Origin of the sequence: Azospirillum endophyticum (assembly GCF_016595245.1) — a bacterium.
GTDB lineage: Bacteria > Pseudomonadota > Alphaproteobacteria > Azospirillales > Azospirillaceae > Azospirillum > Azospirillum endophyticum.
Window position 1 is genome coordinate 734770 of record NZ_JAENHM010000073.1, and the last position, 179428, is coordinate 914197.

Annotated in this window: 158 protein-coding genes, 4 tRNA genes, 2 pseudogenes and 1 riboswitch; of the genes and pseudogenes, 79 read left to right on the plus strand and 85 right to left on the minus strand. The window is 67.0% G+C overall.

Going from position 1 to position 179428, the window contains the following annotated elements; all coding sequences use genetic code 11:
• Positions 1-57 precede the first annotated feature (57 nt).
• Entirely contained in the window at positions 58-1014 is a 957-nt protein-coding gene (gene mbfA, locus JHL17_RS30305) for an iron exporter MbfA (RefSeq protein WP_200198324.1), read from the minus strand.
• A 279-nt stretch (positions 1015-1293) separates the two neighbouring features.
• Between mbfA and tpiA the strand changes: the two genes are divergently transcribed.
• The 10 genes from tpiA to JHL17_RS30355 all read left to right on the plus strand — a co-directional run bounded on the left by tpiA (position 1294) and on the right by JHL17_RS30355 (position 12352).
• Positions 1294-2049 (plus strand): triose-phosphate isomerase, encoded by a 756-nt coding sequence (gene tpiA, locus JHL17_RS30310; RefSeq protein ID WP_200198325.1) that lies wholly within the window; start codon positions 1294-1296, stop codon positions 2047-2049.
• Between the two features lie 187 nt (positions 2050-2236).
• Entirely contained in the window at positions 2237-2560 is a 324-nt protein-coding gene (gene secG, locus JHL17_RS30315) for a preprotein translocase subunit SecG (RefSeq protein WP_200198326.1), read from the plus strand.
• Between the two features lie 200 nt (positions 2561-2760).
• A complete protein-coding gene (gene pyrG / locus JHL17_RS30320; RefSeq protein WP_200198327.1) occupies positions 2761-4392 on the plus strand; it encodes a CTP synthase in 1632 nt (543 codons plus the stop codon).
• Between the two features lie 175 nt (positions 4393-4567).
• Positions 4568-6397: an autotransporter domain-containing protein gene (locus JHL17_RS30325; protein WP_200198328.1), complete on the plus strand. Its 1830-nt coding sequence runs from the start codon at positions 4568-4570 to the stop codon at positions 6395-6397.
• A gap of 74 nt (positions 6398-6471) precedes the next feature.
• Positions 6472-7167 carry a dienelactone hydrolase family protein gene (locus tag JHL17_RS30330; RefSeq protein ID WP_200198329.1) on the plus strand — a complete coding sequence of 232 codons (696 nt, stop codon included), beginning with the start codon at positions 6472-6474 and terminating at the stop codon, positions 7165-7167.
• A 127-nt stretch (positions 7168-7294) separates the two neighbouring features.
• Complete coding sequence (kdsA, locus tag JHL17_RS30335) at positions 7295-8122, plus strand: 3-deoxy-8-phosphooctulonate synthase (RefSeq protein WP_200198330.1); 828 nt, start codon at positions 7295-7297, stop codon at positions 8120-8122.
• Positions 8123-8246: 124 nt separating this feature from the next.
• Positions 8247-8681 (plus strand): DUF192 domain-containing protein, encoded by a 435-nt coding sequence (locus JHL17_RS30340; RefSeq protein WP_345773908.1) that lies wholly within the window; start codon positions 8247-8249, stop codon positions 8679-8681.
• Positions 8682-8764: 83 nt separating this feature from the next.
• Positions 8765-10411 (plus strand): efflux RND transporter periplasmic adaptor subunit, encoded by a 1647-nt coding sequence (locus tag JHL17_RS30345; protein ID WP_200198331.1) that lies wholly within the window; start codon positions 8765-8767, stop codon positions 10409-10411.
• Positions 10401-11123 carry an ABC transporter ATP-binding protein gene (locus JHL17_RS30350; RefSeq protein ID WP_247893895.1) on the plus strand — a complete coding sequence of 241 codons (723 nt, stop codon included), beginning with the start codon at positions 10401-10403 and terminating at the stop codon, positions 11121-11123. The genes JHL17_RS30345 and JHL17_RS30350 overlap by 11 nt, the downstream gene beginning before the upstream one ends.
• Positions 11120-12352 (plus strand): ABC transporter permease, encoded by a 1233-nt coding sequence (locus JHL17_RS30355; RefSeq protein ID WP_200198332.1) that lies wholly within the window; start codon positions 11120-11122, stop codon positions 12350-12352. Before JHL17_RS30350 ends, JHL17_RS30355 begins: the two co-directional genes overlap by 4 nt.
• On the opposite strand, the gene JHL17_RS30360 is transcribed toward JHL17_RS30355, so the two are convergent.
• Positions 12321-12725 carry a hypothetical protein gene (locus tag JHL17_RS30360; RefSeq protein ID WP_200198333.1) on the minus strand — a complete coding sequence of 135 codons (405 nt, stop codon included), beginning with the start codon at positions 12723-12725 and terminating at the stop codon, positions 12321-12323. The genes JHL17_RS30355 and JHL17_RS30360 overlap by 32 nt on opposite strands.
• Positions 12726-12880: 155 nt before the next feature.
• On the opposite strand from JHL17_RS30360, the gene JHL17_RS30365 reads away from it, so the two are divergent.
• The 4 genes from JHL17_RS30365 (at position 12881) to JHL17_RS30380 (ending at position 14190) form a co-directional block, all read left to right on the plus strand.
• Positions 12881-12958, plus strand: a tRNA-Pro gene (locus JHL17_RS30365).
• 77 nt (positions 12959-13035) lie between these two features.
• On the plus strand, positions 13036-13332 hold the full coding sequence (locus JHL17_RS30370; protein ID WP_109050332.1) for an ETC complex I subunit: 297 nt from the start codon (positions 13036-13038) through the stop codon (positions 13330-13332).
• A 43-nt stretch (positions 13333-13375) separates the two neighbouring features.
• A tRNA-Arg gene (locus tag JHL17_RS30375) sits at positions 13376-13452 on the plus strand.
• Between the two features lie 351 nt (positions 13453-13803).
• A complete protein-coding gene (locus tag JHL17_RS30380; protein ID WP_200198334.1) occupies positions 13804-14190 on the plus strand; it encodes a hypothetical protein in 387 nt (128 codons plus the stop codon).
• Between the two features lie 774 nt (positions 14191-14964).
• Here JHL17_RS30380 and JHL17_RS30385 read toward each other — a convergent pair.
• The 4 genes from JHL17_RS30385 to JHL17_RS30400 form a co-directional block, all read right to left on the minus strand.
• A tRNA-Lys gene (locus JHL17_RS30385) sits at positions 14965-15040 on the minus strand.
• A 147-nt stretch (positions 15041-15187) separates the two neighbouring features.
• Positions 15188-15751 (minus strand): pantetheine-phosphate adenylyltransferase, encoded by a 564-nt coding sequence (coaD, locus tag JHL17_RS30390; RefSeq protein ID WP_200198335.1) that lies wholly within the window; start codon positions 15749-15751, stop codon positions 15188-15190.
• A 25-nt stretch (positions 15752-15776) separates the two neighbouring features.
• Positions 15777-18560 carry a DNA gyrase subunit A gene (gyrA, locus tag JHL17_RS30395; protein ID WP_200198336.1) on the minus strand — a complete coding sequence of 928 codons (2784 nt, stop codon included), beginning with the start codon at positions 18558-18560 and terminating at the stop codon, positions 15777-15779.
• A gap of 138 nt (positions 18561-18698) precedes the next feature.
• Complete coding sequence (locus tag JHL17_RS30400; RefSeq protein WP_200198337.1) at positions 18699-20057, minus strand: MATE family efflux transporter; 1359 nt, start codon at positions 20055-20057, stop codon at positions 18699-18701.
• 312 nt (positions 20058-20369) lie between these two features.
• Here JHL17_RS30400 and JHL17_RS30405 point away from each other — a divergent pair, with 312 nt between their 5' ends.
• Both JHL17_RS30405 and JHL17_RS30410 read left to right on the plus strand, forming a co-directional pair.
• Complete coding sequence (locus tag JHL17_RS30405; protein WP_200198338.1) at positions 20370-20555, plus strand: entericidin A/B family lipoprotein; 186 nt, start codon at positions 20370-20372, stop codon at positions 20553-20555.
• Between the two features lie 54 nt (positions 20556-20609).
• A complete protein-coding gene (locus tag JHL17_RS30410; protein ID WP_149197050.1) occupies positions 20610-20798 on the plus strand; it encodes a hypothetical protein in 189 nt (62 codons plus the stop codon).
• A gap of 105 nt (positions 20799-20903) precedes the next feature.
• Here the strand turns inward: JHL17_RS30410 and JHL17_RS30415 are convergent, their stop codons facing one another.
• Positions 20904-22889, minus strand: a complete 1986-nt coding sequence (locus JHL17_RS30415; RefSeq protein WP_211113587.1) for a lytic transglycosylase domain-containing protein — start codon at positions 22887-22889, stop codon at positions 20904-20906.
• 36 nt (positions 22890-22925) lie between these two features.
• On the opposite strand from JHL17_RS30415, the gene dapA reads away from it, so the two are divergent.
• From dapA to JHL17_RS30430, 3 genes are read left to right on the plus strand one after another with little or no spacing between them, the layout of a single operon-like run.
• Positions 22926-23801: a 4-hydroxy-tetrahydrodipicolinate synthase gene (dapA, locus tag JHL17_RS30420; protein WP_200198340.1), complete on the plus strand. Its 876-nt coding sequence runs from the start codon at positions 22926-22928 to the stop codon at positions 23799-23801.
• Between the two features lie 30 nt (positions 23802-23831).
• A complete protein-coding gene (gene smpB / locus JHL17_RS30425; RefSeq protein WP_200198341.1) occupies positions 23832-24305 on the plus strand; it encodes an SsrA-binding protein SmpB in 474 nt (157 codons plus the stop codon).
• A gap of 4 nt (positions 24306-24309) precedes the next feature.
• The gene (locus JHL17_RS30430) at positions 24310-25332 is read left to right on the plus strand and encodes a methyltransferase (protein ID WP_200198342.1); all 1023 of its coding nucleotides are present in this window, start codon (positions 24310-24312) and stop codon (positions 25330-25332) included.
• A gap of 48 nt (positions 25333-25380) precedes the next feature.
• On the opposite strand, the gene JHL17_RS30435 is transcribed toward JHL17_RS30430, so the two are convergent.
• A complete protein-coding gene (locus tag JHL17_RS30435) occupies positions 25381-26364 on the minus strand; it encodes an aldo/keto reductase (RefSeq protein ID WP_200198343.1) in 984 nt (327 codons plus the stop codon).
• Between the two features lie 95 nt (positions 26365-26459).
• Between JHL17_RS30435 and JHL17_RS30440 the strand changes: the two genes are divergently transcribed.
• Positions 26460-27110, plus strand: coding sequence for a TetR/AcrR family transcriptional regulator (locus JHL17_RS30440; RefSeq protein WP_200198344.1), 651 nt, complete (start codon positions 26460-26462; stop codon positions 27108-27110).
• Here JHL17_RS30440 and JHL17_RS30445 read toward each other — a convergent pair.
• The 5 genes from JHL17_RS30445 to JHL17_RS30465 all read right to left on the minus strand — a co-directional run bounded on the left by JHL17_RS30445 (position 27082) and on the right by JHL17_RS30465 (position 31584).
• The gene (locus JHL17_RS30445) at positions 27082-27942 is read right to left on the minus strand and encodes a helix-turn-helix transcriptional regulator (protein ID WP_200198345.1); all 861 of its coding nucleotides are present in this window, start codon (positions 27940-27942) and stop codon (positions 27082-27084) included. The two genes, JHL17_RS30440 and JHL17_RS30445, sit on opposite strands and share 29 nt — an antisense overlap.
• A gap of 33 nt (positions 27943-27975) precedes the next feature.
• On the minus strand, positions 27976-28533 hold the full coding sequence (locus JHL17_RS30450; protein WP_200198346.1) for a YbhB/YbcL family Raf kinase inhibitor-like protein: 558 nt from the start codon (positions 28531-28533) through the stop codon (positions 27976-27978).
• Positions 28534-28624: 91 nt separating this feature from the next.
• Positions 28625-29629: a porphobilinogen synthase gene (gene hemB, locus JHL17_RS30455; RefSeq protein WP_200198347.1), complete on the minus strand. Its 1005-nt coding sequence runs from the start codon at positions 29627-29629 to the stop codon at positions 28625-28627.
• A gap of 118 nt (positions 29630-29747) precedes the next feature.
• A complete protein-coding gene (locus JHL17_RS30460; RefSeq protein ID WP_345773909.1) occupies positions 29748-30671 on the minus strand; it encodes a metallophosphoesterase family protein in 924 nt (307 codons plus the stop codon).
• Between the two features lie 19 nt (positions 30672-30690).
• Positions 30691-31584 carry a diacylglycerol/lipid kinase family protein gene (locus tag JHL17_RS30465; RefSeq protein WP_200198348.1) on the minus strand — a complete coding sequence of 298 codons (894 nt, stop codon included), beginning with the start codon at positions 31582-31584 and terminating at the stop codon, positions 30691-30693.
• 314 nt (positions 31585-31898) lie between these two features.
• Between JHL17_RS30465 and JHL17_RS30470 the strand changes: the two genes are divergently transcribed.
• The 5 genes from JHL17_RS30470 (at position 31899) to JHL17_RS30490 (ending at position 37895) form a co-directional block, all read left to right on the plus strand.
• Positions 31899-32960, plus strand: coding sequence for an enoyl-CoA hydratase/isomerase family protein (locus JHL17_RS30470; protein WP_200198349.1), 1062 nt, complete (start codon positions 31899-31901; stop codon positions 32958-32960).
• A gap of 251 nt (positions 32961-33211) precedes the next feature.
• A complete protein-coding gene (locus JHL17_RS30475) occupies positions 33212-33685 on the plus strand; it encodes a MarR family winged helix-turn-helix transcriptional regulator (protein ID WP_045580172.1) in 474 nt (157 codons plus the stop codon).
• A gap of 306 nt (positions 33686-33991) precedes the next feature.
• Positions 33992-35284 (plus strand): cation:proton antiporter, encoded by a 1293-nt coding sequence (locus JHL17_RS30480; protein WP_200198350.1) that lies wholly within the window; start codon positions 33992-33994, stop codon positions 35282-35284.
• 209 nt (positions 35285-35493) lie between these two features.
• A complete protein-coding gene (locus tag JHL17_RS30485; RefSeq protein ID WP_200198351.1) occupies positions 35494-36723 on the plus strand; it encodes an ABC transporter substrate-binding protein in 1230 nt (409 codons plus the stop codon).
• A gap of 509 nt (positions 36724-37232) precedes the next feature.
• Entirely contained in the window at positions 37233-37895 is a 663-nt protein-coding gene (locus JHL17_RS30490) for a phasin family protein (RefSeq protein ID WP_200198352.1), read from the plus strand.
• 120 nt (positions 37896-38015) lie between these two features.
• Here JHL17_RS30490 and JHL17_RS30495 read toward each other — a convergent pair whose 3' ends face one another.
• Both JHL17_RS30495 and JHL17_RS30500 read right to left on the minus strand, forming a co-directional pair.
• Positions 38016-38858, minus strand: a complete 843-nt coding sequence (locus JHL17_RS30495; RefSeq protein ID WP_200198353.1) for a 23S rRNA (adenine(2030)-N(6))-methyltransferase RlmJ — start codon at positions 38856-38858, stop codon at positions 38016-38018.
• A gap of 93 nt (positions 38859-38951) precedes the next feature.
• Positions 38952-39644, minus strand: coding sequence for a transglycosylase SLT domain-containing protein (locus tag JHL17_RS30500; RefSeq protein WP_200198354.1), 693 nt, complete (start codon positions 39642-39644; stop codon positions 38952-38954).
• Between the two features lie 587 nt (positions 39645-40231).
• On the opposite strand from JHL17_RS30500, the gene JHL17_RS30505 reads away from it, so the two are divergent.
• Positions 40232-41596 (plus strand): tetratricopeptide repeat protein, encoded by a 1365-nt coding sequence (locus JHL17_RS30505; protein ID WP_200198355.1) that lies wholly within the window; start codon positions 40232-40234, stop codon positions 41594-41596.
• Between the two features lie 73 nt (positions 41597-41669).
• Here the strand turns inward: JHL17_RS30505 and JHL17_RS30510 are convergent, their stop codons facing one another.
• The 3 genes from JHL17_RS30510 to JHL17_RS30520 all read right to left on the minus strand — a co-directional run bounded on the left by JHL17_RS30510 (position 41670) and on the right by JHL17_RS30520 (position 44796).
• Positions 41670-42845 (minus strand): glycosyltransferase family 4 protein, encoded by a 1176-nt coding sequence (locus JHL17_RS30510; RefSeq protein ID WP_200198356.1) that lies wholly within the window; start codon positions 42843-42845, stop codon positions 41670-41672.
• Between the two features lie 132 nt (positions 42846-42977).
• Positions 42978-43994, minus strand: a complete 1017-nt coding sequence (locus JHL17_RS30515; RefSeq protein ID WP_247893896.1) for a hypothetical protein — start codon at positions 43992-43994, stop codon at positions 42978-42980.
• 577 nt (positions 43995-44571) lie between these two features.
• Complete coding sequence (locus tag JHL17_RS30520; protein ID WP_200198358.1) at positions 44572-44796, minus strand: anti-sigma factor family protein; 225 nt, start codon at positions 44794-44796, stop codon at positions 44572-44574.
• Between the two features lie 351 nt (positions 44797-45147).
• Between JHL17_RS30520 and JHL17_RS30525 the strand changes: the two genes are divergently transcribed.
• Entirely contained in the window at positions 45148-46008 is an 861-nt protein-coding gene (locus JHL17_RS30525; RefSeq protein ID WP_345773910.1) for an SDR family oxidoreductase, read from the plus strand.
• Between the two features lie 144 nt (positions 46009-46152).
• Here JHL17_RS30525 and JHL17_RS30530 read toward each other — a convergent pair whose 3' ends face one another.
• Entirely contained in the window at positions 46153-46626 is a 474-nt protein-coding gene (locus JHL17_RS30530; protein WP_109108603.1) for a sigma-70 family RNA polymerase sigma factor, read from the minus strand.
• Between the two features lie 466 nt (positions 46627-47092).
• Positions 47093-47602: a GNAT family N-acetyltransferase gene (locus JHL17_RS30535; RefSeq protein ID WP_200198359.1), complete on the minus strand. Its 510-nt coding sequence runs from the start codon at positions 47600-47602 to the stop codon at positions 47093-47095.
• Between the two features lie 177 nt (positions 47603-47779).
• On the opposite strand from JHL17_RS30535, the gene JHL17_RS30540 reads away from it, so the two are divergent.
• From JHL17_RS30540 to JHL17_RS30560, 5 genes are all read left to right on the plus strand, one after another.
• A complete protein-coding gene (locus tag JHL17_RS30540) occupies positions 47780-50278 on the plus strand; it encodes a glycogen/starch/alpha-glucan phosphorylase (protein ID WP_200198360.1) in 2499 nt (832 codons plus the stop codon).
• Between the two features lie 279 nt (positions 50279-50557).
• Positions 50558-51595, plus strand: a complete 1038-nt coding sequence (locus tag JHL17_RS30545) for an aspartate-semialdehyde dehydrogenase (RefSeq protein ID WP_200198361.1) — start codon at positions 50558-50560, stop codon at positions 51593-51595.
• A 136-nt stretch (positions 51596-51731) separates the two neighbouring features.
• Positions 51732-53339 carry a peptide chain release factor 3 gene (locus JHL17_RS30550; RefSeq protein ID WP_200198362.1) on the plus strand — a complete coding sequence of 536 codons (1608 nt, stop codon included), beginning with the start codon at positions 51732-51734 and terminating at the stop codon, positions 53337-53339.
• A 193-nt stretch (positions 53340-53532) separates the two neighbouring features.
• Entirely contained in the window at positions 53533-55104 is a 1572-nt protein-coding gene (locus JHL17_RS30555; RefSeq protein ID WP_200198363.1) for a sensor histidine kinase, read from the plus strand.
• Positions 55097-55477, plus strand: coding sequence for a response regulator (locus JHL17_RS30560; RefSeq protein ID WP_200198364.1), 381 nt, complete (start codon positions 55097-55099; stop codon positions 55475-55477). The genes JHL17_RS30555 and JHL17_RS30560 overlap by 8 nt, the downstream gene beginning before the upstream one ends.
• Before the next feature lie 33 nt (positions 55478-55510).
• On the opposite strand, the gene JHL17_RS30565 is transcribed toward JHL17_RS30560, so the two are convergent.
• The 4 genes from JHL17_RS30565 to JHL17_RS30580 all read right to left on the minus strand — a co-directional run bounded on the left by JHL17_RS30565 (position 55511) and on the right by JHL17_RS30580 (position 64948).
• On the minus strand, positions 55511-56458 hold the full coding sequence (locus JHL17_RS30565; RefSeq protein WP_200198365.1) for a transglutaminase family protein: 948 nt from the start codon (positions 56456-56458) through the stop codon (positions 55511-55513).
• A 4-nt stretch (positions 56459-56462) separates the two neighbouring features.
• Entirely contained in the window at positions 56463-59018 is a 2556-nt protein-coding gene (locus JHL17_RS30570) for a circularly permuted type 2 ATP-grasp protein (RefSeq protein WP_200198366.1), read from the minus strand.
• Between the two features lie 277 nt (positions 59019-59295).
• Positions 59296-61350 carry a di-heme-cytochrome C peroxidase gene (locus JHL17_RS30575; RefSeq protein WP_200198367.1) on the minus strand — a complete coding sequence of 685 codons (2055 nt, stop codon included), beginning with the start codon at positions 61348-61350 and terminating at the stop codon, positions 59296-59298.
• Between the two features lie 244 nt (positions 61351-61594).
• A complete protein-coding gene (locus JHL17_RS30580) occupies positions 61595-64948 on the minus strand; it encodes a transglutaminase family protein (protein WP_200198368.1) in 3354 nt (1117 codons plus the stop codon).
• Between the two features lie 155 nt (positions 64949-65103).
• Here JHL17_RS30580 and JHL17_RS30585 point away from each other — a divergent pair, with 155 nt between their 5' ends.
• Positions 65104-66126, plus strand: a complete 1023-nt coding sequence (locus JHL17_RS30585) for a hypothetical protein (RefSeq protein ID WP_345773911.1) — start codon at positions 65104-65106, stop codon at positions 66124-66126.
• A gap of 31 nt (positions 66127-66157) precedes the next feature.
• Positions 66158-67030, plus strand: a complete 873-nt coding sequence (locus JHL17_RS30590; protein ID WP_200198369.1) for a lysozyme inhibitor LprI family protein — start codon at positions 66158-66160, stop codon at positions 67028-67030.
• Positions 67031-67289: 259 nt separating this feature from the next.
• On the opposite strand, the gene JHL17_RS30595 is transcribed toward JHL17_RS30590, so the two are convergent.
• Positions 67290-68186: an aldose 1-epimerase gene (locus tag JHL17_RS30595; RefSeq protein ID WP_200198370.1), complete on the minus strand. Its 897-nt coding sequence runs from the start codon at positions 68184-68186 to the stop codon at positions 67290-67292.
• Positions 68187-68470: 284 nt separating this feature from the next.
• Here JHL17_RS30595 and JHL17_RS37785 point away from each other — a divergent pair, with 284 nt between their 5' ends.
• Positions 68471-71119, plus strand: coding sequence for a serine/threonine-protein kinase (locus JHL17_RS37785; RefSeq protein ID WP_345773912.1), 2649 nt, complete (start codon positions 68471-68473; stop codon positions 71117-71119).
• 84 nt (positions 71120-71203) lie between these two features.
• On the opposite strand, the gene JHL17_RS30605 is transcribed toward JHL17_RS37785, so the two are convergent.
• On the minus strand, positions 71204-71773 hold the full coding sequence (locus JHL17_RS30605) for a peptidylprolyl isomerase (RefSeq protein WP_200198371.1): 570 nt from the start codon (positions 71771-71773) through the stop codon (positions 71204-71206).
• Positions 71774-72086: 313 nt separating this feature from the next.
• Between JHL17_RS30605 and JHL17_RS30610 the strand changes: the two genes are divergently transcribed.
• The 4 genes from JHL17_RS30610 to JHL17_RS30625 are packed head-to-tail and all read left to right on the plus strand — an operon-like array spanning position 72087 to position 76460.
• A complete protein-coding gene (locus tag JHL17_RS30610) occupies positions 72087-73769 on the plus strand; it encodes an intermembrane phospholipid transport protein YdbH family protein (RefSeq protein ID WP_200198372.1) in 1683 nt (560 codons plus the stop codon).
• Complete coding sequence (locus JHL17_RS30615) at positions 73766-74041, plus strand: YnbE family lipoprotein (RefSeq protein ID WP_200198373.1); 276 nt, start codon at positions 73766-73768, stop codon at positions 74039-74041. The genes JHL17_RS30610 and JHL17_RS30615 overlap by 4 nt, the downstream gene beginning before the upstream one ends.
• Positions 74041-74409, plus strand: coding sequence for a YdbL family probable chaperone protein (locus JHL17_RS30620; RefSeq protein ID WP_200198374.1), 369 nt, complete (start codon positions 74041-74043; stop codon positions 74407-74409). Before JHL17_RS30615 ends, JHL17_RS30620 begins: the two co-directional genes overlap by 1 nt.
• Complete coding sequence (locus JHL17_RS30625; protein ID WP_345773913.1) at positions 74406-76460, plus strand: O-linked N-acetylglucosamine transferase, SPINDLY family protein; 2055 nt, start codon at positions 74406-74408, stop codon at positions 76458-76460. The genes JHL17_RS30620 and JHL17_RS30625 overlap by 4 nt, the downstream gene beginning before the upstream one ends.
• Here the strand turns inward: JHL17_RS30625 and JHL17_RS30630 are convergent.
• The 6 genes from JHL17_RS30630 to JHL17_RS30655 form a co-directional block, all read right to left on the minus strand.
• Entirely contained in the window at positions 76451-77176 is a 726-nt protein-coding gene (locus JHL17_RS30630) for a hypothetical protein (RefSeq protein WP_200198375.1), read from the minus strand. The genes JHL17_RS30625 and JHL17_RS30630 overlap by 10 nt on opposite strands.
• 111 nt (positions 77177-77287) lie before the next feature.
• The gene (locus JHL17_RS30635) at positions 77288-79645 is read right to left on the minus strand and encodes an LPS-assembly protein LptD (RefSeq protein ID WP_200198376.1); all 2358 of its coding nucleotides are present in this window, start codon (positions 79643-79645) and stop codon (positions 77288-77290) included.
• 155 nt (positions 79646-79800) lie between these two features.
• Positions 79801-81222, minus strand: a complete 1422-nt coding sequence (locus JHL17_RS30640) for a homospermidine synthase (RefSeq protein ID WP_200198377.1) — start codon at positions 81220-81222, stop codon at positions 79801-79803.
• A gap of 143 nt (positions 81223-81365) precedes the next feature.
• Entirely contained in the window at positions 81366-82649 is a 1284-nt protein-coding gene (locus JHL17_RS30645) for a type III PLP-dependent enzyme (protein WP_200198378.1), read from the minus strand.
• 449 nt (positions 82650-83098) lie between these two features.
• Positions 83099-83662, minus strand: coding sequence for a 1,2-dihydroxy-3-keto-5-methylthiopentene dioxygenase (locus JHL17_RS30650; protein WP_200198379.1), 564 nt, complete (start codon positions 83660-83662; stop codon positions 83099-83101).
• A gap of 95 nt (positions 83663-83757) precedes the next feature.
• Entirely contained in the window at positions 83758-84987 is a 1230-nt protein-coding gene (locus JHL17_RS30655) for an MFS transporter (RefSeq protein ID WP_247893897.1), read from the minus strand.
• 196 nt (positions 84988-85183) lie between these two features.
• On the opposite strand from JHL17_RS30655, the gene serS reads away from it, so the two are divergent.
• Genes serS through JHL17_RS30675 form a run of 4 tightly spaced genes read left to right on the plus strand, consistent with a single transcriptional unit; the run spans position 85184 to position 89158 of the window.
• The gene (serS, locus tag JHL17_RS30660) at positions 85184-86455 is read left to right on the plus strand and encodes a serine--tRNA ligase (protein ID WP_200198380.1); all 1272 of its coding nucleotides are present in this window, start codon (positions 85184-85186) and stop codon (positions 86453-86455) included.
• Positions 86455-87237 (plus strand): 5'/3'-nucleotidase SurE, encoded by a 783-nt coding sequence (surE, locus tag JHL17_RS30665; protein ID WP_200198381.1) that lies wholly within the window; start codon positions 86455-86457, stop codon positions 87235-87237. The genes serS and surE overlap by 1 nt, the downstream gene beginning before the upstream one ends.
• Positions 87234-87887, plus strand: coding sequence for a protein-L-isoaspartate(D-aspartate) O-methyltransferase (locus JHL17_RS30670; RefSeq protein ID WP_200198382.1), 654 nt, complete (start codon positions 87234-87236; stop codon positions 87885-87887). The genes surE and JHL17_RS30670 overlap by 4 nt, the downstream gene beginning before the upstream one ends.
• Positions 87884-89158 carry a LysM peptidoglycan-binding domain-containing M23 family metallopeptidase gene (locus tag JHL17_RS30675; protein WP_200198383.1) on the plus strand — a complete coding sequence of 425 codons (1275 nt, stop codon included), beginning with the start codon at positions 87884-87886 and terminating at the stop codon, positions 89156-89158. Before JHL17_RS30670 ends, JHL17_RS30675 begins: the two co-directional genes overlap by 4 nt.
• Here the strand turns inward: JHL17_RS30675 and JHL17_RS30680 are convergent.
• A complete protein-coding gene (locus JHL17_RS30680) occupies positions 89115-90008 on the minus strand; it encodes an ATP-binding protein (protein ID WP_200198384.1) in 894 nt (297 codons plus the stop codon). The genes JHL17_RS30675 and JHL17_RS30680 overlap by 44 nt on opposite strands.
• A 225-nt stretch (positions 90009-90233) precedes the next feature.
• Here JHL17_RS30680 and yajC point away from each other — a divergent pair, with 225 nt between their 5' ends.
• The 6 genes from yajC (at position 90234) to JHL17_RS30710 (ending at position 94382) form a co-directional block, all read left to right on the plus strand.
• On the plus strand, positions 90234-90659 hold the full coding sequence (gene yajC / locus JHL17_RS30685) for a preprotein translocase subunit YajC (RefSeq protein WP_200198385.1): 426 nt from the start codon (positions 90234-90236) through the stop codon (positions 90657-90659).
• Positions 90660-90784: 125 nt separating this feature from the next.
• Positions 90785-92383 carry a protein translocase subunit SecD gene (secD, locus tag JHL17_RS30690; protein ID WP_200198386.1) on the plus strand — a complete coding sequence of 533 codons (1599 nt, stop codon included), beginning with the start codon at positions 90785-90787 and terminating at the stop codon, positions 92381-92383.
• 11 nt (positions 92384-92394) lie between these two features.
• Complete coding sequence (gene secF, locus JHL17_RS30695) at positions 92395-93351, plus strand: protein translocase subunit SecF (RefSeq protein WP_200198387.1); 957 nt, start codon at positions 92395-92397, stop codon at positions 93349-93351.
• A 27-nt stretch (positions 93352-93378) separates the two neighbouring features.
• A complete protein-coding gene (locus tag JHL17_RS30700; RefSeq protein ID WP_200198388.1) occupies positions 93379-93756 on the plus strand; it encodes an Mth938-like domain-containing protein in 378 nt (125 codons plus the stop codon).
• Positions 93757-93817: 61 nt separating this feature from the next.
• Positions 93818-94033: an AbrB/MazE/SpoVT family DNA-binding domain-containing protein gene (locus tag JHL17_RS30705; RefSeq protein WP_200198389.1), complete on the plus strand. Its 216-nt coding sequence runs from the start codon at positions 93818-93820 to the stop codon at positions 94031-94033.
• Positions 93999-94382 carry a type II toxin-antitoxin system PemK/MazF family toxin gene (locus JHL17_RS30710; RefSeq protein WP_345773914.1) on the plus strand — a complete coding sequence of 128 codons (384 nt, stop codon included), beginning with the start codon at positions 93999-94001 and terminating at the stop codon, positions 94380-94382. The genes JHL17_RS30705 and JHL17_RS30710 overlap by 35 nt, the downstream gene beginning before the upstream one ends.
• 75 nt (positions 94383-94457) lie before the next feature.
• On the opposite strand, the gene JHL17_RS30715 is transcribed toward JHL17_RS30710, so the two are convergent.
• The 4 genes from JHL17_RS30715 to JHL17_RS30730 form a co-directional block, all read right to left on the minus strand.
• Positions 94458-95051: a superoxide dismutase gene (locus tag JHL17_RS30715; protein WP_109446220.1), complete on the minus strand. Its 594-nt coding sequence runs from the start codon at positions 95049-95051 to the stop codon at positions 94458-94460.
• A gap of 5 nt (positions 95052-95056) precedes the next feature.
• Entirely contained in the window at positions 95057-96490 is a 1434-nt protein-coding gene (hpnE, locus tag JHL17_RS30720; protein ID WP_200198390.1) for a hydroxysqualene dehydroxylase HpnE, read from the minus strand.
• Entirely contained in the window at positions 96490-97419 is a 930-nt protein-coding gene (hpnD, locus tag JHL17_RS30725; RefSeq protein ID WP_200198391.1) for a presqualene diphosphate synthase HpnD, read from the minus strand. The genes hpnE and hpnD overlap by 1 nt, the downstream gene beginning before the upstream one ends.
• A gap of 70 nt (positions 97420-97489) precedes the next feature.
• Positions 97490-98362 carry a squalene/phytoene synthase family protein gene (locus JHL17_RS30730; protein WP_200198392.1) on the minus strand — a complete coding sequence of 291 codons (873 nt, stop codon included), beginning with the start codon at positions 98360-98362 and terminating at the stop codon, positions 97490-97492.
• Positions 98363-98485: 123 nt separating this feature from the next.
• Here JHL17_RS30730 and JHL17_RS30735 point away from each other — a divergent pair, with 123 nt between their 5' ends.
• Positions 98486-99340 (plus strand): phytoene/squalene synthase family protein, encoded by an 855-nt coding sequence (locus JHL17_RS30735; protein ID WP_200198393.1) that lies wholly within the window; start codon positions 98486-98488, stop codon positions 99338-99340.
• A gap of 22 nt (positions 99341-99362) precedes the next feature.
• On the opposite strand, the gene trmFO is transcribed toward JHL17_RS30735, so the two are convergent.
• From trmFO to JHL17_RS30765, 6 genes are all read right to left on the minus strand, one after another.
• Positions 99363-100706 carry a methylenetetrahydrofolate--tRNA-(uracil(54)-C(5))-methyltransferase (FADH(2)-oxidizing) TrmFO gene (gene trmFO / locus JHL17_RS30740; protein WP_200198394.1) on the minus strand — a complete coding sequence of 448 codons (1344 nt, stop codon included), beginning with the start codon at positions 100704-100706 and terminating at the stop codon, positions 99363-99365.
• A gap of 113 nt (positions 100707-100819) precedes the next feature.
• On the minus strand, positions 100820-101125 hold the full coding sequence (locus JHL17_RS30745) for a nucleotidyltransferase family protein (RefSeq protein ID WP_200198395.1): 306 nt from the start codon (positions 101123-101125) through the stop codon (positions 100820-100822).
• A 150-nt stretch (positions 101126-101275) separates the two neighbouring features.
• Positions 101276-101473, minus strand: a complete 198-nt coding sequence (locus JHL17_RS30750; RefSeq protein WP_200198396.1) for a hypothetical protein — start codon at positions 101471-101473, stop codon at positions 101276-101278.
• A gap of 62 nt (positions 101474-101535) precedes the next feature.
• Entirely contained in the window at positions 101536-104403 is a 2868-nt protein-coding gene (uvrA, locus tag JHL17_RS30755) for an excinuclease ABC subunit UvrA (protein WP_200198397.1), read from the minus strand.
• A gap of 144 nt (positions 104404-104547) precedes the next feature.
• On the minus strand, positions 104548-106167 hold the full coding sequence (locus JHL17_RS30760; RefSeq protein ID WP_200198398.1) for a CYTH and CHAD domain-containing protein: 1620 nt from the start codon (positions 106165-106167) through the stop codon (positions 104548-104550).
• Positions 106168-106249: 82 nt separating this feature from the next.
• Complete coding sequence (locus JHL17_RS30765) at positions 106250-106768, minus strand: SixA phosphatase family protein (protein ID WP_200198399.1); 519 nt, start codon at positions 106766-106768, stop codon at positions 106250-106252.
• A 200-nt stretch (positions 106769-106968) separates the two neighbouring features.
• Here JHL17_RS30765 and JHL17_RS30770 point away from each other — a divergent pair, with 200 nt between their 5' ends.
• Both JHL17_RS30770 and JHL17_RS30775 read left to right on the plus strand, forming a co-directional pair.
• A complete protein-coding gene (locus tag JHL17_RS30770; RefSeq protein ID WP_200198400.1) occupies positions 106969-109116 on the plus strand; it encodes an RNA degradosome polyphosphate kinase in 2148 nt (715 codons plus the stop codon).
• Positions 109117-109139: 23 nt separating this feature from the next.
• The gene (locus JHL17_RS30775; RefSeq protein ID WP_200198401.1) at positions 109140-110657 is read left to right on the plus strand and encodes a Ppx/GppA family phosphatase; all 1518 of its coding nucleotides are present in this window, start codon (positions 109140-109142) and stop codon (positions 110655-110657) included.
• A gap of 57 nt (positions 110658-110714) precedes the next feature.
• Here JHL17_RS30775 and JHL17_RS30780 read toward each other — a convergent pair whose 3' ends face one another.
• Positions 110715-111479 carry an SDR family oxidoreductase gene (locus JHL17_RS30780; RefSeq protein ID WP_200198402.1) on the minus strand — a complete coding sequence of 255 codons (765 nt, stop codon included), beginning with the start codon at positions 111477-111479 and terminating at the stop codon, positions 110715-110717.
• A gap of 217 nt (positions 111480-111696) precedes the next feature.
• Here JHL17_RS30780 and JHL17_RS30785 point away from each other — a divergent pair.
• Together JHL17_RS30785 and JHL17_RS30790 are read left to right on the plus strand one after the other, a co-directional pair.
• Positions 111697-112900, plus strand: a pseudogene (locus JHL17_RS30785) (IS30 family transposase).
• Positions 112901-113133: 233 nt separating this feature from the next.
• Positions 113134-114345: a DUF2252 family protein gene (locus JHL17_RS30790; RefSeq protein WP_200198403.1), complete on the plus strand. Its 1212-nt coding sequence runs from the start codon at positions 113134-113136 to the stop codon at positions 114343-114345.
• Here the strand turns inward: JHL17_RS30790 and JHL17_RS30795 are convergent.
• The 3 genes from JHL17_RS30795 to JHL17_RS30805 are packed head-to-tail and all read right to left on the minus strand — an operon-like array spanning position 114321 to position 116909.
• Positions 114321-115598, minus strand: coding sequence for a CCA tRNA nucleotidyltransferase (locus tag JHL17_RS30795; protein ID WP_200198404.1), 1278 nt, complete (start codon positions 115596-115598; stop codon positions 114321-114323). The genes JHL17_RS30790 and JHL17_RS30795 overlap by 25 nt on opposite strands.
• Positions 115599-115641: 43 nt before the next feature.
• Positions 115642-116280 carry a CoA pyrophosphatase gene (locus tag JHL17_RS30800; RefSeq protein WP_200198405.1) on the minus strand — a complete coding sequence of 213 codons (639 nt, stop codon included), beginning with the start codon at positions 116278-116280 and terminating at the stop codon, positions 115642-115644.
• A 32-nt stretch (positions 116281-116312) separates the two neighbouring features.
• Positions 116313-116909, minus strand: a complete 597-nt coding sequence (locus tag JHL17_RS30805; RefSeq protein ID WP_247893898.1) for a DUF1285 domain-containing protein — start codon at positions 116907-116909, stop codon at positions 116313-116315.
• Positions 116910-117203: 294 nt separating this feature from the next.
• Here JHL17_RS30805 and JHL17_RS30810 point away from each other — a divergent pair, with 294 nt between their 5' ends.
• The 6 genes from JHL17_RS30810 to JHL17_RS30835 all read left to right on the plus strand — a co-directional run bounded on the left by JHL17_RS30810 (position 117204) and on the right by JHL17_RS30835 (position 124711).
• On the plus strand, positions 117204-118169 hold the full coding sequence (locus JHL17_RS30810; RefSeq protein ID WP_200198533.1) for an AAA family ATPase: 966 nt from the start codon (positions 117204-117206) through the stop codon (positions 118167-118169).
• 19 nt (positions 118170-118188) lie between these two features.
• Positions 118189-119106 (plus strand): DUF58 domain-containing protein, encoded by a 918-nt coding sequence (locus JHL17_RS30815; RefSeq protein ID WP_200198406.1) that lies wholly within the window; start codon positions 118189-118191, stop codon positions 119104-119106.
• Between the two features lie 48 nt (positions 119107-119154).
• Complete coding sequence (locus JHL17_RS30820; protein WP_200198407.1) at positions 119155-121890, plus strand: DUF4159 domain-containing protein; 2736 nt, start codon at positions 119155-119157, stop codon at positions 121888-121890.
• The gene (locus JHL17_RS30825; protein ID WP_200198408.1) at positions 121891-123996 is read left to right on the plus strand and encodes a glutamine amidotransferase; all 2106 of its coding nucleotides are present in this window, start codon (positions 121891-121893) and stop codon (positions 123994-123996) included.
• A gap of 120 nt (positions 123997-124116) precedes the next feature.
• Positions 124117-124191: transfer RNA gene (locus JHL17_RS30830), tRNA-Gln, on the plus strand.
• Between the two features lie 133 nt (positions 124192-124324).
• Positions 124325-124711 carry a hypothetical protein gene (locus JHL17_RS30835; RefSeq protein ID WP_200198539.1) on the plus strand — a complete coding sequence of 129 codons (387 nt, stop codon included), beginning with the start codon at positions 124325-124327 and terminating at the stop codon, positions 124709-124711.
• Positions 124712-124807: 96 nt separating this feature from the next.
• On the opposite strand, the gene JHL17_RS30840 is transcribed toward JHL17_RS30835, so the two are convergent.
• Positions 124808-125992 (minus strand): hypothetical protein, encoded by a 1185-nt coding sequence (locus tag JHL17_RS30840; RefSeq protein WP_200198409.1) that lies wholly within the window; start codon positions 125990-125992, stop codon positions 124808-124810.
• A gap of 298 nt (positions 125993-126290) precedes the next feature.
• Positions 126291-127172, minus strand: coding sequence for a helix-turn-helix transcriptional regulator (locus tag JHL17_RS30845; protein WP_200198410.1), 882 nt, complete (start codon positions 127170-127172; stop codon positions 126291-126293).
• 114 nt (positions 127173-127286) lie between these two features.
• Here JHL17_RS30845 and JHL17_RS30850 point away from each other — a divergent pair, with 114 nt between their 5' ends.
• Positions 127287-128051: a class I SAM-dependent methyltransferase gene (locus JHL17_RS30850; protein ID WP_200198411.1), complete on the plus strand. Its 765-nt coding sequence runs from the start codon at positions 127287-127289 to the stop codon at positions 128049-128051.
• Between the two features lie 111 nt (positions 128052-128162).
• On the opposite strand, the gene JHL17_RS30855 is transcribed toward JHL17_RS30850, so the two are convergent.
• The gene (locus JHL17_RS30855) at positions 128163-129344 is read right to left on the minus strand and encodes an MFS transporter (RefSeq protein ID WP_200198412.1); all 1182 of its coding nucleotides are present in this window, start codon (positions 129342-129344) and stop codon (positions 128163-128165) included.
• 130 nt (positions 129345-129474) lie between these two features.
• Here JHL17_RS30855 and JHL17_RS30860 point away from each other — a divergent pair, with 130 nt between their 5' ends.
• Complete coding sequence (locus JHL17_RS30860; RefSeq protein ID WP_200198413.1) at positions 129475-130377, plus strand: LysR substrate-binding domain-containing protein; 903 nt, start codon at positions 129475-129477, stop codon at positions 130375-130377.
• 73 nt (positions 130378-130450) lie between these two features.
• On the opposite strand, the gene JHL17_RS30865 is transcribed toward JHL17_RS30860, so the two are convergent.
• The 3 genes from JHL17_RS30865 to JHL17_RS30875 form a co-directional block, all read right to left on the minus strand.
• Positions 130451-130951, minus strand: a complete 501-nt coding sequence (locus tag JHL17_RS30865; RefSeq protein WP_200198414.1) for a single-stranded DNA-binding protein — start codon at positions 130949-130951, stop codon at positions 130451-130453.
• Positions 130952-131286: 335 nt separating this feature from the next.
• Positions 131287-131715: a response regulator gene (locus tag JHL17_RS30870; RefSeq protein ID WP_200198415.1), complete on the minus strand. Its 429-nt coding sequence runs from the start codon at positions 131713-131715 to the stop codon at positions 131287-131289.
• 266 nt (positions 131716-131981) lie between these two features.
• Complete coding sequence (locus JHL17_RS30875) at positions 131982-132731, minus strand: hypothetical protein (RefSeq protein WP_200198416.1); 750 nt, start codon at positions 132729-132731, stop codon at positions 131982-131984.
• Positions 132732-133057: 326 nt separating this feature from the next.
• Here JHL17_RS30875 and JHL17_RS30880 point away from each other — a divergent pair, with 326 nt between their 5' ends.
• The gene (locus JHL17_RS30880; RefSeq protein WP_200198417.1) at positions 133058-134677 is read left to right on the plus strand and encodes an eL24 family ribosomal protein; all 1620 of its coding nucleotides are present in this window, start codon (positions 133058-133060) and stop codon (positions 134675-134677) included.
• Between the two features lie 72 nt (positions 134678-134749).
• Here the strand turns inward: JHL17_RS30880 and JHL17_RS30885 are convergent, their stop codons facing one another.
• The 3 genes from JHL17_RS30885 to JHL17_RS30895 form a co-directional block, all read right to left on the minus strand.
• Entirely contained in the window at positions 134750-135304 is a 555-nt protein-coding gene (locus JHL17_RS30885) for a hypothetical protein (protein WP_200198418.1), read from the minus strand.
• Positions 135301-135906, minus strand: a complete 606-nt coding sequence (locus JHL17_RS30890; protein ID WP_200198419.1) for a hypothetical protein — start codon at positions 135904-135906, stop codon at positions 135301-135303. Before JHL17_RS30890 ends, JHL17_RS30885 begins: the two co-directional genes overlap by 4 nt.
• Positions 135907-136086: 180 nt before the next feature.
• On the minus strand, positions 136087-137214 hold the full coding sequence (locus tag JHL17_RS30895; RefSeq protein WP_200198420.1) for an arginase family protein: 1128 nt from the start codon (positions 137212-137214) through the stop codon (positions 136087-136089).
• Positions 137215-137334: 120 nt separating this feature from the next.
• Positions 137335-137441: riboswitch (TPP riboswitch) on the plus strand.
• A gap of 47 nt (positions 137442-137488) precedes the next feature.
• Between JHL17_RS30895 and JHL17_RS30900 the strand changes: the two genes are divergently transcribed.
• The 4 genes from JHL17_RS30900 to JHL17_RS30915 all read left to right on the plus strand — a co-directional run bounded on the left by JHL17_RS30900 (position 137489) and on the right by JHL17_RS30915 (position 140886).
• Positions 137489-138220 carry an ABC transporter ATP-binding protein gene (locus JHL17_RS30900; protein WP_247893899.1) on the plus strand — a complete coding sequence of 244 codons (732 nt, stop codon included), beginning with the start codon at positions 137489-137491 and terminating at the stop codon, positions 138218-138220.
• Positions 138217-138984 (plus strand): ABC transporter permease, encoded by a 768-nt coding sequence (locus tag JHL17_RS30905; RefSeq protein WP_200198422.1) that lies wholly within the window; start codon positions 138217-138219, stop codon positions 138982-138984. Before JHL17_RS30900 ends, JHL17_RS30905 begins: the two co-directional genes overlap by 4 nt.
• Before the next feature lie 16 nt (positions 138985-139000).
• Positions 139001-139942 carry an ABC transporter substrate-binding protein gene (locus tag JHL17_RS30910; RefSeq protein WP_200198423.1) on the plus strand — a complete coding sequence of 314 codons (942 nt, stop codon included), beginning with the start codon at positions 139001-139003 and terminating at the stop codon, positions 139940-139942.
• A gap of 116 nt (positions 139943-140058) precedes the next feature.
• Complete coding sequence (locus JHL17_RS30915) at positions 140059-140886, plus strand: universal stress protein (RefSeq protein WP_200198424.1); 828 nt, start codon at positions 140059-140061, stop codon at positions 140884-140886.
• On the opposite strand, the gene JHL17_RS30920 is transcribed toward JHL17_RS30915, so the two are convergent.
• The 13 genes from JHL17_RS30920 to JHL17_RS30980 all read right to left on the minus strand — a co-directional run bounded on the left by JHL17_RS30920 (position 140887) and on the right by JHL17_RS30980 (position 154609).
• Positions 140887-141450, minus strand: a complete 564-nt coding sequence (locus JHL17_RS30920) for a DUF1993 domain-containing protein (RefSeq protein ID WP_200198425.1) — start codon at positions 141448-141450, stop codon at positions 140887-140889.
• Positions 141451-141462: 12 nt separating this feature from the next.
• Positions 141463-142275, minus strand: coding sequence for an inositol monophosphatase family protein (locus JHL17_RS30925; protein ID WP_200198426.1), 813 nt, complete (start codon positions 142273-142275; stop codon positions 141463-141465).
• Between the two features lie 36 nt (positions 142276-142311).
• A complete protein-coding gene (locus tag JHL17_RS30930) occupies positions 142312-142854 on the minus strand; it encodes a hypothetical protein (protein WP_247893900.1) in 543 nt (180 codons plus the stop codon).
• 141 nt (positions 142855-142995) lie between these two features.
• Positions 142996-143310 carry a hypothetical protein gene (locus tag JHL17_RS30935; RefSeq protein WP_200198428.1) on the minus strand — a complete coding sequence of 105 codons (315 nt, stop codon included), beginning with the start codon at positions 143308-143310 and terminating at the stop codon, positions 142996-142998.
• A 165-nt stretch (positions 143311-143475) separates the two neighbouring features.
• Complete coding sequence (gene hflX / locus JHL17_RS30940; protein ID WP_200198534.1) at positions 143476-144756, minus strand: GTPase HflX; 1281 nt, start codon at positions 144754-144756, stop codon at positions 143476-143478.
• A 52-nt stretch (positions 144757-144808) separates the two neighbouring features.
• Complete coding sequence (hfq, locus tag JHL17_RS30945) at positions 144809-145057, minus strand: RNA chaperone Hfq (RefSeq protein ID WP_012974114.1); 249 nt, start codon at positions 145055-145057, stop codon at positions 144809-144811.
• Between the two features lie 63 nt (positions 145058-145120).
• Positions 145121-145861, minus strand: coding sequence for an HAD family hydrolase (locus JHL17_RS30950; RefSeq protein ID WP_200198429.1), 741 nt, complete (start codon positions 145859-145861; stop codon positions 145121-145123).
• A gap of 182 nt (positions 145862-146043) precedes the next feature.
• Positions 146044-147444 (minus strand): nitrogen assimilation response regulator NtrX, encoded by a 1401-nt coding sequence (ntrX, locus tag JHL17_RS30955; protein ID WP_200198430.1) that lies wholly within the window; start codon positions 147442-147444, stop codon positions 146044-146046.
• Positions 147434-149752 (minus strand): sensor histidine kinase NtrY-like, encoded by a 2319-nt coding sequence (locus JHL17_RS30960; RefSeq protein WP_200198431.1) that lies wholly within the window; start codon positions 149750-149752, stop codon positions 147434-147436. Before JHL17_RS30960 ends, ntrX begins: the two co-directional genes overlap by 11 nt.
• Before the next feature lie 224 nt (positions 149753-149976).
• A complete protein-coding gene (gene ntrC / locus JHL17_RS30965) occupies positions 149977-151422 on the minus strand; it encodes a nitrogen regulation protein NR(I) (protein ID WP_200198432.1) in 1446 nt (481 codons plus the stop codon).
• The gene (locus JHL17_RS30970) at positions 151422-152636 is read right to left on the minus strand and encodes a two-component system sensor histidine kinase NtrB (RefSeq protein WP_425599660.1); all 1215 of its coding nucleotides are present in this window, start codon (positions 152634-152636) and stop codon (positions 151422-151424) included. The genes ntrC and JHL17_RS30970 overlap by 1 nt, the downstream gene beginning before the upstream one ends.
• On the minus strand, positions 152636-153622 hold the full coding sequence (gene dusB / locus JHL17_RS30975) for a tRNA dihydrouridine synthase DusB (protein ID WP_200198433.1): 987 nt from the start codon (positions 153620-153622) through the stop codon (positions 152636-152638). Before dusB ends, JHL17_RS30970 begins: the two co-directional genes overlap by 1 nt.
• Positions 153623-153778: 156 nt before the next feature.
• A complete protein-coding gene (locus JHL17_RS30980) occupies positions 153779-154609 on the minus strand; it encodes a cytochrome C assembly family protein (protein ID WP_200198434.1) in 831 nt (276 codons plus the stop codon).
• Between the two features lie 177 nt (positions 154610-154786).
• On the opposite strand from JHL17_RS30980, the gene JHL17_RS30985 reads away from it, so the two are divergent.
• From JHL17_RS30985 to JHL17_RS30995, 3 genes and pseudogenes are all read left to right on the plus strand, one after another.
• On the plus strand, positions 154787-155959 hold the full coding sequence (locus JHL17_RS30985) for a bifunctional 2-C-methyl-D-erythritol 4-phosphate cytidylyltransferase/2-C-methyl-D-erythritol 2,4-cyclodiphosphate synthase (RefSeq protein ID WP_200198435.1): 1173 nt from the start codon (positions 154787-154789) through the stop codon (positions 155957-155959).
• 37 nt (positions 155960-155996) lie between these two features.
• Positions 155997-156500: a CinA family protein gene (locus tag JHL17_RS30990; RefSeq protein ID WP_200198436.1), complete on the plus strand. Its 504-nt coding sequence runs from the start codon at positions 155997-155999 to the stop codon at positions 156498-156500.
• Positions 156501-156536: 36 nt separating this feature from the next.
• Positions 156537-156728, plus strand: a pseudogene (locus tag JHL17_RS30995) (4-oxalocrotonate tautomerase); the annotation flags it as partial.
• 34 nt (positions 156729-156762) lie between these two features.
• Here JHL17_RS30995 and JHL17_RS31000 read toward each other — a convergent pair.
• From JHL17_RS31000 to JHL17_RS31040, 9 genes are all read right to left on the minus strand, one after another.
• Positions 156763-157218 (minus strand): type II toxin-antitoxin system RatA family toxin, encoded by a 456-nt coding sequence (locus tag JHL17_RS31000; RefSeq protein ID WP_200198438.1) that lies wholly within the window; start codon positions 157216-157218, stop codon positions 156763-156765.
• A 36-nt stretch (positions 157219-157254) separates the two neighbouring features.
• On the minus strand, positions 157255-158211 hold the full coding sequence (gene lipA / locus JHL17_RS31005; RefSeq protein ID WP_109096348.1) for a lipoyl synthase: 957 nt from the start codon (positions 158209-158211) through the stop codon (positions 157255-157257).
• A 64-nt stretch (positions 158212-158275) separates the two neighbouring features.
• Entirely contained in the window at positions 158276-158761 is a 486-nt protein-coding gene (locus JHL17_RS31010; protein WP_200198439.1) for a DUF29 domain-containing protein, read from the minus strand.
• A gap of 43 nt (positions 158762-158804) precedes the next feature.
• A complete protein-coding gene (gene lpdA / locus JHL17_RS31015) occupies positions 158805-160202 on the minus strand; it encodes a dihydrolipoyl dehydrogenase (RefSeq protein WP_200198440.1) in 1398 nt (465 codons plus the stop codon).
• 15 nt (positions 160203-160217) lie between these two features.
• Complete coding sequence (locus tag JHL17_RS31020; RefSeq protein WP_200198441.1) at positions 160218-160520, minus strand: chorismate mutase; 303 nt, start codon at positions 160518-160520, stop codon at positions 160218-160220.
• Between the two features lie 20 nt (positions 160521-160540).
• A complete protein-coding gene (locus tag JHL17_RS31025; protein ID WP_200198442.1) occupies positions 160541-161854 on the minus strand; it encodes a pyruvate dehydrogenase complex dihydrolipoamide acetyltransferase in 1314 nt (437 codons plus the stop codon).
• 17 nt (positions 161855-161871) lie between these two features.
• Entirely contained in the window at positions 161872-163266 is a 1395-nt protein-coding gene (locus JHL17_RS31030; protein ID WP_200198443.1) for a pyruvate dehydrogenase complex E1 component subunit beta, read from the minus strand.
• A 72-nt stretch (positions 163267-163338) separates the two neighbouring features.
• Positions 163339-164358 (minus strand): pyruvate dehydrogenase (acetyl-transferring) E1 component subunit alpha, encoded by a 1020-nt coding sequence (gene pdhA, locus JHL17_RS31035; protein WP_200198444.1) that lies wholly within the window; start codon positions 164356-164358, stop codon positions 163339-163341.
• 193 nt (positions 164359-164551) lie between these two features.
• Positions 164552-164923, minus strand: a complete 372-nt coding sequence (locus tag JHL17_RS31040) for an FtsB family cell division protein (protein WP_200198445.1) — start codon at positions 164921-164923, stop codon at positions 164552-164554.
• Positions 164924-165281: 358 nt separating this feature from the next.
• On the opposite strand from JHL17_RS31040, the gene JHL17_RS31045 reads away from it, so the two are divergent.
• Complete coding sequence (locus tag JHL17_RS31045; protein ID WP_200198446.1) at positions 165282-165593, plus strand: hypothetical protein; 312 nt, start codon at positions 165282-165284, stop codon at positions 165591-165593.
• Between the two features lie 55 nt (positions 165594-165648).
• On the opposite strand, the gene modC is transcribed toward JHL17_RS31045, so the two are convergent.
• From modC to modA, 3 genes are read right to left on the minus strand one after another with little or no spacing between them, the layout of a single operon-like run.
• Positions 165649-166770 (minus strand): molybdenum ABC transporter ATP-binding protein, encoded by a 1122-nt coding sequence (gene modC, locus JHL17_RS31050; RefSeq protein WP_200198447.1) that lies wholly within the window; start codon positions 166768-166770, stop codon positions 165649-165651.
• Between the two features lie 2 nt (positions 166771-166772).
• Positions 166773-167468, minus strand: a complete 696-nt coding sequence (gene modB, locus JHL17_RS31055; protein ID WP_200198448.1) for a molybdate ABC transporter permease subunit — start codon at positions 167466-167468, stop codon at positions 166773-166775.
• A 10-nt stretch (positions 167469-167478) separates the two neighbouring features.
• Entirely contained in the window at positions 167479-168288 is an 810-nt protein-coding gene (modA, locus tag JHL17_RS31060; RefSeq protein ID WP_200198449.1) for a molybdate ABC transporter substrate-binding protein, read from the minus strand.
• A gap of 205 nt (positions 168289-168493) precedes the next feature.
• Between modA and rpe the strand changes: the two genes are divergently transcribed.
• Together rpe and JHL17_RS31070 are read left to right on the plus strand one after the other, a co-directional pair.
• On the plus strand, positions 168494-169147 hold the full coding sequence (gene rpe / locus JHL17_RS31065; protein ID WP_200198450.1) for a ribulose-phosphate 3-epimerase: 654 nt from the start codon (positions 168494-168496) through the stop codon (positions 169145-169147).
• A 216-nt stretch (positions 169148-169363) separates the two neighbouring features.
• Positions 169364-169621 carry a GlsB/YeaQ/YmgE family stress response membrane protein gene (locus JHL17_RS31070; RefSeq protein ID WP_200198451.1) on the plus strand — a complete coding sequence of 86 codons (258 nt, stop codon included), beginning with the start codon at positions 169364-169366 and terminating at the stop codon, positions 169619-169621.
• Positions 169622-169717: 96 nt separating this feature from the next.
• Here the strand turns inward: JHL17_RS31070 and JHL17_RS31075 are convergent, their stop codons facing one another.
• From JHL17_RS31075 to JHL17_RS31085, 3 genes are all read right to left on the minus strand, one after another.
• Positions 169718-170518 carry a response regulator gene (locus JHL17_RS31075; protein ID WP_200198452.1) on the minus strand — a complete coding sequence of 267 codons (801 nt, stop codon included), beginning with the start codon at positions 170516-170518 and terminating at the stop codon, positions 169718-169720.
• Positions 170519-170734: 216 nt separating this feature from the next.
• Positions 170735-171313: a thermonuclease family protein gene (locus tag JHL17_RS31080; RefSeq protein WP_200198453.1), complete on the minus strand. Its 579-nt coding sequence runs from the start codon at positions 171311-171313 to the stop codon at positions 170735-170737.
• Positions 171291-172025: an SOS response-associated peptidase gene (locus JHL17_RS31085; RefSeq protein ID WP_200198454.1), complete on the minus strand. Its 735-nt coding sequence runs from the start codon at positions 172023-172025 to the stop codon at positions 171291-171293. The genes JHL17_RS31080 and JHL17_RS31085 overlap by 23 nt, the downstream gene beginning before the upstream one ends.
• 214 nt (positions 172026-172239) lie before the next feature.
• Here JHL17_RS31085 and JHL17_RS31090 point away from each other — a divergent pair, with 214 nt between their 5' ends.
• Both JHL17_RS31090 and JHL17_RS31095 read left to right on the plus strand, forming a co-directional pair.
• Entirely contained in the window at positions 172240-174585 is a 2346-nt protein-coding gene (locus JHL17_RS31090) for a xanthine dehydrogenase family protein molybdopterin-binding subunit (protein WP_200198455.1), read from the plus strand.
• A gap of 205 nt (positions 174586-174790) precedes the next feature.
• Complete coding sequence (locus JHL17_RS31095) at positions 174791-175489, plus strand: EAL domain-containing protein (protein ID WP_200198456.1); 699 nt, start codon at positions 174791-174793, stop codon at positions 175487-175489.
• A gap of 5 nt (positions 175490-175494) precedes the next feature.
• Here JHL17_RS31095 and JHL17_RS31100 read toward each other — a convergent pair whose 3' ends face one another.
• The gene (locus JHL17_RS31100) at positions 175495-175983 is read right to left on the minus strand and encodes a GNAT family N-acetyltransferase (RefSeq protein ID WP_247893902.1); all 489 of its coding nucleotides are present in this window, start codon (positions 175981-175983) and stop codon (positions 175495-175497) included.
• Between the two features lie 159 nt (positions 175984-176142).
• Between JHL17_RS31100 and cysQ the strand changes: the two genes are divergently transcribed.
• Genes cysQ through rnhA form a run of 4 tightly spaced genes read left to right on the plus strand, consistent with a single transcriptional unit; the run spans position 176143 to position 179219 of the window.
• The gene (gene cysQ, locus JHL17_RS31105) at positions 176143-176919 is read left to right on the plus strand and encodes a 3'(2'),5'-bisphosphate nucleotidase CysQ (protein WP_200198458.1); all 777 of its coding nucleotides are present in this window, start codon (positions 176143-176145) and stop codon (positions 176917-176919) included.
• A complete protein-coding gene (locus JHL17_RS31110; protein ID WP_200198459.1) occupies positions 176916-177749 on the plus strand; it encodes a ferritin-like domain-containing protein in 834 nt (277 codons plus the stop codon). The genes cysQ and JHL17_RS31110 overlap by 4 nt, the downstream gene beginning before the upstream one ends.
• A 13-nt stretch (positions 177750-177762) precedes the next feature.
• Positions 177763-178746, plus strand: coding sequence for a homoserine kinase (locus JHL17_RS31115; protein ID WP_200198460.1), 984 nt, complete (start codon positions 177763-177765; stop codon positions 178744-178746).
• Positions 178743-179219: a ribonuclease HI gene (gene rnhA / locus JHL17_RS31120; protein ID WP_200198461.1), complete on the plus strand. Its 477-nt coding sequence runs from the start codon at positions 178743-178745 to the stop codon at positions 179217-179219. The genes JHL17_RS31115 and rnhA overlap by 4 nt, the downstream gene beginning before the upstream one ends.
• The last annotated feature ends 209 nt before the right edge of the window (positions 179220-179428 follow it).

Below are 179428 nucleotides of genomic sequence, written 5' to 3' on the forward strand. Positions count from 1 at the left end.
TCGCGCGCCCGGTTACAAGGAGAAGCTCATTCGGGCAACCGGCTTTTCCCCCGGCGGTCAGGCGCTGCCGATCAGGATCCCGGTGCCGAAAACCAGCAGGCCGCCGACCACCACCTGGAAGGCCGCGGACAGCAGGGGCGTGTCCATGTAGCGGTTGCGAATCCAGGCGATGATGGCCAGTTCGACCGCGACCACGGCCATGGCGACGGCGGTCGCCGTCCAGAAATGCGGGATCAGGTAGGGCAGGGCGTGGCCAAGCCCGCCCAGCGTGGTCATGGCGCCGCAAACCAGCCCGCGCAACCATGGGCTGCCGCGCCCGGTCAGTGACCCGTTGTCGGACAGCGCCTCGGCGAAGCCCATGGAGATGCCGGCGCCGATCGAGGCGGCCAGGCCGACCAGGAAGGTCTCGTGGCTGTCCTGGGTGGCGAAGGCGGCGGCGAACAGCGGAGCGAGGGTGGACACCGATCCGTCCATCAGGCCGGCCAGTCCCGGCTGAACCACCTGCAGGAGGAACAGGCGGCGCTCCGATTCGTGTTCGTGCTCCCGCACCTCCGCCGAGACGTATCTCTCTTCCAGCCGCTCGGCCTTGGCCTCGTGCCGCCGCTCCTCCTCGGCCAGATCGCCCAGAAGCTGGCGGACGGCGGCATCCTGCGACCGCTGGGCTGCGCGCGCATAGAAGCGTTTGGTCTCCGCCTCCATCAACTCGGCCTGTCGGCGCACGGTGTCCAGACCCAGCGGGCGGATCAGCCAGACCGGTTTACGCTCGACGAAGCCCTTCACGTCCTGGCGCCGAATCAGCGGGATATGGTCGCCGAAGCGCGCGCGGAACAGTTCCAGGAGCCGGTGGCGGTGACCGCTCTCCTCCGATGCCATGGCGCGGAACAGCTTGGCCGTGTCCGGATAATTGTCGGAGAGGGCATGGGCGAACTCGTCATAGATGCGGCTGTCCTCCTCCTCCAGGGCGATGGCGAGCGCCAGCAGCTCCTTTTCCGTCAGGTCCGAGAAGTTCTTCATGGGGTCAGGCCTTCGCCGCGTGGAAATGATGCGTTGGGGAATGGTGCGTCCCGATTGATCCTATTCCGGATGGGGGCATCTTCAACTTGGCGCTTCGGCCAGGATGCAGAGGACGGAATAGGCGGGGTGCTACACGATGTCCCGCCCACCGCACCTTGGGTGGGTGCACCGGTCGGGTGGGTGGAAATTCCCGGACGGGCTTGCTATGGGCTTTGGTCACGAGAGGCCAAGAACGTTCCACAAGTTCCCGTATAGAGCCGCGACAAGAAGGAAACGACCATGACCGCAAACCGGAAGCTGATCGCCGGAAACTGGAAGATGAACGGGCTGAAGGCCGACGGGCTGGACCTTGCCTCCGACCTTGCCGGTCGGCTGAAGGGGGCCGGGCCTGTCGCTTTCGACATGCTGGTCTGCCCGCCCTTCCCGTTGCTGTTCCCGGTCGGCGAGGCGATCGCCGACAGCCCGCTGGCGCTGGGCGGCCAGGACTGCGCGCCGAAGACCTCCGGTGCCCATACCGGCGACGTGGCGCCGACCATGCTGAAGGATGCCGGCTGCCGCTTCGTCATCCTCGGCCATTCCGAGCGCCGCGCCGACCATGGCGAAAGCGATGCCGTGGTCAACGCCAAGGCGGTCGCCGCGCACAGGGAGGGCTTGGTCGCCATCGTCTGCGTCGGTGAAACCGAGGCGCAGCGCGACGCCGGCCAGGCCGATACCGTCGTGTCGGGCCAACTCGCCGGCTCCATCCCCGCCGGCGCGACGGCGGAGAATACCGTCATCGCCTATGAGCCGGTCTGGGCGATCGGCACCGGCAAGACCGCGACTCCGGACGACGTGAAGGCGATGCACGCCCATATCCGGGCCGAACTGGCCGGAAAGATCGCCGAACCCGCCAAGGTCCGCATCCTCTACGGCGGTTCGGTCAAGCCGAGCAACGCGGCGGAACTGATGGCGGTGGAGAATGTCGACGGCGCGCTGGTGGGCGGGGCGGCGCTGAAGGCCGAGGATTTCTGGGCGATCGGCACCGCCTGCCGCTGACGGTGCCTCTCCCCGGGACATCGCGCCGGCCGGTGTCAGCCATGCCGCCAACGGATATGGCGTGGATATTTTGGCGCTGGCATATCGCGTGATGGCGCGGTACAAACAATGGGCGCGCGCCACGGGCCCATGATACGGCCTGTGGCGCGCTATTCGATTTTTGGGATGGGTGTGGGGTGAGCATCGCATGGAATCGGTGATTCTGGTCATTCACCTGCTGATCGCCGTCGGGCTGGTCGGCGTGATCCTGATCCAGCGGTCGGAGGGCGGCGGACTCGGCATCGGCGGCGGAACCATGGGTGGCATGATGAGCACCCGGGGGACGGCCAACCTGCTGACGCGGACCACCGGCATTCTGGCGGGCTGCTTCTTCGCCACCAGCATCGTGCTGGCGATCATGGCCGGCGGCCACTCGCGCCCGGCGTCGATCATCGACACGCTGCCGGCCTCTCCGGCGGCCCCGGCGCAGCCGGCCGCTCCGGCCCAGCCCGCGCCGCCGGTGTCCCAGTAAAGGGATCATCCCAGCGCACGGGTGCGAGCGGACAGAGAGGCGGCCTCCCCGAAGCCGCCTCTTTCTTTTGAGGGCCGTCGGCCGTGACAGGATGTTCCGGCGGCGACCCTTCGGGGGGTTTTGACATTCGTCCCCTTCCGGGACATCGGCATCCGTCCCCTTCGGGGACAGGGAACAGCTCTCAAGCTCTTCGGACGGACATGACTCGCTACATCTTCATCACCGGTGGCGTCGTTTCTTCGCTGGGCAAAGGTCTGGCATCGGCGGCGCTTGGGGCGCTTCTCCAGGCGCGCGGCTACAAGGTGCGGCTGCGCAAGCTGGATCCGTACCTGAACGTCGATCCCGGCACGATGAGCCCGTACCAGCACGGCGAGGTCTTCGTGACCGACGACGGGGCCGAGACGGACCTTGACCTCGGCCATTACGAGCGCTTCACCGGCGTGTCGGCCCGCAAGGGCGACAACATCACCACCGGCCGCATCTACTCCACCGTGATCGCCAAGGAGCGGCGCGGCGATTACCTGGGCGGCACCGTCCAGGTCATTCCGCACATCACCGACGAGATCAAGGAGTTCATCCGCGCCGACGCCACCGACGAGGACTTCGTCCTGATCGAGATCGGCGGCACGGTGGGCGACATCGAGTCGCTGCCCTTCCTGGAGGCGATCCGCCAGTTCGGCAACGAGGTCGGTCAGGAGAATGTCCTCTACATCCACCTGACCCTGCTGCCCTACATCCCGACCGCCGGCGAGCTGAAGACCAAGCCGACCCAGCATTCGGTGAAGGAACTGCTGAGCGTCGGCATCCAGGCCAACATCCTGCTGTGCCGTGCCGACCGCCCGATCCCGGAGAACGAGCGCAAGAAGATCGCGCTGTTCTGCAACATCCGTCCGGAGCGGGTGATCGCGGCGCTGGACGTCGAGTCGATCTATCAGGTGCCGATCAGCTACCATGAGGAAGGCTTCGACACCCAGGTCCTGAGCTATTTCGGCCTGCCGACCGACAAGGAACCGGACCTGTCGCGCTGGACCCGCATCATGGACCGGGTGCGCAAGCCGCAGGGCGAGGTCACCATCGCGGTGGTCGGCAAGTACATCAGCCTGCTCGACAGCTACAAGTCGCTGGCCGAGGCGCTGACCCATGGCGGCATCGCCAACAACGTCAAGGTCAACCTCGACTGGATCGATTCGGAGATCTTCGAGGACGACGATGCGGCGGTGAAGCGGCTGGAGAACGTCCACGGCATCCTGGTGCCGGGCGGCTTCGGCTCCCGCGGGACGGAAGGCAAGATCCGGGCGGCGCAGTTCGCGCGTGAACGCAAGGTGCCCTATTTCGGCATCTGCTTCGGCATGCAGATGGCGGTGATCGAAGCCGCCCGCAACATGGCGAAGATCGAGGATGCCGGTTCCACCGAGCTGGGCAAGCCGGGCAATCCGGTCGTCGGCCTGATGACGGAGTGGATGCGCGGCAACACGCTGGAACGCCGTGCCGAGGTCGGCGACCTGGGCGGCACCATGCGGCTGGGCGCCTATCCGGCCAAGCTGCTGGACGGTAGCAAGGTCGCCGAGGTCTACGGCACCACCGACATCTCCGAGCGGCACCGCCACCGCTATGAGGTGAACGTCTATTACAAGGAGCGGCTGGAGCGCTGCGGCATGCGGTTCAGCGGCCTGTCGCCCGACGGCGAACTGCCGGAGATCGTCGAGATCCCCGACCATCCCTGGTTCATCGGCGTGCAGTTCCACCCGGAACTGAAGTCCAAGCCCTTCGAGCCGCACCCGCTGTTCACCGCCTTCATCAAGGCGGCCATCGATCAGAGCCGGTTGGTCTGACCGTTTGGCGGTCGAAATCGGACCGCCCGAGACACGAAAAAGCCCCGCCCGAGACGGCGGGGCTTTTTCATGCCCATAGCCTTCCCTATACGTCACCTTCCTTGCTCTCCCGGCACCCTTGTGCAACGATCCTTTGAAAATCGCACAACCAAACAATCGGATCGGGGAGGGACCCATGAATCGCGTCAGGATCGCCGCTCTCGCCACCTGTCTGACCGCGCTCGTCGCAATCCCGGCCAAGGCGGCGGACTATTCCTCGACCATCTTCTTCGGGGACAGCCTGACCGACAGCGGGGCATTCCAGCCGCTTCTGCCGGTCGGCGGCAAGTTCACCACCAACCCGGGGCCGGTCTGGGCGGAAAACCTCGCCGGCGCGCTCGGCACCACCGCGACCACGGCGGCGCGGGGCGGCACCGACTATGCGGTCGGCGGCGCGCGGGTGAACAGCTCGGTCGGCTTTCCGGCAACCGGCCCGACGGCGCTCGCGCCCAGCGTCGCGCGGCAGATCTCCGGCTATCTCGCCTCAACCGGCGGCCGTGCCGATCCGAACGCGCTCTACACCGTCTGGGGTGGCGCCAACGATATCTTCACCGCACTCAACAACCCGGCGACCGCCCAGGCGACGGTGACCCAGGCGGCCGGCGATCTGGTGACGCAGGTGGCGCGGCTGCGCGCGGCCGGTGCGCGCACCATCCTGGTGCCGACGGTGCCGGACATCGGATCGACCCCCTCCGGACTGGCGCAGGGCGCCGCGGCGGCGGCGCAGATCACGCAGCTCGTCAGCGGCTATAACCAGCTCGTCACGCTCGGGCTGGCGAATGCCGGCGTGTCCGTCATCCCGATCGATACCTATGCCCTGCTGCGGGCGGCGGTCGCCGATCCGGTGTCTTTCGGCTTCGCCAACGTCACCGGCACCGCCTGCACCACCAGCAGCTCTCTGCTCTGCACCCCGGCCTCCCTGGTGGCGCCGAACGCGGCGCAGAACTATCTGTTCGCCGACGGCGTCCACCCGACGACGGCGGGGCATCGCGCGGTGTCCGACTTCGTCCTGAATGCGCTGACCGCCCCCGGCAACGTGGCGCAGCTCGCCGAATCGCCGATCCATACCCGCGACCGGCTGACCGCCACCATCCTCGCCCAGGCGGCGACCAGCCTGTGGAGCCGCAAGCCCGGCACCAGCGGCGCCTGGATCAGCGGCGGCGTCGGCCGGCTGACCGGCGACCGCACCGGCGACCCCGGCGCCGGCGGGCAGGCCGAGGTGCGCGGCACGCCGCTGACGGTCAGCGTCGGCATCGACAAGCGCTTCACCGAGAACCTGCTGCTCGGCGTGGCCGGCACGGCGTCGCATTACCGCGGCAGCTTCTCCACCGGCGGCGACTACAAGCAGCGGGAATATGTGCTGAGCGGCTATGGAGTCTACCGCGTGGGCGGCGCCTTCGTGAACGGCGTCGGGTCCTTCGGCTTCGCCGATTACGACCTGCGGCGCGGCGTGACCATCAACGGCACCGACCATTCCACCGGCGGCAGCACGGAAGGGATCAATGCGTCCATCGGTATGGAGGGTGGGTACGACTTCACCATGGGCGGGCTGACCCATGGCCCGGTCCTGGGCCTGCGCTACCAGCATGTCGAGGTGGAGGGCTTCAGCGAGGACAGCAGCCTGTTCGGCTTCACCTACCGCTCGCAGACCCGCAACTCGCTGGTCGGCAGCGTCGGCTACCAGGCGGCCTATGATTTCGGCAGCGTCCTTCCCTACGCCAAGGTGACGCTGAACCGGGAGTTCAAGGACGACCAGCGCAACATTATGGTGGAGAGCCGCAGCATCTCCACCCTGGCTTACGACGTGGCGGTGGCAAAGCCCGACCGTACCTACGTCGATCTGGCAGCCGGCGCCTCCTTCAAGCTGGCGGAGTCGGTGACCGGCACGCTGGGCCTGAATGCCCGGCTGGGCGAGGAGAACCGGCGCGACTACGGCGGATTCGTCGGCGTCAGCCTCGGCTTCTGACGAAAGGCGGGGTGACCGCGGGCAAGTCCGCTCCATATCAGGGGCGGATTTGCCAACGGAAGGAGGAGGACGCCATGTCCGAGGTGATGATCGGGGCCGCCGACGGCGGCCGCTTTTCGGCTTATGTCGCCAAGCCCAAGGTGACCCCCGCCGGCGGGGTGGTGGTGATCCAGGAGATCTTCGGCGTCAACGCCGTGATGCGCGAGATGTGCGACTGGTACGCCTCGCAGGGCTTCCTGGCGGTGTGCCCGGACCTGTTCTGGCGCCAGCAGCCGGGCGTGCAGCTGACCGACAAGACTGAAGCGGAGTGGAACCAGGCCTTCGCCCTGTTGAACGGCATGGACCAGGACAAGGCGGTCGAGGACCTGAAGGCGGCGCTGGCCTGGGTGCGCGGGCAGGAGGGCAGCACCGGCAAGGCCGGCACGGTCGGCTACTGCCTGGGCGGCCGGCTGGCCTTCATGATGGCGACGCGGTCCGATGCCGAGGCCAATGTCGGCTATTACGGCGTCGGGCTGGAAGGGCTGCTGGGGGAGGCCGACAAGATCGCCAAGCCGCTGCTGCTGCACATCGCGGAGAACGACAAATTCTCCAGCCCGGACAAGCGCGACGCGGTGGTGGCCGGGGTGAAGGACAACACATGGGTGACCGCCAAGGTCTATCCCGGCATGGACCATGCCTTCGCCCGCCCCGGCGGCGAGCATTACGACAAGGATGCCGCCGACGAGGCGAACCGCCTGACGGTCGAGTTCTTCCACACGCATCTGGCCTGACGCCAGCGCCGTTGACCGTCTTTTGAAATAGTGGGATGCAAGGGTCTTCCGGCCCTTGCCCCGCTTCGTGGCGGGCGAGTGCGGGAGGGCGGCGCCCTCTCGCCTGTTTTCGTTTTGGAGCACTCCCATGACCACGCCGCGCCCCGTCCAGGTCGGTGACCTGACCATCGCCAACGACCGCCCCTTCGTCCTGATTGCCGGCCCCTGCCAGATGGAAAGCCGCGACCATGCGATGGAGACGGCGTCCGCCCTGGTGGAGATGACCCGGGCGCTGGGCATGGGGCTGATCTACAAGTCGAGCTTCGACAAAGCCAACCGCACCTCCATCACCACCGCGCGCGGCTTGGGCATGGACAAGGCGCTGCCGATCTTCGCGGAAATCCGCGAACGCTTCGGCTGCCCGGTCATCACCGACGTGCATGAGTCCAGCCAATGCGCGCCCGTCGCCAAGGCGGTGGACGTGCTGCAGATCCCGGCCTTCCTCTGCCGCCAGACCGACCTGCTGATCGCCGCCGCCGAAACCGGCCGGGCGGTGAACGTCAAGAAGGGCCAGTTCCTGGCGCCGTGGGACATGAAGAACGTCGCCGCCAAGCTGGTCGCCTCGGGCAACGAGCGGGTGCTGCTGTGCGAGCGCGGCGCCAGCTTCGGCTACAACACGCTGGTGTCGGACATGCGGTCCCTGCCGATCATGGCGCAGACCGGTTTCCCGGTGGTCTTCGACGCCACCCATTCCGTCCAGCAGCCGGGCGGGCAGGGCACCACCTCGGGCGGCCAGCGCGAATTCGTCCCGGTTCTGGCCCGTGCCGCCATCGCGGTCGGCGTCGCCGCCGTCTTCATGGAGACGCACGAGAACCCGGATTGCGCTCCCAGCGACGGTCCGAACATGGTGCCGCTGACGGACATGCCGGCCCTGCTGACCAAGCTCCAGGCCTTCGACCGTCTGGCGAAGTCATAAAACAGGCTTAATTTGGCCAGGGCTAGGTGCCGTGCTTCACTGGCGCCTCGCCTGGACTTTCGGGTCTCTCGCCATCTCGGGGGCATGCATGATGGTCGGTCGGTCTATTCGGGGTACGGTTGCCGTGCTCCTGCTGCTGGTGGTCGCCTTCCCGGCGCTGGCGCTGGAAAGCTTTCAGAAATCCAAGCTGACCATCGAGACGGCGGGCGGCGGCAAGTTCCGCTTCGACGTCGAATTGGCACTGACCCCCGGTCAGCAAGCCCAGGGATTGATGTACCGCCAGTCGATGGCGGCCGACGCCGGGATGCTGTTCGTCTACGACCGGGTGCAGCCGGCCAGCTTCTGGATGAAGAACACGCTGATCCCGCTGGACATGCTGTTCGTCGCCGCCGACGGCCGCATCGTGAACATTCACGAGCGCGCGGTGCCGGAATCTCTGGACTCCGTCAATTCCGACGGGCCGGTGAAGGCGATCCTGGAGTTGAACGGCGGCATGGCCTCGCGGCTGGGCATCCGCCCCGGCGACCGGGTGGTCTCCACCGACATCGCCAAGCCGTAAGGGGAAAGACGATCCTCCGCCCATGACTTTCGCGTAAACTCCCCCAGATCAATCGCGCGGGTGCGGTGGCGCGGAGGGCTGGGATGGGCAGGCGGGCGGCGATCTTTCTCGGGCTGGCGCTCAGCGCCGCGGCCGGCATGTCCGCCTATGTCGTGCTGGCACGGGCGGAGCCGGGGCCGACCTATAGGCTGGCGCGGATCGAGCAGGGCCCCCTGGTCAGCGCCATCACCGCCACCGGCACCATGAGCGCGCTGGTGACGGTGGAGGTCAGCTCGCAGCTCTCCGGCCAAATCGCGGAGCTGTATGCCGACTTCAACAGCCGGGTCACCAGCGGGCAGATCCTCGCCCGGCTGAACGGCGACCAGTTGGCCGCCCGCCTGGCCCAAGCCGGTGCCGACGTCGATTCCGCCAAGGCGGCGCTCGTCCAGCAGCAGGCCCTGCTCGACAAGGCACGGGCGGATCTCGCCAGTGCCAAGGCCAGCATCGCGAACGCCGACGCGCAGATCATCAGGGCCGAGCTTGCGCAACGCGATGCGGAGCGCGACCTGCGGCGCCGGCGCGACCTGCAGGGCCGCGGCGTGGTCGCCGCCGCCGATCTGGAGAAGGCGGAAACGGCGGCCCACAGTGCCCAAGCCCAATTGACCGCCGCCCGCGCCCAGAAACGGCAGGCGGAAGCGGCTGCGGCCTCCGCCGAGGCCTCGCTGGCGGTCGCCGCCGCCCAGGTGGAGGTCGCCCGCGCCCAGGTCGCCCAGCGCGAAGCCGCCTTGCAGCTGGTCCGTGTCGACCTGAACCGCTCGGTCATCCGCTCTCCCATCGACGGGGTGGTGGTCAACCGGGCCGTCAGCACCGGACAGACGGTGGCGGCGAGCCTGTCGGCACCCACCCTGTTCACCATTGCCCAGGATCTGCGGCAGATGGAAGTGCTGGCCAACATCGACGAGGCCGACATCGGCCGGGTGCGCGAAGGCATGCCGGTGCGCTTCACCGTCAACGCTTTTCCCGGCGACAGTTTCTCCGGCCGGGTCGCCCAGGTTCGGCTGGCGCCGAAGGAGGACATGACCGTCGTCACCTACATCGTCGTCATCACGGTGGAGAATCCGGATCTTCGGCTGCTGCCCGGCATGACCGCCAACCTGCGGATCACGGTGGACGAACGGCCGTCGGCGGTGAAACTGCCCAACGCCGCCCTGCGCTTCCGCCCGCCCGGCGTCGAGGCTGGCGTCGAGACGTCCGCCGACGCACCGGCACCGACCACCGGCGGCGTGAACGGCGGTCGCGGCGCCGCGGCGCTGGAGGCCGCGGCGAGGCGGGTGATCGAGGGGCTGAAACTGGACGAGACGAGGCGCCGCGACCTTTCGTCCCTGGTCGCCGAAGCCCGTGACCGCTTCACCGCGCTGGATGCGGAAGGCGGCGACCCGGAACGCCGCCGGGCGGAGGCCAACGCGATCCGCACCGCGACATTGGAAAGGATGGCCGGGCTGCTCGACCCGGCCCAGCGCGACCGCTTCGAGATGCTGGTCGATCCCGGCCGGTCGGCCGAAGCGATCCGCACCGTCTGGGTGCCGGGTCCCGGAAACGGCAGCCCGGTCGGCGTGCCGGTCCGGCTCGGCATCGGCGACGGCAGCTTCACCGAAGTGGTGACGGGCGATCTACGCGCCGGGCAGGAGGTCATCACCGGCATCCTTTCCGCCGAACGCGACACCCGCCGGGGGCCGCGCCTTGGCTTCTGATCCCGCTCCACCCGCTCCCCTGATCGCCGTCCGGAACCTCACCCGCCACTACCGCATGGGGCCGCAGACCGTCCATGCGCTGGACGACGTCACCGTCACCATCCGCCGTGGCGAGTTCGTTGCGGTGATGGGGCCGTCCGGATCCGGAAAATCCACATTCATGAACCTGCTCGGCTGCCTGGACCTCCCGGATGCCGGCCGGTACCGGCTGGATGGAACGGAGGTCGCCGGGCTGTCCTCCGATGCGCTGGCGGCGGTACGGAACCGCAGCATCGGCTTCGTCTTCCAATCCTTCAACCTGCTGCCGCGCCAGTCGGCAATCGACAACGTGATGTTGCCGATGGTCTATGCCGGCGTCGGTCATGCCCTTCGGCTGGAGAAGGCATTGGCTGCACTCGAGTCCGTCGGGCTGGGCGCGCGCGCCGGGCACCGGCCGACCCAACTCTCCGGCGGGCAGCAGCAGCGTGTCGCCATTGCCCGCGCCCTGGTCAACGACCCGCTGCTGTTGCTCGCCGATGAGCCGACCGGCGCGCTCGACACGGCCACCAGCCTGGAGATCATCGGTCTGTTCCAGCGGCTGAACCGCCGCGGCATCACGGTCGTGCTGGTGACGCACGAGCCGGAGGTTGCCCGCTTTGCCAGCCGTGTCCTGCAATTCCGGGACGGCCGCCTGATCGACGATCAGAGCCGGGACCCGGAGATCGCGGCATGACCGCCTGGGACGCCCTGCGTGCCGCCCTCGATTCGCTGCGGGCGAACCCGCTGCGCAGCGCGCTGACCATGCTGGGCATCGTCATCGGCGTGGCTGCGGTGATCGCCATGGTCGCGGTCGGCGCCGGGGCGCGTGACCAGGTGCTGCGCCAGATCGCCAGCCTTGGCACCAACCTGATCATGGTCGGGCAGGGCAGCATCGCCCGTGGTGGAGTCAAACTGGGCGCCGGCACCGCCTCGTCGCTGACCGAGGACGACGCGCTGGCCGTGCTGGCGGAGATCCCGGGCGTCGTGGTGACGGCACCATCGGTGCGCTGGGGATTGCAGATCGTCGCCGGCAACCAGAACTGGGGCACGGTGCTGTTCGGCATCACCCCGGACTATATGGAGGCCCGCGATTGGGATGTGGCGATGGGGCGCGGCCTGTCGGACGAGGACGTGGCACAGGCGAACAAGGTCGTGGTGCTGGGGCAGACGGTGGTGCGCAACCTGTTCGGCGGCGGCGATCCCATCGGGGAGCCGGTGCGGGTGTTCTCAACCCCGCTGACCATAGTCGGCGTGCTGGCGGAGAAGGGGCAGAACACCCAGGGGCAGGACCAGGACGACGTCATCTTCGTGCCGCTGTCCACGGCCAAGCGCAACATCCCCGGCATGGCGAAGAGCAACCCGCGCTTCATCCACACCATGGTGGTGAAGATGCGGGACGGCAGCGACATGGCCGAGGCGCAGGCGCAGATTCGCGACCTGCTGCGCCAGCGCCACCGGCTGATCCCCGGCCAGGACGACGATTTCTGGATGCGCGACCTGTCGGAGGTGTCCGCCACCCGCGACGCGTCGTCGCGCGCCCTGTCCTTCCTGCTGGCGGCCGTCGCGGCGGTCTCGCTGCTGGTCGGCGGCATCGGCATCATGAACATCATGCTGGTCTCGGTGACCGAGCGCACGCGGGAGATCGGGCTGCGGCTCGCCATCGGGGCGCGGCGGCGCGACATCCTGGTACAGTTCCTGATCGAATCGACCACGCTGTCGCTGATCGGTGCCGCGGTCGGCGTGGCGCTGGGCATCGGCACCGCCATGGGGGTCGCCGCATTGGCCGGCTGGCCGACGCTGATCCGGATCGATTCCGTCGTGCTGGCGGTGGCCGTCAGCGGCCTTGTCGGCGTGTTCTTCGGCCTCTACCCCGCGCGCCGGGCTGCCCAGCTCAACCCCATCGAGGCGCTGCGGCACGAATAGCCGAGAGGTCGGCTTCCGCGTCGCCCTCCAGCACGACCAGCCGCGCGCTGCTGCGCGCCAGCCATAGCGACAGCCTGCCGACCCAGGCCACCTCGCGTGGCGTCGCCAGCAGCGCCGGCCTCCGTTCGGCCAGCACGCGGGCGAGGGCGAGGGCGGACGTCGCGGCATGCCGCTTGGCGAGGTCGATCTGTCCGATGGCCGGGGCCAGGGCCGCCCGCAACGGCCCGCCGCCCATCGGCGCCACCACATCCACCGCCGCGGCCGCGCGCAGCAATCCATGGGCAAGCGCGATGGCCGAGCGGCGATCCGGCCGGTCGGCGAGGTCGGGCAGGAACAGGGTGACGACAAGCGGGGCAGGGGTGATCGATGGCAACGAAACGGATCCGGAACGGTGTTGAAGACGGGCTGATGAGCGACCGAACGCCGCACCAGTCGCCCGGCGCGGCAGGCGGATGGAGAAAGACCGCGAGAACGGTGCGCCGTTCGCTTGCCGTGGGCGTGCCGTTCGTGTATCTCACAACGCGGCGACGGGGCGTAGCGCAGTCTGGTCAGCGCGCCAGTTTTGGGTACTGGAGGCCCCCGGTTCGAATCCGGGCGCCCCGACCATCGCCGAGGGACAACTCCGCGTCCATGCCGTCAGCGGCGGGACGCGACTTCAGGCATTTGTGGGAGACGAGCGAGCCATGAACGTCCGGATCTATCAGCCGAGCAAGACGGCCATGCAATCCGGCCGCGCCAAGACTCACCGCTGGATGCTGGATTACGAGATCGAGACGCCGCGCCGTCCGGAACCGCTGATGGGCTGGACCAGTTCGGGCGACACGCTGAACCAGGTGCGGCTGTCCTTCGAGACGAAGGAAGAGGCGATTGCGTTCGCGGAGCGCGAGGGCTGGAGCTACACCGTTCAGGAGGCGGCGGTCCGCCGCGTCCGTCCGCGCAACTACGCCGACAATTTCCGCACCGACCGTCCGCGCTTCTGATCGCGGCCGTAGGTCGCAAAGTCGGCGATTTGGTCCGGGACAAGGCCCCATAGCTCAGTTGGATAGAGCAGCCGCCTTCTAAGCGGCAGGTCGCTGGTTCGAATCCAGCTGGGGTCGCCACCGGAATTGAAGCAAGGCGCTTCCGCGCTTTGAATCCATGCATCAAGACAGTTGCGCCGTTCGTGCCGACGCCTTGGCGGCGCGGAGCCGACGGCGATCCTTGCCAATCGGGCAAGGGCAAAAAGTCATTTCATCGAAGCAGTTACGGGATGCCGAGTCACGCATGGCGCTACATGCCATGCGATGCCGGCGGTCGCCATTTTGGTGAACTCCGCGTTTCCCGGATTTCGATCGATCGTGGTTATCACACGTTAATGACAAAAATGGGATCGTAGACAACATTCCACGCGTTCACGGGTTTCCGAAGTCGGAAGTCTTCCGCCTCGCCCTGAAACAGGTTGGAATTGCGCCGTGTCGACGATCAAAGGAAACACCGTCGTTGTTCTGGAGCGGGACGCGGTCCTGCGCCTGGGTGTGGAGGCTCTGCTGGAATCCTGGGACTGCAGGGTGGTCGCGGGCGACAGCATCGATGAACTGATCTCGAGCATTCGCGCCGACAATCTACGACCGACCCTGTTGCTTCTGCCGCCGACGGATGGGCGGCAAACCGGCGACCAGTTGGCAGAGCGCTTCGAAGCGGAAATCGGCTGCTCGCTGCCTTGGATCGGAGTGACCGGTGACCTGGCCTTGCTCAAGCGATGGAAGGCCGGCGAAATCGGCGGCATTCTCCTTGAGATGCCATGCTCGCCAGAGACGCTTCGCGCCGCGATGGTCGGGGCACTTCAAGGCAGTGTTTGACGATTCGCTTTTGGGTCCTTCCGGGGGCGCTCCTCAATCCATCCTGAGCGCTGGCAGGCGGGCGGCTTTGCGCACACCATCTATCCACTGGCCTTGTTCAGGTAGCCGACGGCGATAGTCGCTTCCAGAACGTCGGACGTTCCTGTGGATGTCGTCAGCCCCCGCGGCCTGGAGTGCCCAGCATCGACAGATAGCGTCGCCCAGGCCGCGGCGGGAATGGCTTGGGGCGCAACCGGGTGATGACATGCTGGTCCGCCTCCCATCGTCGCGGACAGAGTGAGACGGAGGTCGCGGAAAGAGGGCCGGTTCGGTTGCCAAGGCTCTCGTAGGGTCCCAGCTTGGCGATGACGTTGGTAGGTCCTGAAGCTGTGGAGCTTTCACCAACGCCACTGGCGGCCCATGGCGCCTACGCTGCCGAAGGAAGTCGACATGCTGCCGGTTACCAGCAACGTGGCGGTCGCCGACGGCCCTCAATGCGGCCGCACGTGACGTCCTTGCTATTGCCCAACCATATTGCGGAGCTGGAGAGTGGTGCGAACAACGACGTGCTGGTAAGTGCGGAGCATAAGCTGTTCAGCTCGCGTCGCCGACTTCGGAGATTTGCCGTTTCGGTCGCGCATGCCCGATCGCGAGCAGGCCAGCAGTGCGATTTGCTAGGTGGAGGCGTTCAGGCTGAACCAGCAGAAAGGCACACCACAGGAACAGGGAGTTTGACACGCGGCGCGAGGAGAGTTTGACACTCTCGTTGAAGATGCCGCTAAGTCATTGAAGGAATGGTGATCCGGGTGGGATTCGAACCCACGGCCACATGATTAAAAGTCACGTGCTCTACCGACTGAGCTACCGGATCATCCAGCGCGGCGGTGGGAAGCTGACCCCCCGCCGGAAGTGGGCGCACCATAGAAAGACGCGCCTGAAAGGTCAACCATGGGCTTGATGGCGGATGCATGATTTTGCCATCAAGCCCATTGGGCCGGATCAGGCCAAGCCGGTCCGGTCAGGTCTGGCTGGTCGTCGGACCGGTGCCGTTGCCGGCTTCCAGGGCGAAGCGCTCGGCGAGCCGTTCGGCGACGCGGGCGGAGACGAAATGCCGGATGTCCCCACCCAGCCGCCCGATCTCCTTCACGAAACGGGAGGAGATGAACTGGTGCTTCTCGGAGGACATCAGGAAGATCGTCTCGACCTTCGGGTTCAGCCGCGCGTTCATGCCCGCCATCTGGAATTCATACTCGAAGTCCGAGACGGCGCGCAGGCCGCGGATGATGACGCGGGCGTTCATCTCGATGGCGAAATGCATCAGCAGATTGTCGAAGGCCCGCACCTCGATGCTGGCCCCGCCGGCGTTCAGCCCGGCCACGTCCTCGCGAACCATGGCCACCCGCTCGTCCGTGGAATAGAGCGGCCCCTTGCCGGCATTCCGCGCGACGCCGATGATCAGGTGGTCGACCTGACGGGCGGCTCGCTGGATGATGTCCATGTGACCGTTGGTGATCGGATCGAAGGTGCCGGGATAGACACCGATTCGACGACCCGTGCTGGTCTCGGTCTGGCTGGTCGCCATGGAAGTTCCCCTCTACGCCCTTCCGTTATTCGTTCGGTGCGGCGGTCCCGCCGGCATCGCCGGTGGGATCGACCGAACCGTTGGCGTCATCGCCAGTCTCGACGCCCGTATCGATGCCATTCTCGCCTTCTTCCTCGGCGATGGTGGCGACGGACACCACACGCTCGTCCGCCCCCACGCGGAACAGCGTGACGCCCAGCGTCTTGCGGCCGGCCACCCGCACGTCGTGCAGCGGCATGCGGATCACCTGGCCCCCGTTGGTGACCATCATCACCTGATGGTTCGACTCGACCGGGAAGGAGGCGACGATGGAGCCGTTACGCTCGCCCATCTCCATGTTCCAGATGCCCTGGCCCCCGCGTCCGGCGGTGCGATACTCGTAGGACGAGCTGCGCTTGCCATAGCCGCGGTCGGAGACGGTGAGAATATACTGCTCCTTCTGTTTCAGGTCTTCGTAGCGCTCCTGCGACAGGGTGACGCTGTCGGCCGGAACCTCGTCGGCTTCCGGCGCGGCCTCGCCCTCCATCTCCAGCCCTTCGTCGCGCTTCCTCTTGAAGAAGGCGGCGCGCTCCTCCGGGGTGGCGTCGACATGGGCCAGGATCGACAGCGACACCACTTCGTCCCCGTCGGCCAGCCGGATGCCGCGGACACCGGTGGAGGTCCGGCCGGCGAAGACCCGCACATCGTCGACCGGGAAGCGGATGCACTTGCCGCCGCGGGTCGCCAGCAGCACGTCGTCGGTCTCCGAGCAGGTGTGGACGCCGATCAGCCGTTCGCCTTCCTCCTCCAGCTTCATGGCGATCAGGCCGTTGGAGCGGATGTTGGCGAAGTCCGACATGCGGTTGCGGCGGACATTGCCCTTGGAGGTGGCGAAGACGACGTGCAGATCGGCCCAGGCGGCCTCGTCCTCCGGCAGCGGCAGGACGGTGGTGATGGTCTCGCCGTCGATCAGCGGCAGCAGGTTGACGAAGGCCTTGCCGCGCGCCTGCGGGTTGCCCAGCGGCAGGCGGTAGACCTTCAGCTTGTAGACCATGCCGCGGTTCGAGAAGAGCAGCAGCGGCGTGTGGGTGTTGGCGACGAACAGATCGCTGACCGCATCCTCCGCCTTCATCGACATGCCGGCGCGTCCCTTGCCGCCGCGCTTCTGCGCGCGGTAGGTCGACAGCGGCACCCGCTTCACGTAGCCGGACTGGCTGACGGTGACGACCATGTCCTCGCGCTGGATCAGGTCCTCGATGTCGGCCTCGAACTCCAGATCCTGGATCTCGGTGCGGCGCGGGTTGCCGAACCGCTCCTTCATCTCCACCAGCTCGTCGCGCAGGATCCCCATCAGCTTCGGCCGGTTGGCGAGCGTGGCGAGGAAATCGGCGATCTGGTCGGTGACGTCGGTCAGCTCGGCGCCGATCTTGTCGCGCTCCAGCCCGGTCAGGCGGTGCAGGCGCAGGTCGAGGATGGCGCGGGCCTGGACTTCCGACAGCCGGTAGGTGCCTTGCTCGCTGACGCCGCGGCCCGGCTCGTCGATCAGCTCGATCAGCGGGCCGACCTCATGGACCGGCCATTCCCGGTTCATCATCTCCTCGCGCGCCCAGACCGGATCGGGGGCGCTGCGGATCAGCTGGATCATCGCGTCCAAATTGGCGACGGCGACCGCCAGACCGACCAAGGTGTGCGCCCGCTCGCGCGCCTTGCCCAGCAGGAACTCGGTCCGCCGGGTGATGACCTGTTCGCGGAAACGGACGAAGGCGGTGATGATCTGCAGGAGATTCATCAGCTCCGGACGGCCGCCGTTCAACGCCAGCATGTTGACGCCGAAGGAGGTCTGGAGCTGGGTGTGGCGGAACAACTGGGCCAGCACGACGTCGGGAACCGCGTCGCGCTTCAGCTCGACCACAACGCGCACGCCGTCGCGGTCGGATTCGTCGCGCAGGTCGGCGATGCCCTCGATCGTCTTGTCGTTCACGACCTCGCCGATGCGTTCCATCAGCTTGGCCTTGTTGACCTGATAGGGGATCTCGGTCGCGATGATGGCGGTGCGGTCCTTGCGCACCTCCTCGAAATGGGTCTTGGCGCGCAGGATGACCGAGCCGCGCCCGGTCTGCAGCGCCGCCCGGCTGCCCGAGCGGCCGAGGATCAGGCCACCCGTCGGGAAATCGGGGCCGGGCACATGATCCATCAACTCGTCGAGCGTGACGTCGGGATTGTCGATGTAGGCGCAGCAGGCGTCGATCACCTCGCCCAGATTGTGGGTCGGGATGTTGGTCGCCATGCCGACGGCGATGCCGCCGGCGCCGTTCACCAGCAGGTTGGGGAAGCGCGCCGGGACGACGGTCGGCTCGCGGCCCGAATCGTCGTAGCTGGCCTGGAAGTCGATGGTGTCCTTGTCGATGTCGTCCAGCAGCGCTTCCGCCGCCTTGGCCAGGCGCGCCTCGGTATAGCGCATGGCCGCCGGCGGGTCGCCGTCCATCGAGCCGAAATTGCCCTGGCCGTCGATCAGCGGCAGGCGCATCGAGAAGTCCTGCGCCATGCGGACCATGGCGTCGTAGATCGCGCTGTCGCCGTGCGGGTGGTATTTACCCATCACGTCGCCGACGATGCGCGCCGACTTCTTATAGGGCTTGGTCGAGTCGTACCCGCCCTCCTTCATCGCGTAGAGGATGCGCCGGTGAACCGGCTTCAGCCCGTCGCGGACGTCGGGCAGGGCACGGCTCACGATCACGCTCATCGCGTAGTCGAGATACGATTTCCGCATCTCGTCTTCGATGTTGATCGGCGCGATGTCGGAGGCGGGAGGAAGGGGCGTATTGCTCAAGCAGGACACTCATTCTTCGTATGCGCCGCCGCTTGACGAATCCGCGGCAGTCACCGGCCTTGCGGGCCGAAGGTTTTGCCCAGGAAATATAGCAACTCTCGCAATTGCACACAATGATTCGGGGCTGGAAAGCCCCGGTCAGCGTCGGCTCAGATACGCGAATCGAAGCGAGAGGATGGTGACCGACACCAGGCTGGCGATCAGGATTCCTTCGAACAGGCCGTGGACACCGTGCCCGAGACCGAAGACCAGGAAGCCGGACACCGGAATCATCACCACCGCGTAGGAGAAGAAGTGCAGCGCGGTGGGGATCCAGGCATCGTGCCGACCGCGCAACGCATTCGCCATCACCGTCTGTCCGCCGTCGGCGATCAGGATCCAGGCGGTGAAGGCGATCAGCGGCACCACCGCCTCCAGCAAGTCCGGATCGTTGGTGTAGATCGCGCCCAGCGCATCGGGCAGGCTGCGGTAGAGGATGCCGACGCAGGCCAGGATGGCGCTGGTGACGCCGAGCCCGGTCCAGCCGGCCAGCGCCATGTCGCTGCGGTCGCCGCGGCCATAGGCCACACCGACCCGCACCGCCGTGGCCGAGGCCAGGCCGACGGCCGCCATGAAGGGCAGGGCGGTCAGGTTCAGCCCGACCGTGTAGGCGCCCAGCGCCAGAGGGGAGATCATGCCGGCGAACAGGCCCAGCCCGCCGAACGCCCCGCTCTCCACCCCGATGCTGAGCCCGGCGGCATAGCCGAGATGGCGCTGGCGCGCCGCGCCGCTCCACCAGTCCGACACCGGCAGGCGGACCTGCCAGCGGTCATGGTCGCGCATCCACCAGACATAGGCGACCAGCCCGAGCCCCATGGCCCAGCGCACGATGGTGGTCGCCCAGGCCGAACCGACCGCACCCAGCGGCTCCAGCCCGAGATGCCCCCACACCAGCGCCCAGGCGAGCGCCGCGTTGACGAAATTGCCGATCACCATGGCGACCATGCCGGGAAGCGGGCGCTTGATGCCCTCCAGGAAGAAGCCGGTGGTGATGTAGAGCATCATGCCAGGCGCCCCGATCCCCAGCACCGCCAGCACATGGGCACCGCCCGCCGCCATCTCCGGCGTCTGCCCGCCGGCCTGGAACAGCGGGTCGCCCAGCAGCGAGACCAACGCGAACAGTACCCCCAGCAGCAGCGCGTAAGGGACCGACCGGCGCCATGCCCGTCCGCATTCGGCATCGGTCCCGGCGCCGAAGGCATGGGCGGTGATCATCACCGTGCCCATCAGCAGACCGACGCCGGTGCCGACCATGATGTTGCCCGGCAGGTGGGCCAGCCCGTAATAGGCCAGTTCCTGGGCGGAGAAGCGTCCGACGATGGCGGTGTCGACCGCCATCATCACCATCAGCCCGGCGCGGGAGACGATGACGGGCGCCGCCAGCCGCAGCAGTTCGCCGACATGGGCGGCGAGGCGCACACGCAACGGATCGGGGGCGGGCAGGGTTGCGGTGCTCATGACTGGACCTGTGGCGGCATGACGGTGACGGACGGGATGGACGGATTCGCAGCCTGCGCCGTGCCGCGGGACCGTAAGGTTTGACTGGGAAGTGGGCAGACTGCGCAAAAGCCGGTCATCTTGCCCGGTGGGCGTACTGCGTCAAGGATTTCAGCCGCCTCGAAAGGACCGTTGCATTCCCTGCATGGCGACGGGGACAAGGGCGGAACCAAGCCGCCGCGGCGGCGTTGTCAGAAACAGAGACGAACGATCCCCGGACAATCGCTCATTCCCATCTCCCCAAGCCCCCTCACCCCAGACCGGAGAGACACCATGCAGCACGCCAAGAACCGCAGGCAGCGCGCCACCGCCCGCGCCATTCCGTTCCCCGCGCGCGAGGTGGTGATCCTGACCTTCCTGATGGCGCTTGCGGCCATGCTGACCGGCTGCAACACGGTGGAGGGGGCCGGGCAGGACGTCCAGGCTGGTGGCCGGGCGATTGAACGGACCGTCGACTGAGGCGTTATCACAGGGCTGTCCCGCGACGGGCATCACATTTCCAGGAGTTTCCGCATGAGCGATCCGCAGAAGCCGTCCACCCCCGGCGAGATTCCGCCTCCGTCCAACCCCAATCCGCCGCAACCCGGCCGGCCGACGACGCCCGACCCCTATCCGGTTCCGGACAATCCCGGCATCCTGCCGGAGGTTCCCCCGCCCGCCGACGAGCCGATGCCGGGCATGCCGAACCCGACGACGGCGTGATGGGTTGACGGGGAGCAGGCCCCTGCGATCGGTTCGCCGATGGCAGGGGCCGTCGCCGTGATCGATGCAGGGGGCGACGACGCCCGAATCAGGATCGCCGCCGGATCATCGCCGCAAGTCCTTGTCGAGGTTCGGCTCAGTCCGATCGCCGGTCAAGCGGGCGCGATACACCTGGACGGCCTCCAGCACGCGCTGGACGTAGTTGCGGGTTTCGGAGATCGGGATCAGTTCGATCCAGTCGACCACGTCGACGGCCTCGGTGCGCGGGTCGCCATAGGTCTGGATCCACTGGCGCACGCGGTTCGGACCGGCGTTGTAGCCGGCGATCGCCAACACCCAGGACCCGTTGAAGCGGTCGATCAGGTCGGCCAGGTAAGCCGAGCCCAGCGTGACGTTGTAGACGGGATCGGAAGTCAGCCGGGCGTTCGTGTGCTTGAGCCCGAGCTTTCCCGCCACCAGCTGTGCCGTCGTCGGCATCAGCTGCATCAGCCCGCGGGCACCGGCGGACGAGACGATGGTGGGGTTGAAGGTGCTTTCCTGCCGGATGATGCCGTGGATCAGCGCCAGTTCCGGCGCCGAAGGCCGCGTGTCGATCATCGGATAGCCGACCTCGACCAGGAACACGTCGTTCTGGGCGGCGTCCTTCGCGGCGGCGACGGCGAGGTCCCGGCGGCCGACGTCGCTCGCCAGCTTGGCCGCCAGCACATAGTCGGCCGGGGTCTTGGCGTCCAGGCTGATGCGACGGACGAAGCTGGTCGTCTGGTCGGCGGCGTTCCCGCCGATCTCCGCCAGCACCCGGGCGACGCGCACCACCTCGCGCTTGTTGAAGGCGGCTGATTCGGCGCCGGACACCGTCGGCGGCGTGGGCAGGGTGACCGCGCCGCCGGAGACATGGCGGAAAGCCAGCTGGCCGTAGAAGGTCGTGGGATAGGTCGCCGCCTTGGCGTACCAGTCGCGCGCCGTCCCGGCCTGCCCAAGGGCTTCCGCCGCACGGCCGCACCAATAGGCGCCGCGGGCCTTGCTGATCGGGGCGGTGACCGAGCGGTAGAGCTTGTGGAAATGGGCGAAGGCCTCCGACGGCTTGTCGAGGAAGCGCAGCGCCAGGAAGCCAGACAGGAACTCCGCATCGGCGAAGGCGCTGCCCTCGCTCATGCCGTTGGTGCTGACCAGCCGGTAGGCGAGGTTGTAGTCGCCGCGTTCCATCGCCCGCCGGGCCAGCAGATGGCGTTCCGACCACCAGGATTGCGGACGGCCCATGTCGGTGCCAGCCTGGGCGATGATCTCCAGCGCGCCGGCATCATCGCCCTTGCGCCGCAGGTAGCGGGCGCGGTCGAACATCAGGCCGGGATCATTGAGCAGGCTGGGCGGCACGCGCGACAGGACCGCAGCGGCGCCCGCGCTGTCGCCGTCCAGCGCGATCCGCGCCTCGATCAGCGCGTCGTAGGCCTCGTCGAAGAAGGGCAGCATGCGGCGCACCGGCGCCTCCTGCTTGGCCCACAGCAGCCGGTCGATGCGGGCCTTGTGGTCCTGTTGGCGCAGGTAGGGGGTATAATGGGAAAGGAAGGTCGCTTCCTCGTCCGCGGTGAAGCTGCCGTCGGCCCACTGCTTGCGGATCAGGGTGGTTGCACGCTCCGTGCTGCCGATCGCGATCAGCGCGTCGGCATAGCGGACGAAGCCGTCATTGGTCGCCGGCGGGTTCTGGCGGAACCACTCCACCACCTCGGCCGGCGGGATGTCGGGCATCGCCATCTCCGCCTGGCGGCGCAGAGCCGCCATGTTCGGCCAGTCCGGATTCTCGCCGATGAACGCGGCGATGTCGCTGAAGCTGCCGCCGCCGGGATTGGCCAGCGCGATCCAGCGCAAAACCTTTGCCGGTAACGGGTCCTGGGCAGCGGATGCCGCGGCCAGCGCTTCCGCCAGCCGTTCATCGGCGGCGAGCCTGAAGGCCTCGCGGTAGATGGCGATGTCCTGCGGGCCCAGGGCCGAGGCTGGAAGTGCGCCGGGAAGCGCCGCGAAAAGGGTGATGAGACCCGCGAAAACAGTGGTCCGGGCGCTCTTGCCGAGGGCGGCGGGGAGGGATAATGTGCGCAACTCTTTTTTCCAGCTAAGCCGACTGAGGAGGCAGCCATGTTCCACGGTTCCATCGTCGCCCTTCTGACTCCGTTCAAGGGCGGGAAAGTGGACGAGAAGGCCTTCCAGTCCTTCGTGGAGTGGCAGGTCGCCCAGGGCACGCACGGTCTGGTGCCCTGCGGCACCACCGGCGAGTCGCCGACCCTGACCCACGAGGAACACAACCGCGTCGTGGAGCTGTGCATCGAGGCGGCCGGCGGCAAGGTGCCGGTGATGGCCGGCACCGGCTCCAACTCGACCGACGAGGCGGTCGCGCTCACCCGCCACGCCCGCCAGGCGGGCGCGCAGGCGGCGCTCGTGGTCACGCCCTACTACAACAAGCCGTCTCAAGAGGGTCTGTACCAGCATTTCAAGGCGATCCATGACGCGGCGGATTTGCCGATCTTTATCTACAACATTCCGGGCCGCAGTGTCGTGGATATGTCTGTGGCGACGATGGCCCGGCTGGCGAAGCTGCCCAACATCGTCGGTGTGAAGGACGCCACCGCCGACCTGTCCCGCCCGTCCCGCCTGTTGCAGGAGGTCGGCCCCGACTTCATCCAGCTGTCGGGCGAGGACGCCACCGCGCTGGGCTTCAACGCGCAGGGCGGCGTGGGCTGCATCTCCGTCACCGCGAACATCGCGCCGGCGCTGTGCTCCGCCATGCAGACCGCCTGGGCCAAGGGCGACCTGAAGGAGGCTTTCCGTCTGCGCGACGTGCTGTCGCCGCTGCACGACTCGATGTTCGTCGAGACCAGCCCGGCCCCGGTGAAGTTCGCCGCCAGCCTGCTCGGCCTCGGCAGCGACGAGGTCCGGCTGCCGCTGGTTCCGGCGACGGAGACCGCCCGCGCCGCCGTGCGTGGAGCCATGAGCAAAGCCGGCCTGTTGTCCTAAGCGACGGAACGGGCCGTAGAGGAGAGAGACTTGGCGACGCGCGAGGAAGCAAAAAAATATGCGGCGCAGAACCGCCGCGCGCGGTTCGACTTCTTCATCGATGATGTCCTCGAGGCCGGGATCATGCTGACCGGCTCCGAGGTTAAGTCGTTGCGCGGCGGCCGCGCCAGTGTGAACGAGGCCTATGCCGGCCTGAAGGCCGGGGAGCTGTACCTGTTCAACGCGTACATCCCCGAATATCTCCAGGCCGGCCGCATCGATCAGCACGAGCCGAAGCGCCCGCGCAAGCTGCTGGTCCGCCGCCGCGAGCTGGACAAGCTCGCGGCCGGCATCAAGCAGAAGGGCGTCACGCTGGTGCCGATGTCGGTCTATTTCAACGACCGCGGCTATGCCAAGGTCGAGATCGGCCTCGCCACCGGCAAGAAGAAGCACGACAAGCGCGAGAGCGAGAAGGAACGCAGTTGGCAGCGCGACAAGGCGCGGCTGATGCGGGATAAGGGCTGATCCGGTGGCACGTCTCGACAACCGGGCGACGGACCGCGACTCCACCGTCGCCGCCGTGGCCGCCGAAGCCCTGTCCGAAATGCGGCCGCAAGGCCGGATCCTCGTCGCCTTCGACAGCGACGGCGCCGTCGCCGACGCACTCCGAGACGGCGGGGCGGAGGTGGTGGCGTGGAACCGGCTCGCCACGGGCGGGCAGCATGCGACGCCTTGGCCGGCCGAAGGGCCGTTCGACGGTGCCGTGCTGCGCCTGCCGCGTGGCTGGGCCGGGTTTGAAATGGCGCTGCATGCGCTGGCCTCGCGCTTGGCGCCCGGTGCCCCGCTGTGGATCGCCGGCGGCAACGACGAGGGGGTGACCAGCGCACCCAAGCATCTGGACGGGCTGGCCGAGGATCCGGAAACCCTGATCGTCAAGCGCCGGGCCCGGCTGTTGCTGACCCGCCGCACCGCTGCGCCGGCCAAGGGCAGGCTGGAGGATTGGCGGCAGGCCGTCTCCCTGACGCTGCCGGACCGGACGCTGGAGCTTGTGTCCTATCCCGGTCTGTTCGCCCATGGACACCTCGATGCCGGCACGGAATGCCTGCTGAAGGTTCTGCCGGAGGTGGCGGCCGGTACCCGTGTGCTGGATTTCGGCTGCGGCGCCGGGGTGATCGCACGGGCGGTGCGTGAACGTCAGCCGGACGCGCCGCTGACCCTGCTGGACATCGACGCGGTGGCGCTGCACGCGGCCCGCCAGAACGTCCCTGACGCCGAGCTGGTGCTGAGCGATGGCCTGGCGGGCTTGGGGACCCGCGAGCGTTTCGGCCTGATCCTGTCCAACCCGCCGCTTCATCGCGGCAAGGACGAGGATTTCGGCATGCTCGACGCGCTGGTGGCGGGGACGAAGCAGTATCTGAAGCTGCGCGGCACATTGGCGGCGGTGACCCAGCGGACGGCCGGTGTGGGCAAGCTGTTCAAGACTGCCTTCGGGCACAGCGACATGCTGCTGGAGACCACGCAGTTCCAGGTCTGGGCGGGGACGCCGAAGTAGCGGACGCGGTTGGGAGTCGCCGGCGAGCGACGACTCCCAACCTCGACGTCACACATTCACCCCCCGCATCCCCTCCGCCGTATAGCGATCGCCCGCCGCCACGCCCGGCGGCAGAGCGTCGCCCAGCGCCTTCACCTCTGCCCCGGTCAGAGCCACCGTCGCGGCGCCGACATTCTCCTCCAGATACTTGATCCGCTTGGTCCCCGGGATCGGCAGGATGTCCGGCCCCTGGGCCAGCAGCCACGCCAGCGCCACCTGACCCGGCGTGCAGCCCTTCTGTGCCGCAAGCGCCTTCACCTGCTCGACCAGCGCCAGATTGCGGTCGAAATTGTCCCCGGAGAAGCGGGGGGCGATGCGACGGAAGTCGTTTTCGGCGAACTGGGCGGGGCTGCTGACCGCGCCGGTCAGCATGCCGCGGCCGAGCGGGGCATAGGCGACCAGCGAAATCCCCAACTCCCGGCAGGCCGGCAGGACCGCCGCCTCCACGTCTCGGGTCCACAGCGAATATTCGCTCTGCACCGCGGCGATGGGGTGGACGGCATGGGCACGGCGCAGGGTGGCGGCCGACACCTCCGAAAGGCCGAGCGCCCGGACTTTCCCCGCCTTCACCAGATCGGCCATGGCGCCGACGGTGTCTTCCACCGGAATCTCAGGATTGAGGCGATGGGCGTAATAGAGGTCGATGGTCTCCACCCCCAGCCGCTTCAGAGAGGCATCACAGGCCTGGGCCACATAGGCCGGGCTGGTATCGACCCGGCGGCTGTATTCGCCCGGCTGGCGCACGATGCCGAACTTGGTGGCGATCACCACCTGGTCGCGCTTGGCGGCCAGGAAGTTGGCGAGCAGCGCTTCGTTGTGGCCGCTGCCGTACATGTCGGCGGTGTCGTAATGGGTGACGCCGAGTTCCAGCGCCCGTTCCAGCGTGGCGAGCGACTGGATGTCGTCGGTCGGACCGTAGAACTCCGACATGCCCATGCAGCCGAGGCCAATTTCGGAAACCGAGAGAATGCCACCGATGTTGCGCTGTTTCATCGCTTTACCCCTCCCGTGCCGCGGCCGGGCGGATTACCCTGGGAGCCTGCGGCAACGACTACACTACACAGTGCAGTGTAATTAGAGGGTGGGGAATGTCAACGTCTCAGGCGGGGAGTACCGGGCGCGGCTCGGTGAAGCGGGATGCGGTGGTGGACGCGGCGACCCGCGCTTTCCTGACCCATGGGTACGAGGCCTCTTCGATGGACGCCATCGCCAGCGACGCCAACGTGTCGAAGCGCACCGTGTACAACCACTTTCCCGGCAAGCGGGAGCTGTTCCAGGCCGTGGTGTCCGGCCTGTATGAGGGGTTCCGCAGCGCCGACGGCCAGAGCCTGCTGCGCCATGACCAGCCGCCGGAGCAGGCCCTGCCGGTCTTCCTGCGCTCCCTTCTGGTCCACACGCGCAGGCCGGAAGTTCGCGGCCTGCTCCGCCTCGTGATCGCCGAGCATCAGCGCTTCCCGGAACTGTCGCAAGACTACCTGGAGGGCGGGAAAAGCCAGGCCTATGCGCTGCTCGACGACTACATCGCCGCCCAGCATGCGCGCGGGCGGTTGAACGCGCCCGACCCGCATGTGGTGGCGACGCAGTTGCTCGGCGGCATCAAGGAGGTGCTGTTTTGGCCGACCATGCTGGGCCTGCCGGTGACCGCCGACCCGGAGCGGGTGATCGCCGATTCGGTCGCCGCATTGATCCGTGCTTATGGTCGGGCGCCGCTCAGCGGCCCCGCAGGGTCGAAGGATTGACGCCCACCGCCGTCCGGATGCGCCGGGCGAAGTGGGAGCGGTTGGCATAGCCGCAGGCTTCCGCGGCTTCCTGGACGCTCAGGCCTTCGCGCTCCAGCAGATCGCGGGCGTGCGCCACCCGCTCTTCGGTCAGGATGCTGCGGACCGAGCATCCTTCGTCGCCCAGGCGGCGGCGCAGCGTACCGGCGCTGAGATTGAGCGCTCCGGCCACGCGTTCCGCGGTCCAGGCCATGCCGGGCTGGGTCCGCATCAACTGTCGCACCGCATCGGCCGTTCCGGTCGGCGAAACCGGCCCCAGCCACCAGACCCCGTCCTCCAGCAGGGCCAGCAGCACCTCCATGCAGCGATGCTCCGCCAGTTTCGTCGGCAGCGGCGGGTCGGCGGTCAGGCCGACGGCGGCGTGGTGGATGGCGTCGGTCAGGACCGGCGTCAGGGTGACCCGCCAGTCGCTCGGGCGCGGGCGCGACGTCAAGCCGTCGTTGCCATGGGCACGGAGAAGGCGACGCACCATCTCGGCCGGGAACTCCAACAGCAGGGCGCGATAGCGGCCGCCGGACCCCGGGTCGTTCACCACCGCCCCGTGCCAACCCGGCGGCAGGAGCATGGCGCTGCCGGCCGGAAAGAGCCGGGTCGTGCCGGACGGATCCGTCAGCTCCTTGCTGCCCTCCAGAACCACGATCAGGGCTGTGCGCTCGATCCGCATCTCGGCCAGGCGCTCGCAGTCATGGGCGACGAAAGCCCACAATGCCGGCCGGTGAGGTCGGTCGCCTGCACCGGGCCGCAGGTCGCGAGCGGCGAAGCGGGACAGGCGGGCAAGGAGATCTGGACCCATGGTCACCCTCCTATGATGGCGGTCGGTGGACGATCAACGGCCGTAGCGGGCCGTCAGGGTTGCCTTTGCCAGGCTGGCGGCGTTCAGGTTGAAGCCGACCATCGCACCCGACGCATCGGCCGCCAGCGGCAGGTGGTCGGTCTTCAGCGCATGAACGGTCACCACATAGCGGTGCGGCTTGTCGCCTTGCGGCGGGCAGGGGCCGCCATAGCCGGCGATGCCGTAATCGGTGCGGCTCTGCACCGCGCCGGGGGGCAGGAGCGGCGTTGCCGGATCACCCGCGCCGGCCGGCAGGCCGCGGGTATCCGGCGGCAGGTTGAACACCACCCAGTGCCACCAGCCGCTGCCGGTCGGGGCATCGGGATCATAGATGGTGACGGCCAGACTGCGGGTGCCGGCTGGCGGCTCGGTCCAACTCAAGGCCGGTGATTGGTTGGCGCCTGCACAGCCGAAACCGGCGAAGACGTTCCGTTCGGGAACCGGCGATTCGTCGGTGAAGTCGGGGCTGTGCAGTTCGAACGCAACAGCCGGGGAGGCGCACAGCAGCAGGGTGGCCAGCAAGGCGGGGCGGAAGCGGGCTTTCGAGGTCATCGGGGCATCTCGGTCGATTGGAATGCCCCGATGTTAAGGAGCCGCGGATCGCTTCGCGGCCCCCGGAGGCTCAAAGATGGCCCCGAACTGCTCAGACCTGCTTGAGCAGCCTCGCGGCGTCGACTGCGCCGTAGGTCAGGATGGCGTCGCAACCGGCACGCTTGAAGCCCATCAGCGTCTCCAGCAGCGCCTTGTCATAATTCAGCCAGCCGTTTCCGGAGGCGGCACGCAGCATCGCGTATTCGCCCGACACATGATACGCGAAGGTGGGAACCGCGAACTGGTCCTTCACCCGGCGGATGATGTCGAGATAGGGCAGGCCGGGCTTCACCATCACCATGTCCGCCCCTTCCTGCAGGTCGCAGGCGACCTCGCGCAGCGCCTCGTCGGTGTTGGCGGGATTCATCTGGTAGGTGGACTTGTCGCCCTTCAGGAAACCGCCGGAATTCACCGCGTCGCGGAACGGACCGTAGAAGGCGGAGGCGTATTTGGCGGCATAGGAGCAGACGCGGGTCAGCTGATAGCCCTGGGCATCCAGCGCGTCGCGGACGGCGCCGATGCGGCCATCCATCATGTCGGACGGGGCGACGATGTCGGCGCCGGCTTCCGCCTGCGACAGCGCCTGGCGGATCAGGACCTCGACGGTCTCGTCGTTCTGGATGTAGCCGTCGCGCAACAGGCCATCATGGCCGTGGCTGGTATAGGGGTCGAGCGCCACGTCGCCCAGGATGCCGACCTCGGGCGCCGCGGCCTTCACCGCACGGATGGCGCGGTTCATCAGGTTCTCGGGATTGTAGGCCTCGGCCGCATCCTCCGACTTCGCATCGGAACCGACGACCGGAAACAGCGCGATGCAGGGAATGCCCAGCGAGCCGGCCTGCGCCACCGCCTCGCACAGCAGGTCGATCGTGAGGCGCTCCACGCCGGGCATGGAGGCGACTGGTTCCCGCCGGTTCTCACCCTCGATCACGAAGACCGGCCAGATCAGGTCGTCGACGGTCAGCGTGTTCTCGGCGACCAGGCGGCGGGTCCAGGCATCGGCACGGTTGCGGCGCAGACGGGTGCGCGGGAAGGCGGCGGGCAGGGTGATCGACATCGGGAGATACCATGCACTTAGAACGAGTGCGGTGATCCTACGCCTTCCCGCATAGTGAACTCAAGACGCGGCGGCCCGGCCGGTGCTTATGGACCGGGCAGGCTGCCTTGCACGGGTCTCATGCCCCGCCCCGGGCCTCGCCACCGGCATGGCGAATCACGGACTCCCAGCGGACGGCGACCGGATCGCTTCCATTCGGACCGCCGTCCACGGGACGGAAACCGGTGTCCTGCGCCTGCAGGGCCCAGCGGTTGCCTTGCTTGCGATAGCTGGAGACCAACCCGCCGGTGAAGGCCGCCCCCTCCCATGACCGCACCTCGAACGTCACGGTGGGATGGGCGACGGTGATCAGGTTGTAGGCGTTCGCTTCGTTCCGCAACCGGGTGGAGGTGGCGGTGGAAGCCTGGGCGACCAGGATCGAGCGGGCCACCTGGGTGTGGAAGCTCATGATGTCGCCGGAATAGGCCTTGTGCAGATGACCCGCCAGCAGCAGGTCGATACCGCAGCTTTCCAGCGTGGGCAGCACCAGCTTGTGACGTCCCACCAATTGGGTCTTCGGCAGATCGGGCGGCGGCAGGAAGGGGTGGTGGGTGAACAGCACCTTGAAGACCGTGTCGGGCATGCCGCAGAAGACCTCGCGCACCCGGGCGATCTGGCGCCGGTTCATCCGCCCTTCGGAGAAATCCATGATGACCGGGCGGGCGGTGTTGATGCCCAGGACAGCGATCTCGTCGTCGATATGCAGGGGGCTGAAATCGTTGGTGATGTAGCGCCGATAATGGCCGAACGGGTCGGTAAAGCGCTTGAACACGTTATAAACCGGGATGTCATGATTCCCCGGTACAGCCATGTAAGGAAAAGGTAATTTCCGCAGGAAGGCGCGTGCCTCCTCGAAATGGCGCGCCTTCGCCCGCTGCACGAAGTCACCGGAGATGACGATCAGGTCTGGGGTCTGCGCCGTCAGGTCGGCCAGCAGGCCGTCCACCACGCGCTGGTCGATCCGCCCGAAATGCAGATCGGAGATGTGAGCGAGCCGTTTCACGCCATCTTCATCCTTTCTCTCAGCCTGGTGCCAGAACCTTCAGGGCCCCCGGGAGGATCCGATAGTGAAGCGGAGCGTGGAGCTTCCGGATCTCGCCGTCGTTGACCATCTTCAGGTGGTGGCGGCGGCTGTGGACCGTCAGGCCGGTGACCGCATAGGTTTCCAGCCCCTCGTCCTGCTTCCAGGACCCGGCGACCAGCCTTCCCATCAACCGCAGCATCGCGAAGGCGTTCCGTTCGCGGGCGACATAGACGCCGAGTTTCCCCGCATCGAGAGCCTGACGGGTCAGGACGAGCCCGAACCCGTCGTCATAGACGTTGTTGGAAACGACCAGGATCGGCGTGCGCATGCGCCGGGGACCTTCACCCCAGTCCAGGCGGACATCCAGCATCGGCAGCCGGTACAGCGTTTTCGCCAGGGCGACGGCGGCACCTGGCCATTTCAGGAGCCGGTGCTGCTTGCGCTGACGCTCGCGTTCCTGAACCACCTGCGGATAGAAGCCCAGGACGGAGCTGTTGGTATAGGGCTCGCCATTCACCTCGGCGATGTCGATGGCGCGGACCCGTCCGGCGGCCAGCGTCTCCGCTGCGCTTTCCAGTTCAAGTGGGATATGAAGATCGCGAGCCAACAGGTTGAGGCTGCCCAGTGGTATGACGCCCAGCGTCTTGCCGGTCGGGAGCGCCAGCTTCACCGCGCTGTGCAGCGTGCCATCGCCGCCGCCGACCACCACCGTTTCGGCGTCGGACTCCAGCACCTGCCGGATCGTTTCCGTACATTGCGGGCCGTCGACGGTGTGGAGATCCACAGCGGCGCCATGCCGTTCGAACGCGGTGCGGATCGTCGCCTCCGCGGTGGCGATCGGCCGGTCCACCAGCGAACCCGCCTGCCGGTTGAGGATGATCGCGATCTTCATGGGGCACCCGGCGGCATGGGAGGCGGTATCGACATCTGACCTTCCGTGATGCATCAGAGAGGGATGGTTTTCAGATGAGAGCGTGAGCGCAACGGTCCAAGGGGGCCGATGTTCCTAAACCGCGTATCGAGGGCGCCGAGGACCCGCTTGGCGGCGCCGGCCGCAACATCCGGATCCGTATGGTTGGTTTGACAGCGCCGCAGGCTCCCGTATCATCATCGCCGGCCGTTCTCCATGCCCCCGAGACGCCATGGAGATGGACGGGCGGTTCGCCACCGGCCGATTCGCAACGATAACAGAGAAAATACAAGACGATGAACGACGCTGCTGAGATTCTGTTCGAACGTCGGGGCGCCATCGGCCTCGTCACGCTCAACCGGCCCAAGGCGTTGAATGCGCTGACGCTGGACATGATCAGGCTGTTCGATCCGCAGCTGCGGGCCTGGAACGCCGATCCGGAGATCAAGGCCGTCGTGATTCGCGGTGCCGGCGAAAAGGCTTTTTGCGCGGGCGGCGACGTCGTCAGCCTCTACGAGGCCGGGAAGGCCGCGAAGGAGGGGCGTGGGGACACCAGGCCGGTGCGGGCCTTCTTCAGCGAGGAATATGTGCTGAACCGCCTGATCAAGCGTTTGTCCAAGCCCTATGTCGCGCTGATCGACGGCATCTCCATGGGCGGCGGCGTCGGGCTTTCTGTTCATGGCACCCATCGCATCGTCAGTGAACGGACGCTGTTCGCCATGCCGGAGACCGGTATCGGTCTCTACCCCGATGTCGGCGGCACCTATTTCCTGCCGCGGCTGCCGGGGCAGGTCGGCATCTGGCTGGGCCTGACCGGCGACCGCCTGAAGGCGGCCGACCTGCTGGCCATCGGCGCCGCCGATGCCTTCGTGCCGAGTGCGAAGATCGACGCGCTGATCGACGATCTGGCAGCCGGCGTTCCGGCGGACGATGCCGTCGCGACCCATCGCGGTGATGCCGGCGAGGCCGCCGTGAGCGCGGTCCGCGCGGCAGTCGACCGCTGCTATGCCTTCGACAGCGTCGAGGCGATCCTCAAGGCGCTGGAGGCCGAGGGGACCGAATGGGCGGCCGGCCAGATCGCCACCCTGCGCCGGGTATCGCCGACCAGCCTGAAGGTGACGCTGGCGGCATTGCGGCGCGGGGCGAAGCTGGATTTCGAAGGCTGCATGGTACAGGAGCTGCGCCTCAGCCTCGCCTGCCTTGCCGGGGACGACTTCTATGAGGGGATCCGCGCCGCCCTTGTCGACAAGGACAAGAACCCGAAATGGAAGCCGGCGGACCTGACCGACGTCGGTCCGTCCGACGTCGAGCGTCACTTCGCCGAACCGGCAGGTGGTGACCTCGTGTTCCGCGATTGACGGTTCGGGCGGCGGAGGCCGGTCGCGCAAGTGATCGCGGGGCCGGTCCTTTCCGCTTATGCAGAGGCTGACGCCCGGCCGGAAACCATCGGGTGCAGCACCCGGCGAAAGGCGCCTGTACAGACGGGTTGTGCCGGACTTTTTCCGGAATTATTAGGATGATTGCCGACCAATGATCGGTTAATCTCGCCTTAAGGTCCCGGTATCGTCCTTGCGCGGGGAACGGCCGGTTAGAGCCAAAGGAGACCGCGGTGCGCAAACCTTATTACGAGAGCATTCTGTTGATCGAGCGGCTTCACCGCCACTTTCTTGAAGTGCTCAAGACTGAGTTGGACCGGCTCGGGATCCAGGACATCAACAACGTTCAGAGCCTGATCCTGTACAATATCGGCGAAGACGAGATGACGGTCGGCGAGTTGACCGCGCGTGGTTACTATCTGGGTTCGAACGTCTCCTACAACGTCAAGAAGATGGTCGAGAACGGCTATCTCGGCCAGGAACGCTCCCCGCATGATCGCCGGTCGGTCCGTGTCCGCCTGTCGGAGAAGGGCCTGGATCTCCGCGAGAAGATCAGCGTCATGTTCGAACGTCATCTGACCGCGCTGGAAAAGGCCGGTTTCAGCGATGAGGAACTGACCAAGGCCAACGAAACCCTGCGCAAGCTGGAACGCTTCTGGTCGGCGTCGCTCGACTACAGCGGCTTTCCGATGACCTCCGCGGCCTGATCGGCCGGATTGCGACGGCCCCCGCGGTTCCGGCTCCTGCGGGCGGCGTCGAGTTTCAGCTTTCCATCCTCAGCATTCGCGGCGGTCCGGTTCGTCCGGTACCCAGGGCGGAAAGAGCTCCGAGGATGGAAAGAGGAAAGAAATTGTACGAGCCGGCACCTTTGCCATCCTCTCCATAACCATCACGCCCGCCCCTGAACCCATCCGCGCCTTGGCGTGTTGATGGGAATTGGCCTTCGCGCAGCAGAGGCCGGATGACTTCCGTCCGGCCTGCGGAATTGAGGGCGTCATGGCAATGGGCGGCGCATGTCTTACATCGTCATGTTGGTCGGACTGGGGCTTCTGATCCTTCTGGTGGCATGGCTGCCGATGGTGCTGAAGGAATTGCCGCTTTCGTTGCCGATCATCTGTGTCGGCCTGGGCTTCGCGGTGTTCTGCAGCTTGCCGCTGGAGAACCCGGAACCGCTTGCCTTTCCGCAGGCGACCGAGCACCTGACCGAACTGATCGTTATCGTGTCGCTGATGGGTGCGGGGTTGAAACTGGACCGCCGCATCGGCTGGCGCCGCTGGATCATCACCTGGCGGCTCCTCGGCATCACCATGCCGCTGTCGATCCTGATGATCGGACTGATCGGCCGGTATTGGCTCGACTTTCCCCCGGCGGCGTCGATTCTGCTGGGAGCGGCGCTTGCCCCGACCGATCCGGTTCTCGCTTCCGACATCCAGGTCGGTCCGCCGAAATCGGGGGAGGAGGATGAGATCCGCTTCAGCCTGACCTCCGAAGCCGGGCTGAATGACGGGTTGGCCTTTCCCTTCGTCCATCTCGCCATCGGTGTCGCCCTGCTGAACGGCAACCCACCCTGGGATCTGCTGGAGCATTGGGTGCTGCTGGACGTGCTGTGGAAACTGGCGGCCGGTATCGGCGTCGGGTGGCTGGTGGGACGGTTTCTCGGCTATGTCACTTTCCGGGTGCCGAATCGGGCCAACCTGTCGCGGACCGGCGACGGGTTCGTATCACTTGGTATCACCCTGATGGCCTATGGCCTGACGGAACTGGTCGGTGGCTACGGCTTCCTTGCCGTGTTCGTCGCAGCACTGGCTCTGCGCGATGCCGAGCGAAACAGCGAGTATCACGAGCGGTTGCACGACTTCGTCGAACAGACCGAGCGGTTGATGATGATGCTGATGCTGGTCCTGTTCGGCGGGACCCTGGCCCACGGCCTGATCGGCGCGCTGTCCTGGAGCGTCGCCGTCGCCGCGATCACGATCCTGTTCCTGGTACGGCCGGTGGCCGGCCTCGCAGGGTTGACCAGCGTACCGATGCCGGTGGGCGAGAAGCTGGCGATCGGCTTCTTCGGCATCCGCGGCATGGGCAGCATCTATTACATCGCCTATGCGCTCAACGCCGCAGAGTTCGATGTGCCGAACGCATTGTGGTCGGTCACCGGCCTGATCGTGCTTCTCTCGATTCTCATCCATGGCATCACGGTCACTCCCGTCATGCGGCGGATCGACCGGCGCCGGCAGGGCGCGGAACCGCTGCCGGCCGCCTCCATACACCGCCGAATGGAAAAAGCGGGTGTTTCGGTGGACCCTTGATGAAAATTGTTCGTAACGCTGAAATTCCGCTTTTCGTACAAGGTGATGCCCCTGCATAGTGGACGGGAAAGGGCGGCGCGGACGGCCTGACGGTTTCCAATGAAACCAAATGGGAGTGCCGGAGCGACCGCCCGGGAGCCGACGGACGAACCGATCCGGACGGTCGCCCGCGCCATGCGCAACGCAACGCTGAGGGGAGGAATTCACGTATGATTGCACGTCTTCTGGCCGGTGCCGCCCTTGCCGCCCTGACGATCGGTGTCCTGGCGACCGAGCCGGTCATGGCTCAACAGGGCAAGCTGTCCGGCGATATGGTCAAGATCGGTGTTCTGAATGACCGCTCGGGTCTCTATGCCGATCTCGGCGGAGAGGGATCGGTCATCGCCGCCCGGATGGCGGCGGAGGAGTTCGGCAACAAGATCCTCGGCAAGCCCATCGAGATCATCTCCGCCGATCACCAGAACAAGCCGGACATCGGTGCCAGCCTCGCGCGCCAATGGATCGACCAGGATGGCGTCGATGTGATCGTCGATGTGCCGAACTCCGGCGTGGCTCTGGCCGTTCAGGAAGTGACGAAGGAGAAGAAGAAGATCTTCCTGATGGAGGGTCCGGCGACCTCCCGCCTGACCGGCGACGCCTGCTCTCCCACCGGCTTCCACTGGCCCTATGATACCCATGCGCTGGCCGTCGGCACCGGTCAGGCCATGGTGAAGGAAGGTGGCGACAGCTGGTTCTTCATCACCGCCGACTATGCCTTCGGCCATCAGCTGGAGGCGGACACCTCCGTCGAGGTGAAGAAGGCCGGCGGCAAGGTCGTCGGCACGGTGAAGGCGCCGCTGAACACCGCCGACTTCTCGTCCTTCCTGCTGCAGGCACAAGGGTCGGGCGCCAAGATCGTCGGCCTTGCCAACGCCGGCGGCGATACCATCACCTCGATCAAGCAGGCTTCCGAGTTCGGCCTGACGCAGAGCGGCCAGCAGAAGCTGGCAGGCTTGTTGATCTTCCTGTCGGATGTCCATGCCTTGGGCCTGCAGGTCGCCCAGGATCTGGTTCTGACCACCGGTTTCTACTGGGACCGTGATGACGAGTCCCGCGCCTGGTCCAAGAAGTTCTTCGATCGCTACGGCAAGATGCCGACGATGGTGCAGGCCGGCAGCTATTCCGCCGTCCGCCACTATCTGAAGGCCATCGAGGCCGCCGGGACCGACGATGGACCGACCGTCGCCGCCAAGATGAAGGAAATGCCGGTCAACGACATGTTCGCCAAGAACGGCACGATCCTGCCGAACGGCCGCATGGTCCACGACATGTATCTGGCCCGCGTGAAGAAGCCATCCGAATCCAAGGGCGCCTGGGACTATTACCAGATCCTGCGCACCATCCCCGGCAAGGAAGCCTTTGCCAGCTTCGAGGAGAGCGGCTGCAAACTGCCGAAATGACCGGTCGCGGTGGATATGTGGACGAGCGTGGCGGGACGACGCCAATGACGGGGGAGCGGCATCGCCGCCGCGGTATCGCTATGCAGCGGTGGTGACGCCCTTCGCGGGCTTCCTGAATGATGAATGATCGGCAGGGGAATGCCTGTCGGGCCGGTGACGGACCTCCCGGCACCAGCCCGACCGGCGATAGCGTCATGGTCCGCGTCCTGGTCTTTTGTCGCGAAATCCTCAGGGAAATCCAATAGCGTCCGAAAACCCCGCACGGATTTTGTTAAGACTCAAAACGATATCGGGGCAGTCGGCAAGAATTGTTTCAGGCAGAATGCTGTTCTGTTTCACAACGATGCATACCACGAAAGAAAGTGGCGAGGTTGTTATTTTGCGTCCTGGAACGTTCTGCTTTTCGGGTGTTATAGGACTGAACGCGTGCGGCGGTGCAGCAAAAATGACCGACGCGGGCTTTGGGAAGAAGCGTCCGCCCGGACGAACGTATTCGAGGAGCATCCCGCATGGCTATCGACAATGACATCACCGCGTCCGCGCGTGAAGCGGCCGATCGGGCAAAGGGCACGGTGGAAGAGATGACGCGCGCCGGCGAAACTGCCACCCGCCGCGCCGCCGACGCCGCCCGCTCGATGGGGGAGACTGCGGCGGAGACCGGTTTCCGCAGTGCAGAGATCGGCCAGGAATCCGGCCAGAAGGCATTGGGGGAGGGGGCGGACATCGCCCGCCGCGGCACGGAGACCGCCGGCTCCGTCCTGGGGACCGCCACCGACGTGGCCGGCCGTACGACGGAGCAGTTCCAGCGCGCGCTCGGCCTGTCCAAGGAAGCCCAGGGTGAGGTCGCCAGCCAAACCCGCGAAACCGTGGACGTCATGGTCCAGTGCGGCAGCGTCCTGGCCGACAGCTGGCAGAATGCCTGGCGTGAATGGATGGGGCTGGCGCAGGAGGTCGCATCGCGCAACGCGGAGGGCATGAATGCGCTGATGCGCAGCCGGACCGTTCCCGATTTCTATGCGGCGCAGAGCCGCATGCTGAAGGACAGCATGCAGCTTGTCCTCAGCCGCAGCGTGAAGATTTCCGAGTTGTCGGCGAGCGCCGCGAACACGGCGATCGGCAAGCTGAACACCCGCATGGACTCAGCGGCTCAGCAGACCGAACGCCGTTTCTGACTGCCCGACCTCCGTCGCCGATAGACCATCGGTAACGAACGGTCTCCATCCTGACTGAACCCCGGCCCGCAAGGATCGGGGTTTTTTTCTTGTGGTATGACGGACGCGTGGCGGGGCTGGTTAAGATGCCTCCGGAGCAAGCCAACTCACCGTCGTTCCGCCGCCGGTGGAGGGCAGGGCGGCATGCAGGGCCGGCAGCATCCCCTTCAACGTCTCATCCAGTTTCCAGGGCGGATTGACGATCAGCAGCCCGGAGCCGTTCAGCCGCAGATGGGTGTCTTCCGGGTGCCATGTCAGTTCGGCGATCAGCACTTTTGGAATGCCGGCCTTCTCGACGGCCTCCTGGAACCGCCAAACCGCCGCACGTTCCTTGATCGGATACCATAGGGCGAAGATGCCGGTGGACCAACGGCGGTGAGCCTGCGCCAATCCTTCCGCCATGCGGGCGAATTCGTCCGGCTGTTCGAAGGGCGGGTCGATCAGAACCACCCCACGCTTCTCCCTGGGCGGAACATGGGCCTTCAGCGCCGTATAGGCATCGGACTGGTGGACGGCGACGGCGCGGTCGCCGGCGAATTCGGCCTTCAGGCTGCGGGCGTCGTCGGGGTGCAGTTCCACCAGCACCATGCGGTCCTGCGCCCGCAGGGCGGCCCGGGCAATGCCTGGAGAGCCGGGATACCAGCGGATGGCGCCGTCCGGGTTCAACGCCTGGACGGCGTTCAGATAGGGAGCCAGCGCAGGATGCGGCAGGGATTGGCCGAACAGCCGGCCGATGCCCTCATCGCTCTCTCCCGTCTTGCGGGCCGCTTCCGACATCAGGTCGTAGCGGCCGATGCCGGCATGGGTATCGAGGACGCAGAACGGCGCCGGTTTGGCGCGCAGATGATCCAGGATCAGCGCCAGCACGGCGTGCTTCATCACGTCGGCCGGGTTGCCGGCGTGGAAGATGTGGCGATAGTTCATGCGTCGGGGTTTAACCGATCACACGGCACTGCGCCAGCGGTCTTGCCGGAAAGATGCGCAGATCACACGCTCTCGCGATCGCCGGCATGGGGATCAGTTGATCGCCGCGACCTGTTGGGCGTTGTGGAAACTGCGGCGGGTGCGCGGGGCGACGCTGACGGGATCGGTGTCCTCGCAGCGGGAAGAGGCGAGCAGCTTGGCGCTCTGGGTGTCGAGTTCGGACAGGCTCTGCCAGATCTTGCAGACATAGGCCTGGGCGCGACGACCGGAACCGCCGTTGTAGCGGGCGAGCGCCGTCTTCCAATTGCCTTCCTCGCCATGGAAGCGGACGAGAAGCTGGCCGGCGTAGAAGACGTTGTCCTTCGGCTCGACGATCTTCTCCACCGGCTGGAACTCGCCGCGGTGGCTGGCGACCGACAGCTGCATGCAGCCGACATACGTGTTGGAACGAAGCTGGCCGCGATGATCGCGCAGGTGGCGCGCCGCATCGCCGACATTGCGGGCGTAATAGGCACGGCCCTGGACGCTCATCGCGAAGGGATGGGGGGCGCCGTCCTGACCGCTCTCGACCAGAGCGATGGCCACCAGCAAGCCGGACGGGATGCCGAGCTTCTGTTCGGCCTCGACCGCGTGGGTGACGCAGCTCTCCTTGGAAGGCTGGGAAGCGGTTTGCGCCTCGGCCGATCCGGAGACGCCCAGCGCCACCAGAGGAGCCGTCAGCAGTCCCGCAGCCAGTGCGAAGCGTCCACACGCCGTGGCGCCTACGCGCTGAATTCGTCCCCGCATCCCAAATCTCCTTCTGCTGTCGCCCCGTCTTTTACGGCGGCTGTTTGACCCCCCGCGCGGGGCCGTCGTTCCGGTCACCGAGTCGCTTACGGCGACCGCCTCCTACCCAGATGTTCAGCGCCTCCCAATTGGGCGCCGCGGTCACACTTCCAAAAATTTGATCCATCGTCAACCCGCTTGCACCCTGGTAATACCACAGCTTTCGTCCGTGGGATGTCACGCGGCGCCGTCGGACGGCCGGTTTAGGCCATTCGGTCGAGGCGATAAGCCTTTGAATTGCCACATTTGCCGGCCAAATCGATTGGAGTAATTAGGTTGCCCCTATGACCTCTTCGGACAGGGCGCAAAAAAAGGGCTAATGCGACCGCGTGTCGCCCGAATCACACGTCGGAAGGATTTTCACAGCCCCCTTGCGCGGTGCAGCATATTGGGGCAGTAAAATCCGCCGCCCTATTTCCCGGGACTCGGCTACCGGACATGAAAGCGGTGCCGCAGCGCCGTCCGGCACGCCGCGATGACGGCTAGGGAGGTAACTCCCGGCCGGCGTCAATCCCTTGGCCGAAGCCCCATACCAAGGAAATCCATCCGTGTCCGCGGCTCCCTCCATCGGCGACGGGCAGCAAGCCCAGACTCTCGACAATCTGTTCCGGCTTGGATACGACCGGCTCTACGCCGGGGATCATGCCGGGGCCGCGCCTGCGTTCCGCGCGGCCGTCACCGACGATCCCTCGAATGGCGAAGCTTGGTCGGCATTGGCGGAAGCCATCGGCGGGATCGGCGCGGCCGACCATGCTGCGGCCTGCCTGCGGCGCGCCGTCGCTGTGGAGCCCGCCAACCGGACATGGCGGCCGATGTTGGCGGAGGCCCTGCGGCAGTGCGGCGAAGTTGATGCCGCATGTGCTTATTTCCGCGTTCTCGCGGTGGAGCAAAGCGATTCGGCTTCGGTACGACTCGGCCTTGCGCGCTGCCTCGCCGCGCTCGGTCGCTCCGAGGATGCGCTGGCGGAGTTTCGCGAAGCGGTTGCCCTGCGTCCCGGTGACCGGGATGCCGTCCTGGCGCTGGCGGACGCGCTGACGTCTTCGGGTGATTCGCTGGCGGCGGTGGAACTGCTCCAGCCGCTGGCCCGCCGTATGGAGGACGATGCGGCCGTCCACCATGCGCTGGGACGCAGTTGGCTTGCCCTGCGCGAGCCGTCGAAGGCACTGGCGGCACTGCGTCATGCCAGGGATATTGCCGAAGGGGATGAAGCGTCGGCCGTCGAACGCTTGATCGCCGGACTGGAGGCCGGGGACGGGACCGACCTGTCCGCCGCCTATGTCCGTGCCCTGTTCGACCGCTATGCCGATCGCTTCGACCAGGATTTGGTCGGTAAGCTCGGCTATGCAGCGCCGGATCTCCTGCGAGCGGCGGTCGATCGGCTCATGCCCGACGCGGCGGACTTGCGGATTCTCGATCTCGGCTGCGGCACCGGACTGGCCGGCGTCTCGTTCAAGCCGCTGGCGTCGTACCTGGCGGGCGTCGACCTGTCGCCGCGGATGGTCGAGAAGGCACGGCAGCGCGGCCTCTATGACGACCTGACCGTCGGCGATGTCGTGGCGGCGATGGAGCGGACACCCGGCGAGTGGGACCTTCTGGTCGCGGCCGACGTGCTGGTCTACATCGGAGACCTCGCTCCCGTCTTCGCGGCCGCGGGCGGCGCCCTTCCGCCGGGCGGCCGGTTCGCCGCGACCGTGGAGCGCCTGCCGGACGATCCAGCCTCACAGTCGATGAAGGATTTCGCCCTGGGCGCCAACCGCCGCTATGCCCATGCCGAGGCTCATGTCCGCAAGACCGCCGAGGCTGCCGGTTTCACCATCCGCCTGATGGAGCCCTGTACCCCGCGGCGGGAGAAGGGGGTGCCTGTCCCCGGACTTCTGTTCGTGGCGGAGCGCGCGACGCCGCAATCGGACTGAGCCAGAGCGTGATCGGTTCAAGCGGTGGCGCTCGAACCGTGAATCACACGGAAAAACCAAAGCCTAGGGTCTGTCAGAGGCTGCAGATCTCGATGAAGGACTTCGCGAAGCTGCCCCAGGTCCGCTCGCCCTGGATGAAGGCGAGTGCCCGGTCGGCGCGGCGCCTGGCCTCCTGAGGCGAGGCATGGATCGCTTCGAGCTGGGCGACGATCTCGTCGACCGAGGATTCCTTCCAGCCTTTGCGGTTGCCGTTGTGGAACAACTGGGTCTGCCTGGTCAGCGGCCAGCAATGCGGGTCGTCTGCTGGGCCGATCAGGTCGAGATGGCCGGTGTTGGCCGACAGAACCACCGGAACGCCGCAGCCCATCGCCTCCATGGCGACGAGGTTGGTCGCTCCCTCGCATCGGTTGGGGAAGATCGCGGCATGGCAGTCGGAAAGGATGGAGGCGATCCCGCCGCGGCCGACCATGCCGAGATCGACCACCGAACCGGCCGGAAGGCCGTAATGGGCGGCCCAGTCCACTACCTGCAGCCGGCCGTCGGTACCGATGTTTGGCGGCACGCGCGTCAGCGGGGATTCGCCGATGCCGAGCGCGACCTCCGGCCATGGACTTTGCCAGGCGGTGACAAGCAGCGCCTCCGGATGGCGTTGCCGGAAGAGACGGAAGGCCATCAAGGCGATGTCCTGGCCTTTGCGGAATTCCAGTTTTCCGCCGGAGAACAGGACGAATCGGTCGCCGAAGCGGCCGGAGGGCGGCATCGGCCGTATTTCGGTGGGGTCGACCCCTTGAAAGGCGAGGCCGATTTCGGTGAGCCCCTGTTCCAGCAGCAGGTCGCGGTTGTAGGTGGAATGCACGACGATGCGGTCGAAAGCCCGCGCGCGCTCCAAAACCGCCGCATCGAGTCGCGTGTCCTCGAAGGCGATCACGCCGATGTTGCGGTCTCCCTGGAAACGGCGGGAAGGCGCCCCGGCAAGGAAGCCGTTACCCAGTGCATGAAGGATGTCGACGTCGGGAATAGCGACGGTGCCGTCGCCATAGGGAGCGAGCATCGCCATATAGCGGCGATGTTCGTCCTCCAATGACTGCAGCGCGGCCCTGTTCTCCGGGCGCAGGCTGTCCATCATCGGCGTATCCAGCAAAAGCGGGGGATTGCCCTGGGCCGTCAGGTGCAACGCGGTGTGGACGCCGATCAGCCCCCAGCCATGGATTTCGGACAACTGCCAAGTCAGGGCGAAACGGCGGGTCATGGCGGCCTGTGGTTCGGGAATGGCGGGGCAACCAGCCTAGACGCGCGATCGTGGGCTTTTCAACCGGTGTTGCTCGTGATTTGCGGAAAGGCGGGAAGGTGATGCTCCGATTGGTTGTGCCGGCCGTCGGCGTCAGATGGCCTGGGCATAGCGGCCGCCATCGCCGGGGAGATGCCAGCGGGCATGCAGCTGCCCCTTGGCGTCGAAGCTGCAGGCGATCCAGCCCGGTCCATACAGCAGGCGTCGCCCGGTCTCGGCGAATGGGGGCATCTCGAACCGGTAGGCGGGCAGGGGATGGCCCGGGCGGGTGGTGAGCGGCTCCGTCAGCCGGGACCGCCATCCGCCGGGATGTTCCGAGTGAGTGAAATGGGGGGCATAAAGCTGCCACATTTCCAGCCCGCCGCCGCGCAACACGCCTCGCCCGCCCGTTCCGCCCGCAAGCCCATGCGACGCGATGGTGATGCGGCAGCCGCTGCGGCGGGAGAAATCGCCCAGCATCCGGACCATCCGCTCCCAGTCGGCGTGACGGCCGGCAGCGGACCAATGATCGCCCAGCCGGCTGCGCAGCCGGACCGGGAGGACGCTGCCCAGCCGGTCGAGCATGGCGGCGGCCGGGGTCAGCAGCGGAGTTCCACTGACAAGGATCAGATGCCGGCAGGCCGCGAAGCGGTCGAGCCAATCCGGCAGAATGCTCCAGCTCCTCTCCGAAAGCATGCGCCGGCCGTTGCGGTCGGTCCACAGGTCGAGCGCGAGCAGACCGGCTTCGCCCATGACGAAGCCCTGTGCCAGCGTGCCGCAGGCCGATCCCCACAGGCAATCGGGCGGACCTTCGGCGACCGAACCGGTCTGAAACAACTGGACTTGACGCCGAGTCGCCATCATCAGCGGTCGCAGACTGCGCGAGGCTGCGTCTCCTTCCTCCCGGCCGCCCCAGGCGCCGGCCAACGACCGGCCGAGGTCGGAGCCGTCCCACATCATGACCGAGGGGATCGACGCCAGGGCCGACGCGGCGGCGGCACCGCTCCACACCCGCAGCATATGATCGAAGCCGGCCGCCATCAGGTCTTCCGCCACACCGGGCAGGGCCGGGCCGAGACGTCGGGAAGCGTCGCTCAGCAGGGCGTGCGCCTGGCGAGAGGCGGCTGTCACGGCGTCGCCGTCGATCTGCCCGCCGGCTTGGACCAGCAGGTGATAACGGTCGCCGGAGTGCCGGCCGAGGAGGTCCGCCCAAGGCGCAGGCGGCGATCCGACAGACGGTTGGGAGCTGGCCCCGCTGCCGGCAGTCAATCCGCTTCCGTAAAGAATGGCCAAACGTGGGAGTGAATGTCGACCCGGAACGACCACGGTCCAGCGAGGTCCGTCGGGAAAGCCATAGGCGACGTCGGTGTCCCGCATGCCGCGGGGCACTGCGAAGTCGAAGCGCCAAACTTGCCGGCGGCGCCAACCCATGAGGTGTCGCGGCGGGACGGGCAGTGTGACGCCGTCGACCCGGAGATCGTCGGGTTCGACCTCCCCGTCCAGAACGAACAGCGCCGATAGCCACCAGCGGTCGCGCTGCTCACCACGGAAGTACAGGATGGGACCGAGCAGGATGCTCGGTTCCGCTCGTCTGGGCGCCATGCTTCATCCGTCCGGACCGGCCCCTCCCCCAAAGACGGGCCTGCCGCATGCAATAGCGCAAGGTGCTGCCGGACGGAGAGAAAATATCGTTGCCGGAAATCGGCCGTCAGCCGTTTCGCTTGCGCAGCAGCTCGATCATTCGGTGGGGCACCTCTTCGTTCAGGACTGGATCATACAGGCGGTGGAGTTCTTCCACATGCTGCCGATGGAGGGCGAGCAGCGCCTTCGCGCCGGGATCGCTCTCGACCACGCTTTCGAATTCGGCGCGCTCCCGCTCGTCCAGGGCGCCATCCAGATAGGCGTTGATATCAGTCATCGTCACACGCTTCATCTCTGTCGTTCCCGGATGGGTCGCCGGGGGTTTCCCCTGGGACACGATCAACCGTGACACGTCCGGTGGCTCCGCCGTTTCCGGAAAGTTCGGCCGAAAGGACTTTCACCCAATCTTATGGGCATGATCCACGGCCATACCAGTCCGACAAACGGCGCGATCGATGCTCACTTTCGAGGCGAGCATACCGGCACCGCCATCCTCTTTCGCGTCGCCCGGCCAAGTAACAGGGCAACCTAGCCCATTGTTCCGGCTTCCATTGGTGCGGAACGCCACGCAATGGAGACTGTTGTGATCATGCAACTCAGCCCAGCAGCGCCCCAAACGGGTTGCCGTAGAAGGAGAATGCCCATGGCTCCGCCGGAGAGCAGACAGCCGCCCCAGCACCAGGACAGCCGGCCGGGCCATCAGGCTCCGATGAACCCGCAACCGTCGGAAACGCGTCCGGCCTATCGCGGCAGCGGCAAGCTGCGCGGCAAAGTCGCGCTCATCACCGGCGGCGACAGCGGCATCGGCCGGGCCATCGCGGTGCTGTACGCGCGCGAGGGCGCCAAGATCGGCATCCTGTACCTGAACGAAGATGACGATGCCCGCGAGACCCGCCGGCTGGTCGAAGCCGAAGGCCAGACCTGCACCGTTCTGAGCGGCGACGTCGGCCAGGAGGAAACCTGCCGCCGGACGGTCGAACGCCTCGTCGGCGAGCACGGCCGCATCGATATCCTCATCAACAACGCGGCAGAGCAGCATCCGCAAAAATCGATCGAGGACATCACCGCCGAGCAGTTGGAACGAACCTTCCGGACCAACGTCTTCGGCCAATTCCATATGGTGAAGGCCGCCCTGCCGCACATGCACGAGGGGGCTTGCATCATCAACACCACCTCCGTCACCGCCTATAAGGGCAGTCCGGAACTGCTCGATTATTCGGCCACCAAGGGCGCCATCGTCGCCTTCACCCGGTCGCTGTCCATGGCACTGACCGAGCGCGGCATCCGCGTCAACGCCGTGGCACCGGGTCCGATCTGGACACCGTTGATTCCGTCGACCTTCGACGAGAAGAAGGTCGAGACCTTCGGCGGCAACGTGCCGATGAAGCGCGCCGGCCAGCCGGACGAGGTGGCGCCGGCTTTCGTGTTCCTGGCCTCCGACGATTCTTCCTATATGTCGGGGCAGGTACTGCATCCGAACGGCGGCACGGTGGTGAACGGCTGAGCCGAGCGGTTGACGGTCGGGCCGCTCACAATCGGTCCGGACACGAAAAGCCCCCGTGCCGGTGACACGGGGGCTTTTCGACCGTGGAAGAACTCGGGTTCCGGCCGCCTCGCAAGAGCCGCCGACCGATGGGAAGGATCAGGCTCAGGCGGTCATCAGGTTGTTCAGCCGTTCCCGCGCGCGGCACAGCCGTGACCGGATGGTGCCGATCGAGACGTTCAGAGTTTCCGCCGCCTCCTGGTAGGGACGGCCTTCGATGGCGACCAGCTTCACGACCTTGCGCTGGCTGGGGGTGAGGGAGGAGAAGGCGCGGTCGACATCACGGAAAACGAGCCGCGACATCTGCGCCGCATCGACCGACATGGCGCCGTCCCACAATTCCACCTTGGTCACATGGCGGTCACGCTGAAGGTTGTTGAAATGCAGGTTCTTCAACATGGTGGTCAGCCATGCCTGCATGTTCGTGCCGGGTTCGAAACGATGCTGACGTGACAATGCACGGGCCAGGCAATCCTGGAGGAGATCCTCTGCGGCATTGGCATCGCGGGTCAGCTTGCAGGCATAGCGCTGCAGGTTCGGCATGCAGCGGATCAGTTCGTGTTCGAACGAGTACGCCATGGTCTTTCCTTCCTCCACGGTCTGTGTCGTCTCCGGCCGGCCGGGTGAACGGCGGCGCCCTTCGCGTGCTGACGGGGCGCAGGGCAGGGACGGCGTTGGGCTTTCCGGCGCGCTGGCAGCGGCGGCGCCGGTTCGAAGGGCTGACGGTGTCTTATCGATCTTGAACGCTCAGGGCGCCCCGTGTGCGAGTGACAGGGCGTTTTCCGGCCGGTCCGTCATCTGGGACGGATCAGCGGCTCCTGTGGAATGTCGAGGAACGATCCGGTCGGCGGTGGCGTCATTGCGGCGGTCCCGTTGTTGCCCGTCGTTGATCGTGTCGGGAGGGTAACGCGTCGTCCGCCGTGGATGTTCCACCACAGGATTCGGAAAGAGTGACATCGGTGGCAGATTGCGGCGATTCCGGTCAAGGCTCCGCTTCCCGGGCTTACCCCCATCGAATGCGGCGCCCGGTGCTCGGCCGCAACAGTCAGTCTTTCGGCAGCAATGGTTTTTCCAGGCGCAACGCCGCCATATCGTCCTCGTAATAGCCGGGATGAACGGCGAAGGAGCGGTAGCCGGCCGTGGTGTAAAGCGCGATGGCGGCTGCATTGTCCGCCCGTACCTCCAGCCTCATGCCGCTGCAGCCATGGACGGCGGCGGCTTCCTCCAGTGCCGCAAGCAGGCGGCGGCCGATCCCCAGGCCGCGGGCGCCCGGCGCCACGGCGAAGGAGGTCAGCCGGGCGAAGCGCGTGCCGGCATGGAAGCCGACGACACCGTAGGCGATCGGCGTCCTCTCCAAATTTTGCCCTTGGCGGTATGCCGCAAGGACCACACCTTTTGCTTTCCGGATCGCATAGCGGAAATTGCGTTGCGTCATCCGGTCGGTCGCGAAGCTTCGCTCCTCGATCGCCAGCAGCGCGGGGATGTCGGCCGTTTCGGCGCGGCGGATGCCGATGCATGTTGCATCGCAGTGGACAGGATCGGTTTCGTGAAGCATCGTTGACGGGAAAAAGGGGAGGGGATGAAAGCCTACTCCCTTTTACCACAGCGAAACGACGGTGGGTTCAAGGGGGGAAAGCTTTGTTTAACCAACAACGCGGAAACTTCCCCAGGTTTGGAGCGCCGTCCTTCCAGCCGCCCGCTCCTATTGGCCTTTCACGCAGAAAGTCACGACATGGACGCTCGGTATAAATCTCGCGACATCGAACGCCGCAGCCTGGATGTCGATGGCCTCAAACGGTCGTTCCTGGAATGGCTGGTCTATTCGGTCGGCAAGGATGCACGCGCCGCGACGCGCCGCGACTGGTTCCACACCGTGGCGCTGGCCGTGCGCGACCGCGTCGTCGATCGCTGGATGGACACGACGCGCAGCTATTATCAGGAAGACGCGAAGCGCGTTTATTATCTCTCCCTCGAATTCCTGATCGGTCGGCTGCTGACCAACAGCCTGTCGAACCTGGGGATCGTCGACGAATGCCGTCAGGCGCTCGATCGTCTCGGCCTGTCGATGGAGGACGTGGTCGATGCGGAGCCGGACGCGGCGCTCGGCAACGGCGGCCTCGGCCGTCTGGCCGCCTGCTTCCTGGACAGCATGGCCTCCCAGGGGCTGCCCGGTTACGGCTACGGCATCCGCTACGAGTTCGGCCTGTTCGAGCAACGCTTCGAGAACGGCTGGCAGGTCGAATATCCGGAGCAATGGCTGCAGTTCGGTAATCCGTGGGAGTTCGCCCGGCCGGAGGTGCTGTATCCGGTCCAGTTCTACGGTCGCGTCGAGGAATTCCGCGACAGCGTCGGCGATCGCGCCTATCGCTGGGTCGATGCCGACCGGGTGCTGGCGATGGCCTACGACACGCCGGTGGTCGGCTATGGCGGCGACACCATCAACACGCTGCGCCTGTGGTCGGCGCGGGCCACCCGCGATTTCAACTTCGGCCATTTCAACGACGGCGCCTACATGAAGGCGGTCGAGCAGAAGATCCTGTCGGAGAATCTCAGCCGTGTCCTCTACCCCAACGACGCGACCGAGACCGGCAAGGAACTGCGGCTGAAGCAGGAGTATTTCTTCACCTCCGCCTCGCTGCAGGACATTCTGCGCCGTTATCTGCAGCACCACACCACCTTCGAGAACCTGCCCAACAAGGCGGCGATCCAGCTCAACGACACCCACCCGGCGATCGGCATCGCCGAGCTGATGCGCCTGCTGGTCGATCAGCATGCGCTGCGCTGGGACGATGCGTGGGAGATCACCCGCGCCACCTTCGCCTACACCAACCACACCCTGCTGCCCGAGGCGCTGGAGGCCTGGCCGGTGCGGATGATCGAGCGGGTGCTGCCGCGCCACATGCAGATCATCTACGAGATCAACGCCAAGTTCCTGAACCGCACCAAGGCGCGGGCCGACGGCGACAATGCCAGGCTGTCGCGCCTGTCGCTGATCGACGAGCGCGGCGAGCGCCGGGTGCGCATGGGCAATCTGGCCTTCCTCGGCTCGCACAAGGTCAACGGCGTCTCGGCCCTGCACACCGAGCTGATGAAGCAGACGGTCTTCGCCGATTTCCACGAGGAATTCCCGGACCGCATCAACAACAAGACCAACGGCATCACCCCGCGCCGCTGGCTGAAGCAGGCCAACCCGGCCCTGTCGGAGTTGATCACCACCCGCATCGGCGAAGGCTGGATCTCCGACCTGTCGCAGATCGCGGCGCTGCGCGACAAGGCCGACGACGTGGTGTTCCGCGAGGAGTTCCGCCGGGCCAAGCGCAAGAACAAGAAGCGCCTTGCCGCCTACATCGCCCGCCAGACCGGCGAGGAGGTGCTGGTCGACAGCATCTTCGACGTCCAGGTCAAGCGCATGCACGAATACAAGCGCCAGCTGCTGAACGTTCTGCACACCATCGCGCTGTACAACGAGATGCGCGACAACCCGACGGTCAGCTGGGTTCCGGTGACCAAGGTCTTCGCCGGCAAGGCGGCGCCGTCCTACCACATGGCCAAGCTGATCATCAAACTGATCAACGACGTCGCCAAGGTGGTGAATCATGATCCGTCGGTGCACGACAACCTGAAGGTCGTGCTGCTGCCGAACTACAACGTCACCGCCGCGGAGATCATCATCCCGGCCGCCGATTTGTCGGAGCAGATCTCCACCGCCGGCATGGAGGCCTCGGGCACCGGCAACATGAAGCTGGCCCTGAACGGCGCCCTGACCATCGGCACGCTGGACGGCGCCAACGTCGAGATCCGCGAGCATGTCGGTCCGGACAACATCTTCATCTTCGGCATGACCGCGGAGGAGGTGAACGACCTGCGCGCCAGCGGCGGCTTCAACCCGCGGGAGGTGATCGCATCGAATCCCAGCCTGAAGCGGGCGCTCGACATGATCTCCACCGGCGCCTTCTCGCCGGACGACCGCAACCGCTACCACCCGATCGTGCAGGCGCTGACCGACGGCGGCGACCATTTCCTGGTGACGGCGGACTTCGCCGATTATTGCCGCGCCCAGGAGGCGGCGATGCATCTGTACCGCGATCCGGAGGAGTGGACCCGCAAGGCCATCCTGAACACGGCCAACATGGGCTGGTTCTCGTCCGACCGTACGGTCAACGAGTACGCCGGGGAGGTCTGGGACGTACACCCGGTGCATCCGAACCATGACGGTGAAGGGTTCCGGTAATCTTCGGCAGGGCGAATGCGCAGGCACTTTACAAGGCCTGCGCATTCGGATAAGACAACCGGCATGAATCGCAAGGCCATCACCACCACTACGACCAAAAAAGCGACTCGCTTCGGCGGGAAGCGTCGTGGTGTGTGCTGATCGGATCGACCAGCGTTTCTTCCACGAGGCAGGCCCCGCCGGACAACGGACGGGGCCTCGTCGTATCCGGGGTCCGCTGTCCGAACGACCGATAGGCCGGTCCGATCAACAGTGCGACAGACAGGACGGAACCCCGACATGAGCAACAACGCCTCCGCTTCTTCCAAGTCCCTCCGCGTCGCCGTGGTCGGCGCCACCGGCGCCGTCGGCCGCGAGATGGTCAAGGTTCTGCACGACCGTAACTTCCCGGTCGCCGAACTCGGCCTGTTCGCCTCCGAACGCTCCGCCGGCAAGGTGCAGGAAACCCCCTATGGCGCCCTGACCCTGCAGGCCTTCGATGCCGCGGTGGTGAAGGGCTATGACGTCGTCCTGCTGGCGGTGTCGGGCGATTTCGCCAAGGCGCATGCCAAGGAACTGGCTTCCGCCGGTGCGCTGGTGATCGACAACAGCTCCGCCTTCCGCTACGACGCCGACATTCCGCTGATCGTTCCGGAAATCAATGCCCACGTCTTCCGCGAGGCGTATGCCGCCGGGTCCCGCCTGATCGCCAACCCGAACTGCACCACGGCGATCGCCGTCGTGGCGCTCGGGCCGCTGCACAAGGCCTTCGGCATCAAGCGCGCCATCGTTTCCACCTATCAGGCCACCAGCGGCGCCGGCGCCGAGGGCATGGCCGAGCTGGAGGAGCAGACGCGCAACCAGCTGGACGGCAAGCCGGTCACCAACAGCGTGTTCCGCCACCCGATCCCCTTCAACCTGATCCCCCAGATCGACGCCTTCCAGGAGAACGGCTACACGAAGGAGGAGATGAAGGTGACGTGGGAGACGCGGAAGATCATGGAGGTCCCCGATCTCCTGCTCAGCTGCACCGCCGTCCGCATCCCGACCTATCGCGCGCATTCCGAAGCGATCACGCTGGAGACCCTCCAGCCGGTCACGCCCGACGCCGCCCGTGCCGTCCTGGCCGATGCCGCCGGCGTGAAGGTGGTGGACGATCCGGCCAACGGCGCCTACCCGATGCCGCTGAACGCCACCGGCCAGTATGATGTCGAGGTCGGCCGCATCCGTACCAACATTGTTTTCGGCGACCACGGCCTGGACCTGTTCGTCTGCGGCGACCAGCTGCTGAAGGGCGCGGCGCTGAACGCGGTGCAGATCGCCGAACTGGCCCTGTAAGACGGGGGGCAAAGGCTCTGGAATCCCTGGGCCCGCACTGCTATGTAATGCGACAGGGGCCGATGGGCGTGTTTCGCCTGCCGGCCCTTTTCGCCGTTCGCATCGAATAACGCCTTCACGTCACGGGACTTAGCGCATGTCCGAACTTCAGGACGCCGTCTCCCGCCGTCGGACCTTCGCCATCATCGCGCACCCCGACGCCGGCAAGACCACGCTCACCGAAAAGCTGCTGCTGTTCGGCGGTGCCATCCAGATGGCCGGCGCCGTCAAGGCGCGCGGCGAGCAGCGTCGCGCCAAATCGGACTGGATGAAGGTGGAGCGCGAGCGCGGCATCTCCGTGACCGCCTCCGTCATGACCTTCGACTATGACGGGCGCACCTTCAACCTGCTCGACACGCCGGGCCACGAGGACTTCTCGGAGGACACCTACCGCACGTTGACCGCGGTCGACAGCGCGGTGATGGTGATCGACGGCGCCAAGGGCATCGAGGCGCAGACGCTGAAGCTGTTCGAGGTCTGCCGCCTGCGCGACGTGCCGATCATGACCTTCTGCAACAAGATGGACCGCGAGGCGCGCGATCCCTTCGACCTGATCTCGGAGATCGAGAGCGCCCTGGCGCTGGAGGTGACTCCGGCCAGCTGGCCGATCGGCATGGGCCGCGATTTCCTCGGCTGCTACGACCTGATCCGCGACCGGCTGATCCTGATGGACCGCAGCAAGGGCGACGAGATCGACGAGGGCATCGAGTGCAACGGCCTGGACGATCCCCGTCTGGACGAGCTGCTGCCCGCCCACGCCGTCGCCAAGCTGCGCGAAGAGGTCGAGATGGCGCGCGGCTTGATGCCGGCCTTCGACCTGGAGGCCTATCGCGCCGGCCACCTGACGCCGATCTATTTCGGGTCCGCCATCAACAATTTCGGCGTGCGCGAACTGCTGTCCGGTCTGGCTGAGAATGCGCCGCCGCCGCGCCCGCAGCCGGCCGATCCGCGCACGGTCGAGCCGGACGAGGAGAAGGTCACCGGCTTCGTGTTCAAGGTCCAGGCCAACATGGACCCCAACCACCGCGACCGCATCGCCTTCGTCCGCCTCTGCTCCGGCCGCTACAAGCGCGGCGCCAAGCTGAAGCACATCCGCTCCGGCAAGCTGATGGCGGTCAACAACGCCGTGCTGTTCCTGGCCCGCGACCGCGAGGTGGCGGAAGAGGCGTGGCCGGGCGACATCATGGGCATTCCCAACCACGGCAGCTTGCGCATCGGCGACACGCTGACGGAGGGCGAGGATCTGCGCTTTACCGGCGTGCCCAGCTTTGCGCCGGAACTGCTGCAGCGTGTCCGTCCCGACGACCCGATGCGGGTGAAGCATCTGCGCAAGGCTCTGGAGCATTTCGCCGAAGAGGGCGCCTCCCAGGTGTTCAAGCCGCTGACCGGGGCCGACTGGGTGGTCGGCGTCGTCGGCCAGCTGCAGTTCGAGGTTCTGGCCTCGCGAATCGATGCGGAATACGGCATCGCCGCCCGCTTCGAGGGGGCGGGTCTGGATGCCGCCCGCTGGGTCGAGACCGACGACAAGGTGCAGCTGGAGAAGTTCATCGAGCTGAACCGCTCGGCACTGGCGGAGGATCATGACGGCGCCCTGGTGTTCCTGGCGCGCAATGCCTGGCACCTGAACCGCGCACAGGAGGATTTCCCGGCCCTGCGATTCCTGAAGACCCGCGAACAGAACCGCAAGGTTCACACCGCCGCCTGACAACGGCGCCCGTTGCGCCGCAACCGGCGCGGACGGGCGTCGCTCCATCGGAAAATCCTGTGCGGATCCGGCTGGACGGACTGCCGGCTTGACGGGGTCCGCCCGCTGACGGAACGTGTGCGAGTGCATCCGACGGTTTCGACACGTAATCAAGGTCCTCCGTCGGACGGGCTGGGTCGGGAAAGAGGCGGACATGGCGCTGGGATTTGACGAACTCCTGGATACCGGCGGTTTCGTACCCCATGGCGTCTGCCTGCTCTGGCGCCCCGACATCCTGATGCTGCATGTCGGGTCCGACATCCTGATCGGCCTGTCCTATTTCTCGATTCCGGTAGCGCTGACCTATTTCGTCCTGCGGCGCCGCGATGTGGCCTTCGGCTGGGTGGCGCTGCTGTTCGCGCTGTTCATCATCGCCTGCGGCACCACCCATTTCCTGTCGGTCTGGACCTTGTGGACCCCCGACTATGTCCTGGAAGGGCTGGTGAAGCTGATCACCGCCTTCGCCTCGCTGGGCACCGCGGCGGCGCTCTGGTGGCTGATGCCGCGCCTGCTGGCTCTGCCCAGCCCGCGGGAATTGGAGGCCAGCAACCGTGCACTGGCCCAGGAGGTCGCGACCCGGCGGGAGATGGAAAACCGCTATTCCAGCTTCTTCAACAATCTGGCGGAGGCGCTGTTCATCGTCCGGGTCGAACCCGACGGCGACTTCGCCTTCGAGGCGATCAATCCGGCGCTGGCGCGGGCAACCGGGCTGGATCCGGAACGGCTGCGTGGCCAACATGTCCGCGATGCGCTGGGTCCGGAGGTGGCGAACGCCATCATCCCCCGCTATTCCCTGTGCCGTGATCGCGGCGAGAGCGTTGATTACGAGGAGACGCTGGATCTCCCGGTCGGGCAGCGGGTGTTCCATACCGTGCTGGTGCCGGTGAAGGATGCCGCGGGGCGCGTGGTGCGGATTCTCGGCAGTGGCCGTGACGTCACCGAGCGCAAGCGGCTGCAGGAGGAAGTGATCCAGACTTCCAAGATGGTGACGCTGGGCACGCTGGCCGCCGGTATGGCTCATGAGATGAGCCAGCCGTTGAACGTCATCCGGCTGTGGACGGAGAACACCCTGACCCGCTTGCAGGAAAATCTGCTTGATCCCGCACGCGCCGAGCGTGCCCTGAAGCTGGTCATCGAGCAGACCGACCGCATGGCCAAGCTGATCGACCATGTCCGCACCTTCGGTAGGCGGGACGGCGGCGGCATGCAGGCATTCCAGCCGGCAAATTGCATTCAGAGCGCGGTGGAACTGGTTCGTCACCAATATGGGATGGAAGACATCGAGATCATCGAGAGTGCCACCTCGGCGCAACTGCCGGTGACTGGACGTCCCCTTGAACTGGAGCAGGTGATACTCAACCTGTTTTCGAACGCGCGCGATGCCATCGTTGCGCTTCGCGCAACCGGCGCTGCGGCAGGGCGCATCATGGTGGCGATCAGTGACGACCGGAGCGGGCACAACGTGGTCATTCAGGTGACCGACGACGGTGGCGGCATCGCCCCCGCGGTGTTGCCGCATATCTTCGACCCCTTCTTCACCACGAAGGAGGTCGGCAAGGGCTCCGGCCTCGGCCTGTCGATCGGATACGGCATCATCGACGGCATGGGCGGGCGGGTCGATGCCTGCAATGTCGAATTAGGAGGCGGACGCCGCGGCGTCCGTTTCACCATAACCTTGCCGAGCCAACCGGTATCCTCAGCCGACAGGGAGTTCTCGCATGCTTGATCCGTTTCATATCCTGATTGCGGAGGACGAGGTCCTGGCGGCGATGGCGCTGGAGGATTTCCTGTCGCTCAGGGGGTTCCGCGTGACCGTCGCAGCCAATGGAGTGGAGGCGCTGGAACGCTATGTCAGCCAGCGGGTGCACGCCTTGGTGACCGATCTTCGCATGCCGCGCATGGACGGCCAGACGCTGATCCGTGAAATCCGCGAACGCGATGCGACCCTGCCGGTCGTGGTGATGACCGGCTACCTGAACCAGGACAGCGATCTGACGCACGAGCGCTGGAAGCCGCTGGAAATCTTCAGCAAGCCGGTGAACCCGCGCACCATCTGCGAGACGTTGAACAGAATGCTGGGCTTGCCGCAGAGGGCTTGAGGCGGCGGAACGGCGCGGGAATGCCGCCGCCGGTCAGTCTTCCGTCGACTCGACATCCAGCGGTTCGACATCCACGCTGACGGTCAGACCGTGACCGGCACCGCCGACCAGGACGCCGCGCGCCGGACTGACATCGTTGTAGTCACGCCCCCATGCCACGGTGATGAAGTCGCGGTTGGCGACACAGGCGTTGGTCGGGCAGATATCGAGCCAGCCGGCGACGGTCCCGCACCAAACCGATGCCCAGGCATGGCTGACGTCCGCCCCCACCAGTCGCGGCTGTCCCGGCGGCGGCAGGGTGCGGAGATAACCCGAAACGTAGCGCGCCGGCAGGCCGACGGAGCGCATGCAACCGACGGCGATATGGGCGAAATCCTGACATACGCCGCGACGGTTCCGCATCACCGCCGCCAGCGGGGTTGCGACGGTCGTCGCGCTGGGGTCGAAGGCGAAATCGCGATTGATCCGGTTCATCAGATCGATGGCTGCCGCCATCACCGGACGGGCCGGCGTGACGCTGTCGCGGACATAAGCCAGCAAGTCCGGGCTGGCGGCGACCAGGGTGCTGTCGAAACTATATTGCGTGATCTCCGCCCCGTCGTCCGGTCCGGAAAGACCGCGCAGGCTGTCGCGCACCTGCTCCCATGCCGGGGCGGAGTCGGGCTTTATAACAGGCGGTTCGAACACCTCCACTTCGCTTTCGGCGATCACCGAGAAGGTTCGGTGCGGCTCCTGCACGGCGACATAGGTGACGGTGTTGCCGAAATAATCCACCCGCTCCGTCTTTACCGCCGGAGCCGGGTCGATGGTCAGCAGGCTGCGCCGGATTCGCTGGTACGGATGCGGCCGGGCGGTCAGGTGCAGAAGATGGTGGGAGATCGGCACATCCTCGCCATAGTCGTAGGCGGTGGCGTGCCGCACGCGGTAGCGCGTGGAGGGGGCGCTGTCCCCTTGAACGGAACCGGAGGGGGGAGGCGTCATCGCGTCAGGCCGATCGTGCGAAAGCATGGCTGAAATAAGCATGCGCCAGGAAATTGGACACGTCCGGCAACGACATCGCCAGCGTGTCCAGAAGCGCACGCAAGGCCTCGCTGGATGCCATGGCGTCGGAGCGTTCCAGACCATTGCGCGCGGCGGCGACGATGGCCAGCGCTCCGCCGGTCGGATCGGCGCCGGTGCCGACACCTTGGCTGGGCAAAGCCCGCATGTGCCGGTCGAGTGCCGCCAGCTGGAAGGCAAGCGCGCGCGGGTTGGCCTCCTCCCCCAGCAGCAGGTCGAGGACGGGCGTGCGCAGCACGCTGGTCAGGTAGCGCGCCCGGTAGGTCATCACGCTCTCGCCCAACTCCAGCAGGACCGACAGGGTGGCGGCCTGGAGCGGCTCGTCCTGGCGGTCGAGGTCGGCGATATGAACCCCGCGCATCAGCGCGATCATATGCAGCGACCGCTCGATCCGCCGGCCGATGTCGAGAAAGCGCCAGCCGGCTCCCCGGGTCATGCTCTCCTGTTCGAGGCCGGAAAAGGCGGCCAGCGTGATCATCACGTCGTCCAGCCGCAGCAGCAGCGATGCGGCGTCCATCCGGCCTTTCGGCGGCTGGGTCTGGCGGTCGATCGCCGACACCACCCGCCACATGTCCATCGACAACCGGTCGCGCACGGAATAGGCGGTGCGGTGCAGCCGCAGGACATGGGACCGCAGGCTGTTGGGATGGTCCGGATCGCCCACGGCCGCCTGCAGCGCCTCGCGCAGGCCGCGGCTGGGGCCGCTCTCCGTCAACCGCGCCATCTCCGCGGGGATCATGCCGAGCGAGCAGAGAAGGTCGAGCAGCGGACGGACCTGCAGGGTGGCGCCCGGCATGTTGCTGTCGATCAGGCGGCTCTGCGTCGCGCGCAGCAGGCGCAGCGCCCCCTCCGCCCGCTCGGCATAGCGGCCGAGCCAGTAAAGCCCGTCGGCGACCCGGCTGGGCAGGTCGTTGGCGGATGGGCGGGCGCCGCTGGACGTCGGCTCGTTCGCCAGGGCGGGGCGGGGCTGGGCCGAGGCGACGTCGGCACGCCGCGGCGCCAGGATCCAGGTGTCCTTGCTGCCGCCGCCGCTCTGCATCGAGACCACCAGCCGACCGGATTCGGTGGACACCCGGGTCAGGCCGCCGGGCATCACCGCATAGCCGCCGCTGGGCGTGGCGCACAGGAAGGCGCGCAGGACCAGCGGACGAGGCTGCAGCCGTCCGTCCTGCCAGACGGGGGCGGTGGACAGCGCCATCTGCTCCTGCGCCACGAAATACCAGGGACGGCGCTTGATCCGCTCGACCAGGGCCGAGCGCTCGGCGGCCGACAACTGGGTGCCGAAAATCGGTTCGAAGGACAAAGAGGGGAAGGCCGGCTTGATCACCAGGCCGTCGAGATGGTCGATGACGTAGGCGCGCTCCGCATCGTTGCCGCACCACCAGCTGGCGACACCGGGCAGCCGCAGCTCCTCTCCCAGCAGATGGCGGCAGAGCGTCGGCAGCGACGATTTCATCGCCATCGATTCCATCAGGCCCGACCCCAGCGCGTTGGCCATCACCACGGTTCCGGCCCGGACCGCTTCGATCAGCCCGGCGACGCCGAGCGAGCTGTCTGCCCGCATTTCCAGCGGGTCGGCGAAATCGGCGTCGAGCCGGCGCAGGATGACGTCCACCTGTTCCAGCCCGGACAGGGTCTTCAGATAGACCGTCCGGTCGCGCACCGTCAGGTCGGCTCCTTCCACCAGGGTCAGGCCGAGATACCGGGCGAGATAGACATGCTCGAAATAGGTTTCGTTGTAGGGGCCGGGGGTCAGCAGCACCACGCGCGGCAAGCGGCCGGCGGCGCTGGTCCGCGGCGCGATGGACAGCAGCGTTTCCTTGAAGGTGTCGAAGAAGCCGGTCAGCCGCTCCACTTGGCAGTGGCGGAAGCTGTCGGGCAGCACCTTGGCGATGACCGCGCGGTTTTCCAGGGCGTAGCCGCTGCCGCTGGGCGCCTGGGTGCGGTCGGACAGCACCCACCAGCGCCCGTCGGGCGCACGGGCGAGGTCGACGGCATAGAAATGCAGATGGACGTCGTTCGGCACGCGGATGCCGTGGACCGCCCGGCGGAAGCCGGGATCGGCATGGATCACCGTCGGCGGCAGCCGGCCGTAGCGGGTCAGCGTCTGCGGCCCGTACAGGTCGGTCAGGATGGCGTTCAGCAGCGACGCGCGCTGGATCAGCCCCGATTCGATGGCCTTCCATTCATGCGCCGGCAGCAGCAGCGGCATCATGTCGAGCGGCCAGGGCCGCTCCATCCCGTTGGGATCGCCGTAGATGTTGTAGGTGACGCCGTTCTGGTGCAGCAGCCGCCGCGCTTCCTCCCACCGCTGCGCCATCTGGTCGGCGTCGAGCGGTCCCAGCGTGCTCATGAAGGTCTGCCAGTGCGGCCGCAGCCGGCCCTGGCCGTTCACCATCTCGTCATAGACCTGCCCCGAGCCGTAGCCAATGGCATCGGCCTCGCCGAACAGCGATCCCTGGGTGAAGGGGACCGGCGGCATCCCGGACGGGATCGCGGATGCCGGTGCGCGGAAAGGCTGATCGGGCTGGGACAAGGTCGGACTGGTGCGTTTTGCCTATGAAGGAAGCAACAGTCTGAACGTCCCCGCCCGGCGATGCAAGGATCGCGGCCCCGGGATCCATCCGAAAGAGGAAAGATTCCGTGGCGTTCCGGTTTCCGGCGGATTGATCGCAACCTCCTCCGCAGCAAGGAAAAAGCCGGAGCGTTGCCCAAGGCGACGCTCCGGCTTGCCGGATGTTGCGGAGATGCCGGGACGGTCAGAGCGTCTTGAGGTATTCCAGCAGCTGCCAGCGTTGCGCGTCGGTGAGGCCGGCTCCGAATTCATGGCCGGTGTTGCGGTTGCCGGGCTTCGTCGTGTCATAGACGAAGGTGGCGCCCGCGGCCGACGAATCCACGCCGACCTTGACCGGGTCGATGGAGGTGCTGCCCATGCGGAAGGTCGCCGCCCGCTGGGACGGCGGCAGCAGCATTTCATACAGGTTCGGGACCGAACCATTGTGCATGAACGGAGCCGTCGCCCAAACCCCGTCCAGCGGACGCGCCTTGTAGGCCAGCAGCTGTTTGATGGTGCCGGCCAGCGCCTCCTCGTCGGAGGTCGCGGTACCGGCGGTGGCGGCGGCCGACGGCGCGGCGGCGCTGGCCTTCGCCTGTGCGGTCGCCGCGCGGCCACCGGCCGGAATGGCGCCGACGGTCGGCTTGGTTCGGCCCCGGCCGGTCAGGGCGGCGATCACCTTCTGGTGGTCGGCGGTCATCCTGGCGCCCGGTTTCACGAAGGGCGTGGTGTCGAGGGTGCCCTCCTTCGTCAGCGACTCCGGCGACCAGCCGGCGGGCGCACTGGCGGTCAGCCACGGCGCCGGGGCGTCGTCGCCCTTCAGCAGGTCGGCCAGCAGCCCCGGTTCGCGGACCAGATCGCCGAAGATGGCGCCGATCACCGCGTTCGACAGCAGGTTCGCCGCGAGATCCGGGTTCTTCAGCGGCTTGCCGCCCAGCAGCTGCGGTGGCATCGCGACGTTGGCGATGGCACCGGTGTCGACCTGACGGCAGAGCGCATCGACAGCCATCTTCGGATCGGCGGCGTAGTTGACGGTGATCATCTTGGCGGTGACGGCGGCATCGACGCCCATGGTGCAGATCGTGCCGAAGGCCGCGATCACCGCTTTGGCGTTGTCCGGCTGCGCCCAGTTGAACAGCGGAACCATCTGGATGGGGGCGGTGGTATAGGTTTCGCCGCGCGGCAGAATGGCGTGGCAGCTCTCGCAATTTTCCTTGTAGATCGACTCGCCGGCCGCCGCCTTGACGATGTCGACGTCGCCGGCGAGGCTGTCCGGCCATACGGGAGAGCGCAGCTTGCGCAGCTGATTTTCCATGTCGACCAGGTTCCGCCCCCGGACCGTCGACTTGTAATAGTAATGCGCCGCGTCGGCCGGCGGCTTCAACGTCACCTTGCCGAACACGCCCAGCACCTCGCCGGCGTTGCGGCCAAGGGCGTCGAAGGCAGTAGCATTGGGCAACAGGCCGTTCCACTGCACCCGCGCCTGGTGCGGTGCGTCCCAGAGGAAGGGATAGCTGACCGGAGCGTTCGGCGCGCGGTTGTTCTTCGGCAGGTTCAGATCGATGGCCGACACCCGGTTGAAGATCATGCCGAAGGCGTCGGTCCGCATCGATCCCCAGGGCGTATCCGGGGTGCTGGCCGCGACGAAGGCGGCGAAGGACTGGTCGAAGGCCTTCAGCCCGTCGAACAGCGCCAGTTTCTGCTGGTCGGTCGCCGTGGCGCCCAGCACGCGGGTGGCGAATGGCTGGAAGGCCGCGTCGCTGCCCACGGTTGCATGCACCGCATTGCTCAGCCCGCTGATGAATCCAAACAGGTCGCCGGTGGTGACGGCGCCGTCGATGCGCATCGTCTTGCCGTTGACCGTCACGTCGCCGGTGTGGCAGGCGGCGCAGGTCATGCCGAACCAGGCGGTCTTGTCGGGATCGGTGTCCTTGACGAAGCCCACGGGCAGGAGATTGGGGTTCCAGCTGCCGGGCGTGCCGGCCGCATAGCCGTACCGGGTGATGCTCTTGGCGAAGGGTTGCTTGGTCTGCGGATCTTCCAGCGCCATGAACCAGTCATAGCGCATGATCTGCGAGCCCTGGGTGGCGTTGTAGTACCACTGCCGGGCCTCCTGGGACCAACCCTGGTCCAGGTACCACAAGCCATTGATCTCCACCGGCGGATTCACCGGAACGGGGCGGGGCGGCTTCGGCGGTTCGGCGCAGGAACTGAGCAGCAGCGCAGTGGCGGCCAGGGTCGCTTGAACGGGAAGTTTCATCCCTCTTGTTCCCTTTTTCGGTGGCTTGGCGCATGAGCCTTCGACCGAAGAGGGTAGTACCGATAATCGTTATGCGCGCAATACTATTGGAGGATGATGTCGAAAAATAGATTGATACCCTTTACCCTCATCCTTCGAGTGAGGAGCGCAAACCCCGGGTGTGGGCGGTGGAAGGCGTGGAGAAGCGGTGCGGTGCATGCGGCGGCGGCGTATCCGCCGTTTCCCGCATGCACCGCACCGGGGATCAGCCTCGCCGCAAATCCAGGGTCATCGGGAATTGCGGGTTGCGTTCCTCTGCCGGCACGTCCATCGGGCCGGGCGTGTGGCCGAAGGGGAAGAAGCGGGCCAGACGGCGCCCTTCGGCCTCATTGGCGTTGACCGGGACGGTGTCGTAGTTGCGGCCGCCGGGATGCATGACGTGATAGGTGCAGCCGCCGATCGACCGGCCCGCCCAGCTGTCGAGGATGTCGAAGATCAGCGGGGTGTGGACGGGAATCGTCGGATGCAGGCAGGACGGGGGCTGCCATGCGCGGTAGCGCACGCTGCCGACGAACTCGCCCTCGACTCCGGTCGGGACCAGCGGAACCCGCCGGCCGTTGCAGGTGATGACGTGGCGGGCATCGATCAGGCCGGTGACGCGGACCTGCACCCGCTCCACCGAGCTGTCGACATAGCGCACCGTGCCGCCGCCGCCCTGCTCCTCGCCCAGGACATGCCAGGGCTCCAGCGCCATGCGCAGTTCCATGGTGATGCCGCGCTGGCTGACATGGCCGTAGACCGGGAAGCGGAAGTTGAAGTGTGGTGCGAACCAGTTCTCTTCCAGCGCATAGCCCTGGTCGCGCAGCTCCTGCAGCACGTCGGCCATGTCCTGCTGGAGGAAGTGCGGCAGCATGAAGCGGTCGTGCAGATCCGTGCCCCAGCGCACCAGCCGGCCCTTGTAGGGGTGCTTCCAGAAGCGCGCGACCAGCGCCCGCATCAGCAGCTGCTGGGTCAGGCTCATCTCCGCATGGGGCGGCATCTCGAAGGCGCGGAACTCGACGAGGCCGAGGCGGCCGGTGGAGCTGTCCGGGGAATAGAGCTTGTCGATGCAGAACTCGGCCCGGTGGGTGTTGCCCTGCACGTCGACCAGCAGGTTGCGCAGCACCCGGTCGACCAGCCAGGGCGGGCAGTTGCCGGTCGCCGCCGCATGGTCGATCTGGTTGAAGGCGATCTCCAGCTCGTAGAGCTGGTCGTCGCGCGCCTCGTCGACGCGCGGGGCCTGGCTGGTCGGGCCGATGAACAGGCCGGAGAAGACGTAGGACAGGGCAGGGTGGTTCTGCCAGTAGGTGATCAGGCTGCGCAGCAGGTCGGGCCGGCGCAGGAACGGGCTGTCGTTCGCGCTGGCGCCGCCCATCACGACATGGTTGCCGCCGCCGGTGCCGCAATGGCGCCCGTCGATCATGAACTTCTCCGCACCCAGGCGGGACTGGCGCGCATCCTCGTAGAGGGTGACGGTGTTGCGCACCAGATCGTCCCAGCTGTGGGCCGGATGGATGTTCACCTCGATCACGCCGGGATCCGGGGTGACGGCCAGCGAGTTGAGGCGCGGATCCTTCGGCGGCTGGTACCCTTCGATGACGACCGGCATCTCCAGTTCGACCGCCGTCGCCTCGATCTCCGCCAGCATCGCCAGATAGTCCTCAAGCGTGCTCATCGGCGGCATGAACAGGTGCAGACGCCCGTTGCGCGCTTCGCAGGTCAGCGCGGTGCGGACGATCCACCAGGCGGATTTGCCCTCCTCCGGCAGTTCGTCGCGGATTTCCGCCATGATGCGCTGGCGTTGGGCGATCCGCTTGTCGGTGTGGACGCCGCGGTCGGATTCCTGAACGGCGCCGCGGATTTCCCGGCGACGCTGGACCGGGTGCGGGGGAAGGGGACCGCGCTCCTCGAACGGGTCGGTCTCCCAGCTGTAGGGGTAGTCGGCCTTCGACACCCAGGGCAGGGACCCGATGGGCAGGCGGTAGCCGACCGGGCTGTCGCCGGGGACCAGCAGCAGCCTTTGCTGGCGCAGCGGCCAAGTGCTGGAGAGCCAGATCGGGCCCTGCTGGGTCATGCGGCGGTTGATCGGCAGGGCGAAGCCCACCGGCTCGGCCAGACCGCGGGTGAAGACGCGGGTCAGGCGTTCGCGCTCCTCCTTGTCCTCCAGCTTGCTGTCCAGCGGGTCGACGTTGATCGGCAGCTGCGATTCCTTGCGCAGGTAATGCCAGGGATCCTCATAGGCACCCAGCACCAGATTGGGATCGAGTCCCAGCCGCTTGGCCAACGCCATCAGGAAGACGCCGGCATCCTGGGCGGTGTGGCCGTAATCGGTGTCCTCGCGCGCCAGCATGTCGCTGTTGGCCCACAGCGCCTCGCCGTCGCGTCGCCAGTAGACGGTCATCGCCCAGCGCGGCAGCGATTCGCCCGGATACCATTTGCCCTGGCCGAAATGCAGCAGACCGCCGGGGGCGAAACGCGCCATCAGCCGGTGGATCAGGTCGGCGGCCAGCTTCCGTTTCTGCGGTCCCAGCGCCGTGGTGTTCCATTCGGCCCCTTCCATGTCGTCGATGGACACGAAGGTCGGCTCGCCGCCCATGGTCAGCCGGACATCCCCGGCCTTCAGATCCTCGTCGACGCGGTGACCCAGCGCCTCGATCGCCGACCATTGCTGCGGGCTGTAGGGCTTGGTGACGCGCGGCGCCTCGTAGATGCGGGTGACCGACATCTCGTGCCCGAATTCGACCTCCGCCTCGTCGACCATGCCGGAGATCGGAGCGGCCGAGGAGGCGTCCGGCGTGCAGGCCAAGGGAAGGTGCCCTTCGCCCGCCAGCAGGCCGGAGGTGGGATCCAGCCCGACCCAGCCGGCGCCGGGCAGGAACACTTCGGTCCAGGCATGCAGATCGGTGAAGTCGCTGTCCGGTCCGGACGGGCCGTCCAGCGCCTTCTGGTCGGCGGTCAACTGGATCAGGTAGCCCGAGACGAAGCGGGCGGCCAGCCCGAGGTTGCGCAGGATCTGCACCAGCAGCCATGCCGAATCGCGGCAGGATCCCGTGCGATTGGTCAGCGTTTCCGCGCAGGTCTGGATGCCGGGCTCCATCCGGATGACGTAGCCGATGTCCTGCTGGAGGCGCTGGTTCACCGCGACCAGGAAGTCGATGGTCGGCGCCTTTTCCCGCGGGATGTCCTTGAGATAGGCGGCCAGCTCCGGCCCCGGTTCCTCCGTCTCCAGATAGGGGCGCAACTCGCGCTCCAGCCAGTCGTCGTAGGCGAAGGGGATGTGGTTCGCCTTCTCCTCCAGGAAGAAGTCGAAGGGATTGATGGCGGCGATCTCCGCGACCAGATCGACTTCGACGATGAACTCGCGCGTCTTCTCGGGGAAGACGAAGCGGGCCTGGAAATTGGATTGCGGGTCCTGCTGCCAGTTCAGGAAATGCTGCTTCGGCGTGACCTTCAGGGAATAGCTGAGAATCGGAGTCCGGCAATGGGGCGCCGGACGCAGCCGGATGATCTGAGGACCGAGGGAAACCGGCCGGTCGTAGCGATAGATCGTCTTGTGGTTCAGCGCGACGTGGATCGCCATGGAAAACCCCGCCTCATGCCTGTTCGAAATGGTCGCGCCCCAGTTAACCCCAGGGTCGCCTCAGCAACGGTAACACCGAAAAACCCCGCCCGACAGGGTACCCCGATGCCGATCCTACCGCAGTTGCGAAAAAGTCACGAAGTTGCCGATGACGCGTGCTGCGGCTTTCTTCCGTTCGCGTTACCCTTTATATCCTTTGCGAAGGTGGTATCGCTGCGACGGGGTTTCGCGTCTGGATGGTGTCGGTGGCGGCTTCTTCATTCACGGACGGCAACCGCGGTTCAGGCGGGATGGGCGATGCCGGCCCCGGCGGTGCCGGGCGGGGCGTCGTCACCGGAAAATATTTCAACTTCAAGCCGCTGCCGCCGCCTGCCGACATTCTCGGCAATCCTCTGGTGGTTCCCAACCTGCCGACGCACAAGCTGCCGAAGGAGACGTTCGGCAGCCGGATGAAACGTTTGCTCGCCCGGATGAACCTGGGAAGCCAGTCGGCCGAGACCCGGCTGCGCTGGAAGCTGCATGACACGATCCAGGCCACCATGGCATCGCTGTCGCCGGCCGTCACGCTGGTGGCGGAGAAGCGGGCGCCGGCACCGCGCAAGAAATTGTCGGTTCCCGTCATCGTCGTACGTCATCCCTACCATCTGCGCCATGTGTTCGAGTTGCTGCCGAACATCCCCGACACGCTGGCAGCGGAACGGCGCTTCATCGAGTTGCTGATGACCAGGGCGCTGAAGCGGTACGGCGAGCAGATGGCGCTGATCAAGGGCAGCGCCTTCTCCTTCGAGCACGAAGCGCGGGAATATTTCTTCGCCGGCTTCCGGCTGGAAAAACAGATCAAGAAGGTCAACAATCCCGACGAAAGATTCGCTGCACTCCAGGCGATCTACGTCAACTATTTCCATGGCCGAAATTACTATTATTTCGCGCTTTTGCGAAGGGAGAGACTCGCACCCGACAATAAGCTGTTCATGCTGTTCGCCCGCGCGGTCTATTTCATGGCTCGGATCGACTGGAATGGCGATTTGTTGGACAAACCGAATGCACGCATGCTGCCCAGGCGCGACGACATGCTGTTTTTCGTGGAGCGTGACAAGTCGGTCGTGACACGCTATCGCACCGATCAGGATTTCCAGCGTCAGGTCAAGGCCGTGCTGGAGGCTTTCCCCGCTTCGTGACGTTCCGCTTCCTTACCCAAGGTTTCCTGCGATGCGCGCCCTGTCCCTGGTTGGTGGTCTCCTGGCCGCCGGCTCCCTGCTCGCGGTCCTGACTGCAGTCCCGGTCCTTTCCGCTCCGGCGGACACCCCCTCTCCCGAGGTGGCGGTTCCCGAGGCGCCGGCCCCGGACTGCGACGCGGCGGAGGCGCCGGCGGCGCAGCTGATGTGCCGCGACCCCAAACTGGCGGCGGCCGTCGCGGCGATGGACGCGGCGCTGGCGGCGCTCGGCGCCACCACCGACGACAGCGGGCGTGCGGCCATCGAGGCCGGTCAGACCGTCTGGCGGGCGCGGAGGGACGAGGCCTGCCAGGTGACCGCTGCCGATCTGGCCGACGCCAAATCAGTCAAGCTGCGCAGCGACTGCCTGCTGCGCGTCATCCACCAGCGCATGACGGCGCTGGAGACGGAGCGTCAGGCCCGGTCGCGTCCGATCACCGACCTGCCGTTGTCGATCACCGGTGCCGCCGCCCGCCAATTCGCCGCGCCGCCGCCGCAGGTGCCGCCGATCAACCGCAAGGTTGCGCTGTCGACGCTGACCGGTCGCTGGGCCAAGGCCGATCCGAACGACCGCACCGCCATCGACGATTGCCGCGCTTCCTATCTGGAGATCGGTGCCGACCGGAGTCTGACCGCAGTGGATCCGCGGGTTCCCCAGTTCCCGCTGACCGGCAGGCTGGCGGCGGAGGGCGATCCGGTTCAGAGTGTCGCCGTGCAGCCGGCCGAGCCCGACGGGACGATGGAGGAGGCGCCGGCTCCGCTGGCCATCCTGCGGCTGCTGCCCGCCGATTCGGCGCGCTTCGACCGGCTGGTCCTGCGGATGGCGCCGCCCTCTACCTTCGCCGCCGAGTTCGTCCGCTGCCGCTGACGAGGGGAACGGGAGGGACCGCACTCCGCCCGCAGCCTACGCCGTCGGAACAATCCCGCCGTCGATGACGTATTCGGTGCCGGTTATGGTTTCGGCACGATCATGTCCGGCCTTCGTCCTTGACGACCGCGTCGGGGACGAAGCAATCCAGGCCGGCGCAACCCGTCGGCTGCCTTCACGGCCTTCATCGGCTTGGCCCGCGAACTCGGCTCCAAGCCGGGGACGTGATCCGCCATGACCGACCGTCTGGTGCCGACCGCTAGGTTCGCGACAGCAGGAAGCGGACGGTCAGCGACAGCCGTTCCCCCGCCGGAAGGGCGATGATGCCGGCATCGGCCTCCTGCGGGCGGTTCAGCGCGTCGGTCATATGGGTGACCGGCTCCAGGCACAGATAGGACTCGCCGCGCGGCGCGTAGACGATCAGGTGGCCGGCCGGACCGTCGGCGATCATGGTCAGGCGCACCCTTTCCCGTGGGCGATCGAGTGTCGCGGTGCCGGACCAACCGGTGAAGCCATTGTCCAGCGCCACATGGTCCATGACCACGCCATGGGGAAAGTCCCAAGCGGCGGGAAGGTTGCGGCGGCGTGACGGCAGGATGGTGTCGTCATTGTCCCAGACGGCACGCACGTCGGCGGTCAGGTAGCTGCCCGGCGTCTTGACGAAATAAGGATGCAGCCCCAATCCCGCCGGCATATCACTGTCCGCCTCGTTCGTCAGGTCGAGCGTGACGCTCAGCCCTTCACCGTCCAAAGCCACGGTCTGCTCCACGCGGTAGCTCCACGGCCACTCGTCCGAGCGGTGGACGAGCTCCATGCGCAGGGCGTCGTCGGTCACGGCTTCCACGCTCCATGGACGGGACCAGCCATGGCCATGGATCCGATGCGGCGAACCGGGATCGGTGGCAAGCACGACCTCCCGTCCCTGAAAGACGAACCGACCGCCGCCGATTCGGTTGGAGAAAGGGACAAGAGGAAAACAGGCCATGTCCGGGGCGAAATTGCCGGCCAGCGCGCGGTCGGAGGCGCGTCGGAACAGCTCGACCGGACCATCGGGCGTGGATAGGGTCCAACTTGCCAGCGAACCACCGCAGTCGGGTGTCGCGGTGATCGTCATCGAACCGTGCCGCAACGCGATGATGGCGCCGTTCCGGATCATGCGTTTCTCCCATCGTCAGCGTCCCGGTTTTTATCGCACATGCGAAGACCGAAGGGAACGGCCGCCGCCGATGCTGCGGGGGGCGGCGCAGAACCGACACAACTCATGTGCTTTCGACGAAAAATGTCGACATCGTACACCCGCCATTTACCCTCACCGGACAAGGATGATCCCACGGCAACGCTCCCATGCTTGCGGGGCGCGCCGGCAGTGTCGACAACGCGGGCAGGGCGCCGTTGTTGCAGCCCGGCTGCAGGGTCCGCCGCGACTATGAAAGGCTCCGAGTGTCCAACCCCCTGCTCAGCCGCGCGAAGCCGGCACCGGCGTCGGCCATGGGTACGCTCGATGAGGCGGAGCTCTGCGGAGCGCTGCCGGATTACCATGCGCTGCCAGCGCGGCTGGTGATCGGCGCCGTGCTGCGGTCGTATCTGGATCCGCTGATCCTGACCCCGACCGAGCTGATCCATCTCGCCAAGCCGCTGAAGGCATGCCTGGAGCAGGGGGCGCTGGTGGATGCGGCGATCGCCAGGGTGGCAGCCATCCAGGCGCGTATGCCGGGGCAGGACCAGCAGGGGCGCCGCCGTGCCATCCGAGCCGCGGTCGACGAAAGCTGGGCCAAGGCCCGCGCCGCCCAGCTCGCCTTCGCCGCGATGCCGCGCGGCCGCAAGCCGGTGGATTGGCTGCTCTCCCAAGGGACCACGGCTCCCGGCGGCGATGCGGATTACGACCTGCTTGTCGCGATCGGCTCGGAGCTGGTGGAGATCAAGAGTTGGGCCGGCAAGCTGGACCGCCTGCTGGAACTGCACCAATGGGATCGGGACGAGCGGCTGGCCGCCGCCGTCGATGGGGTCATTGGCGACATCCTGGCCTCCACGGCAGCCGGCGCCGAGCTGTTCGGCGTCAACCTGCTGCCCGGAACGCTGTTGTCCTCCCTATGCGACCTGCTGTTCGGCCGTATCGGCATGGAGGCCATCGGGCCGAACCGCATCGGCGTGATGAACGCCCTGTTCCGCCAGGGAAAGCTGCCCTGCGCCAAGGCCGCCGTGCTCGACCGCATCCGCCGCCAGCTGAAGGCACCCCAACCACTGGGTCGTGGTGCCTTCGACCAGGAGGCGGAGATGCTGAAGACGCTGGTCGGGCATCTGCTGACCCGCGACGGGTTGGTCGGCGGAGCTGCGATGGCCGATGCATTGACGGTCCGTTATTCCCGCCGACTGGAGCAGGGGGGAGCCAGCGCCTATCGCCGGTCGATCATCGAGCTCGGCGAAGGGCAGTCGGACCTGATCTGCCGTATCCATTACCTGACCCGGATCGCCGCCGTCCCTGCCGCCGAACGGCATGCCGGCGAAGTTCTCGCATCGCTCGATGCGGCGGTCGGCAACGAGCTGCTGATCGAGAACATGCTGGTGCAGACGCCGGACACCGCCTTGCTGGAGCGCGATTACGCCCGTGCGCTGGCGGCGATCCGCTCTGCTCCGCTGCCGGCGGATGCCTGCGAAAGGCTTGCCGACCGGGCCGAGCGCTCCGTCGACGACTACGTGAAGACCGGTAAGCTTGCCGTCCGCCTGAAGCAGGTGGAGCCGGTCCTGCGCCGCCGGACGATCCGGCTGGCCGAGGTCGCCTGTTCAGGCCTGATCCGCGAGGATGGTGCCTTGCCGCTGATGCGCCAGCACATCCTGGAAATCGTCCGCCAGCCGCTCTTCCAGGCGGAGCTTGCCCAGCCCGATAGCGAGGTCGCCCAGGCGGAGGTCCGCCGCCTGCTGGAACTGCTGGACCGGTTGCGCCAAATGGCTACCGCGCCCGCACCGCCGCCCATCCTGCCGCCGGTGCCATCGCCGGCCTTACTGGTCACCGTGGAGGCGGCATCCCAGCCCTCCAAAGGCATGCGCGCGGCCGAGACCATCCTTCATCCGATCGGCCTTAGACCGGCCGCAGCCGGGGTCGGCACGGCAATGCCCGGCGAGATGACCGAACTGTGCCCGAACTGCTATGCCGTCCTCGGCGCGGGCGATCCCTGCGGCAGCTGCGGTTTCCCGAAGAAATCGGACAACCGGCCCGGTGTGCATCTGGTGCCGGGAACGCTTCTGCATGGCCGCTACCGGGCCGGGCGCGTGTTGGGGCAGGGGGGATTCGGTGCCACCTACCTGGGTTGGGATGAGCGGCTGCGGGTGAAGGTGGCGATCAAGGAATATTATCCGGCCAACTTGATCGCACGGCTCCCCGGCGCCGCCGCGGTCTCCCCCTTTTCCGACGAGCATGCGGAGACCTTCGCCGCCGGCCTCGCCAAATTCCTGGAAGAGGCGCGGACGCTGGCCCGCCTGCGGGACGTGCGCGAGATCGTCGGCATCCAGGATTTCTTCGAGGAGAACAGCACCGCCTATCTGGTCATGGAGCTTCTCGAGGGCCGCACCATGAAGAAATATCTGGCCGATTGCGGCGGCCGGATCGATGTGAAGCGGACGCTGTCGGTGGTGATGCCGATCGCCAAGGCGCTGCAGTCCATCCATGAACAAGGGCTGATCCATCGCGACATCAGCCCGGACAACATCTTCCTGACCAATGGCGGCGAGCGCAAGCTGCTGGATTTCGGCGCGGCGCGGCAGACCGTTCGTCCCGGCGCCGGCCTGACCGTCATCCTCAAGCCGGGCTATGCGCCGCCGGAGCAATATTCCAACGAGGGGCGGCAGGGCCCTTGGTCCGACGTCTACGCGCTATGCGCCACGATCTATCTGGCGTTGGCCGGCCGTACCCCGCCCGATGCCACTGCCCGCTTCATGAACGACAAGGTGCCGAAGCCGTCCGAACTGGGCGTGGCGTTGGCGCCCGGGTTCGAGAGGGTGTTGCTGTCGGGGCTCGCGATGCGCTGGCAGGACAGGCCACAGTCCATGAAGGACTTGTTGCGCGCCATGACCAATGCGCTCGCCGGTGTCTGAAGCGAGCGGCCAGCATACGAGAATTGATGTAAAAAAGGGGACCGGCAATCCGGTCCCCTTTTCCGATCTGCAGATGCGACGACGTCACTTGACGTCGGCGGCGACCTGCATCTTGATGATCTTGTCCGGATCGGTGACCTGACCGTTCCGGGACTGGCTGCCCTTCTTGATCATGTCGACGAATTCCATGCCCTCGACCACGCGGCCCCAGACGGTATACTGGCGATCCAGGAACTGGGACGGCGCGAAGCAGATGAAGAACTGGCTGTCGGCGCTGTCCGGATCCTGCGCACGGGCCATCGACAGGGTGCCGCGGATGTGCGGAGTGCTGGAGAATTCGGCCTTCAGCTTCTTGCCGGAGCCGCCCATGCCGGTGCCGGTCGGGTCGCCGGTCTGGGCCATGAAGCCGTCGATGACGCGGTGGAAGACGACGCCGTTGTAGAAGCCCTGGCGGGTCAGTTCCTTGATGCGGGCGACGTGATTCGGCGCCAAGTCGGGCCGCAGTTCGATCACCACGCGACCGTCCTTCAGGTCGAGGTAAATGGTGTTTTCCGGATCCAAGGCCTTCGCCTCCCCTTGCGAAACTATAAAGAACGAGACAGTGAAGATTGTGGCGAACAGGGCCGCCAGCAATGCGCGGGTCCACCGCTTCATGCGAGACACTCCGATGAGCCGAAATCCGCGCCCCGGACCATAGGGGAAAAGCGACGGAATGCAAAGCCGCGCTGGCGGCGATGGCGATCCGCCAAAAGTCACGGATGACGGCCACTCGTCCGGGTGTTCATCCGGGCATGGACGTGGCAAGCCACAGATGCGGGACGATAGGCCGGTGGACCTAAGCAGGTTTTCCGAACTCCGCCCACAGATGGGCGGGCTCGGAAAACCTGCAAAACCATAGAGTCCGCAGGTTTCTCCAGGCCGGGCCTGTGGCCCGATCTGGAGAAACCTGCTTAGGAAGGAGAAACGGGTGAGGTTGGGACGGGCGATAGCGGGCACGGCGGCGGTCGCGGCGACGCTCGCCGTCGTCGGTCTGGGTGGCGCGATCCTGGCAGGCCCGACGCTGATCGGCGGCACGGCGACCGAGATGCTGCGCAAGGTCGGTTTCGCCGGTGCCGCGGTGACCGTCACCGATCTGCGCGTGGCCGACGGCTGGCGCGGCCTGCGGCTGGAGTTCTCCGTCGACAGCGGTCCCTTGGACGCCGCCGCCGGGGCGCTGGATCTGCCGATGTCGGGCCGGCTGACGTTGTCCGGCGCACTGGTGGTCGGGCTTGAGGGCGGTGCGGTGACAGTCACCCCCGCCGGTTGCCTGCCGGCCAAGGCCGAGACGCTGATGGTTGCCGGGCAACCGCTCAACCTGCCGCAGGGAGCGGATCTGTGTGCCGCAAGGGAATCCCCTCTCCTGCGCTGGTCGCCCGATGCCCTCACCGATCCTCTGACCGTCGCGGCGGAGCTGCGGGCGCCGCGGCTCGACGCCCCTGCCAGCAGCCTGCGCGCGGAGCAGGTCGTGTTGCGGTTGGGGCTGGAGGCCGATGGACGGCGGGTCGACGGCACCGTCGGGAAGCTGACCAACCTCGCGAAGCCGGCGCCGGTCGTTCCGCTCGGCGTCGCCGTGCAAGCCGCACAGGCGGGAGAGGGGCCTTGGAAGATCGGCGGCACCGCCAAGGGAGCCAACGGCCTGCTCTCCATCACGTTCGATGGTACGCATGACCAGGCCGCCGGAACCGGACGGCTGGAGGCGGTGGTGAAGCCGATCCGCCTCGCCCCGGACGGTCCCGGCCTCGCTGCCGTCTCCCCCCTTGCGGCGACCTTCCTGGAAAAGGCCTCCGGCACGCTGTCGGGCAAGGCGACGGTCGCCTGGACGGCCAAAGGCCTGACCACTGGCGGACAGGCGGTGGTGAAGGAGCTGACCGCCGCCGCCGGGCCGGTGACGGTCGCCGGGGTCAGCGGCAATGTCGCACTGTCCAGCCTGTCGCCACCGGTCGTTCCGGCTGGACAAAAGCTGTCTGTCGGCCTGCTGGATGTCGGCATTCCGCTGACCGACGGCACTCTGCTGTTCGGCTATGGCCGCAACGGACGGCTGGACGTCGACCGGGCGGAGTGGCGCTGGGCCGGCGGCATGCTGCGCGCCGACCCGTTCGAACTGGCGCCCGGCAAGCCCAAGGGGACGGTCACCCTGCACGCCGACGGCATCGATGCCGCCAAGCTGCTGGAGTTGATCGCGGTGGATGGGCTGGAGGCGAGCGGCAGGCTGGCAGGTACCCTGCCGGTGCTCTTCGCCGACGACAAGGTCACTCTGAACGGCGGCGTGCTCGAATCGGCCGGCCCCGGCACCCTGCGCTACGATCCGGCAAAGCCGCCCGCCGGGCTGAAGGGGGAGGAGGGCAGCCCGACCGCCATGCTGATGGGGGCATTGACCAACTTCCGTTACGATAGCCTGCGCATCACCATCGACGGGCAGGCCGGCGGCGAACTCAGCGCCGGCTTCTCCCTGCGTGGATCGAACCCGTCATTCTACGATGGCTATCCGGTTGCGCTTAACCTTAAGCTGTCCGGCGCGCTCGACCGGATTCTGCGCCAGAACCTCGACGTCTACCGGATTCCCGACACGCTGCGGGACCGGATGACCGGCTTCGACCAGAAGGACCAATGACCGCCACCATGGTTATCAAACTCCCGCCCGCCATACTCCCGAGTCCCGGCCTCACGGCCGCCCTGCTGATTTCGGCCGTGCTCGCCGCCTGCGCTCCGACGGTGAAGATCGAGGCGCCCGACAAACCGATCGAGATCAACCTCAACGTCCGCATCGAGCAGGAGGTGCGGGTCAAGCTGGAACGCGACGTCGACGACGCCATCCGCAACGATCCCGCCCTGTTCGGCCTTCCGACCGACTCCGCGCCCTCTTCCACGAAGGGGAAGAAGTGATGAAGAACGACTCCATCAGCCGCCGCCGCTTCAACCGCCTCGCCCTGTCCGCCCTTGGGGCCGGGCTGCTGGTCGCCGCCTTGCCGCAATTGGCACTGGCGCAGGATGCCTTGGCAGCGGCCAAGACCGCCGGTCAACTGGGTGAGCGACCGGACGGGATGGTCGGCGTCGTTCCCGGCGCGCCCGCTTCGGCCCAGGCGCTGGCGCAGCAGGTGAACGCCCAACGCCTGGCTCGCTACCAGGAGATCGCCAAGGGCAACGGCACGGCCTTGGACAAGGTCCAGGCGGTCGCCGGCCAGCAGTTGATCGAGCGCACCCCGGCGGGACAATTCGTGATGACCGCCGCGGGCCAGTGGCAGCGCAAGTGACCTCTGCAAAGGGGCCCTCTGCACAGGCGGTCGGCAAAGGCGCCGTCGCCGATCTGCGCCGCCGTCTGGCTGGCAAACCCGGCGACGGCCCGCTGCTGACCGCCCTGTTCTCGGCGCTCGACACGCTGGGGCAGGCCGGCACGCCGGAGGAGGCGGTCGCCCGCTCCAATTTCGCCGAGGCGCTGCGGCGTCAAGGTCGTCTCGCGGAGGCTGAGGCACATCACCGGAAGGCGCTGGCCTGGCTGCCCGATTTCGGCGGCAATCATTACAATTGGGGCGTGACCCTGCAGGCGCTCGGCCGAGCGTCGGAAGCGGCGGCGGCCTATGGCGAGGCCGCCCGGTTGATGCCGAACTTCGCTCCGGCATTCTGCAACCAGGGCGTCCTGCTGCGCGAACTCGGCCGGCTGGACGAGGCGGAACCGTTGCTGCGCCGCGCGCTGGAGCTTGACCGGACCATGGTACCGGCCCTGCTGGCTTTGGCCGCCCTTCACCGCGACCGCGGCGACCTGGTCCGTGCCATCGCCGGTTTCGGTGCCTGCCTGTGCCTGCGACCCGATCTGGCGGAGGCGCAGGCGAATCTTGCGCTGGTCTTGAAGGAACGGGGCCAGCGCGGCGGCCCGGCCGAAGACGGCGCAGCCAGCGTCATCGGCTTCGAACGGGCGCTGCGCATCGGCCTGCCCGACGCGGGCGGGGTGCTGGCGCAGCTGGTGCAGCAGCGCCGTCACCTCTGCCGCTGGGACGGGCTGGGCGCTCTATCGGCCAAGCTGGTCGACCTGGTGCGGGAGGGGCGGACCCGGCAGGTCCATCCCTGGATCTTCCTCGGCGAGGGGGCGGGACCGGCGCTGGAGCGCGCCTGTGCCGAACGCTATTCCGGCTGGAAGACGCGCGGTGTCCAGCCTGCCTTCCCGGCGCGCGCCGGCCGTGGGCCGAAGCTGCGCATCGGTTATCTATCGGCCGACTTCCACGACCATGCGACCGCCATGCTGATCGCCGAATTGATCGAGCGGCACGACCGTGGCCGATTCGAAATCATCGGCTGTTCCTACGGATCCGACGATGGCGGTGCTCTGCGCCGGCGGCTGATTGCAGGGTTCGACCGCTTCCTCGACCTGTCGGCGCTGACCGACGAGGCGGCTGCGCGCCTGATCCATGAAGCGGAGGTCGACATCCTGGTCGACCTTAAAGGCCATACCCAGAATGCCCGGCCCGGCATCGCCGCCCTCCGCCCTGCACCGCTACAGGTACAGTGGCTGGGTTATCCGGGGACGCTGGGCAGCCCGGCCGTCGACTATGTCATCGCCGACTCCGTGGTGATCCCCGCCGATCAGCAGCGCTTCTACAGCGAGCGCATCGTCCATCTTCCCGACAGCTACCAGCCGAACGACCGCAAGCGCGCCATCGGACCGGTGCCGGACCGGGCCGGCTGCGGCTTGCCGGCGGACGGGGTGGTGTTCTGTGGGTTCAATGCTTCCTACAAGATCGGTCCGGCGATGTTCGGTCGCTGGTGCCGGATTCTGGAGCGAGTCCCCGGATCGGTTCTTTGGCTGTCGGAAGGGCCGATCGAGGTCGCGGTCAACCTGCGGCGTGAGGCGGCCGCCCGGAGCTTGGCGCCGGAACGGCTAGTCTTCGCTCCCCGCCTGCCGGGACCGGAGCATCTGGCACGCCACCGGCTGGCCGACCTGTTCCTCGATTCGAGTCCGGTCGGCGCCCACACCACTGCCAGCGATGCGCTGTGGAGCGGACTGCCGGTGCTGACGGTGGCCGGACGGTCCTTCGCCGGACGGGTTGCCGCCAGCCTGCTGCATGCCGTCGGACTGCCTGACCTGGTGCTACCGGACTGGGACGTCTATGAGGCGACGGCGTGCCGGCTGGCCGTACAGCCGGCGGCGTTGGCGGCGTTGAAGCTGCGGCTGGAGCAGGCACGTGCCGCCGCTCCTCTGTTCGACACTGACCGTTTCGCACGTTCCATCGAGGCGGCCTTCGCCGCCATGTGGGACATCCATGCGGCGGGAGAGCCGCCGCATGGATTTGCCGTGCCGCCTCAGGGATAGGCGCAGCGGTCGGCCGTGACCTCCACGAAGGAACGCTGCGCGGCGGCGATGGTGAAGCGATACTCGCTGTTGTCGACCACCAGGGACTGGTGCAGCGGCAGCACGCCGCTGACGGTGGTGCCCTTGCCGCCGATGCCGGTGATGCGGATGGTCACCGGCTGACCCGGATCGAACCAGCTTTCGGCGTTGCCCTGGCCGTTGTGGGCGGACTGGCCTTCGCCGGTGACGGTGACGGTGCCATTGCTGAAGGTCACCCCGCGCGCGCCACCCTTCAGCAGCGGCGTGCTCAGCGTAAAGCGCTTGGTGTCCGTCGGCTGGCAGTTGCGCGGAACCTGGGCCTGGGAGATGACGAAGGCGAGGCGGTTGGCGTCCAGCCCCCCCTTCAGCCGTTCCGACACCAGCTGCGCCAGCTTGGCAAGGTCACCGGTCGGAACCTCGCGCTGCAGGCGGCCTTCCAGCTCGCCCACGCGCGCCTCGGCGGTGCGGGCGGCATGCTGCATCTGGCTTGCCAGCAATTCCAATTCCGCCTTCTGGCGCGACAGGGTCGCGATCTCCTCGCGCAGGGTGACGTCGCGTCCCTTCAGCTGCTCGATGCCCATCTGGTAGGAGAACAGTCCGACGCCGAGCACCAGTGCGGCCAGCAGCATGAACTTGATCACGCCGGCCCGCAGGCGTTTGCGGTACCGTCTTTCGTAGTCGTAACGTCCCAGGGTCATGATTCCGGTCGCGGCGGGCTGTCTCGTCGGGCGTTAATGGCTAACGGCAACGGCCAAGGGATGCAACCCCTTGGCCGTCGTTTCCTGCGGCGTTCTCCAGTTGGCCCGCCGTTACTGGTTGGCCGAGCTGCCTCCGAGGAATCCGGCGTTGATGCCGGGGGTCTTGAACTCTCCGACATTCTTGAAGACCAGACGGAAGAAGATGGAGTTGCCGTCCTTCTCGCCGGTCGTGCTGATGGTGTAGTCGCGGCGTGCGATGGTCTGGAAGATCAGGCATTCGTCGGCATAGGTCAAAGTTGCCAAGCTCGAACGCGGGCCCGGCTGGGGCTCCATCGCTTGGGTGTGCGAAAGACCCAGGCTCCAATAGTCGGTGAACTGCGACGACGCACCGAAGGACGCTTGCTCCACCCGGTTGCGGGTGACGGCGGTGCGCGACGTCGTCTGGTCGACATAGGTGTAGGCGGTGGACAGGCGCAGCAGCGGCACGCCGGCCGACGCATTCAATGAATGGCGGCGCGGCCGGAAGGTTTCGTGATCGACGCGGAAGCCGTAGTTCACATCCAGCCAATCAGCCGGCTGAAGGTCCAGGCGCCCGACATAATCGGAAACACGGTCCTTCAGGCCGGTGTCGCCGCTGAAACCGGCAGTGCTGTCGCTCATACGCAGGCTCTGGCCCAGGAACAGGCTGGCCGACCCCTGGGTGTTGCCGTAGATCGCGGTACGCAGGCCATAGGTGAAGCGCATGCCGTCGTCCAACCGGTCGATGCCGGTGAAGCGGTTGGGTTGCAGCAGGTTCACGTCGTCGAACTCGACGTCCAGGCTGTCTTCGTTCGGGAAGATGCGGTTGTTCGGCAGCTTGGGTGCGAAGGTCAGCTGGCCGATCGGCTCCACCATCTGCGACGAGCTTTCGCCATAGCGGACAAAGGGATAGCGGACGGTCGCCTGCCCCTGCGGGAAGAAGCGGAAGCGGCTGATATTGTCGTTCCCGCGGGTCGTCGGGTCTGCCGTGTTGAACTGCTGTGCCTTGTAGCCGGCAACCAGCACGCTCCCCGACAAATTGGTGATGAAGCCGGCGTTGGAGACGATGTTGCGTTCCCAACCCGGCTGCGCCACGAAGCGCTGCGTGTCGGGGCCGGCATTCTTGAAGCGCGACACCGCAAGAAGGCTGGTGTCGAACGACCAGCGGCCGCCGAGCAGGCTGCCGGGCTCGCCGAGCGCGTTGTATTGCGCGTAGGGCAGGGTGACGGGCTCGGGAATGGGATTCCCATACCGCATGTCCTGGAAGCTGTACCCGGTGATCGCCGCATAGTTCCGGCCGCGGAAACCTTCCACGAAGACCTTGCTGGTCAGGTAATCCTCGCGGAAATCATAGTAACGCCGCAGGAAAGTCGGATCGCTGGCGCGCTTGACGTCGAAGCCGGCGCGCCAGGTCTCGTCGATGTCGAACAGGCCGCGCGCCGCGATGTAACCGCGGTTGCGCGTTTCCTTCGGCACGGTCGTGGTGTTGGCGACGTCGCCGCGGGTGAAAGCACCCTCCAACTCCAGCCGGCCGCTTTCGAATCGCTTGCGGTATTGGCCGCCGAGCAGCGGTCCCTGCTGCGAGTAGTAATGCAGGTCGAAGGTGGCGTCCTGATCCGGTGCAATGTCCCAGTAGTAATGGGTCTTGAGGATCGCGCCGAGATTGGAGTTGTTGCCGAAGGACGGCGTCAGGAAGCCGCTCTTGCGGTCGACCGAGGGATCGGGATGCGACAGGTAGGGCGTGTAGGCGACGGGGATCCCGAAGATCTCCATCGTCGCGTCGCGATAGCGGACCTCGTGCTCCTCGTTGTCGTGCACGATGCGGACGGCGCGGATCTGCCACAGCGGCGGACGGGTCGGGTCCTCCTTGCACAGGTCGCAAGGGCTGTAGACGCCGCGGTTGACGCGCGTCAGGCGGCCCTCGCGCCGCTCGCCCTCATTGCCGGCCATGCGGCCGTTGTCGGTCATCAGGACGCGGATGTTCTCGATGAACACGTCCTTCAGATCGTCGGTCAGCTCGGCGTAATCGGCGAAGATGATGTCGCCCGACGTCTCGACCAGCCGGATCTTGCCGGTTGCGGTGACGACCTTGGTCTTCTGGTTGTAGGTGATCTTGTCGGCGCGAACGCTGCGCTTGCCCTGGGCCAGTTCCACGTTGCCGCTGGCGGTGACGACGCTGTTCACCTCGTCGAAGGTGACCTGATCGGCCGTCAGCAGGACGGGGTCCTGTTTGGACTCGGTGCCGCTCGCGGTCGCCGGGGCAGCCGGGCTCGCCGGCTTCATGCCGGGGACGGGCGTGGCCGGGGATTGGGCGTTGGCCGGATCCGGAAGGGCCAGATCCACGGCGGCGACCCCGCACGCCAGCATCAGCCCGACGATGCCGGAGCGCAGGATGGGGTTGGCGGCGGTCGGAGCTTTGGCGCGGGCGCGCCGGGAGACGGGCTTGGGCATGTCGGAACGATTGGGGGAAGCGAAAGCCCAAGTCAACGGTTTCAAGACCCTGCGGCGGGTGATGTCACCGTGTCGCCGCCGGCCCTGTTGCAGCACTGCCGCAGCCGCCGCGGCCGGAATGGCCGTGGTGGCTGCGGCACTTCATCCAATCTGTCTCAAACGACCCGGAAGTTCTTGAACTGCCAGGGGTCATCCTCGTCGATGTCCTCGGGGAACAGGACGTTGCGATCCTGCAGCGGCGTCCAGTCGCCATAGGCGCCGACCACCTCGCCGAGATAGGGGGTGGCGATGTCCAGCACCCGGCGGAAGTCCACCGCGTCCGGTTCGACCACGCCCCGATTCGGGTTCTCCAGCGTCCAGACGATCCCGCCCAGGACGGTCGAGGTCACCTGCATCGATGTGGCGTTGTTGTAGGGCGCCAGCGACCGCGCCTCTTCGATTCCCAAGCGCGAGCCATACCAGTAGGCTCCCTTGGCATGCCCCATCAGCAGCACGCCCAGCTCGTCCATGCCGCCGGTGATCTCATGCATCATCAGCCGCTGCTCGGCCTGCATGTTGAAGTTCTTGCCGGACAGTTCGTGCAGCGACATCACCGCGTCGTCGCAGGGGTGATAGGCATAGTGGCAGGTCGGCCGGTAGACGACTCGGTCGCCCTCGCGCACCGTGAAATAGTCGGAGATGGAGATCGCCTCGCTGTGGGTGATCAGGAAGCCGTGGAACGGCCCCTCCAACGGCGTCCAGGTGCGGACGCGCGTTGCCGCTCCCGGCCGCATCAGGTAGATCGCGGCGCCGCAGCCGAACTCGTGCTCGCGACCGTCGGGGGGCAGCAGCTTCTCATGGGTGCCCCAGCCGAGTTCGGCCGGCTGGCAGCCCTCGCTGACGAAGCCGTCGATCGACCAGGTGTTGACGAACTCCCCGATCTGCTTGGGCTGGTTCGACACCTGGGTATCGCGCTCCGCCACGTGGATCGTCTTGATGCCCAGCGTCTGCGCCAGCCGGCCCCAGCCGTCGCGGTCGGTCGGAACATCGGTGTCGACGCCGGTGTCGGCGGCGATGTTCAGCAGCGCCTGCTTGACGAAATGAGACACCAGACCCGGATTCGCCCCATGGGTGATCAACGCGGTCGGGCCGCCTTCATAACGGTTGCGCAGCGCCAGCGCCGATTCGCGCAGCGCGTAGTTGGAGCGCAGCGACGGCGACACGCTCGAATCGGTGTAGCCGCCCGCCCACGGTTCGGTGCAAGTGTCGGTATAGAAGGCGCCGACCCGCTGGCAGAATTCGATCAGCGCGATCGACGAGACGTCGACCGACAGGTTGACCAGGAAATCGCCCTTGTCGATCAGCGGCTTCAGAACCTGGAAGAAATTGTCGTTGTCGAGCGGGTTGTTGTGGAAGGCGACGCCGTAAAGCTCCGCTTCCTCGCGCCCGCGCTCCTCGGCGGTGACGATGGTGATTCGGTCGGCCGTAAGTCCGTCGATGTGACGGAGAAGCAGCGGCAAGACACCCTGGCCGATCGAACCGAATCCAACGATGACCATGCGGCCTGTGAACGTGCAGAGCTTCGTGTCCAGGGCCATGATTTTTTGTCTCCCCGAGGTAGTTTAGGCCAACGACATAAGCCGGCGCTCCCGCCCACTTCAGAGAAGAGGAAACGGGACACGCCGGACCACTGAATGTTACGGATGTCTTTACGCTTTATCCACAGAATCCGGCTTCGCCTTCACGCCGCGCAGGAGCGAAGCTCGTAGCCGGGGGTGGCCAGCAGCGGCGCGTCCGACACTTCCACGACACGCGCCTGATCGAAGCCGTTGAAGGCGGTGCGCAGGCAGGAGCCATAGGCGCCGAGCTGCCCCAGTTCGATCCAGTCGCCGGCCTTGACATCGGCCGGCAGGTGGAAGGGGCCGTTCATCTTGTCGGCGCTGTCGCAGGTCGGGCCGTAGAAGCTGAAGGCGGCATGCTCGGCATCGGTCATCGCTTCGAACGGGCGGATCAGCCGCGCCGGGAAGCGGAAGCCCGGCACGCCGGCATCCGACAGGGCGCCATAGACGCCGTCGTTGATGAACAGCTCGTCGCCGCGCCGCTTCACCACCTGCACCACCAGCGAGACGCCGGGGGCGACCAGCGCACGACCGGGCTCGCACCACAGGCGACACTGTGCCGGCAGGTCGATGGCCCCGATCCCGCGGGCGATGGCGGCCATGAAGTCGCCGAGCGGCGGCGGGGTGACGCCCGGATAGGACACCGGGAATCCGCCGCCGACGTCCAGCACGTCGATGGATACGCCGCTCTCGGCAATGACGTAGCCGGCCAGGGCGATGGCGCGTTCGTAGGCCGACGGGTCGAGCATCTGCGAGCCGACATGGAAGGACAGGCCGATTTTCGGCGCCGCCGCACGGGCGGCGCGCAGCAGGTCCACCACATCGGTCATGGCGGCGCCGAACTTTCCGGACAGATCGTAGACGGCGTTGCCTTTCGGGAGGGCGAGGCGCACGACGAGGCCGAGGTCGGCGGCACCGTCCGTCTCCTCCAGGATCTTGTCCAGCTCCTCGCGGCTGTCGAGCACGAAGTCGCGCACGCCATACTGGTGGTAAGCGTTGCGGATCGCCTGACGGCCCTTGACCGGATGCATGTAATGCAGCTCGGCGTCGGGGAACATCTGGCGGATCAGCCGGATCTCCCCGGGAGAGGCGACGTCGAAATGACGCACGCCGCCAGCCCACAGCGCGCGCAGCACCGCCGGTTCCGGGTTGCACTTCACGGCATAGAGCACGTCGCCGCCACGGGCGACCGCGTCCGTCGCGTCGGCGAATGCCTTCAGGAAGCTGCCGGCGGTATCCGCCAGCACGCCGGGACGGATGCAGTGCATCGGCTCTTCCGGTCGGTGCAGGGCGACGGCCTGCGCGACCGTCGAACGACGGCCGCTGGCAAGGGAAACGGCGCTGCTGTCGTTCAGGCCGACGCGGCGGAGCGGGGTGACGGCGGAACGGGAACGCAGGAAGCCCATGGCGCACTCCTATCCCCGGACGGCGGCAGGCAAGCCGGTCCGGTGAGCAGACGGCGATTCCAAGCCGCGTCACGAACCGGCCAGCACAAGGCTTGGGCGCGGGTGGCGCAGCGGAATCGGCGATTGATCGGATTTTGGAAGGGGGGAGACGGAAAAAGCCGGTGCGAGCAGCGGCCCCGGGCTGTGAAGCTCCAGGCAACAGCGCGTCGTTTACCGGCTAAAGGGCTACCGTCTCACAGCCCCACCGTGGGCAGCGTACATACTGACCTCCCTCTCGGGACCGACCCACTGGAATGGTCGGTTCTGCCAAAAAGGACGCGGTACGTCGTAGCATAACCACAGAGGGCCATAGGCACGTGCGGGTGCGTCGTGCCGATTGATTTACGCTTTTCCGGCCGTGATTCAAGTGAATTTTTTGAGGCGGGAATGGGGCGGAAAGCGGAATGGATTCAGGCCGTCTCCATCCTGTCCGGATCGAAAGTCGGGAAACGCGCCGCGATGGTGTCGCCGGTCGGGCTGGCCACCCAGCCGTCGGGACGGCCGAAGAAACGGATCGCGGTGAAGCGTGGAGAGGCCCCCATGTCGAACCAATGCGGCGTGCCGGCCGGAATGCTCAGAAGGTCGCCGGCCTCGCATACGACACGGAAGACCCGACCTTCCAGATGGATGTAGAAGGCGGCGGCTCCTTCCACGAAGAAGCGCGCCTCGTCCTCGTCATGGATGTGTTCGTCCAGGAACTTGGCGCGCAGGGTGGCGACATTCTCGGTTCTCGGCGTGATGCGCACCACATCGACCGCGCGGAAGCCGCGTGCCTCCTTCAGCCGGGCGATCGGGCCGGCATAGACCCGCAATACGTCACCGCCATCGGTGGAGGCGGGCAGGGGCGTGTCCGCCGCCCAACGTTCGTACAGGATGCCGCTATGGACCAGATGGCCGGCGATCAGGACAGGATCGGTCGTGCGGAGCTCCGGCCGGCGGGCATCGCTTTCCAAATAGACGGTCAGCTCACTCAATGCACGCACTCCTGCCGAACGAACCCCCACAGCCTGAAGCACCGCCGCGTGCAAGGCAATGAGCCGAATCGGCGGCGCGACCGTTGGTCGCGCCATCAGCGGCTGCGCTGCAGTCCGGCTGTTACCCCCACCGCGACCGCAAGCAGCAGCCCGACGAAGGCGGCCACCCCGGTCCAGCCGAACCCATGCCAGAACAATCCGCCGAGCGTCCCGGCAAGCGTCGAGCCCAGATAGTAGCAGAACAGATAGATCGACGAGGCCTGTCCACGCGCTATCGCCGCCCGCCGGCCGATCCAGGCCGACACGATGGAATGGGCGCCGAAGAAAGCGAAGGTGAACAGGGCGATGCCAGCGGCGATGGCGAACAGGCCGTCGATCTCCATCAGGGCCAGCCCGGCCACCATCAGAGCCACCGCGGCTGCGAGGGTGCGATGCGACCCGAAGCGGCCCGACCAGGCACCGAACAGTGGCGAGCTGACGACGCCGAAACTGTAGACCAGGAAAACCGCACCGACGACGGCCGGGCGCAGTTCGAACGGCGATTCGCTCAGGCGGAAGCCGATATAGTTGAAGACGGTGACGAAGCCGCCCATCAGCAGAAAGCCGAGCGAAAATAGTCCGAGCAGGACCGGATCGGTCAGCAGCGCCCGCCAGGCCCGCACCAGCGCCGGCAGTCCGGCGGCACGGCGGACGAAATGGCGCGACGGCGGCAGGGCGAGCCAGACGGTGACGGCTGCGGCCACCGCCAGCGCGCCGACCACTCCGACGGCAAGCCTCCAGCTTCCCAGATCGGTGACCACCGCGGTCAGCACCCGGCCGGACATGCCGCCGATGGCGGTCCCGCCGATATAGAGTCCCATGGCGACGCCCGCCGATTTGGGGTCCACCTCTTCGGAGACATAGGCCATCGCCACCGCCGGCAGGCCGCTCAGCGCCAGCCCCTCCAGAGCCCGCACCGCCAAAAAGCCGTGCCAGCCCGGCATCAGCGAACCGATGATCCCAAGCACGCCGGCTCCGAGCAGGGCCGCCACCATCACCGGCTTGCGGCCGATCCCGTCGGAGATGGCGCCCGCCACCAGCAATGCCACCGCCAGCACCCCGGTGGTCAGCGACAGCGACAGGCTGGATTCCGCCGGCGTCACTCCGAACTCCCGCACGAAATCGGGCAGCAGCGGCTGGACGCAATAAAGCGTGGCGAAGGTGGAGAAACCGGCGACGAACAGGATGCGGCTGGCACGGCGGTAGGCGGGGGTGCCGGCCTGCAGATAGGCCGTATCGGCACCGGTTTCGATCTCGTCGCGCAAGCCTTCGGCTCCCTTTTCCATCGGAGGCGCCGTCTGTTGCGGCGCAACAGCGACTTTGCCCCGCGGCGCCCGTCCAGTCCAACAGGCGCCAAGGCGGAGCGGCCATGCCGCCCGTGCAGATCCCTATCAGGAGAGGTGCGACGACGGCCTTCCACTGGACCTTGGACGGGTCGCGCCGTATAACCAGTGCCCCACACAATTCGTTGATGTTCGAGCCATGCACGACCTTCGCGCCATCCGTGAAAATCCCGAAGCCTTCGACCGCGGCCTCGGCCGCCGGGGACTGGCACCGATGTCGTCCTCCGTGCTCGACCTCGACGGCCGCCGCCGCACCGCGCAGACCCAGATGCAGGAGATGCAGGCCCGCCGGAACGAGGCGGCCAAGGAGATCGGCCTGGCCAAGCGCGAAGGCCGCGATGCCCAGCCGATCCTGGACGAGATGGCGACCCTGAAGGAGCGCCTGCCGCAGGTCGAGGAGGAGGAACGCGCGCTCGGCGCCGAACTCGACGCGATTCTGGCGGGCATCCCCAACATCCCGGCCGACGACGTGCCGGACGGGCCGGACGAGACGGCCAACGTCGAGGTCCGCCGCTGGGGCACCCCGGCCGACATCGCCAATCCCAAGCAGCATTACGAGTTGGGCGAAGCGCTGGGCCTGATGGATTTCGAGGCGGCGGCCCGGATGTCCGGCGCCCGCTTCACCGTGCTGAAAGGCGGGCTGGCCCGTCTTGAGCGCGCGCTCGCCGACTTCATGCTGGACATCCACACCGGCGAGCACGGCTTCACCGAGATCGCCCCGCCGCTGATGGTCCGCGACAACGCCCTGTTCGGCACCGGCCAGTTGCCGAAGTTCGAGGAGGATCTGTTCAAGACCACCTCGTCCGACCATTACCTGATCCCGACCAGCGAGGTGCCGCTGACCAACCTGGTCAACGACCAGATCGTCGCGTCGGAGGAATTGCCGCTGCGCTACACGGCGCTGACCCCCTGCTTCCGCGCGGAGGCCGGGTCGGCCGGGCGCGACACCCGCGGCATGATCCGCCAGCACCAGTTCTGGAAAGTGGAGATGGTCGCCATCACCACCCCGGAACAGTCCGAGGACGAGCATCAGCGTATGACGCGCTGCGCCGAGACGGTGCTGGAGCGGCTGGGGCTGCCCTACCGCACCATCGTTCTGTGCACCGGCGACATGGGCTTCTCCTCGCGCAAGACCTATGACGTCGAGGTCTGGCTGCCCGGGCAGAACGCATACCGCGAGATCTCCAGCATTTCCAATTGCGGAGATTTCCAGGCGCGGCGGATGAAGGCCCGTTGCCGGACGAAGGGCGAGAAGCAAACTCAATTCGTCCACACCCTCAACGGATCGGGTGTGGCGGTCGGGCGCTGCCTGATCGCGGTGCTGGAGAACTACCAGCAGCCCGACGGTTCGATCCTGGTTCCCGAAGCGCTCCGCCCCTACATGCGCGGAGTGGAGAGGATTTCCATCTGATGTTCGATCTGCCGCTCGACCTGTCCCAGGCCCGGATCCTCGTCACCAACGACGACGGCATCCATGCGCAGGGATTGAAGGTCTTGGAAGCCATCGCGCGCGAACTGTCCGACGACGTCTGGGTCGTCGCGCCGGAGATGGAGCAATCGGCGGCCAGCCATTCGCTGACCATCAACCGGCCGCTGCGCCTGCGCAAGCTGGACGATCGCCGCTTCACCGTCGACGGCACGCCGACCGACTGCGTGCTGCTGGCGGTCAACCATGTGATGAAGGATGCCCGTCCGACGCTGGTGCTGTCCGGCGTCAACCAGGGCTCCAACATCGGCGAGGACGTGACCTATTCCGGCACCATCGCCGCGGCGATGGAGGCGACGCTGCTGAACGTCCCGGCCATCGCCATGAGCCAGCATTACGAAACGGGCCAGCCGATCGACTGGTCCGCCGCCGCCGCCCATGGCGCCGACGTCGTGCGCAAGGCGGTGACGGTGGCCTGGCCGAAGAACGTGCTGCTGAACGTCAACTTCCCGGCCCGGCCGGCTGCGGAGGTGACGGGCATCCAGGTGGTGCGGCACGGCAAGCGCAAGATCGGCGACGAGTTGTTGGAGCGTGTCGACCCGCGCGGCAAGCCCTATATCTGGATCGGCACCTTGCGCGGCGAGGCCGATGTGGCCGACGACACCGACATCCATGTCGTGTTCAACGGCGGCATCTCGGTGACGCCGGTCTATCTCGACCTCACCCATACGCCGACGCTGCAGACGTTGAGGCAGGCCTTCGTGTGACCTACAACCCGCGCAAGATCCGCTTGCTCATGGCCCTTCGCGGGGCTGGCGTCACCGACACGAAGGTGTTGGCGGCGATCGAGCGGATCCCGCGCGAGTTGTTCGTTCCGGAGGCTTTCCAGGACCGGGCCTGGGAGGACACGGCGCTGCCGATCGACCTGGGCCAGACCATCAGCCAGCCGCTGGTGGTCGGCCTGATGACCCAGGCGCTGGAGTTGCAGCCGCGGCATCTCGTCCTGGAGATCGGCACGGGTTCCGGCTATCAGGCGGCGGTGCTGTCGCGGCTCTGCCGCAGGGTCTTCACGATGGAGCGGCTGAAACCGCTTCTGCGGGAGGCCGAGGCCCGGTTCGAGGCGCTCGACATCGGCAACATCACCACGCGGCTCGGCGACGGGACGCGGGGCTGGCCGGAACAGGCGCCCTTCGCACGCATACTGGTTACGGCCGCCGGCGGGCCGGAACCGCCAAAAGACTTGACGGATCAACTCGCCGTTGGTGGTGTCATGGTCATTCCACTCGGGAGCGATCACCGCGGCCAAAGGGTCGTGCGTTTCCGGCGCTCCGAAGCTGGCCTTATCCGGGAGGACCTGTGGCCCGTCCGTTTCGTTCCGCTGCTTTCCGACCCGCCGCAACCGGTCCGTTCCGCATGAAATCCGTATTCTCCTCGCGCGTCCTGTCCGCGCTCGTCCTGTCCACCGCCGTCCTGGCGCTCGGCGCCTGCGAGCGGATCGGCGGGCTGGCGCCCTTCACCAGCGTCTCCGAGGTGCCGGATTCGGCCGGCGGCGCCATCGCCGTACAGAAGGGCGACAGCGCCTACAGCCTGTCGCGGCGCTACAATGTGCCGTTGCGCGACCTGATCGAGGCCAACAAGCTGGCGCCGCCCTACCGGCTGGAGGTCGGCCAGCGGCTGGTCCTGCCGACGTCGCGCCAATACATCGTGCAGAAGGGCGACAGCCTCTACAGCATTTCCCGCATGCACAATGTCGACGTCAGCGAACTGACGCGGCTGAACAACCTGACGCCGCCCTATGGGGTGAAGGTCGGTCAGCCCCTCCGCCTGCCGGGCGCCAATGGCGACAGCGGCACCATGGTGGCGGGCGGTGCGGCGACCGGGGGAGCCGTACCCTTGACGCCGCAAGAGGTGCCGGGCGGCCCGGCCGCCGGCCGCGGATCGATCCAATCCGCCGAACTGCCGCCTCCGGGGGTGCCCTCTTCGGGCGGCATCGCCGCGACGCCGCTGCCGCCGCAGCCCAAGGCGGGTGCCGCGCCGGGACCGTCCGCCGACCAGGCGCAGCCACCGGCCGCCCAGGGCGATATGACCTATCAGCCGGGCCAAGCTCCGACCCTGTTGCGCCCGCCCGGCAGCAAGCCGGCTCCGACACCGATCCCGGCGCCCGTCGCAACCACGCCGCCTGCGCCCCAGCAGGAGGTGGTCGCCGCCGCGCCGCCGCCCAAGCCGGAGCCGAAGGCCGAAGTCGGCGCCCCGCCGCCGCGCGGCAGCGCCCGCTTCCTGTGGCCGGTGAAGGGGAAGCTGATCTCCGGCTTCGGGCCGAAGCCCGATGGGCTGCACAATGACGGCTTGAACATCGCCGCACCGAAGGGTGCCGCCGTGGTCGCCGCCGACAACGGCGTCGTCGCCTATGCCGGCAACGAGCTGCGGGGCTTCGGCAACCTGCTGCTGCTGAAGCATTCCGACGGCTGGATCACCGCCTATGCCCATCTCGACAAGATCGAGGTGGAACGCGGCGCGACGGTGAAGCGGGGGCAGATGATCGCCCGGGTCGGCCAAACCGGCGGCGTGTCCTCGCCCCAGCTCCATTTCGAACTGCGCAAGGGCAGCCAGGCCGTCGACCCGAGCGATCAGATGGACCGCAAGGTCAGCGAAGGGGCTTCCCGAGGCGGCCAGCCAAGTCCTGGATGAACTGCCAAGCCACCCGGCCCGACCGGCTTCCGCGCGTGACCGACCATTCCACGGCCTCCGCGTGCAGCCGGTCTTCCGGGATGTCCAGGCCGAAATGGCGGACATAGCCCTCGATCATCGCGAAATAGGTGTCCTGATCGCAGTTGTGGAAGCCCAGCCACAGCCCGAAGCGGTCGGACAGCGACACCTTCTCCTCCACCGCCTCCGCCGGGTTGATCGCGGTCGACCGCTCGTTCTCGATCATGTCGCGCGGCATCAGATGGCGGCGGTTGGAGGTGGCGTAGAACACCACATTGTCCGGCCGGCCCTCGATCCCGCCGTCCAGCACCGCCTTCAGCGACTTGTAATGCGCGTCGTCATGGTCGAAGGACAGATCGTCGCAGAACAGGATGAAGCGGCGCGCCTCGCCCTTCAGCCGGGTCAGCAGGCGGGGCAGGGTGGGGATGTCCTCGCGGTGGATTTCCACAAGCGCCAGTTCGCCCGGCCGCTCGATGCAGATGGCGGCGTGGGCGGCCTTGACCAGCGAGCTCTTGCCGGTACCGCGCGCTCCCCACAGAAGGGCGTTGTTGGCCGGCAGGCCGGCCGCGAAGCGGCGGGTGTTGTCCAGCAGGATCTCCCGCTGCCGCTCGATCCCCTGCAGCAGCATGATGTCGACGCGGTTGACCACGGGCACCGGCTCCAGTCTGTCGGGATCGGGATGCCAGACGAAGGCGTCGGCCGCGCCGAAGTCCAGCGGCCGGTCCGGCGGCGGGGCCAGACGCTCCAGCGCCTCGGCGATGCGGGTCAGCAGTGGCAGGAGCGACTGATCCGCACCATGGCCGCTGCCGGAGCTGTTGATGGATTGCGACATGTTTTTCCGGATATTTTTTCTGGATGTTCCATGGAAAGTGGGCGTCCGCGCAGCCATCTTTCCGACGCCTTCGCACCGTAACACAGCAGGGCAAGCACACAAGCTGTGGCCGCCCTGCGGATCGTGGCGCATCACCATTGCATCCCGATCATGGGCGGCTATAGTCGCGGCGTCCCGGCGGAACGTCGATCCGGTGCCGAGACCAAACCTGTAAGGAGCTTCCAGATGTTCGTTTCGACGGCTTATGCACAGACGGCGGCCTCGGCTGGCGGCGGCGGTGACATGCTCGTCCAGTTCGCGCCGCTGATCCTGATCTTCGTCGTCTTCTACTTCCTGCTGATCCGTCCGCAGCAGAAGAAGATGAAGGAGCATAAGGCGATGCTGTCGGCGATCCGCCGCGGCGACCGCGTCGTGACCGGCGGCGGCATCATCGGCATTGTCACCAAGGTCGGCACCGACGACGAGATCACCGTCGAAATCGCGGAGAATGTGCGCGTGCGCTGCCTGCGCTCGACCGTGAACATCGTTCTCGCCAAGACCGAGCCGGCCGGCAAGTCCGGCGGCGACGCCGCCACGCCGGTCGTCGAGGGCGAGGCCAAGCCGGCCGACACCGCCGCCGGCGGGATCGGCAAGCTGTTCGGCCGCAAGTAAGCCGCAGCCGGGCCCCTCTCACGCGGGTCGGCCCGAAGGCGCTTCCCGTCCGGCCCGGCCGGTTGCCGCCCGCATGGGGCGGACCGGTCGTCCGGTTCGGGTGTCTGATCGGATTCGAGTGACGCATGCTCTATTTTTCGCGCTGGAAGATTTACATGATCCTGGCGACCTGTATCGCCGGGTTCGTCCTGATGCTGCCCAACTTCCTGGGCCGCGACACGCTGGCGGCGCTGCCGTCCTGGTATGCCAACACCCGGGTGTCGCTGGGTCTCGACCTGCGCGGCGGATCGCATCTGTTGCTCGAAGTCGACATGGCCACCGTCATCCGTGACCGGGTGGAAGGTCTGGTCGACGGCGCCCGCCAGCAGCTGCGCACCGCCAATGTCGGCTACACCGCGCTGAACGCCGGCGAGCGCGCCGTGACGGTCCAGCTTCGCGATCCGGCCCAGGCCGACGAGGCGGTCAAGGCCCTGCGCCAGCTCGCCAACCCGGTCGGCCGCACGGCGTTGGGCGGCGGCGTTCCCGACATCGACGTGAGCACCGCCGACGGCACGGTGACCGTGACGCTGAGCGAGGTCGGGCTGCGCGACCGCGCCACCCAGGCCATCGAACAGTCGATCGAGATCGTCCGCCGCCGTATCGACGAGACCGGCGTGAACGAGCCGACCATCGCCCGCCAAGGCAACGACCGCATCCTGGTCCAGCTGCCCGGCGTCGAGGATCCCGACCGCATCAAGCGGCTGCTCGGCACCACCGCCAAGATGACGTTCCGGCTGGTCGATGGGAATGCCGACCCCAATACCGGCCGCGCTCCTCCGGGTTCGGAGATCCTGCCGTCGGCCGAGGGCGACCGCTACCAGTCCAAATACGTCATCCGCAAGAAGGTCGAGGTCGACGGCGCGACGCTGCAGAACGCGTCGGCCGGCACCAACCCGCAGACCGGCGAGTGGGTGGTGAATTTCGAGTTCAACAGCGCCGGCGCCAACCGCTTCGCCGAAGTGACCAGGCAGAATGTCGGCCGTCCCTTCGCCATCGTGCTCGACAACAAGGTCATCAGCGCCCCCGTCATCCGCGAGCCGATCACCGGCGGACGTGGCCAGATCAGCGGCAACTTCACCGCAGCCAATGCCAACGACCTCGCCGTCCTGCTGCGCGCCGGCGCCCTGCCGGCGCCGCTGAAGGTGATCGAGGAGCGGACCGTCGGCCCCGACCTCGGCGCCGATTCGATCCGCGCCGGCCTGACCGCCGTCGTCGTCGGCTTCGTGATGGTCTGCATCTACATGATCGCCAGCTACGGGCTGTTCGGCGCCTTCGCCTGCTCGGCGCTGTTCATCAACCTCGTGCTGACGCTGGCGGCGCTGTCGCTGCTGCAGGCCACCCTGACGCTGCCGGGCATCGCCGGCGTCCTGCTGTCGCTGGGTCTGGCGGTCGACGCCAACATCCTGATCAACGAGCGCATCCGCGAGGAGACGAAGAAGGGCCGCGGCGTCTTCGCCTCGATGGAGGCCGGCTTCAGCCGGGCCTACAGCACCATCGTCGACAGCAACCTGACGACGGCCATCAAGATGGCGCTGCTGTTCGTCTTCGGCACCGGCACGATCAAGGGCTTCGCCGTCACCATCACCTTCGGCATCCTCATCTCCATGTTCACCGCCACGGTGCTCGTGCGCCTGATGATGGTGACCTGGCTGCGCCGGACGCGTCCGGCCGCGTTGCCGGTCTGAGAGGTCTTACGATGTTCCATCTCCGCCTCGTCCCCGACAACACCAAGATCCCCTTCATGAACGGCCGCATCGCCGGCCTCGTCGTGTCGGCGATCCTGTCCATCGCGTCGATCGTCCTGTTCTTCCACCCCGGCCTGAACTACGGCATCGATTTCCGCGGCGGCATCGTCATCGAGGCCCGCACGCCGCAGGCAGCCGACTTCGCCTCGCTGCGCCACACCTTGTCCGGCCTCGGCATGGGCCAAGTGGCGCTGCAGGAGTTCGGGTCGCCGCAGGACGTGCTGATCCGTCTGGAACGGCAGCCCGGCGACGACGCCGCCCAGCAGGTGGCGGCCGACAAGGTGCGCAACACGCTGGCCGAAGCCGTGCCCGGCACCCAGGTGCGCCGTGTCGAGGCCGTCGGCGCGTCGGTCAGCGGCGAGCTGTTCGCCAACGGCATGCTGGCGCTCGGCCTCGCAATGCTGGCGATGCTGGTCTACATCTGGTTCCGCTTCGAGTGGCAGTTCGGCTTCGGCGCGGTGGTGACGCTGATCCTCGACATCACCAAGATCGTCGGCTTCTACGCCATCACCGACATCCAGTTCAACCTGACGGCGGTGGCGGCCATCCTGACCGTCATGGGCTATTCGGTGAACGACAAGGTCGTGGTCTATGACCGCATGCGCGAGAATCTGCGCATCTACAAGAAGATGCCCTTGCGCGACCTGATCGACATGTCGATCAACGAGACGCTGAACCGCACCGTCGGCACCTCAGTCTGCACGCTGCTGTCGATCATTCCGCTGGCGCTGTTCGGTGGCGAGGCCCTGCAGGACTTCGGCATCGTGCTGATCTTCGGCGTTATCCTTGCGACCAGCTCGTCGGTGTTCATCGCCGCCCCCATCTTGCTGTTCCTGGGCGAGAACCGCCTGCGGCGCGGCACTCCGACGGATGCCCCCGCGGGCAACAAGCCGGCGACCACGCCGTAAGGTCGGGCAAGAACAGGAGAGGACAGCATGGCCGACATCATGCCGATGATCCCGTCGGACCGTCAGGTCATCGACGGCTATGGTCCGGGGCAGTTCTGCATTTCCGGCCAATGGCGCATCGGCGCGGTCATCGTCCTCCCCGACCGCACCTTGCCCTGGGAGGCGACCGAAGTCGCCGCCCTGACGATCGGCGACTTCGGTCCCGTTCTGGCGGCCGAGCCGAAGGTGGAGATCCTGCTGCTCGGCACCGGCGGCACCATGCGCATGATCCCGAAGGAGCTGCGCCTGGGCCTGCGCGAGCAGGGGATCGTGGTGGAACTGATGGATAGCCGCGCGGTGTGCCGGACCTACAACGTCCTGCTGGCCGAAGGCCGCCGGGTGGCTGCCGCGATGCTGCCTGTTTAGCTGACATTGAAGTTGTAACGACCAAGCAGTATCGTAAGGATGTTCCTTACTGCGGTGCCCCATGATCACCAGCAAGCTGACCAGCAAGGCCCAGACGACGATCCCGCAGCCGGTCCGCGCAGCGTTGGGTCTGCATGAAGGCGATGAGATCGCTTATCGTATCGAAGACGGCCGAGTCATCCTGACCCGTGCCGCTCCGGCCTCTGCCGATGACCCCTTCCGCTGCTTTACGGAGTGGGACGGTGAAGCCGATCGGCAGGCCTATGCCGACCTTTGAAGCCTGGAACGTCGTCAAGGTTCCCTTCCCATACGCCGACCGTCCGGTCCGCCAGCGTCGGCCGGCGTTGGTCATTGCGGCAAACGACCTACAAGCAAGCCACAGCTTGGTCTGGGTGTTGATGATCACCAGTGCCGAAAACCGGAGTTGGCCGTCCGATGTGCTTGTCAGCGACCTTGGAGCCGCAGGGTTACCCGCTCCTTCCGTCGTGCGTACGGCGAAGGTCGCCGTGATCGATGCGCGTGACGCTGAATTGCTTGGTACTTTGACCGTTGGCGACCGTCGAACGGTCAGCCGGCAGGTTGGTCGCCATCTTGAAGAGATGCTGAAGGCGGACGGAAGCGTTTAGCGCCGCAAACGACAAAGGCGCCCGAGAGGGCGCCTTTGCGTTTTCAACCCGCTGCTTCACCCAACTGCGGGAACGTTACGCAGCCAGCTGCTCGGCGGCGAAGTCCCAGTTGGCGAGGTTGTCGATGACCGCCTTCACGAAATCGGCGCGGCGGTTCTGGAAGTCGACGTAATAGGCATGCTCCCACACGTCGATGGTGAACAGCGGCTTCTGGCCGTGCGCCAGCGGGGTGTCGGCGTTGCCGGTCTTGCCGACCTTCAGCTTGCCGCCGTCCAGGTACAGCCAGGCCCAGCCCGAGCCGAACTGGGTCAGGGCGGCCTGGGTCAGCTCTTCCTTGAACTTCTCGACGCTGCCGAAGTCGGCGACGATGCGCTGCTCCAGGGCGGCCGGCATCTTGCCGCCGTCCTTCTTCAGGCACTGCCAGAAGAAGGTGTGGTTCCACACCTGGGCGGCGTTGTTGAAGATGCCGACCTTGGACGAATCGCCGGCGGAGGCCTTGATGACCTCCTCCAGGCTGGCGTCGGCCAGCGGCGTGTCCTTGGTCAGGTTGTTCAGGTTGGTGACGTAGGTCTGGTGGTGCTTGTCATGGTGCAGGTGCAGGGTCTCCGACGAGATGTACGGAGCCAGAGCGTCGTAGGCATACGGGAGCGGCGGAAGTTCGAACGCCATTTGATTTACCCTCTCTTCTTTGATTGTCCTTCCGGGCCGCGCCTTGCGGGTGCGGCACCTCCGACCGTCCAAATAGGCCGATGACGGAAGCTTGTGAAGGCCGGAAACACTCTCGAACGTCGTATAGGGTTATTTCCATTCGACAAACACCTTCCGGCCGCCCGGTTTCCGGAGCGTACGGCAGCTTCCAGGGTGGCGGGAAGCCCCGTTTCCGTCCAGTCGCCGGCCAGCGTCAGGTTGCTCCACCGGGTTCGATGTCCAGGACGGCGCGCGACCGAGTCGGGAGACTGGTCGGGGGTCGCCCGCCGTTCCTTCACCACGCGGTAGGGTGGAATCGTATCCCCGAGTCGCGAAGCCAGACGTAGGTGAGGGGCGATCTCGGCCCATAGCCGGGCGGCGATGTCCCCGGCCGGCAGATCGGCCAGCGCATCCGCATCGCTGACGGTGACCGACAGCAGATCGTCGCGGAGAAACAGCCATTCCGCCGTGCCGCCGACCAGCCCGGCGAAGGGCAGGCCTCCCGGCAGGCGCACCGGCCCGTCCAACCGGACATGCAGGTTGACGATGGCCGGCCCCGGCGGCGGTACCGTCAGTCCGGGCACCAATCTTTCGGCTACCCACGCCGGCACGGCGAGAATGACGCTATCCAGCGGGCCGAGCATCACTGCGCCGCCTCCGGCGGAGAAGCCGGTCAGACGGTCATCGTCGAATGTCAGGCCATCGATCCGTGCGCCGAGATGGAGTGCCGCGCCACCTGCCCGCAGCCGGGTCAAGGCCGGATCGACGAAGGCGGCGGACAGGCCGCGCGGCGCCAGCACCGGCCGGCAGGCGGCTTCGCCCTTCAACAGCGTCTCGCGCAGCACTGCGCCGAACAGGCGGGCGGAGACGCGCTCCACCGGCCCGTTGAGGGCGGAGACCGCCAGGGGGCGCCACAGCGGCTCGAACAGCGTGCCGGCGGGCGGCAGGCAATCGGCGACGGTTTTCTCCCGGCGGGCGGTCAGGCAGCGCAGGGCGGCGAGATAGTCGAGCGGCCGGCTTCCGGGCACCCGGCGGGCGGAATCGAACAGCCAGAACCCGCCGGGGCGCAGGGTCCAGGCGGCGCCGTCGCGCAGATCGAGGAAGGGGAAGGCCGCCGGCCGCAGTTCCTCCAGTGCATCGTCGCCGCCGATCCGCCGGGCATAGTCGAGCAGCGCCCGGTTGCCGCTGAGCACCATATGGCTGCCGTTGTCGATGGAACGGCCGAGCGTGGCGTCATGGAAGCTGCGGCAGCGCCCACCGGCTTGCGGCGCCTGGTCATAGATCGCGACGCGCCTGCCGGCTTCCGCCAGCCTGACCGCCGCGGCGAGGCCGGCGAGGCCGGCGCCGATCACATGGACGACTCCGGGGGCGACGACTCCGGGGGCGACGATTCCAGGGGTGCCGATGCCCGCCTCGCTCATCAGGCGGCGGGGGGAATGCCGAGCATGCAGCGCACGGCCACCCAGGCGCTCTCGCGCCGGCCCACCCGCACCCGGGCATTCAGGTCGCGCCAGCCGGCGGCGCGCAGGCGCTTCAGCACTCTATGATACAGCACCATCATGGCGGTGGCCGCCCACAGCGATCCGCGCGCCTGTCCGGCGATGGCGGATCGCGCTTCGGCGAAGCGAAGCTCGGCCAACTCGGCCAGCGCCTCGCAGGCCTTGGGCAGGGCCGGGTGAGCCAGGACCTCGCCCGGGCGGTCGCTGTCGATGCCGGCGGCCAGAAGCAGCTCGCGCGGCAGGTAGAGCCGGTCCAGCCCGGCATCCTCGGCGAGATCACGCAGGATGTTGGTCAGCTGCAAGGCCTCTCCGAGCGCCAGGGCGAACCGCTCGGTGGCGGGATCGGCGCGGTCGAACACGCGGATCGCCAGCAGGCCGACCGCGCCGGCGACGCGTCGGCAGTACAGAAGCAGGGTATCGAGGTCGGGCGCCCGCATGCCGCCTGAACCGGGTACCTCCCCGGCGACGTCCATCGCCATGCCGTCGATCAGGGCCTCCAGCTCCGCACGCGGCAGGCCGTAGCGGTCGATCGCCCCCTTCAACGCGGCGGTCAGCGGGCCGCTGGGGGCGCCGCCGACATAAAGGTCGCGGATGTCCTTGCGCCAGACATCGAGCGCCGCGCGCTTGGCATCAGGGTCGCCGGGCTCGTCGGCGATGTCGTCGATTCGCCGGCAGAAGGCATAGATGGCGAACATCGCCGCACGCTTGGAAGCGGGCAGCAGACGCATCGGCCAGTAGAAGGTGCTGCCCGACTTGGCGGCGACCCTGGACGCCGTATCGGGTGCCTGGCCATCCGGCAACGTCGTGGATCCCGATTCCAGCGGGGCCGTCTCCAGCGGCGGAGGGGTCATCTGTAGCATCCTGGGCATTGCACGCCGTGACGTGCCCGACAGTGCACCTCACGGCGTTTGGGCCCGGAGTTTATGCGGCGGAGAAGCTTCGCGCCAGTCCCCGCGCCACCGCCGCCAGCTTGTGGTGCGCACCCAGCGTCACCCGCGCCTTCATCGGGTCGCGGGCCTTCAGCCGCCGCGACAGCGATTCGGCGAGGCTGAGGATCACCGCCGCCTCCATCCGCAGGCCTCGGTGCTGGATCAGGCCGGGCAGGGCGGCGGCGCGCTCCAGCAGCCGGTCGGTATGCTCCAGCGCCTGGTCGAAGATGGCACGCAGGCGGGCGTCGCTCTCGGCTTCGACCAAGCGCTCGACGCTGATCCCGGCCTCGTCGAACCAGGCCAGCGGAACGTAGCAGCGGCCGAGCTGCGTCCAATCCTCCCGCGCATCCTGCAGATGGTTCAGGATCTGCAGCGCGGAGCACAGCGCGTCGGAAGCCGGCCCGGCGGCCACCCCCTCGCCATGCAGTTCCAGCAGGTAGCGGCCAACCGGGTTGGCGGAGAATCGGCAGTAGAGAAGCAGGTCGCTCCAGCTGTGGCAGCGGGCGCCGACCGAATCGCGCCGGAAGGCGCGCAGGACCTGCCGGGCATGGCGGTCGCTGACGCCGGTCTTCTGCAGGCTTTCCCGCAGGTCGGTCGCCGGCTTCAGGTAGGCGTGCTTGGCCTGTCCGGAGGTCAGAGCCCGTTCCAGCGCCTCCAGATAGGCCAGCTTGGTCTCCGGCTCGAGATCCGGGTCGTCGGCGATGTCGTCGGCCAAGCGCACGAAGCGGTAGAAGGCGATCACATGCGGACGCAGATGCTTCGGTATCAGGCGGGACGCGACGGGAAAATTCTCTCCCGATTCGTCCTTGCGTGCGACCGGACCGGTCTTGCGGGGTTTCGTCGGGGCGATGTTGAAATCCGTCATGGGATCCCTGCCTGCTGCGCGTCGGGGCTGGCGGTGCGACCGTGTGTGCTTCATATAGGCGTAGCAACAGGCTTTGGCCCGTCCTTCCAACACTCCTCCCCTCTTTTTCCAATCGGGCATCCCATGGTGAAGGCTGCGACCGACCTGTCCTATTGCGGACGGGAGGTTCGGAAATATGACAACGACCACTTTCTGGCAGGTCTGTTCACCCCCGCCGACCGTCGCGAAGCGACCTTCGCACTCTATGCCTTCAACCTGGAGATCGCCAAGACACGCGAGGTGGTCAGCGAACCGATCCTGGGCCAGATGCGACTGCAATTCTGGCGCGATGGCATCGAGGCCGTCTATGAGGACGGACCCGTACCGCGCCACGAGGTGATGGAGCCGCTTGCCCAGGCGGCGCGCCGGATGGGGCTGAGCCGCACGCTGTTCGACCGGCTGATCGATGCCCGGGAAGCCGACCTCGACGACACCCCGCCGGCCGACCTGGCCTGCCTCGTCAACTATGCCGAGGTGACCGGGGCGCCGCTGGTCCAGCTGGCAGTGGAGATCCTGGGGGTGCGGGACGAGGTGGCGATGGCGGCCGGCCGCCATGTCGGCATCGCCTATGCCCTCGCCGGCATCCTGCGCGCGGTGCCTTTCCTGGCCCGGCAGCACCGTCGGCACCTGCCGGAAGACCTGATGCAGCGGCACGGAGCCAGGAGCGAGGATCTGTTCGCCGGACGCTCGGCCACGGAACTGCGGCCGGTGGTGGGGGAGATCGCCGCGGTCGCCCGCAAGCATCTGGCCGAGGCCCGCGGATTGCGCCGGGACGTGCCGAAGGCCGCGGTGCCGGCGCTGCTGCCGGCGTCCCTGGCCGACCTGCATCTAGGGGTGATCGAACGCGAGGGCAACGACGTATTCGCTCCGCGCGTCCTGCTGGCCAACCCGTTCCGGCAGATCCGGCTGGGCTGGGCGGCGATGCGCGGGCGATACTGACGCCCGCGCATCCTGCCGCCGGTCATCCTTTCAGCCAGCCGTCCAGGTCGGCCAGTCCGCGGCGGGTGTAGGCCAGCTTGCGGTCGCGGCCGCGGATCTTGTCGTCCACCGGCGGGAACAGGCCGAAATTGACGTTCATCGGCTGGTAGGTCTCCGCCTCAGCCCCGCCGGTGATGTGGCCGAGGATGGCGCCGAGCGCCGTGGTCGCCGGCGGCACGCTGATCTCCTGGCCCAGCCGTTCGGCGGCGGCGAAGCGGCCGGCGAGCAGGCCGACGGCGGCGCTCTCCACATAGCCCTCGCACCCCGTGACCTGACCGGCGAAGCGCAGGCGGGGCAGCGACTTCAGCCGCAGGGCGCCATCCAGAATGCGCGGGCTGTTCAGGAAGGTGTTGCGGTGCATGCCGCCGAGCCGCGCGAACTCGGCATTCTCCAGGCCGGGGATCATGCGGAAGATGCGCGCCTGTTCGGCATGGCGCAGCTTGGTCTGGAAGCCGACGAGGTTGTACAGCGTGCCCAGGGCGTTATCCTGGCGCAGTTGGACCACCGCATAGGGGCGGCGTTCCGGCTTGTGCGGATTGGTCAGGCCGACCGGCTTCATCGGGCCGTAGCGCAGCGTATCGACCCCGCGTTCCGCCATCACCTCGATCGGCAGGCAGCCTTCGAAGTAGGGGGTATTCTTCTCCCACTCCTTGAAGTCGAGCTTCTCGCCGGCGATCAGCGCGTCGATGAAGGCGCGGTACTCGTCCTTCTCGAAGGCGCAGTTGATGTAATCCTTGCCGGTGCCGCCGGGGCCGGGCTTGTCATAGCGCGACTGGAACCATGCCTTCGACAGATCGACGCTCTCCAGATAGACGATGGGAGCGATGGCGTCGAAGAAGGCCAGCGATTCCTCGCCGGTCTGGGTGCGCACGGCCTCGGCCAGGGCAGGGGAGGTCAGGGGGCCGGTGGCGACGATGACGCTGTCCCAGTCCTCGGGCGGCAGGCCGGCGACCTCCTCGCGCTGGATGGTGATGAGGGGGTGGGTGGAGATGGCTTCCGTCACCGCATCGGCGAAGCCGTCGCGGTCCATGGCGAGTGCGCCGCCGGCCGGCACCTTGTGCGCGTCGGCGCAGCGCAGGATCAGCGAGCCGCAGCGTCGCATCTCCTCATGCAACAGCCCCACCGCGTTGTATTCGGCATCGTCCGACCGGAAGGAGTTGGAGCAGACCAGCTCCGCCAGCTTGTCGGTATCGTGGGCCTCGGTCTTGCGGACCGGCCGCATCTCGTGCAGCACGACGGGCACGCCGCGGGAGGCGAGCTGCCAAGCGGCTTCCGAGCCGGCGAGACCGCCGCCGACGACATGGACAGGGCGAAGGGTGTCGGACATTGGGACTTTCCAGAACACTGTGCGAAAGGCAGGCGGATCAGGGGCGGGTTATGGCGTCCTGGGTTTCGAAAATCCAGGACTGAGTGCGGTAGGCAATTGATCTCCCGGTTTGGTCAGCGCACCCACTCGATACCGTCGCGCTCCACGTCCTCACGATAACTTTTCCGTACGGTCGAGAGATCGACCACATCGACGAAATAGGGAACCGTACTCTCTTCCAGTTCATCGTCGATCTTGGCAAGCAGGCTGTGCGGCAGCGGCTCAAGCGGATCGATGGCGACGTCGATGTCGCTCCAATGCCCGCCATCGCCGCGGGCGCAGGAGCCGAACAGATAGACGCGCGCAGGGTGCTCGGCCAGATGCTTGAAGATGATGTGCCTGACCGTGTCGAGGTCACGCAGGCGTACCGGGTTCATCATGGAACGCAGCCTAACACAGATCCATTCGGCGCGCGGGCATGGGAAAAGGCCGGCCCCCCGTATGGAAGGCCGGCTGCAAGTCGTTCAGGAGTCAGTCAGAACATCGATCCAGGCGGAGTGTTGAGCCTAAACGTCAACCAAGGCAGCGGCTCACTCGCTCTTCGTCGTCGTGCTGCGTTCGACGGTGGTGGAGCCGGTCGGAGCCGGCGTCACGGTGGTCGAGCCGTAGCTGGGCGTGGTGGTGGTCGTGGTCGTCGTGCTGGTGGTGGACTTGTCGGAACCGCAAGCCGCCAGCAGCAGGGCGGCCCCCAGGGCCGCGCCCACGCCGGTCAGAAGCGTCTTGCTCATGCCTCTCATCTCCCATGCAGTGCGAACTCTGCATGGGAGAACACGGCGCAGCTTCCGTTTGTTCACGCTCTCTTTCGGGTTGCCGATTTCCGCACCGCCGGCTTCTCCTTCAGATAGGGGGCGAGGTAGCGGCCGGTGTAGCTGCGCCCCACCTTCGCGACGTCTTCCGGCGTACCCTCCGCCACGATCTCGCCGCCGCCGGTGCCGCCTTCCGGCCCCAGGTCGATGATCCAGTCGGCGGTCTTGATGACCTCCAGATTGTGTTCGATCACCAGAACCGTGTTGCCCTGGTCGACCAGCGCATGGAGCACTTCCATCAGCTTCTCGACGTCGGCGAAATGCAGGCCGGTGGTCGGCTCGTCGAGGATGTACAGCGTGCGGCCGGTGGCGCGCCGGCTCAGTTCCTTGGACAGCTTGACGCGCTGCGCCTCGCCGCCCGACAAGGTGGTCGCCGCCTGCCCGATGTGGATGTAGCCCAAGCCCACCCGTTCCAGCGTGTCCATCTTGTCGCGGATGCCGGGGACCGCCTTGAAGAACTCCTTGCCCTCCTCGACCGTCATGTCCAGCACGTCGGCGATGGTCTTGTCGCGATAGGTGACTTCCAGGGTCTCGCGGTTGTAGCGCTTGCCGTGGCAGACGTCGCAGGTGACGTAGACGTCGGGCAGGAAGTGCATCTCGATCTTGATGACGCCGTCGCCCTGGCAGGCCTCGCAGCGCCCGCCCTTGACGTTGAAGGAGAAGCGGCCCGGACCGTAGCCGCGCGCCTTCGATTCGGGCAGCCCGGCGAACCAGTCGCGGATCGGCGTGAAGGCGCCGGTGTAGGTCGCCGGGTTGGACCGCGGGGTGCGGCCGATCGGCGACTGGTCGATGTCGATGACCTTGTCGAGATGCTCCAGCCCGAGCACGGCATCATGCTCGGCCGGATGCTCGCGGGCGCCCATCAGCTTGCGCGCCACCGCCTTGTAGAGCGTCTCGATGATCAGCGTCGACTTGCCGCCGCCCGACACGCCGGTCACGCAGGTGAAGGTGCCGAGCGGGATCTTGGTCGAGACGTTCCGTAGATTGTTGGCGCGCGCGCCCTGCACCTCCAGGAACTGGCCGGGATGGCCGGGCCGGCGGGTGTCGGGCACGGGAACGAAGCGGGTGCCGTTCAGATACTGGGCGGTGATGCTGTCGGGATTCTTCTGAACCTCTTCCGGCCGGCCCTGGGCGATGACGCTGCCGCCATGCTGGCCGGCCCCCGGTCCCATGTCGACCAGATAGTCGGCGCTGCGGATGGCATCCTCGTCATGCTCGACCACGATGACGGTGTTGCCGATGTCGCGCAGGCGCTTCAGCGTCTCCAGCAGGCGGTCGTTGTCGCGCTGATGCAGCCCGATGGACGGTTCGTCCAGCACATACAGAACGCCGGTCAGGCCGGAGCCGATCTGGGAGGCCAGCCGGATCCGCTGGCTCTCGCCACCGGACAGGGTGCCGGATCCCCGGCTGAGCGTCAGATACTCGAGGCCCACCGCATTGAGAAAGCCCAGCCGCTCGTTGATTTCCTTCAGGATGCGGTAGGCGATCTCGCGGTCCTTCGGACGCAGATGCTCGTTCAGTTCGCTGAACCAGGCGCCGGCACCGGCGATGGACAGTTCCGCCGCTTCGGAGATGCTGCGTCCGCGGACCTTGACCGCCAGCGCTTCCGGCTTCAGCCGAGCGCCCTTGCAGACCTCGCAGGGCTGCGACGACTGGTATTTCGACAGCTCGTCCCGGGTCCAGGCGCTGTCGGTCTCGCGGAAACGCCGTTCCAGGTTGTTGACGATGCCCTCGAACGCCTTGTTGGTCTCGTAGCGCCGCAGGCCGTCATCATAGGTCATGGTGATGGCCGACGCGCCCGAGCCGAACAGGATGGTCTGCCGCACCATCTCCGGCAGATCCTGCCAGGGTGTGGTCATCGACGCGCCGAAATGCTTGCAGATGCTCTCCAGCGTCTGGTCGTAGTATTTCGAGGTCGAACCGGCCCAGGGGGCGACGGCACCCTTGGCGAGGGTCAGCCGCTCGTCCGGTACCACCAGCATCGGGTCGAAATAGATCTTGCTGCCCAGCCCGTCGCAGGCCGGACAGGCGCCGAACGGGTTGTTGAAGGAGAACAGCCGCGGTTCGATCTCCGGAATGGTGAATCCGCTGACCGGGCAGGCGAATTTCTGCGAGAAGACGGTCTGCTCGTTGGTCTCGGCATTCTCGACCCAGACGATGCCGTCGGCCAGACCCAGCGCGGTCTCCAGCGAATCGGCCAGACGGTTGCCCAGCCCCTCGCGCACCACGATGCGGTCGACCACCACCTCGATGTCGTGCTTCAGCTTCTTGTTGAGCGCCGGCACCTCGTCGATCTCGTACATGGTGCCGTCAACCCGCACGCGCTGGAAGCCGCGCTTGCGCAGGTCCTGGATTTCCTTCTTGTATTCGCCCTTGCGGCCGCGCACGAAGGGGGCCAGCAGCAGCAGGCGCGTGCCATCCGGCATGGCCATGATGCGGTCGACCATCTGGCTGACCGTCTGGCTTTCGATCGGCAGCCCGGTGGCCGGCGAATAGGGAATGCCGACGCGCGCCCACAGCAGGCGCATGTAATCGTAGATCTCCGTCACCGTGCCGACGGTGGAGCGGGGATTCTTCGACGTCGTCTTCTGTTCGATCGAGATGGCGGGGGACAGCCCTTCGATCGAATCGACGTCCGGCTTCTGCATCAGCTCCAGGAACTGGCGCGCGTAGGCCGAGAGGCTCTCCACGTAGCGTCTTTGGCCCTCGGCATAGATCGTGTCGAAGGCGAGCGACGACTTGCCCGATCCCGACAGGCCGGTGATGACGATCAGCTCGTCGCGCGGCAGATCCACATCGACGTTCTTCAGGTTATGTTCCCGCGCGCCGCGGACGCTGATGTATTTGTTCATGGAGTGTTCTTTTACCCGAAGCCAATCCGGATGGAAAGCGGCAAGCTGCCGCCACGCATGACGAAAAACGGACCGCCTGTGATCGGCCGGCTGACGATATATGCGCCTCGGTCCGTATTGCCACCGCCATCCGGCGCGGGTCGGTCATGACCAGAAGGGCGGCACCGCGCGGAAACGCTTCCACAGCTCGGGCAGAGCCTTGCGCCGCCTGTCCGATTGCCGGTCGATCCAGGCGGCGACCGCGCCGACCGTCTTCGGGTCCGCCCCGGTCAGCGAACCCAGCATGCGTGCGCTGGTGAGGGCATCCTGGTCGGCATCCAGCGCTGCCTGCAACGGCTCCAGCGCGGCGAAGAAGGGCAGGGCGGCAGCCTCCGGATAGAGCCCGCGGAAGAAGTCGGCGGTGTAGCGCAAGCTGCGCAGACGGCGGCGCAGCTTGTCGCGCCCCTTGGCGCCCTCCGGCGGCTTCATGGCCTTGCCGAGCTTCACCATCCGCTCCGACAGCCAGCCTCCTGCAAGCATCGAGACCGGGGCGGCCAGCGCGGCACGCCGGTCTCCGTCGGCCTCCGACATCCAGCGGCCATGTTCGAGCCACGCGGCCAGCGCCAGCACCATGGTGGTGCAGCCGGGCGCCAGGATCGCCGCCATCGCCTCGCGTGCCGGTCCGGCACCGGCGGCGCGGGCCAGGGAGGCCAGCCGCTCCAGCGCCGCGCGATCGATGCCGTCCGGCAGCGCCGGCTCGGCGAGAAGCGGATCGATGACCCCGGACGTCAGCACGTCCCAGCCCCGTGCCGGACCGAGCCGCTTGGCAAGCGTGCGGCTTTCCTCCGTCAACCGGTCGGCCTCGGGCGAGGCGACGAGGGGCGAGAAGAATCGATGGGCGATGCGCAGCCGGCGCAGCGCGATGCGCATGCGGTGCAGCCCCTCCACATCGCCGCCGGCCAGCGCGCAGGATTCGTTGGCGAGGAACTGACGCAACGCCTGGCGCAGGATGTGCCGGTAGGCCTCGGCCACCGTGGTGAGCGGCGACAGGCCGAGCGGCTCGGCCTCCACCGGCTTCGGCGCCTTGCCGGTGACCAGCCGCAACCCGGCCTCCGCCTTGCTTTCCGTGCCGATGCGCATGGGGACGGCTGCCTGGAGCGTCAAAGCCAGATCGAACAGGCTCGCGACCTTGCCGGCCTTCAATTCCAACTCCACCTCGCTGAGAGGCAGGGAAGTGCCGCCGGCATAGATGCCGCCGTCGTCCACCGCCACCTCGACCGCGGTCAGCGGATCCGGGCGGATCAACAGGGTGGTTCGGCGGAAGTCGGTGATGAACAGGCAATCCAGTGCATCGAGCGCCGTCGCCGGCACCAGTCCGGCGACGCTGGGATCATGCAACACGCCGACGTCCACCGCTTCGCCGCCGACGATCCAATCCCATTCCCGCCGTACCGAGACGGCGGCGGAATCGCCGGGGCTGGCGCTGTTGACGGTCTTCAGGGTCTGGACGAAGCGGTCCCCCTCCTGCCGCACCCTCAGCGCCACCCCATTGGCGGCCAGCTTCAGGTCGGGCGTGTCGAAATAGGCGGTGCGCAGCCTCCGGGTCACCGCCGGACCGTCGGCCAGTGCCGCCAGCCCCGGCAGCGACGTCACCCGCGCCAGATCCGCGGGAGCCGCGTGCAGTTTCAGTTCCACCTCGCGGAAGGCGGAGGCGGAAGGCTGCTGCGGTTGGGGGCCGGCCGGCGGGCTGGTGGGCGGCGTCGCGGGTGGACTGACGGGGGTCAAGGGTCGGCATCCTCCCGTATCCGGCCTGGGTGGCCTTGGATGAAACAGGTCTATCCGTGGATACCCCAACCGCCGCCGCAGGTTAAGAGAGTTTACGCGGTTGCACAAAATCCGCCAGCCGCCCGGCTCCAAGCTCCAGGTCGGCCCAATGCGGCGTTTCGAAGACGAGGACGGCACAGGCGCCCGTCGGGAATTTGTCGGCCAGGGCATGGCGCAGCCCATGGTCGCCGCTGCTGGTCAGGGCGTTCGCCAGCTCGTGCAGATCCGGATTGTGCGCCACCAGCATCAAGCCGGTCGCCTGGTCCGGCGCGTCGCGCAGCCGCTGCAGCAGCGTGCGGGCACCGCACAGATACAGGCCGCGTTCGTGCTCGACCGGCGGGTAGGGCGCGCCCATCGCCGCCATCACCCGCTTGCGCGTTTCGACCGCCCGCAAGGCGGTGGAGCACAGCACGAGGTCGATATGGGCATGGTGCTTGCCCAGATGAGCCCCGACCAGGGTGGCCGCCTTTTCCCCGCGGGCATTCAGCGGACGGTCGTGGTCGCCCAGCGACGGGTCGTCCCAGGAGGATTTGGCATGGCGCAGCAGGAACAGCGTCTTCATGGCGAGGTTCTGTCGGCTGGGGAGAGGCGGGGGAAAATTCGGCACGGGAGGGCAGGGTTGGACCGCGTTGCCCTTCGTCGAATGGGAGTCCTGAAACCGTAACGCATATGGGATACTCTGTCTGCCTACCATATTAACGGTCGCCGGTGCTGCCTGAAGGCGGCCGACGGCGTTCGGATCTCAAGATTTCAGAGGGCGACGTGACTCATCTCCAGGAACTCGATTCGGTCGGTATCGAGCCGAATGCTCCGGAACGCTTCATCAATCGGGAGCTGTCGTGGCTGGCCTTCAACCAGCGCGTCCTGGACGAAGCCGCCAATCCCAACCACCCGCTGCTGGAACGGTTGCGCTTCCTGTCGATTTCGGCCAGCAATCTTGACGAATTCTATATGGTCCGCGTCGCCGGCCTGAAAGGGCAGGTGGCCGCCGGCGTGAAGGCGCCCAGCCCGGAGAATCTGACGCCGGCCCAGCAGTTGGCAGCGGTGAAGCAGCGAATCACCGCACTGATGGAAAGCCAGCAGACCATGTGGCGTTCGCTGCGCGGCGAACTGTGCGATGCCGGAATTTCCGTCGTCAATCCCGCCGATCTCAGCGAAGGCGAGCTGGATTGGCTGGAAGCCAAGTTCCTCGACGACATCTTCCCCATCCTGACCCCCATCGCCGTCGATCCTGCCCATCCCTTCCCGTTCCTGCCGAATCTGGGTTTCTCGCTGGCGCTCCAGCTGCATGATCCGGTCAAGGGTCGGCACATCGACGCGCTGGTTCCGCTGCCGACTCAGCTGGAGCGGTTCCTGCGCCTGCCCGGCTCGGACATCCGCTTCATCCAGCTGGAAAAGGCGGTGATGCAGTTCATCGACCGCCTGTTCCCTCCGTTCCAGGTCAAGGCGCACGGCGTGTTCCGCGTGCTGCGCGACAGCGAGATCGAAATCGAGGAAGAGGCCGAAGATCTCGTCCGCACCTTCGAAAGCGCGCTGAAGCGGCGCCGGCGCGGCAGCGTCATCAGGCTCGCCACCGACAGCGGCATGGCGACCGACCTGCGCGAATTCCTGCGCCATGAGCTGAACGTCGCGTCGGACGACGTCTTCATCCTGGACGGCCTGATCGGCCTGACCGACACCAAGCAGCTGATCGTCGACGAGCGGCCCGATCTGGTCTTCCGCCCCTTCAACGCGCGGTTCCCCGAACGGATTCGCGATTTCGGCGGCGATTGCTTCGCTGCAATCCGCCACAAGGATATCGTCGTCCACCATCCGTACGAGTCCTTCGATGTGGTGGTGCAGTTCATCCGTCAGGCGGCGCGCGACCCGCAGGTGGTGGCGATCAAGCAGACGCTCTACCGCACCAGCAAGGACAGCCCCATCGTGGCGGCGCTGATCGAGGCGGCGGAGGCCGGCAAGTCGGTGACCGCGCTGGTCGAATTGAAGGCCCGCTTCGACGAGGAAGCGAACATCCGCTGGGCGCGCGACCTCGAACGCGCCGGTGCCCAGGTGGTCTACGGCTTCGTCGACCTGAAGACCCACGCCAAGGTTTCGCTGGTGGTTCGGCGCGAGAAGAAGGCACTGCGCAGCTACGTCCATTTCGGGACTGGCAACTATCACCCGATCACGGCGAAGGTCTACACCGACCTGTCCTTCTTCACCTGCGATCCGGCACTGTGCCACGATGCCGCAGTCATGTTCAACTTCATGACCGGTTACGCCACGCCGAAGGTGCTGGAGAAGATCGCCATCGCGCCGATCACCCTGCGCCAGCGCCTGTCCGACCTGATCGAGGCGGAGATCGCCCATGCCGCCGCCGGCCGGCCGGCCTCGATCTGGGTGAAGCTGAACTCCCTGGTCGATCCGGTCATCATCGACAAGCTGTACAAGGCGTCCCAGGCCGGGGTGCAGATCGACATGATCATCCGCGGCATCTGCTGCCTGCGACCGGGTGTGAAGGGGCTGTCGGAGAATATCCGGGTACGCAGCATCGTCGGCCGTTTCCTGGAACATGGGCGCGTCATCTGCTTCGGCAACGGCCATGGCCTTCCCAGCAATCAGGCGAAGGTGTTCATCTCCTCGGCCGATTGGATGACCCGCAACCTGGACCGCCGGATCGAGACGCTGGTGCCCATCGAGAATCCGACGGTGCATGAACAGGTGATCGACCAGATCATGGTCGCGAACATGAAGGATGATGCAAGCACCTGGAAGCTCGGCCCCGATGGCGTGTACCATCGCGTGAAGGCTGGGCCGGACGCTTTCAGCGCCCATAATTACTTCATGACCAACCCCAGCCTGTCGGGCCGGGGCAGTGCGCTCGCCAGCAAACGGACGCCGCCGCGGCTGATGCTGCATACGGTGCCGTGAGAATGGGCGACTGGAGCGAGAGTATGAACAACGACAAACGCGCGACCGCGATCCCGGGCATGGCAGCGGAGCGCGTGGGCGTGATCGACATCGGGTCCAACTCCATCCGTCTGGTCGTCTATGACGGTCTGACCCGCTCGCCGCTCGCCCTGTTCAACGAGAAGGTGCTGTGCGGCCTGGGCCGCGGCGTGGAGAAATCCGGCCTGCTGAACCCCGACGGCGTCGCCCAGGGGCTGGTGGCGCTCGAGCGGTTCGCGATGCTGGCGCGGGGCATGCGCGTCGGCCGGCTGGACGTGATCGCCACCGCCGCGGTGCGCGATGCCGGAGACGGCGCCGCATTCGTCGACGCCATCCGGCGTCGGACCGGTCTGACCGTGCGCGTCATCAGCGGCGAGGAGGAGGCCAGGCTGTCGGCCATGGGCGTGCTGTCCGGCACCCCCGGCGCCGACGGGCTCGTCGGCGATCTCGGCGGCGGCAGCCTGGAACTGGTGACGCTCGACCGTGGCGTGATCGGCAAGCAGGTGACGCTGCCGCTCGGTCCGCTGCGGCTGATGGAGGTCGGGTCCACCAAGGGCGGCCCGACGAAGCTGATCGACCAGCATCTGGAATCGCTGTCCTGGCTGCCGGACATGAAGGGGCGGCCCTTCTATCCGGTCGGCGGCAGCTGGCGCGCCATCGCCAAGCTGCACATGGAGCAGTCGGGTCATCCGCTTCACATCATCCACCACTATACCATCCCCTCGGGTGACGCCCGGGAGTTTACCGGGCTGATCGGCCGGCAGAGCCGCTCGTCGCTAGAGAAGATGGCGGGATCGCGCCGCCGGCTCGACACGCTGCCCTTCGCCGGACTGGTGCTGGAGCGGCTGTTGCGGATTGCCCAGCCGTCGAAGCTGGTCTTCTCCGCCTACGGCCTGCGCGAGGGGCATCTCTATTCGCTGCTGTCGCCGGAGGGCCGGCGCGAGGACCCGCTGATGGCCTCGGCCGCCGATTGGGCCAGCCGCTTCGTGCGGATGGGCGACCCGGCTCTGCTGATGTCCTGGACCGCCGGACTCTTCGCCGGCGAGGACGACAACGCCATCCGCCTGCGCCACGCCGCGTGCCTGTTGAGCGATGTCGGCTGGGCCGATCATCCCGACTACCGCGCAGAGCATGCCTTCCTGCGCGTGCTGCGCTATCCGTTTCCGGCGCTGGACCATGACGAGCGTGCTTTCCTCGCGCTCGCCGCCCATGCCCGCTATGCCGGAACCATCGATGCGCCTCTGACCGCCGCCACCCGGACGCTGGTGACGGAAGGGCAGGGGATGAAGGCGCTCGTCCTGGGATTGGCGCTCCGTCTTGCCCATACCCTTTCGGGCGGAGCCACTGCATTGCTGGAGCGCACCAGCCTGAAGGTCGGCGACGGCCGCGTCGTGCTGAGTCTGCCCGACGACGGCAGCGTTCCCTCCGGCGAAGCGGTTCAGCGCCGCATCGATGCGCTCGCCAAGGCGATGAACGTGAAGGGGGACGTGGTCCAGCCGCTGCGGCCACAGGCGGCGGAGTAGGATCCGGAGCAGAAGAGTTGGGCCGCCGGCCGACAAACGGCGAGCGGCCCGGCTCCGTCAGGTTCGGGTTATGGAGACGCCGCCGTCCGCCAGCAATGCCGTCCCGGTGGTGAAGCTCGAGGCGTCCGATGCCAGGAAAAGTGCCGCCTGCGCAATCTCACGCGGCGCGGCGAGGCGCTTCAACGCATGGAGCCCTTTGACGAAAGCCAGCGCTTCCGGCGTGTTCGAGACGGCTCGCCCCATGGGCGTGTCAGTGCCGCCCGGCAGCAAGGCATTGGCGCGGATGCCCTGCGGCCCATGTTCAGCCGCGATCACCTGTACCAACCCGATCAGCCCGGCCTTGCTCGCTGCATAGGCGGCCATTCCGGGAAAGCCGACTGTGTGGCCGACGAATGTCGAGGTGAAAACAAGCGATCCGCCGCCACGGGCGATCATCGCCGGAATCTGGTGTTTGGCGGCATGGAAAGCACTGGTCAGATTGGTGTCGATCACCTCGTGCCACATCTCAGCCGCCATCTCCGAAACCGGTATCTGCGCACCGGTCGTGCCGGCATTGTTGAAGGCGACGTCAAGACCGCCGAAATGGCCGGTGGCGATCCGCACCGCGTCACGCGCGACCTCCGCATCCTTCACGTCGCCGGCCACGGCGATGGCCTCCGCGCCGTTATCCCTGATTTCGTCGACCAACTGGTCCAGTTCGGCGCGCCTGCGTGCCACGAGGACGAGTTGCGCGCCGTTCTCCGCGAACAGCCGGGCCGCCTCACGTCCGATTCCGGAACTGGCGCCTGTGACGATTGCAATCTTTCCTTCGAGCTGTCCCATTGTCATTCTCCATGGTGACGTATGGCCCGAGGGTTGCGAACAACGCCATGGTCCGGCTATCCGGTTCTTGCTTTCGAATTCGCAAGACCGAAACCACGGCAGGACCGATTTATTTTCCATAACCTAACTTATGTGTTTTTTGTGTGTAAGCGGGGTGGGTTCTATTCTGAAGTGCAACTTTCTTGTAAGCACAGGGGTTTACGGGTGGTGAGCGCTGATGGGTGAACAGTATTCGCAGATCGATTTTGCCGAGCGGCGCCGCATCCAGGACATGCACGACGCCAAGATGCCGGTGACAGCGATCGCGGCGGCTCTGAGTCGTCACCGCTCGACCATCCACCGGGAGCTCCGGCGCAACTTCTATCACGACCCGTTCCGGGATCGCTGGGGCAAGGAGTACAAGGGTTACTTCTGCACCAGCGCCCAGAAGTATGCGCGGGATCGACGTGCACGGCGTCGACTGAAGCTGGCGCTCAAGCCAGCTCTGCGCGATCACGTTATCGCCAAGCTGCACGAGGGCTGGTCGCCACAACAGATTGCCGGCCGTCTCAAGGTGGATGCGCCTCATGGTGAGACCGTGTCTCACGAGACGATCTACCGCTTCATCTATGGCTCGGAAGGCAAAGCCCTCAATCTCTATGCACTTTTGGCCGTCGCCCGGCGTCGGCGCCGCAAGCGCATGGGTCGCAAACCACGCAGCAGTCCGATCCCCGCCGAGCGCTCGATCGCCAATCGTCCGGCCGAGGTGGAAACCCGGCAGAGTTTCGGACACTGGGAATGTGACTTGGTGATCTTCAGCCCTCAGTTCGGCAAGTCCAACATCACGTCTCTTCAGGAGCGTCAGAGCCGCTATCACATCCTCATCGCCAATGAGGACCGCCGCTCGGCCGAAGTGATCAGCCGGATTGCTGCAGCGCTTGACGAATTTCCCCGTCATGCATGCCAGACCATTACGTTCGACCGGGGAACTGAGTTCCTATCCTACAAGAAGCTATCGATGGACAGTTACTTCTGCAATCCGCACAGCCCTTGGCAGAAAGGTGGCGTCGAGAATGCCAACGGACGCTTGCGGCGGTATTTGCCTCTAGGCATTCCCGTGGTGGAGCGCAATGGTTTGGCACTTTCCGCCCTTACGAAACGGCTCAACGACACACCGCGCCGCTGCCTTGACTACAGGACACCAGCCGAGGTCTTTGCAGCCAATCTGGCGGATTCGAAGATTGGGCGGTAGATATCAACATCGACGGAACAGCGAGAGAGGCCGAGACGCTAACAAGTCTCCCCTGCCCCGTCGCTCGCACCGGTGGGTCCACAGGCTTGATCCGCCCTCGCGATGGGGGCGTGCGGATCAAGCCTGTGGACCCACCGNGGGCGTGCGGATCAAGCCTGTGGACCCACCGGCACGAGCTTTTCCGCTTTGACGAAATGGCTAAAAAGGTAGTGGGTCGATCAACATAAACGTGTTGTCGCACTTCAGCTTGATTCCACGGCGCAAAGCTAAATTGTCAGCCCAGCGCAACATGGAGCTACGGAAGCCAGCAGGTTCCTCTCATGGCTTGCATGGCTGGGTCGTTGTGGGCTGACCGATTGCGGCATGGCGGTCCGCGACAGCATTGCCCATGTCCGGCGTCGCAACTTCGGACCCGGATGGAAGATGTCGTCGAAGAACCAGCCCACCTCGCCCGATCAGCGCCAAGCGGTCCTGTCCCAGCGTCGAAACCTCAAGATGGCCGAATCCGCCCATGCCTATGTGCGCGGCAGCACGGTGAAATTCTACGAGTGGCTGGAGCAGTCCGGCGGCAAGGTGCCGGATGGTCCACCTGTCTGGATCTGCGGCGACTGCCATGTCGGCAATCTCGGGCCGGTCGCCAACGCCAAGGGCCGGATCGGCATCCAGATCCGCGACGTCGACCAGACCGTGATCGGCAACCCGGCCCATGACCTGATCCGGCTCGGCCTGTCCCTCGCCACGGCGGCACGCGGATCGGATCTGCCCGGCGTCACCACGGCGCGGATGCTGGAGCAGATGATCGAGGGCTACATGGTGACCCTCGACGGCGAGCTTGGCGGCGCGACCCTGCGGAAGAAGCCGTCGGTCGTCCGTGTCGGCATGCGCCAAGCCATCGGGCGCACCTGGAAGCATCTGGCCAAGGATCGCATCAAGGACATCCGCCCGACGATTCCGCTCGGCAAGCGCTTCTGGCCGCTGACGGACGAGGAGCGTGCGGCGGTCGAGGAGCTGTTCGCCAAGGATCAGGTGCGCCGTCTGGTGACCTCCCTGCACTCCCGCGACGACAACGACCGGATCGAACTTCTCGACGCCGCCTATTGGGTGAAGGGGTGCAGTTCGCTCGGCCGGCTGCGGATCGCGGTGCTGCTCGGCGTCGGCGAGGGCCATTACGACGAAGGCGGTCTCAGCCTGATCGACATCAAGGAGGCGGTGCAGGCCGCCGCTCCTCGTAACGCCAAGGTCGGAATGCCGCGCGACAACGCCGAGCGCGTGGCGACCGGCGCGCAGAATCTCTCTCCCTATCTCGGCGACCGCATGCGCCCTGCCCGCCTGCTCGACCGCGCCGTCTTCCTTCGCGAATTGCTGCCGCAGGACATCAAGCTCGACTTCGACCATCTGACGCGGGAAGAAGCGACCCGCGCCGCCTTCTTCCTCGCCGCCGTGGTGGGCAAGGCGCATGCCCGCCAGATGGACGAGGCGACGCGCAAGTCGTGGCGCAACGAACTGGCGCGCAACCGCACCAAGAGCCTCGATGCGCCATCCTGGCTGTGGTCCAGCATCGTCGATCTGATCGTCGGCCACGAGGCGGCCTATCTGGAGCACTGCCGGCGTTACGCCGAGCGTTCGGACGCCTGATTCCCGGCCGGCCGATCGTCCAGCAGGCCGCGCGCCTTTTCCAGGCAGGCGTCGCGGCCCGGCTGGAAATCTTCGGCGACCCACCATGCCTCGACCCGCTTCAGGGTTTCGCCGACCGCCGGCCCGCGAGGAAGGCCAAGGTCCAGCAGGTCGCGGCCGGCGATCGGCAGGCGAAGGCACGGCAGGTCCTCGGCAACCGCCAGCGCCTTGCGCAGCCCCGTCAGGTCGAGCGGCCCGTCATGGACGGCCGCGGCGATCAACAGCAGGTCGCCGAACAGTTCGGCATCGCCAAGGCGGTAGACCGCCCGCCGAAGGGCCTTGCGGTCGTCGGCCGGCACCAGCGAGACCGGCGGTTCGACCAGGGCCAACAGACGGTCGCGCTCGCGATTGGACAGGCGCAACGCGTCGGCGGCCCGCAACGCGCCCGGCCGGTCGCTGTCCAGCACCGCAGCCAGTCTGCGGGTCGGGTCGGGCGTGATCCCAAGATCGCGCTCCACGGCGATCAGCCGTTCAAGCCGGTCGGTGTCCATCGCTTCCGGCAGAAGATGGACCATGATCCCCTGCCCCATCATCAGCCGCCAGACCGCCGCGGCACAAGGCGCCGTCAACAGGCGGAACAGCTCCCCGCGCACCCGCTCACCCGACAAGGTCGGCAACTGCGGCGCCAGGTCGCGGCAGGCGGCCAGGGCCTCGGCATCCGGCTCGCCCCGGCCGTAATGGGCATGGAAGCGGAAGAAGCGCAGCAGGCGCAGCACATCCTCCTCGATCCGCCGTCGGGCGTCGCCGACGAAACGGACGCGGCCGGCGGCGAGGTCTGCCAGACCGCCGAACGGGTCGAACATCGTGCCGTCGGGCGTGCAACTCAGTGCATTCATGGTCAGATCGCGGCGGGCGGCATCCTCGATCCAGTCGTCGGTGAACTCGACGCGGGCATGGCGGCCGAAGGTCTCGACGTCTCGCCGCAGGGTGGTGATCTCATAAGGTTTGCCGCCGCACAGCGCGGTGACGGTGCCATGGGCAATTCCGGTCGGGATGACGCGGATCCCGGCGTCCTGCAGCAGCTCCATCACCCGCTCGGGCGGCGCATGGGTGGCGATGTCGATGTCCTTGACCGGCCGGCCGAGCCACGCATCGCGCACGCAGCCGCCGACGAAGCGCGCGTCGGCGCCGCCCGATGCCAGGGCAGCGAACACCGCGCGGCTTTCGGGCGCGGTCATCCAGGGCTGGGGCGACAGGCGGGCGGCAACGGTCATGGCGCGCGACGCTATCCGATTCCCGATCGGCATGCCACAGCGGTCAGTCCGCGCCCTCCCCCACCTCGCCCGCGGCCGCACCCAGCACGTCGCGCAGGTTGACCAGCATGCCTGCCGTCGCTCCCCAGATGTAGCGCTGCGGATAGGGGAAGGCATAGAACCAGCGCGGCTTGCCCAGGAACTCGCGGCTGTGGCGCTGCGGGTTGGACGGGTCGAGGATGAAAGACAGCGGCACCTCGAACACCTCCGCCACCTCGACCGGGTCGGGTGTCAGGATGAAGGGCGGCGTCACCACCCCCACCACCGGCGTCACCCGGAAGCCGGTGCGCGTGACGTAGGTGTCCAGCCGGCCGACGATCTCGATCCGTCCGCGCTCCAGCCCGATCTCTTCCGCCGTCTCGCGCAGCGCCGTCTCCTCCGGACTGCCGTCCTCCGGCTCCCTGCCGCCGCCGGGGAAGCTGATCTGGCCGGCATGGGAACTCAGCGTCGCGGTGCGCTGGGTGAAGATGACGGTCAGTTCCTCCGGCCGGTCGACCAGCGGGACCAGAACCGCCGCCTCGCGCAGCGTCGTGGGCGGTCCCATCTCCGGATTCAGGTCATGGTCGCCGCGGATTTTGGCCGCGTGTTTCGGCGCCGTCCGGTTCGACCGGACGGCGTTTTCCACCGCGGTGTCGTCGCTCATCGCCGGAAAGCGCCGGCGGACTTCCTCCAGGCTCAATCGCCAGGCAGCCTGCCCAGCGCGAAGAAGACCTTGTTGCTCCATAGACCCACCTCGGACTCGCCGGTTTCGATGTGGCGCGTCTCGCTGCGCTCCACCATGTCGTAGAACACGGGACGCAGGATCAGCGCCTCAAGCCGGCTTCTGATTTCGATGTAGGGTGCCGGCTCCCCGGTTTCAGGGTTCACGGCCACGCGGATCGGGTGTTCCGGGCCGGCCTCCACCCGATGGTCCAGGTTGGTGCGGAAGGACAGGACCTGATCGGCCCCGCTGCCCGACACCGTCATCTCCACCGCGACGAAGGGGGCGTCTTCCACCACGATCCGGCCGCGCTCGACCGGCGTGACCAGCCAGTAGTCGCCGTCGTCGTCGCGCTTCAGGACGGTGGAGAACAGCTTCGCCAGTTCGATCCGGCGAATGGGATCGCCATTGTGGAACCAGGTGCCGTCGCGCGCAATGCGGATGTCGTACTGTTCCAGCGTCGGCGTCCGTCCCAGCGCCCCGGGGATGGAAGCCCCCATATCCGACGGCGTCGCCGAACCGGTTTGCCCATCTGAGCGCTTGTCATTCGCCATCGCGTTACCGACCTTCATGGAGTTGGGAACCATTTTGTCCCCGGACATGCGCATTTTCGCCACACTCGACCGCTAGGTCCACCCTGTTGGTCCTTCGGCATCATCCGTCCGGCGGCCCGTCCGGCGGCCGGATTGGAAAATGGGTGTCGACAAGGCGCAGGAACAGGGCCGAGGATGCGGATCCCGCGTTTCTCGCCGCGGTAACCCGCGACGACGAGCATCGACCGGCCCACCATCGGGGAGCAGCAGACCTTGAGCGCACAGGACATCCTGAGGGGGCAGCCTCCCGTGCCGGAGGACCCGAAACGGCTGATGGAGGAGATCGAGGCGCTGGGCGACCGCCTGGCCTCGGTCCGCGACCGGATCGGCCGGGTGATCTTCGGCCAGCAGGAGGTGATCGACCGCACGCTGGTCACGCTGCTGGCCGGCGGCCATGTCCTGTTGATCGGCGTTCCCGGCCTTGCCAAGACGCGCCTGGTGGAAACGCTGGGCACCGTGCTGGGCCTCGCCGAGAAGCGGATCCAGTGTACGCCCGACCTGATGCCCGCCGACATCCTGGGGTCCGAAGTTCTGGAGGAGGCCGACAATGGCCGCCGGTCCTTCCGCTTCCTGCCCGGTCCGGTGTTCAGCCAGCTGCTGATGGCGGACGAAATCAACCGCGCCAGCCCGCGCACCCAGTCGGCCCTGCTGCAGGCGATGCAGGAGCACCGGGTGTCGGTCGCCGGCCAGTACCATCCCCTGCCCCAGCCCTTCCATGTGCTGGCCACGCAGAACCCGCTGGAGCAGGAAGGCACCTATCCGCTGCCGGAAGCCCAGCTCGACCGCTTCCTGATGCAGATCGACGTCGATTATCCGGACCGCGAGGCCGAGCGGCGGATGATGATCGCCACCACCGGCTCCACCGACGAACGCGCGGTGACGGTGCTGTCCGCTGCCGACCTTCAGGTCGCCCAGCGCCTGGTCCGCCGCGTGCCGGTCGGCGAGGGGGTGGTGGACGGCATCCTCGACCTCGTCCGCCGCGGCCGGCCGGAGATGTCGGAATTGATGGAGGTGCGCCAGCATGTCGCCTGGGGCCCCGGCCCGCGCGCCAGCCAGGCGCTGATGCTGGCGGCCCGCGCCCGTGCGGTGCTGGATGGCCGCCTGTCGCCGTCGCTGGACGACGTGGTGGCGCTCGCCAAGCCGATCCTGAAGCACCGCATGGCGCTGAACTTCGCCGCGCGGGCCGACGGGGTGACGCTGGACGACGTCATCGACCGTCTCTGCGCCCCCCTCATGTGACCCCCGGAGCGGAGCCGCGATGCCGCGAAGCCCAGCCAGCCAGTCAACGAAGCCGCAGTCGAACACCCTGCTGGCGCGGCATCGCGCGGAGGAGCTGGCATCCGCCCTGCCGCCGCTTCTGGTCGCGGCGGAGCGGGTCGCCGCCACCGTCGCCCAGGGCGTTCACGGCCGCCGCCGCGTCGGGCTGGGCGAGACCTTCTGGCAGTTCCGCCGCTACCAGCCGGGTGACGCGCCGTCGATGATCGACTGGCGCCAGTCGGCCAAGACCCAGCCCGTCTATGTCCGCGAGAACGAATGGGAGGCGGCGCAGAGCGTCTGGCTGTGGCGCGACCGCTCGGCCTCGATGGATTTCCGCTCCGTCGCCGGGCTGCCGACCAAGAGGGAACGCGCGGATCTGCTGACGCTGGCCACCGCCGTGCTGCTGGCCCGCGGCGGCGAGCGGGTGGCGCTGCTGAACAGCGGCGTGCGCCCGGACCATGGCAAGACGGCCATCGATCGCCTCACCCGGCTGATGACCGACCCGCGGGCCGCTGCGGCACCGGATCCGCTGCCGCGGGTGGAGCCCTTGCCCCGCCATGCCCAGACCGTGCTGTTCGGCGACCTGCTGTCGCCATTGCCGGAGATCCACGCCACCGTCGCCGGCCTGACCGGCCGCGGCCTGCGCGGCCATCTGGTCCAGATCCTCGATCCGGCCGAAGAGACGCTGCCCTATGATGGCCGCGTCGACTTCCACGGCATGGAGGGTGAACAGGCCCTTCTGGTTCCCCGGGTGGAGGCCGTCCGCGACGCTTATCGCGAGCGGCTGAAGGCCCAGCAGGACGGGCTGGCCGCGCTGGCCCGCGCCGCCGGCTGGAGCTTCGCCGTCCACCGGACCGACCGTTCCCCGCAGTCAGCGCTGCTCACCCTGTGGGGTGCGATGGCGATGGAGGCGGTGTGACGCACCGACCAACTCCCTTCCGCCCCTCCTCCTCGTGAAGACGCGCCAATGCTGGGTCTAGGACCGATCGCCTTCGCCGCCCCCTGGGTCTTGACCGCTCTGGCAGCCCTGCCGGTCCTCTGGTGGCTGCTGCGCGTCACGCCGCCGGCGCCGCGCACCATCCAGTTCCCCGCCATCCGCCTGCTGCGCGACCTGATCGCGCGGGAGGAGACGCCGGCCCGCACGCCCTGGTGGCTGCTGCTTCTGCGGTTGATCGTGGCGGCGCTCATCATCCTGGCGCTGGCCGGGCCGCTGCTGAACCCACGCGCTGCCCTGCCCGGTGGCGGCCCCCTGCTGCTGGTGGTGGACAATGGCTGGGCCGCCGGACGCGACTGGCCGACCCGCAAGCGTACGATGGACGAGCTGATCGCCCAGGCCGACCGCCAGCAGCGCCCGGTGATCCTGCTTCCCACCGCTCCCGCTGCCGACGGCACGCCGATCCATGCCAGTGCCGTCCTGCCGGCGCCCGAGGCGCGCCGCTTGGCCCAGGCGATGGTCCCCCTGCCCTGGCCGACCGACCGTGCGGCGGCGCTCGATGCCCTGAAGGCGGTGGCGGAACTTGCCGGCGGCCGCGGTTCCATCCATGCGGTATGGCTCAGCGACGGGGTCGGTGACCGGCAGGCCGCGGCCTTGGCCGCCGGGCTGCAACGGCTGGGCTCCGCCGATGTCCTCGACGATTCGGCCGAGCGCCCGCCCCACCTTCTGCTGCCGCCGTCCAGCGAAGGGACCGCGCTGACCGCCCGAATCGTCCGTGCCGACCCGTCGAGGCCGGAACCGGTGACCGTCCGCCTCACCGCCGCGGACGGTCGTCTGCTGACCCGTCAGACGGTCGGATTCGAGCCTGGACAGAAGCTGCGCGAGGTGCATCTGGACGTGCCGACCGAACTGCGCAATGACGCCGCCAGCCTGCGGGTCGAGGGCGATACCACGGCAGGCGCCACCGTCCTGCTCGACGAGCGCTGGCGCCGCCGCCCCGTCGGCCTGGTTTCCGGCCGGTCCGAAGGGGAAAGCCAGCCGCTGCTGTCCGATCTCTATTATCTCGAACGCGCGCTGTCGCCCTACAACGAGGTGCGGCGCGGCGAGACCCTGGATCTGCTGAAACGCGATCTGGCGGTGCTGATCCTCTCCGACATCGGCGCCCTGACCGGTACCGAGGTCCAGGACATCGAGGATTGGGTGAAGAAGGGCGGCGTCCTGGTCCGCTTCGCCGGCCCGCGGCTGGCCCAGCACGCCGACACGCTGGTGCCGGAACGGCTGCGCATCGGCGACCGCGCGCTGGGCGGCGCCCTGTCCTGGTCGGAGCCGGCAAAGCTTCAGCCCTTCCCGCCGAAATCGCCCTTCGAGGGGTTGACAATACCGCCCGATGTTCAGGTGAACCGGCAGGTGCTCGCCGAACCCGCCCTGGATCTGGCCGACCGCACCTGGGCGAGGCTCGCCGACGGCACGCCGCTCGTCACGTCGCAGAAGCGCGGCGACGGCTGGGTCGTGCTGGTCCACACCACCGCCAGCCCGGACTGGTCGAACCTGCCGCTGTCCGGCCTGTTCGTCGACATGCTGCGCCGGCTGGTGGCGCTCAGCAGTGGCGTGACGGGAACGGCGGCGACCACTTCGCTCGATCCGGTGGAGGTTCTGGACGGGACCGGCCGGCTGGTTCCGCCGCCGCCGACCGCCTTTCCGATTCCCGGCAATGCCGGCGCCGACGTGATCGGGCCGCGCCACCCGCCGGGCTTCTACGGCACCGACGATGCGCGGCGCGCCCTGAACCTGTCGGCCGCCGTCACCACCATCGACCCGCTGCCGCCGTTGCCGGCCGGGGTGGGGCGCGACGGCTATGGCGGCCGGGGTGAGGTTCCGTTGAAGCCGTCGCTGCTGGCTGCGGCCTTGGCGCTGCTGTCGATCGACCTGCTGATCGCGCTGGCGCTGCGCGGCCTGCTGCGCCCGCCCAGCCTGCGGCGTGGCGCCGGAGGGGCCGCGGCCGGCCTGCTGCTTGCCCTGGCCCTGTCGTCGGCGCCTCGACCGGCTCATGCGCTCGATCCGAACCTCGACCAGGACAAGGCTGTCAAGGTGACGGCGGAAACCTACCTCGCCTATGTCCAGACCGGCGACAGCGGAGTCGACGACACCGCCCGCGCCGGGTTGGAGGGGCTGGTCAGCGTTCTCGGCCTGCGCACCGCGGTGGAGGCGGCGGGAGCGGTCGGCGTCGATCCGGAACGCGACGAGCTGGCCTTCTATCCCCTGCTCTACTGGCCGGTGTCCGACCGGCAGAAAGCGTTGTCCGATCAGGCGCGCCAGCGGGTGAACGAATATATGCGAAGCGGCGGAACCATCCTGTTCGACACCCGCGACCAGGCGCCCGGCGGCGGCCCGGCCGTCCTGCAACGGCTGGTGCAGGGGTTGGACATTCCACCGCTGGCCCCGGTGTCGCAGGATCACGTGCTGCGCAAATCCTTCTACCTGCTGACGGATTTTCCCGGCCGCTATGCCGGCGGCCAGCTGTGGATCGAAGCCCGGGAGGGGGCGGCGAACGACGGCGTCTCGTCCGTCGTCATCGGCGGCAACGACTGGGCGTCGGCCTGGGCGGTCGGCCGCAACGGCCAGCCGATGTTCGCCGTCATCCCCGGCGGCGAGCGCCAGCGCGAGATGGCCTATCGCTTCGGCGTCAACCTCGTGATGTACGCGCTGACCGGCAACTACAAGGCCGATCAGGTCCATGTGCCCGCGATCCTGGAAAGGCTCGGCCAGTAAATGCCCGTCGATCTGCTCTCCGGACTTTCCGTCGCGCTGGCGCCGCTGCTGCCCTGGCCGGTGCTGGGCGTCCTGATCGGCTTCGCCCTGCTGGTGGTGCTGATCGCGGCGCTGCGCCGGGCGCGGGGCACGGTGCTGCGCCTGCTGGCGGTGCTCGTTCTGGCGCTGGCGCTGATCAATCCTTCGCTGGTCCAGGAAAAGCGCGACCCGATCAAGGACGTGGCGGTCGTGGTGATCGACGATTCGCCGAGCCAGGCGATCGGCGACCGCCGGGCCCGCACCGAACGGGCGGCGGAACAGCTGACCGAGCGGCTGAAGCGGTTCGACGACCTGGAGGTTCGCGTCGTCCGCAGCGCCGAGGGCGGCGAGGCCGGCGGCACCATCAACGAGACCCATCTGTTCGATGCGCTGAACCGCGCGATGGCCGATGTGCCGCGCCGCCGCATGGCCGGCGCCGTCTTCATCACCGACGGTCAGGTTCATGACGTCCCCCAGGTTCCCGGCAAGCTGGCCGACATCGGCCCGATCCACACGCTGCTGACCGGCGACCGCGACGAAGGCGACCGCCGCATCGCCATCGTGCAGGCGCCGAATTACGGCCTCGTCGGCAAACCTGTGGAGCTGACCATCCGGGTCGACGACATGCCCGGCCGCCAATCCGTCGACGCCGCGGTGACCCTGCGCCAGGACGGCGGCGCGCCCGGAACCATCCGCGTGCCGGTCGGCCGCGACGTCCGCGTCGACCTGCCGATCACCCATGGCGGCCAGAATGTCCTGGAGCTGGAGGTGGAGCCGGCGAAGCAGGAGCTGACGCTCGCCAACAACCGGGCGGCGGTGGTGGTGAACGGCGTGCGCGACCGCCTGCGCGTTCTGCTGGTGTCCGGCGAGCCCCATGCCGGCGAGCGGACCTGGCGCAACCTGCTGAAGGCGGATCCGGCCGTCGACCTGGTCCATTTCACCATCCTGCGCCCGCCGGAGAAGCAGGACGGCACGCCGATCCGCGAGTTGTCGCTGATCGCCTTCCCGATCCGCGAGCTGTTCGAGGTGAAGCTGGACGAGTTCGACCTGATCATCTTCGACCGGTACCGCCGCCGGGGCGTACTGCCGCAGATGTACCTGGAGAACATCGCGGACTATGTCCGCAAGGGCGGCGCCCTGCTGGAGACCTCCGGCCAGGGCTATGCCGGCCCGCTGTCGCTCTACCGCACGCCGCTGGGCTCCATCCTGCCGGCGGCCCCCAACGGCCAGACGGTGGATCGTCCGTTCCTGCCGACCGTCACCGATGTCGGCCGCCGCCATCCGGTGACGGCCGGGCTGCCCGGCGACCGGCTGGATGCCCCGCCGACCTGGGGCCGCTGGTTCCATCAGGTGGACGTGGCGCCGAACAGCGGCACCGTGGTGATGCAGGGCGCCGACAACCGGCCGCTTCTGGTGCTCGACCGCGTCGGCAAGGGCCGGGTGGCACAGCTCGCCTCCGACCAGATCTGGCTGTGGAGCCGCGGGTTCGAGGGTGGCGGTCCGCAGGCGGAGCTTCTTCGCCGCCTTGCCCATTGGCTGATGAAGGAACCGGAACTGGAGGAGAACGACCTGCGCGCCCATGTGGACGGCAACCGCATCACGGTCGAGCGCCGTTCCCTCGCCCCCGACCCCCGTGCGGTCACCATCACCGATCCGTCCGACCAGACCAGCACGCTGCAGCTCACCGACGACCGTACCGGCCGTGCCGTCGCCACCGTGACCGCCGCGGCCCCCGGCATCTACCGCATCTCCGACGGGGAGCGGACGACGCTGGCGGTGGTCGGCGCGGTGAACACGCCGGAGTTGGCCGACGTCCGCTCCACCGGCGATCGCATGCAGCCGGTGGCCGAGGCGACGGGCGGCGGCATCCATTGGGTGACCGACACCGACAGCGGCCCCAACCCCGGGATCGATGTGCGGCGGACCCAGCCCGACCGCAGCCAGACCGGCTCCGGCTGGATCGGCCTGCGCGCCAACGGCGATTATACGGTGACGGGCGTGACCGACGTGCCGCTGCTGCCGGTGGGCGCCGTGCTGGCCCTGGTGCTGGGCGGGCTGCTGATGGCGTGGCGCCGGGAGGGCCGTTGAGCGGCGGCGCCGAAGTCCGATTCAGCAGTGGAATTTTTCTGAAAACAGCCTGTTGCGTTCGGCCGGGCTTCCGATTATGGTGCCGCTCCTTCCGGCGATACGAGTTGTCGCCGCGCCGGTTGGGGCGTCGCCAAGTGGTAAGGCAGCGGTTTTTGGTACCGCCATCCGCAGGTTCGAATCCTGCCGCCCCAGCCAACTTCTCCTCAGGTCCAAACCGGCAATTCGCCCCGCCCGTCGGCGGGGTTTTGCGTTTTCGGCCGGCGAAGCCGCATCGATGGCGCCACCCTGTGGGAGTGGCTATCCTGCGTTCTCGTCCGGGAGAACCCATATGAACCAGCCGCATCTGAAGCTTGCCGTCGATAACGCACGACGGGAAACGGCCCGGCCCGTCCCGGAGGATTACGGCCTGACGGCTGACGATCTCCGCATCTGGTACGCCCCCGGACGAGTCGGCGTTGCGTTGGCGCTGCTCGTCGCGACCGGAACCACGGTCATGCAGGCGATCGAGGGAGCGCGTTATGCGGAACCGTGGGTGCTCGGCGCACTGTCGGGAGGAATTTACGGTGCCTTCATCGGCAGCTTCGCCGGCTTGGGCGCGATGGTGGCAGTGATCTGGGCCGATCCGCTGGTGGCTCGTGCTTGGCCGACCTACGGGCGCCTGCGCCGCTATCGGGATGCGCTGGCGACGGCGACCGGCGGCGGCTTGGCGGATTGACCTTTCTCTGGAGAACGCGGGTCCGCCCGCCCGGTCCGGGGCCTGTGCGGCAGGCGGGTAGAAGAAGCCCGTCTGCCGGGGCTTCCCTCTCCCTTTTTACAGAGCCGCAGCCAGCGCTGGCGAGGGCTCGTCGGTCATGAACGCCGCCGCGATGCGCGTGGTCGTGGAAGTCAGCGGAGCCGCCGATCGTCCCTCGCGGAAGCCCGAAAGGATATAGTGGGTGGTCGCCGCGGCTTCGTTCCTGCTGCCGAACGCGAAGCGCAGATCGGAATAGCGTGCCAGATACGCCGTTGCGTTGAAGCTGGTCGGCCGGTTCTCGAGACGCCCAAAGGTTGCGTAGTGGAGCGCCGCAGCGGTGGTGTTGGTCCCGAAGGCCTGGATGAGATCAGGATTTGCGGCGATATAGCTCATGGCATTGAAGGTCGTGTTGCGATTCTCCAGCCTGCCGCTGGTGATGTAATGCCGGGTCGCCGCCTCCGTGTTCGCGCCGAAAGCTGCGGCCAGATCCTGGTTGGCAGCGAGGTAACCGGCAGCATCGAAGCTCATCGGGCGGTTCTCGTACATGCCCTTCTGCACATAATGATTGAAGGCGGCATCGCCGTTCATGCCGAATGCCGCAGCCAGATCGCGGTTGGCCGCAAGATAGCCCATGGCATCGAAACCGGTGGCGGCGGAGATGCCAACGGTCTTGTCGTTGAAGGTGATGTATTCGATATTGGTAATGAAGTCCGAGCCGTTCGAACGGTCAAGGATAGCAGTGCGACCGTTGTATTGAATGATTTGTCCCGGAGCATAATACTGCCGCGTAATGACGGCATCATTGCCATCACCCCCATCGATCGTATCGAATCCCTCTCCGCCATAGAGAACATCATCCCCGGCTCCGCCGTTGATATAATCGTCTCCCCAGTATCCATAAAGAACATCTCTGGAAGAAGAACCATTGATTCTGTCATCGCTACGAAGCAGAGATTGCATATTGAGCGAGGCGGAAAGACCGTAAAGACTTGTAAAAACAATATCCCCACCATCATACGCGACGAGAGGCGTACCGTTTGGTGCAGTGGCGGTAAACGACGTAATGCGCCCGGATGCGTTGTTCGAGCTGACGTTGATGGCACCCCTGACCGTAACGTCCATTACGTGGGCATTGTTGAGCGTAAATCTTGCAGATATCTGTGAGGGACTTTGAGATATGAGTGAGAAATTATCGTAATCCAACCCCGCTATATCGGAGTTTCCCGACAAATCTATCGGCAGGCTTGCAGTCAAGGTAGCCATTTTATTTTCCCCGATCAAATCGATTATTGATTGATGCCTGTTCTCGACGGCCCTCCCATCCGATGATGGGCGGGTGAACTGCAGGCTTTCAACGCAACCTTGAGCATGACAGACAACCTAGGAAGAGTCGATGCGGGACTTTCGTTCCGGTTGTCCTGCCGGAGTGCGATATGTCCCATATCATGTCTGAGCTGAAGAATGCGCCGCGATGCGCCGATCCACCCTTTGAGCTCATGGAGCACGCTGGGGGAGCAATTTGGGAAAGTTCCCATCACCCCAGGAGACGCAACCGCATCATTCAGCCCGGGTGACAGTGAAGAACGCCCGATCGAGCCGGTAGCTCGCCGGCTATCGCCGACCCGATATCAGTCATCCCCAGCAGCATGACCAGCGTGTGGCCGGACCGTCCACCGGGGCGTAGGGTCAGCTGCTCCAAAGTCAGCGCACCATCGAGCGGATGGCTGAAACGGCGGAGGCCCCCTTCCCGCTCCAGCACGCCATGGTCATCCCACAGCCGGGCGAAATCGGGGCTCTCCCGCCTCAGCCCCGCCACCAGGGACTGAACCGTCGGATCGTCCGGGTGGCGGGCGGTGTCGGCGCGGAACTCCGCCAACAGGCGGCGTGCGCGATTCTCCCAGTCCAGGATGAAGCCCCGGGCCGCCGGGGCGAGGAAGACGTAGCGCAGCAGGTTGCGCTCCGGGCCGCCCTGCCCCAGCCAGTCGCCAAACAGCCTTTCCGCCGCAGGATTCCAGCCGACGGCGGTCCACAGCCGATCGAGCAGATAAGCCGGTGCCGTCATCGCTGCCAACGCCGCCAGCAGCGACGGCGGCGGCCGGTCCATCGAACCGGCGGCCTGCGCGTCCGGATCGCGCTTGCGCGTCATTTCGAACAGATAGGCGCGCTCGGCCGCCGTCAGGTGCAGCGCATCGGCCAGCCGGGACAGAGCGGCTGGGGAGACTGAGACGTCGCGCCCCTGTTCGAGCCAGCTGTACCAGGTCGGGCTGATCCTGCAGAGCTGCGCCAGTTCCTCGCGCCGCAGCCCGGGAGTGCGGCGGCGCGAGGAACCGCCCTGCAATCCGGCTTCCGCCGGTGTCAGGCGTTCGCGGTGCCGACGCAGGAAGACGCCGAGCAGGCGGCGCCGTTCGGCGGAGGGATCGGCTTCGGTGGCGGTGGCAGTCATGGTAGCAGTGCTTATACCAGGATAACTACCCGTCTTGTACCCGGTTATCAAAGGCGCGACGCTCGGTCCGTCAGCCACACGGCAGCAGCCGTCCAGTCACAGGAGAGTCCGTCCATGACCCAAAGCCATCACCGAGTCGTCGCCGAGAATTACGGTCCGCGCGCCGACGCCTATGTCTCCAGCGCCGTCCATGCCGGTGGTGCCGACCTGGACCAGATCGAACAGGCTCTGCGCGGCCGCTCCGATGCCCGCGTGCTGGACCTGGGCTGCGGCGGCGGCCATGTCAGCTACCGCGCCGCACCCCATGTGGCGGAGGTGGTGGCGGTCGACCTGACGCCGGAGATGCTGGAGGTGGTCGCCCGCACAGCGGCCGAGCGCGGCCTGGCCAACATCGCCACCCGGCAGGCTCCGGCAGAACGCCTGCCCTTCGAGGATGGCCGGTTCGACGTGGTGCTCTGCCGCTTCACCGCTCACCACTGGCGGGATTTCGAAGCCGGGCTGCGCGAGGCGCGGCGGGTGCTGGCGCCGGGTGGCTCGGCGATCTTCATCGATTGCGTCGCTCCCGCACCGGCGGTGCTCGACACCCATCTGCAGGTGGTGGAGGTGCTGCGCGATCCGTCGCATGTCCGCAACTACACCGCGGCGGAGTGGATGGCGGCCCTGGCACGGGCGGGCTTCGCCGTCCGGTCCCTGACTGCGCGGCGCCTGCGCATGGAATTTCCGGTCTGGACCGCCCGCACCCGCACGCCGGACCTCCACGCCCAGGCCATCCGCTCGCTCCAGCTCAGTGCCGCGGCGGAAGTCCGCACCCATTTCGACATCACCGACGACGGCAGCTTCCTGCTCGACACGCTGACGCTGGAGGCTGACCCGGTCTAAGCAGGTTTTCCGAACGCCGCCGACGGATGGGCGGGCTCGGAAAACCTGCAAAACCCTAGAGTCCGCAGATTTCTCCAGGCCGGGCCCGTGGCCCGATCTGGAGAAACCCGCTTAGTCGGCCGCAGGAACGGCGCTCTCCCGACGGTCGAGCGCGCCGCTCGCCAGCGTCAGGGCGAGGCCGCCCAGCACGAACATCCCGCCGACCCAGGGCGTGGCGCCGAGGCCGAGCGGAGAGGACACCACCTGCCCACCGAAGAAGGCGCCCGCCGCGATGCCGAGATTGAAGGCCGCGATGTTCAGCGCCGACGCCACGTCGACCGCTTCCGGCGTATGGCGCTGCGCCAGCTGGACGACGTAAAGCTGGAGGCCGGGGACGTTGGCGAAGGCCAGCGCCCCCATGCCGGCCAGCGTGACCAGGGCCGGAATCTTGGCGTCGGCGGTGAAGGTGAAGACGATCAGCACCAGCGCCTGCAGGGCGAACAGCCAAGCCAGCGCTCTCACCGGCCGCCGGTTCGCCAGCCGGCCGCCGACGACGTTGCCGACCGCGATGGCGGCACCGTACAGCACCAGCACGAGGCTGACGGTGGAATTGGAAAAGCCGGTGATCGTCTCCAGGATCGGCGCCAGGAACGTGAAGGCGACGAAGGTGCCGCCATATCCCAGCGCCGTGATCGCGAAGGCGAGCAGAAGCCGCGGCTGGGCCAGCACGCCGATCTGCGCGCCCAGGCCGGCGGCGGGCGGCTGGCTGAGCCGTGCCGGCACCAGGGCAGCGACGCCCAGCCCGCCGACGACGCCCAGCGCCGACACCGCCAGGAAAGTGGCGCGCCAGCCGAAGGTCTGGCCGATCCAGGTGCCCAGCGGCACGCCGGTGACGATGGCGATGGTCAGGCCGGAGAACATCATGGCGATGGCGGAGGCGCGCCTGTCCTCCGGCACCAGATCGGCGGCGATGGTCGAGCCGACGGAGAAGAAGACCCCGTGGGCAAAGGCGCTCAGCACCCGCGCCACCAGCAGGGTTTCGTAATTGGGGCTGACGCCGGCCAGCAGGTTGCCGGCGACGAACACGCCCATCAGACCCAACAGCAGCGGCTTACGCGGGATCCGGCCGGTCAACGCGGTCAGGACCGGCGCGCCGAAGGTGACGCCCAACGCATAGACGCTGACCACCATGCCGGCCAGCGGCAGGCTGACGTCCAGATCGCTCGCCACGGTTGGAAGCAGACCGACGACGACGAACTCCGTCGTCCCGATCGCATAGGCGCTGATCGCCAGCGCCAGCAATGCGAGAGGCATATCGAAAGTCTCCAATTCCCAAAGGACTGTGCATGGGAAACCATGTGCGCCATAAGGTCGGAGACGGGAATGCCTGCCGTATTCCCATGATTTTGTCATTGAAGGACAAGATGGAGAAGGAGATGCCGGCATGAGCGATCCACGCGCCTGGGAAATGCGGGTTTTCCTTCGGGTCGCCACCCATGGCAGCTTCAGTGCCGCCGGCCGTGATGTCGGCATGACGCCATCCGCCACCGCGAAACTGATCGGCCGGCTGGAAGAGCGGCTGGGGGTAAGACTGGTCGAACGGTCCACCCGCAAGCTGCGCCTGACCGTCGAAGGCGACCTGTATCGCGAGCGGGCCGAGACCTTGCTGGGAGAATTGGATGCGCTGGATGCGGAAATCGCCGGCGGAGCCCGGGCACCGACCGGCCTGATCCGTGCCAATGCCTCGGTCCCTTTCGGCCAGCATTGCCTGCTGCCCCTGCTGCCGGATTTCCTGCGCGATCATCCGGGCATCACGCTGGACGTGACGATGACCGACGAGGTGGTGGATCTGTATGCCGCCCGTGTCGACGTCGCCTTCCGTGCCGGCCCGATGAGCGATTCAGGGCTGTTGGCCCAGAGGTTGGGGGTGGTGCGGCGGCGCATCGTCGCCTCCCCGGCCTATCTGGAGCGAAAGGGGGTGCCGCTGACTGCCGCCGACTTGGAGGCGCATGACTGCCTGGGCTTCAACTTCCGCCGGGCCGCGGCGGTCTGGCCATTGAAATCGGGCGGCCGTCTGGTCGATCGCGAGGTGCCGACCCGGATTCTTGCGAACAATGGCGAGACGGTTCGCCACATGGCGCTGCTGGGACTGGGGCTGGCACGGCTTGCCGATTATCATGTCCGCGACGACCTGCAGGGCGGGCGGCTGGTGGCGGTTCTCGATGACGCACTGGTCGACACCGAGGAAATCCATGCCGTCTATACCGGCCGCGACCGCGCCCCGCGCCGCGTCCGCGCTTTCCTCGACCACACGGCACCGCGTCTGCGCGCAATGTTGGCCAGCTGACGGCTTTCGAAAAAAGAAATCGGCCGGATGACGGGCATCCGGCCGATGGACCTTACCGCTGTGGCAACTCGCCTCAGAACGGGATTTCGTCGTCGAGATCCTCGTGACGGGGCGGGGCGCCGCCGCCGCCGCGATTGCCGCCCGACGAACCGCCACCATAGTTGCCGCCGCCACTGCCACCGCCATAGCCGCCGCCGCCGCTTGCGCCGCCGCGCGATTCGTAACCGCCGCCGCCGCCACCGAAGCTGCCGCCGCCGCCTTCTTCACGGGCGCCACCGGTGAAGTCGATCTCCGCCACGCGGACGGACAGGCCGGCTCCGCGGGTGCCGTCGCGCTTCTCATACTCGCGCAAGGTCACCTCGCCCGACACGACGACGCTCTTGCCCTTGGTCAGGTGCGGAGCCAGGGACTCGGCGCGTCGGCCCCAGATCGAGCAATCGACCCATTGGGTCGTCTTGCGATCGCCGAAGCCGACGTCGTTGGCGACGCGGAAACCAAGAACCTTCTCGCCGCTCTGGGTCGTGCGCAATTCGCCGTCCGCGCCCAGGCGTCCCGTAAACGTCCAAACATTCATCGCTCGTTGCTCCTAAGCGCGAGTGTCCCAGCATCCATGCCGACCCGTCAGGATGCCCGGCGGAGGCATCCAGATGCCGAGGGTTCCCATTCGCAGGGCCGGCCGTTCAATGGCGACCATCCCGCCGGTCCCGCGCAACGAAGCACGACGAACCGACGCCGGTCAACCGCCGTCGGAAATGCCCTGGCGATAGCCGGACCGGCACACTCGCCCTGCCGCTCCGTACCAGAACACTCCATGAACAAATATAGCAGAGCCGGGGGTGATGGAAAACCGATTCCTTCGAAGTAGCGCTGGAATCCGGGCAACTCGAAAGACGATGGACGCAACGCCACTCAACGCAGACGTCGCGCCGCCAGATCCAGGGCGACCTTCAGTTGGGCATGGGAGAACGGCCTGTGCACCACACCGAGCGGATAGGTCTCGGTGATGCGTGCCATGGTGCCGTGATCGCTGTTTCCGGACAGGAAGATGGACCGCAGGCCATGGTCCAGATTTAGCCGGCGCGCTGCGGCGATACCGTCGCCTCCGTCCAACCGCACGTCGGTCAGCGCCAGATCCGGACGCTCCCGCAATGCCAGTTCCGCCGCTTCGGCCTCGGTCCGGGCAATGCCGCAGACCGTATGGCCGAGATCTGCCACGAGGACCGAGAGCGCATCGGCAACGTCATGGTCATGCTCGACCACGACGACACGCAGTGGCTGGCCGGGCAACCGGGAGCGCTGGAGCGACTGAGGTCTGATGATGGAGTCGATCTTCAGCATACGACCGACCTCGGGAGTTCCGGTGTTGAGCGGAAGGCAACGAATATTGGTAAAAATCCATTTACCAATAGTCCGTTTGTACTAGGAGGTACCCAAATTTGCAAGCGCAATCGTTCGGTTTCCAACCTTTTGCGCGTCGTGCGGCAGAAATACACCGCCCCAGTCGCATCGCGCCCGGCATCTGATCACTGGATCCGGGGAGCATCGGAGCGCAATCGATTCAAGCGACAAGGCTTGAACCGTGAAGCACATTGAAAATCAGATATTTAGCGTCCGGCAGGGCCGAGCCAGTCGACCCCGCCGGGACGCCGCTGCCCACTGCCGTTGGCCCTCGCCGTCGCGGCGCGCGATGGCGGCGGTGCCGGTGCCGGCTCGCTGGCGAGCCAGGAGGCCTGCCCCTCGGAGACGTGGGCACGCGCCGCATTTCCTGGAGAGTGGGAAGCGGGATGCAACGGCTCGGAACCCGATGCGGTCGATGGGGGAGCAGGCGGAACCGGTGCGGCCAGAGCCTGCTGCCGCTGATGGGGGAGCGGTTCGACCGGACGGATCGGGACAGCGTCAAGCACCGTGGCCCCAGCCGAACCGATCCCGTCGCTCTCCGCTTGGACGTCCGGATACTCGTTCCAAGCTGGTGCGGCAGGCTGCCGCAGGCGCGGTGCATCGGCTGCCCCCAGCCAGGAAGGGCGGTCGTCGTCCGACACTGGGCCGGTCCGCGTGTTGAGTTGCTGGGCCTGCTCGCGGATCTCCAGCAAGGTGGTCACTGCCAGTTGCAGCAGTGGGGCCAGAACCATGGGATCCGCCATTTCCTCGGCACTCAGCGCGGCGAAGCGGTCGCGAACGGTCTCGACCGCCTGCTCCACGCCGTCGCGCAGGGTGCCGGCCTCATGCGACAGCCGTTCCAGATCCTCGCGCAACGCGGATATTTCGCACGCCTGTCGCAACTCGTGGAAGCCGATGCCCGCCCCCAGCGGAGGTGCGGACCGCCTGTCCCGTGACGAACCAAAATCGTGAGGCATCCTGCCTTCCCGGTTCCAAGCCCAGCCAGATGAAGACGCCCGACCGGCCGGAACGGCGGTGCCCCCACATAGCAAACCGCATGACCGACAAGCGGTTCCAAAAGCCGACGTTACGGCGCCAACTGCCGGAGCGTCGGCGAAGTTGCCCGACGTCACGGCCGGTCCCCGATCGGGCAACGATGTTTAGCGCCGTTGATGTCGTTTGGAAACCGTTTGCGCGTGATGGCCGCTTGTACTATTTTTTCGGCCCCAGGGGAATGGAATCCTTGCGATCCCACGTCCGGGCGCCTCCCCGCCGCCATTTCATCTTTCCGGAATCCCATACGGTGTCGATCGACCGCTCGGAACTTGAACGGCTCCTTGCCGATCGCCCGGCTGGCAACCGCAGTGCCATGCAGGCGGTACGCGAGAGCTACGGCGACATCGGACTGATGCGCGAACGCGGTCTGTCCTGGGCCGAAATTTCCGACCTGCTTGCCAAGCTTGGCGTGACCGCCCGCGACAATCAGGCGATTTCGCCCGTTACCCTGCGCTCCGCCTTCTTCCTGGTGGGGAACGAAGGGCGTGGCGAGGCCACGGCCGATCCTCAAGCCGGCACTGCCGGCATCCCTGCCGAAACGCTGGCGGCCGTCCACGAAGCCGCGCTGTCGGCCGGCCTGACGGACGAGGCGGCGGAAGCGGACGAACTGCCGGACACCGACCCTGGTATGGACCGGACGGAATGCAGCGCCGACGAGTCCGCCGACGCCAAGGAAGGCGATGACGCCATCGCCGAGTCTTTCGCGGATGCGGTGCCGGAACCGCCGGTGGAGCCCGACGAAGAGCCGGCAGAAGAAGCGCCGGCGCCGCCGTCCGATGACATCGTACCGGCACCGGCGCCTGCCGAGCCAACTCCGGCATCCTCCTTCCCTGCCCCGGACCTTCTGGCCCCGGCGGATGCGGACACGGATGACGGTCTGGCCGGAGATGGGCAGGCCGATGATGTGGTTGAGACGTCCGCTGCCGCCTCCAAACCCGACCCCAAGGCGCAACCGCAACCGGTTTCCCATCGGACCACCGCAGCGGCCACAGAAGACGCCGGAAAGCCGGCATCCCCGCCGACCTCCTCCCCGATGACTCAAGACGACTCAACAAACGCATATTGGAAAGGCGATCGCATGCTGGGCACGATCTTCGTCCTCAATGACCGCGGCGGCGTCGGCAAGACGCTGCTGTCCCATCACCTGATGGCGACCGCCATGCTGGAAGGCCTGCAACTGAAGGTCGTCGAGTACGAGGTGAACGAGCGTCTCGCCCGCCTGTTCGGCCCGGACGTGGTCGAACATCGCCGCATCACCCAGGACTTCATGAACATGATGGGGTCGGGCGACGGCTTCTACGAGTTCTGGGACTTGATCGGGCCGGAGTTGCAGCGCGGTGGCCGCCTGTATGATTTCGGCGGCAACATCTCGCAGTGGTTCTTCAACTGGGCCGAGGTGTCGGGCTTCGACTATTACGTCGGCGAGGGCGAACGGCTGACCTTCATGGTTCCGGTGACCGTCGACCTCGCGTCCCTCTCCACCGGCATGACGACGCTCGAGCGGGTGGCGACCATCGCCCCGAAAGCCAAGCGCGTCCTGGTGGAAAACGGCTTCTCCGGTCCGTTCTCCCAGTTGGAGGACAGCCAGTATGCCCGCCGCAAGGCGGAGATGGTGGAGCGCGAAGGTCTGCAGGTCATCTCGATGCAGCCCTGCACCGCTCCGGCCTGGGCGCGTCTGACCGGCCATCGCCTGGATCAGGTGGCGACGATGACCCGCGAGGATCTGGTGAAGCTGGGCATGACCCCGCCGGTCGCATCCCGTTCGCTGATCATCATCCACGAATGGCTGCGCAACATGCGCCAGGCGCTGTCGCCCTATCTGCACGACGCCTTCCGCCAGACCCCGGCCACCGCCAAGGCCCGCTGAGGCGTCACCGACGGATCGGAGGCGTTCCCGAAAGCCCTTCTCCCCTGACGGGGCGGAGGGCTTTTTCCTGCCTTATGCCGCGCTGCGTGCCGAATTCGTCCTGTAGAGGTCTTCCTTGACCGCCGTCACCGACCGCACCTGATAGCCGGGCCGCGCACTGAAGCGGCGGTTGGCCCGTTCGGCAGCCTCGCGGTCGGACTCCGCCCACACCAGATACGTGCGGCCGCGCGCCCATTCGACGGCCAGCGGGTGAGCCGCATCGATCTCGCCGATCTGCTGATTCACCACAGTGACCAGCCATTCCCGGTCGCCGGGATTGCGCCGGTCGGTCAGGATCAGGATCTGCGGGCGGCGCTTCGCTTGTGCTTCGGTCAGGCGCTGCTGGACCTCCTCCTGCTTCCTGCGCAGTTCCACCATCTCCCGGACCAGTTCCTCGATCTCGGCGTGAAGGCCCTCCTCCTCCCGGTGCAGGCGGCGGATGGTGGCGTCCAGCTTGTCGAGCGTGTTGCGGACGCCTCGGACGCGCCGGCGTGCCTGCGACACCCGCTGCTCCACCGCCATGAGCACGTTGCCCAGCCAGGCGCCGATGGCGACGATCGCCAGAACGATGATGAAGTTGATCATCATGCGGCGGTACCGGCCTTGGCACGGGTGGTGGCGGGCGGCGCAGGCAGGCCGCCGCCCTTCTTCGCGCCCCTGCCGTCGCCACGCAGGAAGGATGCCTGGAACCCCAGCTTGAACGGGAAGGCGACGTCGCACATCTGCTTGGCCTCGTCGAAGCTCGAAGCCCAGACTTCCGCGACGTTGGCACAACGCCAGATCGGGTTGACCGCCGTCCGTTCGCCGGCGGCCCGCGCAGCGGCCGACGCCTTCTCCTGGGTCACCGTGGCGACGAATTTCATCAGGCCGGCTTGCGGGTCGCCGACCTCATGCACGAATTGCGGCGGCTGTTCGGCGATTTCCCGGATCTGCTTTTCCGCCTTGCGGATGTCGCCTTCCAGCCTGCTGCGGTCGGAGGACTGGCTGTTGCGGCGCTGGGTCAGTTGATTGACGCGGTTCTGCAGATCCTGCGCTTCCGCATGCAGCACATAGATGCGGTTCTCGACCTGCTCGATCCCGCTGCTCTTTTCCATGATGTTCGGCAGGAAATCCTTCAGCATCATGGCGACCGGCACTGCGGCCAGCATGATGATGACGATGGCGATCAGGAACAACGTCGTGTTCGACATCCGCCCGCCCCGCTTTCCTGCCAAGCCCGCGCCGCCCGATCTGCCGGCCGGCATGGAAGCTGCACCGGTACAGGACTACGAGAATCAACGAACAATCCGCTTCCGTCAACGAATCGTCACGGCAATGTTCGAGAATCGCCGGACATGGAGTCCGCCGCCGGTCCGCCGCGCATCCAAGCGTCAGGACAGGGCCATCTCCGCCACCCGCCTCACCGCATCGCGCACCGGTCCCGGCCGGCCTTCGTCCGCCAGGGTCGTGAACCAGTGTTCCGGCGGGTTGCGGCCGGCGGCCCGGTTCCAGGTCAGGGCGCGCAGCACCGATTCGGCTTCCGCCGTCGGCGCGATCGCCGGATCGATGCCGTTCATCACCGCCCATATTCCTGCCCAGCAGCGCCCGACGGACCAGGGATTGTAGCCGCCACCACCGACCACCAGCACTCGTGGTGCCAGCGGCAGCAGCGCAGTCACCGCATCCCACAGGGCACGGTTGGACAGTTCGAGCCTGCTCAGCGGATCTTCGGCCAGGGCGTCGGCACCGGTCTGGATCACCATCGCCTGCGGACGGAAAGCGCGGGCCAGCGGCAGGACCGCGGCCTCCATGATGTGCTCCATCTCGCTGTCGTTGAAGCCGGGAGGTACCGGCAGGTTTCGCGCCATGCCACCGGCGCGATCCTCGGCCTTGCCGGTGTAGGGCCAGCGTCCGTCCTCATGGACCGAGACGGTCAGCACGCGGTCGTCGTCGGCGAAGGCTTCCTCCACCCCGTCGCCATGATGGGCGTCGAGGTCGACGTAAAGCACCCGCTCCAGCCCATGGTCCAGCAGTTCCAGGATGCCCAGCACCGGCGCGTTGAAATAGCAGAAGCCGCTGGCCCGGTCGCGGCGTGCATGATGGGTGCCGGCCGCCGGGGCATAGACCAGTCCGGCCGGCCGGTCGCCCAGGATCCGCGCCGCCTGCAACGCCGACCCGCTGCTGTGGGCCGGCCGCCGGTACATCTCGGCGAAGATGGGATTCTCCAGCTTTCCCAGATTGTGGCGGGTGGCGGTCACTTCGTCCACCCGCTGCTCCACCTCCGCCCGCTTCAGGGCCGCGATGTAGTCGGCGGTGTGGAAGCGCGCCAGCTCGCGTTCGCTCGCCACATGGGTATCGAGATAAACCTCCTCCGGCAGCCAGCCCATGGCGCGGCTGAGATCGATGGCGGTCGAGACGCGCGGGATCGCCAGCGGGTGCTTCGGCCCATAGGTCGAGCCGCGATAGATCTCGCCGCCGATGAACAGCGGTGTGCGGAAGGGCGTTGTCAGGACCTGCACTCCTTGATGCCCGTCTGAAACTAGGGGCCGCGGGATTTCGGTCAAGCCACCCGCTTCCGCATGCTGGAACCTGCGGCTGGCAATGCTTGCGGTTACGGATCGTCCGCGCCTATAGTCGCCGCCTTCACTGGGGGGAGCCGATGGGCGGCTGAGAGGTCCCGTTGCGGGACGACCCCTGGAACCTGATCCGGTTCATGCCGGCGTAGGGATCAGTGATGCGGGAACGCACCGTCTCCATCTCCACCAGACCGCCATGCTCGCCCCGATGCTTGCGATGACGCCGCTTTCGGTGACGATCTCGCGCGCGCGGCTGACCTATGGCGGCACGCGGCTGTTCTCCGACCTCACGCTGGAGCTGCCGGCCGGCCGGACCACCTGCCTGTTGGGACCGAGCGGCGTCGGCAAGACCACGCTTCTGCGCATCCTCGCCGGACTGGCGGAGCCGGAGCCGCCGACCGAGGTTGTCACCGACGATGGCCGGCCGCTGGCCGGCCGCATCGCCTACATGGCGCAGCAGGACCTGCTGCTGCCCTGGCTGACGGTCCTGGACAATGTGCTGCTGGGGGACCGGCTGCGACACCGCCGCCCCGGTCCGGCGCGGGTGGAGCAGGCCCGCGCATTGCTCGACCGCGTCGGGCTGGCGGGCCGGGAGCGCGACCACCCCGCCGCCCTGTCCGGCGGGCAGCGGCAGCGCGTGGCGCTGGCCCGCACGCTGATGGAGGACAAGCCGCTGGTCCTGATGGACGAGCCCTTCTCTGCGCTCGATGCCATCACCCGGCTGCGCCTGCAGGAAACGGCGGCGGAAACGCTGGCCGGCCGCACCGTCCTGATGGTCACGCACGACCCGCTGGAAGCGTTGCGAATCGGCGACCGCCTGCATGTGATGACCGGCCGCCCCGCGATCATGGGGCCGGCGCTGGAGCCGGCCGGTCCGGTACCGCGCCGCGTCGACGATCCCGACCTGCTGGCGCATCAGGCCGAACTGCTGCGGAGGCTGGCGGAATGAAGGCGCTGCTGCGCGCCGTGGTCACCCTGATGGTGCTGGTCGCCGGCTGGCAGGCGCTGGTCTGGGCCACCGGACTGCCGCGCTATCTGCTGCCCGGTCCGCTGGCGGTGGCGGAGGCGATGCAGCGGCAGGCCCCCTTGTTGATGGTGCATGGGCTGACCACGCTGGCCGAAATCCTGATCGGACTGGTGGCCGGCGTGGCGCTGGGTGGGATCAGTGCCCTGCTGCTGGCGCGGTTCCGCACGGCGCGCCGTTGGCTGATGCCGCTGCTGCTGGTCAGCCAGGCGATCCCGGTCTTCGCCCTGGCGCCGCTTCTGGTCCTGTGGCTCGGCTACGGCATGGTGTCCAAGATCGCCATGGCGGTTCTGGTCATCTATTTCCCGGTGACGACCGCGCTGTTCGACGGGCTGCGCCGCACCGATCCGGGCTGGCTCGACCTTGCCCGCACCATGGATGCCTCCCCCGCCGCCATTCTCTGGAGCATCCGATTGCCGGCGGCCCTGCCCGCCTTCTGGTCCGGTGTCCGGGTCGCCGCGGCGGTGGCGCCCATCGGTGCGGTGATCGGCGAATGGGTGGGGTCGTCCTCCGGCCTCGGCTATCTGATGCTGCACGCCAACGCCCGCATGCAGATCGACCTTCTGTTCGCCGCCGTCCTGGTGCTGGGGCTGTTCGCCGTGACGCTCTATGCCGCCGTCGATGCGCTGGCCCGACGCGCTCTGCCTTGGCAACCCGATACCCAACCCGCTGAAGATTCGAACCCTTGAAAGGGGGAAACACCCGATGAAGCACTTGTTCGCCGCCGGCCTGCTTGCCGCCGGGCTGATGACCTCGCTCCCCGCGCTGGCCCAGGACAAGCTGTCCGTGATGCTGGATTGGTTCGTGAACCCGGACCACGCGCCGCTGGTGGTGGCCCAGGAAAAGGGCTTCTTCAAGGACGCCGGGCTGGAGGTGACGTTGACCGCTCCGGCCGATCCCAACGATCCGCCCAAGCTGGTCGCCGCCGGCGGGGTCGACATCGCGGTGTCCTACCAGCCGCAGCTGATCCTGCAGGTGGCGGAGGAGCTGCCGCTGGTCCGCATCGGCACGCTGGTGTCCACGCCGCTGAACTCCGTGGTCGTGCTGCGCGACGGGCCGGTGAAAAGCTTGAAGGACCTGAAGGGCCGCAAGGTCGGCTATTCGATCGCCGGCTTCGAGGATGCCTTGTTGGGCGCCATGCTGGAGAAGCAGGGGCTGAGCCTGAAGGACGTCGAACTGGTGAACGTCAACTTCTCCCTCTCGCCGTCGCTGCTGTCGGGACAGGTCGATGCGGTGGTCGGCGCCTTCCGGAACTTCGAGCTGAACCAGATGGAGATCGAGAAGCATCCCGGCCGCGCCTTCTACCCGGAAGAGGAAGGCGTGCCGCCCTATGACGAGCTGATCCTGGTCGCCCGCAAGGACAAGGCGAACGACCCGCGCTTCAAGCGCTTCCTGGCGGCGGTGGAGCGCGCGACGCTCTACATCCTGAACCATCCCGAAGAATCGCAGGCCGCCTTCGTCAAGGGGCGCCCCGAACTGAACGACGAGCTGAACCGCCGCGCCTGGGCCGACACGCTGCCGCGCTTCTCCCACAGCCCGGCAGCGCTCGATGCCGACCGCTATACCCGCTTCGCCGAGTTCCTGAAGGCGCGCGGCCTCATCAAGCAGGTGGCGCCGATCGACCAGTACGCGGTGGTGGTGAAGTAGCTCCTCGCCTCCCTGCCATCCGCTGGCATTGCCACCGGCCCGACGGAGCGTTACCTAGAAGGAAACCGCTCCGCCGGCTGACGGCGGAGCAGGCATAAGACGGGAGACGCAAGGGCATGCCGATCAAGACCATCCTGCTGCACATGGCCAACGACGACGCCTATGCCGGCCGTCTGGCGGTCGCCGCGGCTCTGGCGAAGCGTTTCTCCGCCCATATCCAGGCGCTCTACATCGCCACGCCGGTGTCGATGCCGGCGGGAGCCACCGGCCGCGCCGCCTCCTACGGTTTCATGGCGGAGGCCACCGCCATCGCCCATGAGAATGCCGAACGGATCGGCCAGGAGGTGTGTCAGGCGCTTGACGGCCTGTCCTACGACTGGAGAGTCGAAGAAGGCGATCACGTCGAACTGCTGGCGGAGCGGGCGTCCTACGCCGATCTGGTCGTGGTGGCGCAGTCGGCCGCGGTGCGGGCGGGCGAACGGGTGTCGCTGCACCACATCCCCGACCGCCTGCCGCTGGAGACCGCCACCCCGGTGCTGGTCCTGCCGCCCAAGCAGCCGGCAGCGTCCCCCATCGGCCGCCATGTGCTGGTCGCCTGGAAGAACAGCCGCGAATCCGCCCGCGCCGTCCGCGCCGCCATGCCCTTCATCGAGGCGGCGGACACGGTCACCGTCCTGTCCGTCGAGCCGCCGGGCCAGCATGGCAATGACGCCGCCGCCCTGGTCGAGTGGCTGCACCGTCACGGCATCGCCGCCCGCCCACAGACGATCGTCGCCTCGGGCGGCGAGGTCGGCGACATGATCCTGTCCTGCTGCGGCGACCAGGGCGCCGACCTGCTGGTCATGGGCGCCTACGGCCATTCCCGCCTGCGCGAACTGGTGCTTGGCGGCGCCACCCGCACGGTGCTGGACGGACTGGCGCTGCCGGCGTTGCTGGCCCATTGATCATGCCGACGGAAGCGTTCCAGGGCGGAGATAGGCGAACATGTGGGGCACGTAATCCGCCTTGCCGATCTCGATCCCCTGGTTCCGCAAGACGGCGTAAGCCGTGATCACATGGAAATAGAACTGCGGCAGCGCCCAATCACGGGCGAATTGTTCGCCGGTCATGTCGAAGGTGACGCCGCCGGGTAGTTCGATCACGATCGCCAAGGCTTCCCCCGCGTCGAGGGCGTCGTCGGCGAGGCCGTCCAGGTAGGACAAGGCCTCGTCGATGCGGGCACGCGCATCCGCCAGGGATCCGGGGACCTCCACGGCGTTGCGCGCTTCCGCAGCCACGGCGGCGAGTGACGGAGGGATGCTCTCGCCGCGCAGCCGGAACGTCGCTTCCTGGGCTTGGTAAGCGGCGTAGCGCAATTGAGTGGCCAACGGGTACATGTCCGGTGCCAAGCGCGCCGACAGCAAGCCCTCCACCTGATCCGGAACCTGCCGCTCGGCCTTGTCCAGAAGTCCGGAGAGCGTCCGCAGCATATTTTTGTATGTGGGCAACAGAAGATTGGTGAGCGGCATTTCCCCGTCCTCTTAGTCGAACAACGTCGCATGCAAGGCCTGCCAGCTTTCGCGGTCAGGCGCCAGCAGGATGCTGCCGCGCAGAAGCCCCGGCCGGTAGGCCGTCCCGTCGATCAGTGCCGAGTAACCACCGGCCTCCGCATGCATCAGCACGCCGGCCGCATGATCCCACGGCATCAGGCGGTGGTAGAGCGAATAGTGCGCCCGCCCTTCCAGCAACCGCAGATATTCCTGCGCGGCGCTCGACAGGCATGCCCGCTCGCCCAATCCGGCGCTGCGCTCCTCCAACTGTTTCCCCATTTCCTCGCTGCAGAAGCGCGTGGACAGAGCGCCGACCATCTGCGGCAACGGCACGGCGGCCGCGACATGGACGCGGCGGCCGTCCAGCCAAGCACCCTGCCCCTTCACCGCCGTCGCCATCCGGCCGTCGACCGGGTCGTAAATCCAGCCCGCGACCGTCTCGCCCTTGCAGGCGAGAGCCACGATCACCGCGAACATCGCCCGGCCCTGGGCGAAATTGATGGTTCCATCCACCGGATCGATGATCCAGACCGGATCATCGCCATGGATGCGGTCGAGCACCCGTTCGTCTTCCGATGCCGCCTCCTCGCCGATGACGCGGCCGCCGGGCAGAAGGGCCGCCAGTGCCGGGGTCAAGGCCCGCTCGGCCGCTTCGTCCGCCAGCGTGACGAGGTCGGTCGGTCCGGTCTTCTCCCGGATGCCGGCGGCGTCGAGTTTCCGGAAATACGGCATGATCTCCGTCAGAGCGACGGAGCGGATCAGGTCCGAAACGCGGTCGATGTCCGGAAGCTGGAAAGCCGTCATGGTTGGAGCCCTTGATCGATTATGAGGAGTGGAGGGTCAGCGCTTCGCCGCCGGTTTGCCGGGCGCGGCATCCAGCTTCAACACCGGATCGCCGCCCTTCGGGTCGGTCAGCAGGACCCTGCCGTCCAGGCCGCTGTCCTTCAACGCCTTCGACAGCGCATCGAAGGTGGCGCGGTCGGCCGCGGCCGCGGCGGCGGCCTTGGCAGGGTCGGGCGATGGCGGCGGCACCGGGCCGCCCTGCGCCGGTTCGCGCGGTGCCTTGGGATTGGCCGGATCGGGAGGCGAAGGCGCCGCCGGGGCACCGGCGGTTTCCTTCTCCGGTTCCGGTGGCGGTGGAGGCGGCTGCCACAGGCGGAAGCAGTCGGTGAAGGCCGGCTGCTTGCATTCCTTGAGCAGCCCCGCGGCATCCGGGGCGACGACCAGCGGTTCGTCGGGCACGAGCGGAAACGGCTTCGGCGGGAGAGGAAGCGGATCCTCGGGCGCCACCTCCGGCTCTTCGACATAGCCGGGCGGAAGCGGCAATCCTGGGCGCGGCAGCTCTGCCGCCAGCGGCTGGATCGATACCGTCAGCAACGGCATTGCCGCCATCAGGCGAGCGGCTGCGGTCAGAACGGCACGGGAAGGAAAACGGAGCACGACGGGACCGCGACGATGGCGAACGCGTTAGTATGGCCCGCCGTCGTGGGCGCCGTCATCCATCAAGCATGTGTCAAATCACCGTCATGCCGCCGCGCGATGATCGTGGCGGCTGGTGCTGGGGAAGCCCGCGGCATTCCGTCCGTCGCCATAACCCCACGCCGCCAGCTCGCGGCAGATCGCCGCGATCTTCGCGGCTTCGTCGACGTTCGCTTCCTGCCGGGCGGCGGATTCGATCAGGTGCATCAATGTCGCCCGGCCCTCGGCGCTGCGCGAAAGCTCCTGCAGCCGAAGCAGGGCTGCACCCGGCGGGAGCTTCTCCTGACGGGCTACGAGAGTTACCTGATCGGCGAGGAAAGCCGTAATCGAAAAGCATGATGGATCGGTTTGCAACCGCATTGGCAGTCCTCCTCAAGGGGGGAGCACACCGCTCCATTCCCATAATCGGACCCCAACGGGGAAATCACCACACAGCATTCGTCTTAAGACCGGAGTGGGGTGCAACAGGTCATAGACCGCGATTGCACCCCACTCCCTTTCGACCAGGACACCCGGCCTCACCGCCTAAGGTTGCGGCTGAGCTTCGATGGACGGCTGGAACCGCTTCTCGAAACGAGCGAGATCGACGGGGTCGATGGAGACGTGCAGATGCGCCCGCTCCTCGTCGTCGCGACGGTCCAGAACCTCGCTCTTGGCATAGAGCCACGCGAGTGCGGCACCGTTGCCCAGTTCCACGGAAAGGTCGACGACCTGCCGGTTGACGTTCATCCGCTGGTCCAGCAGGCGATCGAGATCGTCGATTCCTTCTCCGGACAGGGCGGATACCGCCACCGCACGCGGGTTGCGGCCGGTCTGAGCCAGAATCGCCGCACGGCTTTCCTCGTCCAGCGCGTCGATCTTGTTCAGCACCTCGATCACCCGGTCGTCCGTTTCCGGGTCGATGCCCATGTCGGACAGCACTTCGTGGACGTCGGCCTTCTGTGCCTCGCTGTCGATGTGGGCGATGTCGCGGACATGCAGGATGATGTCGGCGGCATCCACCTCTTCCAGCGTGGCGCGGAAGGCGGCGACGAGACCGTGCGGCAGGTCGGAGATGAAACCGACCGTGTCGGACAGGATCACCTTGCGTCCCGACGGCAGCGTCACTTGCCGCATGGTGGGGTCGAGCGTGGCGAACAGCAGATTCTGAGCGAAGACGTCGGCATTCGCCAGCCGGTTGAACAGCGTCGACTTGCCGGCGTTGGTGTAGCCGACCAGTGCCACAACCGGATACGGCACCTTGGCGCGCGCCTTGCGGTGCAGGCCGCGGGTACGCCGCACCTCCTCCAGTTCCTTCTTGATCTTGATAATCCGGTCGCCGATCAGGCGGCGGTCAAGCTCGAGCTGCGATTCGCCGGGGCCGCCGAGGAAGCCGAAGCCGCCGCGCTGGCGTTCCAGGTGGGTCCAGGACCGAACCAGACGGGATTTCTGGTAGGTCAGGGAAGCCAGCTCGACCTGCAGCATGCCTTCCCGGGTCCGGGCGCGGGCGCCGAAGATCTCCAGGATCAGGCCGGTGCGGTCGATGACCTTCGCCTTCAGCGACCGTTCCAGGTTGCGCTGCTGGACCGGCGACAGGGCGTGGTCGAGGATGACGAGGGTCGCCTCGTTCTCCTCCACCAGCTGCGCTAGAGTCTCCACCGTGCCGGACCCAAGCAGGGTCGATGGCTGCGGACGGTTCACCTTGGCGCATTCGGCATGGACGACGTCCAGCTGAATCGCCTGGGCCAAACCGACCGCCTCATCGAGCCGGGATTCGGGAGGGCGCATGTCCCCGTCCGCCTCGCTGCGGAGGACGGGGTGGACCACGATGGCCCGCGCGGCGCCTTCAGGGGCCGCGCCGTTACCATTGGTCAAGGGATCAGACGCTTTCACCTTCCTTGGGCGGCTCGAAAAGTTGAATGGGATGGGCCGGCATGACCGTCGAGATCGCGTGCTTGTAGACGAGCTGAGAATGCGCGTCGCGCCGCAGAAGTACCGAGAAGTTGTCGAACCAAGTAATGATGCCCTGGAGTTTCACGCCGTTCACGAGAAAGACGGTTACGGGAGTCTTGTTCTTGCGGACGTGATTGAGAAACACGTCCTGCACGTTCTGGCTTTTTTCAGACATTTTTCATGCCCCCTTCTTCAATGTTCTTGGGACCCCTTTTCTTCAGGCGGTCCGCTCCCCGTTTCACGGTGCAGGTATGGTGCGCGCAGGTACCGTCTCGACAGCCGTTTGCAGGGATATGGTATCACCATTGCCGTCCACCAAGCCATACAGGACGCCGTGCAGCGCCGTACAGTCGGTGTGGCGATGGGCAGGGGGAAAGCGTTCGAAGCCGCTTCCCTCGCCCAGCCCTATTAGCACCGGAATGAGCCCGGCGCCATGGGCGCATTCCATGTCGATGTCGGCATCGCCGAGAAACCAGATGTCGTTCCCCGACGCGGCGCCCGGCGCCATCCCCGCCGGTTCCAGCGCCATCCGCACCGGGGCGATGTGCGGCTTGTCGAATTCGGCATCCTGGGCGCCGACCAGCTTGCCGAAATAACGGGTCCAGCCCAGCGCGTCGGCTTCCGCCCGCAGGAACTTGCCGTTCTTGTTGGAGACGACGGCCTGATAGACGCCGCGCTCGTGAAGATGGCGCAGAAGGGTCTCGGCGCCGGGCAGCGGCTTCAGCCCGTCCAGATGATGGGCGGCGAAATAGGCATAGAACAGATCGCGCGCCTCGGTCCAACGCTCGCCGAAGATGCGCGGGAAGCTGTCGCGCAGCGAGGCCTTGATCCGCTCGCGCGCTTCCTCGGCACTCCAGGGATCGAGGCCGAAGGACACCAGAGCATGGTTCAACGCCTCGCGCACGGTATCCCAGTTGCTGACCAGGGTGTTGTCCCAGTCATAGATGACGGCGCGCGGCAGGGTGATGGGGGCGGACAAGGAGATACTCCGGCAGGCGTGAACATGATCGGCGCGAAGCCGCCTTCCTCACGCTGAGGTCATCCCCGCGAAGGCGGGGATCCAGGCTGCCCCACAGCCACTTCCGTGCAGACGCTGGATTCCCGCCTTCGCGGGAATGACGGACGGACTGAGAAGTGATAGCGGTCGAGCGATTGCACCGATCACTCGATGAACATCTTCCCCTTCTCGCTGCCGTGGACGCCCAGCGACTTCAGCTTGCGGTGAAGGGCCGAACGCTCCATGCCGACGAAGGACGCGGTGCGGGAGATGTTGCCGCCGAAGCGGGTGACCTGGGCCAGCAGATACTCGCGTTCGAACACCTCGCGCGCTTCGCGTAAGGGGAGCCCCATGATCTCGCCGCCCTTGTCCCATTTCAGCACGGTCGGGGTGATGGCACCGATCTCCGGCGGCAGGGTGTCGGCGCGGATCGGCTCTTTGGGATCGCCATGGGCCATGATCAGCAGCCAGTCCACCACGTTGCGCAGTTGGCGCACGTTGCCCGGCCAATCATAGGCCTGCAATGCGGCCATGGCGTCCTCGCCGAACTCGCGGACCGGCAGGCCCGACGCCTCGGCGGACCGCTGCATGAAATGGCGGGCCAGGACGGGGATGTCCTCGCGCCGTTCGGCCAGCGACGGCACGCGGATCGGCACCACCGACAGGCGGTAGAACAGATCCTGGCGGAAGCGGCCCTGTTCGATCTCCGCTTGGAGATCGCGGTTGGAGGTGGCGATGACGCGGACGTCCACCTCGACCCGCTGGCCGCCGCCGACGCGCTCGAACACCTGTTCCTGAAGGGCGCGGACGATCTTGCCCTGGGTTTCCAGCGGCATGTCGGCGACCTCGTCGAGCAGCAGCGTGCCGCCATGGGCCTGTTCGAAGGTGCCGATCTTGCGGCCGGGACCGTCGACGCCGGCCTCGGTGCCGAACAGCTCCATCTCCAGCCGTTCCGGCCGCATGGTGGCGCAGTTCAGCCCGACGAAGGGACCACTGGCCCGACGGGACCGGGCATGGATCAGCCGGGCCACCACTTCCTTGCCGGCGCCGGGCGGGCCGGAGATCAGCACGCGGCTGCCGGTGGGCGCCACCTTGTCGATCGATTGGCGCACCTGATTGACCGCAGACGACCGGCCGATCAGTTCGGCATCGCCGCCGGCACGCAGCTTGAGTTCCTGGTTCTCGCGCTTCAGCCGCGCCGCCTCGATGGCGCGATCCACCATCAGCAGCAGACGGTCGGCCTTGAACGGCTTCTCGATGAAGTCGTAGGCGCCGACCTTGATCGCCTGCACCGCGGTTTCGATGTTGCCGTGGCCGGAGATCATGATGACCGGCAGATTCCCGTGGTCCCGCATCAGCTGTTCCAGGATCTGCAGGCCGTCCAGCCTGCTGCCCTGCAGCCAGATGTCGAGCACGACGAGGCTCGGCCGGCGCGCCGCCACCTGGGCGAAGGCCTGATCGGCGTCGGCGGCCTCGCGGGTCTTCATGCCTTCGTCGTTCAGGATGCCGGCTATCAGCATCCGGATATCGGCTTCGTCGTCGACGATCAGAATGTCATGCGCCATGGGCTTCGTGCCTCATCTCTCCGCCGGTCTCCGCCGGCCTGTCGTCACGGCCGCCCGCGTCGTTCGCGGCCGCAACCGGGTGTGGAATCACCAAGGTCACGCGCGCCCCGGCCCCGCCCTCGCGGTCCTCCAGGGTCAGCACGCCGCCATGGTCCTCCATGATCTTCTTGACGATGGCGAGCCCCAGCCCGGTGCCCTTGGCCCGCGTCGTCACATAGGGTTCGGTCAGCCGGTCGCGCTGTTCGCCGCCGGGCAGGCCCTTGCCGTTGTCCTCGACGGTCACGACGACCATCTCGCCGTCGTCCTGCACGGCGATCGCCACCTCGCCGGGCGGCAGATCCGCTCCGTCGGCGGGCGGACTGCGTCCTTCGATGGCGTCCGCGGCGTTCTGCAACAGGTTGGTCAGCGCCTGGGAGATCTGCCGGCTGTCGCAGGCGACCGTCAGCGGTCCCGACGGCAGCCGGGTGTCGAAACGAATTTTGCCGCTGTGGGCACTGGATTGCAGGAACACCGCCTGGCGGACCAGATCGTTGATGTTGACCGGCTTCATCACCGGCTGCGGCATCCGCGCGAAGGCGGAGAACTCGTCCACCATGCGGCGGATGTCGTCGACCTGCCGGACGATGGTGTCGGTGCACATGGTGAAGACCTCCGTATCGCTGGAGATCTCCTTCAGGTATTTGCGGCGCAGCCGTTCGGCCGAAAGCTGGATAGGGGTCAACGGGTTCTTGATCTCATGCGCGATGCGGCGCGCCACGTCGGCCCAGGCCGCCTTGCGCTGCGCCGACACCAGCTCGGTGATGTCGTCGAAGGTGACGACGTAGCCACGCACGTCGCCGCCCCGAACCTCGGCTGCGATGCGGACCAACAGGGTCAGCGTCGGCTTGCCGGGGCGCCGGATCTGGATCTGGTCCTGCACGACGCGGCCCGGCTTCTTCGGCGCGTTCTCCAACAGGTCGTGGATGTCCGGCAGCAGTTCCACCAGCGGCATGCCGATCAGCCGCTCCGGATCCTCCTCGCCCAACAGGCGGGCGGCGGACAGGTTCGGCAGGTTGATGGCGCCGTCGGCGTCCACGCCCAGCACGCCGGCCGACACGCCGGACAGCACCGTCTCGGTGAAGCGCCGGCGCTCGTCCAGCAGCCGGTTGGTCGACAGCAACTCGCGGCGCTGTCCCTCGATCTCGGTGGTCATCCGGTTGAAGGCGCGCGACAGCAGGACGAACTCGTCCTCGCCCGGCGGTTCCGACACGCGGACGGTCAGGTCGCCGGCACGGACCCGTTCGGCGGCGCCGATCAGCGCACTGATCGGGCGGACCAGACGCGTGGCGAAGTTCAGGCCGGCCCACACCGCCGCCAGCAGCAGCAGCATCGCCACGACCAGGAAGATCAGCGTGAAGGTGACCTGCAGGCTGCCGCGCTGGTTCTCCAGCGCGGTGTATTCCTTGACCGCGCCTTCCGCGGAGGCCATGTGCTGCAGGACCCGCGGCTCCACCATGCGGCCGACATAGAGGAAGGTGTCCGACACCCGGTCCAAGCTGACCAGGGCGCGGACACGGTCATCGGATTCCTTGACGATCAGCGCGACCTCGCCGTTGCGGGCCTGCTGGATCTTGTCCTCCGGGATCGGCTCGAATTCCAGGGTGAAGGTATAGCCGGCACGGGCGACGATGGCCCCGGTGGTGCCGTTGAAGACGATGGCTTCCGACAGGGCGCGCAGCATCGCCTGGGTGGCCACGACCTGTTCGAAACGCTGGGGGTCGCTGGAGAAGCGCGCCTCCTGCGACAGGTCATTGGCCATCGCCAGGGCGTCGGCGCGGATGTTCTGCTGATGCTCATGCAGATAGGCGCTGGCGACCACAAGGGACTCGTTCACCGCAGTGCGCACGCGGTCGCTGAACCAGCTCTGCACCCCGACATAGAAGAACAGGGTGGAAAACACGGTCATGACGATGGCCGGCGCCACCGCCAGCACACCGAACACCAGAACGAGGCGGGTGTGCAGCCGCGACCCCGCCAGTCCGCGCCGCCGCCCGATCAGGATGGCGACGATGCGCCGGGCGATCAGCACGCCCAGCATCAGCAGGATCGCGAGGTCGAGCGTCAGCAGAAGCGTGACGGTCCGGGGATTGGCCTGCCCGAACGGCGCGCTTTCCGTCATCGCCGCATAGGTGGCGAAACCGGCGGCCAGTGCCGCCAGCGACAGGGCGAAGGCCATCCGCTTGCCCAGGCCGACCCGCCTGGACCATTGGAGAATCTTCTGCCAAACCGGCCGTTGGCCGGATGCTGCGGTGTCGGAGTTCGATGACATGGTCCGGCGCTGATCTGTTGCCGGAAAGATACACCTCTGTTGCGGCGCTGCCAAGCCGCAATGGATCTGTCTTTCGGACAGCACCGGCTATATCAGCCGGCTGCGGCAGCATTACCCGGCGGATAGCCGCGAATTCACCGCCGTCCGCCCCGAAGCCGTGTCGCAATTTTGACACGGATCGGTTGCGGAGATAGGCGTGAATGGCACTGACGGTCGGAAGCGGACTATTTGATGCCGCGCATAACCTGAATGTCCAGGTCCCGGATCTTCTTGCGCAGCGTGTTGCGGTTCAGACCGAGCAGCTGTGCAGCCTTGATCTGGTTACCACGGGTCGCAGACAGGCTGAGCGAGATCAAAGGCCGTTCGATCTCGCGCAGCACCCGGTCGTAGAGGCCGTTGGACGGCATGCCATCCTTGTGGGCGGCGAAATAGTCCTTCAAGTGGCGTTCGACCGCCGAAGACAGACCTTCGCTCTGCGGTTCTTCCACCGGCTGGGCGGCGGGGGTGGCGTCGGCAAGCTCCGCCTCCACCACATCCAGCCCGATCACCTCCTGGGAATAGAGCGCAGCCAGTCGGCGAACCAGATTCTCCAGCTCGCGGACATTGCCGGGCCACCGGTAGCGCTTCAGCCGGTCCATCGCCGCCTGGTCGATGCTCTTGGCCGGAAGCCCCTGGTTGATGCCGATGTTCAGGAAATGGCGGACCAGCAGGGGAATGTCCTCCGTCCGCTCCCGCAGCGGCGGCAGGCGGATCGGCACCACGCACAGGCGGTAGAACAGATCCTCGCGGAACAGGCCCTGGCGGATCAGGGTGCGCAGGTCGCGGTGGGTCGCCGCGATGATGCGCACGTCGGTCTTGATCGCCGTACGCCCGCCGACCGTGGTGTATTCGCCTTCCTGGAGCACGCGCAGCAGGCGGGTCTGGGCGTCCAGCGGCATGTCGCCGATCTCGTCCAGGAACAGGGTGCCGCCCTGCGCCTGCTCGAACCGTCCGGTCGACCGGTTGGTGGCGCCGGTGAAGGCGCCCTTCTCATGGCCGAACAGCTCGGATTCGATCAGTTCGCGCGGGATGGCCGCCATGTTGATGGCGACGAAGGCGCCGTTGCGCCGCTTGCCGTAATCGTGAAGGGCGCGGGCGACCAGTTCCTTGCCGGTACCGGACTCGCCGGTGATCATCACCGTCAGGTCGGTGCCCATCAGGCGGGCCAGCACCCGGTAGATTTCCTGCATGGCGGGCGAGCGACCGATCAGGGGAAGCTGCTCCTCGCCCTCCACGTCGCCGCCCGGCATGGCGGCCGGTGGATTGTTGGTGTTCAGCGCCCGCTCGACGACCGACACCAGTTCCTTCAGATCGAACGGCTTGGGCAGGTATTCGAAAGCGCCGCGCTCCGCCGCTTTCACCGCGGTGATCAGGGTGTTTTGCGCGCTCATCACGATGACGCGCAGTTCCGGCCGCAGCTTCTTGATGCGCGGGATCAGGTCCAGGCCGTTTTCGTCCGGCATCACCACGTCGGTGATGACCAGATCCCCCTGCCCGTCCGCCACCCAGCGCCACAGCGTGGCGGCATTGCCGGTGGTGCGCACCTCGTGCCCCAGGCGGGCGAGCGCTTGCGTCAGCACGGTGCGGATGGCGCGATCGTCATCCGCGATCAGAATGGTCGCCGCGCTCATCAACGAGTCCCCCGGCCGCCCTTGGACTGCAAGCCAGCGTCAGAAATCTTCGACTCCCCGGTAAGTTTCGGGTCATCGTATTTCGAATCATCGTACATCGGCAGCGACACCTTGAAGACGGTCCGGCGAGGCTGGCTGTCGAACTCGATGGTCCCGCCATGGTCGCCTATGAGTTTCGCCACCAATGCAAGTCCAAGGCCAGTCCCGTTCACTTTGCTGGTCACGAAGGGATCGAACAGGTTGGACTGCAGGTCTTCCGGAATGCCGTCGCCATTATCCTGCACCGCCACCAGCAGCGGCAGATGCCGGCGCACATCCCCACCCGGCAGCGCCATGCGCACACCATGCTGGTAGGACGTGGTCAAGGTGATCTCACCGCCCGATTCCGGAGCAGCCTCTGCCGCATTTTTGATCAAATTCAGGAAAACCTGCACAAGTTGATCGCGATTGCCGTAAACAGGAGGCAGCGACGGGTCATAACGCTCGACAAAGCGTATTTTTCGGGCAAAACCACTCTGCGCGACCTTGCGCACATGCTCCAGCACCGTATGGATGTTCACCGCGGCGCGCTCCAGCGGCCGTTCGTCGGAAAACACCTCCATCCGGTTGACCAGCGCGACGATGCGGTCGGCCTCGTCGCAGATCAGGCGGGTCAGCACGCGATCCTGGTCGCTGGCGTTCTCCTCCAGCAGCTGGGCCGCGCCGCGGATGCCCGACAGCGGATTCTTCACCTCATGCGCCAGCATCGCCGCCATGGCGGTGACGGACCGTGCGGCGTGCCGGTGGGTCAGCGAGTGGTCGATCTTGCGGGCGAGCGACCGTTCGTGAATGGTCAGCACCACATGGTCGGGCGGGTCGCCCATGGTCGCCACCTGCACCGTGACATGGTGCGGGCCGATGCGCGGGGTGTCGATGATCACGCCGTCCTGCGACACCCGGCGGCTGCCGCGGCGCACCTGCGCGATCAGTCCCATGACCGGGCTGTCGGACGGCAGCAGGTCGGGCAGCGGCATGCCTTCCATGGCGTTGGCGGACAGGTCGAAGAATTCCTGCCCTTCGAGGTTGACGAAACGGATATCGCCGTTGCCGTCGACCACCAGCACCGGATCGGGCAGGCTGTTCAGGACCACCAGGGAGTCGAGCCGGGGGGCTCGCACGGCAGCCGATCGGTTGCGGCCACGCTGGCCCGGTGCGGTCATCGGAACGGGGTCCATCAGGCGGCCATCCTTTCGATTGCCGGTTCGTAGAAGGCACGGATGCGGTCGCGCACCGCATCGGGATCGCCCAGCTGGTTGATCTCCTGACGAAACTCGTTCGAACCGCGCAGGCCGGTCGAGTACCAGGAGAGATGCTTGCGGGCGACCTTGATGCCGCCGTCGCGGCCGTAATGGCTCAGCATGCTGTCGAAATGCTCCAGGAGCGTGTCCATCTGCTCGTGCAGCGGCGGGTCGGGCAGCTTTTCGCCCGTTCGCAGGTAATGCATGACCTGCGACGGAAACCAGGGCCTGCCGTAGCTGCCGCGCCCGATCATCACGCCGTCGGCACCGGACTCCGCAAGCGCGCGATCCACCGCCTCGAAGCCCGTGATGTCGCCGTTGACCACCAACGGGATCGACACCGCCTCCTTGACATGGCGGACATAGGTCCAATCGGCGGTGCCGGTGTAGAACTGCATGCGGGTGCGGCCATGGACCGTCACCATTTTGATCCCGCACTGTTCGGCGATGCGGGCAAGGTTGGGAGCGTTGCGGTTGGTCTCGTCCCAGCCCAGACGCATCTTCAGCGTCACCGGGATGCCGACGGCCTTCACCACCGCCTCCAGGATGCGGCCCGCCAGTGCCTCGTCCCGCATCAGGGAGGAGCCGGCATGGCCGTTGACCACCTTCTTGACCGGGCAGCCGAAATTGATGTCGACGACGGCGGCGCCGCGGTCTTCGTTCAGCTTCGCAGCCTCGGCCATCACCTCGGGCTCGCAGCCGGCGAGCTGGACCGCCATCGGGAACTCCTCCGGCTCGGTCTCCACCATGCGCAGGGTCTGGCGGTTCTCGCGGATCATCGCCTGGCTGGCGATCATCTCGGACACGACGAGACCGCAGCCCGCGCGCTTCACCAGACGGCGGAACGGCAAGTCGGAGACACCCGACATGGGCGCCAGGATCACCGGTCCGGCGAGCGTGATGGGTCCGATTTGTATGGTCATTCTCACCTGCCCGATTGATGGGCAAATCAACAAAGTGCCGTCAATTTGGGCAAGTTATCACGCCGCAACAGCCGTGTGCAAGCGCGAAGGACTGCCGCCGCGAACGAGCCCGGCCGGAAAGCCGTGATCTTCCACCGGCTTGCGGCGAGCGCACGCTCAGCTCCAGGTCCATTGCCCGATCAGCACGTTCGACACGAACTTGACGCCGGGATAGGCAAGCGTCGCCAGCAGATAGACGATCAGCATGGTCCGCGCGGCCGTCTTCCCGCGCACGCCGGTCCGGTACTCGGCCAGCAACAGGACCCCGATCACGATGAAGGTCGCCAGCGACAGCAGGCTCTTATGGTCGGTGCGGAACAGCAGCCCCTGCTCGAAATACAGCACCGCCATCCCGGTGGCGAGGCCGGCACCCAGCACCACCTCCGACGCGATCAGCAGGCGCAGTTGCAGCCGCTCGCTCTCCGCCACCGGCGGAAGGAAACGGCTGAGGGGAGTTGGGCGCTTGCTCTTCAGCGCACGGGTCTGGATCACCGCCGCAAACGAGGAAACGGCGCTGAGCGTCAGCAGGGCATAGGTGAAGACCGACACCGCGATGTGCAGGTCGATCCAAACGCCGGGTGCGTTCCCGCGCAGGATGGGGGCCGGCGCGTCCTCCGTCAGCGTCGCCAGCAGGCAGACGACCAGCAGATAGGGCAGCAGCAGCGGCGCCAGCCTCCAGGCGGTGTCGTGCAGCAGGCTGAGCCCGATGAACAGGGCCATGCAGGCGGCGGTCGTCACCCACAGCGCGGTGGAAAATCCGGTCTGCCACTGGCCGGCGACCTGCAGGATCGCCCACATGCCCGGCCCGGCCGCCGCCAGCAGCAAGGCGCCCCAGAAGGACCAGCCGCGCCCCTCCACCCCCTGCCCCGCCATGCGCCGGTAGGGATAGAAGGCGGCAGGCAGCAGAGCCACCAGTGCGGTCAGGCTCAAGAGAATGTTCTGCGACATGGACCCGAATGCACTCCCGTCTTTCCGCCATCATGCTGCCATGTCATGCCACCCGCCCCGTGCCGGAAACTGTCCGGTGACGCGGGCGGCAAGGCTCGGCACTTGGCGGAACCACGGCGACAGGCTAGGCTCCGCGACGTTTCCGTCAAGTGGCTATCATATCTTACGGTTTGCCTCATGCCCACCCGCATCGCGCCCACCTGCGTGGCCCTGATCGTCGCCGGCGGATCCGGCCAGCGGTTCGGAGCCGAACGGCCGAAGCAATATCTCGACCTCGCCGGCAAGCCGGTGCTGCGCCGGACGGTCGAGGCCTTCCTCGGCCATCCCCAGGTCACCGGCGTGCGCGTGGTCATCGATCCGACCTGGCGCGAGGCCTATGACGCTGCCGTCACCGGACTCGGCCTGCCCGATCCGGTGGCCGGAGGCGCCAGCCGGCAGGATTCGGTGCGCAACGGACTGGAGGCTCTGGCCACCGGCGCCGCGCCGGATCTCGTCCTGATCCACGACGCCGCCCGCCCGCTGATCGACGGGGCCACCATCGGCGCGGTGATCGCCGCGCTGGATCAGGCACCGGGCGCCATCGCAGCGGTACAGGTTGCCGACACGCTCAAGCGCGGCGGCGGCACCGCCATCGCTGGCACGGTGGATCGCGATGGGCTCTGGCGGGCGCAGACTCCGCAGGGCTTCCGTTTCCCCGCGATCCTGGATGCGCACCGTGCGGCCGCCGGCCTGTCGCTGACCGACGATGCCGCAGTGGCTGAGCGTGCCGGGCTGGCCGTGGCGTTGGTGCCCTCAAAGGAGGATAATTTCAAGGTGACCACCCCAGACGACCTGGCCCGGGCCACCCGCGTGATCATGAGCAGCCTGTGGGACGTGAGGACCGGCAGCGGCTTCGACGTCCATCGCTTCACCGACGGCGATTTCGTGACACTCTGCGGCCTGCAGGTTCCGCACAGCCATGGGCTGGAGGGACATTCCGATGCGGATGTCGGTCTGCATGCCCTGACCGATGCGATCCTGGGCGCGCTCGCCGCCGGCGATATCGGCAGCCACTTCCCGCCGACCGATCCGCGTTGGCGCGGTGCCGACAGCGCCAAGTTCCTGCGCCACGCCGCCGATCTCGTGGCGGAACGTGGGGGCGTCATCGCCCATGCCGACGTGACCATCATCTGCGAGCGGCCCAAGGTCGGTCCCCACCGTGCAGCCATGACGGAGCGCATCGCGCAAATCCTGGGCATCGACGCCGGGCGGGTCAGCGTCAAGGCGACGACCACCGAACAGCTTGGCTTCACCGGCCGGCGGGAGGGGATCGCCGCACAGGCGGTGGCGACCATCCGCCTTCCCGGCTAACATACCGACCAACGATACCGAACCGGGAGAGGCCGTCATGTTTCCCGAGACCATCCGCGACCTCGCCGCCCAGGTGCTTGCCGAATATGGTCTCGCCGGCTTCATGCTGGCGACCGCCGAGTCCTGCACCGGCGGGCTGATCGCCGGAGCGCTCACCGACATCGCCGGCTCGTCCAAGGTGGTCGACCGCGGCTTCGTCACCTACACCAACGTCGCCAAGACCGAGTTGCTCGGCGTTCCGGCCAGCCTGCTGCATGCCCACGGCGCCGTCAGCCCGGAGGTTGCGGTTGCCATGGCGGCGGGTGCGCTGGCGAAGTCACGAGCCGATGTGACCGTGGCGGTGACGGGGATCGCCGGCCCCGGCGGGGCTACGGAGACCAAGCCGGTGGGCCGCGTCTACGTCGCCACGGCGGTGCGCGGCGGGGCCGCCAAGGCCAAGGAATACACCTTCCCCGGCGATCGCGACGCCGTGCGGATGGCCACCGTGCAGGCGGCGCTGGAGCGGCTGCGCCTGGCCCGCCCCACCGGGAGCCTGCGCTGAGAAACCTCCGACAAACTCTTCACAGATAAGGGAAACGCGATGCCGACCATCAATATCCAGCTGTTCGAAGGTCGTACCGTCGAGCAGAAGCGCGACTATGCCAAGGCTCTCACCGAAGCGACCGTCAAGGTCCTCGGTTGCTCCCCCTCCGCAGTGGACATCATTTTCCAGGACGTGAAGAAGAGCGACTGGGCCAGCGGCGGGGAACTGTGGTCGGACAAGACCTGACCGACAGCACGCTACGACCAGTCGCTGCCTGGCGTCAGGCCGGCTGTGTCGCCCGGCCCGGCCCATAAAGCTGGGCCGCCCGGGTCTCGAAGGCCTGCACCATGCGGCGGACCGCCTCGTTGAAAAGCAGGCCCATGATCTTCTGAAGCATCTTCGAGCGGAACTCGAAATCGACGAAGAAATCGACGCAGCAGCCGCCGCTGTGCTCGCTGAAGATCCAGTGATTGTTGAGGTACTGGAACGGCCCATCCGTGTACTGCACGTTGATCCGGCAGTCGGGCTCGTGCAGCTCCACCCGCGAGGTGAAACGTTCGCGGACCATCTTGAAACCGATGATCAAATCCGCGAACATCACGTTGTCTTCGCGCTTGCGGATGCGGGCCGCCAGGCACCAGGGCAGAAACTCCGGGTACTTCTCCACATCGGCGACCAAGTCGTACATTTGCCGGGGTGTGTAGGGAAGTACCTTCTTCTCCGCGTGCGTCGGCATGCCCGTACCGTGTCCTTTCTTATTGAACCGCCTGCATCAGGCGGCCGCAACCCCCAGCTTGCGCAGCCGGGCTTCGCGCAGCTTCTCGAAATCGGCGCCCGCATGATAGGACGAGCGCGTCAGCGGCGACGAGGCCACCAGCAGGAAGCCCTTGCCGCGGCCAACGGTGGAATAACCGTCGAACTCCTCGGGAGTCACGAAGCGATCCACCGCCGCATGCTTGGGCGTGGGCTGGAGATACTGCCCAATCGTCAGAAAGTCCACATCGGCGGAGCGCAGATCGTCCATCACCTGCCCGATCTCCTCCTTCGTCTCGCCCAGACCGACCATCAGGCCGGACTTGGTGAAGATCGTCGGATCCAGCTCCTTCACCCGCGCCAGCAGTTGCAGCGAGGCGAAGTAGCGCGCGCCGGGACGGATGGTCGGATAGAGGCGCGGCGCAGTCTCCAGATTGTGGTTGAAGACGTCGGGCTTGGCCTCCACCACCACCTCGACCGCACCCTTCTTCTTCTGGAAGTCGGGGGTCAGGATCTCGATGGTGGTCGTCGGCGATGCGGCACGGATGGCGCGGATGGTGCGGGCGAAATGCTCGGCGCCGCCGTCGGCCAGATCGTCGCGATCGACCGAGGTGATGACCACGTGGGAAAGCTTCAGCTGACCGACGGCCTCCGCGACTTTCTCCGGCTCATGCGGGTCGAGCAGGTCCGGGCGTCCGGTCTCCACGTTGCAGAAGGCGCAGCCACGCGTGCAGATGGAGCCCAGAATCATGAAGGTGGCGTGCTTCTGCTTCCAGCACTCCCCGATGTTGGGGCAGGCGGCCTCTTCGCAAACCGTGTTCAGCTTCAGCCCGCGCATCAGCTGGCGGGTCTCGTTGTATTCCTGGCTCATCGGCGCCTTGACCCGGATCCAGGCCGGTTTGCGCTGGATGGGGTTGTCGGGCTTGTGGGCCTTCTCGGGGTGGCGCAGCTTCTCGGTCTGGTCGACGAGGGTCATGGTCTAAAGCTCCCGATGGCCGACGCGACGCCCCGGCCCCGACAAATAGGTGCGATGAGGATGGTCAAACCCGCCATTCCGGCGGAAACAACTCGGCCGGATAGGCCGGATCGAGCGCCTGGTCAAGCGTGAAAGGCGGCTCGACCGGGAAATGACCGTCAGGGGTATCCGCCTCGACGGCGGCACGCAGGCGGGCGCGGCGGTAAACCTTGTCGCAGATGGATTCGCAGAACGGTCGCAGGCTGGGGCTCGCAGCGATCTCGTCGATCAGCTTTTCCCGCTGCTCCCGGACGGTCAGGCGCCATCCACGCTCGCATCGTTCGCGCAGGTCAGGACAGAACAACCATTTCAGCATATGCACGAACAGCGCGGTCAGCCGGCTGTCGATCTCGGACTTCTGGCTGCGGCCCATGCTCTCGATCTCCTCGGCGACGTTCTCCCAGTCGACCGGGGCGTTGTTCCGCTCGGCGCCGGCACGGCGAAGCTCCTGCGCCTGGGCTTGGGTCCAGGCGTAGAAATCCTCGTCATAGGCGGCGCTGCTGCGGTCCATCGCTCCGTCCGGTTTGGGAAAACGTCACTTCGGAAAATCCTAGTTAAAAGTGGATCGCCCGGCCATAGGCATCAAGGACCGACTCATGCATCATTTCCGACAAAGTCGGGTGCGGGAACACCGTGTGCATCAGTTCCGCCTCGGTCAGCTCCGACGTCTTGGCGATGCCGTAGCCCTGGATCAGCTCGGTCACTTCCGCGCCGATCATGTGGGCACCCAGCATCTCGCCGGTCTTGGCGTCGAAGATGGTCTTGATCAGGCCTTCCGGCTCGCCGAGCGCGATGGCCTTGCCGTTGCCGACGAAGGGGAAGCGGCCGACCTTGACCTCGTAACCGGCTTCCTTCGCCTTCTTCTCCGTCAGGCCGACCGACGCGACCTGCGGGTGCGAGTAGGTGCAGCCCGGGATGTTGCGGACGTTCAGCGCATGCGGGTGCTTGCCGGCGATATGTTCGGCGACGATCACGCCTTCATGGCTGGCCTTGTGGGCGAGCCAGGGGGCGCCGGTCACGTCGCCGATGGCGTACACGCCCGGCTCGTCGGTCTCGCACATGCCGTTGGTCTGGATGTGGCCGCGGTCGGTCTTGACCTTGGTGTTCTCCAGCCCCAGCCCTTCGGTGTTCGGGCTGATGCCGACGGCGACGATGACGCGGTCGACCGTGATGTCCTCGGTCTTGCCACCGGCCTCGACGGCCACGGTGACGCTGTCGGCGGCCTTGCGCAGGTTGCCGGCCTTGGCACCGGTGATGATGCGCATGCCCTGCTTCTCGAAGGCTTTCCGGGCCAGGCCCGAGATTTCCTCATCCTCCACCGGAAGGATACGGTCCATCACCTCGACCACGGTGACCTTGGCGCCCAGCGCGTTGTAGAAGCTGGCGAACTCGATGCCGATGGCGCCGGAGCCGATAACCAGCAGCGACTTCGGCATGCTGTCCGGCGTCATCGCCTTGCGATAGGTCCAGACCAGCTTGCCGTCATCCTCCAGGCCCGGCAGCGTGCGGGCACGCGCGCCGGTGGCGATGATGATGTGCTTGGCGCCGAAGGTGCCGACCGGGGCGTTGCCCTTGGTGACCGCCACCTGGCCCTTGCCGGCCAGCTTCGCGGACCCTTCGATCACCGCGACCTTGTTCTTCTTCAGCAGGTGCTTGACGCCGGCGTTCAACTGGCCGGCGACCTTGCGCGAGCGGGCGACGACCTTGTCCAGATCGAAGGACGGGTTCTGGATGACCAGACCATAGTCCGAGGCATGCTTCGCCAGATGCAGCACCTCGGCCGAGCGCAGCAGCGCCTTGGTCGGGATGCAGCCCCAGTTCAGGCAGATGCCGCCCAGGTTTTCACGTTCGATGACCGCGGTGTGCAGGCCCAACTGCGCGGCGCGGATCGCCGCCACGTAACCGCCCGGCCCGCCGCCGATGACGATGACGTCGTAATTCATGTCGGCCAAGGGTGTTCTCCCCATTCAGGAGCGAGGCGTATCCTCGCGGCCGGCGGCAAAGATGCCTTCCTCGACCCGGCACGCCTCGTCGATGATCGTCTGGTACAGGGTGGCCATGAAGTCCGGATCCAGGCCGTAAGCGAGGCCCGCCTCCGCCGCCCGCCGCTTGACCGCGTCGACGCGGTCAGGCAGGACGGCCGGCAGATTCTCCGCCATCTTCACCGCGGCGACGCGGTGGACGACGGACAGCCGCTTGCCCAGCAGCGCGACGATCTCGTCGTCGATGGCGTCGATCTCGGCGCGGAGCGGGGCAAGGCTTTTCGACATGGAACCGGTCCTTCAAACCGTCAGAGCAGCATCGAGAGCGGATCCTCGAGCAGCTTCTTCACCGCCCCAAGGAATTCCGCACCGACGGCGCCATCGGCCACGCGGTGATCGAAGGTGCCGGTCAGGCTCATCACCGTGGCGATGCCCAACGCGCCGTCCTTCACCACCGGACGCTGCTCGCTGGCCCCGACCGCCAGGATGCAGGCCTGCGGCGGGTTGATGATCGCCGCGAACTGCTTGATCCCCATCATGCCGAGGTTGGAGATGGAGATGGTGCCGCCCTGATACTCTTCCGGCTTCAGCGCGTTGTCGCGCGCCTTCTTGGCCAGCGCCTTCATCTCGTTGGAGATGTCGGCGAGACCCTTGGTCTCCGCCTTCTTGACGATCGGGGTGATCAGCCCGGTCGGGGTGGCGACGGCGACCGACACGTCGGCGTGGCTGTACTGCAGCATCGCCTCGTCGGTCCAGGCGGCGTTCAGAGCCGGCACCTTCTTCAGCGCCAGGGCGACCGCCCGGATGATGAAGTCGTTGACCGACAGCTTGTAGGCGTCGGACCGGCCGTTCAGATCGGCGCGGATCTTCATCAGCGCGTCGATCTCGACATCCACCGTCAGGTAATAGTCGGGAACGGTGCGCTTCACCTCGCCCAGCCGCTTGGCGATGGTCTTGCGCATGCCGCTGTTCGGCACGGCGGTGTAGGCCATGCCCAGCTTGTCGGCGAGCGCCTTGGCATCGACGCCTTCGGCTTTCGGCGCCGGGGCCGGGGAGGCTGCCGGAGCGGCGGCGGCGGAAGCCGGGGCCGTCGCAGGAGCGGCGGCGGCCTTGGCCGGACCGGCAGCCTTGGCGGCCTCCACGTCGGCCTTGACGATGCGGCCGTGCGGACCGGTGCCCCTGACGGTCTTCAGGTCGACGCCGGCCTGCTCGGCGATGCGGCGTGCCAGCGGGCTGGCGAACACGCGCTCGCCGGCGGCGGCCGGGGCAGCCGCCGGAGCGGCAGGAGCCGGGGTGGGAGCCGGAGCGGCGGCGGCGGCCGGAGCCGCGGCTGCCGGGGCCGGGGCGGAACCGGCCGAGGCCAGCGCGCTCTCGTCCTCGCCCTCTTCCAGCAGGATGGCGATCGGGGTGTTCACCGCCACGCCCTGGCTGCCGGCCGGGATCAGGATCTTGCCGATGCGGCCTTCATCGACCGCTTCGACTTCCATGGTGGCCTTGTCGGTTTCGATCTCGGCGAGAACGTCGCCGGACTTCACCGTGTCGCCTTCCTTTTTCAGCCACTTGGCGAGGTTGCCCTCGGTCATCGTGGGAGAGAGGGCGGGCATCAGAATCTGAACGGTCATGATCTACAGCCCTCCTCTCAACGATAGCAGGCTTGCTTGGCGGCCTTGACGATGTGATCGACCTGCGGCAGCGCCAGCTTTTCCAGGTTGGCGGCGTAGGGCATCGGCACGTCCAGACCGGCCACGCGGGCCACCGGCGCGTCGAGATAGTCGAAAGCCTGCTCCATCATCAGCGCGCACATTTCCGAGCCGATGCCGGCGAAGGGCCAGCCTTCCTCGACGGAAACCAGGCGGTTGGTCTTCTTGACGCTGTTGACGATGGTCTCGGTGTCCAGCGGACGGATCGTGCGCAGGTTGATGACCTCCGCGTCGATGCCTTCCTTGGCCAGGATCTCGGCGGCGGCCAGGGCGTGACCGACCATGATCGAGAAGGCGGTGATCGTCACGTCCTTGCCGGCGCGCTCGATCTTGGCCTTGCCGATCGGCAGGGTGAAGTCCTCGTCCTCCGGGACCTCGAAGCTCTGGCCGTAGAGGATCTCGTTCTCGAGGAAGACGATCGGGTTGGCGTCGCGGATCGCGGACTTCAGCAGGCCCTTGGCGTCGGCCGCCGACCAGGGCGACACGACCTTCAGGCCCGGGCAATGGGCGTACCAGGAGGCATAGCACTGCGAGTGCTGGGCGCCGACGCGGGCGGCGGCGCCGTTGGGGCCACGGAAGACGATCGAGTTGCTCATCTGGCCGCCGGACATGTACAGCGTCTTGGCGGCCGAGTTGATGATGTGGTCGATCGCCTGCATGGCGAAGTTGAAGGTCATGAACTCGACGACCGGCTTCAAGCCCTTGAAGGCGGCGCCGACGCCTAGGCCGGCGAAGCCGATCTCGGTGATCGGCGTGTCGATGACGCGACGCTCGCCGAACTCCTGCAGCAGGCCCTGGGTCACCTTGTAGGCGCCCTGGTACTGCGCGACTTCCTCGCCCATGACGAAGACCTTGTCGTCACGGCGCATTTCCTCGGCCATCGCGTCGCGCAGCGCTTCGCGGACCGTCTTCTTGACGGTCTTGGCCATGAACCGGTCCTCGTCCGACGCGGGCGCCGCGACCGGAGCCGCCGGCACCGTGGGCGCCGGGGCCGGAGCGGGTTCCGCCGCCGGGGCCGGGGCGGGAGCGGCGACGGCCGGAGCGGCGGCAGTCGGGGCGTTGCCGCCCTTGCTCAGCGCGCTCTCGTCCTCGCCCTCTTCCAGCAGGACAGCGATGGGCGTGTTCACCGCGACGTTGTCGGTGCCTTCGGCGATCAGGATCTTGCCGACGCGGCCTTCATCGACCGCCTCGACCTCCATGGTCGCCTTGTCGGTTTCGATCTCGGCGAGGACATCGCCGGACTTCACCGAGTCACCTTCCTTCTTGAGCCATTTCGCCAGTTTGCCCTCGGTCATCGTGGGCGACAGGGCCGGCATCAGCACTTCGATCGGCATTCCTCAACCTCCGGCGGCGCGGGGAGTCCGGTTTCCCGTCCCTCAAGGCGCCGCTCCCGTTTATCGTTGATGTCAGGATTCGACCAGGATGTCGGTCCACAGCTCCGACGGATCGGGCTCGGGGCTCTGCTGCGCGAACTCGGCCGATTCGGTGACGATCGCCTTCACCGTGCGATCGATCTCCTTCAGCTTGTCCTCGTCGGCGTGATTGCCGGCCAGGATCTTCGCCTTCAGTTGATCGATGGGATCGGATTCCGACCGCATCTTCTCGACCTCTTCCTTCGTCCGGTACTTGGCCGGGTCGGACATCGAGTGGCCGCGGTAACGGTAGGTCTTCATCTCCAGGATGACGGGGCCGTTGCCCCCGCGGATATGGGGAACCCACTGGTCCGCCGCGGCCTTGACGTCCAGCACGTCCATGCCGTTGACCTGGTAGCCGGGGATGCCGTAGGCCGCGCCGCGCTGGTGCAGTTCGCCGGCCGAGGCGCGCTCCTGCGAAGTGCCCATGGCGTACTTGTTGTTCTCGATGATGAAGAGCACCGGCAGCTTCCACAGCGCCGCCATGTTGAAGCTCTCGTAGACCTGACCCTGGTTGATCGCGCCGTCGCCGCAATACACGGCCGCAACGCCACCGTCATTGCTGTACTTGTGCGCGAAGGCCAGACCCGTGCCGAGCGGAACCTGCCCGCCGACGATGCCATGGCCGCCGAAGAAGTTCTTCTCCTGGCTGAACATGTGCATCGAGCCGCCCTTGCCCTTGGAGTAGCCTCCGATGCGGCCGGTCAGCTCGGCCATCACGCCCTTGGCGTCCATGCCGCAGGCCAGCATGTGGCCGTGGTCCCGGTAGCTGGTGATGACGCTGTCGCCCTCTTTAAGGGCCGCCTGCACGCCGACGACGACGGCTTCCTGGCCGATGTAGAGGTGGCAGAAGCCGCCGATCAGCCCCATGCCGTACAGCTGTCCCGCCTTCTCTTCGAAGCGGCGGATCAGCAGCATCTCGCGGTAGTAATGAAGCAGCTCTTCGGAAGAGACGGCTTGAACGGGCGCAATTTCGGTCTGCGCCTTGGTCGGACGGCGTCGGGACGCGGCCATGATTCCTCCCCAGGGTTCAAGCGGCAACGGTCTTGAAACAGCCGGTGCCGCCACGCGTTGCGGGCATGCTTAATCCCGCACCGGAAGCGAATATGGCGCGCACAGTACACGAGCTAAATGGTCCGCGCAAACGTCTGTTTTTGCAGCGCTATTTTCGATTAACCGAGTTTCGGTTAATCGGCTGATTTACCCTTTACTTCTGCGTGACGGCCCCTTCCGGGTCGGCGAGCTTGGGCAGTTTGACGATGACGTCGCGTGCGCTGGAGAAGTTCAGCATCAACCGTGCCCGCTCCTCCAGCATGTCGCGATCCAGCCCGTCGCCGCGCAGCAATTGGGCGCGCCGCTCCATATCCTCCCGCTCCGTGCGGAGCTGGTTGAGGACCCCCTCGGCCTGGGCGATCTCCCCCTGGATCTGCTTCATCGCCACCAGTCCACGGTCGCCATGGACCGCGTAGTAGGCGAAGTAGGCGACCACGCAGGCGCACAGCGCCGGCATGATGGCCTGGCGGATCGCGCTTTTGGCGGCGCGGGCGAGCGTATCGGTGAAATCGGCGATCATCGTCATGGTGCCGCGTATGGAATCACAGCGACTTTCCGCCGGTCAAACGAAAAAGATGGAATACGCAAGTCGCAGAAGGGTCGTGATCTTTGCGCCACCCAGTAATGGGTATTCGTTACGTCCGCGCTGCAAGTTGCCCGTATGTTCTTGTAAAGTTCTTGTAAGTCATACCGTCACCTTGCGCCTGGGTTCACACTCATCGGTGCAGGGAGCCACCCGGCATAGTACCAAGGTGGATGGAATGAAACCGGCGGTGGCGTGTTTGGACCCACACGGTGCCGCCGGGTCCGTGCCGAGTCCATTCGGGCATTCGCACGGTCGATCCCGCTGAAGGCGCCGCCCAATGGCTGAGGAGCGATACTCCATGCGCAGCAAATTTCTCATCGTGGCCCTGCCCGCCCTGCTTCTGGGGCTGGCGGCCTGCGACGACCACAACGCCCAGAACTCCAATGCGGCGAACCAGTCCAGCCCGACCACGAGCAGCGGGTCGAGCAGTGGATCGACCACCGTCCCGCCGCCCTCGACCGGCGTACCGGTACAGGGCGGCACCTCCGGCAATTCGATGAACGAGACCAGCGGCGCCACCAAAACCCTGCCGGGCGGCTCGACGGCCGGCGGCTCGGCCGGCGGCGGTGCCAGCACCGGCGGATCGTCCACCCCGTCGGGCGGTCAGTAGCCCCTGCGATACGGCTCCTCTCCCGTTTGCGGGAGAGGAGCCGCCGGACGGACGCTCATACGTCCACCACGCGCCGCCGCGGGTCCGAAGCCGAACCGCTGCTATCGGGTTCGAAGGCGATGCCCTTGACCAGCGCCACCACTTCGCGGCCGGGCGCCAGGCTCAGCTCGCGAACCGCCGCACGGGTGATGCGGGCGATCAGGAAGGACCCGCCCACCGCCAGCCGCAGGTCGGCGGATGACGGGCCGGCCTCCGCCACCTCCACCACCCTCGCTGCCAGCGCGTTGCGCAGGCTGACGCCCGTCGGTGGCTCCAGGGCGACGATGACGTCGCGGGCATGGATGTGCAGCCGCACCGGCGAACCCGGAGGGCGGTCGATCTGCGGCACGGTCAGGTGTCCGCCGTCGAAGGCGAGCACCGACAGCCCATCCGCCGGGATATGGCGCTCCACCGTCAGGTCCAGCACCGCGCCGGCCTCATGCGCCCCCGTCGCCGCCGACAGGTCCAGCCGCCCCATGACGGTGCCGACCGGCCCGGCCGCACGCACCCTGCCCTCCGCGATCAGCACCATCGTGGTGGCCAGCCGCACCACCTCGTCCAGCGCGTGGCTGACCATGACGATGGGGATCCGCATCTCATCCCGCAGCCGCTCGATATAGGGCATGATCTCCGCCTTGCGGGCGGAATCGAGCGAGGCCATCGGTTCGTCCATCAGCAGCAGGCGCGGCTGTGCCAGCAGCGCGCGACCGAAGGCGACCCGTTGCTTCTCGCCGCCGGACAGGCCGCGCGGCCGGCGGTCCAGCAGATGGCCCAGCCCCAGCAGATCCACCACCGGATCGAAGGCGATGCGGCGGTCGGCGGCCGGAACGCGGCGCAGGCCGTATTCAAGATTGCTGCGGACGCTCATGTGCGGGAACAGGCGCGAATCCTGGAAGACGTAACCGATGCGCCGTTTTTCCACCGGCACGTCGATGCGCCGCGTGCTGTCGAAGAAGACGGCATCACCGACGCGGATGTGTCCGGCATCCGGCCGGGTCAGCCCGGCGATGGCGTTGATGACCGATGTCTTGCCCGAACCGGAACGGCCGAACAACGCCGTCACCCCGCGCTCTTCGGCGGCGAAGGCGATGTCGAGGGCGAAGGCGCCCAGCCTCTGGCGGATTTGCACATCCAGCATGATCAGACCTGTCCGATCAGGCGGCGAACCCGGTTCGCCAGCAATTCCGACAGCATCAGCGCCAGCAGGGCCACCGAGAAGGAGATCGCCGCCAGCCGGGCCGCGACCGCATCCCCGCCCGGCTCCTGCGTCGCGGCATAGATCGCCAGCGGCAGGGTCTGCGTCTTGCCGGGGATGTTGGAGACGAAGGTGATGACCGCCCCGAACTCGCCCATCGCCGCGGCGAAGGCGACGATGGCGCCGGACAGCAGGCCGGGCGCCATCAACGGCAGCAGGATGGTGAAGAAGCGGTCGACCGGCCCGGCGCCCAGCGTGCGCGCCGCCGCCTCCAGCCCGCCGTCGATCGCCTCCACCGACAGGCGGATCGCCCGCACCATCAGCGGGAAGGAGGTCACCGCCACCGCCAGGGACGCCCCTTCCGCCGTGAAGATCAGCTTGATGCCGAAGGTCTGGTACAGCCAGCCGCCGACCACTCCCTTGGTCCCCATGGTCACCAGCAGAATGTAGCCGGTGACCACCGGCGGCAGGACCAGCGGCAGATGGACCAGCCCATCGACCAGCGTCTTGCCCGGAAAGGAATAACGACCAAGCACCCAGGCGGCGAGCACGGCGACCGGCAATCCCAGCGCGATGGCGACGCCCGCGACACGCAGGCTCAGCAGCAACGCGGTGGTTTCCATCGGCGTCAGGATATCCATGCCGCGAAGCTTACGGTGCTTTGGGCGCCGGGACGAATCCGAATTCCTTCCACACCGCCATGCCGTCGGGCGACTTCATGTAGTCGAGGAAGGCCGCCGCCGCCGGTGTCTTGGAGGACGCCGCCAGAGCTGCCGGATAGGTGATCGGCGGATAGCTGTCGGGCGGGAAGGCCGCGGCGACCTCCACACCCGGATCGACGGCGGCATCGGTGCGGTAGACGATCCCCACCGGCACCTCGCCGCGGCTGACCAGCACCAGGGCGGCACGCACGCTGTCGGCCCGCGCCAGCTTCGGTTCGACCGCCGTCCACTGGTCCAGCTTCTCCAGTGCGGCCTTGGCGTATTTTCCGACCGGAACGTTCGAAGGGTCGCCGGTGGAGAGCCGCCCGTCGCCCAGCTGGTCGGCCAGCTTGCCGCCCTTGGACAGATCGGGCTTCAGCGGGGAGCCCTTCGGCACCACGACCACCAGCTCGTTGCCCAGCAGGTTCACCCGGCTGTCGGTCTTGATGAGGTTGCGCTGCTGCAGATAATCCATCCAGTCGAGGTCGGCCGAGATGAAGATGTCGGCCGGAGCACCGTTCTCGATCTGCTTCGCCAGGGCCGAAGACGCGGCGAAAGAGGATGTCACGGTGGCGCCGGACTTCGCCTTGAATTGCGAGGCCAGTTTCTCCACCGCGTTCTTGGTCGAGGCGGCGGCCAGGACCAGCACGTCCTGCGCCATCGCCGCCGGGGCCGCCAGCGCCAGGCCAAGGCCCAGAACAGCCATCGTTGCCGCGCGCTTGAGCCCGCCGAACCCCGGAATCGCCTGTTTGCCGGTCATTGCCACCTCCTGCCGATGTGATGCTTCATCTATATACCAACGGATACAGCGCTCGGCGGTTGCGGTAAAGCGCAAACGGCGCAGTTCGCGCTGCGGCACGATGGCGGTCAGTCACATCATGTCATGACTTGCGTCGTGACCCCGTGATAGGACATGCGGCGAATCGGATCAGCTCCCCCTGCCCCCCTTGCTCCAGGAAAGCCCCATGCGCGCCGTGAAGATTTCCCCCTCGATTCTCTCCGCCGATTTCGCCCGGCTGGGCGAGGAGGTCCGTGCGGTCGACGCCGCCGGCGCCGATTACATCCACATCGACGTGATGGACGGACATTTCGTGCCGAACCTGACCATCGGGCCGGGCGTGGTGAAGGCGCTGCGTCCCCATACCGCGAAGATCTTCGACGTCCATCTTATGATCTCGCCGGTCGACCTGTTCGTCCCCGACTTCGCCAAGGCCGGAGCCGACATCATCACCGTCCATCCGGAGGCCGGTCCGCACCTGCACCGCACCATCCAGCTGATCAAGTCGCTGGGGAAGAAGTCGGGCGTGTCGCTCAACCCGGCCACGCCGGTCGACGCCATCCAACATGTGCTGGAAGACATCGACCTCGTTCTGGTGATGACGGTCAACCCCGGTTTCGGCGGCCAGAGCTTCATCAAGAGCCAGCTTCCGAAGATCCGAGATCTGCGCGGCCGCATCGACGCGCTCGGCAAGCAGATCGACCTGGAGGTCGACGGCGGCATCAACCCGGAGACCGCGCGCTTGGCGATCGAGGCCGGCGCCGACGTGCTGGTGGCCGGCACCGCCACCTTCACCGGCGGACCGGCGCAGTATGCCGCCAACATCAGCGCGCTGCGGTAAGCACGCCAGCCAGTGAAACGCTGCGGCCCTGCATGGCCTCCCCCGGGGAAGCGATGCGGGGCCGCTCCGTTCGGGCGGGAAGGCTCCGCTTCACCGAAAGAGTGGCCGTCAAAAAGAACCACCCGCCCAAAAGATCCGCCGGCGCGGAGAACCAATCGCCTCCTTGCCCGTTATTGGGCATGGGAAGACGGTCCCGCAACGGAAGGGAAATCAACCATGGGCATTCTCTGGACGATCATCATCGGCTTTCTCGCCGGCATCGTCGCCAAGTTCCTGATGCCGGGTCGCGATCCGGGCGGCTTCATCATCACCACCCTGCTGGGCATCGCCGGTGCCTTCGTTGCCACCTATCTGGGCGCCGCCGTCGGCTGGTACCGGCCGGGCGAGGGAGCCGGTTTCATCGGCGCCATCGTCGGCGCGGTCATCATCCTGGCCATCTACCGCATGATCGCCGGCCGTCGCACGACGGTCTGACAGTCGGGTCAGAGATCTGCCGGCTTTCCTGAAAGCCGGCCATGCCAAAGGGACCACCGGACGACCGGCGGTCCCTTTTTGCATCCCGTCAGAAATTCAAGCGAGCGCCACCGGCTGCGGCATGAAGATGGCGCGGGAGATGGCGGCCTGGATACCGGCATTGGTGAAGGGCTTGCGAACGATCTGCCCCAGATGACGGGCATCGCGGGCGAGGATGTCGTCGTCGAAGGCGGTGACGAAGATCGTCCGGAGGTCGCGCACCCGCTTCAGCCGCCGCGCGAGTTCGATCCCGCTTCCCCCATCCGCCAGCCGCACATCCAGCAGGGCCAAGGTCGGCTTTTCCACCTTCAACAGAGCCAGCGCCTCCGCCTCGTTGCCAGCGGTGCCGCAGAGCACATGCCCCATCTCCGCAACCAGCGCCCCGAGTTCCATCGCCAGCAGGACATTGTCCTCGACCACCATCACCCTCTGCACCATGGCGTCGCGCACCCGCGCACGGGCGGTCTTCAGCCGCTCGATGGCCTCGCCCACCCGCAGCTGCAGCACCCTGGCCGCCTGCGGCAAGCTCAGCCCTTCCAGGGCGGTCAGCAGATAAAGGCGGCGATCCGCCTCCGGCAATTCGGTCAGGGCACGTTCGATGGGATGGGGCGACGGCAGCGGGCGGCCGGGCGTGCCGAACTCCTCCGAACGATCGAACAGCAGGTTCAGCAGGGCATACATCGAGAGGCGCGCGCCATCGCCGCCGCGGTCCAACCCGAAGCGCGAGGGAGCCATGGCCGCGGCCTCCACGCAGCGGGTCACCAGCGCGTCGCCGCGATCGGTGGTGCCGGTCAGCGCCCGCGCATAGCGGCGCAGCACCGGAACCACTTCGAACAGTTCACATTCGTAAACGAGCATACCCGTGACTCCGCTCCCCGATGGGAGTTGCCGCTCTGGAATCGTGCCGGCCCCGCCCGATCATAGTGGGCCACCGTCATTGGTTTGGAGATCACCCTTCCTCGTCGAATCGTACCACGACCGGCGGAATGGCCGAATGGGAAATGGAGGTGCCCGCCGCCGACGGACGATCAAACCCCGACGATCAGGGGCCGTTAACCGAAAGGTTGGTTTCGCTCATTTTACAGTCTCGCGCAGTTGCCTGCTGCGCCATTGCCAGGGCTTTTCCACCTGCCCGGCCCACAGCCCCATGCGCTTGCTCTGGGCATAGGCCTCGCCCTTCTGATAGGCCGGCGACAGGCTGGCATATTGGAAAGCCCAGCCGCGCGCCACCATCGCCGCCCCCAGGTCGACGCCGCGCACCCGGCATTCGCCCTTCTTCTCCCCGGTGCGGTCCTGCTCCGTGATCGTACAGGTCACCTCCTCGCCCTTCACCATGTTGGCGAGGACGGCCGTGGCGACCTTGAAGCAATCCAGCTCGTGCCCGTAGCGGTTCTTGCATTTCTGCCCCGGATCCGGTGCATCGATGCCCATCAGCCGGACCGCCGTGCCGTTGACCGTCAGCAGGTCGCCCTCCACCGCCATGGCGGATCCCTTGATGGTCTGGTCCGGCGTGTTGGCGATGGGGCCGCGCCCCTTGGCAGCCTGGTTGGTCTGCGCCGCAGCCGGCCCCGCCGCCAGAGCGAATGCGGCCACCATCGCGACCAACGCCGCACCCCGAACCGCCGGTGCCCTAGAACAGGCTCGGCTGGTCATCGCCCGGCTTTCCCTTGGCCTTGCCGGGAGCGATCTCTTGCGGCGGGTCGAGGCAGGAGCAGTCGTCGTTGCGCACGCTGTTCACCCGCGGCCCCACCGGCACGACGTCCAGCCAATCTTCCGGAGCGGAACGGATCAACCCCTCCACCACCGGCAACGGCGTCGCCGGATCCAGCCACGCATCCCAGTCGGCAGGGTCGAGGACCACCGGCATGCGATCGTGCAGGACGGACAGGGTGGCGTTGGTCGCCGTCGTCACCACCGTCGCCGTTTCCAAGGGCGGATCGAGCGGTGGCGCCCCCTTCGGCCCGCGCCAGCGCTCCCACAACCCGGCGAGCGCGAACAGGCCGCGGTCGCGCCGGCGGATGACGTGGCCCTGCTTGCGCGGCTTCGCTCCCTCCCCCACGCTGGTCCATTCATAGAATCCGTCGAGCGGGATCAGGCAGCGGCGCTTGCGGAAGGCGTCGCGGAAGGCCGGCTTGTCGGCAACCGATTCGCCTCGTGCATTGATCATCCGCCCGCCGATGGCCGGATCGTCGGCCCAGGGCGGCACCAGCCCCCAGCGGACCATCGCCAGATGGCGGCCGTCCTCCTCGCGCCGGATGACGGGAATATCCTGGGTCGGAGCGATATTCCACCGCGGCATCAGGTTCGGCCGCTCGCGCACGCCGAAGACGCGCTCGATCTCATTGATCGGGGTGGTGAGAAGCATGCGTCCACACATGCCCTGCAATATGGTGCCTGCCGGCCCGTCGCGCCAGATCCGCTTCGCGGCCCATTGCGGCCGTTCCTGTTCGCCCACCCGACAATCATTGCAGCCGACAACCGTCACCCATGCCGCCCGTCGGGGTTTCCCTGACGCTCAAGCCGGCCTATCTTCGCGGGGCACAAACAATCGCATCGAACCGGAAGGCGGGAGTTCACCCATGAAGTTCGGCATCGGACAGGCGGTTCCGCGCACCGAAGACGCCCGGCTGCTGACCGGCGGCGGCCGCTACACCGACGACGTGTCTCTTCCCGGACAGGCCTATGCGGCCTTCGTCCGCTCTCCCCATGCCTTCGCCGCCATCGGCGCGATCGATGTTGCGGAAGCGCTGGCCCAACCCGGCGTGCTGGCGGTCTACACCGTCGCCGACCTCGACGCCGAGCAGATCGGCATGATCCCCTGCCAGGCTGCGCTGAAGCAGCGCGATGGATCGAATTACGTCCAGACGCCGCGCCCGGCGCTGGCCCGTGGCTTCGCCCGCCATGTCGGCGATCCGGTCGCCATGGTGGTGGCCGAGACGCTGGAGGCCGCACGCGATGCGGCCGAGCTGGTGATGGTCGATTACGAGGATCGTCCGCCCGTCACCGGCACGCTGGCGGCGCTGGAACCAGGACGCCCGCTGGTGTGGGACGAGGCGCCGGACAACCTCTGCTTCGACTGGGACACCGGCGACGAGGCGGCGGTGGAGGCCGCGCTTGCCGCTGCCCACCGCGTGGTGGAGCTGGAGCTGGTCAACAACCGCGTCGTCGCCAACCCGATGGAAGGCCGCGCCTGCGTCGCCGGTGTCGAATCGGGCTCCGACGGTGCCCCCGGCCGCCTGCTGATCTATGTCACCAGCCAGGGCGTCCACGGCCTGCAGAAGCAGTTCGCCAAGATCCTGAACGAACCCGACTCCCGCATCCGCGTGCTGACCACCGATGTCGGCGGCGGCTTCGGCATGAAGCTGTTCAACTATCCGGAATATGTCGCCTGCCTGTTCGCCGCGCGCCGGCTGAACCGCGCGGTGAAATGGGCCGCCGACCGGATCGAGGGCTTCATCAGCGACGACCATGGCCGCGACCATGTCAGCAAGGCGCGCCTCGCGCTCGATGCCGACGGTCATTTCCTTGGGCTTCGGGTCGACACCGTCGCCAATCTGGGCGCGTATCTGTCCAACTATGGGCCCTTCATCCCGACCGATGCGGGATCGGCGATGCTGGTCGGCTCCTACAAGACGCCGGCCGTCTATGTGCGGGTGAAGGGCGTCTTCACCAACACCCAGCCGGTGGACGCCTATCGCGGCGCCGGCCGGCCGGAAGCGGCCTATCTGCTGGAACGGCTGATCGACCATGCCGGCCGCGTCACCGGCCTCGGCCCGGCGGAGATCCGGCGGCGCAACTTCATCCCGGCCGCCGCCATGCCTTATGCCACCCCGATGGGACAGGTCTACGACACCGGCGAGTTCGTCCGGAATCTGGAAGACGGTCTGGTCCTCGCCGACATGGCCGGCCTGCCCGCCCGCAAGGCGGAGGCGAAGGCCCGAGGCAAACTGCGCGGCGCCGGCCTAGCCACCTATATCGAGGCCTGCTCGGGCGGCGGACCGGAGCAGGCGACCGTCCAGGTCAACGGCGACGGCAAGGTGGTGCTGATGATCGGCACCCAGACCAACGGCCAGGGCCACGAGACCGCCTACAAGCAGATCCTCGCCGACCGGCTGGGCGTCCCGCCGGAGGATGTCGAGGTGGTGCAGGGCGATACCGACCGCGTCAGCTGGGGGTCCGGCACCGGCGGCTCCCGCTCCGTCCCGGTCGGCGGTTCGGCGCTGGCCGAGGGGGCCGCCAAGGTGGTGAAGGCCGCGACGAGCGTCGCCGCCGACCTGCTGGAAAGCGCGGAGGTGGATGTGGAGTTCGCCGACGGCCGGTTCACCATCGTCGGCACCGACCGCGCCGTGTCGCTCAAGGAGGTTGCCGCCAAGGCGGCGGAGGGCGACGGCAGGGGCGGTACCGGCATCGCCTTTTCCGAGATGGCGCGCTGGACCCCGCCGGCCAGCACCTTCCCCAACGGCTGCCACGTCGCGGAGGTGGAGATCGACCCCGGCACCGGCATCGTCGAGGTGGTGCGCTACAGCGTCGTCGACGATTTCGGCACGGTCATCAACCCGATGCTGGTGATCGGCCAGATCCATGGCGGCGTCGCCCAAGGCTTGGGGCAGGCGTTGCAAGAGCGCGTGGTGTTCGATCCCGACAGCGGGCAGCTTCTGTCCGGTTCCTTCATGGACTATCAGATGCCGCGCGCGGTCGACATACCGCCGATCGAGGTGAAGCTGAACAGCGTGCCCAGCACCACCAACATGCTGGGCATGAAGGGCGCCGGCGAGGCCGGAGCCATCGGCGCGCCGCCGGCCATCATCAACGCGGTCGTCGATGCGCTGTCCGGCCTCGGCATCACCCACATCGACATGCCGGCGACACCCGAAGCGGTATGGGCGGCGATCCGCGGGGCAGAGCTGCGACTGGCGGCGGAATAGACCCGTCGCCCAGGGCTTCGCCGGAGGCATAAGGGAAAGTCCTAGTCGGAAGGTGTGGCGTTTGCCACACCTCCGTCGGATGAAATCGATGGTATCGCTCCTTACCTAAAAGTGGTGATCTTGATCTGGTAGGGGTAAGGCGATGGCGTTTGGCGACGGCGGATGCGGCGGTCAATGTGCGGACCGGCTCGATCTGGACTTCACGATGGCGTTCCAGCCCATCGTCGATGTCGCCAACGGCGCCGTCTGGGCGCATGAGGCGCTGGTGCGCGGCATGCAGGGCCAGGGTGCCGGATGGGTGCTGGGCCAAGTCACCGACTCGACACGCTATGCCTTCGACCAGTCCTGCCGGATCAAGGCCATCGAACTGGCCTCGGCCCTGCCGATGAACGGCGCCCGCCTGTCGATCAACTTCCTGCCGAACGCCGTCTACAAGGCGGAGGCCTGCATCCGGGCGACGCTCGCCGCCGCCCGGCGCACCGGCTTTCCCACCGACCGCATCATCTTCGAGGTGACGGAGAACGAGCGGGTGGTGGACCACGACCATCTGAAAAGCATCTTCAACGAATACAAGCGCCAGGGCTTCCTGACCGCGATCGACGATTTCGGCTCGGGCTATTCCGGCCTGAACCTGCTGGCCGAGTTCCAGCCCGACATCATCAAGCTGGACATGGAGCTGACCCGCAACATCGATACCGAGCGGGCCCGGCGCAGCATCGTCAAGGCGATCCTGGCGGTGTGCGAGGATCTTGCCATCACCCCCATCGCCGAGGGCATCGAGACGGTGGAGGAAGCCAAGGCCCTGCGCGATTTGGGTGTCACCCTGATGCAGGGCTACCTGTTCGCCAAGCCGGCTTTCCAATCCATGGTGACCGAACTGAACCTGGCGGGCTTGACCGCCTGACCCGCTCAGGAGGGCCGGATCGGCGCGGTCATATAGCTCATTCCCCCACCATAGCTCGCCAGCTTGGCCGCCAGCGCCGGCCCACCCTCGCGATAGGACGTGAAGCCGACCCGCTCCCAATAGCTGCGCGCGCCGGGCGTCGACGTGAGCGCCAGCCACCGCCATCCCTCCCGTCCCGCCAGCCGATGCGCATAACCCAGCACCCCCGCCCCCAGCCCGGTGCCGCGGGCCATCGGCAGCAGCGCGATGTCGTGCAGGTAGAGGCAGTCCGCATCCGGGGGCAGCGCTCCCAACGGCGAGTCGAGCGGCGGCGGGACGCCCAGCTTGCCCGGATGCATGACGCCGTAGCCGATGGCGTCGCCGCGGCATTCCGCCACCCGGCAGCCGGCGGGATAGAGTGCCAGCCGTTCCTCGAACACGCCGCGCTCCTCCGGATAGGCCGGATGCACGATGTCCGCGATGGCAAGGATCCGGTCGAGATCGGTGGCGGTCATAGCACGCCATAGGGCCGATGCGCCGTCGCCGTCCACTCGTCCATCCCGTGGCTGAAATCCCGCCGTCATCCGCCTTCTCCGTCCCACACCCGTTCAAGAGCTTCCGGCCCGCCATCGGGCACGGTATGCTGACTCTTCATACCATAGGGAGATTACCCCATGCCCGATGCCGCTGTGGCGCGCCTGCTGCCGACGGTCCGCACCATCGCCCACGAGGCCGGTCAGGTCATCCTGCGCTTCTACAATGACGGTATCGACGTCGCCACCAAGGTCGACGGCAGCCCGGTGACGCAGGCCGACCAGGCGGCGGAGGCGGTGATCGTCCCGGCGCTTCACCACCTGCTGCCCGGCGTTCCCGTGGTCGCGGAAGAGGCGATGGCCGCCGGCCACAAGCCGGACATTTCCGGCGGCCGGTTCTGGCTGGTCGATCCGCTCGACGGCACCAAGGAATTCATCTCCCGCAATGGCGAGTTCACGGTGAACATCGCCCTGATCGAGAATGGCGTCCCGGTCCTGGGCGTCGTCTATGCCCCCGCCACCGGCGACATCTACGCCGCGGCCGGTCCCGGCACCGCGATCCATTGCGCCGAGGGGCGGCACGATCACCCGATCGCCGTCCGCAACCCGCCGGCCGACGGGCTGACCGTGGTCGCCAGCCGGTCGCACGGCAGCGGGTCGGTGCTGGACGACTTCCTCGGCAAGTTCGCTGTCAAGGACCGGGTATCCTGCGGCAGTTCGCTGAAGTTCTGCACGGTGGCGAGCGGCAAGGCCGACCTCTACCCGCGCTTCGGGCCGACCAGCGAATGGGACACCGCCGCCGGCCATGCCGTGCTGGTCGGCGCCGGCGGCCGGGTCGAGCAACCGGACGGTTCGCCCCTGGTCTATGGCAAGGACGACATCCTGAACCCGCACTTCGTCGCCTACGGCTGGAAATGACTTCGTCCGTATCGTGCCTTGGTGACGCGGCGACCGCGGTGCTGACCACCGCGGCGCCGCTGGAGAAAGTGCGCCTGACCCGCCTTCACGCCGCCGCCTGGCGCGACGGCCTGCTGGCGCCCGACGTGCCGGCATTGCCGCCCGAGCGCCCGGCCCGCCCCGACCGGCCGGAGTTGAAGCTGCCGCGCGACATGCCCAAGCGCGGACGCGGCGGCAATGCGCAGAACCGCATCGCCCTGCTGCATGCGCTGGCCCACATCGAGTTGAACGCCATCGACCTCGCCTGGGACATCGTTGCCCGATTCGCCCCCCTCGGCCTGCCGAAGGGCTTCACCGACGATTGGATCGGCGTTGCCGACGACGAGGCGCGGCATTTCCAGATGCTGGAGGCGCGGCTGAACGCGCTGGGATCCTCCTACGGCGATCTTCCCGCCCATGACGGGCTATGGCAGGCGGCGATGGAGACGGCGCACGACCTTGCCGCCCGGCTGGCTGTGGTCCCGATGGTGCTCGAGGCGCGCGGCCTGGACGTCACCCCTGAAACGGTGCGCCGCCTGCGCGATTTCGGCGATGGGGAGAGCGCCGACCTGCTGCAGATCATCCATGATGAGGAGATCGGCCATGTCGCTGCCGGCCGGCGGTGGTTCGTCCATCTCTGCGCGGAGCGTGGAGCGGAGCCGGTCGCCTTCTGGCAGGAGTTGGTCGGCCGCCATTTCCGCGGCGGGCTGAAGCGTCCCTTCAACACCGAAAGCCGCCGGCTTGCCGGCTTCGGCCCGGAATATTACGAGCCGATCACACCCGAAATTGACCGCAGGCCGGAAACCCGGTAAGGCGCTGGATACCATGGCCGTTTATACCGAAGTCACCGACGAGGATCTCAGCACCTTCGCCGCCCAGTACGATCTGGGCGCGGTGCTGTCGTGCAAAGGCATCGCAGAGGGGGTGGAGAATTCCAACTTCCTGCTGGTGACCGAACGCGGTCCCTACATCCTGACGCTCTATGAAAAGCGCACGCGGAGGGAGGATCTGCCCTTCTTCCTCGGCCTGATGGAGCATCTGGCGGAAAAGGGGATCGCCTGCCCGCTGCCGGTCGCGGCCCGCGACGGCGTGGCGCTTCGCGAACTGTGCGGCCGACCGGCGGTGATCGTCACCTTCCTGGCCGGCATGTGGCCCCGCCGCATCACGCCGCAGCATTGCGCCCAGCTTGGCGAGGCGCTGGCCCACCTGCATCTGGCGGTCGGCGACTTCCGCATGGAAAGGCCGAACGCGCTGGCATTGCCCGGCTGGAAGGAGCTGTTCGCCAAGTCGGCGCTCCGTGCCGACGAGGTCGCTCCCGGCCTGCGGGCGACGCTGGACTCCGAATTGGCGGCGCTGGAGGCCAACTGGCCGGTCGGCCTGCCTGCGGGCGTCATCCATGCCGACCTGTTTCCGGACAACGTCTTTTTCCGGGGCGACAGCCTGTCCGGTCTGATCGACTTCTATTTTGCCTGCAACGACTTCCTCGCCTATGACGTGGCGATCTGCATCAATGCCTGGTGCTTCGAGATCGACGGGTCGTTCAACGCCACCAAGGCACGGCTGCTGCTCTCCAACTACCGCAAGGTCCGGCCGCTCTCGCGCGACGAGTTGGACGCCCTGCCCTGGCTCTGCCGCGGCAGCGCCGTGCGCTTCCTGCTGACCCGCCTCTACGACTGGCTGAACCACCCGCCGGGGGCCTTCGTGCGGCCGAAGGATCCGCTGGAATACCTGCGCAAGCTGCGCTTCCACCAGTCGGTCCGCGGTCTGGGCGACTATTTCCTGGACGATTCCGATATGGGCGGGCGATGAGCGAAGAAACTGTCCCAACCGAAGCCGGCCGCAAGACGGTCGATATCTTCACCGACGGCGCCTGCAGCGGCAATCCCGGCCCCGGCGGCTGGGGGGCCATCCTGCGTTATGGCGAGGTGGAGAAGGAATTGTATGGCGGCGAACCGGCGACCACCAACAACCGCATGGAACTGATGGCCGCCATCATGGCGCTGGAGGCGTTGAAGAAGCCGGTGACCATCCGTCTCTTCACCGACAGCGAATATGTGAAGAACGGCATCACCAAGTGGATCCATGGCTGGAAGGCCAAGGGCTGGATGACCGCCGACAGGAAGCCGGTGAAGAACGTCGATCTCTGGCAGCGCCTGGAGGAAGCGAAGAAACAGCACGAGATCGAGTTCCACTGGGTCCGCGGCCATGCCGGCCACCCGGAGAACGAACGCGCCGACGAACTGGCACGGCGCGGCGTGGCCGACATACGGGCGCGGGGGTGACCCTACAAGCCCTCTCCCGCCCCGGGCTACGGGATGCACAGATCTCGCGCTTGCGGCAGGAAAAGCATCTCAAAGTTGCGCGTAGCCCCTCTCCCCTCGCGGGAGAGGGGTTGGGGTGAGGGGCGCAAGTTTGATTTCCACCGACCTCCGGCCGGCCGCCCCCTTGTGTCTTTGAGTTTTGCTAGAAGAGAAGCCCTGGGGGGTGGGGC

Excerpts from the sequence above, each read along its gene's own strand:
- mbfA (WP_200198324.1), bottom strand. The coding sequence starts at position 1,014 with ATGAAGAACTTCTCGGACCTGACGGAAAAGGAGCTGCTGGCGCTCGCC.
- tpiA (WP_200198325.1), top strand. The coding sequence starts at position 1,294 with ATGACCGCAAACCGGAAGCTGATCGCCGGAAACTGGAAGATGAACGGG.
- secG (WP_200198326.1), top strand. The coding sequence starts at position 2,237 with ATGGAATCGGTGATTCTGGTCATTCACCTGCTGATCGCCGTCGGGCTG.
- pyrG (WP_200198327.1), top strand. The coding sequence starts at position 2,761 with ATGACTCGCTACATCTTCATCACCGGTGGCGTCGTTTCTTCGCTGGGC.
- JHL17_RS30325 (WP_200198328.1), top strand. The coding sequence starts at position 4,568 with ATGAATCGCGTCAGGATCGCCGCTCTCGCCACCTGTCTGACCGCGCTC.
- JHL17_RS30330 (WP_200198329.1), top strand. The coding sequence starts at position 6,472 with ATGTCCGAGGTGATGATCGGGGCCGCCGACGGCGGCCGCTTTTCGGCT.
- kdsA (WP_200198330.1), top strand. The coding sequence starts at position 7,295 with ATGACCACGCCGCGCCCCGTCCAGGTCGGTGACCTGACCATCGCCAAC.
- JHL17_RS30345 (WP_200198331.1), top strand. The coding sequence starts at position 8,765 with ATGGGCAGGCGGGCGGCGATCTTTCTCGGGCTGGCGCTCAGCGCCGCG.
- JHL17_RS30355 (WP_200198332.1), top strand. The coding sequence starts at position 11,120 with ATGACCGCCTGGGACGCCCTGCGTGCCGCCCTCGATTCGCTGCGGGCG.
- JHL17_RS30370 (WP_109050332.1), top strand. The coding sequence starts at position 13,036 with ATGAACGTCCGGATCTATCAGCCGAGCAAGACGGCCATGCAATCCGGC.
- coaD (WP_200198335.1), bottom strand. The coding sequence starts at position 15,751 with ATGGCGACCAGCCAGACCGAGACCAGCACGGGTCGTCGAATCGGTGTC.
- JHL17_RS30400 (WP_200198337.1), bottom strand. The coding sequence starts at position 20,057 with ATGAGCACCGCAACCCTGCCCGCCCCCGATCCGTTGCGTGTGCGCCTC.
- JHL17_RS30405 (WP_200198338.1), top strand. The coding sequence starts at position 20,370 with ATGCAGCACGCCAAGAACCGCAGGCAGCGCGCCACCGCCCGCGCCATT.
- JHL17_RS30410 (WP_149197050.1), top strand. The coding sequence starts at position 20,610 with ATGAGCGATCCGCAGAAGCCGTCCACCCCCGGCGAGATTCCGCCTCCG.
- dapA (WP_200198340.1), top strand. The coding sequence starts at position 22,926 with ATGTTCCACGGTTCCATCGTCGCCCTTCTGACTCCGTTCAAGGGCGGG.
- JHL17_RS30435 (WP_200198343.1), bottom strand. The coding sequence starts at position 26,364 with ATGAAACAGCGCAACATCGGTGGCATTCTCTCGGTTTCCGAAATTGGC.
- JHL17_RS30440 (WP_200198344.1), top strand. The coding sequence starts at position 26,460 with ATGTCAACGTCTCAGGCGGGGAGTACCGGGCGCGGCTCGGTGAAGCGG.
- JHL17_RS30445 (WP_200198345.1), bottom strand. The coding sequence starts at position 27,942 with ATGGGTCCAGATCTCCTTGCCCGCCTGTCCCGCTTCGCCGCTCGCGAC.
- JHL17_RS30450 (WP_200198346.1), bottom strand. The coding sequence starts at position 28,533 with ATGACCTCGAAAGCCCGCTTCCGCCCCGCCTTGCTGGCCACCCTGCTG.
- hemB (WP_200198347.1), bottom strand. The coding sequence starts at position 29,629 with ATGTCGATCACCCTGCCCGCCGCCTTCCCGCGCACCCGTCTGCGCCGC.
- JHL17_RS30465 (WP_200198348.1), bottom strand. The coding sequence starts at position 31,584 with ATGAAGATCGCGATCATCCTCAACCGGCAGGCGGGTTCGCTGGTGGAC.
- JHL17_RS30470 (WP_200198349.1), top strand. The coding sequence starts at position 31,899 with ATGAACGACGCTGCTGAGATTCTGTTCGAACGTCGGGGCGCCATCGGC.
- JHL17_RS30480 (WP_200198350.1), top strand. The coding sequence starts at position 33,992 with ATGTCTTACATCGTCATGTTGGTCGGACTGGGGCTTCTGATCCTTCTG.
- JHL17_RS30485 (WP_200198351.1), top strand. The coding sequence starts at position 35,494 with ATGATTGCACGTCTTCTGGCCGGTGCCGCCCTTGCCGCCCTGACGATC.
- JHL17_RS30490 (WP_200198352.1), top strand. The coding sequence starts at position 37,233 with ATGGCTATCGACAATGACATCACCGCGTCCGCGCGTGAAGCGGCCGAT.
- JHL17_RS30495 (WP_200198353.1), bottom strand. The coding sequence starts at position 38,858 with ATGAACTATCGCCACATCTTCCACGCCGGCAACCCGGCCGACGTGATG.
- JHL17_RS30500 (WP_200198354.1), bottom strand. The coding sequence starts at position 39,644 with ATGCGGGGACGAATTCAGCGCGTAGGCGCCACGGCGTGTGGACGCTTC.
- JHL17_RS30510 (WP_200198356.1), bottom strand. The coding sequence starts at position 42,845 with ATGACCCGCCGTTTCGCCCTGACTTGGCAGTTGTCCGAAATCCATGGC.
- JHL17_RS30520 (WP_200198358.1), bottom strand. The coding sequence starts at position 44,796 with ATGAAGCGTGTGACGATGACTGATATCAACGCCTATCTGGATGGCGCC.
- JHL17_RS30525 (WP_345773910.1), top strand. The coding sequence starts at position 45,148 with ATGGCTCCGCCGGAGAGCAGACAGCCGCCCCAGCACCAGGACAGCCGG.
- JHL17_RS30530 (WP_109108603.1), bottom strand. The coding sequence starts at position 46,626 with ATGGCGTACTCGTTCGAACACGAACTGATCCGCTGCATGCCGAACCTG.
- JHL17_RS30535 (WP_200198359.1), bottom strand. The coding sequence starts at position 47,602 with ATGCTTCACGAAACCGATCCTGTCCACTGCGATGCAACATGCATCGGC.
- JHL17_RS30540 (WP_200198360.1), top strand. The coding sequence starts at position 47,780 with ATGGACGCTCGGTATAAATCTCGCGACATCGAACGCCGCAGCCTGGAT.
- JHL17_RS30545 (WP_200198361.1), top strand. The coding sequence starts at position 50,558 with ATGAGCAACAACGCCTCCGCTTCTTCCAAGTCCCTCCGCGTCGCCGTG.
- JHL17_RS30550 (WP_200198362.1), top strand. The coding sequence starts at position 51,732 with ATGTCCGAACTTCAGGACGCCGTCTCCCGCCGTCGGACCTTCGCCATC.
- JHL17_RS30555 (WP_200198363.1), top strand. The coding sequence starts at position 53,533 with ATGGCGCTGGGATTTGACGAACTCCTGGATACCGGCGGTTTCGTACCC.
- JHL17_RS30560 (WP_200198364.1), top strand. The coding sequence starts at position 55,097 with ATGCTTGATCCGTTTCATATCCTGATTGCGGAGGACGAGGTCCTGGCG.
- JHL17_RS30565 (WP_200198365.1), bottom strand. The coding sequence starts at position 56,458 with ATGACGCCTCCCCCCTCCGGTTCCGTTCAAGGGGACAGCGCCCCCTCC.
- JHL17_RS30570 (WP_200198366.1), bottom strand. The coding sequence starts at position 59,018 with ATGCCGCCGGTCCCCTTCACCCAGGGATCGCTGTTCGGCGAGGCCGAT.
- JHL17_RS30575 (WP_200198367.1), bottom strand. The coding sequence starts at position 61,350 with ATGAAACTTCCCGTTCAAGCGACCCTGGCCGCCACTGCGCTGCTGCTC.
- JHL17_RS30580 (WP_200198368.1), bottom strand. The coding sequence starts at position 64,948 with ATGGCGATCCACGTCGCGCTGAACCACAAGACGATCTATCGCTACGAC.
- JHL17_RS30590 (WP_200198369.1), top strand. The coding sequence starts at position 66,158 with ATGCGCGCCCTGTCCCTGGTTGGTGGTCTCCTGGCCGCCGGCTCCCTG.
- JHL17_RS30595 (WP_200198370.1), bottom strand. The coding sequence starts at position 68,186 with ATGATCCGGAACGGCGCCATCATCGCGTTGCGGCACGGTTCGATGACG.
- JHL17_RS30605 (WP_200198371.1), bottom strand. The coding sequence starts at position 71,773 with ATGAAGCGGTGGACCCGCGCATTGCTGGCGGCCCTGTTCGCCACAATC.
- JHL17_RS30615 (WP_200198373.1), top strand. The coding sequence starts at position 73,766 with ATGACCGCCACCATGGTTATCAAACTCCCGCCCGCCATACTCCCGAGT.
- JHL17_RS30620 (WP_200198374.1), top strand. The coding sequence starts at position 74,041 with ATGAAGAACGACTCCATCAGCCGCCGCCGCTTCAACCGCCTCGCCCTG.
- JHL17_RS30630 (WP_200198375.1), bottom strand. The coding sequence starts at position 77,176 with ATGACCCTGGGACGTTACGACTACGAAAGACGGTACCGCAAACGCCTG.
- JHL17_RS30635 (WP_200198376.1), bottom strand. The coding sequence starts at position 79,645 with ATGCCCAAGCCCGTCTCCCGGCGCGCCCGCGCCAAAGCTCCGACCGCC.
- JHL17_RS30640 (WP_200198377.1), bottom strand. The coding sequence starts at position 81,222 with ATGGCCCTGGACACGAAGCTCTGCACGTTCACAGGCCGCATGGTCATC.
- JHL17_RS30645 (WP_200198378.1), bottom strand. The coding sequence starts at position 82,649 with ATGGGCTTCCTGCGTTCCCGTTCCGCCGTCACCCCGCTCCGCCGCGTC.
- JHL17_RS30655 (WP_247893897.1), bottom strand. The coding sequence starts at position 84,987 with ATGGAAAAGGGAGCCGAAGGCTTGCGCGACGAGATCGAAACCGGTGCC.
- serS (WP_200198380.1), top strand. The coding sequence starts at position 85,184 with ATGCACGACCTTCGCGCCATCCGTGAAAATCCCGAAGCCTTCGACCGC.
- surE (WP_200198381.1), top strand. The coding sequence starts at position 86,455 with ATGTTCGATCTGCCGCTCGACCTGTCCCAGGCCCGGATCCTCGTCACC.
- JHL17_RS30675 (WP_200198383.1), top strand. The coding sequence starts at position 87,884 with ATGAAATCCGTATTCTCCTCGCGCGTCCTGTCCGCGCTCGTCCTGTCC.
- JHL17_RS30680 (WP_200198384.1), bottom strand. The coding sequence starts at position 90,008 with ATGTCGCAATCCATCAACAGCTCCGGCAGCGGCCATGGTGCGGATCAG.
- yajC (WP_200198385.1), top strand. The coding sequence starts at position 90,234 with ATGTTCGTTTCGACGGCTTATGCACAGACGGCGGCCTCGGCTGGCGGC.
- secD (WP_200198386.1), top strand. The coding sequence starts at position 90,785 with ATGCTCTATTTTTCGCGCTGGAAGATTTACATGATCCTGGCGACCTGT.
- secF (WP_200198387.1), top strand. The coding sequence starts at position 92,395 with ATGTTCCATCTCCGCCTCGTCCCCGACAACACCAAGATCCCCTTCATG.
- JHL17_RS30700 (WP_200198388.1), top strand. The coding sequence starts at position 93,379 with ATGGCCGACATCATGCCGATGATCCCGTCGGACCGTCAGGTCATCGAC.
- JHL17_RS30705 (WP_200198389.1), top strand. The coding sequence starts at position 93,818 with ATGATCACCAGCAAGCTGACCAGCAAGGCCCAGACGACGATCCCGCAG.
- JHL17_RS30715 (WP_109446220.1), bottom strand. The coding sequence starts at position 95,051 with ATGGCGTTCGAACTTCCGCCGCTCCCGTATGCCTACGACGCTCTGGCT.
- hpnE (WP_200198390.1), bottom strand. The coding sequence starts at position 96,490 with ATGAGCGAGGCGGGCATCGGCACCCCTGGAATCGTCGCCCCCGGAGTC.
- hpnD (WP_200198391.1), bottom strand. The coding sequence starts at position 97,419 with ATGACCCCTCCGCCGCTGGAGACGGCCCCGCTGGAATCGGGATCCACG.
- JHL17_RS30730 (WP_200198392.1), bottom strand. The coding sequence starts at position 98,362 with ATGACGGATTTCAACATCGCCCCGACGAAACCCCGCAAGACCGGTCCG.
- JHL17_RS30735 (WP_200198393.1), top strand. The coding sequence starts at position 98,486 with ATGGTGAAGGCTGCGACCGACCTGTCCTATTGCGGACGGGAGGTTCGG.
- trmFO (WP_200198394.1), bottom strand. The coding sequence starts at position 100,706 with ATGTCCGACACCCTTCGCCCTGTCCATGTCGTCGGCGGCGGTCTCGCC.
- JHL17_RS30745 (WP_200198395.1), bottom strand. The coding sequence starts at position 101,125 with ATGATGAACCCGGTACGCCTGCGTGACCTCGACACGGTCAGGCACATC.
- JHL17_RS30750 (WP_200198396.1), bottom strand. The coding sequence starts at position 101,473 with ATGAGCAAGACGCTTCTGACCGGCGTGGGCGCGGCCCTGGGGGCCGCC.
- uvrA (WP_200198397.1), bottom strand. The coding sequence starts at position 104,403 with ATGAACAAATACATCAGCGTCCGCGGCGCGCGGGAACATAACCTGAAG.
- JHL17_RS30765 (WP_200198399.1), bottom strand. The coding sequence starts at position 106,768 with ATGAAGACGCTGTTCCTGCTGCGCCATGCCAAATCCTCCTGGGACGAC.
- JHL17_RS30775 (WP_200198401.1), top strand. The coding sequence starts at position 109,140 with ATGAACAACGACAAACGCGCGACCGCGATCCCGGGCATGGCAGCGGAG.
- JHL17_RS30780 (WP_200198402.1), bottom strand. The coding sequence starts at position 111,479 with ATGGGACAGCTCGAAGGAAAGATTGCAATCGTCACAGGCGCCAGTTCC.
- JHL17_RS30790 (WP_200198403.1), top strand. The coding sequence starts at position 113,134 with ATGTCGTCGAAGAACCAGCCCACCTCGCCCGATCAGCGCCAAGCGGTC.
- JHL17_RS30795 (WP_200198404.1), bottom strand. The coding sequence starts at position 115,598 with ATGACCGTTGCCGCCCGCCTGTCGCCCCAGCCCTGGATGACCGCGCCC.
- JHL17_RS30800 (WP_200198405.1), bottom strand. The coding sequence starts at position 116,280 with ATGAGCGACGACACCGCGGTGGAAAACGCCGTCCGGTCGAACCGGACG.
- JHL17_RS30805 (WP_247893898.1), bottom strand. The coding sequence starts at position 116,909 with ATGAAGGTCGGTAACGCGATGGCGAATGACAAGCGCTCAGATGGGCAA.
- JHL17_RS30810 (WP_200198533.1), top strand. The coding sequence starts at position 117,204 with ATGGAGGAGATCGAGGCGCTGGGCGACCGCCTGGCCTCGGTCCGCGAC.
- JHL17_RS30815 (WP_200198406.1), top strand. The coding sequence starts at position 118,189 with ATGCCGCGAAGCCCAGCCAGCCAGTCAACGAAGCCGCAGTCGAACACC.
- JHL17_RS30820 (WP_200198407.1), top strand. The coding sequence starts at position 119,155 with ATGCTGGGTCTAGGACCGATCGCCTTCGCCGCCCCCTGGGTCTTGACC.
- JHL17_RS30825 (WP_200198408.1), top strand. The coding sequence starts at position 121,891 with ATGCCCGTCGATCTGCTCTCCGGACTTTCCGTCGCGCTGGCGCCGCTG.
- JHL17_RS30835 (WP_200198539.1), top strand. The coding sequence starts at position 124,325 with ATGAACCAGCCGCATCTGAAGCTTGCCGTCGATAACGCACGACGGGAA.
- JHL17_RS30840 (WP_200198409.1), bottom strand. The coding sequence starts at position 125,992 with ATGGCTACCTTGACTGCAAGCCTGCCGATAGATTTGTCGGGAAACTCC.
- JHL17_RS30845 (WP_200198410.1), bottom strand. The coding sequence starts at position 127,172 with ATGACTGCCACCGCCACCGAAGCCGATCCCTCCGCCGAACGGCGCCGC.
- JHL17_RS30850 (WP_200198411.1), top strand. The coding sequence starts at position 127,287 with ATGACCCAAAGCCATCACCGAGTCGTCGCCGAGAATTACGGTCCGCGC.
- JHL17_RS30855 (WP_200198412.1), bottom strand. The coding sequence starts at position 129,344 with ATGCCTCTCGCATTGCTGGCGCTGGCGATCAGCGCCTATGCGATCGGG.
- JHL17_RS30860 (WP_200198413.1), top strand. The coding sequence starts at position 129,475 with ATGAGCGATCCACGCGCCTGGGAAATGCGGGTTTTCCTTCGGGTCGCC.
- JHL17_RS30865 (WP_200198414.1), bottom strand. The coding sequence starts at position 130,951 with ATGAATGTTTGGACGTTTACGGGACGCCTGGGCGCGGACGGCGAATTG.
- JHL17_RS30870 (WP_200198415.1), bottom strand. The coding sequence starts at position 131,715 with ATGCTGAAGATCGACTCCATCATCAGACCTCAGTCGCTCCAGCGCTCC.
- JHL17_RS30875 (WP_200198416.1), bottom strand. The coding sequence starts at position 132,731 with ATGCCTCACGATTTTGGTTCGTCACGGGACAGGCGGTCCGCACCTCCG.
- JHL17_RS30885 (WP_200198418.1), bottom strand. The coding sequence starts at position 135,304 with ATGATGATCAACTTCATCATCGTTCTGGCGATCGTCGCCATCGGCGCC.
- JHL17_RS30890 (WP_200198419.1), bottom strand. The coding sequence starts at position 135,906 with ATGTCGAACACGACGTTGTTCCTGATCGCCATCGTCATCATCATGCTG.
- JHL17_RS30900 (WP_247893899.1), top strand. The coding sequence starts at position 137,489 with ATGACGCCGCTTTCGGTGACGATCTCGCGCGCGCGGCTGACCTATGGC.
- JHL17_RS30905 (WP_200198422.1), top strand. The coding sequence starts at position 138,217 with ATGAAGGCGCTGCTGCGCGCCGTGGTCACCCTGATGGTGCTGGTCGCC.
- JHL17_RS30910 (WP_200198423.1), top strand. The coding sequence starts at position 139,001 with ATGAAGCACTTGTTCGCCGCCGGCCTGCTTGCCGCCGGGCTGATGACC.
- JHL17_RS30915 (WP_200198424.1), top strand. The coding sequence starts at position 140,059 with ATGCCGATCAAGACCATCCTGCTGCACATGGCCAACGACGACGCCTAT.
- JHL17_RS30920 (WP_200198425.1), bottom strand. The coding sequence starts at position 141,450 with ATGCCGCTCACCAATCTTCTGTTGCCCACATACAAAAATATGCTGCGG.
- JHL17_RS30925 (WP_200198426.1), bottom strand. The coding sequence starts at position 142,275 with ATGACGGCTTTCCAGCTTCCGGACATCGACCGCGTTTCGGACCTGATC.
- JHL17_RS30930 (WP_247893900.1), bottom strand. The coding sequence starts at position 142,854 with ATGCCGTTGCTGACGGTATCGATCCAGCCGCTGGCGGCAGAGCTGCCG.
- JHL17_RS30935 (WP_200198428.1), bottom strand. The coding sequence starts at position 143,310 with ATGCGGTTGCAAACCGATCCATCATGCTTTTCGATTACGGCTTTCCTC.
- hfq (WP_012974114.1), bottom strand. The coding sequence starts at position 145,057 with ATGTCTGAAAAAAGCCAGAACGTGCAGGACGTGTTTCTCAATCACGTC.
- ntrX (WP_200198430.1), bottom strand. The coding sequence starts at position 147,444 with ATGGCGCATGACATTCTGATCGTCGACGACGAAGCCGATATCCGGATG.
- JHL17_RS30960 (WP_200198431.1), bottom strand. The coding sequence starts at position 149,752 with ATGTCATCGAACTCCGACACCGCAGCATCCGGCCAACGGCCGGTTTGG.
- ntrC (WP_200198432.1), bottom strand. The coding sequence starts at position 151,422 with ATGAGCGCGGCGACCATTCTGATCGCGGATGACGATCGCGCCATCCGC.
- JHL17_RS30970 (WP_425599660.1), bottom strand. The coding sequence starts at position 152,636 with ATGGACCCCGTTCCGATGACCGCACCGGGCCAGCGTGGCCGCAACCGA.
- dusB (WP_200198433.1), bottom strand. The coding sequence starts at position 153,622 with ATGACCATACAAATCGGACCCATCACGCTCGCCGGACCGGTGATCCTG.
- JHL17_RS30980 (WP_200198434.1), bottom strand. The coding sequence starts at position 154,609 with ATGTCGCAGAACATTCTCTTGAGCCTGACCGCACTGGTGGCTCTGCTG.
- JHL17_RS30985 (WP_200198435.1), top strand. The coding sequence starts at position 154,787 with ATGCCCACCCGCATCGCGCCCACCTGCGTGGCCCTGATCGTCGCCGGC.
- JHL17_RS30990 (WP_200198436.1), top strand. The coding sequence starts at position 155,997 with ATGTTTCCCGAGACCATCCGCGACCTCGCCGCCCAGGTGCTTGCCGAA.
- JHL17_RS31000 (WP_200198438.1), bottom strand. The coding sequence starts at position 157,218 with ATGCCGACGCACGCGGAGAAGAAGGTACTTCCCTACACACCCCGGCAA.
- lipA (WP_109096348.1), bottom strand. The coding sequence starts at position 158,211 with ATGACCCTCGTCGACCAGACCGAGAAGCTGCGCCACCCCGAGAAGGCC.
- JHL17_RS31010 (WP_200198439.1), bottom strand. The coding sequence starts at position 158,761 with ATGGACCGCAGCAGCGCCGCCTATGACGAGGATTTCTACGCCTGGACC.
- JHL17_RS31020 (WP_200198441.1), bottom strand. The coding sequence starts at position 160,520 with ATGTCGAAAAGCCTTGCCCCGCTCCGCGCCGAGATCGACGCCATCGAC.
- JHL17_RS31025 (WP_200198442.1), bottom strand. The coding sequence starts at position 161,854 with ATGACCGTTCAGATTCTGATGCCCGCCCTCTCTCCCACGATGACCGAG.
- JHL17_RS31030 (WP_200198443.1), bottom strand. The coding sequence starts at position 163,266 with ATGCCGATCGAAGTGCTGATGCCGGCCCTGTCGCCCACGATGACCGAG.
- pdhA (WP_200198444.1), bottom strand. The coding sequence starts at position 164,358 with ATGGCCGCGTCCCGACGCCGTCCGACCAAGGCGCAGACCGAAATTGCG.
- JHL17_RS31040 (WP_200198445.1), bottom strand. The coding sequence starts at position 164,923 with ATGACGATGATCGCCGATTTCACCGATACGCTCGCCCGCGCCGCCAAA.
- JHL17_RS31045 (WP_200198446.1), top strand. The coding sequence starts at position 165,282 with ATGCGCAGCAAATTTCTCATCGTGGCCCTGCCCGCCCTGCTTCTGGGG.
- modC (WP_200198447.1), bottom strand. The coding sequence starts at position 166,770 with ATGCTGGATGTGCAAATCCGCCAGAGGCTGGGCGCCTTCGCCCTCGAC.
- modB (WP_200198448.1), bottom strand. The coding sequence starts at position 167,468 with ATGGATATCCTGACGCCGATGGAAACCACCGCGTTGCTGCTGAGCCTG.
- modA (WP_200198449.1), bottom strand. The coding sequence starts at position 168,288 with ATGACCGGCAAACAGGCGATTCCGGGGTTCGGCGGGCTCAAGCGCGCG.
- rpe (WP_200198450.1), top strand. The coding sequence starts at position 168,494 with ATGCGCGCCGTGAAGATTTCCCCCTCGATTCTCTCCGCCGATTTCGCC.
- JHL17_RS31070 (WP_200198451.1), top strand. The coding sequence starts at position 169,364 with ATGGGCATTCTCTGGACGATCATCATCGGCTTTCTCGCCGGCATCGTC.
- JHL17_RS31075 (WP_200198452.1), bottom strand. The coding sequence starts at position 170,518 with ATGCTCGTTTACGAATGTGAACTGTTCGAAGTGGTTCCGGTGCTGCGC.
- JHL17_RS31080 (WP_200198453.1), bottom strand. The coding sequence starts at position 171,313 with ATGACCAGCCGAGCCTGTTCTAGGGCACCGGCGGTTCGGGGTGCGGCG.
- JHL17_RS31085 (WP_200198454.1), bottom strand. The coding sequence starts at position 172,025 with ATGCTTCTCACCACCCCGATCAATGAGATCGAGCGCGTCTTCGGCGTG.
- JHL17_RS31090 (WP_200198455.1), top strand. The coding sequence starts at position 172,240 with ATGAAGTTCGGCATCGGACAGGCGGTTCCGCGCACCGAAGACGCCCGG.
- JHL17_RS31095 (WP_200198456.1), top strand. The coding sequence starts at position 174,791 with ATGGCGTTCCAGCCCATCGTCGATGTCGCCAACGGCGCCGTCTGGGCG.
- JHL17_RS31100 (WP_247893902.1), bottom strand. The coding sequence starts at position 175,983 with ATGACCGCCACCGATCTCGACCGGATCCTTGCCATCGCGGACATCGTG.
- cysQ (WP_200198458.1), top strand. The coding sequence starts at position 176,143 with ATGCCCGATGCCGCTGTGGCGCGCCTGCTGCCGACGGTCCGCACCATC.
- JHL17_RS31110 (WP_200198459.1), top strand. The coding sequence starts at position 176,916 with ATGACTTCGTCCGTATCGTGCCTTGGTGACGCGGCGACCGCGGTGCTG.
- JHL17_RS31115 (WP_200198460.1), top strand. The coding sequence starts at position 177,763 with ATGGCCGTTTATACCGAAGTCACCGACGAGGATCTCAGCACCTTCGCC.
- rnhA (WP_200198461.1), top strand. The coding sequence starts at position 178,743 with ATGAGCGAAGAAACTGTCCCAACCGAAGCCGGCCGCAAGACGGTCGAT.